The sequence below is a fragment of the Saccharomonospora glauca K62 genome (genome assembly GCF_000243395.2).
Classification (GTDB): Bacteria; Actinomycetota; Actinomycetes; order Mycobacteriales; family Pseudonocardiaceae; genus Saccharomonospora; species Saccharomonospora glauca.
In genome coordinates, this window is record NZ_CM001484.1 from 1,390,047 (window position 1) to 1,612,559 (window position 222,513).

The window sequence follows — 222,513 nt, forward strand, 5'->3', positions numbered from 1 at the left end:
GGCCTCCAGCTTCTCCCAGATCGTGGGCACGTCCTCGATCCGGACCCAGTGGTACTGGATGTTCTGCCGGTCGGTGATGTCGGCCGTGTCGCGGGCGTGGGTCTGGGACAGCTCGCCGATGAGCGCGAGCTGTCCGGTGGTCAGCGCGCCGCCGTCGATGCGCACGCGCAGCATGAAGTAGCGGTCCTCGAGCTCCTCCGGTTCCAGTGTCGCCGTCCGCCCGCCGTCGATTCCGGGCCTGCGCTGGGTGTAGAGGCCGTACCAACGGAAACGCCCCCGTAGGTCGCCGGGGTCGATGGAGTCGAATCCCCGGTGGGCGTAGATGTTCTCGATCCGAGCCCTGACGTTGAGCGGGGGATCATCCTTTTTGGATCGCTCGTTGGCGTTGAGTGGTTCCCGGTAGCCGAGGGCCCACTGCCCCTCGCCACGAGGGCGTCGGGTGCGGGGGGCGCTGCCTGTCTGTGGGGCCATGTCCTGGTCCTCCGGAGCTGGTGTCGGGTCCTGGCGGGATGCGCATGACGAGTCCGTGCGGGCGGCGTCCGGTGGGAAGCCGGCCGGGCACCGGTCCTCGGCGCGCGAGCCGGGACCGCCGGGCTCGGCGATCGGTCAGCGACGGCACAGGCTGCTGTTCACTCGCAAGTAGTCGACATGGCGTCGCACCACGAGAAGCACACCTGGCGTAGTCACGGGCTCACCGTCGCACGTGCCCCGGAGCACGTCCAGGACGGTTCGCATCGTGAGAAGCGACGTCCGACGGTCCCGTCGGTGACCGGGAACACCGGGTTCGTCGCGCCCGCGATGCCGCCGACCTCGAAGAACGCGCCGGGTGCGACACTGGGGCACGTGGGTGAGTCGACAGTTCCGTTCGAGCTTCCTTCCTCCGCGCTGGACGGAGTGGGCAGCAGACCGTTCGGCGTGTACGTGCACGTGCCGTTCTGCGTGACGCGCTGCGGGTACTGCGACTTCAACACCTACACGGCGGGGGAATTGGGCACGGCCGCCTCACCCGAGTCCTGGCTCGACGGCCTCCGCCGGGAACTGGACCTCGCCGCGAAGCTGCTCGGCACGCCCCCGCCCGCCGACACGGTGTTCGTCGGGGGCGGGACCCCGTCCCTGCTCGGTGCCGACGGGTTGGGCGACGTGCTCGCCGCCGTGCGGAACTCGTTCGGGCTGACCCCGGACGCGGAGGTGACCACCGAGTCGAACCCCGAGTCCACGTCGCCGGAGTTCTTCGCCGGGTTGCGTGAAGCGGGGTACACGCGCGTGTCGCTGGGCATGCAGTCGACGGCCCCGCACGTTCTGAAGGTGCTCGACCGTGTGCACACCCCAGGCCGTCCCACGCGGGCCGCCGTCGAGGCACGGGAGGCGGGGTTCGAGCACGTGAACCTCGACCTCATCTACGGCACCCCCGGAGAACGGCCCGAGGACCTGCGGGCCTCCGTTGAGGCGGTGCTCGCCGCGGGCGTGGACCACGTCTCGGCCTACGCGTTGATCGTGGAGGAAGGCACGGCACTGGCCCGCCGGATTCGTCGCGGGGAGCTGCCCCCTCCCAACGACGACGTGCTCGCCGACGACTACGAGCTGATCGACTCGATGCTCACGGCCGCCGGGCTGCGGTGGTACGAGGTGTCCAACTGGGCGGCCTCCCCGGAGGCCAGGTGCAGGCACAACTTCGGTTACTGGCTCGGCGGCGACTGGTGGGGCGCCGGTCCCGGCGCCCACAGCCATGTCGGCGGGGTGCGGTGGTGGAACGTCAAGCATCCCGCGCGGTACTCGTCGGTGCTCGCGCGCGGGGAGCTGCCCGTGGCCGGACACGAACGGTTGACCGAGGACGACCGGCACCTGGAGCGCGTGATGCTCGAACTGCGTCTCGCGGAGGGGCTGCCGTTGGCCGCTCTCGCTCCCGACGAGGTGGAGCGGGCGCACCGTGCCGTGGCCGACGGGCTGCTGGACTCCGCCGCCGCGGCCGAGGGCCGGGCGGTGCTCACCGACCGGGGGCGGTTGCTCGCCGACGCCGTGGTGCGCCGTCTCGTGGCGTAGCCGGCCGAGGGGTCACGAGCGTCGGACGACGCGGATCGTCAACCCCGCCCCGGCGAGGCGGGTGAGCAGGGCGTCTCCCATCGCCACCGTCGGGGTGACCTGCCCCGAGGTGGCGGGCAGCTTGTCGAACGCCAGGCACAACGCCGACTCCGCGAGCATCTTGGCGGTCTCGTCGTAGCCGGGATCACCTCCGGCGAACTCGGTGACGACACGCTCGCCGCCGCCCTCGCCGACGAACCGAACGGCGAACCACGACCGCATCCGCCGTTCCTCGCTCGGGCCCTCCCCCGGCTTGCGGAGATGACCGAGGGCGTCGCGCACGGGGGCGAATCGGGCCAGGACCCCGAGCGCGCCGAGCCCGAGACCGGCCACGGCGACGGTCGGCAGTCGTTTCACCGAGGCGTAGTGCCGGTAGGTGAAGTCCGGGCCGTAGCGGTCGAGTGCGGCGGCGGAGCGCCCCACGATCTGCGGGTCGATGGTCGGCAGGGGCACCATCCAGCGCCCGGTCTCCCGGTCGCGGTACAGCGGTCCCTTCGGCAGGTGAACCCGGCGGTCGGGCGGACGCTTCTCCACCTCGCGGCGCCGTCGCGCGGCCCGCGCCATCTGTCGGCGCCGGGAGAACACCGTGAGCGCGGAGGCGTAGGTACCTCCCGAGAACTCCGCGTGGACCCGGAGCTGACCTTCCACGGTCAGCGGCACGTTCTTCGGCAGGTGCTGGACGGTGAAGTAGACGCCCAGGTCGTAGGGCACGGAGTCGAAGCCGCAGGCGTGCACCAGGCGGGCGCCGGTCGCGCGGGCCGTCTCGTGGTGCGCGAGGTACATCCGGTCGACGAACTCCGGTTCGCCGGTGAGGTCGACGTAGTCGGTGCCACTGCGGGCGCACGCCGCCACGAGTGCTTCGCCGTAGTGCAGGTAGGGGCCCACCGTGGTGATCACCACGCGGGTGGATTCGGCCAGCCGCCGCAGCGACTCGGTGTCGGCGACGTCGGCTTCGAGCAGGGGGAGCGCCGCGCAGTCCGCGTTGATCCGCGCGAGGCGGTCGCGCAGCCGTTCGAGTTTGGCGGGGCTGCGGCCCGCGAGCGCCCAGCGGCAGCTCTCCGGGGCGTGGCGGGCCAGGTACTCCGCGGTCAGTCCGCCGGTGAACCCCGTCCCACCGAAGAGAACAAGGTCGTACTCCCGCTCGGCCATGTGTCCCTCCGTGGTGTCGCCGTGTTCTATGCGTAACACGCCGTAGGCGGACATGGCCCCGGAGGTGACGAGAGTCAAGCCGGTTGGACGCGTCCGACGAGGAACGACCCGGATTGAAAGCTCGGGCACCGGGGTACCTGCTCGATCATGACCGAGAATCACGACCTCGCCCCCGAGGCGGACGTCACCGAGCAGCAGCTTCCGGCCACCGACACGGTCGACTACCCGGTCGAGCCGGACGTGCCGATCGAGGCCGACCCCGCCGATGTCGCCGAACAGGCGGCCGTGGTCCCCCATGACGAGGACGACGAGTTCCGTCCGGGTACCTGAGGTGTGAGCTTCTCGCAACCGGGGTAAACGGCCCCCACTGACGCGGTTCGTACAAGCACGGAGGTGACACCACCGATGGCCGACACGTCTCGCCTGCCCACCCCGGTCGCCGAGGTCTGGGAGTGGCAGCGACACGGCAATTGCCGGAATCTCGACAGCTCCGTGTTCTTCCATCCTGACGGAGAACGCGGTTTCGCGCGCGCCGATCGGGTCGCGAGGGCCAAGGAGATCTGCCGGACGTGCCCCGTGATCGTGCAGTGCCGGCACCACGCGCTGACGGTGCAGGAGCCGTTCGGGGTCTGGGGCGGGCTTGACGAGACCGAACGTCGCGAGGCGATCGCCCGGCGTAAGAAGCTCCAGCCGACGGCCTGACGCGTCGAGCCCCGTTCGCCGTCGGAAGGAGGCCGGAACGGTGCGGTTGGGGTACACGTTGCTCACCGAACAGGCCGGGCCTCGTGCTCTCGTGGAGCACGCGGTCCGTGCCGAGCGGGTGGGCTTCGACTTCGCGGTCATGAGCGACCACTACTCGCCGTGGCTGGACTCGCAGGGGCACGCCCCGTACGCGTGGAGTGTGCTCGGTGCGGTCGCGCAGGCCACGGACCGCGTGGAACTCATGACTTACGTGACCGCCCCGATCATGCGGTACCACCCCGCCGTGGTGGCCCAGAAGGCCGCCACCGTGCAGTTGCTGTCCGAGGGCCGGTTCCTTCTGGGGCTGGGCGCGGGGGAGAACCTCAACGAGCACGTGGTGGGCCGAGGATGGCCACCGGTCAACGTGCGCCACGACATGCTGGCCGAGGCACTGCGGATCATCAACGACCTGTTCGACGGCGGTTACACCAACTTCGACGGCGAGTACTACCGGGTCGACTCGGCGAAGTTGTGGGACCTGCCGGAGGTGCGGCCTCCCGTCGGTGTCGCGGTGTCGGGGGACCAGTCGGTGCGGCGGTTCGCCTCGCTGGCCGACGCGATGATCGCGGTGCAACCGGAGGAGCGGTTGTGTTCGTTGTGGGACGCCGAACGCGTCGCGGCGAACGCCGAGACGTCCCGCAAGATCGGCCAGCTCCCGGTGTGCTGGGACTCCGATCCGGAGGCCGCCGTGGCCCGTGCGCACGACCAGTTCCGGTGGTTCGCGGGTGGCTGGAAGGTCAACGCCGAACTGCCGGGAACGCAGGCGTTCGCGGCAGCCACGCAGTTCGTGACCCCAGCCGACGTCGCGGCCTCGATCCCGTGTGGAGCCGACGTCGAGCGAGTGGTGGACGCGGCCGAGCCGTTCTTCGCCGCGGGTTTCACCGATCTGGCGCTCGTCCAGATCGGCGGGGAGCACCAGGGTCCGTTTCTCGACGTGGCCGAGCGGGAACTGTTGTCGGCTCTGCGAGAAGCGGCACCGCGCTGAAAGGGGAGCCCGGCGCGGGGAGTCTCAGGGGAGCGCACCGGCCAACGTGCGCAGCCGGGCCAGGGCCCGGTGCTGCGAGGTACGCACGTTGGCCGGTGACAGTCCCAGTGCTCGCGCGGTCTCGCGTGTGGACAGCCCCGCGACGACGCGGAGCAGGAGGATGTCGCGTTGCCTGGTCGGTAGTTGGCGTAGCAGCCGGTTCAGCTCCCTGCCGAGTTCGGCGTTGAGCGACCTCGGTTCCGGATCGTCGCGGTCGTCGCTCGATCGTTCGGGAGGGTCGGGGGTGGGGCGACTGCGTTCGCGGGCCAGGAGCCGGAACGCGTCGGCCACCTTGTTCGAGGCGATCGCCCTCACGACGAACAGGAACGAGCCGCCGCGGTCGTGGTAGTCCGGCAGGGCCTGCAACACGGCGACGCAGATGTCCTGGGCGACGTCGTCCGCGCAGAGGTAGCCGAAGTCGCGCCTGCCCAGTTTGGCATGGCAGTACCGCGTCACGACGGGCGCGATCATGCGGGCCAACGTGTGGCGGGCCGGGATGTCGCCCTCGGCGGCGTCGCGGACCACGGGATCGATCTGCTCCACGGTCAACGTGGGGGCGGGCGGACCACCGGAGGCGGCACTGTCCATCGTCGGCTCCACGGGCGGCAAGGGAACGCCGTCGGTCCGGCAGCGGCGGCGAGCGTGCGAGAGGTCGGCCGCGACGAGGACCGGTGCGGGAGAGCGGTGCCGTGGCCACGACCGTGGGCTTCATGCTAGGTGGTGACGTGACGGCGAACCAGGGGATGCGCCGACCGATCCCGCGACCGCCGGGTGTCACCACGGCAGTGCCACGAGCGCGAGGACGGCCGCCGCCGTCACCAGGAACGCCACGGCGGCGAGAGCCGTCCTCGGCGGCGCGGGCGGGGTGACGCGGCGGAGGTCCCGGTCGCGTTTCACGCCCGCGACCGTGAGGACCACCGTGGTGAGGGCGGTGCACGCCGCGGCGGCGGTCAACGAGCTCCATCCCGTGCGTGCCGTGTGGTACAGCAACAACAACGACACCGCCCCGGCACCCAGCGCGCTGCGTTGCCAGGCTAGTCCCGTGCGTTCGGACGGCAGCCCGCGCTCCGGTTCGCCGCTCATCCCGTCACCACCAGGACGGCCGCCACCACGGTGATGACGAGCACCACCGCCGAGACGACGGGCAGCAGTGGACTGCGGGGCAGCGGCTCCCCGCGGCGCATGGCCCGTTGGATACGCCACCAGCGTGGGTAGGCGAGGGCGGACAGCAACGTGGCCAGGCCGACGCACAGCGCCGCCAGGAGTGTGCGAGCCGACTCGGTGGCCAGGCCCGGCACCAACTGGTGCACCGCGACGCCTCCGGCGACGAGCCCGAGCGAGGTACGAATCCAGGCGAGGAAGGTGCGTTCGTTGGCGAGGGTGAACCGGTAGTCCGGATCGGTTTCGTCGTGATCGGTCACGTCACCACGATGAGGGGTGCTCCGATCCGACACGGACGGTGGTCGTCGGTCACTCGGTGTCGGCGACGGCCTTCACGGCTTCGTCCACGTCGGAATGGACGGGCATCTGCGAGACGAGGCCCGTGGCCTCCAGAGGACGCAGGACCACGCGTTTGGTGGCCACGACCGCCCACGCGAGCTTGTCGTTCGTCGCCTTCTCCGACAGCTCGGCCAACACGGACAGTCCCGCGGAGCCGAGGAATCCGACACCGTCGAGGTCGATCACGAGCCCGTTGCCGGCGCTCGTGTGCTGTTCCACCCACTGCCGCAACTCCGGGGCCGACAGCAGGTCCACCTCGCCGGAGACGTGCGCCACCACCACGTCGCCCGACCGTCGTTCGGTGTCGATGCGCATGCCGTGGCTGTCCAGTGGGCGTGGCTGCGCGGCAGGCGTCGACTGGGAGGTCAGGGTGTTCGGGTCGGTGCTACGCACTGTGTTGTCCCTCCGTAGCGGTTCGGACAGGGCACACGGGCGGACGTTCGAGATCCCGGCGTGAACGAAGTGCGGGGGATGAAGTCTGCCGTGGTTCGCGGCTGCCTCGTGCCAACCGCTCTTCCCACCGTAGGAAGGCCGCCGTCCGTGGCGCAACCTTTTGCCCGTTCTGCTCACCCGGACTTTGCACAGCGTTTGAGGGGGCCACTGTCCGGGTACACCGGTACTTCTACTTCGCACTCCGCGAACACGTGACCACGCAAGGGAGGGTGCCGATGAGTGATGGCGGCGAACCAGTGACTCCGCCGCAGGACACCGGCATGCCGGACAGCGCCGAGACCGATCCGGCCGCGCTCAATAGCGCCGAGGACCTGGACGAGGATCGGCTGCGGCTCGATCCGCTCGAAGAGGGCATGGACCCGCCGGAACACTGGAGCGAGGCCGATCGCTACGGCATGACCCCGTTCGAACAGCAGCAGGGGGAATCCCTCGACGAACGCGTGCGGCAGGAGCGCCCCGACGTTCGGGAGACGGATCTCCCCGAGCGTCCCGTCGCCGCGACCCCCGACGACGAACTGGACGAGACAGTGGACGACCTCGCGGCCGACGACGTCGCGGTGGACGCCGAACCCGTGCCGCCGGACGAGGATTTCGGACGATTCGAGGGCCGGGGCGTGGGGACGGAGCGGAACGCGGACCAAGCGGACGGACCGGTGGTGAACGCCCGTACTCCCGAGGACCCGGAGGCCGGACGGTGAGTTCGGCGGGTGCGGAAGTGCGAGGGCTCGCCGAACGCCTCGTGAAGGTCGTTCGACGTGACGACGTGGAAGGACTGTCCGCGTTGCTCACACGTGTCGTCAGCCCTCCCGACGACCGCCTCTACGAGCCCGTGCTCGCGGAGCTCGTGACAGCGGTGGTGAGGGAGCTCCGGCGAGACGACGCGGACGAGGGACAGCCGCGGGGAACCTACACCGCCGACCTGGTGGACGCGGACCACAACGACGTCCCCATCGACGAGGTCGACCCGGCTCTTCGCGCGGTGCTGCGTGCCGTGCTGGCGCAGCTCAACGGCGACGTCGACGACGCACGGTTCCAACTCTCGCTGGTGGCCGCCGACCCGGAGCCGCTCGCCCGGCTCGACGCGCTGTGGCACGCCCTGCTGTGGGTCAGTGTGCTCGACGACTCGGCCACCGACCGCGGGGCCGACCCGAACTGACGGCGACGACGCTCGGGGCGAGGGGTTTCACGTGGTGCGTCACGAGGGAGCGCGGAACTACCTACCTCGGGAGCGGAGCCTGTCGGCGTTGCGTGAGGCGGCGAGGGGATGCCGGGGTTGCGACCTCTACGCCGACGCGACCCAGACGGTCTTCGGAGAGGGACCGGAGCATGCCCGGATCGTCATGGTGGGCGAGGTTCCCGGCGATCGAGAGGATCGCGAGGGGGCACCGTTCGTCGGCCCCGCGGGCGGATTGCTCGATCGCGCCCTCGCCGAGGCCGGTATCGACCGGGACACCGTGTATCTGACCAACGCCGTCAAACACTTCCGTTTCGACACCAAAGGCGGCAGGCGCGTCCACAAGACACCGACTCGGTCGCAGACCGTGGCGTGCAAGCCGTGGTTGATGGCCGAACTGGACGCCGTCCGGCCCGAATTGGTGGTCGCCCTCGGTGCCACGGCGGCGCAGTCCTTGTTCGGCCCGGACTTCCGGGTGAGTTCCCGGCGCGGACAGGTGCTGGAACTACCGGAGATCGACGACCCACCGCTCGCCGTCGCGACCGTGCACCCGTCGGCCGTGCTCCGAGCCCGAGACGCCGATCGCGAACGCGCGTACGCCGCGTTCGTCGCCGACCTCACCACGGCGGCGCGAGCACTGTGACCGCCGCGGGAGTCCGGCCGCTCGGCGCGGGGGCGGCGAATCGGCGCGAATGCCCCTACGGTGGGAGTGGCAGCTGTACTCCAATGAAGGGAACACCGACATGCTCGCCATGACCGACGCTGCCGCCGAGGCGATCAACGTTCTGACCGCCCAGGACGGGCAGGACTCCGCCGGGCTGAGGTTCGCGCTGCGGGAGGAGACGGAGGAAGGGGCACAGCTCGCGTTGTCGATCGCCTCGGAGCCCGAAGCGGGCGACCAGGTTCTCGGCACGGACAGCGGTGCCAGGGTCTTCCTCGAACCCCAGGCCGCGACGTTCCTCGACGACAAGGTGCTCGACATCCAGCAGGACGAGGAGGGTCAGCTCAACTTCGCCGTGATGCTGCAGCAGGGTTGATCCGTTTGGTCGTCGGTCATCGGTGGTACGTCGCTTCCGAGCACACCGGACAGGGGCGACCACCGATGACCCGCCGGGCCGGCGGGCGAGCGAGGGAGACGCCATGAAGGCCGTGACCTGGCAGGGGAAACGCGACGTTCGGGTGGAGGAAGTACCCGACCCGAAGATCGAGAAGCCCACCGACGCGGTGATCAGGGTGACCTCGACGGGCATCTGCGGGTCCGACCTCCACCTCTACGAGGTACTCGGTGCCTTCCTCGACCCCGGCGACATCCTCGGCCACGAACCGATGGGGGTCGTCGAGGAGGTCGGCAGCGAGGTCGAGAACCTCAAACCGGGCGACCGGGTGGTCGTGCCTTTCAACGTCTCGTGTGGACATTGCTTCTACTGTGACCGGAACTTGTACTCGCAGTGCGAGACCACCCAGGTCACCGAACACGGCAAGGGTGCCGCGCTGCTGGGGTACACCAAGCTCTACGGGCAGGTTCCCGGTGGTCAGGCCGAGCGGCTGCGCGTGCCCTTCGCGAACTTCGGACCCATCAAGGTGCCGGAAGGGCCGCCCGACGAGCGGTTCCTCTACCTGTCCGACGTGGTGCCCACCTCCTGGCAGGCCGTGGAGTACGCCGACATCCCCGTCGGGGGTTCCGTTCTGGTCCTGGGGCTCGGGCCGATCGGGCAGATGTGCGCGCGAATCGCCTTCCACCGGGGCGCCGGCAGGGTGCTCGGCGTCGATCTCGTGGACGAGCGCCTCGACATGGCGCGCAGGTACGGCGTCGACACGATCGACCTGCGGGAGCACAAGCACGTGGCCGAGGCGGTGCGCGACCGCACCGACGGTCGGGGCACCGACTCGGTGATCGACGCCGTGGGCATGGAGGCGCACGGTGCGCCGGTGACGGGGCTGGCCCAGCAGCTGGCGACGCTGTTGCCCGCTCCGCTGGCCGCCAAGGCCGTGGAGAAGATGGGGATCGACCGGCTGGCCGCGCTCCATACGGCCATCGACGCCGTTCGCCGCGGCGGCACGATCTCATTGTCCGGTGTGTACGGTGGCATGGTCGACCCGTTGCCGATGATGACCTTGTTCGACAAGCAGATCCAGCTCCGCATGGGACAGGCGAACGTGCGTGCCTGGGTCGACGACATCATGCCGTTGCTCACCGGCGACGGCGACCCGTTGGGCGTCGAGGACCTCGCCACCCATCACCTGCCGCTGACGGAGGCGCCGGGGGCCTACGAGATGTTCCAGAAGAAGCGCGACGGCGCTATCAAGATCGTGCTTCAGCCGTAGGCCCGCATCGAGCGGACGACCGAGGCCGTCGCGGCGCGCAGCAGCTCGGCCGCTCGCCGTAGGGCGTCCTCGCTCGACACCGCGTCGTCCACGAGGGCGCGCCAGGCCGTGATCCCCGCCGTGGTGAGGTCGTCCGGGGGCAACACGATGCGGCCCGCGACGGCGGCCACCGGCACCCCGGCTCGCCGGGCGAGTTCGGCGACCCCGGCCGGGGCCTTCCCGGCCAGGCTCTGTGCGTCCAGGGAACCCTCGCCGGTGATGACGAGGTCGGCTCCCCGGACGGCGTCGGCGACTCCCGTGACGGCGGCGACCAGCTCGAAGCCCGACTCGACCTCGGCGCCCAGGGCGATGGCGGCTCCGGCGACGCCGCCTCCCGCCCCCGCGCCGGGGACCTCGGTGATCTCGCGGGCACCCGCGCGGGTGAGCGCGTCCGCCCAGGCGCGCAGGCCCGCTTCGAGGTGTCGCACTTCCGCGGCACCCGCGCCCTTCTGGGGGCCGAACACCGCCGCGGCTCCGTAGGGACCCAACAGCGGGTTGGTGACGTCGGTCGCCACCTTGAGATCGACGCCGGTGAGCAGCCGTCGTACCTCGGTGAGGTCCACGGTCGCCACCGAGGTCAACGCTCCGCCTCCCAGCTCCACCGGATTGCCTCGCGCGTCGTGGATCGTCGCGCCGAGCGCACGCAGCATGCCCGCGCCGCCGTCGGTGCTCGCCGTGCCGCCCACCGTCAGCACCACGCCGTGGGCGCCGTGTTCGACGGCGTGCCGGACGAGTTGGCCGACGCCGTGGGTGTGGGCGCGCAGTGCCGTCCGCGGGTCCGGGTCGACGTACTCGATCCCGCAGGCACGGGCCGATTCCACGTAGGCCCGGTCGTCGAGGACCACGTAGTGCGCGGCGACCGGTTCCGACAGCGGACCGGTGACCTCGACGTCGATCCTGCGGCCGCCCGCGGCGAGCAGGACGTCGAGGGTGCCCTCACCACCGTCGGCGACGGGGCAGCGGTCGACGCGGGCGTCGACGACGTCGCGGACCCCCGCCGCCATGGCCTCGGCTGCCTCGACCGCGGTGAGGCTGCCCTTGAACTTGTCCGGGGCGACGACCACGCGCACGGTCAGCTCCGCACCGGAGTCGGGGGTTCCTCGCCGCGCAGCACGGCGACGGCGTTGCGTGCGGCGAGCACGGCCATCGCCGTGCGGGTCTCCGTGGTGGCCGATCCCAGGTGCGGGGTGAGGGCCACGTTCTCCAGTTCCAGGAGCGCGGGATGGACCTCGGGTTCCTTTTCGAACACGTCGAGTCCCGCGCCCGCGATCACGCCCCGCGCGAGGGCCTCGGCGAGGGCCTCCTCGTCCACCACGGGGCCTCGGGTGGTGTTGATCAGAAACGCGGTGGGCTTCATCGAAGCGAGCGCGTCGGCGTCGATGAGGTGTCGCGTCTGCGGGGTGAGCGGGCAGTGCAGTGAGACCACGTCGGAGGAACGCAGCAGTTCCTCCAGGGGCAGGTACCGGGCCGACAGTTCTCGTTCGACGTCCTCGGCGGCACGGCGGCGTCCGGTGTAGACGATGTCCATGCCGAAGGCCCGTGCCCGGCGGGCGACGGCCGTGCCGATCTGGCCGAGTCCCACGATGCCGAGTGTCTTGCCCTGCAGGCCGGTGCCGAGCAGGAAGCCGAGGTGGAACTGCCACGGTTTGCGGTCGCGCAGCAGCCGCTCGCCCTCCCCGAGTCTGCGGGTCACCGACAGCAGCAGACCGAAGGCCAGGTCGGCGGTCGCGTCCGTGAGGACTCCGGGGGTGTTGGTGACGACGACGTCGCGGGCGTGCAGCGCCGGAACGTCGATGTTGTCGTAGCCGACGGCGATGGTGGAGACCACCTTCAGCTGGGGGCCCGCCGCGTCGGCGAAGGCTCCGTCCACCCGGTCCTGCAGCGTGCTCACCACCGCGTCGGCGCCCGCGACGGCGGCGTGCAGTTCCTCGGTGGACAGCAGGTGGTCGGGTTCGGGAAGCCACACCTGTCCCGCCTCGCGCAGCAGCTCCAGGGCGGGCTCGGGGATCTTCCTGGTCACCACGATCCGGGGTTTCACGTCGCGGTCGTCCTCTCCCTGTGGTGGGCGGGCAATGCCGGTTGCACCTTAACGGGATCGGCCGTTCTTGACGACGCTGATACGTTCACATGCAGAACTTTTGTGCGTAATGCGAACGAAGTGGTGGCATGAGCGGCACGTTGAGCGGCACCGCACTGCGGTGGGAGTGGCTGATGTGCCGGAGCCCGTATCCGAGACGGCGGCGACGGAACCACCGGGACCGCGGAGGCCGCCCGTACCGCGCCGAGGCGCGAACGGCAGCCGACCAGAACTTCTCAGGAGGCACACCATGACCGACGTGTTCGTGCTCGACGCGGTGCGGACGCCGTTCGGACGCTACGGCGGTGCGTTGTCCGGCGTACGGCCCGACGACCTCGCGGCACACGTGCTGCGGACGTTGGAGGAACGTCACGAGCTCGACCCGGAGATCGTCGACGAGGTCGTGTTCGGCGACGCGAACGGCGCGGGGGAGGACAACCGCAACGTCGCCCGGATGGCGACCCTGCTCGCGGGGTGGCCCACGAGCGTTCCCGGCAGCACGGTCAACCGCCTGTGCGGGTCCGGCCTCGACGCTGTCATCCAGGTGAGCAGGCAGATCGCGCTCGGCGAGGCGTCGGTGGCGGTCGCGGGTGGCGTGGAGTCGATGAGCCGCGCGCCGTGGGTGCTGCCCAAGCCGGGGAAGGCGTTCCCGAACGGCAACGAGACGCTGTACTCCACGGCCCTGGGCTGGCGCATGGTCAACCCGAGGATGCCCGAGCAGTGGACGATCTCGCTCGGGGAGAGCACCGAACTGCTCGCGCGGCGGTACGGCATCGGCCGCGACCAGCAGGACGAGTTCGCGTTACGCAGTCACCGCGCCGCCGCGAAGGCGTGGGACGAGGGCTTCTACGACGCCCACGTCGTGCCGGTGAAGGGCACGGAGCTGCGTCGCGACGAGGGCATCCGGCCCGACACCTCGCCTGAGAAACTCGCGAAGCTCAAGCCGGTCTTCCGCACCGACGGCACGGTGACGGCGGGCAACGCCTCGCCGCTGTCCGACGGCGCCTCGGCGGTCCTGCTCGCCGACCGGGCCGGAGCCGACCGGATCGGCGCGTCTCCCCTGGCCAGGATCGCCGGACGCGGGGCGGCCGGCGTCGATCCCGACGTGTTCGGCATCGGGCCCGTGAAGGCGGCCGAGATCGCGCTCAAGCGCGCGGGCATCGGGTGGGGCGATCTCGCCGCGGTGGAGCTGAACGAGGCGTTCGCCGCGCAGTCGCTCGCGTGCCTGGCCGACTGGCCCGAACTCGACCCCGACATCGTGAACGTCCACGGCGGCGCGATCGCGATCGGGCACCCTCTCGGAGCGTCGGGCGGGCGCATCCTCGGCACGTTGGCGCACCACCTGCGCGCGCGGGGAGGTGGCTGGGGACTGGCCGCCATCTGCATCGGCGTCGGCCAGGGACTCGCCGTGGTGCTGGAGGCCTGAGCGGAGTGCCGAAGCCGCTCGGGCGGCGCTCACTCTCCGAGATGGAAGGGCTCCGGAGGGAGCTTGTCGCGATAGGTTGGAATCATGGAGTCGGGCAGCGGTCGGGCCGCACATCACGTGCAGTCGCTGGAGCGAGGGCTGGCCGTGATCAAGGCGTTCGGGGCGGGGACACCGCGGCTCACGCTCAGTGACGTGGCGAGGACGACCGGGCTCACGCGGGCCGCCGCCCGCCGCTTCCTGCTGACTCTCGCCGACCTCGGCTACGTCCGTTCGGACGGTCGGTACTTCGGCCTCACCGCCAAGGTGCTCGAACTCGGCTACGCGTTCCTGTCGAGTCTGTCCCTGCCCGAGGTGGTGCAGCCGCATCTCGAACGGCTGTCGGCGGAGGTGCGGGAATCCTGCTCGATGTCGGTGCTCGACGGCACCGACATCGTCTACGTCGCCAGGGTCGCCGTGTCGCGCATCATGACCGTGAGCATCGACGTGGGAACACGGTTTCCCGCCCACGCCACGTCGATGGGGCGCGTGCTGCTGGCGGGGCTCGACGAGGACGCGCTCCGCGCGTACCTGGACGCGGCGACGTTCGACCGACTGACCCCGCGCACCATCACCTCGGCCTCGGCGTTGCGCGCCGAGCTCGACGTGGTGCGCGAACGGGGTTGGGCGTTGGTCGACCAGGAATTGGAGGAGGGGCTGCGGTCGGTGGCCGTTCCCCTCCACGACAAGAACGGCAAGGTGGTGGCTGCCGTGAACATCTCGACGCACGCGAGTCGCACTTCCCCGGAGGAGGTGCGCACCGGTCTGTTGCCCCGCTTGCGGGAGACGGCCGAACGCATCGAGGCCGAGCTGGCCGTCGCTCCCGCGGCGCGGGTGTCATGAGGACCGCGGGGCTGTTGCTGGCCGCCGGGGCCGGGCGCCGGTTCGGCAGGCCCAAGGCACTCGTCGAGGTCGACGGCGAGGCACTGGTGACCCGTGCCGTTCGGGTGCTGGCCGAGGGTGGCTGCGATCCCGTCGTCGTCGTGTTGGGCGCGCGAGCCGACGACGTGCGCACGCTGCTGCCGGGTCGGGTCACGACGGTGAACGTGCCGGACTGGCAGGAGGGCATGAGCGCCTCCCTGCGGGAAGGCCTGCGGACGTTGGCGCACCTCGTGCCGGTGCCGGACGCGGTCCTGGTCCATCTGGTGGATCTCCCCGGTGTCGGGGCGGACGTCGTCTCCCGCCTGCGCGCCACGGCGGGGCCGGAGTCCGTGGCCCGTGCCACCTACGGGGGCGTGCCGGGACACCCGGTGCTGCTCGGCCGCCGGTGGTGGGCCGACGTCGCCGACGTCACGCGCGGCGACGTCGGCGCGCGCGAGTGGTTGCGGGGTCGATCCGACCTCCAGCTCGTGGAGTGCGGCGATTTGTCCGAGGGTACCGACGTCGACTCGCCGGCCGATTTGCCGGGCAGGAGAGCGGACGAAGGATGACGGGGCCGGAACGCCGCCGTCGTGAGTGGAGCCCAGTAGGCTCGGCCGTGTGACAGCCGACAGCAGCGGAGGCCCCGGCACGGAAGGCACGTTGCCGGAGACACCCGACGACCTCGCCAAGATCCTCGAACGGTCGGGCTACCTCGCCGACACGGGCGTGGCCACGGCTGCGTTCCTGGCCCTGCGCATGCGGCGGCCACTGTTCTGCGAGGGGGAACCGGGCACCGGGAAGACGTCGCTGGCGGTGGCGCTGGCGGAGGCGCTCGACCTGCCGTTGATCCGGTTGCAGTGCCACGAGGGCATCGACGCGGGACAGGCGTTGTACGAGTGGGACTTTCCCCGGCAATTGCTGCACTTGCGGGCGCTGGAGGCGGCCGAGGGCGGGCGATTGGACGCCGCCACCGCGGAGCAGTCCCTCTACACGGAGCGGTTCCTTCTGGCTCGGCCGTTGTTGCGAGCGCTCACCTCCGCGCCGTGTGTGCTCCTGATCGACGAGATCGACCGCGCCGACGACGAGTTCGAGGCGTTTCTGTTGCAGTTGCTCGACGAGAACGCCGTCACGATTCCCGAGTACGGTCAGGTGCGGGCCGAGATCCCACCGCTGGTGGTGCTCACCTCCAACCGCACCCGCGAGGTCCACGACGCGCTCAAGCGCCGCTGCCTCTACCACTGGGTGGAGCATCCGGACCTCGACCGCGAGATCGCGATCCTGCGGCGCCGGGTCCCCGGTCTCGGCGATCGGCTGTCCCGGCAGATCGCCGAGGCGGTGCAGCGGTTGCGCACCCTGGAGCTGCTCAAACCGCCCGGCGTGGCCGAGGCGATCGACTGGGCGCAGGCCCTGACGGCCCTGGGCAGGGACGAACTCGACGCCGCCTCCGCCGCCGTCACGCTCGGGGCCGTGCTGAAGTACAGCGAGGACCTCGACCGCGTGCGGGCCGCGCTCGACTCGCTGCTGGGTTGACGGGGTTTCGGCGCCGTGGACATGGACCCCCGTCCCCCGGAGCGGGAGAATGAGGACATGGACACGCGGGCTCCGCTCGACTCGGCGCGTGACCCGCTACCCGGTCTGGTCGGGTTCGCGGCGGCGTTGCGGGAGGCCGGGGTGCGTTGCGACGCGCACCGGGTGAGGGCCTATCTCGACGCGGTGGAGCGCGTGGACGTCGCCGATCCTCGGCAGCTCTACTGGGCGGGCAGGGTCGCCCTGTGCTCCGAACCCGACGACCTGCCCCGCTACGACGAGGCGTTCGCCGCCTGGTTCCGCGACGAACCGCCCGTGCGGCGACGCAACACCGTGCCGGTGCCCATGCGGCCGCGGATCGCGGCCCTCGTGACGCAGCCGTCGGGAACCGGCGAGGGGGAGGGAACGGACGAGCGGTTGAGCGTGGCCGCCGGTGACGCCGAAGTCCTGCGGCACCGCGACCTGTCCGAACTCACCAAGGCCGAACGACGCCACCTCCGCGAACTGCTGGACACGTTGCGCCCTGAGCTCGCGCGCCGGCCGTCGCTGCGGTACCGGACCGCGCGCCGGGGTCGTCTCGACGCGAGCCGCACGCTGCGGGCGATGCTCGCCGACGGCGGGGAGCCCGGCCGCCTCGTCCGCGCCGCGCGGCGGACGCGTCCTCGCAGGACGGTGCTGCTCGTGGACGTGTCGGGGTCGATGAAGCCCTACGCGGACGCCTTGCTGCGTTTCGCCCACGTCGTGGCGCGGGCGGAGCCTTCCGCCGTGGAGGTCTTCACGTTGGGCACCCGGCTCACCCGCGTGACACGGCAGCTGCGGCAACGGGACCCGGAGCGGGCGATGCTCGACGCCGCGGGCGCGGTCGCCGACTTCGCCGGGGGCACGAGGCTGGGCGAGACGCTGCGCGTGTTCCTCGACCGCTGGGGCCAGCGTGGGATGGCGCGCCGCGCCACCGTCGTCGTCTTCTCGGACGGTTGGGAACGTGGCGACGCCCGCTTGTTGGGTGAGCAGGCCGCCCGGCTGCGTCGTCTCGCCCACCGGGTGTTCTGGGTCAATCCGCACGCCGGGCACGCGGGCTACGAGCCCGTGCAGTCCGGCATCGCCGCGGTCCTGCCCCACGTGGACCGGCTGCTCGCGGGACACAGCCTGGCCACGCTCGAACGACTGCTGAGGGAGATCGCACATGCGTGACGTGCTGGACGAACTCCACCGCCGGTGGGAGGCGGGGGAGACCGTGGGAGTCGGGACCGTGGTCGCCACCTTCTCGTCGGCACCGCGCGCGCCCGGAGCGGCCATGCTGGTGGGGCCCGAGGGCGACGTGGTGGGCAGCGTCTCCGGAGGCTGTGTCGAGGGCGCGGTGTACGAGCTGGCGCAGCAGGTCGTGCGAACCCGCACGCCGGTGTTGCAACGCTACGGCGTCAGCGACGACGACGCGTTCGCCGTGGGACTCACCTGCGGCGGCATCATCGACATCTTCGTCGAGCACGTCGACCGCGAGTCGATGCCGGAGCTGCCGGAGCTGGTCACCTCGGTGCGTGAGGGCACCCCGGTGGCCGTGGCGACGATCGTCGAGCACCCCGATCCGGCGTTGCTGGGCAGGCGGATGCTGGTGTGGCGGGACCGCGTGGCGGGCGGGTTCGGCTCGGCCCGGATCGACGACGCCGTGGCCGACGACGCGCGGGGACTGCTCGCCTCCGGACGGACGGCGACCCTGCACTACGGCCCCGAGGGGCAGCGGCGAGGCGAGGGCATGGCCGTGTTCGTGAACTCGTTCGAGCCGCCACCCAGGATGCTGGTGTTCGGCGCCATCGACTTCGCCGCCGCGATGGCGAGGATGGGGTCCTTCCTGGGCTACGAGGTCACGGTGTGCGACGCCCGCCCGGTGTTCGCCACGAAGAGTCGCTTCCCCGACGCCGACCGCGTGGTCGTGGACTGGCCGCACCGGTACCTGGCCGCCGAGGCCGAGGCCGGTCGGGTGGACGGCCGGACGGTGATCACCGTGCTGACCCACGACCCGAAGTTCGACGTCCCCGTGTTGCAGGTGGCGTTGCGGCTCGACGTCGGTTACGTCGGCGCGATGGGCTCGCGCCGTACCCACGACGACCGCATGCGCCGGCTGCGGGAGGCGGGCATGACCGACGCCGAGCTGAAACGACTCGCGTCGCCGATCGGGCTCGACCTCGGGGCGCGCACGCCCGAGGAGACCGCCGTGTCGATCGCCGCCGAGATCATCGCCCTGCGCTGGGGCGGTGGCGGGCGCCGGTTGTCCGACCTCGACGGCCGCATCCACGCCGAGCGGCACCGCTGAGCCGTTCGGCGCCGCTCAGCGCGTGGTCGACCACTCCGGTGTCTTGCGCCGAACGAGTTCCTCCACGGCTCCGGGCAACGTCGTCTCGAAGTCGAGCGCTCAGGCCCAGACCGGGGTGACCCGGATCTTCGCCATCCGGTCGTAGAGGTCGCGGACCTGCTGCTCGAACACCCGCCATCGCGCCGGGTCACCGGTCTTGCGGTTGGCCATCAGGTACTCGTCGGGCACCCCGTCGACAACCTCGATCCGGGCCGTTCCCCGCAGCAACAGGGCACGGGGTGGCTCGGTGGCGGTGTCGATGGTCAGCGCCACCCGCTCGTCGGCGCGGAGCGCGGCGACCTTGGCGGCGGTGGGGACCGTGCAGATCACGACGTGCGTGCCGTCCCAGTGGAATCCGACCGGGACGACGCGGGGGAATCCGTCGGGGCCGTGGTAGGCGATCCGCGCCAGTGGCGCGGTGCGCAGCAGCTCCCGCGCGATGGGTTTGTCCAGCTCTCGCCGGACGGCTTCGTCGGGCATCGTCGCCCCCCGAAAATCGTCGTTCCTTCCCTCGCACGCTACGGAACCGGGCGGGCCGGGGGAAGTCGGGCGCCCGCTCGGCAGCGAGGGACACCGAGGGACCGGGGCGGCCGACATCGCCCGTCCCGGTGGCGCGAAACGCGGGTTTTGTCGCTGCGCTGGAAAGTCACCTCCCGATGGAGGGAGCGCCCACCGGTTCGACGGCCGCAGGGGTTGTCGTCGTCGCGGAGACGTAGCAGGGTTGCGTGTGAGGCCGATCACGAGATGATCGGCTGAGGCCGTTCCACCCGCGGCCCGCTGCGGCGGGTCGAGCCAGTACAGGAGGCCCCATGCGCATCACCGTCACCGTCGACGGAACCCGCTACACCGACGAGGTCGAGCCGCGCACACTTCTCGTTCACTACCTGCGCAACCAGCTCGGCAAGGTCGGCACCGTGGTGGGGTGCGACACCAGCAACTGCGGCGCGTGCACCGTGCACCTGAACGGGCAGAGCGTGAAGTCCTGCTCGGTCCTCGCCGTCCAGGCCGACGGCGCCGAGGTCACGACGATCGAGGGACTCGCGCGCGACGGCGAACTGCATCCGGTGCAGCAGGCGTTCCGGGACAACCACGCGCTGCAGTGTGGTTTCTGTACTCCCGGAATGATCATGCAGGCCCTCGATCTGCTCTCCGAAAACCCCGATCCGGACGAGAAGGCCGTGCGTGAGGGATTGGAGGGCAACCTCTGTCGCTGTACCGGTTACCAGAACATCGTCCGGGCGGTGCGGGACGCGGCCGAGCGGATGAGGCCCGGAGCCGGGCCGGCGGCCGAGCGGGTCGGTGAGACCACGGGCACCGCGACGGCGTCGAGCATGGGTGGAGGTGCCGAGTAATGACCGCCACGATGGAACCGGAGATCGGCAAGGCCCGGCGCCGCAAGGAGGACGCGCGGCTGATCACCGGCCGGACCCGCTGGACCGACAACATCACCCTGCCCGGCATGGTGCACTTCGCCGTGCTGCGCAGCCCCGTCGCGCACGCGCGCATCACGCGGATCGACACGTCGGAGGCCGAGCGGATGCCGGGTGTCGTCGCGGTGTACACCGCCGACGACCTCGATCCCGAGGGCGCCATCGGCATGCCGTGCGCGTGGCCCATCACCCCGGACATGAAGTGGCCGAGGCGTCCGATGCTGGCGCAGGGCACCGTCAACTACGCGGGTGAGGGAATCGCCGTCGTCGTGGCGCGCAGCCCCGGCGAGGCGTACGACGCGCTCTCCGAGATCGACGTCGAGTACGACGAGCTGCCCGTGGTGCTGGGGCTGGAGGCGGCGATCGCCGAGGACGCGCCGCTCGTGCACGCCGACCTGGGGACCAATCGCAGCGCCGTGTGGACGTTCGACTCCGCCGAGGCGGGAACGGGCGATGACGTCGAGCAGGCCATCGCGAACTCGGAGGTCGTGCTGCGGAAGCGGTTCCGGCAGCAGCGGCTCATCCCGTCGTTCATGGAACCCCGCTCCGTGGTGGTGGACCCGACGGCCGCGCAGCTCACCATGTGGTCGGCCACCCAGATTCCGCACATCACCAAGACCCTGGCAGCGCTGACGCTCGGTATCCCGGAGCACCAGCTCCGCGTCATCGCCCCCGACGTGGGAGGCGGGTTCGGCGGCAAGCTGGCCGTGATCCCCGAGGAGTTCCTCGCACTGCTCATAGCCAAAAAGCTCGGCAGGCCGGTGAAGTGGACCGAGTCGCGGTCGGAGTCGATGGTGGCCGCACACCACGGTCGCGACCAGCTCCAGGACATCACCATCTGCGCCACGCGGGACGGCAAGCTCACCGGGCTGAAGGTGGAGTTGCTCGCCGACATGGGCGCCTACCTCAGTCTGGTCGGTCCGGGCGTGCCGATCCTCGGCGCGTTCATGTTCAACGCGATCTACAAGATCCCGGCGTACCACTTCACGTGCACGAACGTGTTCACCAACACCACCGTCACCGACGCCTACCGGGGCGCCGGACGGCCGGAGGCCACGTACGCCATCGAACGCATGATGGACGAACTCGCCGCCGAGCTCGGCATGGACCCGGTGGAGTTGCGCCGGAAGAACTGGATCACCCACGACGAGTTCCCCTACACCACCGTCGCGGGGCTGACCTACGACTCGGGCAACTACGAGGCCGCCACCGAGAAGGCCCTCCAGTTGTTCGACTACGAGGGACTGCGCCGGGAGCAGCGCGAGCGGCGGGAACGCGGCGACACCGTGCAGCTCGGTATCGGCGTCTCGACGTTCACGGAGATGTGCGGCCTGGCGCCGTCGCGGGTGCTCGGGTCGCTCGACTACTCGGCGGGTGGCTGGGAGCACGCCTCCATCCGGATGCTGCCCACCGGCAAGGTGGAGGTCATCACCGGGGTGTCGCCCCACGGGCAGGGCCACGAGACGGCCTGGAGCCAGATCGTGGCCGACCGGCTCGGGGTGCCGTTCGAGGACGTGGAGATCCTGCACGGCGACACCCAGTCGTCGCACAAGGGGCTCGACACCTACGGGTCGCGTTCCCTGGCCGTGGGCGGGATCGCGGTCGTGAAGGCCGCCGAGAAGGTCGTGGCCAAGGCCCGTCGCATCGCCGCGCACATGATGGAGTGCTCGGAGGACGACCTGGAGTTCTCGGGTGGCACGTTCAAGGTCAAGGGCACCGACCGGTCCACCGGCATCCAGGACATCGCCCTCGCCGTGTTTGCGGCGCACGACCTGCCGGACGACGTGGAACCGTCGCTCGACGCCGAGGCGACCTTCGACCCGGAGAACTTCTCCTTCCCGCACGGCACCCACCTGTGCGCGGTGGAGGTGGACACCGAGACCGGCCGGGTGGCGATCCGCAAGTACGTGTGTGTGGACGACGTCGGCACGGTGGTCAACCCGCTCATCGTCGAGGGGCAGGTCCACGGCGGACTCGCGCAGGGCATCGCGCAGGCGCTGTTCGAGGAGGCCGCGTTCGACGAGAGCGGCACACTGATGTCCGGCACGTTCGCCGACTACCTGCTGCCCTCGGCCGCGGACCTGCCGTCGTTCACCGCCGAGCGCACCGAGACGCCCGCGACCACCAACCCGCTCGGGGTGAAGGGCGTGGGCGAGGCGGGCACCATCGCCTCCACCCCGGCCGTCGTGAACGCCGTCGTCGACGCGGTGCGGCACTTCGGGGTGAACGACATCGAGATGCCGTGCACGCCCATGCGGGTGTGGCGGGCGATCCATACCGGAGAACGAGCCGCGGGTGGCACCGGCACCGAGGCCGGTGGAGGACTCGGCTCGATCGACGCCGAACACGGAGGTGCGCAGTGATCCCGGCCCCGTTCGACTACCTCGCCCCGTCCACAGTGGATGAGGCCATCCGGGCGCTGTCCGAGGCGGGGGAGGACGCCAAGGTCATCGCGGGCGGCCAGAGCCTGCTGCCCGTGCTGCGCCTGCGCATGGCGGCCCCCACCACGTTGATCGACCTCGGCCGGATCGCCGAACTGCGTGGGGTGCGCGACGACGGCGACGCCATCGTGATCGGCGCCATGACCACGCACCACGAGGTGCTGCACGACCCGCTGATCGCCGACCACGCGGAGCTGCTGGCCAAAGCGACGGCTACCGTGGCCGACCCGCAGGTGCGCCATCGCGGCACGTTCGGTGGCTCGCTCGCCCACGCCGACCCGGCCGGTGACCTCCTGGCACCGACCCTCGCGCTGGGCGCGGACATGGTCGTGCGGGGTATGGACGGCTCCCGCACCGTCCCGGCGGCGGAGTTCTTCTCCGACTTCTTCACCACCGCCATGCGTCCCGACGAGATCCTCGTGGAGGTTCGGGTTCCCAAGCACACCGGTTGGCGAGCGCACTACGAGAAGTTCAACCGCGTCGCCCAGGCGTGGTCGATCGTGGCCGTGGCCGCCACCGTGCGGACGGAGGGCGGAAACATCGCCGAGGCGAGGATCGGCCTGACCAACATGGCGTCGGTGCCGGTACGGGCCCGTGCCGTCGAGGAAGCCCTGGTGGGGCAGCCCGCCACGGCCGACGCCATCCGGGCGGCCGCCGAGCGCGCGGCGGAGGGCACCAGCCCCGCCGCCGACAACAACGCCGACGCCGAGTATCGGCAGCACCTTGCTCGGGTACTCACCGGCAGGGCACTCACCTCGGCGGTCACCGGCTGAGTTCTCCCTCGCGGCTGTGTTCCCGAGGCCACGTTCGGTAGTGATCGCCGAGTTACAGTGGCCTCGGGACGGCCTTGGTGATCAAGGCCCATGCACAGTGAAGGACATGAGGAAGGAGGTCGGCCCGTGCGGCTCGACCACGAATTCACCGTTCCGGCGCCCATCGACGAGGTATGGAGGGCGGTACTGGACCCGGAACGCGTCGCGCCCTGCATGCCGGGGGCGACCCTCACCTCCGTTGAGGGGGACAAGTTCAAGGGCACGGTGAAGGTCAAGCTCGGGCCGGTGTCCTTGCTGTACAAGGGATCGGGCGAGTTCCTCGAGAAGAACGCCGACGAGCGCAAGATCGTGATCAAGGCGTCCGGCAAGGACTCCCGTGGCGCGGGGACGGCCGCGGCCACCGTGACCGTGACCCTCACCGCCGAGGGCGGCTCCACGAAGGGCGCCGTGGCCACCGATCTCAACGTCACCGGCAAGCCGGCGCAGTTCGGTCGCGGCATGATCTCCGAGGTCGGCGGCAAGATCCTGGACAACTTCGCCGCCAACCTCGCCGACATGCTCGGTGAGGCGAGCGAGGGCAAGGGTGAGGACACCGCCGCGGGCGAGTCGAAGACCTCCGAGGGCGCCACGGCGGGAGCCACGACGGAGACCGCCGGAGGAGCCGGGGCGGATGCGGCCACCGGAAGGCCGAAGCTGGAGAGCGTCAAGCCCACGGCTTCCACGCCGAGGGAGGCCGAGCCGATCGACCTGGTCGATTACGCGGGTGCCTCCGTCGCCAAGCGCGTCGCGCCCGCGCTCGCCGCGCTGGCGGCTCTCTTCGCCTTCCTCGCGGTGAGGAGGCTGCTCCGCCGCCGCTGACACGGTGGTCGGGAACCCGGACACACTCACGTTTCGGGTGCGCGGGGCGACATCCGGGTGTGCCCTCCTCGGGAAGATGACCGCTCGATCGGGCGTTGCACTCGGCATGCGGGCTGATCACGAAACCGACGTCGTCGTCATCGGTGCCGGACAGGCGGGACTGTCGTCGGCCTACTTCCTGCACCGTGCGGGCTTGCGCGACGACGTCGGTTTCGTGGTGCTCGACCACGGCAAGCGTGCCGGTGGTGCCTGGCAGTACCGCTGGCCGACGTTGCGGATGAACCGGGTCCACGGTGTCCACGACCTGCCCGGATTCCGCCTCGCCGAGATCGCCTTCGAGCCCACCGACTCCGCCGCCGAGGTGATGGCCGCCTACTTCGCCGAGTACGAGCGCGTGTTCGACCTGCCCGTCCGGCGGCCCGTGAGCGTGCGTGCCGTGCACCGGGTGCCCGACGGCCGGTTCCTCGTCGTCACCTCGGGGGAGACGTGGCTCGCCCGAGGCGTGATCAACGCGACGGGGACCTGGGACAAGCCGTTCTGGCCGTACTACCCCGGCAGGGAGGAGTTCCGGGGGAGGCAACTGCACACCGCCGACTACACCGGGCCCGCGTCGATGGCGGGCGCGGACGTCGTCGTGGTGGGTGGTGGGACGTCGGCGGTGCAGCTGCTCGTGGAGATCGCGGAGGTCGCGGGCAGCACCACCTGGGCCACGCGGCGGCCCCCGGTCTTCCACGAGGGGGAGTTCACCCCGGAGTACGGGCGCGAAGTCGTCGCCGAGGTCGACCGGCGGGTCCGGGAGGGGAGGCCGCCCGGCAGTGTCGTCGGGGTGACCGGGTTGACGTTGACGCCCGAGGTGCGAGCCGCTCGGGACGCCGGGCTGTTGGAGCGGCGGCCGATGTTCGCGCGTATCACCCCGCACGGCGTGTGGTGGCCGGACGGGCGGTGGCAACACGCCGACGTGATCCTGTGGGCGACGGGTTTCCGCCCGGCGTTGGACCATCTGGCGCCGTTGCGGCTACGCGGACCGGGCGGGGGCATCCGGATGAACGGCACGCGAGTGGTGGGTGTGCCGCGACTGCGTCTCGTGGGATACGGTCCGTCGGCGAGCACCGTGGGCGCGAACCGGGCCGGTCGGGAGGCCGTGCGGGGTCTGCTGGCGGAACTCGGTCGATGACGGCTGACACCGCTGCGGAGACCTCCGTATGCGACCGATGTGGTTATTCGTTCGAAACGAATTTTGCCTTGCGGAAAATGTTATTTTTTAATATTATTATTTTGATTTGAAATAGCCTGTCGGTATGGCAGTTGATCTTCAGTCGAGCCGTACCGCGTTGTTGTCCGCGGCGGCCCGAGCCGCGCATCTCACCGTCGACGATGAACCCTTCCTCTTCCGCGACACCGTGGCCGAGCGTGTTCTCGGAAGTACGGGCGTCGAGATGATCCGCTATCACCGGCAGCGGGGCGGTCATCCCATCCCGGCCAACACCAGGGTGACCGCCACCGTGCGCAGCCGGTTCGCCGAGACCGCGTTGCGGGAAGCCGTCGACCGTGGTGTGGACCAGTACTTGTTGGTGGGGGGCGGGGCTCGACACGTTCGGCGCGCGCGCTCGGAGCTCGCTCGCGGTCTCCTCGTCGTCGAGGTCGACCATCCGGGTACGCAACGATGGAAGCGGCAGCGCCTTTCGGAATCCGGTGTGGATGTTCCCGGCACCGTGCGTTATGCCGAACTCGACCTGACCCTCGACTCGGTGTTCGACCGTGCGGTGGAGGCCGGACTCGATCCCTCGCGGCCGGTGTTCGTGAGCTGGCTCGGTGGAGTCCCGTACTTCGGGCGGAGTGAACTCGATCGGATACTCGCCGACTTGGCTCGTACGTGCCCCGGAAGTGAGCTGGTCGCCGACTACCGCGTCCCGCCGCGAGGGCGGGACACCCGCGACGAGCTCTACGTTCGCGCGGTGTCCGTGGTGGCTTCGGAGGGAGGGGAGCCGTGGCGCAGCACGTTCCCGCCTGACGGTGTGGTGGCGTTGCTCGGCAGCCACGGGTTCGCCGTGGTGGCGGATCACAGCGAGCGTGCCGCCGTGCCCGCCGACCTGTGGGAGCGCCGGGACGAGCTGGTGCCCGGAGGTCTGGTGCGGTTGGTGCACGCTCGCCGCGGCGTCGATCGGTAGGTCCGCGTACGGGGACTGCGGACACGCGTGCACAACCTGCGGACACGCCGTCTATGGGGTGGGGCGTCAGTGGTCGCGGTGGGTGGCGGCGCCCGCGTTGAGTCGGGTCGTGTAGCGCTCGCGTGCTTCCTCGACGAGTTCGGGGGCGATCCACGCGACCGGCCGGATGTCCACCAGGAGTGGTTCGTTGTCGGGGCCGAAGTCCACTTCCCTGCCCGACAGCAACCACGGCCGGGCGCCTTCGTCGACTTCCCGGAGGTACTGGCACACGCGCCGGGCGAGCCAATCCTCCAGGGGAAGCGTCCACCATCCCGGTGCCGTGAGAGGGTTCGCCGACACCCCCGGCATCGTCAGCCCGCTTTCGTGGTCGGTGCTGGAGTGCTCGGCATCGGATTCGGGCCCCGGTGAGTAGCGCAGGTACGGAGCCTCACCGGAGCGCGTGAGTTCGGCGAGCTCCGCCAGCGTGCGCACGGTTCGCATGTCCGCTGTCATCCCCGAAGCGATCCCCGTCCGCGGGACGGGGCAATCCGACCCCCGGTCCGCGATAGTGGGGTCTTCCTCCACCGTCAGTAGAAAGTGGACTCCGATTACCCGGACGTGGGGTTCGCACGTCACTCACGCGGTTGTTTCGCGCGGCGAGGAGGATTGCCGATCTCGGCCACTGCACAACCTGTATCCACACGGGCGCGGAGCGTACTTGATTAGCGCACCGTTGTTGTGATCGAAACCAGCATTTCCGAGGAGAACTCTCACCATGGCAATCCGTAAAGGTGCAGTCGTCACTGCGATCGCGATCGGCGCCGCGCTGGCCGTTTCCGGCACCACCAACGCTTCCACCGACGAGGACTGCGCCACCGGCACCTCCGTGCGTTCGCTGTCCGACACTGAGTGCGCCGAGTACGAGTTCGCCCGCAGCGACGAGGAGCACGACAAGGACTGGGACCACGGCAAGGACCAGGACGGGGACGAAGACCACGGTAAGGGCCACGGCAAGGACAAAGACCACGACAAGGACTGGGATCACGGCAAGGACTGGGACCCCGGTAAGGACGAGGACCAGGGCAAGGGCCACGACGAGGACGACGACTGGGACCACGGCAAGGACTGGGACCACGGCAAGGACTGGGACCACGACAAGGACAAGGGCAAGGGCCACGACAAGGACAAGGACCACGACAAGGGTCACGACAAGGACAAGGACCACAAGCACCACAAGAAGCAGGTCCACAAGAAGCCGCACGGCGGTGTCGAGACCGGTGACGGCTCGCTGGCGGCCCTGCTCTGACCAGGTCCACGATGCGTGACGTGACGTCTCACCGTTCCCGCCCGTCGGTTCGCCGACTGGCGGGAACGGTGGCGTTGGCCCTCCTGCTGCTGCTTTCCGGCTGCGGTATCACCGAGCGCATCTCGGGACACGCCGAGGCGGGGACGGAACAGGTCCGGGAGGAAGCCCCGGAGTTCCTGCCGCCGTCGCCGCCGGAACGGCTGCGTATCCCCGCGCTCGGCGTCGACTCGGACATGTTCGTGGGGCTCGGCCTGCAGCCGGACAACACCTTGGAGGTGCCCGAGGGGGCGGAGGCCGTCGGCTGGTACGTCGAGTCACCCACCCCCGGGGAACGCGGCCCCTCGGTGCTGGCCGCCCATGTCGACTGGCAGAACCAGAAAGGCGTGTTCTTCGAACTGCGCAACCTGGAGGTCGGTGACGACGTGATCGTCGACCGAGCCGACGGCACGTCGATCAGGTTCGTCGTCAACGAGGTCGAGCAGTACCCGAAGAACGAGTTCCCCACCGAGAAGGTGTATGGCGACACGGAGGGCGCCGAGTTACGGCTCATCACCTGCGGCGGTGACTTCGACCATTCCGTGGCGAGCTACCGCGACAACGTCGTCGCCTACGCCACGATGGTGGACTACGCCGAGTAATTCACCTTCAGTCCGCCGCGGAACTCGCGAGTGCCTCCAGAGGGAAGTGACAGGCGACCGGATGATCGGTGTCGCGGTCCACGAGTCGCGGCTCGTCGACCCGGCACCGATCTTGTGCTTTCCAGCATCGCGTGTGGAACCGACAACCCTGTGGCGGGTCGAGCGGCGACGGGACGTCGCCCCGAAGCACGATCTCGTCGGTTTCCGCGGAACGCCAGTCCTCCGGGCTCGGCACGGCCGACAGCAGCGCCCGTGTGTAGGGATGCGCGGGCCGTTCGTAGAGGTCGGCGACCTCGCCGAGTTCCACGATCGTGCCCAGATGCATCACCGCGACCCGGTCGGCGAAGTGCCGGACCACGCCGAGGTCGTGGGTGATGAACAGGTAGGCGACCCCCAACTCCCGTTGCAGCTCCGCGAGCAGGTTCAAAATCTGCGCCTGGATCGACACGTCGAGCGCCGAGATGGCCTCGTCGCACACGATGAGCCGGGGCCTCACCGACAACGCCCTCGCGATGGAGATGCGCTGACGTTGCCCGCCGGAGAACTGGTGCGGGTAACGCCGAGCGTGGCTCGGGTTGAGCCCGACGCGCTCCAGCAACGAGGCGACTTCGGAGTCCCAGTCCTCCCGCGCCACGAGTCCGGGGTGGATACGCCACGCCTCGCTGAGCAACTCGTACACCGTCATGGTGGGGTTGAGCGAGGCGTACGGGTCCTGGAAGACGAGTTGGACGTCCCTGCGGAGCCGCTTCCGTTCGGCGGCCGACAGCGTCCGCACGTCGCGGCCGTCGAAGCGCACCTCGCCGGAGAACGGTTCCAGCAGCCCCACCACGCTGCGAGCCACGGTGGACTTGCCGCAGCCCGACTCGCCCACGAGACACACCGTCTCACCGGGATACACGGTCAGGTTCACCCCGGCGACGGCGCGCACCTCCTTCCGTCGGCCCCAGGCGCCTCGCCGCTGTCGGTAGCCGGCGACGAGGTCGACCAGCTCAAGCACGGGTCGTGAGTGGCTCGTCATGGGTCACCACCTCCTCCGCGAAGTGACACGCGCTCGTCCGACCCGGCGAGACGGGGCGCAGTTCGGGTTCCTCGGTACGGCAACGTTCCCGCGCGAACGGGCACCGGGGATGGAACGCACAGCCGCTCGGCGGCGACGTGATGTCCGGTGGGTAGCCGTCGATGGGGCGGATGGCGCGACGTGGGTCCCGAGCCGACGGGCTCGCCGCCATCAGCCCACGGGTGTAGGGGTGTGCGGGGGCGCTGAACAGGTCGGCGACCGTGCCCGTCTCCACGGCCCTCCCGGCGTACATCACGACCACCGACTGGGCCGTCCGGGCGACGACTCCGAGGTCGTGACTGATCATGATGAGGGCGAGCCCGGCCTCGCGGCGCTGGCGCAGCAGCCTCAGGATCTGGGCCTGCACCGTGACGTCGAGCGCGGTGGTCGGTTCGTCGGCGATCAGCAACCGCGGCTGGAGCGCCATCGCCATCGCGATCATGACTCGTTGGCGCATTCCGCCGGAGAATTCGTGCGGGTAGTTGCCGGCGCGGGCGGCGGCGTCCGGGATGCCGACCTCGGTCATCGCCTCGATCGCCCGTTGCCGCGCCTCGCTCCGGCCGAGTCCCCGGCGGCGACGGAAGATCTCGCCGATCTGGTAGCCGACCGTCAACGACGGATTCAACGCGCTGAGCGGGTCCTGGAAGATGATGGCCAGTTCCTCGCCGCGGAGCTGTCGCAACTCCTCGTCGGTGCACGACAGCAGGTCGCGTCCGTCGAAGCGGATGCTGCCCGAGACGACCCGAGCCTGTGGCGGCAGGAGCCCGAGCACGGCGAGGGAACTGAGACTCTTCCCGCTGCCCGACTCGCCCACGATCGCGAGCGAGGACCCCGCCTCGACCGTGAACGACACGCCTCGCACCGCCTTCACGTCGCCGAACGCGACGGCGAGGTCGGACACCTCCAGTAGCGTGCTCATCGAATCACCGCCGTGGTCGTCGTGGTCTCCGTGGCTTTTCGGTTCTTCGCGCTCTTCGGGTCGGCGCTGTCGCGGAACGCGTCCCCGAGCACGCCGACGCAGATCACCACCAGCGTCAGCGCCACTCCCGGCACCGTGGCGATCCACCAGGCCGAGTCGAGGTAGTCGCGTCCGTTGGCGATGGTCGATCCCCACGACGCCTGGTCGAGCGGAACGCCGAGGCCGAGGAACGACAGGGCCGCCTCGGCGACCATGGTGAGGCCCACCTGCATCGTGGCGGCCACGACGAGTGGCTGGACGCAGGACGGGAAGATGTAGCGGGCCATGATCCGCACGTCGCTCGCGCCCATCACCCGCGCCGAGTCGACGAACTCGCGATTGCGGACGGTCAACGCCGAACCCCGTACGACGCGGGCGAAGATCACCCAGCGGGTCACCGCGAGCGCGATGATCACGTTGAGCAGGCTCGGCCCGAGGACACCCGCCACGAGGATGGCGAGCAGGATGCTGGGGAAGGCCAGCTGCATGTCGCCGACGCGGGAGATGAGGGTGTCGAGCCACCCTCCGTAGTAGCCGGCCAGCAGACCGAGCACCAGGCCGATGAGTCCACCGACGACGACCACGGTGACCGCCACGAGGAGCGAGACCCGAGATCCGGCGATGAACTGCGCGAACACGTCGCGGCCGTCCTGGTCGGTTCCAAACAGCGCGAAGCTGCCGTCGGACAGGGTGCTTCCAGGAGGGAGCAGACGGTCGGTGACGCGGGTGGCGACGCCGTCGTAGGGGACGATCAGGGGACCGAACACCGCGAGGAGCGCGAACAGCGTCAGCACTCCGCCCGCGATCTTGGCAGCCGTGGACCTCATACGGTCTCCAGGGTGATTCTGGGGTCGAGGTAGAAGTACAGGACGTCGACCAGCAAATTGAGTCCGATGTAGAACACAACGATCAGCAGGATCGCCGCCTCCGCCACCGCGTAGTCGCGGTAGACGATCGAGTCGATCATCAACGAGCCGATGCCCTGCCAGGCGAAGACCTGCTCGATGATGACCGCGTCGGCGATGAAGTTACCCATCACCAGACCGAGCACGGTCACCACGGGGGTCAGGGTGTTGCGCAGGACGTGGACGTTGAGCACCACGTGTTCGGGCAGGCCCTTCGACCGCGCGGTACGGACGTATTCCTTGCCCAGCTCCTCCAGCGTTCCGTTGCGCACGAGCCGGGCGAGCCAGCCGACGAACGGCAGCGCGAGCGTGAACGCGGGCAGGATCGCGCCCACCGGCGTGCCGTCGGCGGTGCCCGGCAGCAGGTTCAGCATCCTGGCGAAGACGAGCACCAGCATGATGCCGACCCAGAACGACGGCAGGGCTTGACCCGCCAGCGACAGGTACGACACCAGCCGGTCGGCGAGCCTGCCGGTGTGGCGGGCGGCGTAGACGCCGAGCGGAAAACCGATGAGCACGGTCAGCACCAGTGCCCAGCCCGCCAGGGTGAGCGTGGAGGGGAGTCGTTCCAGCACGTTCGACAGCGCGTCGCCGCCGAGTCGCCACGACTCTCCGAAGTCGAGGGTCAGCACCTCGCCTAGGTGGCGGACGTACTGGTCCCACAGGGGATCGTTCAAACCGAGTTGTTCGCGCGCCGCCTCCAGTTCCTCCCTGGTGGCCGAAGCTCCCAGCATGAGTGAGGCGGGATCGCCGGAGACGACGCGCAACACCACGAACACGATGGTGATCGCGCCGAAGATGAGAAATACCGACTGTCCCAGCCGGCGTGCGATGTAGATGATCACGTCGTTGTGCCCTTACTGGCTCGGCTGGATGCCCGCACGACGAGCTCGCACCGTTCGCGTCGCTTCTCCGCGACCGCGTTGCCGTCGTTGCCCCGGATGCGCTGGAGCAGCAGGTCGACGGCGGCGGTGCCGATCTCCGCGGCGGGCAGCCGCACGGTGGTCAGCCCCGGACTGAGGTAGGCGGAGAACGGGTGGTCGCCGAACCCGCCGACCAGCACGTCGTCGCCCACCCGCAGACCGGCTTCGGTCAGTGCGCGGTACACACCGAGTGCGAAGTAGTCGTTTCCGACCATGACGGCGTCGGGGAGGTCGCCGCGGTTGACGATGTCCTGCGCCAACCGGTAGGCGTCGGCGGGTTCCCACGGGAGGGCGAGTGACTCCCGACGTCGGGTCGGGACCGAGATCACGGGGTCCTCGGACGAGGTGATGCCCGCCTCGGTGAGGGCCTTGCGGAAGCCGGCGCTCCGTTCCGCCACGGGTGAGATGGGGAGGTCCTCCTCCAACAGGCAGAGCGACCGCGCGCCGCCCTCGATGAGGTGGCGAGTGGCCTGGAACGAGGCGTGGTGGTAGTCGACCCCCACGAAGTCGAGGTCGAGTGCGGGGAAGTCACGGTTGAGGCAGACCATCGGGATGCCCGACTCGGGAAGCCGGGCCCAGTGCTCACCCTCGCCCTGGACGGGCACGACCAGCGCGCCGTCCACGCCCCACCGCAGCAGGGTCTCCGCGGCCTTCCGGTCGACCTCGGGACTCTCCTCGGTGACCAGCAGCATGAGCGAGTAGCCGTGGGTGCGGCCGCGCTGCTCGATGGTGCTGATCAACTGGGCGTAGAACGGGTTCGACGGGTTGGTGATCACCAGGCCGAGGGTCATGGCGGAGCCGAGCACGAGGGACCGGGCCATCGAGTTCGGGACGTACCCGAGACGCGCGGCCTCCGCCTTGATCTTCGCTCGGGTGTCCTCGCTGACGCTGTCCTTGTCGGCCAGCGCGCGGGAGACGGTGTTGACCGACACCCCGAGCGACTTGGCGATGTCCTTCAGCGTCACCCGACGCGACTCAACCATGATCTTCCCCTCAGTTCTCGAGCCTCACGCCGCGCAGGTCGGGCTGATTGCTCGGAACGGGTTCGAACCCCCTCACCTCACTGCGCCGCGCGTAGGTGCTGACCAACGCAGCTGGGAAGATACCGACGGCGTCGTCCCAGATGATGCGGCACGCCCGCGCGTACAGCTCGCCGCGCGTGGCCTGGTCGGACTCCCGGTGAGCCCGGCGCAGGAGTGAGTCGAGTTCCGGGTTGGCGTAGCCCATCCGGTCGGCCGCCGAGTCGTACAGCCTGCCCAACGTGAAGTCGGCGTCGCCCGTGGTGACCGTGTTGATCTGCAGGTCCATGTCGAAGTCCTTGTCGTTGAGGCGTTGCAGCCACTCGGCCTTCTCCACGTTCTGCGCCTCCACGACGACGCCGATCTTCGCCCAGTCCGAGATCATCGCCTGAGCGAGACCGTCGGCGAGGGGACCCGTGCCCGAGAACCACATCAGCGACGTGCGGAATCCGTCGCCGTATCCGGCCTCGGCCAGCTCCCGTTTGGCCGCCTCCGGGTCGTACGGGTACGGCTGCTGGGGCGCGTGCCCGAACACTGTGGACGGGATGGGAGCGGTCATCAACTCCGCGCCCGGACCGAACAGGTTCTCGACGATGGTCGCGACGTCCACGGCCTTCCACAGCGCCCTGCGCACGCGGGGGTCGGTGAACGGCTCGCGGCCGCAGTTGAACCAGTTGAAGTAGTACGCCCAGCTCGACACCGTGTCCAACTCGATGCCGTCGCGGCCGTCGAGTTGCCGGACCTGGTCGGGCGGGACCGGCCAGAGAACGTCCAGCTCGCCGGTCCGCAGCGCGGTGATCTGACTCGACGTCTCCGGGAGGTACGGCAGCTCCGCTCGTTCCAGGGCGGGTTTGCCGTCCCAGTAGTCCGTCGCCACCAGTTCCAGTGAGGATGAGGGAGTGAACGACTCGACCCGGAACGGGCCGCTGCCGATGGGCTTGCGGAAGAAGCCCTCACCGTCCATCTTGTCCGCGGGCAGGATGAACAGGAGCGTGAGGTTCACCGGCAGCGTGCCCAGGGGTTCGTCGGTGACCACCCGTACGGTGTGGTCGTCCGTGGCCTCCACCTCGACGACCGACGTCCACAGCGCCGACTGCGCCGTCCCGGCGTCGCGCACCCGCTCCAGCGAGGCCTTGACGTCCTGCGCGGTGAGCGGGGTGCCGTCGTGGAACGTCACGTCGTCCCGCAGGGACAGCACCCACGTGGTGGGAGTGGTCTGCTCCCACGACGTGGCGACGCTCGGCTCCAGTTTCTCGCCGTTGCGCCGGATGGGCGTGTCGTAGACGAGCCTGCTCGCCAGCAGGGTGCTCTCGTCGACGCTGCTGGGACCGTGGGGGTCGAGGTCGTTGATCGGTTGGCTGAACGCCGCCCGCAGCAGGCCCTCGGCCCCGGCACGGGTACCGCCTCCGAAGCTGCAGGAGGCGAGGAAGGCGCCGGCGAGACCCAAGCCGCTGATCTTGAGGAAGCTACGCCGGTCGAAGGGGGTTGCCATGGGATTCTCCGGAACTCATTCCTTGAGCGTGAGGTAGATCTGCACCTTCACCGATTCCCCCTCGCCCTCGACGGTTCCCTTGATGCGCAGCCACTGTCCGAACTCGCGCACCGGCCACGAGTGCAGCGTGGTGCCCTCGATGACCTGGGTGGGCACCTCGGCGTCGCACCAGTGCAGGCCGTCCGGCGAGATCTGCGTGGTGATGCTCAGCCGGGTGGTCGGCTTCGAGGCCTCCAGCACCTGCACGAACCAGCGGGCCTCACCGGCCCAGGCCGCCTCGAAGGGCTCGGTGGCGAAGTCTCCGTCGAAAACCCGGTAACGTTCGAGAACCGCTGTCTGTGTCTGTCGCATGAGGACCTACCAATCCACCGAGATGAGCACCGAGTCCAGGAACATGAAGTTGCGGACGTTGGTGTGCGTGCGGGTGCTGACGTAGAAGTTGAGCAGGTTGTCGAGCGAGTCGTAGCGCTCCGCGTACGTGGGCACGGGGATGTCGCGCATGTCGTAGACGCGGTCGTTGACCTGCAGTTCGACGTTGCGCTGCGCCTCGGTGTCGATCTGCCAGCGCAGGTAGTGCCAGTTGACCTTCGTGGGAACCTCGTTGTAGCAGAACGACTGCGGCTCGCCGAAGGTGCGCCAGTCCTCGGGGTTCGGGGCGGTGAAGTCGTCGGTGGGGCCGAGGTTGGCCTTGCCCTCCAGGTGTTCCCGTGGCGTCGGTTCGGGCACCACCGGGTACATCCAGCGGCGGGTGAACCGGTTCTCCAGATCGGTGTTCTGGTAGCGGATCACGTTGTGGTAGCGCACCCCGCGGTCGTCGCAGATGTCGGTGGCGATGGTGAAAGCACCGAACTGCTGCTCCGAGGGGTGGATGTTGCCGTCCCACTTGCCCGCTCCGGCCTGCTCGAAGGCGCGGTTCTCCTCCGACGAGGCCTCGGCCTTGTAGGTGAAGTAGGTCTCGAACTGCACGAGGCCCTTCTTGGCCATGGTGAGCCTGCGGATCGCCACGCCCGTGTGCCCGGCGAGCGGGCGGGTGGAGATCTTCAGGGCGTAGGTGCCGGTCATCGCCCCGTGGGTTCCGGTGTCGAAGAACGTGCAGGAACTGAGCTGCGGTGGCCGGAAGTCCTTCATGTGGACGTCGACGGTGTCGAGATCGCCCTTGCCGTCGTGGTTGCCGATCAGCTCGGTCCAGCCGTGGGTGCCGGAGTTGAACTGGTCGAAGACGAGGATGCGCGACAGCGGGTTGTACCGCGACAACGCCGGATCGGCGTCGAGCAGGGCCCGCCGCAGTTGCGCGGACAGGTTCGCGTCAGTGGTGTTACCCAACGTTTTTCAGCTCCTGGAGACAGGGCGTAGGGGAGGATGAACGTTAACGTGAGCGCTCATGTGGCGCTGTGCAGGGAAGCTAACCCGGTCGTGCTCGGGAAGTCAACGGTGTGGACCAAGGAAAAAAGAAGGCTTGACGGCGGTGATCGCGACACATAGCGTTAACGCTCCCGTTAACGTTCACTGCCGAACTCGCTCCGCCCGCGTGACAGTCGTTTCCCGCGCGACGGAGCCGATCCGTGCTGCGCTTCCCCGGCAGTGAGGCCGCGCCGAGAAGCCCGACCGGGAGCCCGATCGGGAGCGGATCCGGCGCTCATTTCGGACAAGGAGGTCCCATGCGTGCCAGGGCAGTATTCGCCTCCACCGCCGTCGCCGTTTCTCTGCTGGCGGTCCCACCGGCCACGGCCGAGCCCGAACCTCGACCGTGCGCCGACGCGCCCACCGTGCCGGTGAGTACCGGCGCGGCGTTCAACGACCCGGCGGGCGGGCATCCCACCGGCGTGGTCGAGCAGGTCTGTTCGCTGGTCAAGCAGGCCGAACCCGGCTCGTCCATCCGGCTGGCCCACTTCGTCATCTCCGGTGACGCGGGACAGGACTTCGCCGACGAGCTGGTGAACGCCCACCGGCGCGGGGTCGACGTGCAGGTGATCCTCGACGGCTGGCAGGACGACACCCCGGCCGTGGCCACCCTGCGCGAGGAGCTCGGCACCGACGAGTCGCGGGCGTCCTGGCTGCACGTCTGCGGCAACCTCTCCCCCGAGGGCAACACGTCCTCGTGCATCGGGACGAAGGGCAACCACAACAAGTTCTACCTGTTCTCGCGCACGGGCGGCCGGTCGAACGTGGTGGTGCAGTCGTCGGCCAACTTCACCGACCTCAACTCGTCGCTGTACTGGAACAACGCCACGACGATCGTGGGCAACGACCGGCTGTACGAGGCCTACGCGTCGTACTTCGCCGACCTCGCCCGTGACGAGCAGGACGAGGACTACTACCGCACCGTCACCACTGAGATGCCCGAGGGCTTCGTCCGGGCGCACTTCTTCCCGAGGGCACAGGGCGATCCGATCGTGGACTTCCTCGCCGACGTCGAGTGCGACGGCGACACCGTCATCCGCATTGGAATGTCCGAATGGGACAACTATCGCGTGGGAATCGCCGAACGGCTCGTGGAACTGGCCGAGCAGGGGTGCCAGGTGCGGATCGTGCACGGTCCGGTGGACGACGAGGTGGCGGACCTGCTGGCGAGCCACGACGGCATCACCACGCGAACGCTCGACGACGGCGAGGAGCTGCCGGGACGCATCCACTCGAAGTACCTCATCGTCGAGGGCGAGGTGTCCGGTGAGGCCGACGCCCGCCGGGTGCTGACCGGCAGCCCGAACTTCAACCACACCTCGTTGCGGCGCAACGACGAAGCGATGATCGAGACCGATCTGCGGGAGGTCTACGACGCCTATCGCGACAACTTCGAGCGGATGTACGCCGAGGCGCGGTGAATCCGGGACCGGGTCGCGGGGAGGGTGTTCCCGCGACCCGGTTCAGGACTCCACCGGGGTGTTGAACTCCAGCAACGCCGCCTGTCCTTCCCCGTCCCATCGCACCGTGGTGAGGGCGCAATTGCGGAATACTGGGAACACCCGGCGGTACGAGCGCAGCGGCAGCCCCAGCAGGTGGCACAGCAGCAGACGATGGGCCGTGGAATGCCCGACGACGAGCACCCGGCCGCTCGGATACGCGCGCACGATGTCGCCGGCGCAGCTTGTCATCCGCTTGACCGCCAGCGCCGGGTCCTCGCCTCCGGGCAGGTAGTTCGTCACGGGGTCGGCGACGAACGCGGCGCGTGCCTTGGGGAAGTCACGCTCCATCTCCCGAGCCGTGAGCCCTTCGGCGCGGCCGAAGTCGAGTTCGATGATCCGCTCATCGACGTGCGGATCGAGCCCGGTCGCCCGTGCGACCGGCGCGGCGGTCTCGCGAGCTCGCGACAGCGGCGACACCCACACCGCGTCGAGCCCGGCGGTGGCCGACCAGTCGCCCAGCACCTCCGCCTGGCGCCTGCCGTGGTCGGTCAGCGCCACGTCGGAGCGTCCGGCGTAGCGGTTGTCCCGGTGCCACACGGTCTCCCCGTGGCGGACGAGAACGAGTTCGGTCATCGCGTGCTCCGGTGGTGTGCGTGGTCGGTCAGTTCGGTGGGCAGCCAGCCTCGCTCGTGCAAGGCGTCGATCAACGCCAGGTAGCCCTCGGTGAGGACGTCGGTGTCGGCGGCCACGGGGTCGATGGTCACGGCGTCGCGGACGACCTCCCGCGCGGCCTCGGCCAGCGACGACTCGGCCGACCGGGCGAGCAACGTCATGCCCACGGCGGGGTCGGCGTTGCTCGGCACGGTGAGCGGACGGCCGAGCGTGGTCGCGCGCACCTCGGTCCAGTAGTCGTTGCGGGCACCTCCGCCGGTGGTGGTGAGGGTGCCGTCGACCGGCGCGCCCAGCAGGTCGAGGTAGTCGAAGCAGAGTCGTTCGATGAACGCGACGCCGCGCAGGACGGCGGCGTAGGCGTCCACCTCGTCGGCGGGGGTGCCCAGGGTGAAGCGTCGGGCTTCGGGAGCGACGAACGGGAACCGTTCCCCGCGCGACACCAACGGATACGTCACGAGTGTTGTGGTAGGACGGTCGGACGCCAGTGCGGTGAGCCGGTCGAGGTCCGCCGAGCCGAACAGGTCGCTGATCACTCCGGCGCCCACACTGGACGCTCCGCCGGGAAGCCAGTTGCCGTCCGGGGCGCGGTGCGAGTAGACCACGCCGAGCGGGTCGTGTAGCCGGGTGTCCGTGACCCCCTTGAGCACCAGCGTGGTGCCGAGCACGCTGTTCCACGACCCCACCGAGAAGGTGCCGGACCCCAGCACCGAGGCGCATCCGTCCGTCATCCCGGCAACGATCGGTGTTCCCTCCGGGATACCGGTGACTCGCGCCGAGTCGGCGCACACCTCGCCGATCGGGGTGCCGGGCCGCACCACCTCGGGAAGCACGTGGGCCGGGATGTCGAGGGCGTCGACGACGTCGGTGGGCCAGCGTTCGCCGTCCAGGTCGTAGCCGGTCTTGAGGGCGTGGCTCGAATCGACCGCGGTGAGGCGCCCGGCGAGGAGGCCCGTGAGGTAGTCGGCCTGGTGCAGCAGGCGGGTCCGGTTCGTGGGCGGGTGATCTCGCAGCAGCCACAGCAGCTTCGGCAGCGCCCACGAGGCCTGTGGGCGGTACCCCAGCGACTCCCACAGCGCGGAACCCGCCTCGTGGACGCGGTCCACCTCGTCGGCCGCCCGCGCGTCGTCGTACATCAACGCGGGGGTGAGGGGACGCAGGTCGGTGTCGGCGAGCAGGATCGTGCCCGACGTCGCGCACAGCGACAGTCCCCGAACCGACCGGGTGCCCACCGTCGCCATCGCCTCCGAGCAGGCGCCGACGAGTGCCGACCACCACTGCCGCGGGTCCTGTTCGTGCCGTCGCCCTTCCCGGACGCTGTCCAGCGGTCGCGCGGCGCTCGCCACCACGGTCCCGGTCCGGTCAGTGGCCACGCATCGCACGCTCTGGGTGCCGATGTCGAGGCCGAGCCACACGGGGGAGTAGCTCCCGGTCGGGGTTCGCGTGCTGGTTGCCATGTCAGATCTTTCCGTTCCGTCTGTCGAGGACTCCTGTCGAAGCTCGGTCGACAGTCATCGCGTTCCGAGGTGCCACCCTCGGGTGGAGATCTCGCGGAGGGCCGAAAACCTCTCGTACCGCTCGGCGTAGTGGTCGACGAGAGCGGGCTGCGGGTCGTAGGTGCGGTCGAGGTGGACGTATCGCCGCGCCGCGCCGGTCACGTCGGGCTGCGCGTCGGTGGCGACGAGTCCGACCAGGAACGCGCCCTTGGCCCCGACCTCGCCGTCGGCGGGGCGTACGACCCGCACGCCCGTGACGTCGGCGATGAGGCGACACCACAGCTCGCTGTTCGCGCCGCCCCCGCAGACCCGAAGCTCGGTGGTCTCCGCCGTCGTGGCCGCGAGGCAGTCCTTGACGACCATCGTGAGGCCCTCGAACACGGCCCGAGCCACTGCCTCGCGTCCGTGTTCCAGGCTCAGGCCCCAGAACGTGCCGCGCGCGGCGGTGTCCAGGAAGGGGGCGCGTTCACCGGCGGGGGAGAGGTAGGGCAGGAACACCAGGTCGTCGCCGGGGGTGGATCGCTCGGCGAGGTCGCTCAGCTGGCGTGGGTGGGCCAGGCCGAGCAGGTCGCTCGCCCAGCCCAGCACCTCGGTCCCGGCCAGGGTCGGGAAGGCGCGGACGACGTCGACACCGGCGCCCGGCACGAGGGTGAGCCCGGACGGCGTGCCGGAGGTGTCGAGGGTGCGCGTGAACACCTCCGTGCACAGTGTCGTGCCCAGGATCGTGCACGCCAGCCCCGCTTCGGTGGAGCCCGCGCCCAGCGCCGTCGACACCACGTCGTAGGGCGCGAGGACCACGGGGGTGCCTTCGGGCAGTCCGAGGTCGTCCGCCGCCCGCGCGGTCAGGCCCGCCGTGGTGTCGGCGCCGTCGAGGACCCTCGGCAGCAGCCTGCGGGCCCACTCGATGTCGAACAGGGACAGCAGCTCGGAGGAGTACGAGCGGGTTCGCGGATCGAGCAGGGGCACGGAGGCGTCGGAGCTGTCCACGCCCACCACGCCGGTGAGCCGGGAGAACAGCCAGCCGCCGCAGGTCAGCGCGGTTGCCGAGGCGCGGACGCGCTCCGGGTCGTGTTCCCGCAGCCACGACAGGATCGCGTGGGGGAGTCCGGCGAAGCCGAGCGAGCCGTTGACGCGGAACGCCTCCTGCGCCACCCCGTCGCGCAGCCACCGGTCGACGAAGGGTGCCGCCCGCCCGTCCGACCACAGGATCGCCGGTCCGGTGGGCTCGCCGTGGTCGTCGACCAGCCAACAGCCGTCGCCCTGGGCCGTCACCGCGAGGAACCGGACACCGTCGGGCGCGGCGGGGAGGACCTCCCGTACGGCGTCGGCCACGGCCTCCCAGACGGAGGGCATGTCCTGTTCCGCCCAACCGGGACGGGGCCTGCGTACCTCCGTCGCGCGGCGCGCCACCGTGACCTCGCGTCCTTCGTCGTCGAAGACCACCGCCTTGATCAGCGAGGTTCCGGCGTCGATCGCGATCGCCGACATCCCGCCCTCCTTCGTCGAACACTCCGCCCCGCCGTTCAGCACACCCCGGCCGGGCGCGGGGAGCAATGGCCGAGCCGCTTTCGCACGGGGGCCGGCACCGCCGTCGTGTGAAGACGTGTCACCGGAAAGCGCCGTCTGCGCTGGTAGAGTGGCTCGCTCGGATGTGGCGGTGCGCAGAAGTTCACATTTCTTCACAGGAGAGCACGGCATGGACGGCACCCTCCGGTCGCGGCGGCGGGCGTTGATCAGGGATCGGGTCCGCGCGGACGGATTCGTGCGCACGTCCGCGCTGGCGGAGGAGTTCGGCGTCAGCGTGATGACGATCCACCGCGATCTCGACGCGCTGCAGACCCAGGGCTGGCTCGCTCGGGTGCGTGGCGGGGCGACCGCGATGCCGTCGCAGACCTTCCACGGCGACATCGCGCAGCGGATGACCGCGATGCGACGTGAGAAGCGCGCGCTGGCCGCCGCGGCCCTGGAGCACGTGCGACCGGGCGACACCGTGATGCTCGACGAGAGCACCACGTGCCTGCATCTGGCGGAACGTCTCGCCGAGCGTGCCCCGCTGACCGTGATCACGTACTTCCAGCCGGTGGTGACGATGCTCGCCGGCGTTCCGGGCATCACGCTCATCGCGCTGGGCGGGGAGTACTTCCCGGCCTACGACGCGTTCCTCGGGCTCTACACGGCGGAGGGCGTGGCCAAGGTCAGGGCCGACACGCTGTTCATGTCCACCACCGCCGTCGCCGGTAACCGCTGCTACCACCACTCCCAGGCCACGGTGCAAGTCAAGCGCGCGATGCTGGCCTCGGCGTCGCGGTCGGTGCTCATGGTCGACCACACGAAGTTCACGCGCGACGGCCTGTACGCGCTCGCGCCGCTGGCGGACTTCGACCTCGTGCTCGCCGACGACGGGCTCCCGGTGGCCGAGCAACGACGAGTACGCGACAGCGGCGCCACGCTCACGGTAGTCGGCGTGGGATAGGCGCGGAATTCACCCGATCGCACGACGGCCGCTTCCGTTCGGGGCCCGGGGGTACCGTCGGGGAAGAAAGCGGTCTGCGTCACCGTTCACTGCGCGTTGTGGACTGACCCCGTCGTGGTCGGTACGGTCTGTAACTCGACAACCGAAACCCACAATCGGATATCGCGGCCGTTCGAGCCGGAGCGGGAGAGTCCCCGCGCCGTCGCGGGGCACCGAAGGAGTAAACGCCCCATAATCTCTCAGGTCCACCTACCGCTTTCGGCGAGGCCACTCTGGAAAGCAGGCACTTCGCGTGCCTCACCCAAGGTGTAAGCCGGGCGTTCGCGCGCGGTGAAACTCTCAGGTGCCCATGACAGAGGGGGAGTTCCCAGCACGGGGCGGGTAACCCTGTGGTACTGCGAGGAGGAGCTCCCATGTCCCACTCATCCACGCCGTTCGCCTCCCGGCACGTCGGCCCGGGGACGTCCGAACGGGCCAAGATGGTGGCCGAGTGTGGTTTCGACAGTCTCGACGCGCTGGTCGCGGCCGCCGTGCCGAGCGCGATCCGTACCGACGGGGAACTGCGGTTGCCCGCGCCCGTCTCGGAGGAGCAGGCCCTCGCGGAGCTGCGGGAGCTGGCTCGGCGCAACCGGCCGATGACCCAGATGATCGGCCTGGGCTACTACGACACCGTCACCCCGGCGGTCATCCGCCGCAACGTGTTGGAGAACCCCGCCTGGTACACCGCCTACACGCCGTACCAGCCCGAGATCTCGCAGGGTCGGCTGGAGGCGCTGCTCAACTTCCAGACCGCCGTCTCCGACCTCACGGGCCTGGCCATCGCGAACGCGTCGCTGCTCGACGAGAGCACGGCCGTGGCCGAGGCCATGATGCTGATGAAGCGGGCGTCGAAGTCGAAGTCGAACACGGTGGTCGTCGACGCCGAGTGCCTGCCCCAGACCGTCGCGGTGGTGCGGACCCGCGCGCAGGCGGTGGGCATCGAGGTCGATGTGCGTGACCTGTCCCATGGGCTGCCCGACGAGTTCTTCGGGGTCGTCGTGCAGTATCCGGGAGCCTCGGGCGTGCTGCGCGACCCCGACTTCTACCGTGAGATCGGCGAGGCGGCGAAGCGGGTCAAGGCGCTCTATTGCGTGGCCGCCGACCTGCTCGCCCTCACCCTGCTGACCGCTCCGGGTGAGTTCGGGGCCGACGTCGCCGCCGGTACCACGCAGCGGTTCGGTGTCCCGCTCGGCTACGGCGGTCCGCACGCCGGTTACCTCGCCGTGCGCTCCGGGTTGGAGCGTTCCCTGCCCGGCAGGCTCGTCGGGGTCTCCGTCGACGCCGCCGGTGCCCCCGCCTACCGGCTGGCGTTGCAGACGCGGGAGCAGCACATCCGGCGGGAGAAGGCCACCAGCAACATCTGCACCGCCCAGGTGCTGTTGGCCGTGGTGGCGTCGATGTACGCCGTCTACCACGGCCCCGAAGGGCTGCGGCGGATCGCGGAGCGGGTGCACGGACACGCGGTCGCGTTGGCCGACGCCCTGCGCGCGGGCGGGGTCGAGGTGGTGCACGACCACTTCTTCGACACCGTGCTCGCCCGCGTGCCCGGTCGCGCCGAGGAGGTGCTGGCCGCGGCGCGGGAAGCGGGCGTGAACCTCGGTGGTGTGGACGCCGACCACGTGCGCGTGGCGTGTGACGAGGTCACCACCCCGGAGGTGCTGGCCACGGTGCTCGGCGCGTTCGGCGTCCGGGCCACCCCGGAACCGGCGTCGCGCTCGGCGTTCCCCTCGGGCCTCGAACGCACCAGCGCCTACCTCACCCACGAGGTGTTCCACTCCTACCGGTCGGAGACCGCGATGCTGCGCTACCTGCGCAGGCTCGCCGACTACGACTACGCGCTGGACCGCGGCATGATCCCGCTCGGTTCGTGCACGATGAAGCTCAACGCCACCACCGAGATGGAGCCCATCACCTGGCCGGAGTTCGCGAACATCCACCCATTCGCGCCCGCCGAGGACGCCGAGGGCTACCGCGAGCTGATCGGCCAGCTCTCCCGGTGGCTCGCCGAGGTCACCGGCTACGACAGCGTGTCCTTGCAGCCCAACGCCGGTAGCCAGGGCGAGCTCGCCGGGCTCCTGGCGATCCGCGCCTACCACCGCGCCAACGGCCAGCCCGAGCGCGACGTGTGCCTGATCCCCGCGTCGGCGCACGGCACCAACGCGGCGTCGGCCGTGCTGGCGGGGATGCGCGTGGTCGTGGTGGCGTGCACCGACGACGGGGACGTGGACCTCACCGACCTGCGTGCCAAGGTGGACGCCCACCGCGACACGCTCGCCGCGATCATGGTCACCTACCCGTCCACCCACGGCGTGTACGAGACCGGCATCGGTGAGCTGGCCGAGATCGTGCACGAGGCGGGCGGTCAGGTCTACGTCGACGGCGCCAACCTCAACGCCCTGCTCGGGCTGGCCAAGCCGGGCGAGTTCGGCGGCGACGTCTCGCACCTGAACCTGCACAAGACGTTCTGCATCCCCCACGGCGGTGGCGGCCCCGGCGTCGGCCCGGTGGCCGTGCGCGCGCACCTCGCGCCGTACCTGCCGAACCACCCGCTCGCGCCCGAGGCCGGTCCGGAGACCGGCGTGGGGCCCATCTCGGCGGCGCCGTTCGGCTCGGCGTCGATCCTGCCGATCTCCTGGGCCTACGTGCGCATGATGGGCGCGGCCGGGCTCACCGAGGCCACCAAGGTCGCCGTGCTGAACGCCAACTACGTCGCCGCGCGGCTCGCCCCGCACTACCCGGTGCTCTACACCGGACGGGACGGGCTCGTGGCCCACGAGTGCATTCTCGACCTGCGTGGTCTCACCAAGCGGACCGGAGTCACGGTCGACGACGTCGCCAAGCGGCTCATCGACTACGGCTTCCACGCGCCGACCATGTCGTTCCCCGTGCCCGGAACGCTCATGGTGGAGCCCACCGAGAGCGAGGACCTCGCCGAGCTCGACCGGTTCTGCGAGGCGATGATCTCGATCCGTCGGGAGATCGACGAGGTCGCCAACGGCACCTGGGCCGTCGAGGACAGTCCACTGCGCAACGCGCCGCACACGGCCGAACAGCTCGCCGGGGAGTGGACCCTGCCCTACGATCGGCGTACCGCCGTCTATCCGGGTCGGACCTCGCCGAAAGGCAAGTACTGGTCGCCGGTCCGGCGTATCGAAGGCGCCTACGGCGACCGCAACCTCGTCTGCTCCTGCCCGCCCGTCTCCTCCTACGAAAGCGCAGGTTCGGTGTCGTGACCGCATTGTCGAATCCGCTGCTCACCCCGCTGCACGACGTGCACGTCGAGCTGGGTGCCTCGTTCACCGAGTTCGCGGGCTGGTCGATGCCCGTCCGGTACTCCAGCGAGCTGGCCGAGCACCGCGCCGTGCGCGAGGCGGCCGGGCAGTTCGACCTCTCCCACATGGGCGAGATCGAGGTGACCGGGCCCGACGCGGCTCGCGCGCTCGACTACGCGTTGGTCGGCAACCTCTCGGCGGTGAAGGTCGGAAGGGCGCGCTACACCATGCTGTGTGCCGCCGACGGCGGGGTGTTGGACGACCTCGTCGTCTACCGGCTCGCCGAGGAGCGTTACCTCGTCGTGGCCAACGCGGGTAACGCTGCGCTCGTGGCCGACGCGTTGCGCGAGCGGAGCGAGAAGTTCGACGCGACGGTCACCGACGTGAGCGCACGCACCGCGCTCATCGCCGTGCAGGGCCCCGTGTCCCCGGAGATCGTGGGCCGGGCGACCGGCGCCGACCTCGACTCGCTGCGCTATTACGCGAGCGTGCCCGCCTCCGTCGCGGGACACGAGGTGCTGCTCGCGCGCACCGGCTACACCGGCGAGGACGGCTTCGAGCTGTTCGTGGACATCGGCACCGACGCCGACGCCGCCGTCGCCGTCTGGCGGCGTCTCGCCGAGCTCGGTGCCTCCCACGGCCTGCTGCCCGCGGGCCTCGCCTGCCGTGACACGCTGCGGCTGGAGGCCGGGATGCCGTTGTACGGCAACGAGCTGACGGCCGCGCGTACCCCGTTCCACGCGAACCTGGGACGGGTCGTGAAGTTCGACAAGCCCGGCGACTTCGTTGGTCGCGCCGCGTTGGAGCGGGTCGGCGATCCCGACGTCGTGCTCGTGGGCCTTCGGGGCGAGGGCCGCAGGGCTCCGCGCCACGGCTACCGCGTGCTCGACGGCGACCGCGAGGTCGGGGAGATCACCAGCGGGGCGTTGTCGCCCACCCTCGGCTACCCGATCGCGATGGCCTACGTCACGCCCGAGGTCGCCGAGCCCGGAACCACCCTGTCGGTCGACATCCGAGGCCGCACGGCCTCCGTCGAGGTCGTGTCCCTGCCCTTCTACCAGCGCACGAAAGGCTGACTCCGTTGACGAACATTCCGCAGGACCTCCGTTACAGCCGCGAACACGAATGGGCCCGCACCGGAAGTGACGGGGTCGTGACGGTCGGGGTCACCGCGTTCGCCGCCGAGTCGTTGGGCGACGTGGTCTTCGTCGATCTCCCCGAAGTGGGTAGTACCGTCACAGCGGGTGAGGTGTGTGGCGAGATCGAGTCGACCAAGTCCGTCAGCGAGCTGTACGCGCCGGTGACCGGCGAGGTCGTCGAGGTCAACGAGTCCGTCGTGGACTCGCCGGAGTCCGTCAACGCCGACCCCTACGGTGCGGGCTGGCTGTTCACGGTCCGTGCCGAGTCGGTGCCGGAGCTGCTCGACGCCGACGCCTACGCCGCGCTGATTCAGGAGGGCTGACATGAACTCGTTCGACGCCGACCTCGCCACGGTCGACCCGGAGGTCGCCGAGGCGGTCGCCGCCGAGCTGCGTCGCCAGCAGACGACGCTGGAGATGATCGCCTCGGAGAACTTCGCGCCCGCCGGTGTGCTCCAGGCGCAGGGTTCGGTGCTGACCAACAAGTACGCCGAGGGGTACCCCGGCAAGCGCTACTACGGTGGTTGCGAGCACGTCGACGTGATCGAGACCCTCGCCATCGAGCGGGCCAAGAAGTTGTTCGGCGCCGAGCACGCCAACGTGCAGCCCCACTCGGGTGCGCAGGCCAACGCCGCCGCGATGTTCGCGCTGTTGGACCCCGGTGACACCATCCTCGGTCTCGACCTCGCCCACGGTGGGCACCTCACCCACGGCATGAAGATCAACTTCTCGGGCAAGCTCTACAACGTCGTCGCCTACCACGTCGACCGCGAGACCGGCCGGATCGACATGGCGGAGGTCGAGCGGCTCGCCACCGAGCACAAGCCGAAGTTGATCGTTGCGGGATGGTCGGCCTATCCGCGGCAGCTCGACTTCGCGGAGTTCCGGCGTATCGCCGACTCCGTGGGCGCCAAGCTCATGGTCGACATGGCCCACTTCGCGGGTCTCGTGGCGGCCGGGCTGCACCCCAACCCCGTGCCCTACGCCGACGTCGTGACCACCACGACGCACAAGACGCTCGGCGGTCCGCGCGGTGGCATCGTGCTGTCGAAGCAGGAGTACGCCAAGAAGATCAACTCGGCGGTGTTCCCCGGTCAGCAGGGCGGGCCGCTGGAGCACGTCATCGCCGCCAAGGCGGTGGCGTTGAAGATCGCCGCGACGCCGGAGTTCCGCGAGCGGCAGCAGCGCGTGCTCGACGGTGCGAGGCTCCTCGCGGAGCGGCTGGCGGCGGACGACTGCGTCTCGGCGGGTGTTCGGGTGCTGACCGGCGGCACCGACGTGCACCTGGTGCTCGTCGACCTGGTGAACTCCGAACTCGACGGCAAGCAGGCCGAGGACCGGCTGCACAGCATCGGCATCACGGTCAACCGCAACGCGGTGCCGTTCGACCCGCGCCCGCCGATGGTGACCTCGGGTCTGCGCATCGGTACCCCGGCGCTGGCCACCCGCGGGTTCGGCGCGGACGACTTCGCCGAGGTCGCCGACGTCATCGCCAAGGCTCTGCGGCCGGGCTTCTCCGACGCCACCCGCGAGGAGCTGCGCTCCCGCGTGACGACCCTGGCGGAGAAGCACCCGCTGTACGCCGACAAGTCCTGACCCTCCCCGGCGTGTCCGCAGGTTGTGCACGCGTGTCCGCAGTTCGTGGACACGCCGGGAGGCGGGCCAGGCGTTGTGCCGTACCGGAAGTGCGGACACGCGTACGTGAGGTGCGGACACGATGTCAGGAGGTGACAAGGGCCACGGCGAGTCCGTCGTAGCCCTTCACCCCCACTGTCTGAAGCGCGGTGGCGTCGAGGCGAGGTTCGCTGCGCAGCAGCTCGATCGCCTCGCGGGTACCGCGCACCGACGGGTCGTCGCTGTCGGCGTCGACCACCCGGCCGCGGCGCACGACGTTGTCCACGACGATGACGCCGCCCGGCCTTCCGAGTTCCAGCGCCCAACGGACGTAGTTCGCGTTGTTGGCCTTGTCCGCGTCGATGAACGCCAGGTCGAACGGCGTGTTCGCGTCGAGTGTGGGCAGGATGTCGAGCGCCTGCCCGACGCGGACCTCCACCCGGTCGGCCAGCCCGGCGCGCTCGATGTTGGAGCGGGCGACGTCGGCATGGGCGGGGTCTGCCTCGATCGTCACGAGCCGCCCGTCGGCCGGTAGCGCACGCGCGAGCCAGATGGTGGAGTAGCCGCCCAGCGTGCCGATCTCCAGGATGCGGCGGGCGCCGACCATGCGGGCGAGGAGTTGCAGCAGCTTGCCCTGGTTGGCCGCCACGGCGATGTCCGGCAGCCCCGCTTCGGCGCATGCCCGCATCGTGGCGTCGAGTGCGTCGTCGTGTGGTGCGAGGTGCTGGTCGAAGTAGGAGTCCACGGCGGTCCACCGGTCTTGGTCCATGACGTGAGACTAGCCGCCGCGTACGGGAATCGCGGACACTCGTACGTCAGGTGCGGACACGCGTGCGCAGACTGCGGACACGATGTCGGTCAGTCGTCCGGGGCGTCCTCGTCCTCGGGGATGTCGTCGACCTGCATGACCGCCTCGCGCAGAGCCGCTCTCAGCCTGCCCACGTCCAGGGACGTCAGTACGGCAGCTTCGCCGGGGGGCGCGACGAGCACCACCCGGCCCGCGTTCACGAACACGGTCAACTCCCGGCGTCGCCCGGCCAGATCACGGCAGGCGACGGTCCACTCGTCTCGCGAACTCATCCAGCTCCCCCCTTCGTCCACCCGGGGAAACTGTAGCCGCAAACATCACTTCTGGTGATCGATTCGACCGATTTCACCGGAGGTCGCCGCGCGCGTGAGCAGAGCGAAGACCAGCAGCGCCGCCGCGGCCGCCGTCGCCATCACGGTGGCCATCGCCAGCGCGGACCCACCGAACAGCCCGACGACCGGTGACGTCCCGCCACCGACGAGGAACTGCACCAGTCCCAGCAGCGCCGACGCCGAGCCGGCCGTGTGGGGGTGGTCGGCCAGGGCGAGGGTGGTGGCGTTCGGGCCCACCATGCCGACCGACGACACGGTGACGAACAGCGGCGTGAGCAGCAGCGGTAACGGCGCTTCGACCGCCGCCACCACGACGCCGAGCCCGCCGGTCAACGCACTCGTCAACCCCGTCCACAGCAGTGTCCTCGGGGTGAAGCGGCCCACCAGCCTGCCGTTGACCTGCCCCACGAGCACGAGACCGACACCGTTGACCGCGAACACGAGGCCGTACTCGGGCGGGGAGAGGCCGTAGGTGTGTTGCAGGACGAAGCTCGACCCCGAGATGTAGGCGAACATCGCCGAGAAGGCCAGCCCGACGGTGAGCGCGTACCCGGTGAAGACGCGGTCGCGCAACAGCGCGGCGTAGGTGCGGGCGATGCGGCCGGGGTGAGCGGAACGCCGGTTGTGCCGGGGCAGGGTCTCCGGCAGCGCGAGCGCGGCGACCACGAGCAGGACGACGCCGAACACGGTGAGGGAGACGAAGATCCCCCGCCAGGACGTCCACCGCAGCAGTTGACCGCCGATCAGCGGCGCGAGCACTGGGGCGACGCCGGTCACGAGCATGAGCGTGGAGAAGAACCGTGCCATCGCCACACCCGAGTACAGGTCGCGCACCGCGGCCCTGGCGATCACCATGCCGGTGGCAGCACCCAGCGCCTGCACCGCCCTCGCCGCGATCAGGGCCGGAACGGAGGGACTGAGCGCGGCCACCGCGGACGCCACCGCGAAGACCACCACGCCCGCGAGCATCGGCTTGCGCCTGCCGAACGCGTCGGACAGCGGCCCGGCGACGAGCTGGCCGACACCGAGTCCGACGAGGAACACGGCAAGGGTGAGCTGCAACTGGGTGTCGGTGGAGTGCAACTCACGCGCCATCACGGGCAGGGCGGGCAGGTACATGTCGATGGACAGCGGTCCGAACGCCGTGAGGCCGCCGAGAAGCAGCGCGTAGCGGGCGGTGCGATGGGGCCGGGTGGCCGATGCCGTGGATGCGGTGGACGCCGTGGATCCCGTGGATGCCGTGGATGCCGTAGCCGGTGCGGTTCCTGCCACGCTCGTGGCCACCTGACCTCCTGTGTTGCGTCGTGGTCTCTGGTCTCGACCACGCACAACCGCTTAGGGACCCTAAGTGTTCCGCGGCAGATGTGATGTTGTCGAGTTCCGGGCGAATCGGGACAAGGCGGTCAGTGCGTCGACGCCGGTGCGGCGGGTCCGGCGACAACGGGTGGGGCACTCCCGCCCCCGGGCTGTCCGCGCCGTCCACGGTCGGCGGTGTGTCGCGTACCGGCGCCCGTGGTCACGAGAGTGCGAGGAACAGTTTCTCCAGCTCCTCGGTCGTCAGGCCGTCCTCGACCTTGGCCGTCTCCTCGGGGTCGGTGATGCAGTACTTCATGGCGTTCGACACGATGGTGAAGCCGGCCCTGTCGAGCGCGGTGGAGACGGCGGCGAGCTGGGTGACGACGTCCCGGCAGGAACCGCCGTTCTCCACGGCTGCGATCACGCCGTCGAGTTGACCGCGGGCGCGCTTGAGCCGGTTGAGGATGCGGCGCTGGGTCTCGGGGTCTGCGTTTCTCATGGGGAGCACTCACTTTCTGCGTGATGCGTGGCGGGCGTCCAGCACGGCACGGTCCGCACCGCCCGCCCAGAAGTCGGCGAGGACGATGCCGGGGATCGTCGGCATGAAGTCCTCATCGGTGAGGTCGAATGTGGCCATCTGGGTTCCGTCCCTTCCAACGGGGAAGGATGTCACGCCGCTACCGCGGTTGTGGGCGCGGCACGAGGGGGCAGCGCACTGAGGTCAGGCGGCAGACGGCGACCAGGCAGGAGAGCACCGTCGCGGCGACCACGACCACGAGACCGGCCGGGGACGGGAGCTCCTGGCTCAGCACGAAGACGCCCATGACGAGTACGAAGAAGCCGAAACCCTTCCTCAACGCCACCTCCGGCACCCGGGAGGTCAGAAGCGTGCCGAGCAGCGATCCGACGACGGCCGCGGCGGTGACTCCGACGACCAGGGACCAGTCGAGGCTGACCGTGGTGAGGTAGCCGGCGAGGCCCGAGAAGGACTTCATCCCTATCACCACCAGCGAGGTACCCACCGCGACCGGCATGGACAGGCCGCCGAGCAGCACGAGCGCGGGGACGACGAGGAAGCCGCCACCGGCACCGACGAGTCCGGTGACAAGGCCGACGGCGAGCCCGTCGAGGATGACCCGTTTCAGTGGAAGCCCCTGCGGTCCTCCGCTGGCATCGGCGGTGGTTTTCTTCTTCCCCCGGATCATCGCCACGGCGGTGGCCACCATCATGACGGCGAAAGCGATCATCAGGACGGTGTCCGGAAGGTACCCGCCGGCAAGCCCTCCCGCGAAGGCGCCCACCATGCCCGCCGCTCCGAAGACGAGCCCGGTGCGCCAGCGGACGTTGCCCTTCCTGGCGTGCGCGACCGCGCTGATCAGTGAGGTCGTTCCCACCACGAACAGCGACGCGGCGATGGCTTCCTTGGCTCCCATGCCCGCGACATAGGTGAGCAGAGGGACGGTCAGGATGGAACCCCCGCCTCCGAGCAGCCCGAGCGAGAGGCCCACGGCCACGGCGAGAACCAGAACGATGATCAGGCCGGTCTCCATCTTTCCTCCCCGTTACGGTGCCCGGGTCCCGGTGACCCGCTCATCGGGATTGCCACGGCAGCCGTCTCGCCGCCTCGTCGGTGCCGGTGTCACACGGCATGGTGAACGCCTCAGTCCTTCCGGAGCGCCGTCGGGAGGTTGCAGACGGCCTCCTCCAGCGTGGGGTTCGCGGCCGTCCTGTTCCACGGCATCTTCGCCAGTACCGCCGCCATGCCACAGGAGTTGGTCAGCGCCGAGAACGTCAGCCCGCCACCGATCGCGGCGGACAGGTAGCCCAGCCGGGGATCGATCAGTCTGGACCCGAGGAAGCCGAGCAGCACCAGGGAGCCCGCTGCCATGCGGACCTGGCGCTCCATGGCCCAGCGCCGGGCGCTACGGACCACGTCGCCTCCGGCCGACTCGAAGGCGGAGACACCACCGGTGAGCACGTCGGCGTTGTCGAAGCCCACCGCTGTCAGTCGTTGCTGGGCCTGGGCGGCCCGGGCTCCGGACTGGCAGACGAGCACCACGTTGCCACCGAGGCGTTCGGCGAGGTCACGGGTGTTCTCGGAGAGCAGCTGCAGCGGGATGTTGTGGGACCCGGGAATGTGGGTCGAGCGGAACTCGGCCGGTGTGCGTACGTCGATGATCGTGAGTTCGTCGCCCTCGGCGATTCGTTGTTTCAACGTGGGTGCGTCGATGACGGTCTTGTCCATGTGTCGTCTCCGGTCGAGGTGATCAGTGGTGGTCGGCGGTGGTCGCCGGCTTTTCCGGACCGGCGTTCGGCGAACCGGTCGGCAGCCGGCGGCCACCGGGAGGGGAAGTGGTGCCGAATCGGGTCGCGACCAGCCGGATCAGGCTCCCGCGGCTGCGGACTCGGCGCGGTCGGCGCCGTGCCGGGCCTCGTTCCAGGCCGTCCAGCCCGCGTAGCTGCCGTCGAGTTCGACGACGTCGTAGCCCGCCCGGCGCAGGGCGCTGGCGGCCACCGAGTTGCGCACCCCGCCCTGGCAGTAGGTCACGATGGTGCCGTTCGTGGGCAGCTCGTCGCGGTGCCAGAGCAGGCGTCCCGCGCTGAGTTGCTTGGAACCGGGGATGTGTCCGGCGGCGTGTTCGGTCCTGTTCCGAACATCCAGGACGAGCGCGGCGCCGGAGCGCTCCAGATCGGCGGGTGCGACGAGCGCGGGCCGGGTGCTCGGCAGGCCTTCGAGGCTGGTGGTGTAGCCGGCGACGTGATCGATGCCGACGCGCAGGAGGTGGTCTCGCACGGCCCGTGCCGTGTCCCCGTCGGGCGCCAGCAACACGAGCGGTGTGCTCTCGGTTTCGGGGTCGTACGCCCAGGCGCCGAAACTCGCGGCCTTGGCGGGTCCGGGGATGTTCAGTGCACCCCGCACGGTGCCCTCGTGCACCTCGGTGTGGGGACGGGTGTCGACGAACACCGACTCGTTCGCGTCGAGCGACCGGGCGATCTCGTCGTTGCCCAGCTCCGGCAGCGGCGGCAGGGACCCCAGGATCCGCGGCCCTTCCCGGTTCTGGCGCTTCATCCGGGCGAAGTACGCGTGGGCGTCCGGTTGCCCGTCGAGCAGCGCCTCGACGAAGCCCTGCTCGTCGTTGTCGCGCAGGTACGGGGCCCACCAGGCGTTGAGGCGTTCGTAGCCGACCGTGGTCGAGGGCAGGGCGCCCAGGGCCTTGCCACACGCGCTGCCCGCCCCGTGCGCGGGGTAGACCTGCACGTGGTCGGGAAGCGTCAGGAAGGTGTCACGGAGGCTCGCGAACAGCTGGCGGGCACCCTCGAAGCGGGTGTCCACCGCGCCGGCCGCCTCGTCGAGCAGGTCGGGGCGGCCGAGGTCGCCCGCGAAGACGAAGTCCCCGGAGAGCAGGTACCCCGGCTCGTCGCTGAACGCGCCGTCGGTGACCAGGAACGAGAGGTGCTCGGGTGTGTGCCCCGGGGTGTGGGTGGCCCGCACCGTGATGTTGCCGACGGTGATGGTGTCACCGTCGTGCAGGCGGGTGGCGTCGAAGCCGTACTGCCAGTCCTGCCCGCCTTCCCCCGAGACGTACACCTGCGCTCCGGTCGCCGCGCCCAGCTCTCGGGTGCCGGAGAGGTAGTCGGCGTGGATGTGCGTCTCCGTCACCGCCACGATCCGCATCCCGTGCCGCTGCGCCAGGTCGAGGTACTCGCGGACGTCGCGGCGAGGATCGACCACGACGGCCTCCCCCTTCGCCTGGCAGCCGATGAAGTAGCTGGCCTGGGCGAGGTCCTCGTCGTAAATGCGTTCGAGCAACATGGCGTCTCCCTCTTCGTGTCCGGGTACCTCTCCACTCTGGCATATACCCACCGGGGTATTCAAGTTCGCTGGTCGGAGGGGGTGTGCCATGGTCTCGTGCCGGATTCGGGACGCCGTCGGCCGACGTGGCCGTGACGGCGACCACGCCGGGCGGGTCGGCGAGGTCACCGTGGGCGGGAACCGCCGCGGCCTTGACCGCGGTGGTTTCCGGACGGCTCAGGCCAAGGCGGTCAGTGCGTCGCGCAGGATTCCCTGTGCCGGGACGGACAACCGCCGTCCGGCGTGCAGCTGGTGCGCCGCCTCGACGAGCCGTTGCCGGTCGGCGGCGGTGCCCGTGTGACCGAGGAACGCCGGCAGCAGCAGGGCCAGCGACCGCAGGTCGCGGTCCTCGCAGAGCACGGCCAGCAGGTCCGCCACCCTCTCCTCGCCGGGGCTTCGGACGAGGACGCCGGTGTCTCGCAGCCCCTCGGCCACGACGTAGCGGAGCCAGTCGACGTACGAGCCCGGAGGCAGCGCGTCGAGATGGTCGGCGGCGAGGCGGAAATGAGTCCCGGCCTTCTCGATGTCGCCCAGCTCGCGGTGACAGCGGGCGAGGCACGCGTGCAGCGACGGGTAGAACGCGGCGACCCTGGCGTCGGCCACGGCGTCGGCGCGCTCCAGGCACACCTCGTTCCAGCGCAGTTCGTCGGCGACCGTCGGTTGGTGACGGGCGAGGTAGTGCGCGGCGACGCATGCCTCGTAGTCGTCGCTCGCCCGCTCCCAGGCCTGTTCGAACAGCGTCTTCGCGTCGCCGGACCGACCTTCGACCTCGGCCCGCATTCCCTCGGAACACAGGCGAATGACGGGGTTCTCGGGGTCCAGGGGGGCCACTGTGGTTCTTCCCTTCACTGGTCCATGCGGACGGGCATGACGAGCGTCGTGAAACTGCCCTGGTCGGCGGAGCGGACCACCGTCGGCTGGTCGGCCGCGGTGATCTCCAGCAGTACGTCGGGGCCGACCCCGGCGGCCACGGCGGGCGCGAGCACGGCGGGATCGAACGCCAGGCGGGCGGTGCCCGAGCACACGGCGGACACGGTGGCATCGCCCACGTGCACCGTGTCCCCACCGGTCTCCAGCACGACCGGGTTCCCGGCAGCGGCCAGCGCGTCGAGCAGCGCGGTCCGGGTGGTGACGATCCGGCAGGTGTGCGGGGCCAGGGTGTCGAGCACCCGGCGGTAATCGGGATAGTTCCCGTCTCGTGTGGGCAGTGGCACTTCGCCCGTGGCCGCGTCGTCCCCGGGGTGGTCCGCCACCAGTGAGGCGTCGTCAGCCTCGGCGACCAGCCGCACGGCGTCGTGGCGCACGGCCCACGGCAGTGCGGCCACCATCGCGTCGACCGGGACCAGCAGCCGGTTCGGCGGCCCGACGACGCGGTGGGGGACGAGTTCCCGCACCGCGAGGCGGTAGCGGTCGGTGGCCACGAGCCGCAGCACTTCGGTGGTCCACTCGACGAGCACACACCCGAGTTCCGGGACCTCGGGAGTGCGGGCCGCGGCCGGATGTACCTGGCGGATCGCGCTGGCGAGTTCCGCTCCGCCGACGCTCACCTCGCCGTGGGACGGCTGCTCCACCATCCGCAGAGCGGCCTCCACCGCGGCGTGGGCCGTGTCGGCGCGGGACCGCAGCCGCCGGGCGTGCGCCGTCAGCACCTCGCGTGCGGAGGCCGGATCGCCTGCGAGCACGGCGGTGATGTCGGCGAGCGGCACCTCGGCCTGCCGGAGGGCGCGCAGCAACGCGGCATCGCGTTCCTGGTCCGCGCTGTAGTAGCGGTAGCCGGAGTCCGGGTCCACGTGCGCGGGCCGCAGGACGCCGCAGTCGTCGTAGAAGCGCAGCGCGCTCGGAGTGAGCCCGACGCGTCGCGCGAAGGTACTGATCGTGTCCATGGCGCCGAGTCTGGGGCTTCGAGCGACTCGAAGGTCAACCGTAGGATGCCCGGCGAGTCGGCGGCACGGCGCGAGGAGGCGCGGATGAGCGAGCGGTTCGGTCACTACCAGAGCGAGATCTACCTTTCCGGTTACGGCGGCACGACACCGGCGTTCACCACGGACCTCACCCGGCTGGAGGCGGTCGCCGAGCGGGTGCTGGAACCGGGGCCGTTCGCCTACGTCGCCGGGGGAGCGGGGTCGGGTGCGACGAGTCGCGCCAACCGGGAGGCGTTCGACCGCTGGGCCCTCGTGCCGCGCATGCTCACCGACGCCACCGAGCGCGAGCTGGCCACCACGGTGCTGGGTGAGACGCTGCCCGCACCCGTGGTGCTCGCGCCGGTGGGTGTGCAGTCGATCGTGCACCCCGAGGCCGAGCGGGCCACCGCGAAGGCGGCTGCTGGGCTCGGGCTGCCGATGGTGATGTCCACCGCCTCCTCGACGAGCATCGAGGACGTCGCGGCCGTGTCCGGACCCGGGCCGCGCTGGTTCCAGCTGTACTGGCCGAACGACCCCGACGTGTGCGGCAGCATCCTCGCGAGGGCGCGAGCCGCCGGGTTCTCCGTACTGGTGGTCACGCTCGACACGTGGTCGCTCGGCTGGCGGCCGTGCGACCTCGACAACGGCTACCTGCCGTTTCTGAAGGGTGAGGGGACGGCCGTGCCGTTCACCGACCCGGTGTTCCGTTCACGGCTCGAATCCGCCCCGGATGAGGACCTCGCGATGGCCGTGCTGCGCTGGATCTCGATGATCACCGGGACGGACCGTGACTGGGACGCCCTGCCGTTTCTGCGGGAACACTGGGACGGTCCGATCGTGCTGAAGGGAATCCAGCACGTCGACGACGCCCGTCGGGCGGCGGATGCCGGTGTCGACGGCATCGTGGTGTCGAACCACGGCGGACGCCAGGTCGACGGCGCCGTCGCGTCGCTGGACATGCTGCCCGAGATCGCCACGGCTGTGGGCGACCGGCTCGACGTGCTGTTCGACTCGGGGGTCCGCACGGGCGCCGACGTGGTGAAGGCCCTCGCGCTGGGCGCGAAGGCCGTGCTCGTGGGACGCCCGTACGTCTACGGGCTGGCCCTCGGGGGCGAGGACGGCGTGCGGCACGTGTTGCGGAGCCTGCTCGCCGACCTCGACCTCACGCTCGGGCTGTCCGGCCACCGCAGCGTGGCCGAACTCGGCCCCGAAGTACTCGTGCGGCGTTGACCGTGCCGGATCAGGACGGGGGCAGTCCGGGGCCCTTGCGCGGACCGATGAAGGACGCGATCACGGTCAGGACTGTTCCCGCCAGCACCACCCACGGGCCCGCTCCGGCGAGGTCGAAGTGACCCTCGTACACCGTCAGGACGCCGAGGCCGTGTACGAGGAAGGAGCAGGAGAGGGAGAAGCCGAACAGCAGGCGGTACCGCGTGAAGCTGGCGTGGGTGAGCTCCGAGTTGGGCCAGGTGACCATCAGCTTGGCGATCGTCTGAGTGCGGATCGCACCCAGTGTCCAGGCCAGGGAGTACAGCAGCTGGAGGGCCAACATGACGTAGGCCAACCACTTCACGTACATCTCCGGCATGGTGAACGCCTCGTCGCCCGCGTACTCGCTCAGCTCCGGCAGGGTCATCGTCTCCCCCATGCCGCTGAGCCAGGGGAGGGCGAACAGCCCGACGGCGACCAGGATCCCGCCGAGCCCCGCGAGGGCGGCACTCCAGTTCGGCAGCGTGAGCGGTCCCCGGAGCATCGGCCCCTGCTGGAATCCCGGCATCGGCGGGACGGAATAGGGCATGGGCCCCTGGGGCTGCTGCGGGTACGGCTGGCCCTGTTGCTGGTAGGGCTGCTGCGGGTAGGACTGCTGTGGATAGGGCTGTTGGGGGTACGGCTGGCCCGGCTGCGGAGCGGGGGCGGCCTGAACCGGTGGCTGGCCCTGCTGCGGTGGTTGCTGTCCGGGCGTGTGCGGTTGCCACGGCTGACTCATGGCGTCGCAGGGTACCCGGAGGAGTGACGGCGGCGCGGGAGTTCTTCCGAAAACGGGTGGCCTCGGCCCGACGAGGGCCGGTTAAGCTGGCTACCGTATGTCCTCCTCATCCCTTCCGCAGGCCACCGTCCGCGAGCTGCGGTCTCGCCTGTCCGGCCTCATGGTGCGCGATGCGTACCGGCTGAGCCGGCGGCTCGACGGACTCCGTAAGGCTCGTCGTCCCCGGCCCGACGCGTTGGCCGCCATCGCCGCGGACGTGGAGCGCGCCGAGGAACGCCTCCGGCGCCGCCGGGAGTCCCTTCCCGAGGTGACCTATCCGGAAGAGCTGCCCGTCAGCGCGCGCCGGGACGACCTCGCCGAGGTGATCCGCGACAACCAGGTGGTGATCGTCGCGGGGGAGACGGGGTCGGGCAAGACCACGCAGTTGCCGAAGATCTGCCTCGAACTCGGTCTGGGCGTGCGCGGGCAGATCGGACACACCCAACCGCGCAGGCTCGCCGCGAGGACGGTCGCCGAGCGCATTGCGGCCGAGCTGAAGACCGAGCTCGGGACCACCGTCGGCTACAAGGTCCGGTTCACCGACACCTCCGGCGACAACACGCTGGTCAAGCTGATGACCGACGGCATCCTGCTCGCCGAGATCCAGCACGACCGCCTGCTGCGGCAGTACGACACGATCATCATCGACGAGGCGCACGAGCGAAGCCTGAACATCGACTTCCTGCTCGGCTACCTCAAGCGCATCCTGCCGCGTCGGCCCGACCTCAAGGTGATCATCACCTCGGCCACCATCGACCCGGAGCGGTTCTCGCGGCACTTCGGTGACGCCCCGATCGTGGAGGTCTCCGGCCGGACCTATCCGGTGGAGGTGCGTTACCGGCCCGTCGTCGACCCCGACGATCCCGACGCCGACCCCGATCGCGACCAGGTCCAGGCCATCTGCGACGCCGTCACCGAACTCACCGCGGAGGGGCCCGGCGACATCCTGGTGTTCCTCTCCGGGGAACGTGAGATCCGGGACGCCGACGAGGCGTTGTCGGCGATGGAGCTGCCCAACACCGAGATCCTGCCGTTGTACGCGCGCCTGTCGGCGGCCGATCAGCATCGAGTGTTCAAACCCCACCGGGGACGGCGCATCGTGCTCGCCACGAACGTGGCGGAGACCTCGCTGACCGTGCCGGGCATCAAGTACGTCATCGACCCCGGCACCGCCCGCATCTCCCGCTACAGCCATCGCACGAAGGTGCAGCGGCTGCCCGTCGAACCGATCTCGCAGGCGTCGGCCAACCAGCGCAAGGGACGCTGTGGTCGAACGTCGGACGGCATCTGCATCCGCCTGTACTCCGAGGACGACTTTCTTTCCCGGCCCGAGTTCACCGAGCCCGAGATCCTGCGCACCAACCTGGCGTCGGTGATCCTGCAGATGATCTCGTTGGGGTTGGGTGACATCGGCGCGTTCCCCTTCGTGGAGCCGCCCGACCGCAGGCAGATCACCGCCGGTGTGCAACTGCTCACGGAACTCGGGGCGCTCGACGCGTCGGGGAAGTCGCTGACCCCGGTGGGGCGCAAGCTCGCGCAACTTCCCGTGGATCCGCGCATGGGCCGGATGATCGTGGAGGCCGCCTCCCTCGGCTGCGTGCGCGAAGTCATGATCATCGCGGCGGCGCTGTCCATCCAGGACCCACGCGAGCGGCCCGCGGAGAACCAGCAGCACGCCGACCAGTTGCACGCGCGGTTCGCCGACCCCAACTCCGACTTCCTCGCCTACCTCAACCTCTGGAACTACATCCGCGAGCGGCAGAAGGAGCTGTCGAACAACCAGTTCCGCAAGCTCTGTCGCGCCGAGTACCTCAACTACCTGCGCATCCGCGAGTGGCAGGACATCCACAGCCAGCTTCGTCAGCTGGCCAAGCCGCTCGGCATCACGCTCAACGACGTGCCCGCCGATTCCCAGCGGATCCACACCGCCCTGCTGGCGGGCCTGCTGTCCCACGTCGGTCTCAAGGACCCGGCCAAGGGCGACTACCTGGGCGCACGCGGGGCCCGGTTCGCGGTGTTCCCCGGTTCGTCGCTGTTCAAAAAACAGCCCCGCTGGGTGGCGTCGGCGGAGCTCGTGGAGACCTCGCGGCTGTGGGCGCGGGTCAACGCTCGCGTGGAGCCCGAATGGATCGAGCCGCTGGCCCAGCATTTGGTGAAGCGCACGTACTCCGAGCCGCACTGGGAACGCAAGCGCGGTGCGGTCATGGCCTACGAGCGGGTGACGTTGTACGGCATCCCGCTCGTGGTCGGTCGCAAGGTCAACTACGGTCGCATCGACCCGGAGACCGCGCGGGAGTTGTTCATCCGCCACGCCCTCGTCGAGGGCGACTGGGACACGAACCACCAGTTCTTCCACGACAACCGCGCGCTTTTAGAGGAGGTCACCGACCTCGAGAACCGCGCCCGGCGTCGCGACCTGCTCGTCGACGACCAGACCCTGTTCGACTTCTACGACCAGCGAATCGGGGCCGAGGTCACGTCGGCCCGGCACTTTGACACGTGGTGGAAGAAGACTCGGCGGGAGCAGCCGGACCTGCTCAACTTCGAGAAGGCCATGCTCGTCAACGAGGCCGCCGAGGACGTGCGGGAGGCCGACTACCCCGACACCTGGCGGCAGGGCTCGCTGACCTTCAAGCTGACCTACCAGTTCGAACCGGGGACCGACGAGGACGGCGTCACCGTCCACATCCCACTCGCGGTGCTGAACCAGGTCGACCCCGACGGGTTCGAGTGGCAGGTTCCGGGCCTGCGTGAGGAGCTCGTCACCGCGCTGATCAAGTCGTTGCCCAAGCCGTTGCGGCGCAACCTGGTGCCCGCGCCCGACACCGCGCGGGAGGTGCTCGCCGCGGTCGGGCCGGAGGACGGTCCGCTGCTGCCGGTGGTGACCCGAGAGCTGGCACGGACACGCGGTGTGGAGGTCCCGCTCGACGCGTGGCGCTGGTCCGCCGTGCCCGACCACCTCAAGATGACGTTCCGGGTGATCGGTGAGCGTGGTCGAACGCTCGGCGAGGGCAAGGATCTGGAGGCGTTGCGCGAACGGCTCGGCGACCGGCTCCGTCGGACCATCTCCGCCGCCGCCGACGACATGGAGCGGACGGGCCTTCGGACCCCGGACTTCGGTTCCCTGCCGAAGGAGTTCTCGGCCCGACGGCGTGGGCACGAGGTGAAGGCGTACCCCGCGCTGGTCGACGAGGGGGACAGCGTGGCCGTGCGGATGCTCGACACGCCCCGGCAGCAGCGCGCGGCGATGTGGCGTGGCACGCGCAAGCTGTTGCGGCTCAACGTCGCCTCCCCCGCCAAGTACGTCAGCCGGAACCTGTCGAACCAGTCGAAGTTGGTGCTCAGCCGTAACCCCCACGGCGGGGTGGCCGCCCTGGTCGACGACTGCGTCGATTGCGCCGTCGACAAGCTGATGGCCGACGCGGGCGGCCCGGTGTGGGACGAGAAGCGGTTCGCCCCGCTGTTGGAGCGGGTGCGCGCGGCGTTGAACGGCACGGTGCTGAACGTGTTGCATGCCGTGGAGGACGTCCTGCGCGCCGCCCACGAGGTCGAGGCGCGCCTGGAGACCATGCGGGGAGACGCCCTGACCGAATCGCTCGACGACGTCCGGGCGCACCTCTCGCAGCTCGTCCATCCGGGGTTCGTCACCAAGACCGGCTACGACCGGCTCGGCGATTTGGTGCGTTACGTCCGGGGGATCGAGCGTCGGCTCGACAAGCTGCCCTCCAACCCGGCGCGGGACGTCGAGCGGCTGCGCGACATCGCGTGGCTGCGGCAGGAGTACGAGGCGGTGTTGGACACGCTCCCGCCTCGGACGGACCCGAGCCCCGAGTTGGCCGAGATCCCGTGGATGATCGAGGAGCTGCGGGTGAGCTTCTTCGCCCAGACCCTCGGCACGGCCTATCCGGTGTCGTTCAAGCGAGTCCTCAAAGCCCTGGACGCCGCGGCGCCGTAACGCCGTGTCCGCAGCCTGCGCACGCGTGTCCGCACTTCCCGTACGCGTGTTCGCCCTTTCTGCACGCGTCGGGCGTCACGGTGCCTCGGAGTAGACCTTCACCGCCGCCGCGGGCATCGGAAACCGCACGGGGCACGACGGTCCGAACACCAGCGAGGTGGTCTCGCGCACGGCGTCGGCGAGGCAGTCACCGACCCGCTCGGCGAGCTCGGCGGGACAGTGCACGATCACCTCGTCGTGTTGGAAGAACACCAGGTATGCCGGTGGGGGCAGGCGTCTGCGCAGCGTGGCCAGAAGTACCGCCGTCCAGTCTGCCGCGCTGGCCTGCACCACGAAGTTGCGGGTGAACCGGCCCCATTCCCGTGCGGCACGGCGGGCGTTCCCCTCGTCTTCCGTGCCGCCCGTGAGCGCGCGCCACGCCTCGGACGGGGGCGGGGAGGTCCGGCCGAGCCGGGACCGGACGAGCCCGCCACTCTCACCCTCACGAGCAGCATGCTCCACATAGGACACCGCGTGGGGGAACCGCCGCCGCAGCAACGCGAGTAGCGACGCCGCCTCCCCGGCTGTGCCGCCGTACATCGCCGACAGCATCGCGATCTTGGCCCGTGACCGGTCGTCGCCGTCCGGTTCACGGCCGAACATGGCACCGGCCAGGCTCGTGTAGAGGTCGGCCGACTCCGAGACCTCGGCGAGCCTACGGTCGCCGGACAACGCGGCGAGCACCCGAGGTTCGAGCTGGGCCGCGTCGGCGACCACGAGCGTCCAGCCCTCGTCGGCCCGCACGCACTCCCGTAACACCTTCGGAATCTGCAACGCCGCCCCACCGCGGCTCGCCCACCGGCCCGACACCACACCGCCCACGACGTAGACCGGGCGGAACCGGTCGTCGCGCACCCACTGGTCGAGCCAGGACCAGCCGTGGGCGGAGTGCAGGCGGGCGAGTTCCTTGTACTCCAGCAGCGGTGGCACGGCGGGATGGTCGACGTGGCGCAGCACGTACGCGCGGGTGGAGGACACGTCGATGCCGTCGCGGCGCAGCGCGCGCACGACGCTGCCGGGGTGGTCCGGGTTCACGGGCCGGCCGCCGAACGCGGCGGTGATGCGGTCGGCGAGCTCGGCGAGCCTGCGGGGGCGTTGCCCCGATGGCGCCCTGGGTCCCAGCAGTTCGGTGAGCAGCCGCCGGTGTACGTCCGCCCGCCAGGGCAGTCCGTCGGCGGACATCTCCACCGCGGCCAGGGCGCTGGCCGACTCGGCTGCCGTGAGCAGCCGCATCCGCTCGGGATGAGGCAGGTTTCGCATTCGCTGCTGCTGGTCGTCGTGGACGACGTCGGCCGCCTCCGGCACGTCGACGTCCGGGGGCAGGCCGGAGTCGTGGAGGTCGAACAGCGCCGGTTCGGTGTCCGTCTCGTGCCGGTCGGCTCCGGCCTCGGGCGGAGGGGGCAGGCCCTTGGCCCTGGCGTAGGCGGCGGCGAGGCCGCGGGGCTCGGAGTGGCGACCCAGGTGGGCGAGCAGCAGGTACTCGGTCAATGCGAGGTCGAGGCACCGTCCCACGCGTACGCCGTGGGCGACCAGCGGTGGGTAGTCGTGTGCGACGGAGGGGAACACCCAGCGAGGGGCGTAGTCGCGTTCCCAGTCCCGGACCAGCGCGGCGGCGTCGGCGGGGTCGAGCCCGCTCGTCGGCGCGCCGGGCAGGGGCTCCGAAGGGCGCAGCAGGTACCGGCCGTCGGGTTGCCGTGCCACGGTGATGCGCACGGAAGGATTGTGCTGCGTCGCACCGACATTCCCGACTCGACGATCTAACCTACTTCTGGGTAGGTTAGCGGTGCCACGGGAACGAGGAGGGTGTTGATGCGGCCATCGCTGCTGGTCGACGTCGTCAGGGCGGGGGTGCGGACCGCCCGCAGCATCGCGGTGCTGTACCGGGCGGGGCTCGTGCCGGTGCCTCGTCTCGACGAGGCCATCCGCTCGCTCGTCACCACGCGGCGTTACGGGCCGCTGGCCGGGTCCGTCCGCATTGCCGCGCGCCGCGATCCCCACGCCGTCGGTCTCGTCGACGAGCGGGGGAGCATGACGTTCGCCCAGCTCGACCTGCGGTCGAACGCGCTGGCGCGGGCGTGGGCGCGGCGCGGGGTCCGGCCGGGGACCACGTTGGCCGTGCTCTGTCGGGATCACCGCGGTCTCGTGCTCACCCTGCTCGCCGCGGGCAAGCTCGGGGTCCCGGTGCTGTTGCTCAACACCGGGTTCGCCAAACCGCAGCTCACCGACGTCGTCGCGCGGGAGAAGGTCGGCGTGCTCGTCTACGACGAGGAGTTCACGGACCTGCTCGGTGACATCGTCGGGGTCGACCGCTACCTCGCGTGGACGGACTCCGGCACGGCCGAGGTGCCGCTGCTGGACGACCTCATCGCGGACGGCGACGACCGTCACCTGCCCGCGCCCGCCAAGCCCGGTGGGTTCGTGCTCCTCACCAGCGGGACCACGGGGACCCCGAAGGGAGCGCCGCGGCCGAAGGTCTCGCCGCTGCACTCGGCCGAGTTCCTCGACCGCATTCCCCTGCGGGTCGGGGAGGCGACGTACTTCGGGGCGCCGCTGTTCCACGCCACCGGCATCTCGCAGTTCATGCTCTCCTGCGCACTCGGCTGCACGGTGGTGTTGCGCAGGCGGTTCGACCCCGAGGCCACGCTCCGGGGGATCGCCGAGCACCGGTGTACCGCGCTCGTGGTGGTGCCGACCATGTTGCAGCGGATTCTCGACCTCGGCCCGGAGGTGCTGGCCAAGTACGACACCTCCAGCCTGCGTGTGATCTTCGTCGCCGGCTCGGCGCTGGCTCCGGAGGTGGGGAACCGGGCCCGTGAGGTGTTCGGTGACGTGGTCCACAACGTGTACGGCTCCACCGAGGTGGCGGTGGCCACCGTCGCGACCCCGAAGGACTGGGAGCGGGCGCCGGGCACCGTGGGGCGGCCTCCGCTGGGGTGCCGGGTCGCGCTCTACGACGACGAGGGCAGGCGGATCACCAGGCCGTACGTCACCGGTCGCGTGTTCGTGGGCAGTGGGCTCGCTTTCCAGGGCTACACCGACGGTGGGACCAAGGACACGATCGACGATCTGATCGCCACCGGGGACGTGGGGCACTTCGACGCCGACGGGTTGTTGTTCATCGACGGTCGCGACGACGAGATGATCGTCTCGGGCGGGGAGAACGTCTATCCCGTCGAGGTCGAGAACGTGCTCGTGGAACATCCCGCCGTGCGTGAGGCCGCGGTGATCGGCGTTCCCGACGAGGAGTTCGGGCAGCGGTTGAAGGCGTTCGTCGTCGTGCGCGAGGGGTTCACTGTGGACGCCGAGACGATGCGGGAGCACGTGCGCGACAACCTGGCGCGGTTCAAGGTGCCCCGCGACGTCGAATTCCTGGACGCCCTGCCCCGCAACTCCACGGGCAAGATCCTGCGCAAAGCTCTGCAGTAACGCCCCACCGTGTCCGCAGGTGAGGAACGCGTGTCCGCACTTGGTGTACGCGTGTCCGCAGGGTGGGGACGCGTGTTCGCAGTTGCGGGACAGGGGTGGGCCGGCGAGGGGGCCCCGGCCGCCCCGCGGGCTGTGGACACGGGCGTGGGAAGTGCGAACACGTGTGCAGGAACTGCGGACACCCGTACGAGAACTGCGGACACTTGTACGAGGGCTGCGGACACGCCGGTCAGGCGAGGTTGCGGCGAGAGGCGATGCCACGCGGGCGCGGCGGGGGGAGCAGGCTGAGCAGGGAGCCCGTGGGGACGTCGAGGATCTGTTCCAGCGCCAGCACGGCGCGCAGTGACCGCTGTCGCTCCGGTTGTCGCTTGCCGGACTGCCAGTAGCTCAGCGCGGTGACACTGACGGGCACGCCGCGTTCCTGCAGCCGCGCCTGGATGCGGTCCAGGCTCAGGCCACTCGTGGCGATCGCCGACCGAAGTTCTTCGGAAAACGCCGTCGCGCTACTCATCGTGTCCCCTCGCCTACCATTGGATAACGATATGGGCACACATTAGCAGGACCTGTAACGCCTGGTGAGGAAGCCTCTCCGGAGGGATTGGTCCCAACGGGCTAATGCTCGTGACGCCGAACGGCTCAGAACTGGTAAATGTGAATCATTGCCCATATTCCGTGCTGGGGGCTCTCATTGGTTACACCACGTTGTCGCCTGACACGGAAGGAAACCGATGGGCACCTCCAAGAAGACCACACGGGCGGCCCTGACAGGTGCCGTCGCGGTGGGTGTGACGGGACTGTTCGCCGCCGCGATGGCCCCGGCACACGCCGAGATGGGACAGGTCCTCAATGCGGACTCGGCGAACGCCGTTGACGGCAGCTACATCGTCGTGCTGAAGGACGACGAGGCCGGTTCGCTGTCGACCTCGGCGGTGTCGGCCAAGGCGCGTACGCTCGCCGCCGACTACGGCGTCAAGGTGGAGCAGACGTTCGACACGGTGCTCGACGGCTTCGCCGTCACCGCCGACGCGACGGCCGCCAAGCGTCTGGCCGCCGACGACTCGGTGGCGTTCGTCAGCCAGAACCAGCGGCTCCACATCACCGACCGGCCGAGCACCCAGGCCGTCTCGTCGTGGGGTCTGGACCGCATCGACCAGCGGGACCTGCCGCTGGACGACAGCTACACCCCGCCGGCCTCGGCCTCGAACGTCACGGCCTACATCATCGACACCGGGGTGTCGGCGCACAGCGACTTCGGTGACCGCCTCCTGCCGGGTGTCGACTTCGTGGACAACGACGACGACGCCACCGACGAGAACGGGCACGGCACGCACGTGGCCGGCACGATCGGCGGCTCGACTTACGGTGTGGCTCCCGACGTGAAGCTCGTCGGCGTGCGCGTGCTCGACGCCAACGGCAGTGGCACCACCGCCGGGGTCATCGCGGGTGTCGAGTGGGTCGCCGAGAACGCCTCCGGACCGGCCGTGGCGAACATGAGCCTGGGCGGTGGTGTCGACGAGGCTCTCGACGAAGCCGTCCGCGGTGCCATCGAGGCGGGCATCACCTTCGGTGTCGCGGCGGGCAACGAGTCCTCCGACGCCAACTACTCGTCGCCGGCGCGGGTCGACGAGGCCATCACCGTGGCGGCCAGCGACCAGGACGACAGCGAGGCCTACTTCTCCAACTACGGCGACGTGGTGGACATCTACGCCCCCGGCGTGAACATCACCTCGGCGTGGCACGACGGCGGCGAGAACACCATCAGCGGCACCTCGATGGCGACCCCGCACGTGGTGGGCGCGGCCGCCCTCTACCTGGCCGACAACCCGAGCGCCTCGCCCGCTCAGGTCGCCGACGCGCTGACCTCGGCGGCGACGTCGGGTGCCATCTCCAACCCGACGGGTGACACCCCGAACCGCCTGCTCTACGTGGGCAATTGAGACGGCGCACGTCGCTGTCGCATCGTCACTTTCCTCCTGCACGGGCCGGCCCGGCGCACCACGCGTCGGGCCGGCCTTGTTACCAGTGGGTAAATCGCGGGTAGGGTCGGCGCATGGTCGTACGGAAGAACATCGTGATCACCGGGGCCAGCTCCGGCCTCGGGGAGGGCATGGCCCGGAAGTTCGCCGCGCTGGGGCGCAACCTCGCGCTGTGTGCCCGGCGGCGCGACCGGCTCGATGCTCTCGCCGCCGAACTCACCGACCGGTACCCCGGCATCCGGGTCGTCGTCCGGGGGCTCGATGTCACCGACCACGACCGGGTCTTCACCGTCTTCGACGAATTCCGCTCGGAACTCGGCACCCTCGATCGCGTGATCGTCAACGCGGGGCTCGGCAAGGGACAGCCCGTCGGCACGGGGTACTTCACCGCCAACCGGCAGACCGTGGAGACGAATCTCGTTGCCGGGCTGGCGCAGTGCGAGGCCGCGGTGTCGATCTTCCGGGAGCAGAACGCGGGCCACCTCGTGGTGGTGTCGTCGTTCAGCGCGGTACGGGGAATGCCGCGCAACATGACCGCCTACGCGGCGTCGAAGGCGGGCATCGCCACGCTCGCCGACGGCATCCGCGCGGACCTGCTGACCACGCCGATCGCCGTCACCACCGTGCTCCCCGGCTACATCGAGTCGGAGATGACGCGCCGCAGCTCGGGACGAACCCCCTTGCTGGCGAGCGCGGAGGCGGGCGCGCGGGCGCTGGTGAAGGCGATCGAACGGGAGCCCGCGAGGGCCTACGTGCCGTCCTGGCCGTGGACGCCGCTCAGCGTGCTCGTGAAGGTGTTGCCGACGAGCTGGCTTCGCAGGATCGCCTGAGCGGGAGGGAGGGCACGGATGGGAGCCGTCTACCTGGTCCGGCACGGGCAGGCGTCGTTCGGAGCCGAGAACTACGACGTGTTGTCCGAGCTCGGACGGGCCCAGGCGCGCGCCGTCGGCGTCGAACTCGCCCGCCGAGGTGTGACCGGGATCGGCGCGCGCTGCGGCACGTTGTCGCGGCAGCGCGCCACCGCGGAACTGGCGCTGGCGGAGTTCGGTTCCGGCGGGTCCGTCGAGGTCGACGCCCGGTGGAACGAGTACGACCACGTCGAGATCGCGGCACACCACGGCGGAGGGGCCGCGCAGGGCAGCGCCGACCCGCGGGCCTACCAGCATGCGCTGGAGAAGGCGTTGGCGGCGTGGATCGAGGCGGGTGACGACAGTCCGTGCGCCGAGACGTGGCCGATGTTCCTCGCCCGCGTGCGCGCGGCGTTCGACGAGGTCGTGTCCGGTTTGGGCAAGGGAGAGCGGGCCGTGGTCTTCACGTCGGGCGGCGTGATCTCGACCTTGTGCGGAGATCTGCTGGGCGATGCGGCCGGGGGAATGCTCTCCCTGAACCGGGTGACGGTGAACGCCGGACTGACCAAGGTGGTCACCGGGCGCTCCGGTACCACGCTGGTGTCGTTCAACGAACACGCGCACTTCGACGGTGAGGCGATCAACCTGCTGACCTACCGGTGACCGGCACTCATGAAGTCACCAGTTCGGGCAGCACGTCGTCGACGAGCGACTGGAGCACCCGGCTGAGCAGCATGTGCACCTGGGCGCGGTCGAGCGTGCCGCGCACGAGCCACTCGCGCCCCGCGATCTTCACCATGCCGCCGTAGGCGCGGATGACGGCGTTGAACTGGTCCCATCTGGGGTCCTCGCGCGTGAACCCCAGGGCTTCCAGGACGCGGTCGGCGGCGTGGCGATCGGCGTCGTCGAGGATGCGTTCGACCTCGAGGTCGCGTCCGATGCCCTCGGGGGTGAGGGCGGCGAGCCACGTCTTCTCCTGCTTGCTCACCAGGTCCATGAACCAGTCGACCGCGGCCTTCGCGCGTTCCTCGGTGGAGCCCTCGGGCAGGTGGGAGGCGGCGTCGCGGGGGATACGGAGGGCACGGCGCACCACGGCCAGGTACAGCTCGCGTTTGGTGCCGAAGTAATGGTTGATCAAGCCACGAGCCACGCCCGCGCGTGCGGCGATGTCCGACGTGGACACCTCGGCGTACGGGCGTTCGGAGAACAGTTCGGCGGCGCAGGCGAAGATCTGTTCTTTACGCTCGTCGGGTTCCAACCGCCGCCACTTCGGCACGGATTCCGTGGTCATGCGGTGGAGTTTCTCACGGGGACCGGCGTTTCGCCGGGGAAATCGGCAGCCGAAGTGCACCGATGGCCGTGGTGGGCACGATCGGGTGGTTCGGCGCGACGGGGGTGACTCGCCGGTAGGGGGACGACAGCGGCGGCCGCGGGTCCGGCTCGCCCTTGTTGGGCCATAGCGCCAGGGCGCGCTCGGCCTGGGCGGTGATCGTGAGGGACGGGTTGACACCCGGGTTGGCCGACACCGCCGAACCGTCCATTACGTGCAGTCCCGGATGGCCGTACACCCGCTGGTAGGGGTCGATCACCCCGGTCTCGGGTGAGTCGCCGATGACGCAACCACCGATGAAGTGGCCCGTCAGCGGGCGGTTGAACAGGTCGTTCCAGCCGCCGCTCGCGATGCCGCCGATGCGGTCGGCGATCCGGCGCACCACGTCGTGCCCGGCCGGGATCCAGGTGGGGTTCGGTTCGCCGATGCCTTGCTTGGTGAGCATCCGGCGTCCGAACGGGCCGCGGCGGGTGTAGGTGGTGACGGAGTTGTCGAGCGACTGCATCACCAGCAGCGCGATCGTCTGTTCCGACCAGTGGCGCGGGTGGTGCAACGCGAGCAATTGTCGCCGTCGGCGGACCAATTCCTTGATCCCGACCCACCACCGGGGTTTGCCGGGAACGGGGTCGACCAACACGGTCCCGAGCAGTCCCAACAGATTGCTGCCCTTGCCGTAGCGCACGGGCTCGACGTGGGTGACCTCGTCGGGATGGAAGGACGAGCTGATCGCGACACCGCGGTGGTACGCCGCGTCGCGGCGGGTCGTGCGGGCGGCCAGGACCGCCTCGGAGTTCGTTCGCGCGAGCACTCCCAGCCGGGACGACAGCCGGGGCAGGATCCGGCGGTCGCGCATGCGGTGCAGGAGCCGTTGGGTGCCGAGGGCCGCGGCGGCGAACACCACCTGCTCGGCCGTGAAGACCCGCTTGCGCCAGCGCTGTGTCGTGTGCACGCAGGAGCAGGCGTAGCCGCCGCCGGGCAGTGGGCGCACCTCGGTCACCGTCGTGAGCGGGTGGACGGTCGCGCCCGCCTGCTCGGCCAGGTAGAGGTAGTTCTTCACGAGGGTGTTCTTGGCGCCGTACCGGCAGCCGGTGAGGCATTCGCCGCAGTGTCGGCAGGTGTGCCGGTCGGGGCCCAGGCCGCCGAAGAACGGGTCCGCCACCCGCGTCCCCGGCTCGGTGTCCTCGTCGCCGAAGAACACGCCGACCGACGTCGGGTGGTAGGTGTGACCGACCCCCAGGTCCTCGGCGACCTGTCGCATCACCTCGTCGGCCGGGGAGGTCCACGGGTTGGTGGTCACGCCGAGCATGCGCTTCGCCTGGTCGTAGTAGGGGGCGAGTTCGGCCTTCCAGTCGGTGATGCCCGCCCACTGGGGATCGGCGAAGAACGCGTCGGACGGCTCGTACAACGTGTTGCCGTAACCGAGGGAACCGCCTCCGACCCCGGCCCCCGTCACCACGACGACGTCCGGGAAGGGGGTGATGCGCAGGATGCCCGTGCAGCCGAGCAGGGGCGCGAACAAGTAGTCGCGCAGGTGCCACGACGTGCGTGCGAACTCGTGGTCGGCGAAGCGTCTGCCCGCTTCCAGGACTCCCACCCGGTAGCCCTTCTCCGTGAGCCGCAAGGCGCTCACGCTGCCCCCGAAGCCGGAACCGATGACTACCACGTCGTAGTCGAAGCGCGTCATGCGCTCCACGGTCGACCAACTGTTGGCGACTTGGCAATAAAGCGATCGAGTGGTTCGAGATGGCGAGATAGAGTAGGAAAGGCATACCTAACAAATTGCGGGCAGGGGAGCGCGGATGACGGAGCGGGATCGACGGGACAGGCCGGTGATCCGAGCGCGGGTGGTGCGCACCGAGCGCCTCACGCCGCAGATGATCAGGGTCGTGTGCGGCGGGGAGGGGCTCGCCGCGTTCCGGCCCAACGGATTCACCGACTCCTACGTGAAGGTGCTCTTCCGCGTTCCCGGCGTGCGGTACCCGGAGCCGTTCGACTTCGACGTGGTGCGGGAGTCGCTTCCGCGCGAGCAGTGGCCGCGCATGCGGACCTACACCGTCCGCCACCACGACGTCGACGCCGGGGAGCTCGCGCTCGACATCCTCGTCCACGGCGACGAGGGGCTGGGCGGGCCGTGGGCGTCACGGGTGCGGCCCGGTGACGAGGTGCTCCTGCGCGGTCCCGGCGGCGCCTACGCTCCGCGTGCCGACGTCGACCACCATCTGCTCGTCGGCGACGAATCCGCGTTGCCGGCGATCGCCGCGTCGCTGGAGGCGTTGCCCGTGGGGGCGCTCGCCACCGTCCGCCTGCTGGTGGAGAACCGGGACGAGCACCAGGTGCTGTCCACGAAGGGCACCGTGGACCTTCGGTGGTTGCACCGGGTCAACGGGGACGACCTCGTGAACGAGGTGCGGGCGCTCGACCTCGGGTCCGGGTCCGTGCAGGCGTTCGTGCACGGGGAGGCCGGAATGGTGCGCGAGCTTCGCGGCCACCTGCTCAACGAGCGGAAACTCGACCGCGAGCTGTTGTCGATCTCGGGCTACTGGCGACGGGGCCGTACCGACGAGGACTGGCGCAAGGAGAAGAAGGCGTTCATGGCCTGAGGCGGCGGAGCCGACGCTCGGCCCAAAGGCGGAAGACACGACGAAGGCCACCGTCCGCGGTGGGAACGGTGGCCTTCGCCGTTGCGGGATCAGAAGGAGAACACGCCGCCCGACTGTGCGTCGGCGAAGCAGGCGTTGGGGTACTCGGTGCTGAAGTCGACCGGGGTGTCGTACCAGTTGCCGCGGGCCTCCGCCAGCACCGGGGAATGGATCATCGTGCAGGCCTGGTCCTTCGCAGGGAGCCGCGTGAAGTCGCCGTCGGCCCGCTCCAGTGCCCGGCAGGCCGTGTCGGCCTGTGGGTGGGTGCCTTGCGCGGGGTCACACATCAGCTCCACGGAGGTGGTGTTGCCCCCGGCGTCGGTGAGGCTCAAGACGAGGGAGGAGGCGGGCGTAGCGGCGTCGGGGCTCCCCGTGCACAGGGCCGCGGCCGTGCATGCGGCGAGGAATGGTGCTCCGAACATGGGCATGTCCTGACTATCGGCCCCTGTCGGGGGCGACCTTTTCGCTCGATCGGATGATCATGGACCTTCCGGAAGGCGGCATCGGCGGGAGAAGTGTGTTCGAGATCACCGATCAAGGCGCGCTCGGTCGTATAGCCGCTGTTTCGTGCGGCTGTCCAGGGACTTTAGCCCCGTGTGAGCATCGGAACGGGCTCGATCGCACGTAAACTCGTGGTCAAGGCGTGGAGAGGAGGTGCTGGTGGCCAACGCAGAGCAACGCCGTTTCGAGGTCCTGCGCGCCATCGTCGCCGACTACGTGTCGAACCAGGAGCCGGTGGGATCGAAGGCCCTCGTCGACCGGCACAACCTGGGCGTGTCGAGCGCCACGGTACGTAACGACATGGCGGCCCTGGAAGAGGAGGGGTACATCACCCAACCGCACACCAGTGCGGGGCGGATCCCCACCGACAAGGGATACCGGTTGTTCGTGGACCGGCTGTCGGAGGTCAAGCCGTTGTCCGCCGCCGAGAGACGGGCGATCGTCCAGTTCCTGGAGGGGGCCGTCGATCTCGACGACGTGCTGCGGCGGTCGGTGCGGCTGCTGGCTCAGCTCACGCGTCAGGTCGCGGTGGTGCAGTACCCGACGTTGACCTCCTCCACCGTCCGGCACGTGGAGGTGGTCACGCTCACGCCGTCGCGCCTCCTCATCGTCCTCATCACCAACACCGGCCGGGTCGATCAGCGGACGGTCGACCTCGGGGACGTCGCCGCCGACGAGACCGTGGCCCGACTGCGCGACCTGTTGAACGGCGCCCTGTCCGGGCACCGGCTGCCCGATGCGGCGGCGAAGGTGTCGGAGCTGCCCGAGCAGGCGCCCCCCGAGCTGCGCGACGTGATGACGCGGGTGTGCACGGTGCTCGTCGAGTCGCTGGTCGAGCATCCCGAGGAGCGGATCGTCCTGGGAGGCACGGCCAACCTCACGCGTAACGTCGCGGACTTCCCCGGCTCGTTGCGCCAGGTGCTGGAGGCGCTTGAGGAACAAGTCGTCGTGCTCAAACTGCTGGCCGCCGCTCGCAACCCCGGTTCCGTCACGGTGCGGATCGGGGAGGAAAATGAAGATGAGCAGATGCGGAGCACCTCGGTCGTGTCGATCGGATACGGCTCGGACAAGGTGCTGCTGGGGGGCATGGGCGTGGTCGGCCCCACCCGGATGGATTACCCGGGGACGATCGCTGCTGTCCGCGCGGTCGCCACGTACGTGGGTCGGATCCTGTCCGGGAAGTAGGAGATCCGCCCGTCCGGGCTCGGGGCCCGGATGAGAAGCTTGTGCGAGCTCTCTAGGAGGACGGCAGACGGTGGCCAAGGACTACTACGGCATCCTCGGCGTGTCGAAGAACGCGACCGAGCAGGAGATCAAGCGCGCGTACCGCAAGCTCGCGCGTGAGCTGCACCCCGATGTCAACCCCTCCGAGGACGCGCAGCAGAAGTTCAGTGAGGTCACCACCGCCTACGAGGTGCTGTCCGACCCCCAGAAGCGCAAGATCGTCGACCTGGGCGGCGACCCCCTGAGCAACGGGGCGAGCGGGGGCGCCCGCGACCCCTTCGCCGGCTTCGGCGGTCTCGGCGACATCATGGACGCCTTCTTCGGCGCGGCCACCGGAGGGGCGCGAGGCCGGGGCCCGCGCAGCAGGGTGCAGCCCGGCTCCGACGCCCTCATCCGGCTGAAGCTGACGCTGGAGGAGTGCGCCACGGGCGTCAACAAGCAGATCACGGTGGACACCGCCATCCTGTGCGACCGGTGCCGGGGCGCGGGCACCGCCGAGGGCGGCAGCGTCGTCACGTGCGACACCTGTGGCGGCCAGGGCGAGGTGCAGTCCGTCCAGCGGTCGTTCCTCGGGCAGGTCGTGACGGCTCGGCCCTGCCCCACCTGCCGCGGCTACGGGGAGGTCATCACCGACCCGTGCCAGAAGTGCGGTGGCGACGGCCGGGTGCGGGCCCGCCGCGACGTGACGGCCAAGATCCCGCCGGGCGTGGGCGACGGCATGCGCATCCGCCTGTCCGGTCAGGGCGAGGTCGGTCCCGGTGGCGGTCCGGCCGGTGACCTGTACGTGGAGGTGGACGAGGCTCCGCACGAGGACTTCGAACGGCAGGGCAACGACCTGTACTGCCGACTGCGGGTGCCCTTCACGGCCGCGGCGCTCGGTGCCGTGATCCCCATGGAGACCCTGGTGGACGGCGAGACCGAGGTGGAGATCCCGCCGGGCACGCAGCCGAACACCGAGATCGTGCTGTCCGGCCTCGGCATGCCGCGGCTGCGTTCGTCCGGTCGGGTCGACGGGCGTGGCGACCTGCACATCAACGTCGAGGTCGTGGTGCCCACCAAGCTCGACGACGAGCAGGCCGAGCTGCTGCGGGAGCTGGCCAGGCTGCGGGGCGAGGAGGCCCCGACCCCGGCGAGCAACGGCCACAAGTCGGGCGGGCTGTTCTCCAAGCTGCGCTCCAAGAGCCGCTGATCCCACGACGCGGGGAGCGACGAGTCGTCATGGGTGGGGAAACCGACACCACTCCACCGGTTTTCCTGGTACCGGCGTTGCCGGACAGTGATCTCACCGTGCTCGACGGTGAGGAGGCCCACCACGCCGTCACCGTGCGCCGGTTGCGGAAGGGCGAGCGCCTGACGCTGTCGGACGGCCGGGGCGGGATGGCCGACTGCGTGGCCGAGGCCGTTCATCCGGGGCGCAGGCCCACCGTGGAGCTGCGAGTCCGAGACATCCGTAGCGTTGCCGCTCCGGCACTGCGTGTGACCGTCGCGCAGGCGCTGGCGAAGGGCGATCGTGGTGAGCTGGCGGTGGAGCTGGCCACGGAGGCGGGCGTCGACGCGATCGTGCCGTGGCGAGCCGCCCGCAGTGTCGCTCGCTGGGACGACGGTCCCAGGGGAGCCAAGGCACTCGGCAAGTGGCGGGCCACGGCCAGGGCCGCGGCCAAGCAGGCGCGCCGGGCGTGGGTCCCGGAGGTCTCCGAACCGATGACCACACGGGAACTTGCCACCGTCGTGGCGGAGGCGGATCTCGCGCTGGTGCTCGACGGCGCCGCCCCCGAGGCGCTCACCGACCTCGCGCTGCCCGAGAAGGGTGAACTCCTGCTCGTCGTCGGCCCCGAGGGCGGGGTCGCTCCCGAGGAACTCGCCGCGTTCGTCGAGGCCGGTGCGCGGAGTGTCCGGTTGGGACCGACGGTGTTACGGACGTCGACGGCGGCGGCGGTGGCTTTGGGCGCGCTGGGGGCATTGACCGCACGCTGGGTGTAGGCCGAATGGAGGCCGTTGCTAGCGCGTGTGGCACAAGTCGCCGGGTTTCTGCGTGTTTTTGCCTCGCGGTGACGGCGATCGCCCTACCCTGAAGCGCAAGCTCGCACGACTCGCGCGGAACCCGCCGTGCGGAGTGCCACGGCCGAAGCATGGGTGGCCCGCCGGGATCGTGCGGGACGAGAACCCGCCGGACGTCTCCCCCCTCGGTCCGGCGGAGCCGCGGTGGCGAGTGGAGTGACCCCCAGGCTTCACCGCCCCGCGGCGCCTTCGTGTCGATTGTGGGCGAAGATGGCGGGGCATACGGCAAGTCGGCAGACCATGAGTCCACAAGCGGCGCAAGGAGGGGCTGTGAGCGAGCACGAGGCCACCGACGACTCCGCCCGGACGCTGTTCGAACGGATCATCGCCCGCGAGATTCCGGCGGACATCGTCCACGAGACCGACACCACGCTGGCGTTCCGCGACATCAACCCGCAGGCCGCCACGCACGTTCTCGTGGTCCCCAAGACTCGCTACCGCACCGTCGCCGAGCTGGCCGCCGCCGACCCGGCCCTGCTCGCGGACGTCGTGGCCACGGCCGCGAAGGTGGCCGAGCTGGAGGGGCTCGACAACGGTTACCGGCTGGTGTTCAACACCGGCGCCGACGCCGGGCAGACGGTCTTCCACGTCCACGCCCACGTCCTCGGCGGGGAACAGCTCGGTCATTTCGGGCGTTATTCCCAGTGAGTCGGGGTGGCGAGTAAACTCACCTGCCCCGAGACGGTCGATGCCGCTAGCATCGACGTGTTCATCACCGTTGTCGACCAGCACGATTGTGCAGAAAGCAGGCCCGAGGCCACGTGGCCGGAACCGAACCACTGCAATCCAATGCCACAGCGGCACAGGAGCCTTCGGCTCAGTCGAAGTTCCAGATCCCCGATGCCGCCGCGCTCGTGCTACTCGGCTCCCGCGACGAGAATCTGCGGGTCGTCGAGGACCTTTTGGACGCCGACGTCCACGTCAGAGGCAACGAGGTCACGCTGACGGGCTCGCCGAGTGACGTGGCGTTCGCCGAGCGTGTGTTCGAAGAACTCGGGACCCTGGCCCAGCGGGGCCAGCAGGTCGGTCCCGATACGGTGCGTCGCACCGTCGCCATGCTGTCGTCCGGGGGTACCGAGTCCCCCGCCGACGTGCTGAGCATGGACATCCTGTCGCGCCGAGGCCGCACCATCCGTCCCAAGACGCTCAACCAGAAGCGTTACGTCGACGCGATCGACCAGCACACGGTGGTGTTCGGCATCGGCCCCGCCGGGACGGGCAAGACCTACCTGGCGATGGCCAAGGCCGTGCAGGCGCTGCAGAGCAAGCAGGTCACGCGAATCATCCTCACCCGTCCCGCGGTGGAGGCGGGCGAGCGGCTGGGGTACCTGCCCGGAACGCTCTACGAGAAGATCGACCCGTACCTGCGGCCGCTGTACGACGCGCTGCACGACATGGTCGATCCCGACTCGATCCCCAGGCTGATGCAGGCGGGCACCATCGAGATCGCCCCGCTCGCGTACATGCGCGGCCGGACTCTCAACGACGCCTTCATCATCCTCGACGAGGCACAGAACACCACGCCCGAGCAGATGAAGATGTTCCTCACCCGGCTCGGGTTCGGATCGAAGATCGTCGTCACCGGCGATGTGACGCAGGTCGACCTGCCCAGCGGGCAGAGCAGTGGCCTTCGAGTGGTGCGTGAGATCCTCGAAGGCGTGAACGACCTGCACTTCGCCACTCTGACGAGTCACGACGTGGTCCGCCACAGGCTTGTGGGTGACATCGTGGACGCCTACGAGAAGTGGCAGGCGAACCAGGAGGCCACGGTGGGTGACGGCCGGGCCGTGAACGGGCGGGGACGCCGGTGAGCATCGAGATCGCCAACGAGTCCGGTATCGACGTCGACGAGGCCTCGATCGTGTCGGCCGCGCGGTTCGCGCTCGACCGGATGGAAGTCAGTCCGCTCGCGGAGCTCTCGATCGTCCTGGTCACGCTCGATGTGATGGAGGACCTGCACGTGCGGTGGATGGACCTGCCCGGTCCCACCGACGTGATGGCGTTCCCGATGGACGAGTTGGAAGCGGGCCGCCGCCCCGACGCGGTGGAGCCGTCCCCGGCGTTGCTCGGTGACATCGTGCTCTGCCCCGCGTTCGCCAAGGACCAGGCCCGCAAGGCCGGACATTCCCTGCTCGACGAGCTCCATCTGCTCACCGTGCACGGCGTGTTGCACCTGCTCGGGTACGACCACGCCGAGCCCGAGGAGGAGCGGGAGATGTTCGGGCTGCAGAACCGCATCCTCGGTGAGTTCCGTGACACGCTCGCCGCCGCGCGCAGGCAGGACGCGCAGCGCAGCAACGACGATCGGCTGCTGGGGGCGGCCGGCCTCGACGGAAGGTCTGATACGGAGCCATCGTGACCTCTTCTGCCATCGTTTTGGTCGTGGCAGTCTTCCTGGTGTTGTTCGGTGGTGTCTTCGCGGCCGCCGATGCGGCCATCGGTGCGGCGTCACCGGCCAGGGTCGAGGGCCTGGAGCGCATGGGGCGGTTCGGCGCTCGCCAACTCGCCCAGGTGGTTCGGGAGCGCAGCAGGTACATCAACCTGTTGCTGTTGCTGCGGGTGGGGTGCGAACTCACCGCCACCGTGCTCGTCACCGTGGTCCTGCTTCGATGGGTGACCCCGGAATGGCTGGCCGTGCTGCTCGCCGCCCTGATCATGGCGCTGGTCAGCTACGTGATCGTGGGGGTTGGGCCGCGCACCATCGGCAGACAGCACCCGTACCGGGTGGGGCTGATCGTGGCCGGACCGGTACGTATGCTGGGCACCGTTCTCAGTCCGCTGAGCAGGCTGCTCATCGTGGTGGGCAACGCCCTCACCCCCGGAGGCGGCTTCCGAGAGGGGCCGTTCACCACCGAGGTGGAGCTGCGGGAACTCGTGGACCTCGCCCAGCAGCGCGGTGTCGTGGGCACCGACGAGCGGGAGATGATCCACTCGGTGTTCGAGCTCGGCGACACGGTGGCCCGCGAGGTGATGGTGCCGCGCACCGAGATCGTGTGGATCGAGCAGAACAAGACCGTCCGGCAGGCCCTGGCGCTGTCCATGCGCACCGGGTTCACGCGGCTTCCGGTGATCGGCGAGTCGGTGGACGACATCGTCGGCGTGGTGAACCTCAAGGACCTGGTGCGGGCCTCGTTCGCCGAGGACGGCACCACGCGCGAGGTGCGGGAGTTCATGACTCCCGCCGACTTCGTGCCGGACTCCAAGCACCTCGACGGTCTGCTCAAGTACATGCAGCGGTCACGACACCACATGGTCATCGCCGTCGACGAGTACGGCGGCACGGCCGGGCTCGTGACCATCGAGGACATCCTGGAGGAGATCGTCGGCGAGATCACCGACGAGTCGGACACCGATGACCGGCCGCCCGTGGAACACATCGACGACCAGGTGGTGCGCGTGTCCGCGCGGCTGGGGATCGATGATCTGGGGGAGCTGTTCGGTGTCGATTTGTCGGAACACGACGTGGAGACCGTGGGGGGCTTGCTCGCCCAGCGGTTGGGTCGTGTTCCCCTGCCGGGGGCCGAGGCGGAGATCGACGGATTGCGGCTGCGGGCCGAGGGAGGCAAGGACCGGCGAGGCCGCATGAGGATCACCACGGTGGTCGTGAGAGCCGCCGACGGCCGCCGGATCGGGCCCGGTACGCCCACCAACGGTGACGACCCCGACGAGCAGGACGATCGTGACAGGAGAGTTGAACATGCCTGAACTGGACCCCGAGGACGAGAAGATCGTCGTCCTGGCGCGTTCGACCCGTGCCCGGACGCAGGCGGCCGAGGGAGCCGCCGTGCGCGACACCGACGGTCGTACGTACGCCGCCGCGACGGTGGAGTTGCCGTCGTTGAAGCTCACCGCGTTGCAGGCCGCAGTGGCGGCGGCGGTGTCGAGCGGGGCCGAGGGGCTCGAAGCCGCGGCCGTGGTGACCGAGGAACCGATGGTGCTGGGTGCCTCGGTGCAGGCGGTGCGGGATCTGTCGGCGGACGCCCCGATCCTGCGCGCCGACCCGTCGGGGACCGTTCGGGAGACGCTGCGGTGAGCGAGGCTGAGCATCGGTCCGGATTCGCGTGTTTCGTCGGCAGGCCCAACGCGGGCAAGTCCACTCTGACGAACGCGCTGGTGGGGTCCAAGATCGCCATCACGTCGAGCAAGCCGCAGACCACTCGGCACGCCATCCGGGGCATCGTGCACCGTGACGACGCGCAGCTCATCATCGTGGACACCCCCGGCCTGCACCGGCCGCGCACGCTGCTGGGGCAGCGGCTCAACGACCTCGTCCGGGCGACGTGGTCGGAGGTGGACGTGGTCGGATTCTGCGTGCCCGCCGACGAGAAGATCGGCCCCGGCGACCGGTTCATCGCGAGTGAACTGACGAAGATCGCCCGGCGCACCCCGGTGATCGGCATCGTCACCAAGACCGACCTCGTGAGCAAGGAGCAGGTCGCCAAGCAGCTGCTGGAGCTGCAGGACGTCATGGACTTCGCCGATTTGGTGCCGGTGTCGGCCGTGGAGTCCTATCAGGTCGACGTCCTGGCCGATCTGCTGGTGGAGCGGCTTCCGGAGGGGCCGGAGCTGTATCCGGACGGTGACCTCACCGACGAGCCCGAGCAGACGTTGGTGGCGGAGCTGATCCGCGAAGCGGCACTGGAAGGGGTGCGGGACGAGCTTCCGCACTCCATTGCGGTGACCATCGAGGAGATGTATCCCCGTGAGGGGCGGGACGACCTCGTCGACGTCTACGCGATCGTGTACGTGGAGCGGCCCAGCCAGCGCGGCATCGTGCTCGGTCACCGCGGCAGCAGGCTCAAAGAGGTCGGGGCCAAGGCCCGCAAGCAGATCGAGGCGCTGCTGGGCAGCAAGGTGTATCTCAACCTGCACGTGAAGGTGGCCAAGGACTGGCAGCGCGACCCCAAGCAGCTCCGCAAGCTCGGGTTCTGAGAAGCCGTGCGTGCCGCGGCGCGTGTGTGGTGTGACACGAAAGCCACCGGTGCCGTTTCCGTCCCTTTAGTGGATGGGAACTGTATGCTCTCGCCGGACTACTTTCCGTCATAGGGGGGAGCATGGCGAGGCTGTGTGGACAGTGGGTGTCCCACCATTCACCGCCGCGGACATCGGGGTGGACGCGGCCCTTCGCGCCTCCCACCGGCCGGGGTGAGGCTTAACCGGCCGTCCTTTTTCACGGAAACGCCGAGATCCGAACGGCTCAGGTTTTCGCGAACCGCTCCACGGACGCGGCTTTTCCGGGAAATCGTCCGGACTTTCGTGTGCGTCGTGACCCGAGGAAAGAATCGGTATGACCAATCCTTACGATCAGCAGCCTTTCGGGCAGCCGCAGGGCGGGGATTCGCAGGCGTTTCCGGTCACCGGGTCCCCCGGTGTCGGGGGACAGCAGGCGTTTCCGACGCCGGGTGGTTTCCCGCCGCAGCCGGGACAGTCGTACGGCGCGTCGGGTGGTTTCCCCGGCCAGCAGTTCCCGAGCGGGCCGCTGTTTCCGGGGCGGGCGCGTGTTCTGGTTCCGGGCGCGCAGATCCAGTTCCCGAGTTCGGCGCCGTTGGTGCTGGCCACCATGGGCAGCCGCTTCCTCGCCCGCCTCATCGACGGGTTCATCATCGGTGTCCCCTTCGCGCTGCTCGGAATGCTGTGGATCGAGGCCACCAAAGGGGAGTTCTGGGTCGTTTTTCCGCTGTTGTCGTTGCAGATGATGGCGATGTGGCTCTACGAGAGCATCATGATTTCCGCTCGGGGCGCCACGGTGGGAAAGAGTGTCGCGGGGCTGCGCGTGGTCACGGAACGCACGGCCGGAATCCCCGGCGCGGGTATCGGCAGGCAGGCGGCGTTCGCTCGTAGCGCCATGTTGATGCTCCCCGGTGTGGTGCCGTGTCTCGGTCATCTCGTCGTCTTCTTCATGGTGTTGTCGCCGTTCTTCGACGAGCTGGCCAAGCAGGGGTGGTATGACAAGACCGCCAGGACGTATGTGATCTCCACCAAGCCGATGTACTGACGCTCGTGGGTGAGGGGGCAAGGCGCGGGACGTGGCGCTCGTTACGTGGCACGGCGGCCGTCGTGGTCGGGGGCGCTGTCCTGGGCCTCGCACTCGGGACCGGGGTGGTGCGGGTGCCGTGTTGGTTCCGCCTGCTCACCGGACTGGACTGCCCGTTCTGTGGGGGTAGCCGCGCGCTCGGGGCTCTGCTGGAGGGTGACCTTGCCGGGGCGATCGACTACAACCTGTTCGCCGTCGTGGTGATGGTCCCGCTCGCCGTGGTTTTGGTGGGGGTCCTCGCGCTGTGGGAGACCGGGCACGCGATCCGGTGGCCGCGTGCCCGGATTCGCGGAGCGGTCGTCGGGCTCGTCGGGCTCGTGCTCGTCTGGTGGGTCCTGCGAGACCTCCCGGTCTCCGCGTTGGAGTGGCTGCGGGCCTGACTCGCGGGGACTGTCGGCTCGCGTGGGACGATAGGGGCGTGAGTCTGTATCGGGACACGGGAGTGGTGCTGCGGGTCCACAAGCTCGGTGAGGCCGACCGCATCATCACCCTGCTTACCCGCAGACACGGCAAGGTCCGCGCCGTGGCCAAGGGGGTCCGGCGCACCACGTCCCGGTTCGGGGCCCGGCTGGAGCCGTTCGGCCACGTCGACGTGCAGTTCTACACGGGGCGCACGCTCGACGTCGTCACTCAGGTCGAGACGGTCGACGCGTTCGCGTTGCCCATCGTCGGCGACTACCAGCGTTACACGGCCGCCAGCGCCATCGTCGAGACCGCCGACCGGCTCACCGCCGAGGAGGGCGAGCCGGTGTTGAAGCTGTACCTGCTCGTGGTCGGGGCGCTCCGGGCGTTGGCGGAAGGCCGCCGGGACGCGTCGCTGGTGCTCGACGCGTTCCTGCTGCGGTCGATGGCGTTCGCGGGGTGGGCTCCGGCGATCACCGAGTGTGCTCGGTGCGGAAGACGCGGGCCTCACGCGGCGTTCAACATCCAGGCGGGTGGGTCGCTGTGCGCGCGGTGCCGGGTGCCCGGTTCAGCGCATCCGGCGCCCGAGGTGCTCGTGCTGCTCGACGCGCTCCTGCGGGGTGACTGGGACGTCGCCGAAGCCAGCACCCAGGGCGTGCGGCGGGACGTGAGCGGCCTTGTCGCGGCGCATCTGCAGTGGCATCTGGAGCGGCAGTTGCGGTCGTTGCCGTTCGTGGAGCGCCGTGCCCGTGAGACGCCGATTGTGGACACGTTAGGGTCGGACTCGGTGTCCGGTGAGACGGAGGTAATGAGTGCGGCGCAGGGGACGCGAAGCCGCGAAAGCGCACGTGGAGTTACGGGATCCTGATCCCCATCCCTCGGGCGCGCGGCCACCGAAGATCCCGCCCGAGTTGGTCCCGAACCATGTCGCCCTGGTGATGGACGGCAACGGCCGGTGGGCCAACCAGCGCGGGCTGCCCCGAATCGAGGGGCACAAACGCGGCGAGGCCGTGATGATCGACGTGGCCAGCGGCGCCGTGGAACTGGGCGTGAAGTGGCTGTCGGTGTATGCGTTCTCGACGGAGAACTGGAAGCGCAGCCCCGACGAGGTGCGCTTTTTGATGGGCTTCAACCGCGACACGATCCGCAGGCAGGTGGACTACTTGGGGTCCATCGGCGTGCGGATTCGCTGGGCGGGACGTTCGCCGCGGTTGTGGCGCAGCGTCATCAAGGAGCTGAAGGACGCCGAGGAGAAGACCCGGCACAACACGCGCCTCAACATGACGATGTGCGTCAACTACGGGGGGCGCGCGGAACTCGGGGACGCGGCACGGCGGATCGCGCAGCTCGCGGCCGAGGGCAAGATCGATCCGAACAAAGTGGACGATCGTATGCTCGCGAAGTACCTCTACCAGCCCGAGATGCCGGACGTGGACTTGTTCCTGCGTCCGTCGGGGGAGTTGCGGACCTCGAACTTCCTGCTCTGGCAGTCGGCCTATGCCGAGTTCGTGTTCCAGGACACACTGTTTCCGGACTTCGACCGCAGGAAGCTGTGGGAGGCCTGTCTGGAGTACGCGAAGCGGGACCGTCGGTTCGGTGGTGCCGTCGACGCCGCCAAACCGAACGCCCGTTCCGCGGGAGGTGGTCCCACATGAGTTCGGAGGCCGAAGATACCGCCGCGTTGCTGATCTCGGCCCGGCAGGCGCTCGAACGGTTCCTCGACGTGCGGGTGGACGACGACGGGACGTTGACCTTCTCGCACGCCGGGGTGCCGTGCGTGGTGCAGGCCATGCGCCTGGCCGAAGGGCTCTCGGTGCTGAGCTTGACCTGCGTGGTCGCGTGGGATCTGCCCGACGAACCCGCGCTCGCCGAGACCGTCGCCGAGCGTGCCGGGCGGGGGCTGTTCGGGACGCTCGGCATCGTCCACACCGAACGGGGCGCCGATCTCACGCTGCGGTACGCGTTTCCCGCGCAGGGCCTCGACGACACCGCGTTGGGCACGCTGCTGATGCTCGTGGTGTCCACCGCCTCGCAGCTTCGGTCCGAACTCGTCGGGGCATGAGCGAGGACAGCGCGACGTCGACCGACTCGCGCGGGCGAAGACGGATCACGTCGATCGAGGTGCTCTGTGCCGTCCTGCTCGTGGCGATCGTCGGGCAGTCGTGGCTGGTGTCCCTGCTGGACGTTCCCGTGCTGCGCACGGCGTCCACGGTCTTCGTGGCCGTGTGCGTGCAGGCGCTGCCGTTCCTGGTGCTCGGAGTGTTGATCAGCGGCGCGTTGGCCGCCTTCGTGCCGGCTCGCGCGTTGCGTGCCGTGCTGCCGCGTGGGCAGTCTGCGGCGGTGGGGGTGGCGGGACTGTCCGGAGTGGTGCTTCCGGGCTGCGAGTGCGCCTCGGTGCCCGTGGCGAGGCGGTTGATCGGGCAGGGAGTGGCGCCCGCGGCGGCGTTGACGTTCCTGCTCGCCGCCCCCGCCGTCAACCCCGTCGTGATGGTGGCGACGGCGGTGGCCTTTCCCGGTGAACCCGGCATGGTGGTGGCGCGGTTCGTGGCGTCGGTGGTGATGGGTTTGGTGTGGATTCGGTGGGGCCGGTCGGAGTGGATCGCCGAGCGGGTGTGGCGACGGGTGCCGGAGTCCGGGGGCAACCGTTGGGTGACGTTCGCCGAGACCGCGCGGGCCGACCTCGTGGACGCGGGAGGATTTTTGGTCCTCGGGGCGCTGGTGTCGGCGGTGCTCGGCGTCCTGGTCCCGCCGTCGTGGTTTTCGGTGCTGTCGGACGACGTCGTGCTGGGCGTCGTGGTGATGGCGGTGCTCGCGGTGGTGCTCTCGTTGTGCAGCGAGGCCGACGCGTTCGTGGTCGCCTCGCTCGCCCCGGTCCCGTTGCTGCCGAAGCTGGTGTTCCTGGTGGTGGGGCCCGCCGTGGACCTCAAGCTGTTCGCGCTGCAGGCCGGCACGTTCGGCCGGGCCTTCGCGGTGCGCTTCGCGCCCGCGACGTTCGTGGTGGCGGTGGGGTGCGCCGTGCTGACGGGGACGTTGGTGCTGGGGGAGGGCTGATGCGGCGCGAGACGCAGAACGTACTGCTGGTGCTGCTCGGTGGCGCGTTGTTGAAGATCGGCCTCACCGGCGACTACCTGCGCTACGTCAAGCCGACGCACCAGCCGTGGCTGGTCGGCACGGCGGCGGTGACGGTGGCGTTGGGGGTGGTCGCGATCGTTCGCGACGTGCTCGTCGCCCGTCGGGCGGTGGTCGACCACGCGGGTCACGAGCACCACGCGCGGTCGGCGTGGTTGCTGGTGCTGCCGGTGCTGGCCGTGTTCCTCGTTGCGCCACCCGCGTTGGGGGCCGACTCGGTCAGACGTGACGCGGCGGCCGGAGCGGTGCAGGGCGCGCAACGTCCGGAGTCGCCGTTTCCGCCGCTGCCGGACGACGACGTGGTGCCGCTGTCGATGACCGCGTTCGTGACGCGCGCCGGGTGGGACCCGGCGGACAGCCTGGTGGGCCGCACGGTGTCGTTGACGGGGTTCGTGGTCCACGCGGACGGCGAGGTGATGCTCGCGCGCCTGGTGATCGGCTGCTGTGCCGCGGACGCCTCACCGGTACGCGTGCGTCTGGTGGGGGAGGCCGTCGAGGAGTTGGCCGAGATCCCGGAGGACACGTGGCTCACCGTCACCGGCACCCTCGTGCCGGGCACGGCGATACCGGAGACCGGGTACCGTCCGGACCTCACCGTGCTCACCGTGCGCGAGGTGGCCGAGCCCGCCGACCCGTACGAGCACTGACGCGGTGTGGTGGCTTCCGGGGAGGTTGGAGGCGGCTACTTCGCCGCCGTGCACGTGGCGCACGTGCCGGTGATCTCCACCGTGTGGTCGACGTCGGAGAATCCGTTGCCCAGGGCGATGCGCTCGGCCCACCGCTCCACCGCCGGGCCCTCCACCTCGACGGTGTAGCCGCAGCGGCGGCACACCAGGTGGTGGTGATGGTGGGACGAGCACTGCCGGTACAGCGCCTCGCCCGAGTCGGTGCGCAACACGTCGATCTCGCCGGCTTCGGACAGCGACTGCAACGTGCGGTAGACGGTGGTCAGGCCGATGCCCTCGCCGCGCTTGCGGAGTTCGTCGTGGAGTTCTTGTGCCGAACGGAAGTCGTCGATCTCGGCGAGCAGGTCGACGACGGCGGCGCGCTGCTTGGTCGCCCTGCGTCCCGGAAGCGGGACCCGACCGCGGGGCTCGGTGGTACTCATACCGGCTACGCGTCCTCCTGCACGTGTGCGACGGCGTCGACGACGATGTGTGCGAGATGGTCGTCCACCAAGTGGTACACCACCTCGCGACCTCGTCGCTCACCCTGTACCACACCGGCGGTCTTCAGCACCCGGAGATGCTGGCTGATGAGGGGTTGGGCCACGCTGAGGGCGTCCACGAGCTCGTGCACGCAGCGGGGGCCGTGCCGCAGTTGCAGCACGATCGCGATGCGCACCGGGGCGGCGAGAGCGCGCAGAAGTTCACCCGCTTCGGTGAGTGTCGACGCCGGTGGCGGCGTGGCGACGGCCGGTGGTCGCCTCGTGGCGGAGTGTTCCTGTTCGCCCACGTCAGCGGGGTCGGACGTCGGAGAACGCGTCGCGTCGGAACCCACCGTCGCCATGTCGCTCTCCAGCCTCGGTCGTCCTGCAGCATTCCGGGAGTGCACTACCATCCTAGTGCTCTGCGCGACGGGTGATCCCGTACCGCACGTGGCTGGGCCGACGAGGGCAGGGGGAAAGCGTGAGTCGTGTCGTGGCGAGGTCGAGCGCGGTTGTGGTGGCGACGGCACTGACCGTCCTCGCGTCCGGAGCCGCGACGCCCGTCGCGGCCCTGCCCGGCCCCGTGGACCCCGAGACGGGGCCGGTGGCCTTCGCCAACGTCGCGTCGATGGCGGTCACCGACGACGGCTACGGCAGGCCGGGCGGTTCGGTCGTCACCGAGACCCAGCGCTCGCCCCTCACCACCGGGGTGTCGCGACTCGGCAGCGAGCGCTCGGCGCTGCCCGGTTCCGAGGGGGAACGCGCCGCCGTGGGGCCGAACTACCTGCTCGACATCGACGATCACGACGTCTTCGCGCGGCTCGGGGACGACGGTGTGCCCGAGGCGAGCGCGCGGGCGGACTTCGTCCTCACCGATCTGGCCGCCGACGCGCCGGTGTTGGTGTTCGAGCGCGCGACGACGTCGGCGACGTGCGCCTCGGCGACGGAACCGGAGTCGTCGGCGTCGGCGTCCCGGCTCTCCGTCATCGACCCCGACGGGGCCCTTCGACCGGTGCCGTTACCCGAGCCGGGGGACGAGGTGAGCAAGCGGGACCTGCCCTTCGGGGCTCCCGTGGAGATCGGCGAGGACGAGACGGCGACCTCCGATCTGCGGATCCGGCCGGTGACCGACTTCGACCAGCTGCTGCGGCAACAGCAGTGGCGTGACGGCGAGGTCACCGCCTCCTCGGGTTGGCTCGTCGAGATCGAGACCCACGTGAGGCCGAAGGACGGCAGCCGTTCCGAGTTGCCCGTGCCCGAGGAGATCTCGGAGGGCGCGTCGCCGGAGGCGCCGGAGGCCGGTGACGGGGAGCAGCACTCCGTGCGCACCGTCGAGACCACGCTCGTGCTGGGCGGGGTGAGCTGCTCGGTGCCGCGTGACTTCGGACGCGCGGGAGGCGGCGGGGAGGCCGAGCCGGCCGCGCCGCCGTCGGTTCCGGTGACGATCCCGGCCGGTGTCGGTGCGCCGGACGAGCGGATCGTGCGGGCGGCGGGTGACACTGACGACGCGCGGTCGGCCACCGTGTGGGGGACGGCATTGGTGGCCGGAGGCGGGCTCCTGGGACTCGCCGCGGTGTGGTTGGCGCGCAAGGCACGGTCGACGCGGGTCCGTCCGTGACCTCCCGGTGGCGTTCGCCGATGTGGCAGCGCAGGGCGGCGACCGTGCTCGGGGTGCTGGCCGTCCTCGCCGTCACCACGGGAATGGCGGTGCTGCGCAGTGTGCCGAGCGGGTCCGGTTCCGAGACGTCGGCGTCCTCCGGAGTCACGGTCGAGGCGCCGGAGGAGAGGACTTCCGAAGCCTCGCGACAGCCGCGTCCGACCTCCCCGCGTCCGGGTCCGCAGCCGGCGAACAGCGTGCGCCTTCCGGACGGGGCCACCGCCACGCTCGTGCGGACGGAGCTGACCGCCGACGGCACGCTGCCGATCCCCGACGGGGTCGCCCACGCGGCGTGGTGGGGTGCCGAGTTCGGCCACGATCGCGGCGTCGCGCTCGTGGCCGGGCACGTCGACTGGTACGGGCGGTCGGGCTCGTTCTCCGGGTTGTTCCGGCTGGTGGCCGGTGACGAGGTGGTGGTGCGGGATGAGGCGGGGCGGAGGTGGACCTATCGCGTCGTCGCGGCGACGACCGTGCACAAAAGCGGGCTGGCCGCGAAGGCGCCCGAGTTGTTCTCCCAGGACGGCCCCCATCGGCTGGTTCTCGTCACGTGCGGTGGTGACTACGTCGGCGGAGCGGAGGGCTACGAGGACAACCACATCGTCACCGCGGAGCTGGTCAGCGGGCCTTGAGGGGCCGCCTCCCCACCGGAGCCGTCGCCCGTCTGGCCGGATACGCTGTGAGGTCTAAAGACCAGCCATTTCCGGATGCTTCGGAGCGTGGAGTGCCCGCCAACACCATTGAGACCGTCGTCAACCTGTGCAAGCGCCGTGGCTTCGTCTTCCCCTCGGGGGAGATCTACGGCGGTACCCGGTCGGCGTGGGACTACGGACCGCTCGGAGTCGAGCTGAAGGACAACATCAAGCGCCAGTGGTGGAAGACCATGGTGCAGGGCCGGGAGGACGTGGTCGGCCTCGACTCCTCGGTGATCCTGCCGCGCCAGGTGTGGGTCGCGTCGGGTCACGTGGGCGCGTTCCACGACCCGCTGGTGGAGTGCCTGTCCTGTCACCGCAGGTTCCGTGCCGACCAGCTCGCCGAGGAGTACGCGGAGCGCACCGGTACCGAGACCTCCGAGGACGACCTGAGCGAGGTGCCGTGCCCGAACTGCGGTAACCGCGGTCAGTACACCGAGCCGCGTGAGTTCAACATGATGCTCAAGACTCACCTCGGCCCGGTGGAGTCGGAGGAGGGGATGCACTACCTCCGTCCGGAGACCGCGCAGGGCATCTTCGTCAACTTCCTCAACGTGTTGACGACCTCGCGCAAGAAGCCGCCGTTCGGTATCGGCCAGATCGGCAAGTCGTTCCGCAACGAGATCACGCCCGGCAACTTCATCTTCCGGACGCGCGAGTTCGAGCAGATGGAGATGGAGTTCTTCGTCGAGCCGGGCGAGGACGAGAAGTGGCACCAGTACTGGATCGACGAGCGCATGAAGTGGTACGTCGATCTGGGCATCAAGCGGGAGAACCTGCGGCTCTACGAGCACCCGAAGGAGAAGCTGTCGCACTACTCGAAGCGCACGGTCGACATCGAGTACCGCTTCGGTTTCTCGTCGGGTCAGGAGTGGGGTGAGCTGGAGGGCATCGCCAACCGCACCGACTTCGACCTCACCACCCACTCCAACCACTCGGGTGTGGATTTGTCGTACTTCGACCAGGCCTCCGGCCAGCGTTACCGGCCGTTCGTGATCGAGCCGGCAGCCGGTGTCGGTCGTCCGATGATGGCGTTCCTCGTCGACGCCTACACCGAGGACGAGGTACCCAACGCCAAGGGCGGTGTCGACAAGCGGACCGTGCTCCGGCTGGACCCGAGGCTGGCGCCGTACAAGGTGGCGGTGCTGCCGTTGTCGCGCAACGCCGACCTCACGCCGAAGGCCCGCGACATCGCCGCCGCGCTACGCAAGCACTGGAACACCGACTTCGACGACGCGCAGTCGATCGGCAAGCGGTACCGCCGGCAGGAGGAGATCGGCACGCCGTACTGCGTGACGGTCGACTTCGACACCCTGGAGGACCAGGCCGTGACCGTGCGGGAGCGCGACTCGATGGCGCAGGAGCGCATCGCGATCGACAAGCTGGAGTCGTACCTCGCGGCGCGGCTGGTCGGCTGCTGAAGCCGTGGCGGCGATGAGGAAGTGGCTGACGAGGACGGTCGTCGGGATCGTCCTCGTCGGTCTGCTGATCGTGGGGGGAACGGCCTTCCGCGTGTGGTATGTGGCGAGGGCCGACGAACGCCCGAGGGTGGACGCCATCGTGGTGCTGGGCGCGGCCCAGTACAACGGCAGGCCGTCGGAGATCTTCCAGGCGCGGCTCGCCCACGCCCAGCAGCTCTACGAGCAGGGCGTGGCCGGGGTGATCGTCACCACCGGTGGCATGCGCGCCGGGGACGCCTACACCGAGGCGGAGGCGGGCGCGAACTGGTTGCGTGACCGGGGAGTGCCCGAGGAGGCGCTGATCGCCGTCGGCGAGGGCAACGACACCTTGCGTTCGCTACGGGCCGCCGCCGCCGAGATCCGGGGTCGGGGCTGGAACGACGTCGTGCTCGTGAGCGATCCGTGGCATTCGCTGCGGGCGGGCATCATGGCGGAGGACTCGGGGCTGAGGGTGTGGACCTCGCCCACTCATTCCGGTCCCATCGTGCAGATGCGCAGCACGCAGGCCCGCTACATCCTGCGGGAGACCGCGGCGCTGCTGTACTACCGGGTGTCGAAGAACCCGGCCGATTCCGTGGATCTCGGAATGTAGGACGGCTATCACCCGATGGTGTGGCACGCGCGTCTCATGCAGTGAGAGACGGTTGGGGTGTGTCGGAGGGCTCACTAGCGTCTGGGGGACACCGAGCCGCAAAGGAGTGAGTCCAGTGAGCGATGGATGGTCGTTCGAGACCAAGCAGATCCACGCGGGAGCGCAGCCCGACCCGACCACCGGCGCGCGTGCCACGCCGATCTATCAGACGACCTCCTACGTCTTCCGGGACACCCAGCACGGTGCCGACCTGTTCAGCCTCGCCGAGCCGGGCAACATCTACACCCGGATCATGAACCCCACCCAGGACGTCCTGGAGCAGCGGGTCGCCGCACTGGAGGGCGGGGTGGCCGCGCTGGCGTTCGCCTCCGGCTCGGCCGCCACCACGGCGGCGGTACTGAACCTCGCGGGCGCGGGTGACCACGTCGTCGTGAGCCCCGCGCTGTACGGCGGCACGTACAACCTCTTCCGGCACACGCTGCCCAAGCTCGGCATCGAGGTCACCTTCCTCACCGACCAGGACAACCTCGACGAGTGGCGGTCGGCGGCGAAGCCGAACACGAAGCTGTTCTTCGCCGAGACGCTCGCCAACCCCGGCAGCAACGTGCTCGACATCCGCGGGGTCGCCGACGTCGCGCACGAGGTCGGCGTGCCGCTGGTGGTGGACAACACCATCCCGACGCCGTACCTGCTGCGGCCCATCGAGCACGGCGCGGACGTCGTGGTGCACTCGGCGACGAAGTACCTCGGCGGCCACGGCACCACGATCGCGGGCGTGCTGGTGGACGGCGGAACCTTCGACTTCGGCGCGCACCCCGAGCGCTTCCCCGGCTTCAACGAGCCCGACCCCAGCTACAACGGCCTCAAGTTCTGGGAGGCCCTCGGGCCGGGCGCGTTCGCGGCGAAGGCGCGCGTGCAGTTGCTGCGTGACACCGGCGCGGCCATCGCTCCGCTGAACGCCTTCCTGATCCTGCAGGGCATCGAGACGTTGTCGCTGCGCATGGAGCGGCACGTCTCCAACGCCAAGGCGCTGGCCGAGTGGCTGGAGCAGCGCGACGAGGTGGAGAAGGTCTACTACGCCAGCCTGCCGTCGAGCCCCTACTACGAGGCGGCGCAGAAGTACCTGCCCCTGGGCGCGGGTGCGGTGCTGTCGTTCGAGCTGCGGGGCGGGGTCGAGGCCGGACGCGCGTTCGTGGACGGCACCGAACTGCACAGCCAGCTCGTCAACATCGGTGACGTGCGCAGCCTGATCGTGCACCCCGCCAGCACCACGCACAGCCAGCTCACCCCCGAGGAGCAGCTGGCGAGTGGTGTGACGCCGGGGCTGGTGCGACTGGCAGTGGGGCTGGAGGGGCTCGCGGACCTGCAGGCCGACCTGGAAGCCGGTTTCCGCGCCGCGAAGGCGGCTCTGTGAGTTCGTCCGGTAGTACCGGTCTCCCGCCCGCTACCGGTGCGTGGCAGGCGGGAGATCCGCCGGGACGGCGACAGTGGTTCCGGCCCGAGACCGTGTTGCGGCTGGAGTCGGGGCGGGAGCTTCCCGGCGTCGAGATCGCGTACGAGACGTGGGGAAAGCTCAACGCCGACGGGTCGAACGCGGTGTTGGTCGAACACGCTCTGACGGGCGACAGCCACGCGGCGGGGGATGTCCAGCCGGGGCATCCGAGCCCCGGCTGGTGGGACGGCCTGATCGGGCCCGGCAAGGCGTTGGACACGGACGAGCTGTTCGTGGTGGTGCCCAACGTGCTCGGGGGCTGCCAGGGCTCGACGGGCCCCGCCTCGCTCGCCGAGGACGGCAAGCACTGGGGGAGCCGCTTTCCGCAGCTCACGGTGCGCGACCAGGTGGCCGCCGAGATCGCGCTCGCCGACCACCTCGGCATCGAACGCTGGGCGGCCGTGCTGGGCGGCTCGATGGGCGGTATGCGCGCGCTGGAGTGGGCGGTCATGCGGCCCGAGCGCGTGCGGCGGTTAATGGTGCTGGCGAGTCCGGCGGCGTCGTCGGCCGACCAGATCGCGTGGGCCTCGCCGCAGATCCACGCCATCCTCGCCGATCCGAACTGGAAGGGCGGCGACTACCACGAGGGCGGACCGGGGGAGGGACCTCACCTCGGTCTCGGGGTGGCGCGTCGCATCGCCCACGCCACCTACCGCAGCGCCGAGGAACTCAACGAGCGATTCGGGCGTCGCCCACAGGGCGAGGACGACCCCCGGTTCGCCGTCGAATCCTATTTGGATCACCACGCGGACAAGCTCGTCCGCCGGTTCGACGCGGCGAGTTACGTGTTGTTGACGCGTTCGATGAACGGGCACGACGTCGGGCGGGACCGGGGAGGAATCCGCCAGGCGCTGTCGCGGGTGACGGCCAGGACGGTCGCGGTCGGGGTGGACTCCGACCGGCTGTATCCGGCGGAGCAGGTGCGGGAACTGGCCGACGGCATCGCCACCGCCCGCTACGCCGAGATCACCTCGCCGTACGGGCACGACTCGTTCCTCATCGAGACCGAGCAGGTGGCGACGCTGGTGAAGGAGCTGCTGGGGGAGTGAGTCCCTAAGCGACCGGGGTGTGACTGCAGTGGGGTGGCCGACGGTTTTCGACGCCCAACGCCGCGTCGGAGACCGTCGGCTCCCGTCGTGTCGCCGTAAGCTTCTCCGGCATGGGCTACACCACGCACGACGCGCAGCGCCGGTTCGCCGAGCGGCCCAAGTCCTCCGGGCTACCGGGCACGGACGGGGACGGTCGGACACCGTACGCGCGGGACCGCGCCAGAGTGCTGCACTCGGCGGCGTTGCGGAGGCTGGCCGGGAAGACCCAGGTCGTCGGCCCCGGTGAGGGAGCCGAGGTCAGCGGGGTCCCGAGGACCCGGCTGACGCACTCGCTGGAGGTCGCGCAGATCAGCCGCGGCATCGCGGTCGACCTCGGCGCCGACCCCGACCTCTGCGACACCGCCGGGCTGGCCCACGACATCGGCCACCCGCCGTTCGGACACAACGGCGAGGCGGCGCTCGACGAGGCCGCGCGGACCTGCGGCGGGTTCGAGGGCAATGCCCAGACCCTGCGCATCCTGACCCGGCTCGAGACCAAGGTCCTCGGCGAGGACGGGGAACCCTACGGGCTCAACCTCACCCGCGCCAGCCTCGACGCGGTGCTGAAGTACCCGTGGCGGCGCCGGGACGGGCAGCGCAAGTTCGGCGTCTACGCCGACGACGTCGAGGCGTTCCGGTGGGTGCGAGCCGGGGCGCCCGGTGAGCGCACCTGCCTGGAGGCGCAGATCATGGACTGGGCTGACGACGTGGCCTACTCGGTGCACGACGTCGAGGACGGTGTGCTGGCCGGCCGCATCTCCCTGTCGGTGCTCGCCGACGCGCAGGAGCGCAGGGCGCTGGCGGAACTGGCGGCGGAGCACTTCTGCGCCCTGTCCGCGGACGCGGTCGAGGACGCCGCGCTCGGGCTGGTGGACCTGCCCGCCGTGGCGGAGCTGGTCCGTGTTCCCTACGACGGGTCCCCGGTCGCGCAGGCGGCGCTCAAACGCATGACGAGCGAACTCGTGGGCCGGTTCGTGGCGGCGGCGGTCACCGGCACGCGCGCCGAGTACGGGGAGGGTCCGCTGTCCCGCTACGGCGCCGAGCTCTCCGTGCCCGATCGGGTGGCGGCCGAGGTGGCGTTGCTCAAGGCGCTCGCCTTGCGGTACGTGATGAGCGACCGGTGGCGACTGGCCGTGCAGGAGGGACAGCGACAACTCCTCGCCGAGCTGGTGGAGGTGCTGCCGCTGCGAGCCCCCGAGGTGCTCGACGCGGGATTACGCCCCGCGTGGGAGGCGGCCTCGGACGACGCCGCCCGCCTGCGGGTGGTGATCGACCAGATCGCCTCGCTCACCGACGCCCAGGCGAGGGCCTGGCACTCCTGGCATCTGGGACGGCATGGTTGACTCATCACGGTACCGTCGTGGAATGCCGGTCTCCGACGTCGCAACGACTCACCTGGAATTCACCCTCGCCCTGCACAAGGCCCTGACCGCGCCCGGTGTCAACGCCTGTTTCTCGCCGTACTCGGTGGCCAGCGCGCTCGCCCTGGTGACACGTGCCGCCAGGGAGGAGACCGCCGCGGAACCCGCCGCGCTGCTGGCGAGCTCCGTCGATCGCGTCGACGGGGTCGTCGAGTGGCTGGGCGAGGCCGCCGCGCTCGACGCCCCGCACAGCGGTGAGGACACGCCGTCGCTGGCCGTGTCCACCACGTTGTGGGTGTGGAACGAGCTGCCGATCAAGTCCGGGTTCACCGACGCCCTCGCCGCCTGGCCCGCCGGAGCCGTGCGGGAGGCCCCCTTCGTGAAGGACCCGGAGGGAGCGCGCACCGAGATCAACGCCGACGTCGCCCGCACGACGCACGACCTCATCCCGGAGCTGTTGCCGCGGGGGACGATCGTCGAGGACACGGTCGCGAGCCTCGTCAGCGCCCTGTACCTGAAAGCCGGATGGGTGTCGGCGTTCCGGAGGTCCGACACCGCCGAGGATGACTTCCACACGCCGTCCGGTACCGTGCGGGTGCCGATGATGCGGGGGACGAAGCGCCTCGGCTACGCCGCCGTGGACGGGTGGCAACTCGTGGACCTGCCCGCCGTCGGCGGGGTCACCGCCTCCGTGCTGCTCCCGGACCGTCCGCTGGAGGAGGCGGAGCCCGAGCTGGACGCCGCCGCCGTGACGGCTCTGCTCGACGCGCGTCGCGAGGCGATGGTGCGCCTGCGGCTTCCCCGGTTGACGGTGGACGTCCGCTGTGCCCTGCGGGAGGCACTGGGCACGCTGGGCGTGCGGCGGATGTTCGACGCGGACGCGGACTTCGGTGAACTCACCGACGACCCCCGGCTCACCGTGACGGACGTGATCCACCAGTCGGTGTTGCGGCTCGACGAGGACGGGCTGGAGGGAGCGGCGGCGACCGCCGCCCTGTTCGGGATCGTGTCGGCCCCCGCGGGGGAGCCGGTCACGGTGACGGTGGACCGGCCCTTCCTGCTTCTCGTGCGACACCGTGCCACCGGCGCGCTCTACTTCCTGGCGAGGGTCGTCCGGCCGTGAGCGCACCGACTCGGACGCCCGTCCGAGCGGAGCAGCCGGTTCCGGCCCCGCCGCGCGTGCGGGTTCCGTGGCCGTTGCTGGCGGACGCGGCAATCATGGCGTTCTTCGTCCTGGCGGCCTTCCTGCTCTACCGTCCACTGTGGGAGAACCTGTCGAACGGTTACCTGCAACACAGTGGACAGGACCAGAACATGTGGGAGTGGTTCTTCGCGGTCACCGCCCACTCCGTACTGAACTTCGAGAACCCGCTGTTCTCCGAGCTGCAAAACCATCCCCACGGCGTGAACCTCATGGCCAACACGGTCATGTTCGGCGTCGGCATCCCGTTGACGCCGGTCACCGTACTCTTCGGACCCACGGTGACGTGGGCGATCGCGCTCACCGGGGGGCTCGCGGGGACGGCCGTCGCGTGGTACTGGGTGCTGTCACGCCATCTGGTGAGCACCCGTGCGGGCGCGGCCGTGGGCGCGGCGTTCGCCGCGTTCGCGCCCCCGATCATCTCCCACGCCAACGCGCACCCGAACTTCGTGGCGTTGTTCGTGCTGCCGTTCATTGTGCTGTGGCTGCTCAAACTCACGCGCGGAGAACGGGTGGTCCGAAACGGCGTGATCCTCGGGCTGCTCGTGGCCTATCAGATCATGCTGGGCGAAGAGCCCCTGCTCATCGCCGCCACCACGCTGCTCGTGTTCGCCCTCGCCTACACCGTGATGCGGCCCGAGCGGGCGTTGTCGATGGCGCGGCCCCTGGGCAAGGGCGTCGCCGTGGGTGCGGTGGTGACGCTGGCCCTGGTGGCGGTGCCGCTGTGGTGGCAGTTCTTCGGCCCGCAGAGCTATCCCGGCATCGAACACGGGTTGCGGGGCAACGACCTGGCCGCCTTCACCGCGTTCGCCACCGACTCCCTGGCCGGCACCGACGAGAGCGCGGTGGGCCTGTCGCTGAACCGCACCGAGGAAAACGCGTTCTTCGGCTGGCCGCTCGTGGTGCTGCTGCTGGGGATCACGGTGGCGCTGTGGCGCGACGTGGTCTCGCGCGCGCTCGCGGTGACGATGCTCGTCATGGCCTGGCTGTCCACGGGCGCGCTGCTGATCGTCAACGGCGAGGGCACGTCGATTCCCGGCCCGTGGATCTTGCTGTTCGACGTGCCGCTGTTCGACTCCGTGCTGGAGTCGCGCTTCGCGCTCGGCTGCGTGCCCGTCATCGGCATCCTGCTGGCCAGGGCCACCGAGAAGGTGCTGCGGCTGCGGGTGCGCCCCGACTGGCGTTACACGGCGATCATCGCGTGGTGCAGCATGCTCGTCCTCGCGTTGCTGCCCATCGCGCCCACGGAACTGAAGGTCGCCGCGCGCGGGGAGACGCCGACGTTCTTCACGAGCGGGGAGTGGCGCCGGTACGTGGACGACGGCTCCGTCGTCGTGGTGCCGCTGCCGAACCCCGCCGACGCCGACGCCCTGCACTGGCAGGTGGAGTCCGGGTTGCAGTTCCCGCTGGCCGGGGGCTACTTCGTCGGCCCCGACGACAGGGGACACGGCCGGTACGGGCCGGACTACCGGCCCACCACGGCCCTGCTCGCCGAGGTGCACGACAGCGGTCGGGTGCCCGAGATCACCGTCGTCGACCGCGACAACATGGTCGACGACCTGCGGTACTGGCGGGCGGACGTCGTGGTGCTGCCGATCGGCGACTCGCCGCACCAGGTGCAGTTGCGGGAGACGCTCGAAGCGCTCCTGGGGCGGTCGGGTGAGGTGAACCGGGACGTGTGGGTGTGGGACGTGCGCGGGCTCACCGCCGACGCTGTCACGTCCGAGGGAGCCGCCTCGTCCTCACGGTGACGGATTCCCGACGAGGAGGAGGCAGGCTCATGCCCCGCATTCCCGGTGTTCCCACGGCCCGTGCGTCCCGGCTGGCGCGACTGGTGTACCGGATCGCGCTCCGCCGCTACGGCGCCGTACCCGAACCGATCACCGTCGCCGCACACCACCCCCGGATGCTCCTGGCGTCCGGAATACACGAGCAGCTCGTCGAGCGAGCCACGCGGGTCCTGCCCGACAACGTCGCCCAACTGGCCGTGTACCGCAGCGCGGTGCGCCTGAACTGCTCGTGGTGCGTCGACTTCGGGACCATGCTGCAAAAGCACGCGGGCCTGGACATCGAGCGGCTTGAGCACATCGACGACTACGCCGATTCCCCGCTGTTCACCCGGCAGGAGCGACTGGCCCTGGCCTACGCCGACGCGATGACCGACACCCCGGTGCGCGTCACCGACGAGCAGGTCGCGGAGCTGGAGCGGGAGTTCGGGCGCGACGGGGTGGTCGAGCTGACCTACCTCGTGGCCCTGGAGAACTCCCGAGGTCGGATGAACAGTGCCCTGGGCATCACCGACCAGGGGTTTGCCTCCGGTGACGCCTGCCGGATTCCCGTGCCCGCCGACCGGCGGGACGTCACCGAGGTATCCGCGTGAGTTTGTCGGGATTGGCGATGTCGTAGATCGCCGCGATCCGGCCGTCGCGCACGACCATCGTGTGCACGTGCTCGTCGAGGTCGCGGTAGCGGCCCTCGCCGGGCTCGGCCGGGACGTGGAAGCCCGGATCGCCGTTGACCAGCACCGGCCTACCGGCCGTGAGTGCCCCCGGCCGGTAGGTGGTGATCACTCCCAGCAGGAAGCGGGCGGTCTTGTCGGCGCCCACGATGGTCCGCAAGGCCGTCCGCGCCTTGCCGTCGGAGTCGCCGACGAACCGAACGTCGGGGGCGAGGATCTCCGCCACGGCGCGCACGTCTCCGGAGTTCACCGCGGCCAGGAATCGCTCGATCACCTGCCACTGGTGTTCCGGGCTCTCCCTCGGGGGCGGCTCGGCGGCGGCCACGGCCTTGCGGCCCCGTGACGCGTGTTGCCGGGCCGCGGTCACGGAGCAGCCCAGGATGTCGGCGATCTCGTCGAAGGGGACGTCGAAGGCGTCGTGCAACACGAACGCCACCCGCTGCTGGGGAGTGAGCGTGTCCAGCACCACCATGGCCGCCATGCGCACGGCGTCGTCCCGCACCACGACGTCGAGCGGGTCGTCCGGTTGTGCCCCGCCCAGCGGGGTCACGATCGGTTCGGGCAGCCACTGACCGACGTAGCGTTCCCGGCGCGCCACCGCGGAACGCAGCCGGTCCAGGCACACCCGCCCCACCACCGTGGTGCTCCAGGCACGCAGGTCGCGGATCGCCGCGCGCTCGCTGTCCGGAAGACTCGCCCACCGCAGCCACGCTTCCTGCACGGCGTCCTCGGCGTCGGCCAGCGAGCCGGTGAGCCGGTATCCCACCGCCAGCAGAGGGGCGCGAAGGGCGAAGAACTCGTCGGCGTTGTTGCTGTCGTCGGCGCGTTCGGTCCCCATTGCCCAAGTATGGGCCGGGGAGAATCCTCGTGACGGCCGGTGTTCTACAGTGGGGCGGTGGCGGGACGGATCCGGGAAAGCGACATCGCGCAGGTGCGGGAGCGCAATCGGATCGACGAGGTCGTCGGTGAGTACGTGGCTCTGCGCAGGGCGGGCGGTGGCGCGTTCAAGGGGTTGTGCCCCTTTCACGAGGAGAAGACACCCTCGTTCAACGTGCGTCCCACCCACGGCACCTTTCACTGCTTCGGCTGCGGTGAGGGCGGCGACGTCATCAAGTTCGTCATGCAGATCGAACACCTCGGGTTCGTCGAGGCCGTCGAGCGACTCGCCGACCGCATCGGCCTGCGGCTGACCTACGAGGGCGGCGGCACCTCCGTCCGTCGTGACCGGGGGACGCGACTGCGGCTGGTGGAGGCGCACAAGGCCGCGCAGGCCTTCTACGCCGAGCAGCTGACCACTCCCGAGGCGGAGGCGGCCCGGAAGTTCCTCACCGAGCGGGGTTTCGACCAGGCGGCCTGGACGAAGTTCGGCTGCGGGTTCGCCCCCGGCGGCTGGGACCGGTTGACCAAACACCTGCTCCGCAGCGGTTTCGAGCTCTCCGAGCTCTACAAAGCACAGTTGTCGAAAGAGGGCAGACGCGGCCCCATCGACCGCTTCCACCGCAGGCTCGTGTGGCCGATCAAAGACCGCGGCGGCGACATCGTCGGGTTCGGCGCGCGGAGGTTGTTCGACGACGACCCGATCCAGGCCAAGTACCTCAACACCAGCGAGAGCCCGATCTACAAGAAGTCGCAGGTGCTCTTCGGGCTCGACCTGGCCAAGCGGGAGATCGCCCGGCGGCACCAGGTGGTGGTCGTCGAGGGATACACCGACGTGATGGCCATGCACGAGGCCGGGGTGCCCACGGCGGTGGCGTCGTCGGGCACGGCGTTCGGTGAGGAGCACATGCGGGTGCTCCGGCAGATCATGATGGACGACGACACCTTCCGCGGTGAGGTGATCTTCACCTTCGACGGTGACGAGGCGGGCCAGAAGGCCGCCCTCAAGGCGTTCGAGGGCGACCAGACGTTCGCCGGTCAGACCTACATCGCCGTGGCCCCCGACGGGATGGACCCGTGCGAGCTGCGGCTGGCCAAGGGCGACGCCGCCGTGCGCGATCTCGTGGCTCGCCGCATCCCGCTGTTCGAGTTCGCCATCCGCAGCCTGCTCTCCGAGTACGACCTCGACTCGGTGGACGGCCAGGTGGCGGCCCTGCAACGCACCGTGCCGTTGGTGGCGCAGATCAAGGACCGCGCCAAGCGCGACGGCTACGCCGCCAAGCTCGCGTGGTGGGTCGGCTGGCAGGACGAGGCCATGGTCGTGCGGCGCGTGCGCGAGACCGCCGGTGCGGCGGGACGCGGCAACGGCACTCGTCGCGCGGCACGGAGTGGCGCCGCGCGGAACGGCACGAACGGCGGGGGACGTCCCGCGCGGCTCGAACGCCCCGACCCCCGCGACCCCGATCTGCGTGCCCAGCGGGAGGCGTTGAAGGCCGCGCTGCAGGAGCCCGCGCTGGCCGGGCCGGAGTACGACGCGTTGCCCGAGGACGCGTTCGTCCACCCCGCCTACGTCGGCGTGCACCGCGCGATCGTGAAGGCGGGGGGCGCGAGCAGCGGGCTCACCGGACCGGCGTTGATCGAGGCCGCCGCCGAGCACGCCGAGGACCCCACCGTGGTGTCTTTGCTGTCGGAACTCGCGGTGGAACCGTTGCGCTCCAAGGCCGAGCCCGACGTGCGGTACGTGTCGAGCGTGCTCGCCGCCGTGCAGGAGAACCTCGTCGGCAGGCAGATCGGCGAACTCAAGTCGCGGCTGCAGCGGTTGTCGCCGGTGGACGCGGCCGAGGAATACCGCGCGCTCTTCGGCGACCTCGTGGCGCTGGAGCAGTACCGCAAGGCCCTGCGGGAGCAGGCGATGGGTGGATGGGACTGATCGCGTGAGCGTGTGGCGCAGGATCTTCGGACCGGCCGTCCCCGACGAGATCAGGGAACGGCTCGCCGCGGACGAACACGTGCTCGCCGCCGCGGCCACCGGCACCGGCGGTCACGTCGCCGTCTCCGCGCTCGGCCTGTGGGTGCCCGACGGCGAGGGCGCTCGCCGCATCGGCTGGGATCTGATCAGCAAGGCCCAGTGGGGCGGTGACGTGTTGACCGTCACCGAGGCCGAGGTGGCCGACCGGGCGGGGGAGGCGCTGGTGCTGCGGGACCTGCCGCCCGTGCGGCACGTCCTGCCGAAGCCGGGAAAGATCCCCTACCTGGTGCGGCAGCGGGTCGAAAGCTCCATCCGGTCGCGCTACCGCAAGGAGCTGCCCGGAGGCGGCGCGTGGTTCGTGGTGCGCAAGCTTCCGGGCACCGACGGCGCGGTGCTGCAGGTGCGCCCCGACCCCGGCACCGACCCCGAGGTCGTGCGCGGTATCGCCGAGGAAGCGGCGGCGAAACTCGCCAACGGCGGCGGCGAGCGGGCCTGATCGAACTCGCGGGGCGGTCGCGCCGCCACGGGACCGCGAGGAAGCAGTACGGTCGTATCCGCAGCAGTCGGGGAGGACGAGGAGGCCGGCCGTGTGGGACCCGCGCGCGTACTTGGACTACGGCGAGCTTCGCGCCCGGCCGTTTCGTGAGCTGGTCGCCCGTGTCGGCGCCGAGCGGCCCCGCCGGGTCGTGGACGCCGGGTGCGGGCCGGGCACGCTCACCGTCGAGCTCGCCGATCGCTGGCCCGAGGCGACGTTGGAGGCGTTCGACAATTCACCGGAGATGGTGGCCGCGGCGCGGGAACGCGGCGTGGACGCGCGCCTGGTCGACGTGACCGACTGGCGGTCCGCACCCGACACCGACGTGGTCGTCAGCAACGCGGTGCTGCAGTGGGTGCCGGGGCACGAGGAGCTGTTGCGTCGTTGGGTGGCCGAGCTTCCGCCCGGCGCGTGGTTGGCGGTGCAGGTGCCCGGCAACATGGACGCGCCGGCCCATCGCCTCGTGCGACACCTGGCGGCGAGCGAGGCGTGGGCCGACCGGTTGCGCACCGTGCGGCTGCTCGGCGCCGACGCCGTGTACGAGCCGCTGGACTACGCGGAACTGCTCGCCGACCTCGGCTGCGCGGTGGATGTCTGGGAGACCACCTACGTGCAGCGGTTGACGGGTGAAAACGCCGTACTGGAGTGGGTGACGGGCACGGCCCTGCGGCCGATCGCCGCCGCGCTCGCTCCCGCCGAGTGGCGGGAGTTCCGCCGTGACCTGGCGCCGCTGCTCGACGAGGCCTACCCGCCCCGCGCCGACGGGACGACGTGGTTCCCCTTCCGGAGGATCTTCGTGGTGGCGCGCACCCCCGCCTGAGGGAACGAGTTCAGGCGCCGCGGTGAGGCTTGGAGGCGGCGTAGCCGTCGTGGCCGTGCGCCACGCCGTGCCGCCGATGGGTGAACGGCAACCACTCGTCGACCTTCTCGCCCAGCTTCGCGCGGGCGACACCGGCGGCGCCCTGCACCGCGGGGTGGTCGATCAGCTTGCGGTAGGTGCGCACGATCTGCTCGTATCGGGCGCGCCCGGCGCGGGCCCCGAGGATGTAACCCGCTGCGGCGCCCACCAGGAACATCTTCATCGCGGCCTCCTCGTCGGCGGATCAGGTTCTCACCATTGTCCCGCAGCGGCCCCCACCGTGCCGCGCGGTCGAAGAGGGGGGGTGGTGTGAAGGGCCGATTCGGGGTGCGCTACAGTATTCAGCGTCAGGCCGGAGCGATCCGGTCGGGCAAGACGGTCCTCCGTAGCTCAATTGGCAGAGCATTCGGCTGTTAACCGAAGGGTTGCTGGTTCGAGTCCAGCCGGGGGAGCAAACGCCCAGGTCGCGGACCTGGGCTTTTTTGTTGCTCGTCCGAAGACTCGGACAACATCACGAAAATTCCGCAAAGATGAATGGGCACCGTCAGCGCTCCCGAGCGGGCCGAATCCCCTCCGGAGCTGCGATGCGGCCCCGGTTGGCCCGTAGCGGGCTCGCGCCGTCCGGGCGCTGTCGGTCGGCGCTCACCGTCCCTTCCGGAGAATCTGCGTAATCCTGCCGGGTGTGGTGTTCGCCACTTTGGCGATGTCCGGCTTCCTGTGCCTTGCCTCGTCCGCTCCGCGGACCGCCTTCCGCCAGCGCCGCACTGCCTGCCGATATTCCCGAAGCGCTCTGAGCTTGGCGCGAGATGCCCGCTTCAATTCATCCAACGCTACGGACGACACACCCACTGGCGGGCGCTCATACGGGGGAGTGGCGAACGCGGACGTGACCTCTCTTTCGACGAGGTCGGTCATGATGCCGCCGTCCTTCGAGATCGCGGCTCCTCTTCGCAGCAGAAGCAGCCCGATCGCCCGGAACACGGGGTCGAGGGCGGTCATCCCCGCGGCCTTTTGCCGGTACAGCGGTTTTGTCTCCGAAGCGATGGCCTGCTCCAGCCGGGTGAGAGCCGCTTCCGGGTCGATGTGGGCGGGAAGTTGGTCACTCATCACCTCGGAGTGGGGAAACCGCAGCACTTCACTCATCGGGCGACCTCCAGCCGGTGTCTGCCACCATGTCCCTTCCACCGCGCTAGAGCGGCACGGACACGCAGCAGGTAGGAGAGGCAGTCGCATTCGGTCGGTCGCACGCCGGCGGCGCGGAGTTCCGCGCACGGTGTCGTTTCCGGTGGGCCGGGCAGGCACGGCGGGCAGCACGTCGGTGTTCATCAGGTCTCCGGGGCCACGGAATTCACGCATCGGTCCGCCCCCCATAGGCCATCATCTCCCGACCGAGCTCCACGATCCGGGAACCGGCCTCGCGGATCTTCCGCACGTCGTCGGGGGCTGCGTCAGCGAGGTGCGTCAAAAACCCCACCATCTCGTAGACCCGCACCCACAATGGAGCAGTCACAGCTTTTCACGGGTGGTCGGACCACTGGGGTGGACGCAACGCTTCGAGCACGCCGACGGCGCGATCATGTAGGTCCTCGTGTGCTCCGCCCGACAGCAGACACATCTCCGCGAACGCTTCGACGAGCACTCGCCACTGCTCGTGGCTCAGTACCGCTGGATGTTCGCATGCCTCGTCGTTGGTTTCTCCCCGAACGAACATGCGGGACAGCCTCGTCCCCGAATCCCGCGGAGGGGAGGGGATTCGTCATGCGCATAGGTTGACGCATAGCGCGAAGGGCGCTAGCTGGCGTCTCGCGCCCGTTCCGGGGTCTCCCGGTATTCGCCGGTCCACTCGGCTTCCCGTTGGTCCTCCGGAAGAGCCGACAAACCGGCGGCGAGGTGATCCGCGCCGCGTTCGGGGGCTGAACTCGACCGGAGCGAAGATCGTGACCTCGGCCCGTAGGGATCTCGTCCACGAGGCGGAGGGCGGTCCCGTCAGCGGAGTTCCTTCGTCTGTTCGACCCGGTGGCCCTCCATGCGCAGCCGGAGGGTCTTCGCCCTCGATTCGTCGAAGACGAACTTGATGCCCTTGACGTCCAGCCGGTAGGGGCCGCGGCTCTTCTCGATGTCGGGGATGCGAAAGATCCACTCACATTCGTCCCGAGACGCCCGGTAGTAGGGGTGTGTGAGGGGACCCGCGCCGAGGAGTTCGTTGTCGGAGGCGAACACCTGAAGGACCACTCTGCTGTCGTCCGGATCGCACCCACCGGACGTGACGACGACCCCGGAGGTTTCGAAGGTGGAGTTGGCGATCACCATCCCCGTACCGACTCCCACGGCTGTGATGACTCCGATTCCAAGGATGAGGAGAACTCCCTTGGCGGTCGTGTCCATGAGTGTCGGATTCCTTTCCCCAGCGGTCCGCGGCGGACAGTACCGAGGAAGGCGGTGGCCTCCGAGGGTTTCGGGCCCGTATCGCTCTTTGGTGTGGTCGTCGTGCCGACGGTGGTTTCGGCCCGAAGGCTGGGAGTTTCCCGGAAAAACCGGCTCTTTTCGAGTTCACCTGTTCGGGGAGCGGCCGAAAGGACGCGGGGGCGAGTCCGATCGGGGCAACAGGAGGTGCCGGTCCCGGCCCGCTGTTCACCCCGCCTCCGGTTCGTGCTGGACTCGGGGTGAGAAGGGTTCGTAGCGTCGAGGCCATGTTGGACGACACCGCCCGCGCCACGCCGGAACATCACCTTCTCCGCTACTTCGGGCACGGTTCCTTCAGTCCCGGAATCATCGACCGCGCCAAGGGAAGTTCGGTGTTCACCGAGGACGGACACGAACTGCTCGACTTCACGTCGGGCCAGATGAGCGCCATCCTGGGACACGCGCACCCGGAGATCGTCGCGACGGTTCGCGAACAGGTGGGGCGGCTCGACCACCTCTACAGCGGCATGGTGAGCCGCCCGGTCCTCGACCTGGCCCACCGGCTCGTCGAGACGCTACCGGAGCCTTTGGAGAAGGTCATGTTCCTGACCACGGGGGCCGAGTCGAACGAGGCCGCGATCCGGCTGGCCAAACTCGTCACCGGACGCCACGAGGTCGTCTCCTTCGCCCGGTCGTGGCACGGCATGACCCAGGCCGCCGCGAACGCCACCTACAGCGCCGGACGCGCCGGATACGGGCCCGCCGCACCCGGCAACTTCGCTCTGCCCGTCCCCGACCGGTTCCGACCCGACATCGTGGACGGTGACGGGAACCTGGACTGGCGTCGTCAGCTCGACCTGGGTTTCGACCTGATCGACGCCCAGTCGGTCGGCAGTCTCGCCTGCTGTCTGGTCGAACCCGTGCTGAGTTCCGGCGGTGTCATCGATCTTCCGCCCGGCTATCTGGCGGCGCTGCGGGACAAGTGCCACGAACGCGGCATGCTGCTGATCCTCGACGAGGCCCAGACCGGGTTGTGCCGCACCGGCGACTGGTACGCGTTCGAACGCGACGGTGTCGTCCCCGACATCCTCACCCTCTCCAAGACCCTCGGCGCCGGGCTGCCCCTCGCGGCGGTGGTGACCAGCGCCGAGATCGAGCGGGAAGCCCACGAGCGCGGGTTCCTGTTCTTCACCACGCACGTCAACGACCCGCTCCCGGCCGCCGTCGGCAACACCGTGCTGGAGGTGCTCGCCCGCGATCGTCTGGACCTGCGCGCGCGGAAACTCGGTGAGCTGCTCCGCGGTGGCCTGAACGAGCTCGCCGAGCGGCACTCGGTGATCGGCGACGTGCGGGGCCGGGGACTGTTGGTGGGGGTGGAGTTGGTCGACGACTCCGGGCCGGGCGGCGACGGAGCGGACCGGCTGGGTGCCGCCGTCACCCGGCGCTGCGCCGAGCTGGGCCTGCACATGAACATCGTGCAGTTGCCCGGCATGGGCGGAACGTTCCGCATCGCCCCGCCGCTGACCGCCACCGACGCCGAGATCGAGCGAGGAGTGGCCATCCTCGACGCCGCCTTGGCCGACGTCACGGGCCGCGCGGCGACCTGACCCACGGCGGGAGCGAACGGTGCCCGGACGGGCCGACGTGACGGGTCGTCCGGGCAGCCCGCTGCCTCGGAGCTGGCCGAACCGGTGCCTTGGCTCGGACTCTGTGAAGGAGTTCGGACAAAGGTTTCGGCGGTGCCATCCGTCATCCGGGGAAGGAAGAGCGACGTGAGAAAGCTTGTGACCGGTGTGCTGGTGGGGTTGGGGTTGTTGGCCTCGGCCGCTCCCGCCGTGGCGACCGTGGAGGAGTGGTACTACACCGGCTACTGGTATCCCACCGAGGCCGCCTGCGAGCAGGCCTTCTGGGACAGCGTCAATCCATTGGTTCCGCAGCTCCCGCACGAATGCCGCTACAACGCGGGCGCCGACGTCTACGAGCTGTGGCGGGTCTGGTAGGCGATCACCTCGCCGGTTTCTCGGGCCGGTGAGTCGGTTTTCGGTGCTGTCGTCGCGCCGTCTGGGGAAGGAAGGGTGACATGAGGAAGCTTGTGACCGGTGTGCTGGTGGGGTTGGGGTTGTTGGCCTCGGCCGCTCCCGCCGTGGCGACCGTGGAGGAGTGGTACTACACCGGCTACTGGTATCCCACCGAGGCCGCCTGCGAGCAGGCCTACTTGGAGCTCGTCGGCTCCGACCCGCGGGGTGGGGGCCTTCCGCACGAATGCCGCTACAACGCGGGCGCCGACGTCTACGAACTGTGGCAGGTCCGCCCGTAATCGCCTCGCCGCTCAGCGGTGTTGCGGCGGCCGCGGGGCCCTCGGCGCCCGCGGTGGCCGCGGAGGGTGGTGCCGTCGCTGCCGGTCGGCGGCGGCACTTTCCGTCGGCCAGTGTGGAGTGCGGGGGATCGGGCGGGTCGGCGTGGTGTCGACGCTCGGCGGTACCGCGCTGAGCACGCGAGTCTCGTCTTCGGCGTCCGGGAGGACCACGGCATCGTCCTCCGGCTCCTCCCCGTCGTCCCGGTTCTTCGGCTCCGCCCGGTCGTCGCGGTCGTCCGCCTCCACCACCGCGTCGGGAGCCGATGCCACGCCGGGACCGAGGATCAGGGCGAACCGGGGCCGGAAGCGCTCCACGAGCTGGGTGACCCACCGCGAGGCCAGGGCCATCGCCGCCGCGACCACCGCGACGCCGAGGAGGAAGCCGACCACCACGTCGTGGGGGTAGTGCACGCCCACCACCACGCGGGAGAAGGCCACGAGCGCGCCCAGCGCCAACGCGGCCGCGCCGAGTGCCCCACGTTGACACAAAAACACCGCCATCGCCGCGCCACCGGCGATGGTCGAGTGGTTACTGGGGAACGACCAGTCGCCCAGTTCGGGACACTCCGTCAGAGGCCTCGCCCCCGGCACCGCCCGACACGGGCGGTCCTCCTGGATGAAGATCTTGGCGACCTCGCTGGTCGCGTAGGCGAGCACGGTGGCCGCCGGGGTGAGCAGCGCCGCCGCCATGGCGCGGGACGGGCCGCGCCGAGCACGCCACCACCCGAACACCATCAGCAGCCCGAGCACCACGACGCCGGCCTCGGTGAACAGCACCGCGAAGTCCCGCAACCATCCCGGCGCGGCGTTCGCACCGTCGAGCACCGCCCGATACCACTCGGCCGAGATGTCGGGAACGCCGTCGACCTCCGGGGGCTCCTCCGGTCCCGATGGCTCGTCGGGTGCGGCGAGACTGGTCGAACGTGCGACGGGAACGGCCTCGAAGACCGGGAAGGGCATACTGGCAACTCCTGCGCGATTGATCGTCAACCCAGTGTAGTGACGACGTTAACGCGCACCCGGAGCCGCCCGGATCGGCTCATCGCCCCGGCTTCCTCGGCCGGTCGCAACCGGAGGGGATCGCGGTGGTCGAGACGATTCCCGCCCGGCGCGCCCATGCCACAGCCTTGTGCCACCGGCCGTGGCCGAGTCCGAGTGCGCCGAGCACCTCACCGCCGACACGGTCGAGAGCGGGGTCGACTACCGTGTGCGGCCGTCCCGGCCGATCCCCGCACCGCGAAGGGGCTCAGGACAGGCCCTGCTGGGGCAGCATCATGTCGTCGGCGGTGGTCAGCGCCTCCGGATCACGGTGCGACAGCCCGCGCTCGGCCATCTCCCGGCTCAGGTCCATCACCGCGCCGACGAGGAACTCGACCTTGCGGCGGAGTTCGCGCAGCTCCTCGTCGCTTCCGGCGGTGCTTCCCGCGGGCGTCGGCGTGGCGGGGGTGAAGATCTCCCGCACGTCGCGCGGCATGTGCTCCAGGGCGCGCCCGAGTGAGCCGGGGGAGAGCAGTTCGCGCATCCCCTGCGACACGTTCCGCACGGCCGAGCGCACGTCGGTGCGTCGGATACCGGCCTCGGCCGCGATACGGTCGAGGCAGTCGTCGCAGTCGTAGCGGATGGGGACCCGGCTCGGCACCCAGCCGTCGTAGAAGGTGCCGCGCAGCAGTTCGGGCAGTTGGGCTCCGAAGTGGGCCGCTCCCTCCACGGTGAGACGGTCGCGCAACGTGTGCAGCCACGCCCGCAGCACCCGGTAGGTGTATCGGCGGTCGCGGGTGCCCAGCGCGTCGCCGACGACGGCGAGCCATTCGTGGGCGGTGTTCTGAGCTCGGGCGAGTGGGTCGCTGTTGTGCGTCATGGGGTCCTCCCGCGTGAGGCGTCCGGCGGTGGAGTCCACGCGCCTGCCAGTGTCGGGGGGAGACCACCGGGCGGCACAGAGTCCAACGGCTCATCGTCGGTGCGCGTGACTTTCGTCCGCTCGCGCGCGGCGCCCATGATGGACGTCGGGGGCCCCGCCGGGATTGGACGCAAACGATGGCGGCGATCACGCTCTTCCTAGCCGGTGACGTGATGACGGGACGGGGAATCGACCAGATCCTTCCCCACCCCGGCGATCACCGGCTGCGCGAGGCGGTGGTGCGGGACGCCCGCTACTACGTGCACGCCGCCGAGGAACGCAACGGCCCGCTGCCCCGCCCCGTGCCGTTCTCGTGGCCGTGGGGCAGCGCGTTACGGGTGATCGAGGAGATCGGGCCCGCGGCGCGGATCGTGAACCTGGAGACGAGCGTGACGCGCGCGCGGACGTTCCTGCCGGGCAAACCCGTGCACTACCGGATGCGGCCGGAGAACCTGCCCGCGGTGCTCGCCGCGCGGCCCGACGTGTGCGTGTTGGCCAACAACCACGTGCTCGACTTCGGGCGACCGGGGCTGGTGGAAACACTCACGGTGCTCTCGCGCGCGGGCGTGCGGGTGGCCGGGGCGGGACACGACGCCGAACAGGCGGCCGCCCCCGCCGTCGTCGAGCTCGGTGACACCCGCCTCGCGGTGTTCGCGGCGGCAGCGGTCTCCAGCGGCGTGCCCGTCGAGTGGGCGGCGGGAAGGACGACGCCGGGGGTGCGGCTGCTGGACTCGGACATCCCGGAGCTGCTCCACCAGGTCGCCGACGCCAAACGCGACGGACACCTCGTGGTGGTGTCGGTGCACTGGGGCTCCAACTGGGGCTACGGTGTCGGTGCCGGGCAGGTGGAACTCGCGCATCGCTTGGTCAACGCCGGGGCGGACGTCGTGCACGGGCACTCCTCGCACCATCCCCGGCCCATCGAGGTGTATCGGGGGAGGCTCGTGCTCTACGGGTGCGGCGACCTCATCAACGACTACGAGGGCATCAGCGGTTTCGAGCGGTATCGCGGGGATCTGCGGCTGCTGTACTTCCCGTCGCTGGACTCGCGCACCGGGGCGTTGCACGCGCTGCGCATGGTGCCGGTGCAGTCCCGCCGGCTGCGGCTGCAACGCGCGGGGTCGCGGGACCAGGAGTGGCTGCGGTCGGTGCTCACCCGGTGCAGCGCCCCCTTCGGCAGCCGCGTGGACTCCGGGGAGGGCGTTCTGTCCCTGGTGTGGCGTTGAACGTTGGATCAGACTCTTGCGGGATTGTTGAACAACTCTGTACCTTGTGCCGAACCCACGAGGATCGGAGTTGCGATGACCGACCAGCTCGACTCGTCGAAGTCCACGAGTTCGGTGTCCGGGGGCACGTTGCTCGGCGCCGTCTTCCTGATGGCCACCAGCGCCATCGGGCCGGGGTTCATCACCCAGACCACCACGTTCACGGTGCAGCTCGGGGCGGCGTTCGCCTTCGCCATCCTGCTGTCGATCCTCGTCGACATCGCCGTGCAGCTGAACGTCTGGCGCGTCATCGGGGTCTCGGGCCTGCGCGCCCAGGACCTCGGCAACCGCGTCGTCCCCGGCCTCGGCTACGTTATGGCCGCCCTCGTGGTGTTCGGCGGGTTGGTGTTCAACATCGGCAACGTCTCGGGCACCTCCCTCGGCCTCGACGCGCTGTTCGGGCTCGACGTCAAGCTCGGCGGCACGATCTCCGCGGTCGTCGCCGTCGGCATCTTCCTCAGCAAACGAGCGGGCGTGGCGATGGACCGGCTCGTCGTGGTGCTCGGCATCGTGATGATCGCCCTCACCGCCTACGTCGCCGTGGCGTCCGGACCACCCGTGGGCGAGGCGCTCCGGCAGTCCGTGGTGCCCGACACGGTCGACTTCCTCGTCATCACCACACTGATCGGCGGCACCGTCGGTGGCTACATCACCTACGCCGGCGCGCACCGGCTCCTGGACGCGGGCGTGAGCGGGCCCGAGCAGGTGGCGAACGTCAGCCGCAGCTCCGTCACCTCGTTGCTGGTGACCGGGGCGATGCGTGCGGTGCTGTTCCTCGCGGTGCTCGGCGTCGTCGCCGGAGGCGCCACCCTCGCGGCGGGCAACCCCGCCGCCGACGCGTTCCACCAGGCCGCCGGCGAGGTCGGGCTGCGGCTGTTCGGCATCATCCTGTGGGGCGCCTCGGTGACCTCGGTCATCGGCGCGTCCTACACGTCGGTGTCGTTCCTCGTGTCGTTCTCGCCGGCGCTGCGGCGCCGCAGCAACTGGCTCGTGAGCGCCTTCATCGCGGTGTCGCTCGTCGCGTTCCTGCTGCTCGACCAGGCCCCCACCACGCTGCTGGTGTTGGCGGGGGCGCTGAACGGGCTCATCCTGCCCGTGGGCTTCGGGGTGCTGATGTGGGTGGCGGCCCGGCGCCGCGACCTCCTCGGCGGCTACCGCTACCCGCGCTGGCTTCTGGCGATCGGTGTGGCCGCGTGGCTGCTCACCGTGTATCTGGGATGGAACTCGCTGAGCGGGATCAGCGCGCTGTGGAGCTGAACGGGACGGGAAGCCTCCGGTGAGGCGGGGTCAGTGGTCCTCGCCGGGGTGCTTCTTCTCCTTTTCGTGCTTCTTGCGCTCCTTCTCCTTTTCCTTCTCCCGCTTCTTTTTCTCCTTTTCGTGTTCCTTCTTCTCCTTCTCACGCTCCTTGGGGCCCTTGGGGCCTTTGTGGTCCTTCTTGTCGTCCGGCGGAGGCGGTGGCGTGGTCGTCTCGGCGTGCAGGACGGTGTCGGTGAGGATGACGACGGCGCCCTCGTGCCGCCCGAGGCCGTGCTGGTGGTACTCGGTGACCGTGGCACCCGAACGCAACGCGAGCTGAACCCCCACGTGCACGGTGTCGGTGCCGTTCACACGCGGCGGCGAGATCACCGTGACCTTGGTGACCTTCTCCCAGGTCTCGGCGAACTGCTGCTCGCCCTGCGCCCGCAGCACGGGCCCCAGAAGCGCATACGCGGCATGGGGATCTTGAGGAAGATGCCCGTAGTAGTCGCCGACCACCCCGACCAACTCGGCGGAGGACAACGGCTGCGGACTCGACACGGTGGTCGTGGGGCCGGGAGCCGGGGTCGCCGCGGTGGTCTCCCCACCGCTCGACGCGACGGCGATCGTGATGCCCGTGGCGACCACGGCCAGCCCCCCACCCGCCGCCACGAGCAACGCTTTGCGCCGGGACCGCGGCGGCGAGGCCACGGGCGCGGCCACGGGAGCCGGAGGCGGCGGTGGGGTGTCGAACGGGTGCAGGTCGAGCCGGGTGCCCGAACGGGGAGCGTGCGCGGGAACGGCCCGAAGCGGCTGGGTCAGCTCCTCCGGCGCGGGCGCGGGAGCCGGAACGCGACCCTCGGCCACGGCCCGCAACTGGTCGCGCACCACGGCCGCCGAGGGCCGCGCCGCGGGGTCGGCGACCAGAATGCGCTGGAGCACCGGCGTCAGCGGCCCCGCCCGCCGCGCCGGAGCGGGGTTGCCCCCGGCCACCCGGTAGAGCACGCCGAGCGTGTTCTCCTCGCTCTCCCCGAACGGCGGCGTGCCCTCCACGGCCGCAAACAGCAGCGACCCGAGCGAGAACACGTCGGAGGCGGGCGTGGCCGGTCGACCCCGCGCCACCTCCGGTGCGAGGTAGGCGGGCGTGCCCGCGACGACCCCGGTCTGGGTGACCGTGACGTCGCCCCCGGCGTGGGCGATGCCGAAGTCGACCAGCTTCGCCGTGCCGTCGCCGCCGAGGAGCACGTTGGCGGGCTTGACGTCGCGGTGCACGATGCCCGCGTCGTGCGCGGCGGCCAGCGCGGCGGCCACCTGCGCCCCGATGGCGGCGGCGTCCCGAGGCGACAGCGGGCCGTTCGTGCCGAGCACGTCCGCCAGGCTGCGGGCGGGGAAGTACTCCATCACCAGCACCGGCAGCCCGGCGTGTTCGACGACGTCGTGGACGGTGACGGCGTTGGGGTGGTGCAGGCGCGCGGCGATGCGGCCCTCGCGCTGCGCGCGTTCCCTAGCCTGCGCGGCCGCCGCGGGGTCCAGGCCGGGCTGCAGGAGCAGTTCCTTGACGGCGACCTGCCGACCCAACCGCTCGTCCACGGCCTGCCACACGGTGCCCATCGCACCGCTCCCCACCCGATGTTGCACGCGGTAACGGCCCGCGAGCAGATCACCCACCGCTGTCACGCGATCAGGGTAGAGCGCCTCACAGAATCGAGATCACGGCGATGACCCCCACCAGCACCACGAACGCCACGGCGCCACCCGCCACGACAAGCGCGGTGACCACCGGCCGCCGCTCCGCGAACCCCAGCATGTGCGGGTAGCGCGAGGACAACTCCGGCCCGGTGACCGGACGATCGGGAACATCGCAAGGCAGCCCCAGCACGTGCACGAGGCGATCGATCTCGGCGGAGCGGTACTTGTAGGCGGGAATCCGCACCAGCGGCGCACCGTGGGCGTCGAGCACGAACACCGTGTCCATGACCGGCCCCCGCAACGGAACGAGCCGAGCCCGCACCACCCGCGCCGCCCGAGCCCGCAGCACCGGCCGCTTCCGGAAGAACTCCTTCACCGTGATGTCTTGGTCGGTGACCTCCACCCGGCCGCTCCCGGCGAGCACGGGCACGATCACGGCACACACCCCGGCGACCACCAGCACCCCCACGGCAAGCGGCGTGGCCCCGGCGAGAAGAGCACCGACCAGCAGCAGAACGAGCGGCACGCCCGCCACGACCAGGCCGGCCCAGACCCGAGACCGGTCGGGCCGCAGGACGAGCGACGCGGACGGAGGCTGTGGATGCATGGAGGTCAGCCTACGAACCCACCGCGTCCTCGGAGTGTCACACGGCAGACCCCGAGCCCCGGAAAAGGGACGCGCTATAGTTTCGACGCGCTGGGAGCGGTGGGAACCCGTGGAGAGCCCAGCGAAGGGCCGGTAGCTCAGTCGGTTAGAGCAGGGGACTCATAATCCCTTGGCCGTGGGTTCGAGTCCCACCCGGCCCACACGCTTTTGGATTGTTCGCTTCAGTTGGCGCCTGGCGGCGCATTCACCACGTTGGCCGGACACGGAGCTGTCCGGGAGACCGCTTCACCGCGTTGTGGGCAAGAACTTGTCCAGCGCTGCGACACTGTGTTCGATCGCCTCGGCGCCGTAGGCGAACATCTGGCTCCCGACGGCGCCGGGATGGCCGGGATGACCGCGCCGGGGCCCTGCGCGGTCGAATTCGTCCGGTGAGTGTCCGCGGTGCTCGACCGCGTGGGAGTGCGCGCTCCCGCCGCGGCCGACGTGATCACCAACGGATTGCGCGAACTGACGTGACCGGCCGGAACCCGGTTCGCGCCCGGGCCCTGCCGCAAAAGCGGAGCCACCACAGCGGCAGGGGCTCGCGTTCGGCGAACTCGGCCTTCCGCCCGGTCACCGGCCCAACTTCTCCAACACCTCGTCGAGGTTCTCACGAGCCGCGAGGGTGTACGGGTGTTGGGCTCCGAAGAACGCGATGTATCCGTCGAGCGTGGCCTCGTACTCCGCACGAGCCTGCTCCAGCTCGCCCAGGTCCTTCAGCGCCCCGGCGAGGTCGTGGCGGGCGGTCAGCGTCTCCGGGTGGTCGACCCCGAACAGCTCGGTGCGCGCGGTGAGCACGGTCTCGAACTCCGTGCGGGCGCGCTCCGCCCGGCCCAACGTCCGCAACGTGGTGGCGAGGTGGTGGCGCGTGGTCAGGGTGATCGGATGGTCGGGCCCGTAGAACGCGAGGTGCGCCTTGAGGATGGCGTCGTATTCCGCGTGGGCGTGCTCCACCTGCCCCAATGCTGCCAGGACCCCGGCGAGGTTGGCGCGCGTGATCAAAGTGTCCGGGTGGTCGGCCCCGAACAGCTCGGTGCGCGCGGTGAGCACGGTCTCGAACTCCGTGCGGGCCTGCTCCAGCCGACCCAGGTCCTTCAGCACCCCGGCGAGATTGGCCCTGGTGATCAGCGTGTGCGGGTGGTCGGGGCCCAGCGCTTCGGTGTGAAGGGGAAGCAGAGCCTCGTACTCGGCAAGGGCTTGCTCCAACTGCCCCAGATCCCACAGCACTCCGGCCAGGCAACCACGGGCCATCAGAGTGTCCGGGTGCTTGTCGCCGAGCATGTCGGTGCGGGCACGGAGGACGACCTCGTACTCGGCGCGAGCCCGGTCCAGCTCGCCCAAGTCCTTCACGACGGTGGCGAGGTTGTGGCGGGTGGTCAGTGTCTCCGGATGCTCGGCCCCGAGAAGGTCGACCTCGACGTCGAGGACGGCCTCGTACTCCGCGCGGGCTTGCTCCAACTGCCCCAGATCCCACAGCACTCCGGCCAGGCAACCACGGGCCACCAAAGTGTCCGGGTGCTTGTCGCCGAGCATGTCGGTGCGGGCGCGAAGGACGTTCTCGTACTCGGCGCGAGCCCGATCCAGTTCCCCCAGGGCTCGCAGCACACCGGCAAGAGCGCTGCGGGCGGTCAGTGTCTCCGGGTGCTCGTTTCCGTGGAGCCGGATGTGGCTGTGGAGGAGGTTTTCGTAGTGGGTGCGGGCCTGCTGCCACCGCCCCAGTTGCCGCAGCACACCGGCAAGGCAGGAACGCCGGGTCAACGTGTCCGGATGCTCGGCCCCGAGCACCCGGATGGAATCGGAGAGAGCGGTTTGGTACTCCTCGCAAGCCCGCTCCAGATCCCCCAGATCCCACAGCACACTGGCGAGGTTGGCACGGGTGGTCAGCGTCTCCGGATGCTTCGGCCCGTGAAGTGACAACCGGGCGCGAAGAAGTGCCTCGCATTCCTCGCGTGCTCGCCCCAGATCCCGCATCCTCCACAGCACGGCGGCGAGTTTGGTGCGGACGGCGATTGTCTCCGGATGTTCCTCCCCGTAACGCGCGAGGTGAGACTCCAAAGTGGCTTCGTAGGTCGCGCGGTCCTGCTCCAGTTGTTCGAGTTCCCCCATGGCGGCCAAGGTTAGCGGCCGATCTCGGGACACGAGCGAGGGGGCGTCTCGCTGTCTCTTCAGAACACTGTGGACGGAAGAAGGAACGACGTCGCGTCCCCTTGACCGGCTCGATTGGAGTGAGGGGCACGATGACCTGCGGCTTGGCGTAGGCGGTTTCGGTGGCCGGCAAGTACTTCCGGAAGTAGGGCTTGTGCAGTACGACGTCGCGATATTCGGCGAGGGCGTGCCAGCCTTCGGGCGGGACGACCACGTTCGGGTCGGCCGTGGACTGGCCGACGTTCGGGTAGATGCGGTTCGGCTCGGCCCGGAGCGCGGGCAACAGCGTGACGTTGATGAACAGCGGCACGCCCGGCGGAGTGTCGGCCCACAGCTCGGCCACCTGCCGCTCGAGGACAGTCCGATTCGGTCACGGGCCGAGGTCCCTTCCTCGGCGGCGAATTCGCACCTCGGCACACTCCGGTTCGCTGCCGAGGTCAATCCCGATGATCTCGACCGGTGCCGACCGCGCTCGGGGACCGGGCCCCGCACCCGATCCCCGACGCATCGCCGCGACGCCAACCGCGTGCTCGGCCCCCTGCGCCGAGCCGGTCAGGCGACGATGCCGTCCAGCTCCGCCAGAGCGTCCTCGGGCAGTTCGAGCTCCGCGGCCGCGAGGTTCTCGCGCAGGTGCGCGACCTTGGAGGTGCCGGGGATGACCACGACGTTCGGTGCGCGGTGCAGCAGCCAGGCCAGCGCCACGGACAACGGCGTGGTGCCCAGGCGCGCGGCGACCTTGTCCAAGATGTCGGACTGCAGCGGGGTGAACCCACCCAACGGCCAGAACGCGGTGTAGGCGATGCCTTGGGAGTGCAGAGAGGCGATGAGGTCCTCGTCGCCGCGGTGAGCGACGTTGTACCAGTTCTGCACGGTGACGATCGGCGCGATGGACCGCGCCTCCGCGACCTGCTCGGCGTCGACCACCGACACCCCGAGGTGCTTGATCTTGCCCTGCTCCCGCAGCTCGGCGAGCGCGCCGAACGGCTCGGCCAGCGATCCGGGCACGGGGGAGTGCCCGTCCGGCCCGCCCCCGATCCGCAGGTTCACGACGTCGAGCGCCTCGACACCCAGGGTCCTCAGATTGGACTCGACCTGCTCCCGCAACTGCTTCGGCGACCGCGCGAACACCCACGCGCCGTTTTCGTCCCGCACCGCCCCAACCTTGGTGGCGATGTGGACGCCGTCGTAGGGAGCCAGCGCCTCGCGGATGATCTCGTTGGTGACGTGCGGGCCGTAGCAGTCGGCGGTGTCGATGTGGTTCACCCCGGCCGCCACGGCCTCCCGCAGCACGCGAATCGCCTCGTCCCGGTCGGCGGGAGGCCCCCACACCCGCGGGCCGGCGAGCTGCATCGCGCCGTATCCCATCCTGGTGAACTCCACGCCTTCGGCCGTGGTGAAGACGCCGCCGAGCGTGTTCTTCATGGCCATGATCCTTCGGTGCTCCTTCCCAAGCGCCGCACATGAGTTGAGGACCCCAGACTCGGCCGACGGCGAGGAAACGCCCAGCCCCCCGTGTTCCCGGGTATGACGGGACCACCTTCGTCCGGGGGTTTCGTGCCTAAGGTGGGGTTCATGAGCGACTCGCCGAACCTGCTGGGCGACTACCTCCGCGCGCGACGCGAACTGGTCACGCCGGAGCAGGTCGGGCTGCCGCGCCTCGGGGTCCGCCGGGTTCCGGGCCTGCGGCGCGAGGAGGTCGCCATGCTTGCCGGCATCAGCGCCGACTACTACCTGCGCCTCGAACAGGGCCGGGACCGCAGCCCCTCCCGGCAGGTGCTCGAATCCCTCGCCCGTGCGCTGCAACTCGACGACCACGGCACCGAATACCTGCTCTCCCTCGCCCAACCCCGCCCGCGCACGCCTCGGCGCCGCGGGCGCGGGGAGACCGTGCCGACCGGGATCCGGGTGCTCGTCGACACCCTCGGCTTCCCCGCGTTCGTCGAGGACCGCTACTTCGACGTGCTCGCCGCGAACCCCGCCGCGGCCGCGCTCTCACCTCGGCTGGTCGTGGGCAACAACCGGCTGCGCGACGTGTTCCTGGACCCCGCCGAGCAAGCGCTCTACCCCGCGTGGGACAAGGTCACCGCCCAGCTCGTCGCGGGGTTCCGCAGCTCCGTTGGCGTCGACGTGGACGACCAGCGGTTCGTGGACCTCGTCGGGGAGCTGTCGATCGCGAGCCCACGCTTTCGGGAACTCTGGGCCCGCCAGGACGTCGCCCGCCGCGAAGGCGCCACCATGTCGATCGACCACCCCGTGGTGGGCGAGCTGACCCTGTATCGGGAAAAGCTTCCGGTCACCGGCACGAAAGGACAGATGCTCGTCGTCTACCACCCCGAGCCCGGAAGCACCGACGCCGACAAACTCTCCCTCCTCATCTCCTCCGCGCTGCCCGTCCGGTCGGAGTCGCCCGACCCCGAGCACGCGGAAGAACACCGGCCCTGACCGGCTCCCGCGCCCACCCGCGCGGCGTTCGGCCTGGTCAACACCACCGGCCACAAGTGGCCGCCGCGTGACCTTCCCGCTCCGCTCACCGGACCGCGAGTATGGGAGCCCACACCCGACCGCAGGGCCGGTGAGCCGACCGGGCGATCCACCCGCTCGACCACCGGCGTCTCACGCCGGCCCGACTCTCACGACTGGGGAGACACGCGAATGACAACCACCACCGGCCGACGGCTGCTCGCCCTCGCGGGAGGCGTCGCACTGGCCGCCACCGCCACCGTCGCGCCCGCGGCGGCCATGCCCGCCGATGACCACGATGCCACGCGAGCCGTCCTCGACCGGTATCACGCCAACACCGGCCCCGGCGCCGCCGTCTACGCGGGCAACGCCACCGAGAGCTGGACTCTGTCGAGCGGAACCGCCGAGGTCTCCGAGGACCGCCCGATCACCTCGACCGACCACTTCCGGATCGGCAGCCAGACCAAGACGTTCACCGCCGCCGTGGTGCTCCAACTGTTCGACGAAGGCAAGGTCGACCTCGATGCGCCCATCGAGCGCTACCTGCCGGGCGTGGTCACGGGCAACTTCGACGGCAACGCCATCACGGTGCGGCAGCTGCTCAACCACACCTCCGGGCTCCCGCGCGACCCCGGAAACGCGACCCCCAACCCGGATGGCACCTACGAGCTGTCCGCCGTGGTGGCCGCGGCGATGGACGACGCCCCGCAGTCCGCGCCCGGTGAGGCGGTCAACTACTCCAACATCGCCTACCTCGTGCTGGGCATGCTGATCGAGGAACTCACCGGCCAGTACGTCGGGGACGCGATCACGGAGCGGATCATCGAGCCGCTGGGGCTGGCCAACACGTCGTTCCCCGCGCCCGGAGAACGGGAACTGTCCTCGCCGTTCGTGCCCGGCTACCAGGGCTTCAAGGTGGGAGGCTTCTTCGTCTGGATCGACTACACCACCCAGATCGAGCTGTCGCGGTGGAGCTCGGCCGGCGCGATGGAGTCCACCTTCGAGGACCTCGCCACCTTCTACCGGGCGCTGCTCGACGGCAAGGTGATCTCCGAGCGGGCACTCGAGGAAATGAAGTCCGTGTCGAGCGCCGACTACGGACTGGGCCTGGCGAGGATCGAGCTGTCCTGCGGCGGGGAAGCTTGGGGACACAACGGCCGCCTGGCCACCGGACACGCCTCGCGCACGATGGTCACCGAGGACGGCCGCTTCGCCTCGGTGCTGACCAACACCATCGGGCTCCTGCTGCCCGAGAACCCCTCGGAGGTGGACGTCGTCGACACCGCCCTCTGCGAAGCGAGCTCGTGACGAGCTAGCGGACGTGCCGCGCGACCACTCGGCGGGCACCCACCCGGTGTGGGTGCCCGCTTTCCACACGTGATCCACAATGGGCGCACCAACCGCGGTGTAGTGGTGTCCGCAGCCGGGTACTACGCCACGGATGTGGACTTCTGCCGTCGGTTCGCTGCTGGGCGGCGTCTTCGGAACGCTCGCCCGAGTCAGGCACGGCAAGCCGCTGCACCCGCGCGGCACCGTGTTCGACGCCGTGTTGCGCCGGATCGGGGCGCCGGAGCCGTGGGGCGCGGAGTGGCTGGACACCCCCGGCGAGGACCACGGCCTGGTGCGGCTGTCCCGGTCGGTGGGGCTGCCACGGCCGTTACCCGACGTGCTGGGGCTGGCGTTCACCTTCGACGACCCGACCGGCGACCGTCACGACCTGTTGCTCGCGACCACCGGCCTGAGTCCGGGCACGCGGTTCGTGTTGCTGCCCCGCCGGGACCCGTTCGACGCGCCGTACGGGTCGCTGTTTCCGTATCGGGCGGCGAAGGGGCTGGTGCTGCTCGCCGCGGAACCGACCTCCCGCGACCGGTTCCGCCTGCTCGCCGCGTCTCCGGCCGGGCGATGGCGGGAGTTCGCGACACTGGAGCTGACCAAAGGCACCGATGTGGAGGAAGACCAGCCGATTCGCTTCGATCCGATGCGATACCCGCTGCCGGGCCTGTCCTGGCCGCCGGCCCTCGCCCGGCTCCGCGAACCCGCGTATGCCGCCGCACGCCGGGTGCCGGCCGCGGTGTGACCGTCGATTACACAGTGTGCGGGAGCCAACTCCATCGGGTGATCCCGAGGTTGGCCCCCCACAGTGGGTGATGACCCCATTACACACGATCATATGACCAACGACTACGCGGTTCGACAGCGGCGCGGATTCCGTGCCCTGATTCCCGACCACGTCTGGGCGCGCCTGGTCCAGAGCGGAGTCCGTAAGTACCACGCCGCCGGTGAGGCGTTACTGCAGCAGGGGAGTCCCGGCGGCTGGGTGCTGTTGTGCCTGACGGGCCGTTCCAAGGTCGTCTACGCGGAGCCCGACGGGCGGGAGGTACTGCTCGCGGTCCGTGGACCCGGTGACGTCCTCGGTGAATTCTCCGGACGCGACGGCCTGCCACGCTCGGCCACGGTGCGGGCCATCGAACCGGGGCTCACGTCGAGACTGTCCGATCGCCGGTTCACGGAACTGACGGAGCAGTTCGGCGTCACCGAGAAACTCGCCGCCTACGTGATGGGGAAGGTACGGGAAAGCGCGTCCCACACCTGGCGGCTCGCCTACCGCACGACCGCGGTCCGGCTCACCGAACTGCTCGGCATGCTCATCGACTCGGCCGGACCCGACCACCCGCAGCCCACCACGATCGCCATGTCGCAGGAGGAACTGGCGTCGGCCCTCGGCCTGGTGCGGTCGGCGATCACCCCGGTGCTCGCCGAGTGGAAAGCGGCCGGACTGATCGCCACGGCTCGGGGCCGACTCCAGGTGCTCGACTTCCCACGACTTCGCCGCTTCGCTGTGTCCAGTTCTGGACAGAACACGCCGTGCTCCTCCGACACCCTTGATCGCACCGCACGACGCGGCACTGGGAGGAGCACTGATGAATCACGTCGACACGAACGATCTCGGCCAGCTCACCGGAATTCTCGCCGTTGACGTACGCCGATTCAGCCAGCATAACGATGCCCAGCAGGAGCAGATCGGGAAGCTGCTGCTCGTCATTCTGCGTGAGGCCGCGGAGCGGGCCCGACTCGGCGACATCATGGAAAACAATGTCTTCCGCGCTTTTCGTGGGGACGGCTATCTCATCGGTTTCAATCCGAACCGCGTGGCCGAGGTCGTGGACCGGTACTTCGACTCGCTGCAGGCCGAGCTACGCCGCCGTGCCCCCGAGTTGCGCGCGGCCGAGATAGAGCTGCGGTTGCGCGCGAGCCTGCACCTCGGTCCGGTGCGGTCCTTCAACAAGTTGGTCGCCGATTCTCCGTCGGGAAGGATCATGGTGGAAAGCGGCCGGATGGTCGACGCGAAGCCGGTGCGGGCGTTGCTGGATCACTCGGACCCCAATGTCACGCTCGTGGCCACGGTGCTGTCGGAAGAGGTCATGAAGAATGTGATCGAGGCCGGTCGCACCGCGCGGCAGCCGAGCGAGTTCGTCGCCGCGCCGTTACGGATCGAGGCGAAGGACTACTCCGGCACGGGCTACCTCCGAGTTCCCGTGCCCTCCGGTGACCTGCTTCGGTACGGGCTGTTGCACGGGCAGCCCGAGCAAGCCGACGAGGAGGAGCGGGACGACGCGAAGGAGTCGACTTCCTCCGAAGGGGCTTGGGGGAACACGTTCAACGGCAACGCGCAAAAAGTGCAGCAGATCCGGGACGTGCACGGCGACGTGAACGACAGCTCCGTTTACACCTCTATCCAGGGGAATGGGAACAACGTCGCGAAGGGCGATATCAACACAACTTCCCAGACGATCTCCGGCCCGGCGTACTCGGGAACTTTCAACACTCTGGGTGACTCCAACTTCGGATCGTCGAGCGGTCGCCGCATCAACGAAAGCGGCATGTCCGGGGACCGGTGAGGGCTCCGATGCACGACTACGACATCGATGCCTTCGGCATGCTCGACACCCCCGAGCCCGCGCAGCCGGTGACACCGAGCGATCCCGAGCCCGAGGACGACGTCGTCGGTGCCTCAATGCCCACTCCGGAGGGAGCGCCCGCACCGCCGGTACCGTCGCAGCAGGGGGAGGCCACGTCAGGCTCCGGCACCAATTGGATCGATGGGCACGGCAACAACATCGCGCACCGGGACATCAACCAAGTCACCGTTTTCGAGCTCGGTTCCGAGATTGTCCAAGAGCTCGCGCGTGCCCGGAGGAGGGAACGCGTCGGGCGCGGTATCCAGGACCCGGAAGCGCTACGGAGGTTGGCGGACAAGTATGTCGCGCCGGACAGGCTCCTCGAAAGCTCGGAGGGGGACGAGGAGTCAGCGCTGCGAATCCTCGAAACTCGCAGAGTCCTCCTGCTCTGGGCCAGGGAACGGGACGGTGGCCAGCTCGCCGCGGCGAGCCGGCTCGGCTACGAGCTGAGCGAGCACGCTCGACGCCGGAGGCATGCTCCTCTGATCGTCCGCGAAGAACTCGTGGACCCGGACTTGAGTTTGAAACCGAAAGAGTTGCTGGTCGAGAACGAACCGGCCACGGTCATCCTCGACTGTCGTGATGCCGATGAGAAAGATCTCCGGGCCGTTCAACGCAACCTGAGTGACTTGAGTGACCAGCTCCCTCACTACCGGAGCTACCTCATCGTCATCCTCCCCGCGGAACACCAACGCCGGTTCGAGGACAGCTTCCCCGGCAGAGTGCACGAGCTGGGCAAACCCTCGTCCGTTGCCGTGCTCGAAAGCCATGTCGGCCCCGAAGCGCTACCCGGAATCCGGGCCGACGCGGACGTCGTGGAGAAGCTGGAGGCCCTGTGGCCGCCGACAGTGGCCCGCGTCGCGGATCTCGTTCGAGAGCGTCTTACTCCGGAGGCCGACCCGGTCGAGGTGGTTCGCGCCGCACTTGACGACGAGACCGTCGGACAAAGCGACAAGCTTCGCGGGGTGATCGAGGAGAAACAGCAAGACAAGGACGCCGAATGGCTTTCCCTTCTCCTGGCCTCCTCGGTGTTGGAGGGTGCCTCACCGCAGCACATCGCCGCGGCCTCCGATGTGCTGATGAAGCACAATAAGATCGATGTCGCCGATGAGGCGGCGCCGATACTGCGGGCCAGTCCGTTCGCTCGACTACGACGTTTGGAAGAGGACGGCTGGTTCGATCTCGGGCAGCGGGGACTCGTTCCTTCCGGGATCGGGGGTGAGGTGCTCCGCCACTTCTGGCGAGAGCATCCCGACCTGCACACCCCCGTGCAGGACTGGCTTACGGAGCTTCCCGAGGCTTTGCGGGGTCTTGACCGGGGAGAACTGGAACAACTCGCCGACCGGGTCGCCGACCTCGCCGTTGAGGGCGGTGCTTGGCTCGCGCTCTACCTCGCGGCGAATTGGGCCGGGACGAAAGCCGGTGAGAACTCGGGAGGGCAGCGCACCTCCACCGCTCCCGCCGACAGGTCCCGACGGTCGATCGCCGTGCGCTTGCTGACCACGGCCGCGACGGACTCGGTGTTGGGCAGGCCAGTGCGTAACCGCCTCTGGTATTGGTCGCGAGACGGAAGCGCGGATCTGAAGCTGTTGACCGCCGAAGTCTGCGCCGGTATCGGAGCCGCGTTCCCCCGTAACGCCCTCACCAGGCTCAAACACCTGGCGAACTCCGACAACGAGGACGTACGGGACGCTGTGCTTCAGGCGCTGCGTCAGCTCGGTGGCGAACTCGGTGTGTCCCGGTTCCTGCGTTACCTGACCGAATGGTTCGACCAGGCTTCTCCCAGTCGATTGGCGGTGCTGGCCACCGCCGTCGGTCGGGTGTTCGCCGATCAGACGGCTCCCGTGGAGGGCGACGCGGTCGAGCTGTTCTGGCGGCACGCTGTGACCAATCTTCCTCTGGAAGACCTCGGGGTGGTGGTGAAGAGCTGGTTGCACGCGGCCGCGCGGATGGACCGGGACGGTCGCAGCGGCATGATCGAACTGCTCGTGCGGGCCACCGAGGGTAAGCCCCTCCACATCTCTCACGTGCAATACGCCAGTCAGCCTCGTCCTCCGGAGTTGAAGGCCGACTGTTTCTCCGACGAGGCCATCGCCGAGGTGACGCAGCAGTTGTGGACCCGACTCGACGAGGTCGGTCCTATTTGGGTAGAGGGGTGAATCCGTGTCGATGGGATTGCGCGGATGGTGGCATCGCTTCCAGGATTACGAAAGCCCCGGTTCGGAGAGCCAAGATCATGTTCAAGTGAGCATTCAGCTGGCCAGTGTTGATGACTCCTTGTACTTCACCGCTGAGATCGCCTTCTGGGCGTGGTGGAACGGCGGCGGCAGGATGCCCGATCGCGAAAGCGTGTGGGACATCGCGAGAAGTGGGATAACTCGTCGCGCTGAGGAAGTCAGCACACGGCACCGGTTGACCGCGACCGAGCGAGTACGGGCGGAGCTCAACGAAGCACTGCTGGCGTGGAAACCGGTTGGTGGCTCGTACGTCCGGGCCCGCGGGCGTTGTTTGGCGGTGACGGCGGACCCCGAACTCGTAGAAGCTGTGGCAGCGCACGAACGGAGCAAGAGTCAACAGCTCATGATCTCGTGGAGCGAGCAGAGACGCCAGCAACAGCGGGAACAAATGAGTTCGCTGCTCCTCGATCCACTACGGGCCACGGCCTGGTGGCTGCTGAACAACCAGGAGAAGGCCACCGAGGTAAAGGAAGTCGCGACGACATTCCTGGAACTTCAGGGCATGCTGAAGCCCGCGGCCCGAACCGAGTCCGCGGGGAAGCTGGTCGATGAGTTCCTGGATACGAAGGACGCGGCAATCAAGGTTCATTTCCTCCACACTTTGAAGAAATGTTTCCTCGGCTACGACCGCGAGGATCTGGCAACCCGATTGTCCGCCCTTGAGGAATGAAGTGACGACGTTCGCGTGTCCGGTCGGGGGCGGACACGCGAACGTCATCGCCTTTTCGAAGACGTGGGTGCGGAACCCGAGTTCTCGCAACTACGTCAGCGTGTCCATGTCGGAGAAGTCGGCGGCCGAGCTCATCGGCGCGCCACTTCGTCGAGTCGAGCACCGATTTCCGCGACGACGTAGTCGATCGCCTCCGCGCTGCCGGGGAGCACGTTCACCATCGTGAAGAAACCGTGCGTCTGCGACTTGAACAGTCGGCTCCGCACCGGGACACCGGCCTTCTCGAGTGCGGCCACGTAGGCCTCTCCCTCGTCCCGCAGCGGGTCGTGTTCCGCGAGGAGGACCACGGCGGGCGGCAGACCGTCGAAGCGTTCGGCGAGCAGCGGACTGGCCTCCGGTTCACCGCGCCGCTCCTCGGGCGCGTAGTGGTTCCAGAACCAGATCATGCCCTCACGGGTGAGAATCTGCTGGTTCTCCGGATCCGTGTAGGACGGGGTGTCGAAGTCGGCCGCCGTCACGGGATACACGAGCACCTGCAGGGCGAGTTCCGGTCCCGAGCGGTCGCGGGCCCGGTGGGCCATCACCGCGGCGAGGTTGCCGCCCGCGGAGTCACCGGCGACGATCAGCGGGACGTCGGCTCCGGCGATCTCCGTCCCGTTCCGGTGAGCCCACACCAATGCCTGCCACGAGTCCTCGACGGCCGTGGGGTACTTGTGTTCGGGAGCCTTGCGATAGTCGACCAGCACCACGGCGCAGCGCGTCCGGGCGGCGAGCTGCCTGCCGAGGGTGTCGAACTGGTCGATGTCACCGAGCACCCACCCGCCCCCGTGGTAGTAGACGATGACTCCGGCGGGGATCTCGACCGGCACGAGCACCCGCACGGCGAACTCGTCGCCGTCCGAGGTGGGCAGCCGCACGTCGTCGACGCGCAGCATCTCCGGGCCGCGCCCGTAGAGCTCCGTGATCGCCGACCCGGCCTTACGGGCTTCGTCGGGTTCCTGCTCGTGCAGAGGCTTTCCGCCTTGCGCGGCCATTTGCGCGAGAAGATTCGCCGTCGCTTCGTCCAAAGCCATGCCCGCTCCCCAGTCTTCTCTTTCGAAAGCCACGGAGGTCGCCGTCGTGAGCGCAAAGCGATCATAGTTTCCGGGGACCGACATTGATCGGCTGCGAAGAGGCGGGGCGACCGCCCCGCGAAGCGACGTGGTCGCCGCACCGGACTCCGCGACCACACGGCCCGACACCGGCGAGCCGTAGCCCCACGCCGATCCGGGAAGGCCGCGTCAGTCATCGAGGCGGTGTGGTCGCACGTCGACTCTCGCGGTGACCCCGGTTCCGCCGACAACCCTCACCGTGGCTGCTCGCGCGGACAGTGGTAGGCGGTGCGACCACCCACCGTGTCGGTCACCACCGGGGCTCCGCAGTCGCGGCAGTACTTCTGCTTGTAGACCTTCCGGGCCTCGGATTCGGGAATCGTGGCCCGATCGGGGACGTCCATCGTGACGATGCGTCCGTCCTCCACGGCCCGTTCCATCATGCGCCGCAGCTCCGCCCACAACGTCCGGGCTTCGGAGTCGGTCAGCTCCCGGCACGGCCGTCGCGGGGCGATGCCAACGGCATGCAGGGCCTCGTTGCGGAAGACGTTGCCCACACCGGAGATCACCGACTGATCGAGCAGGGCCGCGCCGACGGCTCCGGGCGCCGCGCGCAACGCCGCGACAGCGGCCTCGGCATCGGCATCGGACCGCAGCGGGTCCGGCCCCAACCCCCGTACCAGGTCCCGCACCGCTTCCTCCGACAGCAGCTCGCACCGCAACGGCGCGAGCAAGTCCCACGCCACGACCTCGCTCGCCAGCCGCAACCGCACCTGCGGCAGCGCCGGTCTTCCCGGATCGTCGAACCGCAGCCACTTCCCTTGCATGCCGAGGTGCACGTGGAGCCGTTCGTCGCGCGAGAAGTCGACGAGGAGGTGCTTGCCGTGGGCGTCGGTGCGCCGCAGCACCGCGCCGTGCAGGCGTGCGGCCTCCGCGCCGAACCGGCCCCGGGGCGAGCTCACCGACAGGCGGTGCCCGGTGAGGTCCGCGCCCAGCTCACGCGCCAGCCGATGAACGACGTGTCCCTCCGGCACCGCGCCGACTCTCGCTCACTTGTTCGGGGTCTCCGGCCGCAGGAAGGCCGCGGTGTCGAAGTACGTGGCGAACCGGTGGATGCGGCCCTCGTCGTCGAAGTACAGCAGCGAGACCCCTCGGTACTCGATGGGGCTTCCGCTGGTGAGGGTGCCGTGCGACACCCATTCGAGGACACCCAGGTCACCGGACTCCGCCACCCGGATGAACTCGGTGGTGATCTCGGAGAACGGCGAGCGGTACTTCTCCCAGAAGCGGGTGACGTCGCCGGCGTGCTCGTCACCGGTGGCCACTTCCGGCCTCACCAGCTCCGGGTCCGGCGCGAACAGCTCCCGTAGTCGCGAGCTGTCGCCGGTGTCCTCCAAGTGCCGCAGCGCGGCGGCGAAGCGGTCGGCCCGTGCGTGCGCGCTCGTCATCCTGCGGACATACCCGCGGCGACGCGAGGGAAACCGCCCGAGACCCCGTGGCGCCGACCCCCACGCGATTCCGCCGCCCGCCACCCGGGCACCGCTGACGACACGGGGCGACTCCCCGGCGCCACGACCTCGGGAGCCGCGGTGAGCGAGCCGTCCGCCACCGCCGCGACCACGGTCGGCACCCAGGTGAACGACCCCACCCGAGCACCGTTCGCGCGGACGTCCCCGGCGAGGACCACCAGGTTGTGGGCGTCGGCGGGCACCGCGACCCGCACCCGCCAAGTCTTCGACTCCCCGGCCGCCACGTCGGTCGACTCCGGGGAGATGACCTCGACCGCCTCGGGCGGCCACGCCGGAAGCGCCAGCTCCACGTCCTCCAATGCCTCGTCGGTCGCGGTCACCGTCGCCTCGAACTCGGTTGTTGTCCCCTGGGCCACGGAGTCCTCCGGCGCGGCGACCGCGACGCTCACGCCGTGGCCGCCCAGGGCGTCCGTCACGGCGGCCCGCTGTCGCAACAGCCGCGCCCACGCGTCCGGCCCGTCGGGGGAGTCGGCGTCCACGCCGTCGAGTGCCGCCCGCAGCACCGCGGAGTCCTCGCCCAGCTCGGCACGCGCCAGGTCCAGCACCTCGGCGTCGTCCTGCCCGTCGCGGAAGACCTCCCACCGGATCGACGACACCGGGCCGTCGTCACCCGGATAGACGAGGTACTCGTCGCCCTGCCCGTAACGGAAACTCGGGTCGCGGTAGACGTCCTCGGGCCACGAGTTGTACGTCCACCGCAGATAGCCGTCGAGATCGCGCTGCTCGACCACCCAGCCCAGCGCGCGAGTGGAGACGGGCGGCGACGCCGTCACCGTGTTGGGCAGCCGCGGCTCGTAGTAGGTGTAGAAGAGCGTGGGTTTGCCCGCGGCACGCCGCTGCCGGATCAACTCGTCGGGCACGTCGTCAAGGAACGAGTAGTTGAAGCTGACGAACTCCGTGAGATCGGCCTCGGCGAGGGAGTTGGCCGCCAACGCGATCTTGTCCGACCACGCCGGATCGGCCTCGGCGATCACCTCGAAGGCCACCTCCATCGTCTCCGCGGGCCGCTCGTCGAAGGCCAGCCGAGTCCGTTCGAACCAGCCCTTCGCCTCCAGGTGCGCCCGGAAGTCCCGCAAAAACGCCGTCCACGCCTCGCGGTAGCGGGCGTCGCCGAGACCCACCTCCTCGCGAACCCGCTCCCCGGTGCGGGTGTCGGTGTAGTTGAGCAGCTCCGGGCCCCGGAACTGCAACATCGCGAAGGCGTGGATCGCCCCGTCGATGCCCGCCTTCCGCGACTCCTCGACATACCGGTCGAAGACGGTGTAGTCGAAGCTGAACTCCGAGCCGTCCCAGGACCACTCCACCGTGGAGCGGTAGTGCGACCACGTCTGCGGACGCCACTCACCCTCGTGCTCGACCATCCAAGGGTCCTCGGTGATCGCGACGTCCACGACGCGCTGCCCGTGCTCGGCGAGATCCTTCAGATAGGGGCGCAGACTCCGCCAGTGGGCCTCGCTCCACGGCTCGACACCCACATGGTCGGCCACCGCGTCCGGATGCGCCCACAGGTCCAGCACGAACGGGCGGTCCGCCATGTCGCGCAAGGTCACGTCGGGCACGTCCACCCGCAGCGGCCACCGACCGATCTCGCCGTCCGCGTCGCGAACCACCACGCGGCCGGTGTAGGCGCCGGGGGTGGTCCCGGCGGGCACCTCGATCGTGAGCCACGCGGCCTGGTTGCGTCCCGCGGCGACGTCCACGGTCTCGGCCTCGCGCAGCGGATCGGCCACCACACCGCCGTGCACCTCGTCGGGAATGAACTGCGGATAGCGCACCGTGACGGCATCCGGTGGGAGCGCGCCACCGGGGCCGCGCAATCTCGACACGGAGACGTCGAGATCCTCGGCGCCGTGCGGGGCGGTGACCGCCAGTTGCGCCGACGCCCGGCCCGCCACCGGCACCTGCAGTCGGAGCGTGCGGTCGGCCGCCAGCGGTGGCCCCTGCCCCCCCGACCCGCGGCACCCGGACGAACGAGGACGACTCGAAAGCCCCGGAAGGCACCCACACCGACGTCGTCGCCTCCGCCGGAGCCGACAAGGTCAGATCCACCGGCTCCATGGCCACCGTGCGGTCGGCGACCTCACCACCGGGTCCGTCGGCGCGGACGCGGAACTCCGGCGCCCACTCCCCGGAGGCCAGGTCGGCTTCGGTGACGGTGTGCCGGACGGACTTGCAGACGTAGGAGTCGCCGGGGGCGAGCGGTCCGGCGTGGTCGCAACTCGCCGCGTTGTCGGGACCGGTCATCCGCACGGAGGTCAGCGGCACGTTCCCGGTGTTGGTCACCCGGACCCACGGCGCGATCTCGTCGTCCAGCAGGCCGTCGGCGCCCAGGGGGTAGATCGCGTCGAGCACCGGCAGGACGTCGAGCTCGGCCCGCGGCGGGGGAGAGGGATTGGCGACCGACACGGTGGCCCGCGTCGACGAACTGTCACCCGCGACGGTGTATCGCACGGACAGCTCGTGCCGCCCGGCCGCGACGTCGTCGGCCGGCGTCACGGCAAGAGCGACCGTGTGGGAGCGTCCGGGCGCCAGCGCGGGCACGGTGACGGGGCGCGCCGACCAGCCGTCCTTTGCCTCCAGGGCAACCTTCCCGGCGGGCAGGGAGCGTCCGGACTGGTTGGTGACCGTCACCGACAGCTCCGACGCCTCGCCCGCGGGCAGCTCGCCCTCGGCCTCCACGGTCACCGGCGCGCAGACTCCGTCGAGCCAGTCGAGGTCGAAGCGGGTGAAGGACAGGTGCCGGTAGCCCTCCCGCTCGAAGAACAGGCCGTACTCGCCGCCGAGACCGTCGTCGGAGGACCCGTCGCCGAGCGGGGTGAGCGTGGAGTACGCCGCGGCGCCGTGTTCGACCACCTTGCGCACGGGCCAGGTCTCACCGTCGTCGCACGACAGCTTCACCGTGAGGTTGCGCCGGATGCCCGTGTCCTCGGTGTTGCTGAACAGCAGCCACCCGGCGCGCGGGTCGTCGGGTTCGGCGTCGGGGAAGGCGCGGATGATCGACCCGTTGTTGGCGGGATCGACGAGTTCGGGGTCCGGCTCGAACGGCGTGTAGGTCTCGCCGCCATCCTCGGAGATCGCGACGAGCCGATGCGGCGCCGCGCGGCTGTTGAGCAACACCCGGCCGTCGGAGAGTTCGACGGTTTTGTTCTCGTCGGCTCCGGGGCCGACCAGCTCACCCGCCCGCCACGTCTCGCCGTGGTCGTCGCTGTAGACGCTGAGGGCGTAGTTCTGTCCGTCGAACCGGACCGTGTACTGCTGGATCAACCGACCGGCGTGGGGGCCCCGGCGCAACTGGATGCCTTCGCCGGAGGCCGCGAACATGCCGCCCCAGGCGGGGTCCTTCACCATGTCGGTGATCCGGCGATGCCGCCAGGTCCGGCCATTGTCGTCGCTGTAGCTGTAGTCGAGGTGCAGGATGTCGGGGTTCGCCGGGTCGTTGCCGGTCTCGGAGTCGCCGAAGCCCCGATTGATCGAGGCGGCGTAGAAGACGAAGACCCGGCCGGTCTCGCGGTCCACGAGCAGGCTGGGGTCCCCGTAGCCGTGGGGAGCGGGGTCCCGGCGAATCACCTGCTGGGGTCCCCAGGTCTGGCCGCTGTCGGTGCTGCGGCGCATGAGCAGGGCGATGTTGGAGGGCAGGTCGGCCATCGTGGGTCGGCCGTCGTACACCGCCAGCAGGTCGCCGTTGGGCAGCGTGGTGAGCGCGGGGATGCGGTAACGCGGATGGCTTCCCTCGTAGCGGGATGCGAGGTCGGTCACCGGGAGCCCGCCGGACGTGGTCCCCGTCGACACGGAGGACGTGGACGGCTCCCCGGAGGTGGCGCCCGCCGGGGCGGCCACAGCCGGTGCCGGGAGGCCCGGGGCCAGAGCGGCCACGGAGATCAGCGCGAGGATCGAACGTCTCATCAGCGCCCCCTGATGATCGACTGTGATCGGTTCCACTCCGGAACGATCAGCAATCAGCGTGATCCGACGTCTGATGAATGTCAAGGAATGGTCTGAACCGGCTTCCTCGGACGGCCGTGGCGTGGTGGAACGGGGGTGGAGATGTGGTTGCGGGTGCGCGGAGAGCGGTTCTCGACGCTGATACGGCAGTTTCGGTAAGCGCCGAGGCTGTCGAGGCGAGACCCGACCGCCACCCCGAGGAATCGGGAAATGAGTCCATGACGGACAGTAGCGGAAGTCCACATCGAATCCCCGTTCCTTCGGAGGAAATCGGCAAAATCGGACTCCACTGTGCATGTGCACGGGCAAACTTCTTGCCTTTCGCGTCCACACTGGCCTCGAACGAGGTGACTCCCCGGAACCGAGCATGATCGTCAACCGTCGAACCGCTTGACGACGGGTGAGGGTCGAGGACCCTCCGGGCGCATCGAGGCCCCGGAGGAACGCCTCACCGGAAGGAGGTCATCGTGAGCGGATACACCGTGGACATCGAGACCGTGATGCAGTTGGCGAGGACCAACTACGAGATCGCGGAACAGTACGCCGAGGTGACGAAGAAACTCGCCCGCACCGACGACGCGCGAGCTCATCTCACCAACCGCCACGGGTATGCCACCGTCGCGGACGAGGAGATCATCCGTCTGCTGGACGAGTTCGAGAACTACCTCAAGACCACGACGGCCCGCTACTACCTCACCGCGGAGCAGCTGGAGAAAGCGGCGGAACGCTACGTCCAACAGGAGAACGAGCAACGGGACGAGTACAACCGCTGGCGCGAGAGCTTCGAACGCAACGGTGTCGGCGACTACGACCTCCAGTGGGACCCGGACAAGGTCGCCGGGGACACGAAGCGGCCCGAGGAAGCCACCGACGAACAGGCCGACGGATTCGGTACCGAGGACAACCCCGCGGAGATCGACGAGCGGTCGCGCGAGTACCTCGAGGAACTGGAAGAGGCCACCGAAGAGGAGCGTGACCGCTGATGGCCGACGACTACCTGGCCGAGCTGCAGGATGCGCTCGACCGCTTCGAGAAGAAACTGAAAGAGCGGTGGCAGGAGACCATGTACGACTGCGTCCGGCGCATGGACTGGTGGGCCCCGCCCCCGGTCCACTTCCGACAGAACTACAACAGCGCGCCGGAAGTGTGGGAGTACCGCAAGCCCGAGGTCATGGCGCACCTCACCTACGGGTGCGAGTACATGCGGTGGTACGAGGACGGGGCAAAGGGCTCCGTGAAGAACGTGTCCTGCCACGGCAAGATCCGGGACCGTGGCTCGCCCACCAACTACGAGGTGTGGTGGCACGACCACATCGTCCTCGTCGACGAGGACGAGATCGACTGCGGTGTCGGCGAGCTGTTCGCCAACGCCGAGGAGTGGGCCTGGCAGGACCGCAAGTGGATCTCCGATGTCCTACCGCTGTGGTCCGACAACAAGCCCGACGAGCTCAAGGAAGCACACGACACTCTCGTCGAGATGGCGGCCGACTTCGGTGCCACGTTGGAGGGCCCACGGGGTGGTGCGTTCCAATCCGCGTTGTCGTTGAGTGACAACGTGGACAAGATCTTCGTCGAACGCGACGAGGAGAAGGGCTGGCGCGTCGACTGGACCGGCACCGCGGCGGACCGTGTCGCCGAGGGCATCTTCGCCTCGACCAAGCCGACTTTGCTCAACCACGCCTTGTTCGCCAATGGCCTCGCCACACTCATCAACAGGCGAGCGAAGATCATCGACACTTACCGTAAGAACAACCTCAAACTGATCAACGCCGCCACCAAGGCGCTGGGGGAGAAGAACACCGAGACCGGCAGCCGCGACAAGTTCTGGCAGAGCCTTCAGGGGATCGGCACGGCGATCGCCATTCCTCCCAAGACGGCTCCCCTCGGGACTTCCCTCATCCTCATCGGGTGGTTGGGGGAGCGCCTCGACGGGGATACGAAGACCGTGTCCTACAAACATCACCCCGGCGAGGTGGCCAACGACCTCTACGACGACGTGATGAAGATGCTGGAAACCCTCGACGCCGACGAGGACGACCTGATCGCGGAGGTCACGCACTTCCGGAACGGCGTCAACGAGGTGCCCAGCACGTTCCTCGAACTCTACGACATCACGGAGAACGATCCCGAAGGCACGCGGTGAGCCGACGGCAAGTGGGTCGATAGTCCACAGTGGTCACTCTTTGCCGGAACCGTGGCGGAAGGAGCGTCGAGCCCCGCGACGGTGAGTGCGTGGCCCGTGCCGGGGCCGGCGGCGGACATCATCCCCCGGCCATCGGGAGTGATCCGGCACCACACTGTCGGACCTCCCCGCTAGGTTGATGGCATGCTTCTGCCCACCACGGTCCCCGGGGTCGTCGACCCACACACCGCGCGGCTGCTGCAGCCACGATGGGCGAGGGCGCGGACGGCGTTGTCGATCGCGTTGCTCGCCTGTCCGTGGGCGATCACGGCGCTTTGCGTGATCGCCGCTGCCATCGTCGGCGCCACGAGTGGGTCCGTGATGTGGTCGGTCGTGGCAGCGGTGGGAGCGGGCGTGCCCGCCGTCGTCCTGGCGGGCAGTGTCCACCGCCTGCTGTTCCATCCGCCCCGATGGGTACGGTCCGCCGCTGTCGGCTGTGGGACGCAGCTGGTGCTCGGCGTGTTGCCCGCCGTCGGCGCGGCGGCGAGTGCGGAGGGGGCCGGAGCCATGGTCGCGGTAGTGGTCCTGCCGCTGTCGCTGACCGCGGTGGTCGTCGCCGTGGTCAGCGCCTCACGCGCCATGCGGACGCTGCTGACTCCCGTGTCGTGGGAGCTGGGGGCGACGCCGTTCACCGTCGCCCTGCGAGCGCGGCTGCACGACACCGGAATGCTGACCGGGGAGGTGTCGTTGGGCACGTGGGGCATCGCGTGGACGGCTCGGCGACACCGGGCCGTCGGGCGCGGAGCCGTCGCCTTCCACGCCGTGCGCGAGGCCCACGCGACGACACTCCCCGACACGGCGGGCCCGACACCGTGGTTGAGCCTGTCCGACGGGTCCACGGCCCGCATGACTCCGGGCCCGGTCGTGGTGCTGGACACCGAGTCCGGCACGGTCACCTTGCCGGTGGACGATCCTCGGCTCTTCGTCGCGATGCTGAACGCCCGCCTGGCCGTCCGGAACGACGCATGGTGACTCGCCGGTGCGCGGCCTCGTCCTCGACGGGACGAAAAGCCGTCACGCCCCCTCGGAGGGGAGTTGGTCGTACTTGTCGGCGCGTCCCCGAGCCAGCTCCACCGGATATTTCGCTTCGTTGAGCCGGAGTTTCTCCTCCGACGCCGCCAACAGGTCGACGCCGAGCACATCGGCCAGACGCACCAGATAGGCCAGCACGTCGGCGAGTTCGTGCCGAACCTGCTCGGCGGTGCGCGGGTCGGCCATGACGGCACGGGACTGCTCGGGGGTCAGCCACTGAAAGATCTCCACCAGCTCCCCGACCTCGCCCACGAGGGCCATGGCGAGGTTCTTCGGCGTGTGGAAGCGATTCCAGTCGCGCTCGTCGGCGAAGTCACGCAGACGGCGCCGCAGGTCGGCGAACTCCATGTCGGCCCAGCCTACGGTCCGGGGAACGGGGACGACTCAACCGGTCATCTTCTCCAAAAACTCCCGGGTCTCCGGGTCCGTCGAGTACAGGCACACCCCGCTCAAGCCTCGCGTCAGCAGCACCTTGTAGGTGTTGCGGATCAGCTCGGCGAAGTGGAGTTCGTCGGCCTTCTTCACGGTGGGGTCCTTGGAGTGTTCTCGCCTGGCCACCCACTGCCCGTCGCGGCGAACGAAGTCGGGGCCGAGAATGACGCCCGCCCAGTCGTACTCGAAACCCTGGGCGGTGTAGACGCAACCGACCTGCCCGAACCCTCGCGGGTCCGAGGCCCAGTAGTACGACTCCGGTGCCTCCGGCACCCGCTTGCCGGGTTTGGCGTTCCAGGGACGCCGCCAGTCGCCGATCACCACGTCGTCGACGAGTTTCTTGCCGTCGGCGGTCGACACCGGGTCGCTCCACGGCCAGCAGTAGCCCGCGGCGAGGCGTGCCGTACCGCCGTGGCGCGCCTGTTGCGCGATCAGCCAGGACTCCAACGCCGCGGGGGACTCGGCGGTGGTGACCACGAACTCGTCGTCCGCCTCGGCGAGATGGCTCCACGGCGTCGGTGCCATGCGGTCGAGCCCGAGCAGGCGCGCCACCCAGGTGTCGTAGGCGGCCGAGCCGCCGCACCGGAACTGACCCCGCAGGTGGACGACCTCGACAGCGCAACCCTTGGCCTCGGCGGCAGCCGTGATCTCCCGCAGCGATCCCATTTCTCCGGGCCGCACCGTCTGGTGCTCGTCCAGGAGGAACACGGGAACCCACGCGGCGTCGATCAACTCGTCGATCTGACGCCTGGCACGCTCGCGGACTTCCCGCCGCGTGAACCGGTTGACGCTCGTCTCCCGGATGCGATGTGCCTCGTCGCAGACGAGCACGTCGAGATCGCGGGGTTCGGCGGTGATGTAGTCGTTGAAGTACTTGAACAAGTTCTGCACTCGGGTGCTCCCGCGCCCGGCGATCTTGCGCATGCTCCGGGTGAAGGCGGCGGAGCCGGTCGCATGATGTACGGTGCGACCGCGGCGAGCGAGGTCACCGACGAGACTGAGGGCGATGGCGCTCTTGCCGGAACCCGGACCACCCAGCACGACGACGACCGTCCTGGTGTTCGCGGTCCGCGCTTTCTCCACCGCTCGTTGCACCAGCTCGAACGCCACTTTTTGTTCGTCGAGCAGGACGAACTGCTCGCGTTCCCGGATCTCCTTCGCCGCGAGGTTGAGCAGCGGTTTCGACGGCGCGTGCGAGAAGCCGAGGAACTCGTCCGCCGCCGCCAGCGCCGCCTGTCGGGTGCCGTCGGGGTCCAGCCGAGAACGCAGTTGCCGTGCTAGCGCGGCCTTGTCGTCGAGAGTGAACAGGCGTCCGTACTCGCTCGGTTGGTATCGCGTGAGCGAGGAGACGAGCGAGGCTCGTGCGTTGTGCAGATAGGCGATCCCGCTCACGGCGTCGGGTCGCTCCGTAAGCGCCGGAGTCGAGTCGACGAGGTACTCGCAGTAGCCGCGCACCTGTTCCACGGGGTGGAGCAGGACGTCCGCGCCGTGGCCGGGCACGTGCACCAGGTCGTGGGCGACGAGCTCGGCGCGGGACCACTGCTTCAGCTCGACCAGCACATAGCTGGGCGCGCCCGTCGTGGGATGGGTGCCGCACAGAACGGCGTCGACACGTTTGGGGCTATGGGGCAGCCGGTGTTCGAGCAGCACCTCGACGTGGCCCAGACCGGCGTCGATGAGATCGGTGAGCAGGACGGGAAGGCTGCGCCGCCACGACCGGACTTCGCCGGTACCCGCACGTGCGTCGAGTTGGAAATCGGCTTGCTCCGCCAGCAGTGTGTGAAGCCGGTCGGCCTTCGCCTCGTCGAGCAGATCCACCGCACTCCTGCGGACGAGCGCCACTGTCAACCCCCACTGGGCACGCGTGAGTTACGCGCGGGTGGGGGCAGCGTCGAAGCGTGACTTCGGTGCCCGTCGGGCCGCGATCTTGCATCGTCATGGTATCGGGTGGAGGCTCCCGCTCTCGGAGGGTCTGCGGTGACGGCCGGTTGGCCCCGGCCGGGCCTCGACCGGGGGCGATGACCACCGATTGCGCCGTTGCTCGGAAAGCATTAATCCGTATCCGAAAGGCTGATCTTGTCGGGCGGCGATGATAGAATTACGAGCGTAGGCAGGCAGTTCGGCACCGCGCACGTATCGTTCGATTTCGAGGGCTGTTCAGGTCGGCGGCAGTACTCGACGGTCTGGGGGTTTCGGGTCGCATTTCGACTGGGGGCGGAATTGGTCGTGGTGTGTCTTGTTCCCCGCGTGATTCGGTCGTTCGTGGTGCTTTCGTGACGGCGAACGGAGCTGGTTTCGGTGACTACCACTGCCCGTACCGTGTTCATCGGTGGACTCCAGTGGCTGGACTACGTCCACGCCGGTCCCCGCAAGGCCATGTCGATAGTGGCGGAGCAGAAGCGCCGTTATCTCGATCCCGAACGCCCCGCCTGGTCGGCGTACGGACCATTGCTGGCGGCTTTCCGGCGGGCGTTGAACTCGCCCGATCGGAAGAGTGAATTGGAAAAAGTCATCGAACAGGTCTCGGGCAAGGGAGATTGGCGGGCCGCCGCCTATCGGGACGCCTCCGAAGGATTCCTTTCCCTGATTCCCAAGCGGGCCACCGGAATACATGTCACTGATGCCACCTGGTCGGAAGGAAATCTGCGTATCGTATTTCGTCACCTGCTCGGGGTGTGCTTGCACGACAGAGCGGACACGCGGTGGCTGGTGCTTCCCTACTGCAAGGGTGAGGCGCTCAATCAGGACAGCGCCGACATCGTGCTGCAGATGATGGAGTCGTTCGCCGAGCTCGTCCTGCCGGGCTCCCGGCCCATCGTGCTCGACACCCGGCACGCCACCCGCTACAAACTGCGCGCGAACGCCAACCGCGACAACATCGACGCCTGCGTGCGGGGGCTCGCCCTGGCCTACGAACGGCAGTGGTTCCTCACGGCCTGAACCGGGCCGGCCCCCTCCCGAATCCCGAAATGCTCGTCGAGCATCGCACCGCCTTCCGGTGCGGTGCTCGACGAGGAGCCGAGTCGTTACCGGCCTTCCCGCGACGTGCGGCGGCCTTTGCCCGTGTTCTCAGTGGCGGGGAAGTTCGGCGCGGAAAGCGGAACTGGGGTTGCTGACGAGCACCGCGCCGCCCTCCGGCGCCGTCACCGCGCCGATCACGCGGGACATGCCGGCCCTGGAGAACGGGAAAGCCGACAGCACCACCAGCACGAACCCGGCCATCGCCACCCCCGCCAGCGCCGGCACCGAGCCCTTCTCGGCCAGCAACCCGACCACGAGGGAGCCGACGAACAGCAGCAGACCGCCGCCGAACATGACCGCGGCGACCCCGAGCCACCGGGCTCGCGTGCGCGTGCAGACGTCACACAGCGGCCATCCCTTGACCCGGGTGACTCGAACCTTGCGGGCGTGTTGCTCCAGGCGCTCCGCCATACCGAGCACTCCGAGGCCGCCGACACGGCGCGTGCGACTGCCTTCGAGGCGCACCTTGGACTGCAGCGTGAAATCGGCGCGCTTCACCGCCGGCCTGCCGTGGCGCGAGCAATGTGAGGGAAGGGCTCCTTGCTCCACCAGATTCGCCGCGATTTCGATGATCTCGGACTCGGGCATGTGGGATCCTTTCCGGGCAAGTCGATCCCCAAGACCTGGAGCAAGCTTATCCGGGCAGTAGGGCGCGCGGTCGTGTCACCGCGCGGTGACCACGGAGGAGAAGGTGCCCGACGGCTTCAAAGCGAATCCCAAGAGTATCGAGAAGTTCGCTGAGCGCATCGATGAACTGAAGACCGACGCCAAGGCGGCGCAGACCTACGCCGAGGACCACCTGAACCTCGACGGCGAGGACTCGCGGATGTACGTGACGGCCGCGAACGCGGCGAAGGAAGCCAGTGACTTCCTCAGCCGGAACTACCAAAGGCTCGCGGAGATCGTCGAGGCGGCGGCGTCCGAGCTGGACAAAGCCGCGGCCATGTACCACGAGACCGAGCAGGAGAAAGCCGCGCGTCTCGATGCCACCTACTCGACGGAAGGCTGAACATGCCCGAATCCCCTGCGTCCAAGCTCGTCGATCCCACCGCCTCCGATCCCATCCCGGACCTGCTGGAGAACGTCATCGGGATCAGCCAGTACATCAGCGTCTCGTACTGGGTCGGGCAGGCCATCGACCTCGTCTTCGACGTGAACCCCTTCTCGTGGGTCGCGGAACAGTTCGCCGGCGACTGGGAGAAAGTGCAGAAAGCCGGTGTCGCGATGGAGAAGCTGGGTGAGTTCCACGCCGCCTTCGCCGACGTCATCACGAGTGAGCTGAAAACCGTCTCCGCCGACTGGCAGGGCAACGCCTTCGAGGCGGCGAACAACTACTTCAGCGAATTCGCGAAGACGATCGAGGACCAGCAGCAGACCTTGGCCCAGATGGGCAAGGAGTTCAAGCAGACGGCGATCGGCATGTACGAGACGGCGAACTCCATCAAGTCGTTCCTCGAAATGCTGATGGACCTGCTCATCGCCATCGGCTTGGAACTGGCGGCGGCCGCCGCCAGCAGCTGGACCGTCGTCGGGCCCATCCTCTCCGGGGCCGCCGCGGCCGCGACGATCAGCAAGGCACTGGGGGTGTGGGGCGACATCCTCCAGGCGCACACGATCGCTTGGAACGCGGTTCAGGGACTCGTCGGTCTGACGGCGGGTTACCTCAGCACCCTGGGCGACATCGACAAGCACGCGTTGCCGGAAGACAACTACGACCACCCCGGAGTGTGACATGGCCAAGCCGGAACCGGAGCCGATGCTCGACATCGCCCGTGGTGACGCGGCGCTTTCGCGTCATCTCAAGAACTCGCTGACGTTGTTGCGCGACAAGGTGCCCGACCCCGAGTTCCGTGCCCTGGTCGACGACATCCTCACGGGGCGCAGGAGCCTCCGGGACACCTTCACCTCGCCGGCCTTCGCGCGGGCGCTGGACCCGCTGGTGGACCAGGCCGTGCAGCACTACCGCGGCATGTCCGAGGAGGAACGCGAGGAACTCGCCAGGACGGGCGAGCAGCAGTTCGAGCAACTGCGACAAGACGAGACGAAGCGGGCCACGGCGCGCCGCCGCCGGGACGCCGACGAGGACGACGAGGACTTCAGCGACCGGAACTGGCTTCGCTAGCCACGGGCCGGTCGAGCACCACACCGTGCTCGACCGGCTTCCGCGCCGTCGTCACAGCAGCCGCGTCAACTCCGTCACCGTTGGCAGCTCGGTGAGTCCGTAGGTCAGCTCGGTGATGCGGTCCGCCCGTTCCTCCGACAACACACGGGTGGCGTTGAGGCGGAACTTCGTGGCGAGCTCGTCGGCCGACAGCGGGTTGCCGCTGCCGCCCCGGTTCTCCTCCACGCGTTCCTCCAGCTGAGTCCCGTCGCGCAGGCGTGCGCGCAACACGGCGGGGAACTGGTGCGGGAAGATCTCGTCGCACCGCTCGTCGGGCACGCACGTCACCTTCGCCGCCAACGCCAGCCGTTCGGGATCGGCGGCGGCCTCGTCGGTGAAGTCCTCGTGGAAGACACCCAGACCACCGCCGCCCAGCAGCGCCGCCGCGACCGTGTAGGGGCCGGAGAAGGCCGCGTGGTAGCCCGACTTGGGCTTGATCTTGTCCTCGCGCGGTTCCCCGATGGTGCGCAACACGGCCGTGGGCGCCCCGAGTTCGAGTGCCTCGATATCGGCCGGGCCCACCCCACGCTTCCGCAGTCTCAAGGCCGCGTCGATCCCGGCGTGGGTGAAGTGGTTGCACGGATACGGCTTGAAGAAGATCCCCGGCAACTCCCAGCGTTCCCCGAGCCCGTCGGTGATCGCGCCGAGGTCCACCTGGTCACCGCAGAACGCCTGCAGCAGCCCGAACCGGCCTTCCAACACGGTGGGCGGCCCGGTGATGCCGGTGCGGGCGAGCCCGGCGGCGGTCACCGCGGCGTGCGCGGCCCAGCCGCAGTGCACGCGTTTCACGGTGCCGCCCGTGCGGTTCGCCTCCAACAGGCCCGAGCCCATGCTCGCCGCGATGCCCACGGCGTCGGCGATGCGCTCGGAGTCCATATCGGACAACATGGCGGCGGCGACGGCCCCACCCAGCGCGCCGCAGATCGCGGTGGCGTGTAAGCCGCGTTCGAAGAACACCGAGTTCCCGAGCCGGCGGTCGTAGCCCGCCATGCCCACGCGCACGGCGACCTCGACGCCGACACCGATGGCGTCCAACAGCCGAGCACCGGAGGCACCACGGGCCTCCGCCACCGCCAGCGCGGCGGGCACGACCGACGCCGACGGGTGCAGTACCGAGGGCAGGTGGGTGTCGTCGAAGTCCAGCGAGTGCGCCAGGGTGCCGTTGAGCAACGCCGCACTGGGCTCGGGAAGCCGGGTGCCCGTGCCGATGCCGGTGGCCCGGCCCTCACCACCCCACTCGCGCACGAGTTCCCCCACCGCCGCCGCGGGTGGCTGGGCCGTGGCCGCCAGGCTGTTGCCCAGCACGTCGAGCACGCGGCGGGCCGCGTCGGCACGGAGTTCGTCGGGCAGACCACCGCGGCGTACCTCGTCGGCCAGGTCGGCGAGGCGCCGCACCAACGCCGTGCTCATGCGCTCACCGCCGCCAGCGGCCGGATCGGCGAGCCGGTGCCGCCGGTGATGCGCAGCGGGGCCAGCAGGAAGACGAACTCCCGCACGCCCTGCTCCGCCACGTCCTCCAGGTTCAGGTGTTCCATGATGAAGATGCCCGACTCCACCAACAGGACCCGGTGCACGGGCAGCACCGCGTGCCCGGCGCCCGCGGGAATCCGCTCGTAAGCCGTGGTGTCGGCCCCGGTGGCGACGACGCGGCGCTCGGCGAGCCAGCGCGCGGCCTCCACGGTCACGCCCGGCACCCCGGTCTCCTTGCCCAGGTACGCCGTCGGGTCGCCGAAGTTGCGCGCCCAGCCGGTGCGCACCAGCGCCACGTCCCCCTCACCCGGCTCCGCGCCCGCCAGCTGTGCCGCGGCTTCGAGGTCGGCCACGGTCACGCCGTAGCCCGGATCGAGTGTGGCGACGCCGTGCACGGCGGCGACGTCGAGCAGCACCCCGCGCCGCAGCAACCCCGGCAGGTTCTCCGCGCCGTGGGTCGAGAACGTGCCGCCCCGTTGGGCTTGCGCGGCGTCGACGTCGCCGTGGAGTTTGCCGTCGTGGCTGACGTGCGAGAGGGCGTCGATGTGGGTGCCCACGTGGCCGCCGGTGACGATGATCTCGTTGGCGGCGGAGCCGCCGTCGGGGCGCATCATGTCGCCGTGCCGGCGGATGAGGGTCATCCGGAAACCGGGGTGGTTGGGCGAGCACGGCATCCCCGTGAAGAAGGGCTGCCCCAGCTCGAACAACCGCACTCCACCGGAGACGGCGGCCAGCAGGGGGTCTTGCGTGCGTGTCATCAGTTCCGGCCTTTCTCGCCGTCGGCGATCGCCACGAGCCAGCGCGCCCGCTCCACGATCGCCTTGTCCACGAAACGTCCTGTGTGGTCGACGAAGACCGCGTCGTCGCTTTCGCTGATCCGCTCCAGCACCGAGCGGGCCCACGCGGTCTCGTCGGGATCGGGCGCACATGCCTCGTGCACCACGGGAATCTGCGCCGGGTGGATCACCGAGCGCCCGAAGAACCCGCGCCGCCGCGCCGCGAGGGTGTCGCGCCGCAGCCCGTCGAGGTCCTTCACCGCCGTCCACACGCTCTGCACCGGGCTCGGCAACCCGGCCGCACGGGCGGCGACGACGACGCGCGACCGGGGCCAGGCCAGTACCTCGTCACCCGTGGCGCGCAGGTCCGCCGACAGGTCGGCCTCACCCAGCGAGATGCCGCCGACCAACGGGTGCGCGGTGGCCAGGGCCCACGCGTTCTCCACGCCGAGGGCCGACTCGATGAGGGGCACGACCGGAACCCCGAGGGTGTCGGCCACACGACGCACGTCGTCGGCGTCCTCGCACTTCGGCACCCGAACCCCGGCCGGGGCCGCCGAGGCGGCGGCGAGTGCACGGAGGTCGGCGGCCCCGGCCGGGCTCTCCGGGTCGTTGATGCGCACGTAGACCGAGTGGCCTTCGGTGAGGACGTCGACAACGGTGCGGCGGGCTTCGTCCTTGTTCCGCGGCGCCACCGCGTCCTCCAGGTCGAGGACCACCGCGTCGGCCTCGCCGGCGAGTGCCTTGCGGACCCGGTCGGGCCGGTCGGCGGGCACGTACAACCAGCTTCGGTGAGGAGGGATCACCGGATCACGCCCTTCTGCCGCAGCTGGGCGAACTCGTCCTCGGTGACCCCGTAGCGGCTGAGGACCTCCTCGGTGTGCGCGCCGAGCGGGGCACCGGTCGACCGGATCTCACCCGGTGTCTCGGAGAGCCGGAAGATCACGTTCTGCATCCGGACCCGACCGAGTTCCTCGTCGGGCAGGGAGGCGATGCTGCCCAGCGCCCGGAACTGGGGGTCGGCCATGACGTCGGCGGCGGTGTAGATCGGGGCGACGGCGGCCTGCGCCTCCTCGAACGCCTTGATCACCTCGTCGCGGTCGCGTTGGGCGATCCAGGACCCGACGGCCTCGTCGAGTTCGTCGGCGTGCTTCGCGCGTTCGGCGCCCGAGGAGAACCACGGCTCGTCGATGAACTCGGGCCTGCCCACCAGGCGCATCACGCGTTCGGCGATGGACTGGGCGCTGGTGGAGATCGCCACCCAGCTCCCGTCGCGCGTGCGGTAGGTGTTGCGGGGCGCGTTGTTGTGCGAGCGGTTGCCGGTGCGTTCCTGCAGGGTGCCGAGCTGGTCGTAGGTGATGATCTGCGGCCCGAGCACGGTGAGGATCGGCTCGATGATGGCGAGGTCCACCACCTGGCCCCGGCCGGTCCGCTCGCGGGCCCGCAACGCGGTCATCACGGCGAACGACGTGGCGAGCGCGGCGATGCCGTCGGCGAGGCCGAACGGCGGCAACGTCGGCGGCCCGTCGGGTTCGCCGGTGATGGCCGCGAACCCGCTCATGGCCTCGGCGAGCGTGCCGAACCCCGGACGCTTCGCATAGGGGCCGATCTGGCCGAACCCGGTCACCCGCGCGAGCACCAGCCCCGGGTTGATCTTGCTGAGTTCGTCGTAGCCGAGCCCCCAGCGTTCCAGCGTGCCCGGCCGGAAGTTCTCGATGACGACGTCGGCGTCGGCGACCATCCGCTTGAAGATCTCCTGGCCCTCGGGAGCTCCGAGATACAGCGTGACGGCCTTCTTGCCTCGACCGATCATCTTCCACCACAGGCCCACGCCGTCACGGTGCGCGCCGTGGCTGCGCACCGGATCGCCCTTCGGGTGCTCGATCTTGATGACCTCGGCGCCGAAGTCCGCGAGCATCGTCGCGGCAAGTGGGCCGGCGAACAGCGTCGCCGTGTCGAGAACCCGGAGCCCGGACAAAGCCCCCGTCATAGGGCGCACCTGCCTTTCTCCTTTGTTTCGGCGAGGGGAACACGGATAAACAGCATGTTTCCGTGATCTCCTCGGCGCTGGTCATCAAGTTCCCACTGTTCCGGCCAATGAGTCAAGTGCGCTGGAGTTGTTGACTGCCGGTGCGGCGGATGTCACGATGGCTCATCACTTCACCACTGTTCCTCCGAGAGAAACGCAAGCGAGGTCCGATGAAGGCTCGCAGACTTCTCGCCGTGCTCGGGGCGTGCGCGTTGTTCGCGACGGCAGGATGTGGCGGTTCGGCACCGTCCGGAGCGGCCGGTGCGGCCGGCGCCAGGGACGAGGGCCCGGTCAAGATCGGCGCCTTGCATCCGGTCAGCGGCTCCTACGCCGTCGACGGATTGCAGATGCGCCGTGGAGCCGAGCTCGCGGTCGAAGCCATCAACGCCGGCGGGGGGATCGCGTCGCTGGGCGGCCGCGAGGTCGAACTCGTCACCGGCGACACCCAGGGCAAGGTCCAGGTCGGGCAGAGCGAGGCGCAGCGCCTGATCTCCGAGGGCGCGGTCGGCCTCGTCGGCACCTACCAGAGCGCGGTGAGCACCAATGTCGCGGTCGTGGCCGAACGCAACGAGGTGCCGTTCGTCATGGACGTCACCGCCGCGGACGAGATCTTCGACCACGGCTACCGGTACTCGTTCCGGGTGCAGCCGGGAAGCACGGCCATCGCCACATCGGCGGCGCGCTACCTCGACGAGGTCTCGCGTGAGCACGGCAAACCCGTCGAGAAGGTGGCGTTTCTGCACGAACAGACCGACTTCGGCACCGCGGCGGCCGAGGCGTTCACCGCGGCGGCCCGCGAGCGGGGCATCGAGGTGGGCCCGGTCATCAGCTACGACGCCACCACCGCCTCCGACTTCACCGCCCAGGTGACCCAGGTGAAGGCCTCGGGCGCCGACGTGCTCGCCGTCGCGGGCTACTACGGCGACAGCCTGCTGATCGCCCGAGCGATCGCCTCGGTGAAACCGGACCTCGACGCGGTGTGGGGCGTGTCGAACGGCGCGTTCGACCAACCCACGTTCGTCACCGACATGGGCGCGAACAGCGAGCTGTACTTCAACACGAACTACCACTACGACGCGAACAACCCGAAGACCCGCGCGCTCCGCGAGGAGTACCAGCGCCGCTACGGCGCCCCCATGCGCACGGGCGCGGTGCTCGCCTACGACGCCGTGCAGGTGATCGCCGAGGCGGTCGAGAAGGCGGGCAGCACCGACCCGGCCAAGGTGCGCGACGCCATCGCCGAGTCCCAAGTGGACCCGCTGACGGTCAGCGACGGCCCGATCCGGTTCGACGAGCGCGGGGACAACCGCAACGCCGTACCGGTGCTGACGCAGGTGCGCGACGGCCGCGTGACCCAGGTCTACCCGCCGGAGAAGGCCGAAACCGAACCGCGATACGAGGTGGCGTGGTGATGACCGAGGCGACGGAGACCACACGGGCGCAGACCCGCCCGCGCGAGAAGACCTCGGACGGCACCGCGGCGACGGTGCGGCGAGCCGGTGTCGTCGGGCTCGTGGTGATCGCGGCGATCGCGTTCGCACTGATGCGCTCGGGCAGCGGACTCGTGGTGTGGCAGTCGGTGGTCACCGGACTGCTCATGGGCGGACTCTACGGCCTGATCGCCATGGGACTCACGCTCATCTTCGGGGTCCTCGACATCGTGAACTTCGCCCACGGCGCGTTGCTGGCGGTCGCGATGTTCCTCGCGTTCGGACTCGTGCGGGCCACGGGGGCGCACCCCTACCTGGCGTTGCTCGTCGCGGTTCCCGCGTTGTTCGCCCTCGGCGCCATCGTGCATCGCACGCTGTTGTCGGGCTCGGGCGGGGGCTCGCTGGAGAACCAACTCCTCATCACGTTGGGTTTGTCGCTGTTGCTGGAAAACGGGCTGCTGTTCTTCTTCGGCGCCGAGCCCAAGAGCATCGCGCTTCCGGCCGAAGGCAGCGTGTCGCTGTTCGGGGCCGTGATCTCCGGCGGCAGGCTCTACGCGTTCCTGGGAGCACTGCTGCTGGGCGCGCTGCTGTACTGGCTGCTGCAGCGCACGTCGTTCGGCACCGCCATCCGCGCCGTCGCCGCCAACGGCACGGGCGCCGAACTCGTCGGCATCAACGTGCGCCGCGTCCACACGCTGACCTTCGCCATCGGCACCGCCTGCGCCGGAGCCGCGGCGGTCCTGGCGGCGCCACTGCTGTCCATCACCCCGACCCTGGGCGCGCAGTTCAACATCACGGCGTTTGTTGTGGTGGTCCTCGGCGGCATGGGCAACGTCGTGGGCGCGCTCGTCGGCGGCTTGTTGATCGGGCTGGTCGAACAGCTCACCACCATCTACCTCGGCGGACAGAGCTCCCTGCTCGGGGTGTTCGTGGTGTTCGTCGTGGTGCTGTTCCTCCGGCCGCAGGGACTGTTCGGGAGGCGCGCATGACCACGAGTGTCACCGCGACGACACGGTCGGACGCCCCACCGGGCGGCTCGACGAAGACCCCGCCACTGCGCCCGGAGTACCGGCACCTCGCCGTGCTGGCCGTGCTGGTGGTCGTGGCGATCCCACTGCCCCTGCTGCTGCCCCCGGCACTGGGCGCCGTGGCGGTCCGCATCCTGATCTTCCTCATCATGGCGGTCGGCTGGAACATCATGAGCGGTTTCGGCGGGATGTTCAGCTTCGGCCATGCCGCCTACTTCGGACTCGGCGCGTACACCAGCGCGTACCTGCTCGTGGAGCACGGTGCCTCACCGTGGGTGGGCATGCTCGCCGGCATGGCGGTCGCGGCGTTCGTGGCCGTGGTCATCGGCTACTTCTCCTTCCGTTACAAGCTCCAGGGCGCCTACTTCGCGTTGGCGACGTTCGCGTTCGCCGAGATGCTGCGACTGATCGCCACCAGCAGCGACGTCGTCAACGCGGCCATGGGCTACCAGGTGCCGCTGATCCAGGAGTCGTCGCTGTGGCTGCTGCAGTTCCCCGCGGACTCGCCCGCCTACTTCTGGGTCGCGCTGGTGTTGGCCGGTGCCGCGGTGGCCGTCAGCATCGTCTTCCTGCACTCCCGCACCGGCCGCTATGTCACCGCCGTCCGGGACGACGAACTCGCGGCCGCCTCGCTGGGCACCCCCGTGATGCGGTGCAAACTCGTCACGGTGGCGCTGTCGGCGGCCATCACCGCCGTGGCCGGGGCCTTCTACACGCAGTACTACCTGTTCATCAACCCCGAGCTGGCGTTCGGCTCGGCGGTGTCTATCGAGGCCATCGTGCCCGTGGTGATCGGCGGCATCGGAACGATCTGGGGCCCGGTGGTCGGAGCGATCATCGTCGGCTCGTTGAGCGACGTCACCGCGACCCTGCTGCGCACCCCGCCCGAGTTCCTGTCCTTCCTCCAGGGCCGTAGCGGACTCGACGTGATGCTGTACGCGGTGCTGCTGATCCTCATCGTCCGGTTCCTGCCCAAGGGCATCGTCGGAACACTGCTCGCGAGGAGGCGCCGATGACCATTCTCGACATCGCGGGAGCCGGAATCTCCTTCCGCGGCCTGCGCGCCTTGTCCGATGTGGACATTTCGGTGGAACGGGGCGAGGTCCTCGGCATCATCGGCCCCAACGGCGCGGGAAAGACGACGTTGTTCAACGTGATCTGCGGGGCACTGCGACCCGACACCGGGCACGTGGTGTTCGACGGCCGCGACATCACGGGACACTCGCCCGACCGCATCGCCCGTGCCGGACTGGTGCGCACGTTCCAGCTCATGCGGCCGTTCGCCAGCATGACCGTGGTGGACAACGTCGCGCTCGCCGCGCAGCACCGCCGGACGTCACGCCGGCGACTGCGCGAGTGGGCCGCCGAGGTCGTCGACCGCGTCGGACTCGGACCGTGGGCCCACCGGCTCGCCACCGAACTGCCCACGGCGGGCCTGAAACGACTGAGTCCTCGCCGGACTGGTGCCCTCCGAACGCGAGCCGGTGCTGGAGCTGTTGGGCCTGCTGCGGGAACGCGACGGCGTGACGCTGCTGTTCATCGAACACATCATGGCCGCGGTGATGCGCTTGTCCGACCGCGTGCTCGTGCTCGACCAGGGCCGCGTGCTGACCACCGGCTCACCCGAGGACGTCACCAGCGATCCCCGTGTCATCGACGCCTATCTCGGTGAGGAGCCCACGCATGCTGACGCTTGAGAAGGTGTGCGCCGGATATGGCCGGATGCGCATCCTGCACGAGATCGACTTGCACCTCGGCGAGGGCGAGATCGTGGCACTGGTCGGTGCGAACGGCGCGGGCAAGACCACGACCTTGCGCACCATCTGCGGGCAACTGCGCCCGATGTCGGGGCGGCTGATCTTCAACGGCACTTCCGTCGCGGGACGCCGGTCCGACCAACTCGTCCGGGACGGTCTCGTGCACGTCCCCGAGGACCGGGCCCTGTTCGGCACGCTCACCGTCGAGGAGAACCTGCGGATGGGCGCCTGGACCCGCCCGGCGGGGGAGATCGAGGCCCGCATGCGTGAGGTCTTCGACCTTTTCCCCGTGCTGGCCGAACGACGGAACCAGATCGCACAGACCTTCAGCGGCGGACAACAGCAGATGCTGGCCATCGGGCGAGCGCTCATGGCCGCGCCGAAATTGCTCTTGCTCGACGAACCCTCCACGGGACTGTCACCGAAGTTGACCTGGCACATGTTGGACGCCGTCCGACGCATTCGCGACACCGGGGTGTCGGTGCTGCTGGTGGAACAAAACGCCCGGCAGGCCCTCGGGATCGCCGATCGCGCCTACGTCCTGGAAAGCGGCGCGACGGTGCTGGAGGGCACGGGAAGGCAACTGTCCGAGGACAGCCGAGTCCGAAAGGCATACCTGGGGCTATGACGGGGGAGAACGCACCCGCGTGGGCGCGGGAGGCGACGGAACGACTCGGACACTGGGTGTCCACACTCGACGTTCGAGAGGTCGACGACGCCGTGCTGGAGCGGCTCGGACTCGTGTTGCTCGACACCGTCGGCGTCACCGCGCTCGGCGCGGCACTCGACGAGCATCGCGCGCTCCGCGCCGCCTGGGACCCGCCACCGGGACCGGCCCCGCTCGTCGGCGCGGGCCGCTGCACGACGGTGGACGCCGCCGCCTGGCTCAACGCGACCGCCCTCGTGTCCCTGGAACTCGACGAGGGCAACAAGTACGCCAAGGGACACCCCGCCGCGCACGGCTTCCCGGCGGTGCTCGCCCTGGCGGCCCAACGCGACAGCAGCGGCGCCGACACCGCGGCCGCACTGCTGGCCGCTTACGAGGTCGCGGCCCGCTTCGGACGCGCCACCCGGCTCGCCCCCGGTGCGCACCCGCACGGAAGCTGGGGTGTCACCGGGGCGGCGGCGGGCTGTGCCCGGCTGCTCGGACTCGGGCCACGCGAGTGCGCCGCGGCCATCGACACGGCCGCCGGAATGCCGATCGCCGGGCACTTCGACTCCGCCCTCGACGGCAACGTGGTGCGCGACGCCTGGATCGGCGCGTCCAACACCTCCGGACTCGCCGCCGCACGCCTGGCCGCGGCCGGCGTCGCCCGCAACACCGGCACGGCCGCACTGTCGCTGGGCACACTACTCGGCGAGTTCGACGCCGACGAGCTGACCGCCGACCTCGCCGAGACGTGGCAGCTCACCCGCGGCTACCTGAAACGACACGCCTCCTGCTCGTTCACCCACCCCGCCGCCGACGCCGTACTCCAACTCCGCGCCCACGGCGAGATCCACGACGTCCGGGTGGAGATCCACGTCCTCGGCGCCGGACTGGCGAGAACCGAGTGGGACAACCGCCTCTCGGCGATGTTCTCCATCCCCTTCGTCGTGGCGGTCGCGGCACTCACCGGCGAGGTCGGCCCGGCGGCGTACGCGCCGGAAGCCCTGACCGACGAACGGGTGCGGGCATTGGCCCGCCGCGTGCGCGTCGTGGCCGCCGACGACTTGACCGCACGCCTGCCCGACGAACGGGCCGTTCGGGTCACCGCGCGTTACGCCGACGGCACCAGCCACACCGTCGAGGTGCCGAACCCGATCGGCGACGCCGACCACCACCCGCTGACCGAGGACGACGTCGTGGCGCTGCTCGCGGCGTGGCTTCCCGAACGGTCCCCAGTCCCGGAACACGCGGTGCGGCTGGCCCACGACCTGCCCGCACTGCCACGGACCGGCGAGGCGTTACGCGCGCTCGCCGGAGACGAGGAGGTGCCCGAGTGCGTGCCCTCGCGGTGACGCCGATTCATCTGCCGGAGTCCGAGATCGCTCGACGCCAAGCCCGCTACGACCGCCTCGCGCCGCCCGGCCTGCGGATCGAGCTGCGCGACGTCGGACCCGCGGCACCACCCGCACTCGACGCCACCGAGGACGTGCGGGCGTCGGAACGCGAGGTCGCCGCGACCCTGGCCGAGGCCGACGAGAGCTACGACGTCGTGTTCCCCGACTGCGTGCTCGACCCCGGCGTGCCCGACCGGGCCTCCTCCGGCCGACCGCGCGTGCACGGGCTGCTGAAGCTCGCCGCCGGACACCTCGCGGCGTCGGGGGAGCGGTTCGGGGCGGTCGTGCGGAACGAGGCCATCGCCACGGAACTGGAGAAACGCTTGAAGAACTACGGGCTCGGCGACTACGTTGCCGGGATCGCCGTGCTCGACCTGCCGTTCGAGGCTATCGCGGACACGGCGGCGTGGAACGCCGCGCTCGCACGAGCGGTGGGCGGCCTCGCACGATCCGGCGCCGATGCCGTGCTCAACGGGTGCTCGGCCGTCGACGTCGAGCCCGGTGCACTGCCCGCGCGAGTCGTGGACCCCACGGCCCTGGCCTTGCGCCTGCTGACCGTCGAGCACGGGAGTCACCGATGAGCGGCTTCGTAGGTCCGGACCTGCTCGTCGCGGGCGCCGGAGGAGGGCTCGCCGGGGCCCTGCGCGCCGCCGAACGGGGACTCTCCGTGGTCGTGGTCGAGGCCAGTCCGCACTTCCGGCGAGGCAACAACACCTCGATGTCCACGGCCATGTTTCCCGGCGCGGGGTCGCGCTGGCAGGCCGAGGCGGGCATCGACGACTCACCCGAGCGCTTCGTCGCCGACATCATGGCCAAGACCTCCCGCCAAGCCGACGCGCGGCTGGCCCGCACCCTCGCCGAGGTGAGCGCGCCGCTGGTGGAGTGGCTGGCCGACTCGGTGGGCCTGCCACTGTCGCTGGTGACCGACTTCAACTATCCCGGTCACGCCGTGCCGCGCTGCCACTCGATTCCCGGCCGCCACGGCTCGCGCGTGGTGGACCACCTGGTGCGCGAGGTCGACCAGCACCCGAACATCGACCTGCTCACCCCCGCGAAGCTGGTGGCGGTGCGCACCGACGACACCGGGGCGGTGCGCGCGGGCGTGGTGCGCTACCCGGACGGCGTCGAGGAGGAGATCCCCACCGGGGCCGTGCTGCTGGCCACCAACGGTTTCGGCGCGAACCGCGACCTCGTCGCCCGCCATCTGCCCGAGATCGCCGACGCGCACTACCAGGGCAGCGACCAGTCGCTGGGCGACGCTCTGCGCATCGGCACCGAACTGGGGGCGGCGACGGGATTCCTCGACGCCTACCAGGGACACGGTGCCGTCTCACCCGTCGCGGGCACGCTCGTGGGCTGGGCGACGATCATCCACGGCGGGGTGCTGGTCGACCGCACCGGCCGCCGCTTCGGCGACGAGACCCGAGGTTATTCGGAATACGCCGCCGAACTCGCCGCTCGCCCCGGAGCCACCGGATGGATCGTGCTCGACGAGACCATCCACCGGCAGTGCCTGCCGTTTCAGGACTACCGCGACACCGTGTCCTCCGGCGCGCTCGTGTGGGCCGACGACGTCGCCGCTCTCGCCGCGGCGCTGGAGGTCCCGGCCGACGCCCTGGCCGCCGAGTTGCGACGGTCCGCGGAGGCGGCGCGGGGCGAGCGTGACGATGAGTTCGGGCGCACTCACTGGGAACGACCACTGCGGCCGCCGTTCGCGGCGGTGCGGGTGGTGCCCGCTCTCTTCCACACCCAGGGCGGACTGCTCGTCGACGAGCACGCCGCCGTGGTGGACCTCGACGACCGGCCGATCCCCGGTCTCTACGCGGCGGGGGGAGCGGCGGCCGGGATCTCCGGCCACGGCGCCGCGGGCTATCTGCCGGGCAACGGACTACTGCCCGCCTTCGGGCTGGCATACCTGGCCGCCGATCACGTGGCGAGCAAGGTGAGAACGCACGAGTGAGGAGTAAGAGCATGGCCACGACGGAACTACTGATCACCAACGTGCGGGTGGTGCGTCCGGATGCCCCGGAGGGCACCGAACCCCAGCTCACCGACATCGCCGTCAACGACGGTGTGATCGCGCGCATCGCCCCGAACCTCGATCGCGCCGACGCGGCGAAGGTGGTCGACGGCCGTGGATTGCTGGCATTCCCCGGCGTCGTCGACGCGCACCAGCACTGGGGCATCTACAACGAGCTGTCCACCGACGCGCGCACCGAGAGCCGCGCCTCGGCGCAGGGCGGTGTCACGACCGCGCTGACCTACATGCGCACCGGACAGTACTACCTGAACAAGGGCGGCTCCTACCGCGAGTTCTTCCCGGAGGTGCTGTCCGCCACCGATGGCAACGCCCACGTGGACTACGCCTTCCACCTCGCGCCGATGATGGCCCGGCACATCGACGAGATCCCGTACCTCATCGAGGAACACGGCGTCACGTCGTTCAAGATCTTCATGTTCTACGGCAGCCACGGCCTGCACGGGCGGTCGTCCAGCCAGAGCGACTTCCTCATGATCCCGCCGGACGAGCGCTACGACCTCGCGCACTTCGAGTTCGTCATGCGCGGCGTGCAGCGGGCGCGTGAGGTGCTCACCGAGTACGCGCCGTACGTGTCGCTGTCGCTGCACTGCGAGACCGCCGAGATCATGACGGCGTACACGAAACTCGTCGAGCGGGACGACTCCCTGTCCGGCCTCCGCGCCTACAGCGCCTCCCGACCCCCGCACTCCGAGGGCCTCGCCGTCACCATCGCGTCCTATCTGGCCCACGAGACGGGACTGCCGAACATCAACCTGCTCCACCTGTCGTCGGAGAAGGCACTCGATGCGGCGCTGCGGATGCAGTTGACGTTCCCGCAGGTGGACTTCCGGCGCGAGGTCACCATCGGACACCTGCTGGCCGATGTGGACACCGCCAGCGGCATCGGTGGCAAGGTGAACCCGCCGTTGCGGGAACGCGACGACGTGGAGGCGTTGTGGCGGCACGTGCTGGCCGGTGAGGTCGACTGGATCGTCAGCGACCACGCCTGCTGCCGGGACGAGCTGAAGTTCGGCGCCGACCGCGAGGACGTGTTCCTCGCCAAGTCGGGATTCGGCGGCGCCGAGTACCTCCTTCCCGGCTTGGTCGGGGAGGGCACCAAGCGGGGCCTGTCACTGCAACGCATCGCGCAGTTGACGGCGTGGAACCCCGCCCAGCGTTACGGCCTTCGCCGCAAGGGCACCATCGCCGAGGGCTACGACGCCGACATCGCGCTGGTCGACCCGGAGGCGCGGTGGACCGTGCGGGCGGCGGAGTCGGAGTCGACCCAGGAGTACTCGCCGTTCGAGGGGTTCGAGATGACGGCGAAGGTCACTGACACCTTCGTGCGGGGCCACCACGTGTTCGCCGATGGCAAGGTGGTCGGCGACCCGGTGGGCCGCTACGTGCGTCGCGGCCGGTGACGCTGAGGTCGGGGGCACCGGCCGTCGCGGTGCCCCCGAGCGGACCCGACGCTTCCCACGGGGCCGGTCACGACTTCCGCAGCCAGCCCCAATGCTGTTGGATCTCCTTCGCCGCGTCGCGGATCAGCGTGCGATACCGCTCGATCAGGTCCGGGGTGAACCGGTACTCCGGACCGCAGATGCTGATGGCGCCGTGGATCTCGCCGTCGGGGCCGAACAACGGCGCCGCCACCGAGCCCGCCCCGCTCTGCCGCTCCCCGAGCGACACGGCGACGCCCTCCCTCGCGATCTGCGCGAGCTGCTCACGGAGCTCGTCGTGCGAGGTGATGGTGCGGTCGGTGAGCGCGGGGAGTTCGCCGGCCAGGACGGCGTCGCGGCGATCCTCGGGAAGACAGGCCAGGATGACCTTGCCGGACGACCCCGCGTGCAGGGGGAAGCGCCGCCCGATGTCCACGGTCATCTTGATCTCGCGCGGACTTTCGAACTGTTGCAGATACACGCGCTCGTTGCCCACGAGCCCGGACAGGGTCGTGGTCTCCCCGGTCTCCTCGCACAATCTGCGGAGCACGGGAGCGGCGGCCACGCGGGCGTCGTAGCGGCGCAGCGCGCTCGCCCCGAGCGCCACCGCCGCCGGACCGAGTCGGTAGCCGGAGACGCCGGGGTCGGTGGCGAGCAACTCACGGGAGACCAGGGACTGCAGGATGCGGTAGACGACGGCCTTGGACAGGCCCAGGGCGCGGCTGATGGCGGTGACCCCGAGATACTGGTCGCCGTCGACGAACAACAGGAGGACGTCGGCGACCCGCCCGGCTGTCTCGGTGCCGCTGTTCTCGGTAGGAAGTCGCGTCGGCACGAAGTCGATGTTCCCCTCAGTGGAACAGAAGCTGTGATGTCGCGGCTCATCGTAGCGTGTTTGGATGTCGATCGCCCGTCGAGGGGTGAGGATTGTTCCGCTGACCGGTCCGCGCTTCAGTGGGGTGGTCAGCGGTCCCGGACAACCCGCCTCGGGAGGTGAAACGTCGATCAGGTGTCGTGCCGGGGCGCCGAGGTCTCCGGGGGAAGCGTCTCCGTGGGCGGACGCCAGTCGATCATCATCAACGTCGCGTCGTCGTCGATCCGGCCCCACTGGTAGTCGAGCACCGCGTGCATCACCCGGCGCAGGGTCTCGGGTGCGGCGAGGTTGGCGGCCGAGTCCCGTTCGATGAACTCCACCAGCCGTTGGAAGCCGAACGGACGCCCCTCGTCGTCGCGGGACTCCACGATGCCGTCGGTGAAGAACAGCAGGCGATCCCCCGGTTCGAGGTGCTCCCGCCCCGTCGCCGCCGCGATGGGACGGTCGGAGATCCCGAGCGGAATCCTGGGACGGACCCGCAACTGTTTCACCGCCGAGTTGGCCCGCAGAAGCAGCGGTGGAGGATGCCCCGCCAGCACATACGTCAGCTCGCCCGTGCCGAGGTCGAGCCAACTGAGGATCGCGGTCACGTACCGGGTACCCACCGGCCGGTTCTCGATGATCAGCCGGTCCGCCGTTCCGGCCAGCTCACCCAAGTCCCGCACCCCGCCGCGCCGTGCGTTGCGGATCGCGGCGAGCGCGACCGCCGTGGTCAGCCCCGACTGCATGTCGTGGCCCACGCTGTCGAACAGCGCGCAGAACGCGTTCCGCTCGTCCACCGCGTAGTCGAACGCGTCACCGCCGACCCGCTGGTACGGTTCGAGAACCACACTGATCATGATGTCCTCGGACGCGAAGGTCAGCGGCGGCAGCAACTGCCACAGCAACTCCGCGTCCGGGGTGAAGGGCGTCGTCCGACGCGCGACGTGCAGGGCGTCGCCGTAGGCGAACTTCGAGGCGACGATGTGCCCCAACAGGTCCGCGAGCGCGATGCACCGCTCCCGGACCTCCACGTCCCACGGGCTCAGGTCGTCGGGCAACCCGAAACGCACCGCCCCGATCCGCTCCGTCCCGTCGACCATCGGCACCCACAACTCCGTGGCGGGACCACGAGTGGGAGCCCAGGTGGGTTCCTGGAGTTGGAACGCGCGGCCCGCGAGAGTGCCCTCGATCGCTATCGGAGCGCGGCCCTCGGCGGTGATGGGGGTGAGGACGCGTTGTCCGTGGTCGGCGAGATAGAGCTCAGCGGCCATCCCCAGGCGACGCATCGCGTGGTCGGCCACACGGCCGAGATCCGGCCCGGACGCCCTGTGCGTCTCACCGACGATGTCGGCCACCACGTCCCACCACGCGTTCGGCTCCACCACCTGATCCGCTTACCCACTGCGAACCGGGGGAAACGCGTTGTCTCGGCCCCACCGGCCGGGCCGAGGACGTACCCTCACCCGGAGATCCGTTGCGCCAGCGTGTCGAGCACCTGCCTCATGGCCTTCGTCGGCTGCCGGAAAACCTTCTCGACCAGGTATGTGTGCTCGTCGTCGAGGACCATTTCCGGCCGGTCGTCCTGATTCGCCCGCGCCCGGAAGACTTTGGCGGCGTTGCGTCGTCCCGTCGTGTTGGCGACCGCGATCAGGAAGGTGTAGGCGCTTGCCTGCGGACCTTTGCCGACCGACTCGGCGTTCGCCACGGCGTGTGCCCAGTAGTAGAGGGCCTCCGCGCTGCGACCGCGTCTCAGCATGGCGGTGCCGGCGAGATCGAGCAGCGCGTACTTGCGCGGGCAGCTCCGCAGCCCCTGCCCTATCAGTTCCAGCTCCCGCTTCGTGCCCCGATACACGGGCACCAACCAGCTGTACAGGGCGTCCAAGTCGGTGTAGCGGGGATCGGCGAGGAGCTCGGTGACCACCTCCGCCATCTCCGGGGAGGTCGAGCCGTCGAACTTCGCGACTTCGATGATCCGGTTCAGGGCGTATCCGTCGTTGAGGACGCGGGTCTCGGGTTCCTCCGGAAAGGTCGGGGTCAGGCACGCGGCGACGTACTCGGGGTCGTCCGCACGCAGGTCGGGGCGGCGCCAGAGTTCCAGCGGCCATCGCGGTGTTCCGGGTGGTGTGCTCCGCGTGTCCGGGGCCGAATTCGGTGCCCTTCGCGGTGTGTTCGCGCGGGAGCGCTTGAAGAAGCCGAACACGCTGTCCTCCCCAGTGATCCGGCGGCGCGGCCCGTGGTTCCCCACTCTCGGCGAGGGGCGGTCACCGCATACTGCCCCGCGTCGCCTCGAGGTTCAAGGCGAATGGCAGCAACAGGACGAGCCGGTGGGGCGGAGCTGCGCGGCGGGTTTTCGTGGCCTTGCGTCCGTACCCTGGAAGAATGCGGATGAGACCGACCCTGAGTTGGACACCGTCCGGCGTGACAGCTCCCCGCACCACGGAGCTGACCGAGATCGTGCGAGTGGTCGGCGAAGGCGGCGTCGTCGTGCTGAGCGGAGCGGGACTGTCGACCGAATCCGGCATCCCCGACTACCGCGGCGTCGACGGGACCCTTCGCCGGCACCTGCCGATGACCCACCAGGAGTTCGTCGGCAGCGAGGAGAACAGGCGCCGGTACTGGGCTCGCAGCCATCTCGGCTGGGCCGCCTTTTCCCGAGCCCGTCCCAACGCCGGCCACGAGGCGGTGGCGGCACTGCAACACGGCGGCTACCTCACCGGAGTGATCACGCAGAACGTCGACGGACTGCATCAGGCGGCGGGCGCCGAGGACGTGATCGAACTGCACGGCAACCTCGGCCGGGTGGTGTGCCTGGACTGCGGCCGGGTCAGCTCCCGCTGGGTGCTCGAACAGCGGCTGACGGAGGCGAACCCCGGCTTTCGCGCCGAGGTGACCCGCATCAACCCCGACGGCGACGTGGAGGTGCCCGAACACGTCGTGCGTGATTTCCGAGTGGTGTCGTGTTCGGCGTGCGGAACCGGGGTGTTGAAGCCGGACGTGGTGTTCTTCGGTGACAGCGTGCCGCGGTCGCGGGTCGAGGAGTGCAGGCGGCTGATCGATGCCGCGAACGCCGTGCTCGTGCTCGGCTCCTCCCTGGCCGTCATGTCCGGGCTGCGGTTCGTCCGGCAAGCCGCCGGGGCGGGCAAACCCGTGTTGATCATCAACAAGGGGGAGACCCGCGGCGATGCTCACGCTCTGGTCCGGGTCGACCGCGCGCTGGGGTCGGCGCTGACGGAGCTGACCGAACGCCTCGGCTGCCGGTGGCCTGCCGCCGAGGACACCGCGTGAGGGATCAGACGCCCGAGTCGTGTTCGCAGTGGGCCTTCAGCGAGCGCGCCTCGGTGTCCACGAATTCCCGGATGGTGCCCGCGAGGGGACGGGCGAAGAAGGCCAAGGCTCCTCGGACGGCGAAGTCGAGCGTCACGACGGTGCCCTCGTCGTCCGCTCGGAGCCGGTGCCCCGCGTCCAGCCGCAGCAAGCGCGGGCCGCTCGTCCAGGCGAAGAACTCTCCCGGCACCAGCTCCGTCACCGTCCACACGCGAGAAGGTTGTTTCGGCTGGTGCAACTCGGTCCTGCTGCCGACCCGCAACGGTCCCTCGTCCAGTCTGCGTGCCGTGGTGACGGTGGGCGTCCACGTGGGCCACGACTCCACGGCGCTGAGGACCTCCCACACCCGTTGCGGAGCCGCGTCGATCGCCACCGTCGTCGTGTATCGCATGGCTTTCCCCCGGAAGTCGTCCTTGGCCGGCATCGTGACACGTCTTTGGGCGGAAGGCCAAGCACCGCGAGGTGATGTCGGCCGGAACGGAAAGCCCGGCCCCCGAGTGGGGTGTCGAAGTTGATCTCCGTGAAGCATGCGGCTGTCGCCGAGATCAGACGTTGAGAGTGGCTGGGCGTGTCCGCTCGCTCCAACCGAGCACCGAGAAGGGGGTCCCACGGCGGTAGGCCGCGATACCGGCGGCCGGGTACTCGATGAGGTCGTCAGGCAGATGATTCAGGTCGAACCAGCCGAGATCGGAGCACTTTTCCGGCTCGCGGTTGAACGGCTCACCAATCCAGGTGGTCGTGGCGAAGAACGGGCCCAGGCGAGGTTCGGGACCCGAACCGTTGACGTGGATGGTGTGAACATGGGTGAAGTCGTCGGGATCGATCAGAACGCCGACCTCTTCTTCGGCCTCACGGGCAGCGGCGGTGAGCACGTCCTCGCCCGTGTCGAGTTTGCCGGAGGGGAGATGCCACCTGCCATCGAACGCCCCACCTCGACGCTTGGTGAGTAGCAGTTCAGTGCCACGAAGCAGCAGAACATGAACATCGATGAGATGGCGGTCGGGCACGGTCCGTCCTCGCGTTAGGGATCCGTCGTCGGTCCGGGACACCGAGGGAATGGTGCCCCGGCTGACGGCAGCTTACGCGGTGGCCCTCTGATCACGGGAGTTTTGACCGAACTCCGCGATTCGCTGTGCGATCTTCTCCATGACCTGGTGAGGCCTCTGGCTCGTGGTGTCGATGGTCAGGACGGCAGGTGTTCCGAGCCGAGACAGATAGGATGCCGCGGTCCGGTACATCTTGGCTTCCGCTTCACTAGCGCTGATTCCGCTTTGAAACCTGTCATGTGCGCCTCGGGTGGCGATGCGGGAAGCGGCCACGGCTGGGTCCGCGATGAGTAGCACAGCTAGATCGGGGCGCCTGGCTCGGCTGTTCAGAGCATCGACGAACCCAAGAGGTACACCGTCCAACTGTTGCAATGCGTAGGAAGAGGCGAGGTACCGGTCGCATACGACGACTGCTCCTTCTCGGAGGCGAGGTTTGATTTCTGTCTCCAAGTGGTGATACCGGTCGGCCGCGATCAGGCACGCAAGCGTTTCTTTCCGGTATAGATCGACGTGCTGTCGAGCCAACGTTCCCAGCGCATTCTTGTCGGCTCCGCTGTGGTATGGACGTGGTAGCCCAGGTTGCGAAGATAGGGACCAAGAAGGCGGACAGTGGTGGTTTTGCCCGCACCTGCCATGCCGTCGAGGGTGACGAAAAGACTGGGGCGGTTACCGGAGGTCATGTCGAGACCTTCCGTTCGTATTGTTCACGGCTGAGGGAAACGAGATTGCGGCGTACGTAGTTAATGGATGCTTCGGACAGCTGAATGTTGACTGAGAAGTTGAATTCGTCGCGCTCCCTCATCGCTTCTTCCTCTCCGCTACTGGTGAGATCGACAGCCGTGTAGTTGAGCAGTTGCTCGGCGGTGTAGCGACCGGTCCGCATCAATCGTGTCCGGTCAGGGGTCTCCGGATGGGGGCGATATTCGAACGCTGATGCGCGGAAGTTCCGGATTTCCGGTGAGTTGCGAGTGACCTTTGAGGACGGAAACACGCTGTGGGGCCACTCGAACGACGAGTTCGAGACAGGGGCCCTGACCCGGCCGAACGCGTTCGGGATCGCCTGCGTGCCCGGCGGGAAACCGGCGGTGTGGTCGCACTGGAGGGGACTGACCGTGTCGTGCCGGTCCCCACCTTCACCCCCGCTCGGCGAACGGCCCGTCCGGTCCGAAGGCCAGCGCGGCGAATCGCTCGCCGATACGGCGGTGCGCCGCGGCATCCGGGTGAAGCGCGTCGGGCAGCGGCAGTTCGGCGAAGTCCGACTCGCCGTAGAGGTCGCGGCCGTCGAGATAGTGCAGGTGGGGATCGTCGGCTGCGCGCTGCGCCACGATGCGGGCCAGCTCGTCGCGGACGACGTTCAATGTGAGTTTGCCCGCCGCGCGTTCCGTCGGGTCGCCCGTGGCGCGGAACCGCAGCGTTCCCGCGCGCAGGGCGGCGACGTCGAAATCGCCCGGCCCCGGAGTGTCCTCGTGGATGGGGCAGTAGATCGGGGAGACGACCAGCAGCGGCGTGGTGGGATGCCCGTCGCGGACGGTGTCGAGGAAACCGTGCACCGCCGCGGTGAACGCCCGCAGCCGCATCACGTCGCCGCCCACCACGTTGATGCCGAGCTTGAGGCTGATCAGGTCGGCCGGGGTGTCGCGCAGAACGCGGGCGGTGAACGGGTCGAGCAGGGCACTCCCACTGAGCCCGAGGTTGACCAGCTCCACGCCGCCGAGCGAGGCGGCGAGCGCGGGCCAGGTCGTGCTGGGGCTCGCGGCGTTGGATCCTTGGCTGATCGAGCTGCCGTGATGCAGCCAGACCCTGCGGTCCACGCTCGGCGCGGGTTCCACGGGAGCGTCGGTGCGCAGGGCGACCAGGCGGGTGATCTCGTTGTGTGGCAACCAGATCTCCACGTCCTTGGCGCGATCGGGCAGGTCGGTGAAGCGCACGGTGACCACCGAGCCGGGGCGGGGCTCGGCGCTTCCCGTGCCGGGGTCGAGGGTCAGCACGTCCCCGCCCGGCGCGCTCGCCCGCCCGGCCGCTCGACCGTCCACGAGCAGGTCGTACGTCCCGTCCGGGCGACGCGGCGCACCTCGAAAGCCGATCTTGGTGGGAAGGGTGTCCAACTCGATCGTGGTGGCGCGGGTCCGCAACACCAGACGTACCCCCGAGGGCTGGCTCTCCGCCAGGTGCAGTTGCCGGTCGGGGCACTGCGCACGGGCACGGGCGGGCAGCCGATGAGGTAACAGCCCGCGTTCGGTCGGTTCCAGCTCCAGCGCACCGCGCACGAAAGCCGCCGTGATGGGAGTGGTGATCCAGCCGGACGCAGCGGCGCCGTCAGGGGCGTTCATGGCCGCCAGCGTTCCAGACCCATGGGGAAACGTCCTCTCTTTTTTCGGCTCCGACCTCGTCACATCGTCGCGTGAGAGAGATGACAGCACGATCACGACGATGGATACTGCGGATAGCTTTCGCCAGCGAGACGGCATGGGCCGGGAGAGGACGGGAACAGCATGGCCGGCGACACCCTCGGTGGGACGTACACGATGGCCGAGGGGCTCACGGTCCACCGAATGGGATACGGAGCGATGCAGCTCGCCGGACCGGGCGTGTTCGGACCTCCCAAGGACCGGGACGAGGCGATCGCCGTGCTGCGCACCGCCGTCGAGCTCGGCGTCGACCACATCGACACCGCCGACTTCTACGGCCCGCACGTGACCAACGAACTGATCCGCGAGGCACTCGCGCCCTACGGCGACGACCTCCACATCGTCACCAAGGTCGGGGCCGTGCGCGACGAGCAGGGCGGTTGGCCGCACGCGCGGTCGCCGGAGCAGCTGCGCCAGCAGGTGGAGTCGAACCTGCGCACGCTCGGCGTGGACGTGCTCGACGTCGTCAATCTGCGGGTCGGCGGCGGCCCGGACGGACACTCGCCGGTGCCCGGCTCGATCGCCGAACCGTTCGGCGCCTTGGCCGAGATGCGGGAGCAAGGACTGATCCGGCACCTCGGGATCAGCGTGGTCGACGAGGAGCAGGTGCGGGAGGCGCAGTCGATCGCGCCGGTCGTGACCGTCCAGAACTGGTACAACGTCGTGCACCGCGGTGACGAGCGGCTCATCGCGTCGTTGGCGGAGCAGGGCATCTCCTACGTGCCGTTCTGGCCATTGGGCGGATTCAGCCCGATCCAGTCCGAGACCCTGGAGACCGTGGCGAAGGACCTCGGCGCCTCGCCGCAGGCGGTCGCGCTGGCGTGGCTGCTGCACCAGTCGCCGAACATCTGCGTCATCCCCGGCACGTCGTCGGTGGCACACTTGCGCGAGAACATCGCGGCGGCGTCGTTGGAGCTTCCCGAGGACGCGCTCGCGACACTCGACGGCATCGCGGGCTGAGACTCAGCGGTCGAGCCGGAGGTCGGCAACCGCGGCCTCCGGTCGGAAGCCGGCGGAGACGTAGGTGGCGATGCCGCCGACGTTGGAGCTCGGCGTGCACACGAGTGCGCTCGACGCACCCAGCTTCCGCAGGGTCGCCGCGGCGGCCAAGGTGACGGCGCGGCCGTGACCGCGTCCGCGATGGTCTCGGTGCACGCCCATCGGTTCCACGAGCCCCGGCCGTCCCCGTCCCGCCGACCACACCGTCACGGCGGCGACGGCGGTGTCCTCGTCGTCGTAGGCGACCAGGCAGCGCGCATCGGCGTAGGTGGGAGCGGCGGCCATCGCGTACCAGTGCTCGGCGGTGAACGTCGAGCCGTCGAACGCGGCGCGCTGGACCTCGGCGCGGACGCCAGCGCGTTCGGGGCCGATCACCTCCACGCGGGTGGCGGACCGTGGCACCGGGGCCGTGAGGTCGCGACGCAGTGGCGTCCACGGTTCGTGGGGAACCCAACCACGGTCGGTCAGGACCTCGCGCAGCACGGCGTCCGAGGGCGTTTCGAGCGACACCGGCCCCGCGGGCAGCACGCCGCGTCGCGGGTCGGTGAGGTCGTCGGCGAGCTGCCGGGCGAGGCGGTCGTCCCGGCGTGCGTCCGGGGCGAGGGTCAACCGCAGCAGCGTCGCGCCGTCCCGCAGTCCTATCGCGACGATGCGCCCGGCGTCGCTCCAGGTTCGCACCGCGGCGGCCGTCGCCTCGGCCCCGAACCGCCGATACCAGCCGAGGTCACCGGGGTGCAGCTGCCAGGGAGCGGCATCGGACTGCCAGTCCCGCAACACGGCCACCACCGTGTCCAGCGTGTCGACGGTCGGGGTGTCGAGGGTGAGGCTCATGACGCGATCCCACACCGGGAGCCCGAGTCCGCGTATCCCCTTTTCGGCCGGTTCAGGTGTTCCACACCAATGCCGCCAGCACCGCGAACACGGGCAGGCCGACGAGCACGACCTCGCGGAACGGCCGGGGCCGACGCCAGGCGAACGCGTAGGTGAGGGGCGTGCCCATGAGGGCGACCACGGTCATCCTCGGGCCGAATTCGTAGTAGAGCATGTCGCCGTCGGGCGGTCCCAGGGCGAGCACGAGCACGGCCGTGGACGTGACCGCCCAGAGCACCATCGCGCCCAGGGCCAGCAGCCAACCGCGCGGGCGGTGGCGTTCCCGCGTTCGTGGTTCGGGCCGATAATTCGTCATGGCAGGAGACGGTGGGGCGGCGCGTCCCCTCCTGTCTAGCTCGTGGCAGCAACAGGACACCGTGCGCCGGTGGGACGCGCCGCCCGGCGACGGCTACCGCAGGTGCCGGACGAAGAACTGGGTCGCGGCATCCCCCGCCGATTCCGGGACGCCGGTGTGCCCGCCCAGGTTGGCGATCAGCGTTTTCTCCGCCGACCCGAAGGCGTCGAACAGCTCCGGGGCCGCCTGCCGGTCGTTGCGTTCGTCGTCCCACTGCAGCAGCACATGCAGCGGGATGGTGACCCGGCGAGCCTCCTCGGACATCGAGCGAGGCACGAAACTCCCGGTGAACAGGCCGGCGGCCACGATGCGGGGTTCCACCACCACCGCCAGTCGGATGCCGAGGAAGATCACCCCTCCCGAGTAGCCGCACGGGCCGTCGATCCCGGACAGCGCCAGCAGGGCGGCGAGGGCGGCTCGCCATTCCGGGACCGCCTTGTCGACGAGGGGAAGGACGAGGGAGCCGACGATCTCGTCGCCGATCGCCTCACCGGCCTCCAGAGCCCGGTTCAGGCCGCCGCGGGCACGTTCGAGGGCCTCCCAGCGGGGGCGATCCCCGCTTCCGGGAAGCTCGACGGTGGCCGTGGCGAAACCCGACGCCGCGGAGTGCCGGGCCCGAGCCACCAGCCGGGGATACATCCGGGGCAGCCCACCGGGGTGACCGAGCAGGATCAGCGGTGTCGGTTCGCGGCGGACACGGGTGTCCGGAGGAAGCCGGGAATCTCGCCGAGCTCGAATCCGCGTTCGAGGACACTGCCGTCGAGACGGTGCTCGGAAGTGAATCGCATGGTCGTACCTTTCGGAAGCGCTGCGAAACGGCGCTCCCGGACGACCTATCGTCCGACAAAGCTAGCGGGGACCGCCGTGGTGCGTCATCGGATTTCCGCAGGCCCGAACGGTGCGTGCACCGGCCGATGTGGAGGAACCCGGAAACGTCTCGCCGCCGGGTGCGGTGTGATCGCCGAGGTCGAGCCGGTGCGTGGTGCTCCCCACCCGACTTTCCGAACGTCGCGGCGGAGCTGCCCGGCGTGTCATCGAATCCTCATGTAGGCGCCGGGATCGTGGACACCGGGCCGTCCGGGAGGGGACGGCGCAGTTCCACGGAACGGGGAGTCGATCATGAGGGAAGTCAAGGGTCGGGCGCGGATGCCGCTGTCGTTGAAGACCGCGGTGGCGGTTCTCGCGTTTCAGGTGCTGGCCAACACGGCGGTCGGCGTACTGCTGTTCGTCTTCGCGGCGGAGGACATCGAGCACGGAAGGGACGTGCCGACGCTGACTTACGTGCTCGCCGTCGCCTCGCTCGCCATCGGTGTGACGTTGCTGGCGTGCGCGGTGCTGTTCGTCCGGAGGAGTCCGCTCGCGCGACCGATCGTGACGGTGCTCGAGATATTCGGCATGATCAGCGGCTTGATCGGAATCGTCTACGGTGCGCCGCAGGCCGTGGTGGGGCTGGTGCTGTCCTTCCTCGTCCTGCTCCACGTGTATCGCCCGGAGTCGACCGAATGGCTGACGGCGTCTCCCGACACGTGGGAGGACGTCGCGACGGTCGACTGACCGCCGGGACCGGGACGGATGTTCAGTCGTCGAGGCGACCGCCGGTGCGGCCGAGCCAGTAGCGCTTGCGGACCTCGCGGACTACGGACACGTCGAACGTCGCGACGCCGGGAAGGTCCGCGAGGTCCTCGGTCAGCAGCTCGGAGAGGGCGTCCTCGTCGCGGAAGATGCCGTGGTGCACCACCGACGACGTGCCCGCGACGATGGTGACGTAGCGGGCGGAGGGATGCTCGGCCAGTGCCTCGGCGACCGGTTTGACGGAGGCGGGGGTGACGGTGAGGGCCACGATCGCCTCCAGCGCGTAGCCGAGCAGGCTCGGTTCGATCTCCACCCGCGGCCGGACCAGCTTCCGGCGCAGCAGTGACTGCACCATGCGGTAGGCGGTCGACTGGCCGACGCCGAGCTCACGCGCCACCTGCGCGGTCGAGATGCGCCCGTTCCGCCGCAGCAGGCGCAGCGTCGCCCACATGTCGTCGTCGAGTTCGACGGGCTCGTCACAGGGCGGCCCGTCGTTCGCGCTGAGGGCGGCCACCTGTTCGGCACTGAGCCGGGGCAACCGCCACGAGTCCGCTTTCTTGACCCCACGGAGCACGAGTTCGGTGTGCGTGGAACGCACTCCTCGGATCGCGGAGATGCGGTTCAGCAGCTGGTGGACACCGTTCGGCTCCGCGGCCTGCATCGTGCAGAAGACGTCGGCGCGCCCGGCCGTGGTCGCGACGAACTGGGTCTGGGGGATCTCGCTGAGCGCGTTCGCGACCTCGTTGATCTGCTCGGGAGCCGTCTCGACCCACACGTGCCACGGGTTCCCGTGCCCGGTGATCGACCAGTCGAGTTGGCCGATGACCCGCAGCAGCCGAGCGGACTCCAGGCGGGCGAGGCGGCGGCTCACGGTGCTCGACGACCAACCGAGGACCTCCGCGACGCGGGACAGGGGAGCGCGGGGATCGACTTGTAGTGCCGCGACCAGGTCCAGATCTTCCGCGTCGAGGAACACGCTCATGAGCGGAACCTAACATTAGCCCCAGGTGCTGTGAATAAATACTGCAGTTTCAACCCCACTCTTGACTAATCCGCTCATTGTCCTTGTAATTCTCGGAACTTCCCTTCATACGACCGAACGGATGCACTGACCGTGGCCGAGAAGACTGAGACGGTCTCCTCCGAGAAGACCTCCCGTAGCGTGCGCGTGACGCTGCGTGTACTCGCGGGCATCGAGCGGCTGGGCAACAAGCTGCCGCACCCCTTCTGGCTCTTCGTGATCATGGCCGGGATCGTGGTCGTCCTCAGCGCCGTCCTCGACGCGCTGGGCGCCTTCGCCATCTCCCCGACCACCGGCGAACGCGTCGAGATCACAAGCCTGCTCTCCGGTGAGGGCATACAGATGATGATCGGCGAGGCGGTGGACAACTTCGCCGCGTTCCCGCCGTTGGCGCTCATCATCGTGGTCATGCTCGGCGTGGCGGTGGCCGAGCGCAGCGGGATGCTCTCCGCGCTGCTGCGCCGTACCGTGACGCGTGTTCCCCCGAAGTACCTGACCTTCGCGTTGGCGTTCACCGGCGTGTGCGCGAGCGTGCTCTCCGACGCCGCGTACGTGGTGTTGATCCCGCTCGGCGCGCTGGTGTTCAAGGCGGCGGGTCGCAGCCCGATCCTGGGCACGGTCGTGGCGTTCGGCTCGATCTCGGCCGGATACGACGCGTCGGTGCTCGTCACCGCGGGTGACGTCCTGTTCGCGGGCATCAGCACGAGTGCCGCCGACCTCATCGAGCCGGGCTACGTGGTCAACCCGCTGGCGAACTACTTCTTCACGGCGGTGTCGGCGGTCGTCCTCGGCCTCGTCATCACGCTGGTCACCGAGTTCCTGCTCACCAAGCGCACGGCGAACATGACCGTGGACGGCGACAGCAGCGACGACGACCTCGGCGAGATGGAGCTCACCGCCGCCGAGCGCAAGGGCCTGCGCTACGCCGGGCTGGTGCTGCTCGGGTTCGCGGTGCTCATCGCCGCCGCGCTGATTCCGTCCGGCTCCCCGTTCCGCGGTGAGGACGGCGGTGTGCTGACCTCCCCGATCATCACCGGCATCGCGCTGGTGCTCGGCCTGGCGTTCCTCATCATGGGCGCCGTCTACGGCCGCGTCGTGGGCACGTTGCCCAAGGCCGCCGACATCCCGGCCGCGATGGCCACGGGTGTGCGCGACCTGGCGCCGGTGATGGTGCTGTTCTTCGCGGCGAGCCAGTTCATCGCCTACTTCAAGTGGACGTCGATGGGCGAGGTCATCGCCGTCCGAGGGGCGGACCTGCTCGGTTCCCTGGGCGTGCACCCGCTGGTGATGCTTCTCGGTCTGATCGCCGTCGCCGCGGTGATGAACCTCTTCATCACGAGCGGTTCGGCCCAGTGGACGCTGATCGCTCCGGTCTTCGTGCCGATGTTCATGCTGCTGGACGTGCCGCCGGAGACCACGCAGGCCGCCTACCGCATCGCCGACTCCGCCACCAACCTCATCAGCCCCATGAGCCCGTACTTCGTCATGGCGCTGGGCTTCCTGCAGCGCTACCGCAAGAACGCGGGCATCGGCACGTTGATGTCGCTGACGCTGCCCATCTCGATCGTGGTGCTGACGTCGTGGACGTTGCTCTTCGTCGCCTGGTGGCTGACCGGGGTCCCGCTGGGACCGGGCGCGCCCGTGCGCTGACTTCCTCGATAGGCAAGGAGAACCGAAACGATGGCATTGGACGACGTCGCCACCTGGACCAAGCAGGCGCTGCCCGAGCTGACCGACGACCTGCGGATGCTCGTGGAGCTGGAGACCCCCAGCAACGACAAGGCGCTGCTCGACCGCGGACTCGACGCTCTCTCGCGGTGGCTGGTGGACCGCCTCGGCGAGCCGGACGAGTCGGTCCGCCACGACGGTGGCGAGCACGGCGACGCGCTCGAAGCGACCTACACCGGAACCAAGCCGGGCACCGTGCTGGTGCTGTGCCACTACGACACCGTGTGGCCCGCGGGCACGCTCGCGGAGTGGCCGTTCGAGGTGCGTGACGGGCGCGCGAGCGGCCCCGGCGTGTTCGACATGAAGCACGGCATCGTGCAGGCGGTGTGGGCGCTGCGGTGCCTGCGTGAGCTGGACCTGCCGAGGCCGACGGTGCGGTTTCTGTTCAACGGGGACGAGGAGATCGGCAGCCCGTCCGCCCGCCCCCACATCGAACGGCTCAGCGAGGACGCCCTCGCCACCCTCGTGTTGGAGGCGTCGGTCGACGGCGCGTTGAAGACGGCGCGCAAGGGCGTCGGTCTCTTCGACGTCACCGTGGAGGGCATCGAGTCACACGCCGGCCTGGACCCCGAGGCCGGCGTCAGCGCCATCCACCAGCTCGCCGAGCTGATCCCCCGGATCGTCGCCGCCGCCGCGCCGGAGAAGGGCACGACGATCAACGTCGGCCTCGTCGAAGGCGGCAGCGGGCGCAACGTCGTGGCCCGGCACGCGACGTGCGGCATCGACATCCGCGTCTCCGACCCGGCCGAGCAGACGCGGCTCGACGAGATGTTCGCGGCCCTGCGGCCGTCGGACTTCCGCGCGCGCCTGATCGTCGAGGGGCAGTGGAACCGGCCGCCCATGGTCGAGCACGAGGAGTCCCGGAAGCTGTTCGCCGTGGCACGGGGAGTGGCCGACGAACTCGGGTGGGCGAAGCTCGACGGGGTCGCCGTCGGCGGCGCGAGCGACGGCAACTTCGTGTCCGGGCTCGGGCGTCCGGTGCTGGACGGGCTCGGCGCGGTCGGCGCGGGCGCGCACGCCCGCCACGAGCACGTGTTGCTCGACCACATGCCCGCCAGGACCGCGCTCGTGGCCGGAATCCTGACCGCGCTGGCCGACCGGAGCTGAATCGGCGAGCCGGAACGCGGAGAGCGCAAGGCCTCGGCGATCGCCCGCAGCGACGCAGTTCCCGCTGCGGGCGATCGCCGATCCAACGACGCCGTGTTTCGGCAGCTAGTCCGACGCGTACTCGACGGCCGTGCCGAGATCGTCCCCGGCACGGTCACGTCGGAGCTGGACCGCGATCGGTCCCCGGAGACGCATGGCCTCCACCGCGTCAACGACCTTGAGGTTGTCGAGACTGACTTCGCCCCCGAGCTCGAAGAACCGCAACGGGAGGAGCCGCTCGTGGGGCTCCAGTGCTCCGTTCCGATCCTGCCAAACCTTGGCGAGCGTGGCCGTCGCGTTGATGTTCGTCCTGCTCAGCAGCCACGCTGCCCAGTCCTCGAGAGAGTTTCCGACCGGATAACTGCGTGCGTTCTCGGGATCGAAGCGCACGACCTCGGAACCGTTCCTGATCGCGAACTGCATGCCGAGGACGTCCTGACCGAAACAGAAGACGTCGTCGGCCAACCCTTCGAACACCTCCTTCCACATCTCCCCGGAGTTCCATTGGGACAACTCCGGACCGACCCCCTCGTCGCCTACGCGGAAGATCTGGAGACCGGCGTTGAACGCGAAGAATCCGTTCATTTCGGACAAAAGCTCGGCCAGTTCCGCGAGCGGTCCGTGTTCACATCCGAAGTCGACGGACACTGTCGGTCCGAGCGGACCGCGTGCCCTGTCGAGCAGCTCCCGAGTCTTCGTGCCGAGCATAGGGTTTTTCACCGCCGAGTGTCGTTCGTGGGCGCACGGGCCGCCACCGCTGGGCGTGAGGAATTTCGGGTTAGTCGCCATCGGGCCGAGGGAGAAGCCGACGAAAGCCGTCAGGCTTCCGCGAGGCGTTTCCGGAACCAGTCGGGTATCCGTTCGGCACTGCGCGGGAACAGCTCCAGTTCCTTCGCGAAGCTCTCGGCCTCCGCGTTCCACGGCGGCTCGTTGTTCCAGTTGTAGAAGACCTCGTAGGTGCGAGGCCGACGCATCCGGAAGAACGTGGAAAGCCAGGCTCCGTCGCCCTCGCGGTACATGCCCACCCGGAGTTTCCAGAAGATCCCGTCCACGTCGCGGGGAGGCTCCCAGCCGATCGGCTGGCCGTTCGAGTCCTTCACACCGACCCGAAGCTCGACATGGCGACCGACGCACATGTACTCGAGCACGATGAGAGCCCAGTCGTCCGGAGCGGAGTCGAGCAGCACGGAAGCCAGCTCGTCCAGAAGTTCCCGCTGTCCTTCCGGCCCCAGCCCACCGGGCCGCGACGTCGGTGTCCTTCCCACTTCGTCCGATGTGTCGACCTCGGGGCCGGGATCGGAGGCGGGCACGTTGTTGTCGGAAGCGGCGGCCTCCTCCAGACGTTCGGCCAACCAGCTCGGGACGTGATCGACATCGCGAGGGAAGGCTTCGTGATCCAACGCGAACACCGTGGGCGGGACCGGAGGCGACCACTTCGGGTCCTCCGTGAAGTTGAACTCGAAGTCGGCGTCGCTGCCGGGTCGCAGCGTGAGCCGCAGGGAGAACCAGGTCCCGACCCCGGGTTCGTACATGGCCGCGCGGAGCTGCCGGAGGAGCCCTGAGAGCTCCTGCGGTGGTGAGATCAACAGTTGTTTCCCGGATGAGGTGGAGCCGCCGAGTTCCAGCTGGCAGACCGTGCTGCTGGCGCGAAAGGTCACCTGAAGCTCCGCCCATTCCGGCGGCAGGTGCGCGGCGAACGCGTCGGAAATTGCCTTTTTGAGGTCCTCGACCTCGTGAGTTGGTTGGTCGTTTGTCATCTCTTGTGGTTCCTCCCGCGAGACGGTTGAAGGTGGGAGCGGAGGGGTGGGTCGATGGAGTAGTTCCGCGTTTCCGAATGGCCCGACACGCGGGCAAGCGAGTTTTCGCCAGAACCCATTCGGGCGCGAATCCCGTTCGGGTCCATCGCATGGCACGCGATGTAGGTCACGGGCGACATCCAGGGGATCAAACGGCCGACGGACGGCGGATGTCGAAGAGGTTGGTCCGGTTCTCCCGGAACTTCTCGAAGAGTGCTTCCGAACCTCGCTCCTTGACCAGTTCGTGCTCGTTGGCGGTGATCGGGATCAGCGAGATGATCTGCAACTTGGCGGCGTCTCGGCTGGGGAAGAGGTCGAAACCGCCCCCGAAGTACGGGCTGGGGTGGACGAGGACGGCTCGGATCTCGGTCTCGTCGATGATCGGTTCCTCACTGCCGACGACGACTCCGTAGTCGAGGCCGCGCCCGTTGCGGAGGATGATCGACGCCATCGTGTCCACGAGGTAGTGGGCGATGTGCGCGTGTGCTTCCCACAGGGTGCAGACGAGTTCTTCCGGCAACATCGAGGTGATCTGCTGGAACCTCAGCCCGTTCGTGGCCACCGTGGTGATTCCGGGGTCTTCCCTGTGGAAGACGACCAGGTCGTAGCCTCGGTTTCCCTCCTCGGAGCGGGCGGACTCGATCTGTCGGATGGTGCCCAAATAGGACTTGAGGTGTTCGAGCAATTCCGTCTGATTATCCGATGTGGACATGTTCGGTTCCGATCGTCGTTGAGCGTGAGGACGGGTGCGACCAGGACGCGGAGCGCTCGCGGAGCCGGAGCGGGATCTTCTCCGGACGGCGTGGGAACATCTCCAACTCCTCCCGGAAACGTTGGTCAGGAGGCGATACGTCCCGGTCCGGCTCTTCGTCCCAGCTGCAGAGCACGGTGAAACGCGTGGTGCCCGGCAGGTGGTATTTGAGGGAGGTCCAGGTCTCCTCGCCCTCGGCGTGCCTGTTCTTCCGGAGGTCGGCGAAGAACGATGTGGTGTCCACGGGAGGCGTCCGGGCACGAGACTGTCCCAGCACCGTCAGCAGTTGTGAGTCGAGTTCGATGTAGGTGCCGACTGAGCGGGTAAGTGAGTTCGGCCTCGCTGGAGTCGATTCGGCACCGAATTCTGTCCGACTCCACCGCGTGGTGCGCGACGTATGTCATGTTCCCCCAGGCGTCCGTGTCGTGGTTCGGGTTCCCCGGCTTCCGGACGCGGCCATCGTACAGGTGGCCACTCCCAATTGATCACTCCCCGGCGGACGCGGGGCGAAGTCGTTTCTCCGGACGGCGAAGCCGATCACCCGGAGCGCCCGGCGACGCGGGCGGTGAGTTCGGTGGCCGCGGCCCGCACCTCGGCCGCCAGCTCCGGCCACTGCTGCCCGCACTCGGTGTCGCCGTCGCACTCGTGACGGAACGTCACGCTGATCGCTGCGATCGGCCTGCCGTCCGGGTTGACCACCGGCGCGGCCACCGAGGCGAAGCCCTCCGTGACGTAGCCGTCCTCGATGGCCCAACCTCGGCGGCGTTCCACCGTCAGCAGCCGCCGCAGCTTCGGCAGATCGCTCGGCCCTCGGCCGGTGCGGAGCACGAAACTCTCCGTGCGGGGGAACAGTGCGCGCACCTGGGCCTCGGGAAGGTGCGCCAGGATCGCCCGGCCGGACGCGGGTAGGTGGGCGGGCAACCGCACGCCCACCTCCGTCACCAGCCCCAGTGGCCACCGCGGCTGCTCCCGCAGCAGGTACAGCGTCTCGGCACCGTGCAGGACCCCCAGGTGGGCGGTGAGGTCGATACGGGAGGTGAGCTTGCGCAGCAACGGCCGGGCCAGTCCCTCCAACGGGTCGTGCCGCAGGTAGGCCGCTCCCACCTCGAAGGCTGCCACCCCGAGGCCGTACCGGCGCTGCTCGGGCAGATGGGTCACGAAACCGGCCGCCGACAGCTCGGCCAGCAGATGGTAGGTCGTGGATCGGGGCAGGCCCAGCTCCCGCGCCACCGAGCTGGCCGTCACCGGCTCGGCCTTCGCCGCCAACAGCCGCAGCACCGCCAGCCCACGCCGCAGCGCGGGCACGTCACTGCTTTGACCCATCACATCCCCTTCCGTCTGGGACTCCAGACAGTCTCGCGCGTCGTGGTCTCGCTCGCGAGCCTCGCGCGGGGTGTGATGGGGACATGCGAGCTGTTGCCATCGGACTCACGCCGCTGTCGCGTGAGGAGGTCGTCGCCGTCGCCAGGGAAGGCGCGCCCGTGGAGCTGACCACGGAGGCGTTGAAGGCCGTCACGACGGCGAGAGCCCACGTCGACGCGCTGGCCGCCTCCGAGCGTCCCGTCTACGGCGTGTCCACCGGGTTCGGCGCGCTGGCGGTGAAGTACATCCCCGACGAGCGCCGGGCCGCCCTGCAACGATCCCTCGTGCGCTCCCACGCCGCCGGAGCCGGTCCAGAGGTGGAGCGGGAGGTCGTGCGCGCATTGACACTGCTGCGGCTGCGCACCCTCACCACCGGTCACACCGGCGTGCGACCGACCACGGTGCGGGCCATGGCCGACCTGCTCAACGCCGGGATCGCGCCCGTCGTGCACGAGTACGGCTCGCTCGGCTGCTCCGGCGACCTCGCGCCGCTGTCGTCGATCGCACTGGCCCTCACCGGTGAGGGCGAGGTCCGCGACGGCCACGGACGGCTCCGGCCCGCCGCCGAGGCACTCGCCGACGCGGGACTGGAGCCGATCGAGCTGGGGGAGAAAGAAGGGCTCGCCCTCATCAACGGCACCGACGGCATGCTCGGCATGCTCGTGCTGGCACTCGCCGACCTCCGCCGCCTGCTCGACACCGCCGACCTCACCGCCGCGATGAGCGTGGAGAGCCTGCTGGGCACCGACCGGGTCTTCGCCGAGGACCTCCAGCAGCTCCGCCCCCACCCCGGCCAGGCCGAGTCGGCGCGGCGCATGCGGCGCTTCCTCGCGGGCTCCGAGATCGTGGCCAGCCACCGCGGGCCCGACTGCACGCGCGTGCAGGACGCCTACTCCCTGCGTTGCGCCCCCCAGGTGCACGGCGCGGCACGAGACACGATGGCCCACGCCGAGACCGTCGCCGACCGGGAGCTCGCCGCCGTCGTCGACAACCCCGTGGTGCTGGCCGACGGCCGCGTGGAGTCCAACGGCAACTTCCACGGCGCCCCACTGGCATACGTGCTGGACTTTCTCGCCATCGCGGTGGCCGACGTGGCGAGCATGGCCGAACGCCGCACCGACCGGCTGCTCGACGTCGCCCGCTCCCACGGCCTGCCGCCGTTCCTCGCCGACGACCCCGGCGTCGACTCCGGCCACATGATCGCCCACTACACCCAGGCGTCCGTGGTCGCCGAGCTGAAGCGACTGGCCGTGCCCGCCTCCGTGGACTCCATCCCCACCAGCGCCATGCAGGAGGACCACGTGTCCATGGGCTGGGCCGCGGCCCGCAAGCTGCGCCGGGCGATCGACGGCCTGACCACCGTGCTCGCCGTCGAGCTCCTCACGGCCGCGCGGGCTCTCGACCTGCGCGCCCCGCTTGCCCCGGCCCCGGCCACGGCGGCGGCCCTGGCCGAGCTGCGTCGCCACGTTCCCGGTCCCGGACCCGACCGGCACCTCGCTCCGGAACTCGCCGAGGCAGGCGAGCTGATCCGCTCCGGCACCGCGTTGCGCGCTGCCGAAACCTGTGGGGAGGAATCATGAGCACACCCGTGCGAGCGGCCCGCGGCACCACTTTGACCGCGCGGTCGTGGGCCACCGAAGCACCACTGCGCATGTTGTGCAACAACCTCGACCCCGAGGTGGCCGAGCGGCCCGAGGACCTCGTGGTCTACGGCGGCACCGGCAAGGCGGCGCGCGACTGGCCCAGCTTCCACGCCATCACCCGCGAACTCACCGACCTCCGCGACGACGAGACGCTGCTCGTGCAGTCGGGCCGCCCGGTGGGCGTGCTGCGCACCCACGAGTGGGCGCCACGAGTCCTCATCGCGAACAGCAACCTGGTGCCCGACTGGGCGAGCTGGCCCGAGTTCCGCCGCCTGGATGCGCTCGGCCTGACGATGTACGGGCAGATGACGGCCGGTTCGTGGATCTACATCGGCACGCAGGGCATCCTGCAGGGCACCTACGAGACGTTCGCGGCCGTGGCGGAGAAGCGGTTCGGCGGTTCGCTGCGCGGCACACTGACCGTCACCGCCGGTCTCGGCGGGATGGGCGGGGCCCAACCGCTGGCCGTCACCATGAACGAGGGCGTGGCGCTGGTGGTCGAGTGCGACGCCGAGCGCGCGCGCCGCCGGGTCGAGACCCGCTACCTCGACGAGATCGCCTCCGATCTCGACAGTGCGATTCGGACGGTGGAGCAGGCGAAGCGGGACGGCACGCCGCTTTCGGTGGCCGTCATCGGCAACGCCGCCGAGGTGCTGCCCGAGCTGCTGCGGCGCGGGGTGGCGGTCGACGTCGTCACTGACCAGACCTCCGCGCACGACCCGCTGGCCTACCTGCCCAAGGGCGTCGCCGTCGCGGACTGGCACGACTACGCCGAGACCAAACCCGACGAGTTCACCGACCGCGCGCGCGAGTCGATGGCCGAGCACGTCGAGGCGATGGTCGGCTTCCTCGACGCGGGCGCGGAGGTGTTCGACTACGGCAACTCGCTGCGCAGCGAGGCGAAACTCGGCGGCTGCGAGCGGGCGTTCGACTATCCCGGATTCGTGCCCGCCTACATCCGGCCGCTGTTCTGCGAGGGCAAGGGCCCGTTCCGCTGGGCGGCGCTGTCGGGCGAGGCGTCGGACATCGCCGCCACCGACCGCGCCGTGCTCGACCTCTTCGGCGACAACGAACGACTGGCACGCTGGATTCGTCTCGCGGGGGAGCGCGTGGCGTTCCAGGGGCTGCCCGCGCGGATCTGCTGGCTCGGCTACGGCGAGCGGCACCTCGCGGGCGAGCGGTTCAACGACATGGTCGCGCGCGGGGAGCTGGCCGCTCCCGTTGTGATCGGCAGGGACCACCTCGACTGCGGCTCGGTGGCCTCGCCGTACCGGGAGACGGAGGGCATGGCCGACGGCTCCGACGCCATCGCCGACTGGCCGCTGCTCAACGCGCTGGTCAACACGGCATCGGGGGCCACCTGGGTGTCGATCCACCACGGCGGCGGAGTCGGCATGGGCCGGTCGATCCACGCCGGCCAGGTCACCGTCGCCGACGGCACCGAGCTCGCGGCCCGCAAGATCGAACGCGTCCTCACCAACGACCCCGCCACGGGTGTGCTGCGCCACGCCGACGCGGGGTACGAGCGGGCGCGGCGGGTGGCCGACGAGCGAGGACTGCGCATCCCCGTCCGAAAGCCCGTTCGCGAGCCGGAGGTCACGGCATGACGACCGCGATCGCGTTGCTGGAGACCCTCGCCGACGTGGGCGTCGACCGCCTCCGGGGCGGCTACTCCCGGCACGGCTTCGACCGGGCCGACGCCGAGCTGCGGGAGTGGTTCACCGCCGAGGCCACGGCGCGGGGACTGGACGTGAGCACCGACCGCAACGGCAACCTCTGGGCGTGGTGGGGGACGCCGGGGCCGAACGCCGTGGTCACGGGCAGCCACCTCGACTCCGTGCCGGGCGGCGGGGCGTTCGACGGGCCGCTCGGCGTCGTGGCGGCGCTTTCGGCCCTCGACGCGCTGCGCGCCGAGGGCTTCCGCCCCACCCGCCCGCTGGCGGTGGTCGTGTTCGCCGAGGAGGAGGGCGGGCGCTTCGGGGTGCCCTGTCTGGGCTCGCGGCTGCTGGCGGGAACGCTGGACGCCGACCGGGCCCGCAACCTGAAGGACGCGGACGGCACCACCCTCGCCGAGGCGGTCCGCGCGGCGGGACTCGACCCCCGGTGGCTCGGACCGGAACCCGAGCTGGTGTCCCGCATCGGGTGCTTCGTGGAGCTGCACGTGGAGCAGGGACGCGGGCTGGCGGACCTCGACGCGCCCGTGGGCGTGGCGAGCTCGATCCTCGCGCACGGCCGATGGCGGTTGACCTTCCACGGCGAGGGCAACCACGCCGGAGCCACCCCGCTCGCCGATCGCCGCGACCCGATGGTGCCCGCGGCCTCGCTCGTGCTGGCCGCCCGGCGGGTGGCGGGGTCGGTTCCCGGCGCCCGTGCCACCGTGGGCCGCCTCGTCCCCACACCGGGCGGCACGAACGTCATCCCCTCCACCGTGGACGTCTGGCTGGACGCGCGCGCACCCGGCGACGCCGACACGCGGCACCTCGTCGACGACGTCGTGGCGGCGGCGCGCGAGGCCGCCGAGGCCGAGGGCTGCACCGTCACCGTCCGCGAGGAGTCCTACGGCGACACGGTGATCTTCGACGGCGGACTACGGGACGAGCTGACGAGCCTGCTCGGGGGAGCACCCGCCCTGCCGACCGGCGCCGGACACGACGCGGGAGTGCTCGCTGGACGCGTGCCCACCGCGATGCTGTTCGTGCGCAACCCCACCGGGGTCAGTCACGCCCCGGCCGAACACGCCGAGCCCGACGACTGCGAGGCCGGGGTCGCCGCGCTCGCCCGTGTCCTCACTCACCTCGCGGGGGCGCCGTGCTGAGCTACTGGTGTGAGAACGCGTGGCTGCCGGACGGCCTCACCGACGGGGTGCTCGTCACGGTGTCGGCCGACGGGGTGATCACCGCCGTGGACCGCGCGCGGCCCCGGCCCGACTCGCAACGCCTGGCCGGGGTGGTGCTTCCCGGCTTCGCCAACGCGCACTCCCACGCGTTCCACCGCGCGTTGCGGGGCCGGACCCACGACGGGAGCGGGACGTTCTGGACCTGGCGCGACACCATGTATCGGCTGGCGGAGCGGTTGGACCCCGACTCCTACTACCGCCTCGCCAGGGCCGTCTACGCCGAGATGGTGCTCGCCGGGGTGTCGTGCGTGGGCGAGTTCCACTACCTGCACCACGCCCCGGACGGCCGCCGCTACGCGGAGCCGAACGCGATGGGCCGGGCGCTGCGGCAAGCCGCCGCCGACGCCGGACTGCGCCTGACCCTGCTGGACACGTGTTATCTCACCGGGGGCGTCGACAAGCCGTTGGAAGGCGTGCAGCGCAGGTTCGGCGACGGCGGCGTGTGGTCATGGCGGGAGCGGGTCGAGGAACTGGCCGTGAGCGGGACCGACGCCACCACGCGCGTCGGCGCGGCCGTGCACTCGGTGCGAGCCGTGCCCGCGTCCGCGTTGCCCGACGTGGCCACGGCGCTGCCGGGATGTCCCTTGCACGTCCACGTCTCCGAGCAGCCCGCCGAGAACACGGCGTGCCGGGCCGCGTACGGCCGCAGCCCGGTGGAACTGTTGCACGCCACCGGCGTGCTGTCCCCGCGCACCACCGCCGTGCACGCCACGCACGTGAGCGATGGCGACGTGGCGTTGCTCGGCGAGTCCGGGACGGCGGTGTGCTGCTGCCCGAGTACCGAGGCCGACCTCGCCGACGGCCTCGGACCGGCACGCGAACTGGCCGACGCGGGCTCCCGCCTCTGCCTCGGCAGCGACCAGCACGCCGTGGTGGACCCGCTCGCGGAGGCCCGCGCCCTCGAACACGGCGAGCGGCTGCGCTCGGGGAGGCGCGGACGGTTCACGCCCGGCGAGCTCCTCGCCGCGCTCACTGTGGACGGACACGCGGCGCTGGGGTGGCCGGAGGCCGGGAGGATCGCCCCCGGAGCGCCGTGCGACCTGGTTGCCGTCCGGGACGACACCCCGCGCACGGCGGGGGCGGCACCCGAGCAGATACCGCTGGTGGCCTCGGCCGTCGACGTCGCGACGGTGGTCGTCGGCGGCCGCGTCGTGGCGACGGAGGGAAAACACACCACACTCGGTGACGTGGGAGCACTGCTGGCACGCGAGATCGGAACGTTGTGGGCATGACATCGACACTGATCACGGGCATCGGCGAGCTGACGACGAACGACGAGGAACTCGGCACGCTCACCGACGCGGCGCTGGTCCTGGCCGGATCGCGTGTGGAGTGGGTGGGAGCCGCTGCGCGGGCACCGGAGGCGGACGAACGCGTCGACGTCGAGGGGCGCGCCGTGCTGCCCGGCTGGGTGGACAGCCACACACACCTGCTGTTCGCGGGCGACCGCTCGGCCGAGTTCGCCGCCCGGCTCGCCGGACGCCCCTACGAAGCGTCGGGCATCGCCGTCACCGTGGAGGCGACCCGCGCCGCACCGGACTACGCGCTCGTGGCGAACCTGCGGCGCCTCGTCCGGGAGGCCGTGGCGCAGGGCACCACCTGCCTGGAGACCAAGACGGGCTACGGCCTCACCGTCGGCGACGAGACACGGGCGGCCCGCCTCGCGGGAGGGCTCGTGGACGAGGTGACGTTCCTCGGCGCCCACGTGGTGCCACCGGGGTGGGACGCCGACGACTACCTCCGTCTGGTGTGCGGCGAGATGCTCGACTCGGTGGCGCCGTACGTGCGGTGGGCCGACGTGTTCTGCGAACGCGGGGCCTTCGATGCCGACGCCGCGAAGGAGGTGCTCACCGCGGCCGCCGAGGCCGGACTGGGACTGCGGGTCCACGGCAACCAGCTCGGCCCCGGTCCGGGAGTGCGGCTCGCGGTCGAACACGGTGCGGCCAGTGTGGACCACTGCACCTACCTCACCGACTCGGACGTGGACGCCTTGGCCGACTCCGACACCGTGGCCACCCTGCTGCCCGCCTGCGATTTGTCCACCCGCCAGCCGTTGCCGGACGCGCGCGCCCTGCTGGACGCGGGAGTCACCGTGGCGCTGGCCTCCAACTGCAATCCCGGATCGTCGTACACGACGTCCATGGCGTTCTGCGTCGCCACCGCGGTGCTGCAGATGGGAATGACGGTGGAGGAGGCCGTGCGTGCGGCGACCCTGGGCGGGGCGAGGGCACTGCGGCGGCATCGCGGCGAGGGAGCCGTCGGAGTGCTGCGGCCGGGTGCGCGAGCGGACGTGCACGTGCTCGACGCCCCCTCGGCGGTCCACCTCGCCTACCGCCCCGGAGTCCCCCTGACGCACGCGGTGTGGCGCAAGGGCCGACGCGTGCGCTGACGGCGTGTCCGCAAGTTACGCACACGTGTCCGCAGCTTGCGTACGCGTGTTCGCACCTGACGTACGCCCGAAGCATGCCGCCGAGTGTGGTTTGTCCCAATTGGAGTCGGCACCGGTGCGGACTCGGAACCGACACGGGGCGAGGGGAGTGCCGTGCACTGGTCGAGAGGGTTTACGGTGCGGGCGTGACGCGATCGACGACAACGGGCGAGAACGCATCTAAACCACGTCGGCGCCTGTCCCGCAAGCGCGCCGCGATCTGGGCGGGGTCGACCCTCGCCTGCTACGCCACGACGCTGTGCCTGCTCTCGGACGTCTTGTTCCCCTTGGCGATTCCGGGAATCATCGGCCTATTGGTGATCGCCATCCTCGGGGTGATCCGGTTCCTGCACGCCAGGCCGCGCCCGTACGAGGTCAGGGACGTCCGCCACGCCCTGCGCAGGCATCGGCTGGTGGTGTGGCGTCGCTTCGGGGGGCTGCTCGTGCTCGCCGTGGCGTTGTGCGCGTTGCCTCCGCTGCTCGACGTCACCGCGCTGTATCCGCTTCTGGCCGTCGGTGTCGTCCTGCCGGAGTGCGGTCTCGCCTTCTTCGGTCAGCAGCTGTGGCTGTTGCGACGGTGTTCCAAAGTGCTCTCGGTGTACGAACCTCGGCCACATGTGCCCATAACTATCCTCAGTGGACTGAAATACGGTCAGGTGTCCCTACGGCTCGGCGAGGAGTCCCGGCGTTTGCCGAGGATGGCGGCACAAGGGGTCGCCCACTTCGACATCCACGACTCGGACATCGCCGGGGAGGGATGGTACGCCGGTGACGACGAACTGGGCGGCGTGCTGGTGCCCGCCACCGGCGACCTCCTGTTGCTGGTTCCCCTGGACGGAAAGGAACGAGCGCGTCACCGTAGTCGCGCGGATTCCGAACGGAAGGCGAAGGAACGGCGCGCCGGCCTGGACCGGGTGCGTCCGAAGAGCGCGCGCTCGTGGTGAGTCGCGGCCGGTCGTGACGTCGGGAGGTGGTGCGGCTCGCGGGACGAAAGTCGCCGATCGGTCACGCGTTCTCCGGAAGCGGCGGGATGTCGTGAGCCGGGAACCCGGACCGGACCCGCCATTCGCGGTCGCAGACCCAGCAGGTGGGGTCGTGCCACCAGCCGGACAGCTCCACGAAGTCCCGTTCCCGAGGGGTGACCTCGGCCCCGCACAGGGCGACGAACGCGATGCCGGGATGCGGGGTGGCGGTCTTCTCGACGTTGTAGGCGTGGCGTCTTCCTTCGGCCTGTTGCCAGCGAAACGGTCCCATCGTCTTCCCCCAGCCTGCTCGTCTTTGTCGATGACGGTGACTGTCTACGGGCTGTAGTTGCAATCTCCCGATCGTGTGACTTCTGGACCCTGTGTGGTGATGGCTACGATCCGGCTCGTGCCTGTTGACACCACCGGCTTGACGACCCGAGCTCGGGCATTGACGGCGGCGATCCGCAAGTTGGTCGAGGCGTCCGGAATGAGTGGCCGAGAGCTTTCGCAACGGCTGGGGTTCAGCCATGGCACGGTATCGCACTGGGCCACGGGGCGTCGCCTGCCGGGTCCCGAGGACGTGGCGTCGTTGCTGACCCTGCTCGGCATCAAGGGGGAGGAAAAGCAACGCCTCATCGAGCTCGCCAGGCACGCGGCGGAGCCGAACTGGCTGGTGGTGGGCATGCCGGGGATACCGCAACAACTCGCCGGCGCCATCGAGTCGGAACGTCACGCGTCGGCCATGGTCGAATGGTCCAGAGACATTGTGCCGGGGCTGTTGCAGACCGCGGACTACGCTCGTGCGCTCGCCACGGCGACCGGGCTTTCGGAGTCCGAGGTCGACGCTCGGGTGCTGCTTCGGGTCGGACGATCCGAGGTGATCACGCGGCGCGATCCCGTCGAGCTGCTGGCGTTGATCAGCGAGGACGCGCTGCACGAGAAGATCTGCGTGCCCGAGGTGATGCTCGATCAACTTCGGCATCTGCTGGACATGGCGCAGCGGCCCAACGTCACCATCCAGGTCGTGCCACCGCGGGTCGGGTGGCATCCCGGACTGATCGGGCCGTTCGTGCTGTATTCGTTCCCCGACGCGCAACCCGTCGTGCATTTCGAACACTACAGTTCGGGCGCCTTCGTCATAGACGAAGACGACGTGCACGCCTACCAGGAAGCGGTGAAGATCATTCGCGGTGTCGCGAGAAGTCCCGAGGATTCCGCGAAGCTCATCGCGACGATCGCTGACGATTTGGAGAAGACACTATGACAGGCCCCCTCCTGTGGAAGAAGTCGAGCTACTCGGGTCCCAACGGCAACTGTGTCGAGTTCGCGACCACCAGTGACGGCACCGGCGATGTGCTGATCCGTCATTCGAAACGCCCGGACGACACGGTGATCCGCTACACGGCGGCGGAGTGGTCGGCGTTTCTGGCGGGCGCCAAGGACGGCGAATTCGACATCTAGACCGGTCTTTCACGCCGATTTCCGTTGTCTCGGCGGAGTCGTCCGCGCGGCGCGGGCCGCCACCAAAATTCCGTGACCGATAGGTGACCCTGCGTAAAATGATTTTTCGTCCCGTCGAAGATGACGAGGAGGAATCCCGATGACCCTTGTTCGAAAGGTCGCAGCGATCGCGGCGATCGCGGTCAGCGCGCTCACCGTGGGCGTGTCGGCGGCGTCGGCCGAGCCCGCCACGACCGCGGCCTGTCCGCCCGGACACGTCGAGCACCCCGTCGAGGGCTGTATCCCCCTGCCTCCCGGACCGTACTGATTCTTCGATGACGAACGGCCGGTGCCGCGAGAGTTCCGCGACACCGGCCGTTCGTGTGTGTGACTAGTCGTTCTTCCGCTGTTGCTCCGGGCGTTCGGATTCCTCGGCCGGGACGGTCACGGGACGCAGCCGCGCCCACAGGGTGAACAGTCCGGCGAAGATCAGCATGCCGATGCCGGTCCACAGGTTGATGTTGATGTCGGCCGCCTTGGCGATGTCCTCGTCGGTGGTGAAGCCGATCCCCATCACCGTCAGCACGACACCGTAGACGCCGATCAGCAAGGCGATGATCAGGCGGATGTCGAAGGCCTGGGCACCGCGGTTTCCGGAGGAGTTCGTCATGGTTCCCGCCCCTTAGAAGATGATGTTGAACAGGATGGTGACGACCAGCACGATGCCCGCGAGCAGGCCCGGACGACGGTACCAGCCCGCGTCCTCGCCGGTGGTGGAGTGCTTCAGGTTCTCCTTCGGAGTCAAGGAGTAGACGAGCCCCACCAGCTGAGCCTCGGGTTTCGGCTGCGTGGCGTAGGTGACGGCGACGCTGACCGCGATGTCGACCACGAACGCGGCACCCGCACCGACGAACGACGCACCCTGCCCCGGAAGGTCCCACACGCCGGTCTCGGCCAGCAGGAACACCCCAACGGCCGCGGCGGTGCCGCTGACCAGACCGGTCCAACCGGCCGTGGGCGTCATGCGCTTCCAGAACATACCGAGGATGAACGTGGCGAACAGCGGCGCGTTGAAGAACGAGAACAGCTGCTGCAGGTAGTCCATCAGGTTGGCGTACGAGGCGGCGATGAACGCCGTCCCGATGGCCAGCAGCGTGGCGAGAGCCGTCACGACACGACCCGCCCGCAGGTAGTAGCCGTCGGGGCGATCTTTGACCACGTAGGTCTGCCAGATGTCGTACGTAAAGACCGTGTTGAACGAGCTGAGGTTCGCCGCCATACCGGCCATAAACGACGCCAGCAGACCGGCGATCGCGATACCGAGCATGCCGTTGGGCAGCAGGTCCCGCATCAGCAGCAACAGCGCGTCGTTGAACGTCGCGCCGCTCGGCGCGGACTCCCCGGCCAGCAACGCGGCCTTGTTGTCGCCCGCCAACTCCGTCACCGTGACGCCCGCGACCATGCCCGGAATGATGACGATGAACGGGACGAGCATCTTCGGGATCGCGCCGATGATGGGAGTCCGGCGCGCCGCCGACATGCTCTTCGACGCCATGGCGCGCTGCACCTCGACGAAGTTCGTCGTCCAGTAACCGAACGACAGCACGAAGCCCAGGCCGAACACGATGCCGAGCACCGACAGGAAGTTGCTGCCGAAACCGGTGAGCTGATTGCCGGGCCAGGAGTCGAGCTGTTCCGGGCCGCCGGGGCCCGCCGACACCTTGTCGACCAGACCCTGCCAGCCGCCCACCTTGGCCAGCCCCACGATCGTCAGGGGCAGTAGGGCGGCCACGATGACGAAGAACTGGAGCACCTCGTTGTAGATGGCGGCGGACAGGCCACCGAGCGCGGTGTAGGCGAGGACGATGACCGCCGCGAGGATCACCGACACCCAGATGGGCCAGCCGAGCAGCAGGTTGACCACCAGGGCGAGCAGGTACAGGTTCGCGCCCGCGATGAGGATCTGCGCCAACGCGAAGCTGATGCCGTTGACGAGGTGAGCGGGTTTGCCGAAGCGGCGCAGCATGAACTCGGGAACGCTACGGACCTTCGATCCGTAGTAGAACGGCATCATCACGATGCCGAGGAACAGCATGGCCGGCACCGCGCCGATCCAGAAGTAGTGCGCGGTCGGCATGCCGTACTGGGCACCGTTGGCCGACATGCCCATGACCTCGATCGCGCCGAGGTTGGCGGCGACGAAGGCCAGACCGGTCACCCACGCGGGCAGCGACCGGCCGGACAGGAAGAAGTCGAGACTTGTCGATACCTGTCTGCGGGCCAGGTAGCCGATACCGAGCACGAGTAGGAAATAGAAAGCGAGCAACACGTAGTCGATCGCTTGTGCATCAAGCCGTAGGTCCGCTTCAGCGAGGACGTGCACGGCCCACCTCCGGGGTCAACGAGAAGTCACGCCAATCTGTTGGGACAGCCGCCGCGCGCAGCGTTGTCGACTCGCGCGGCGGGAACCTGGTTGTCGGTGCCGGCGAGGGCCGGTCACCGGGGACGTATCGGTCGTCGCCTGGCTACACCTCCCGAAGTCTCTGCGCGACGTCTTCGGGCAACACGTCGGTGATGAAGGCGTGCATCCCCGACTCGGAGCCCGCCAAGTATTTCAGCTTGTCGGCCGACCGTCGTATCGAGAACAACTGCAGGTGGAGTCGGCTCAGACCCTCGTCGTCGCCGACGGGCGCCTGGTGCCACGCCGAGATGTACGGCAAGGGAGCGTCGTAGAGCCGGTCGAACCGCCGCAGGATGTCGAGGTAGAGCGTCGCGAAGTCGTCGCGTTCGGCGTCGTCGAGCTCGGGGATGGTTCGTACCCGGCGCAGCGGGTGGATGTGCACCTCCACCGGCCACCGCGCGGCCGCGGGCACGAACGCCACCCAGTGAGCGGTCTCGGCGATCACGCGCACTCCGGCGTCCCGCTCGGCGGCCACGACGTCGTCGTGCAGGTCGCGGCCGGTGCGTTCGCGGTAGTCGCGGGCCACGTCCAGCATCCGCCGGGTGCGCGGCGTCACGAACGGGTAGGCGTAGATCTGGCCGTGGGGGTGGGACAGCGTGACCCCGATCTCGCGTCCTCTGCTCTCGAAGCAGAACACCTGTTCCACACCGTCGAGCTCGGACAGTTCCGCGGTGCGGTCGGCCCAGGCGTCCACGACCAGCCGGGCCTGTTCGGGGGTGAGGTCGGCGAACCGGGCGTTGTGGTCGCTGGTGAAGCAGACCACTTCGCAGCGGCCGTAGCCGGGACGGACGTCGACGAGCGGATGCCGCACGTCGACGTCGTCGAGGTGCGCGCCCGTGGACAGGCTGGGGAAGCGATTCTCGAAGATCGCGACGGTGTACTCGGGGGCGGGGATCTCGGTCTGCCTGCCGTCGCTCGACGGGCACAGCGGGCAGTCGTCACGCGCGGGCATGAACGTGCGGTTCTGGCGGTGGGACGCCATCATCACCCACTCGCCCAGCAACGGATCCCACCGCAGTTGGGAGGCCGTGCTGACGGGAGGCAGCTGTCGCGGGTCCGGTGGGGCGGGCACGGCCTCGCCATCGGCGGCGAAGTACAGCAGTTCGCGGCCGTCGGCCAACCTCGTGCGCGTCCTCTTCACCGGTTTCGCACCCTCTCGAACTCACTCGATGTGCTGATTGGAGGAATTCAACCACGAAGCAACATAAACGAACAGGAGAGGGTGGTAACCAGCGCGTATCCGTTTGGCTACGCCGAACGAGTCAGGATCACCCGGCCGCCTTCGGGCCGCTGCACGGAGGGTGCCGGCCCGTGACGGCGGATTCGTTGAGAGTTGGTGTTGGAACCTGGGTGTTGTTGATCGCAAGTGTTGACACCTGAGGGGTTCATGTGTGAAATGCTTCACGCCGGAGATCACCCGCGAAAGCGGACCGGCGTGCCCGGCGTCGGTGAGGAACCGACGCGGTCCCCTGCCAGGAGGGTGTTCGATGCTGCCACCCGCACCACAGACTCGACCACGCGGCCGCCGGTTCCGCTCGGGAGCCGTGCTCGCCGCCCTGTCCGCCCTGCTCGCCGCGACACTGACCCCGACGGCCGCCGCGGAACCCGCGGACGGCTGGATCATGGGCGAGCCGCCGCTGGTGACGCCGTGGACCCACGAGGTGTCACCCGACAATGCGCTCCCGGAGTACCCCCGACCGCAACTCACCCGTTCCGAGTGGCGCAACCTCAACGGCGTCTGGGAGTTCGCGTCCGCCACCGAGGGGGAGGACCCGCCGTTCGGCGAAACGCTGCCGGAACGCATTCTCGTGCCGTACCCGACGGAATCGGCGTTGTCGGGTATCCAACGGCACTCCGACCACATGTGGTACCGCCGCACGTTCGAGGTACCCGAGAAGTGGCGGATCGGTGAGCGCAACAGGCTCCTGCTGCACTTCGGGGCCGTCGACTACGAGGCCACGGTGTACGTCAACGGGCAGGAGGTCGCCTCGCACACCGGCGGCTACGACGCTTTCTCCGCCGACGTCACCGACGCGTTGAAACCGCGCGGTGAACAGGAGCTCGTCGTGGCCGTCACCGACCGCACCGACGCCACGTGGCAGCCGGTGGGCAAGCAACGCCGGGTTCCCGACCGCGGCATCTTCTACGAAAGCGCCTCGGGCATCTGGCAGACCGTGTGGCTGGAGCCGGTGTCCGCCGCCGGTTATGTCACCACGCTCGACACCGTGTCGGACGTCGATTCGTCCACAGTGAACCTCACGGTGAACACCGCGGGAGCCTCCGACCACCTGACGGTGGAGGCCGTGGTACGCGACGGACGTCGGGTCGTCAGCCGGACGCGGGGTGCCGCGGACGAACCGCTGACGGTGCGCGTGCCCGACGCCAAACTGTGGTCGCCGGACTCACCGTTCCTCTACGACCTCGACGTCGTACTGCGCGATCGGGGCCGCCCGGTGGACCGCGTGTCCTCCTACTTCGGCATGCGCGAGATCGGCACGACCGAAGGCGAGGACGGCAAGCTGCGGATCACCCTCAACGGCGAGATCCTCTTCCTGATGTCCACTCTCGACCAGGGTTACTGGCCCGACGGCATCTATACCGCGCCCACCGACGAGGCCCTGCGCTGGGACCTCGAACAGCACAAGCGCCTGGGCTTCAACACCGTGCGCAAGCACATCAAGACCGAGCCCGACCGCTGGTACTACCACGCCGACCGACTCGGACTGCTCGTCTGGCAGGACATGCCGTCGATGCGCACGGGCGGCAGGCCACCCGCCGAGGCGACGGAGCAGTTCGAGGCCGAACTCCACGAACTCGTGGAAGAGAAGAAGAACTGGACCTCGATCGTCGGCTGGGTACCGTTCAACGAGGGCTGGGGCGAGTGGGCGCGCGAGGACACCGGCCGCATCGCCGAGGAGATCGCCGAACGGGACCCGACGCGGCTCGTCAACGCGCACAGCGGGGTCAACTGCTGCGACTCACTCGGGGACTCCGGCAAGGGACACGTCATCGACTGGCACTCCTACGTCGGACCGGCCACCCCGACCCCCGACGGGCACCGCGTGGCCATCGACGGCGAACACGGCGGCTTCGGCCTGGAGGTCGACGGACACATGTGGTTCGGCGAGGGCCACGCCTACCAGATGTTGCCCGACTCCGAGAGCCTGACCGCCGCCTACGTCGACAACCAGCGGGCCGTGCTGCGCGCCGCGCAGTCGTGCGGCATCAGCGGGGCGATCTACACCCAGCTCACCGACGTCGAGCACGAGGTCAACGGCTTTTTCACCTACGACCGGCAGGTGGAGAAGATGGACTTCGAGGCCGTACGCCGGATCAACGAGGAGATCATCGAGAACGCCGACGGCTCCGGTGGCGGCGGACCCGCTCCCGAGCCGGGAACCCCCGGACTCGACGGGGTGCACGCCTACCCCTTCGACGAAGGCTCCGGCACGGTCGCCGCGGACGCGGTCGGCGACGCCGACGCCACCCTCACCGGCGCCGAGTGGGTGGACGGCGTACGAGGGGGAGCGGTCTCGTTCCACGGAGCGGGTGAGGCGGACACCGGCGCGGCCCTGGTCGACACGCAGGGCAGCTACTCGGTGTCGGCCTGGGTGCGTCTCGACGAGGTGGGCGACGGCTTCCAGACCGCCGTCAGCCAGGACACCGGCAACCACAGCGCCTTCTTCCTCCAGTACTCCGGACAGGACCAGCGGTGGGCGATGAGCTACGCCGGACTGCGCGCGCTCTCGCCGGAGAAACCGGAACCCGGCCGCTGGTACCACCTGACGGGCGTGCGCGACGCGCGAGCCGGAACCCTCTCGCTGTACGTGGACGGAGAGCACGTGGACACCAAGAGCGCGTGCCTGTCCGAGGGCGGGGACGGCAACACCGTGATCGGCCGCGCTCAGTACGGCGGCCAAAAGGTCGACCACCTCCGCGGCGACGTCGACGAGGTCAGGATCTTCGACCGTGCCCTCTCGCCCGAGGAGATCGCCGAGCTGGCCTCGATGAGGAACTGACCTTCCTCGGGTGCGGGGCGGTTCGCGGCCGGCCCGCACCCGAGAGGTTCAGAAGAGCCGCCGCGCTCCCGGAGCGGGGACGGCCGTGAACGCGCTCGGCTCGGCGTAACCCGCGTCGGAGAACGCCGCGCGGACCGCCTCGACCACCGTGTCGGCGCGGTCGCGCGGCACCAGGGCGATGACGCAGCCGCCGAACCCGCCACCGGTCATGCGCGCGCCCAGCGCTCCCGCGGAGAGGGCGGCCTCCACCGCCGTGTCCAGCTCGCCGACGGTGACCTCGTAGTCGTCGCGCAACGAGGCGTGCGACGCCGTGAGCAGCGGACCGATTTCGTCGAGCTCCCCGGTGCGCAACGTGCGCACCACGTCCTCCACGCGGGCGTTCTCGCTGACCACGTGCCGCACGCGCCGACGTTGCGTCGCGTCGTCGAGCCGCGCCAACGCGGTGTCCAGCTCGTCGAGGGCGACGTCGCGCAACGCGGCCACCCCGAGCGTCGCGGCGGCGGCCTCGCAGGCCGCGCGACGCTTGGCGTACTCGCCGTCGACCAGCCGGTGCGGGGCATGGGTGTCGATCACGAGCAGGGTCCGGCCGCGACTCGCCGGGTCGAACGGCACCTGCTCGGTGACCATCGACCGCGTGTCCAGGAACAACACGTGCCCTTCCCGGCAGTTGACGGACGCCATCTGGTCCATCACCCCGCAGGGCATGCCGACGAAGTCGTTCTCGGCGCGCTGCGCCAACCGCGCCAGGTCGACGGGCTCGATGCCCAGCCCGAACAGCTCGTTCAACGCGCACGCCACGGAGCACTCCAGGGCGGCCGACGACGACAACCCCGCTCCGGCCGGGACGTCACCGTCCACGGCGAGGTCCACGCCACCCACGTCGTATCCCGCCGTGCGCAGACTCCACACCACACCGGCGACGTAGGCGGCCCAGCCGGTGACGTCACCGGGCCGGGCGTCGAGCTCCACCGTCACCGGAGCACCGGGTTCCTGCAGCGACAGCACGCGGACCCGCGCGTGCCGGGACCGGCCGGCCGCGGCCCGCACCCCGTGCGGTAGGGCCATCGGCAGTACGAAGCCGTCGTTGTAGTCGGTGTGCTCACCGATGACGTTGACCCGTCCCGGTGCGGCCCACACCCCGTTGGGCCGCCTGCCGAAAGCTTCGGTGAACGCCGTGGACACCGAGGAGATCTCGGCTGTCGGCTCGGGGGTCATGCGCCGGCCTCACTTTCACTGCTTTCGTTCGAGTCGTTCTCCGCCGCGACGTCCGCCACGATGAGGTCCCCGACGCGCTCACGCAGCGCCTGCTGGTGTTCCTCCGCGAGGCCGGAGTCGGTGATCAGGACGTCGGCGGCGTCGATGTCGGCGATGGTGCTGATGCCCAGCACCCCGTACTTCGTGTGGTCGGCCAGCACCACGAACCGGCGGGAGACTTCCACGAACGCGCGGTCCGCCTCGGCCTCCATGAGGTTGGGCGTGGTGTAGCCGCTGTGGACGTCCATGCCGTGCACGCCCATGAACATGATGTCCAAGTTCACCGACCGGATCGCGGCTACGGCGAACGGGCCGACCAGTGCCTCCGACGGGGTGCGGATGCCCCCGGTGAGCACCACGGTCTGGTCGGTGCGCGGGCGTCGGGAGAACACGTCGGCGACCTGCACGGAGTTGGTGACCACCGTGATGTCGGGCAGGTCGCACAGCAGCCGGGCGAACGTCCACGTGGTGGTGCCCGCGGACACGCCCACGGCCATGCCGGGTTCGACCAGCCGGACGGCCTCGGTGGCGATGGCGAGCTTCTCGGCGTTCTCCCGGACCGACTTGGCGGCGAAGCCGGGCTCCTCCGTGCTGCGTCCGCCGGGCAGGATGGCCCCGCCGTGGACCTTCTGGAGCTGTCCCTGCTGCGCCAGCACCTCCAGGTCGCGGCGCACCGTCATGTCGGAGACTCCGAGCCGCTCGACCAGCGCGCTCACCCGGACCGCGCCGGAGCGGCGGATCTCCTCAAGAATTCGCGACCGACGTTGGCTCGCCAACATGGGGCCCGTCCTCCTCGTGTCGGTGGCGCTCTGGCCGTGGTACGCCGTCATCGGCGTCTTTCAGCACAGGATCGCACAATTTCGCAAGTGTATCGAGCGGGCCCCCTTGCCGACTCGGGTGTGGGGTACGCCGTCCTTCGCAGGTCATCCGGGGGAAAGCTTCCCGGTACTCACGCCGAAGCGGAGGCTTGCTGTGGGAAAGCTATCTGTTTTGCAACAGAATCCGACAGGAGATACCCGGTCGGGTGTCGTGCGGTGACCGGGCCGTGCTCACGTGGGGTTGCGGGACGTCTCCTCCCCGCTGTCGTCGAGGATGTTGCGCAGGCTCTTCTTGATCAGACGGAGCCGGTACTCGACCTGGTCGGGCGATGCCGTGGCGCCGATGTTGGCGAGCTGCTCGGCGGTCTTGCGCAGGGTGTCCATGCCTTCGGTCACCAGCTCGGGGTCTTTCGCGACCCGCGCTCGCTCGACGGCGAGCAGGAGGTCGTTCAACTCGCCCCTGATGTCGGTCTCGTGCGGCGGCAACGTCTGCATGGCACGCAAGCACTGGACGAAGTAGTCGTGCTCGTTCTGCTTCGGGGTGCGCTCCTGTCCGGAGAGGAGGACGGTCGCCAACCACATCGAACCGTGGACCGCGGCGGCGATGGCCACCGCGGCGAGCAACCCCCACCAGCCCTGTTTGAAGGCGGTGATCACCCCGCCCACGGCCCCGAAAAGAACTGGGAGGAAGAGCCGGAAAGGGTCAGAAGTTGCTGAACGCACTGAGGAACACCTGGTCGATCTCGTGGGGGTCACGGGCATCGTAGTGCCGTGCTTGGGAAGTCGCGGCGATCTCGGAGAGGGTGTCGCGGTCGGCGTCCTTTCCGTAGGAGATGGTGAAGATGCGGACCGACGAGTCCAGATATTCCGGGTCGATGGCTTGCAACAGCTCGTCCAGCGACATGTCGTGTGTCGTGTCGTGGCCGTCGGTCAACAGCACGATGGCGTTGATGCGTTCGACGTCGAGGTTCGCGCGCATCGCCTCGTGCGCCCGGTACGTGGCCTTGTAGAGGGCGGTTCGGTCGCCCCGCACCCGGAGAGCGTCGGACACCCGCTGGGTGAGTTCCTCGCGTACCTGCTTCACCGGACTCATCGGCATGACCTCGTGGACGTTGGGGTCTTCGGAGAACGTCCACAAAGCCACCTCGTCATCGTCGTCGAGCAGTTCCAGACCACGCAGCACCGCGGGTTCGAGCAGTTCCAACTTCGACTGCGGCTCCGTGGCACCGGGATCGGCGAGCTCCGTCATCGATTTCGACACATCCAACAGGAGAAGGACGCTGCCCCGACGACGCGCGTCTTCCCACGCGCGGAGCATGTGCTCGACCTGTGCGGCGGAGGGCGGGTCGATCGGTCGGGGCTCGGGGCTGTTCCGGCCCTCGGAGTTCACGACGCGGGCGACTTCGTCGTCGATCCCGCCTTCGTGGTCACGGAATCCCTCCTCCGAGAACTTCCGCTGTGCCTCCTCGGACAGCAGGAAGTCGCGGAAGTCGTTGGCGACGGCGCGTTTCGCCTCGTCGACGTCTCGCAGGACCAGGAAGGGGTGATCCACCAGGACGGTGCCGTCGTCGGGATGGATGGCTACCAGCGGGTCGACGGGTCCGTCCCCGCTTGAGCTCGGGGCATCACCCGCCAGCCCGCCCGTGTTGTAGAGGTAGACCATCTGTTCCTGGATCGCCATGGCGCTGATGACGGGCTCGGGGTAGCTGATGGAGAGCTTTTCCAGGAACGCCACCGAGTCGTCGGAGTAGTGCGTCACCGACGACTCGATGTCGCGCACGAACTTCAGCACGTCGGCGTTGGCGGACAGGTTCTGCTCGGTGAAGCCGCCGATGTCACGGGTCGCCGCGTAGTACGTGGCGATGGTGGCGGCGAGGCCCGAGCTGGACAGCCGGGGGTTGTCCTTGCCCATCGCGAAATGCCCCCACTCGGGATGCCCGTACCGGCTCCAGTCCCTGGTGGCGGCCAGCTCTCGCAGATCGGACCAACCCAGGGACTTCTCCGGCCAGCCGAGCGCTCTCGCCATCTTCTCGGGCATGGCGATCACGAGCGGGCTCGTGGTGATGGAGTCGTCCTCGCCGGAGACCAGGTCCCGACCCGTGCGGTATTCGAGCAGGCCCGCCCACAAGGAGGTGCTCGGCAACCAGATGTCGGGCCTCCGGGACCCCGTGGCCTGCTCGTCCCAGCCGTGCTGGAGCTGCTCGGAGGCGGCGCCGGAACTCACGGCGTTCACCTCGATCTCGCCGCACCACTGGTCGGCCACCCTGTGCGCGTCGTTGTACTGCTCGGCCAGCTCGGTGATGAGGTGGTCCTTCTCGGTGGACGAGACGACCGTGATCTCGACGCAGTGGGAGAAGTCCACCCCCGGTGCGGAGGGCAGCAGAAGCGTGCCCGTGACCAGAACGGCTCCCACGAGGGAACCGACGGTCAACGGCACGGTGCGATGCGCGTCCACGACAACCTCCCCCAACCCTCTCCGGCCTTCCCGGCCGGTCACGGTGTCACCAGGTCGTGGGTCTCAAAACCGAAGCGCGCGATCGTTCCGACCCAGTGGCGATATGTTTGAAGATCATCGTCCATGTCGTCGTGCCATTCAAGTGGAATGGCGGAAAAGAGGTCGTCCGTGGTTTGAATCGCGATGAATACCTTCCGTGCCGCCACCGGGTCGGCGACCAGTATTCCCAGCAGGGTGAGCACGGTGCGGTAGGGAAAGGAAGAAAATTGGTCGTCCCGCACCCCGACCCGGACGAGGCGGTACAGATTCACCAGTTTCTTCACCGCCCGCGGGGTGGAGAGCCGGGGCGCGATTCGGTGGAGGTATTCGCGTTCCTCCGGTCGGAAGCGGAGCTGTTCGGCGCGCAATTTCCGGCTCATGGACCGGGGCGGGGCGGCCCGGCGCTCGGACGGGCGCGCGTCCGCCACGGTGGTCGCGGGCCGGACCGGCTCGGCCGTCGTGGGCTCGGTCGTCGGAATCCGCTCCGCCGGGTCCTCCCGCACCGGCAGCATCGAGTCCACCAGCGCCGCCGTGTTCCCGCCCAGCGGCCGCAGCGTGTAGACGATCTGGAAGACCTTGTCCAGGTACTCCGACGACAGGCCGACCTCGTCGAGACAGCGACGCAGCCACCGGGGGTCCACCGCCACGACCACCACGAACAGCGGCATGGCGAGCAGCAGGTGCACGGCCGCCAGGACGTCGACGACCTTACGGGGAGAGCAACGGTCGAGGTCGTCGATGTAGAGCACGATGCGTTCCAACGGCGGGGGACCCTGCGCCCCGGCGAGCTGCCATTCGGTCCACGCGTCTCGGATGTCCCGATCGAGCGCGCGCAGGTCCTCGTGGACGCGGCTGAGCAGGCCACGGTACTGCTCGTACCGGTCGCGGCGGACGTCGTCGATCAGCTTGCGCATCCGCTCCACCGCGTCGAGTTGATGCAACCGTTTGCTGACGGCGCGGATCTCGGTGTCCAGCTCCTCCCGACGGGCACGCAGCATGTCACGTATCCCGGACGCCAGAGGCGCCAGGGAGGTGCGGACTGTGTCGATCGCGCTGAGCACCGACGTCACGCCGGTGACGACGGCGACGACCGTTCCCACGGCGGTGATCAACAGATCCCGCAGGAAGAGCCAACCCACGAGCGCCGCCGCGACTCCCAAGAGACCAACCACAATGGACACCACCGTGGCTCGCCGGCGACGACGTCGGGTCTCCGGGTCCACACCGGAGGTCAGCAGTCGCAGCGTGCGGGTGAGCCGGGAGCGGTCGGCGTTGTCGCGCACCGTCTCCAGGCTCTGCAATCGGCTCCGGAGTTCCTTGCGGGAACGTGCGTTGTCGGTGTCGTCGGCGAGCTCGGCGAACAGCCGTTCCACCATGCCGACCCACAACTCGTCGTCGTGGTAGTGCCAGGCGTTGAACCGCACCTGCCGCACGGTGGCGGCGAACACGCTGCGTCCGGGGTTGTTGCGGGACAACGCGGACAACGTGTCGACCTGGTCGTGCAGTTGCCGCAGGAAGCTCGACTTGCCCGAGCCCCACGGGCCGAGCAGCGCCACGCACAGCGGCGGTTCGGTGGTCCGGTCGGCGATCACGGTGGCGAGCGTCTGGACGTCCTGCCGGAACCCCAACAGGTCACGCGAGCTGGGCTCGTCGCTCGTGGGGGTCGCGCGCGGGGTGACTGGGGGATCGGTGAATCCGGTGCCCGAGACCTGCTCGCCGTCGAGGTAGTTCCACACCCGGATGGTGCCGTCCTCGCCGATGCTCACGACGTGCTCGCCGTCGGGCGCGACGGCGAGGGCGCGCACGGCGCCGATGTGCCCGGTGAGGACCGTCGGTTCGGTGGGTCGGGTGCTCTCCCACACCAGCAGTGTGTCGTCGACGGCGGCGAAGACATGGGAGTTGTCGGGGCCGAAGGCCACCGCCGAGACGGGTGAGGGGCCCCCGGTGAACCGGACGAGCTCGGCGCCCTGCGTGGTGGTCCACAGGATCACGCTGCCGTCGGCTCCGCCCGTGAGGAGGTCGCCGTGCCCCACCTCGCGTATCGCCACGGCCGTCACGGTGCCGGTGCCGAGCTGCCACACGTCTCCGGCGGCCACGTCCACCACGCGGGCTCCCCGGTGCTCGACGCCGATCGCGACTCGGGTGGCTCCCGGCGTGGTGGCGACCGCGTCGATCCACACTCCGGCGGAGTACACCGTCCGGGTCAGGCCGTCGGCCATGTCGTGCACCACCACGTCGCCGTTGGCGAGGCCCGCCACGACGGCGCCCGTGGCCGCACGTCCCGCGGCGCAGGCCGTGGTGGTCAAGGCCCATTGCGACCGCACCATGTCGCGACCGAGGGGAAGACCGGAGGCGTACGACCACGTCCGGATCTCCCCGGACTCGTCGCAGCTCACCATCGTGTCGCGGTGAACGGTCAACGCCCTCACGGGCCGGGCGTGGCCGACCAGTTCACGCCGCTGCCCACCCGTGCGCAGGTCCCACTCGCGCACCACCCGGTCCTCGCCCGCCGTGATGATCCGTGTCCCGTCCGGGGAGACGGCTACGGCGTGGAGACCACCTTCGTGCCCGAGGAAGCGTTTCATGGTGCTAGTCCACCAGGCCGACACGGAAATGAGGGACCACCTCGCGGGTGTGTCCGAATCGAATTCGGTTTCCCGCTCGGGTGGTCCCTTTCAGTAGAACTTGGTTTTCAGCAGATGGTGCGGAGGTCGATGGCAGCGGCCATCGCGCCGAACCCGGCGTCGTTCGGGTGCAGGTGGTCGCCGACGTCGTAGGCGGGCAGGAAACGCGTCGGGTGCTCGGGGTCGCGCACGGCGGCGTCGAAGTCCACGACGGCGTCGAACTCACCCGACGTCCTGATCCACTCGTTGACCGCCTGCCGGTCGGCCTCCCCGGCCTCGGTGTAGTAGTCGGCGCCCTCGAACGGGGTCAGCGTCGCCCCGATCACCTTGATGCCCGCGTCGTGGGCCCTGGCGATGAACTGCCGGTAGATGCCGATGAGCTGCTCCGGCTCCACCGCACCCTGGCTGGAACCGATGTCGTTGATGCCCTCCAACAGCACCACCGAGCGCACGCCGGGTCGACTCAGGACGTCACGGTCGAACCGGGACAGTGCCGAGTCGCCCCACGACCCGGCGTCCGTCAGCAGCCGGTTGCCGCTGATCCCGCTGTTGAGCACGCCGCACCGGAGCGGGTCGGGACGCTCCAGCAGTCGGTCGGCGACCTGGTCGGGATAACGCAGATTCGCATCTACAGTGGACACATCGCCGTCGGTGATGGAGTCGCCGAAGAACACCACGGAGCCCTTCGCGCGCGTGGTGACGTCGACGCCGGTGAGGAAGTAGCGTGAGGCGTCGAGCTTCGAAAACGCCCGCCCCGGGTCGGTGGTGGCATCCCCCGGCGCGGTGAACGACGTCGCGTATCCCTGGGAGTGGAACGTCGCCGGTCCGGTGGGGCCGGGCAGGTACATGCTGACGACCAGATCGGAGTCGTCCCGCACGGTGAGGTCCACGGGATCGGAGATCCAGTCCGCGCCCGCCGGAATGGTCACCGACGTCTCGCCCCCGAAGGTCACGGGAGTGAGGGCGTCGGCGTCGACGTCCGGGGTTCCCGCGGCGTCGTCCGATCTCGGAGCCACGGTGACCGAGCCGACGGTGAGCGGGGTTTCGCCGTAGGCGTTGCTGAGGCGGACCCGCACGGAGTCGCCGCCCACGGAAAGGTGCGCGACCTGGCGCAGGGTGGTGTCGGTGAATCCCTCGGCGGAGGGGCCACTCCCGGCGGGTTCCGTCATGGCAGCGTGCCAGCTTCCGACCCAGTCGGCGTGGGGGACGGCGGGCTCGGCCCGGACGGGGAGCGGTGCGATCAGCGCCAGTGAGGTGAAAGCGCTTGCCAACCCAACCGCGATGCGTGATCGCGTTCGTGACATGGAAGACATCCTTTCTGTCCGACCGCTTCGCACTGGTATGCCGGGTCTTCCATGCCAACAGGCTGGTGATCACTGTCACAAGTGGCCGACGATCAACGGCCGTTCGACGGGTCGAGCGGTGCCTTTCGCGCGACGAACGGCTCGATTCGAGCGCGCGGTCAGCCGAGAAGCGTGCGCAATTCCTCGACGAGTTCCCGAGCGCGGGCCAGATCCCGCTCGGCGGGCCGCGGTTTCCCGCCCGATTCGGTGCCTTCGGCCTTCGGCAGGGTGTCGAGGGTCAGCGTCTCGGCCGTCTCCGAGACGTCGATGTCGAACACGACGCGATCGGAGCGATGCCACGCGGAGAACCATTCGAGGGGCCGCCCGTGCTGGTCGGCCGTCTCTCCTTCGAGCAGCAGCAACGGCGTCCCCGGATCGATGGCCAGCGCGGAGGCGAGTCGTTCGTCCGCCGCGACGGCGCGCACCTGCCGCTGCCCGCTCACCGGGCGCAAGCCGTACCGGTGGGAGAGCAGTCGGTGCAGCGAGGCGTCGACGAGGTCCTCGGCGCGCAGGTCCGGCACCCGGGCGGCGGGCAACCACGTCCGGACGTAGGAGAGCGGCTCGTCGTCGAGCAGCCGCACGCGTTCCAGCCTCAGGCACGCCTTCGTCCCGAGCGAGGCCCTCGCGGGTTCGGGCGGCGTGGCCTCCACCAGTTCCAGCACGGTGGTCCTGATGTCGTGGCCACGCCGCGCGAACTGTTCGAACAGGCCGGTCGCCCGCTGCACCAACCGGCGGTACTCGGTGGGCGCGGCCACCACTGTCGGCCTGCCCTGGCGCCGGATCACCAGGCCGTCGGCGGCGAGTCCCGCGACGGCCTGCCGGACGACGCTGCGTCCCACTCCGAAACGCGAGCACAGTTCCGCCTCGCTGGGCAGGGTCGAGCCGGGAGGCAGGTCGTGGCCCAGGATCTCCCGACGTAACGACTCCGCGACCTGCCGGTGCAGCGGTCGGCCGTCCTTGCGGTCGAGCATGGCGGGGAGTCTACGAGACCTCGCCGGCGCGGGCGGTCTCCCACACCTCGTGCCAGGCGGGGGCCAGCTCGGCGGCCCTGCGGGTGGCCAGCACCAGACTCGCCTCCCTGGCGACGCCCTTGCCCGCGATGTCGAACGCGGTGCCGTGGTCCACCGACACCCGCACGACGGGCAGCCCGACGGTGATGTTGACGCCGTCGTCGCCGTAGACCGCCTTGAACGGCGCGTGACCCTGGTCGTGGTAGCACACGACCACGAACTTCCACTTGCCCTTCACCGCGGCCGGGATCAGCGCGTCGGCGGGCAGGGGACCCACGGCGTTGATGCCCGCGGCCTTCGCCCGCTCCACGGCGGGCGCGAGCACGTCGGCGTCCTCGTCGCCGAACAGCCGGTTCTCACCCGCGTGCGGGTTCAGACCGGCCAGCCCGATGGGCTCGTCGGGGCGGCCGAGCGCCCGTGCGAACGAGCCGACGAGTCGCAACACGCTGTCGGTGCGCTCCGGGGTGATCCCCTCGATCGCGTCGCGGAGCGAGACGTGGGTGGTGAGGTGGAAGAAGAACAGTTCCCCGGCCGACAGCACGAGGCTGAAGTTCTTCACGCCGAACTCGTGAGCCAGCAGTTCGGTGTGACCGGGCCAGTTGTGGCCACCCGCGTGCATGGCCGCCTTGTTGAGCGGCGCGGTGACGATGCCGTCGACCTTCCCGTCGCGGGCGAGCGCGCAGGCGGTCATCACGAACCGGGCGGCGGCGTCGCCCGCGCGCGGGTTCAGCTCCCCGTAGGGCACGTCGTCCAGCGACGGCCCGTCCTGGATCACCTCGACGAGCGCCGGGTCTCCCGTGGCGTCGGCCGGAGAGTCGACGACCCGCACCGCCTCGGGATCCTTGCCGAGCAACGTCGCCGCCTTGCGGAGCGCGGCGGCGTCCCCGATCACCACGGGCTTGCAGAGGGTGCGCAGCTCGTCGTGGTCGAGCAGGGTCCGGATGGTGATCTCCGGTCCGATCCCGGCGACATCGCCCAGGGTGAGGGCGAGCGTGGGCACCTGCTGGTCGTTCACCGGTTACTCCTTGTCATTTCGGGTCTTCCTGACCGCCTCCGCGGCCTTGATCAACACGTCGGGTTCGCCGAACCCACCCGCCTTCGTGGCCACGGGCAGGCCGGCGTTCGGGCCGCCGACCACGGCGCCGAGCGGCACGCCCGGAGCCACCTGGCCGGTCACGCGGATGCCGCCGGCCCCCAGCGCGGCGAGGACGGCCCGCGCGCCGTCGCCACCGGTGGCCACGAGCCCCGCGACGTCGCCTTCGCGGACGAGGTCCGCGGCGAGGGCGGCGAGCCGGGAGGACACCACGTCCGGTGGCAGGGAGCCGTCCCCGCGGTCCGGAGCCCGCAGCAGCAACACCGGCGGGCGCCGAGTCGCCTCGGCGACGGCGGTGTCGGTGAAGTCGGCCCAGGCGGCGTCGTCGAGCAACTGGTGCCGGGTCGGTGCCAGCACGGGCACGCCGGAGGCGCTCAACCGCTCCACCTGTTCACCCGTCGCGGCGTGCAGTGTGGTGACGACCACCAGGGCGGTGCCCGCCGCCGGGGAGCGCCAATGCCGTGCCAGGGGAGCGGCCAGGCCGGCCGAGCCCACGGCCACGGCGCGGTCGCCGAGTGCGGCCGTCAACGCGGCGACGCGGTCGAGATCGGCCTCGTCGGCGGCGTCGACCACCACGACGCGCCCCGCGGAGCGGGCCCGGCGAGCCCACTCAGCGGGAGTGCCGTCCGGGTCGAGCGACAGCAGGGGCGCGTCGAGCAGCGTCGGCACGTGGCTGCACGTCACGGGGGTCACGGGGTCGCGTCCCACCGGCGTCTCCGCCACGGGGGTGCCGGCCACGAGCAGCGTGCCGTCCACCAGCGTCCGGCCGACGGCGGGAAACGCCGGGCACACCACGGCGGTCACCTCGTCGCCGAGCGCGTCGAGCACCGCGTCGATCTCCGCGCGCAGCGGTCCGCGCACGGTGGAGTCGATCTTCTTGTAGATCCGGGGGACCCCGGAGCGCACGAGGTCCGCCGTGACCGCTCGGACGCGGTCCGCCGCCTCGGTGGGAGGAAGGGCTCGCGAGTCGGTGGTGACGGCCACGACTTCCGCGGAGCTCGCCCCGAGGTCCAGCATCAGCTCGGCCGTCCAGCCGGCCTCGGTGAACTGCAGTGCGGTGTCCCCCGCCCCCGTGAGGTCGTCGGCGATCACCGCTACCCGTGGTGTCATGACAGCTGCTCCCGCGAGGTGGCGGGGGGTGCGCTCAGCGCACCGGCCCGTTTGAGGACGAACGAGGCCAGCAGGGGAGCGAGGATCGCGGTCACCAGGACCGACGACGCCACCTGTGCGGTCGCCGTGCCGACGTACGGTGCGAACGACGGGTCGGCCGCCGCCACGATGGCCGGGGTGGCGATCGCGTTACCCGCCGTCGTGCCCGCGGCGAATCCGAGGCCCGACTGCTTGCCGCGCCGCAGGATGAAGCGGTAGCCGAGGTAGACGAGGAAACCGGTGAACGGCGCGACCACCAGGCCCACCAGGATGCCGGTCAGGCCGCCGGTGAGCACGTCACCGAGGTCGATGCCGGTGCCCAGGGAGAACGCGAAGAACGGGATGACGATGTTGGGCACCGGGTCCATGACCCGTCGCCACTCGCCGTCGAGGTTGCCGACGATCACACCGAGTAGGAACGGGACGATGGCCGCGATCAGGTCGGTCAGCGGGATGTCGCCGAAGCCGGAGGCCCCGAGGAAGAGCATGGTCAGGAAGGGGCCGTCGTTCACCGCGCTCGCGATGTAGGCACCTCGGTCGCGTTCGTCGCCGTACTGGCCCGCGAACGCCAGCCACAGCCCGCCGTTGCTGTTGTCCACGCAGGCGAGCAGGCCGAGCAGCGAGATGCCGAGGATGCCGTCGACCCCGACGACGAGCCCGAGCAACACCACGAGGCCCGCCGGGATGAGGCTCTTCATCAACAGCACGGTGCCCGCGTGCGCGAGGACGGGGCCGCTCGTTCGTGCCGTGACCTGCATACCGGTGGCGAAGATGAGCAGCGCGATGAACGGGGTCGCGCTGTCCTTGAACAGGCCGGTGGTGAAGCTGCCGATCTCCAGCGCTCCCGGCGCCAGCGTCGCGACGAGCGTGCCCAGCACCAGCGGGATCAGCATGAGCCCGCCGGGAATGCGTTGCATCGTGGCGAACAGTGGGACTCGGGAGGTCTCCGTACTGCTCAATGCCGGCCTCCTTGTCGGCAGTGCGGCACTGGTGCCGCACTTGTACGTATAGCTTGTGCGTACAAGATGACACAGGTGTCGGCCGACGTCACGCGCGGCCCTCCGAAAACCGGTCCCCACGGTATGGCCGGGCCCATGGCGAGAGCCCGGAGTGAGACGCGGGTCGCCCGCCCCGGCCGCCGTGCCACGTTTGGGTGAGGGGTGGGCCGGGTATCTCACGAACGGCCCGGTGGATCGCCGGGCGAAGTCGTGTGACTGGTCGGAGTGTCCATGGAATGGGAACTGGGATCCGCGGATCCTGTCGTCAGGGGTTTGCGGAACTACGTTCGCAACGTCGTGGAAACGCTGGGGTTGAACGGTGACTCCTCGTACGCGCAGTCGGAGCCGTTGAGCCTGTACCTCGCGGTGGACGGGCACCTCCCCGAATTCCCGTACCGTGACGTCGCCCTGTTGTGGGACGAGGAGCACGGTTGGGCCGGGGCCCTGGAGACCGGGTGTGGCGAGGACCTCATCGTGGTGAGCTACCTCGGCGACGACCCGCTTCCGAAGCCCGAGGTCGTGGCCTCCTACACCGCCGCCCTGTTGCGCGGCGAGTCGCCGGGACAGCCCGTACCGCCCGAGTTCCCCGTGGCCGAGGTGCGCCGGGGGCTGCGCTGGTTGGCACGCGTCCCGGACCTCGCCGGTTCGCCGCTCGGCGGGCATCGCGGCGTGTCGAGGACCCCGGTCCCGGCCAAGGCCAGTTGACCTCATGCCCCGGCGGCCTCGGGGGAGGAACCGGCGCCGGGGCGATCACCGAATCGACATCGATCGAACGGCGGAGCCCGAGTCGGCGGCCTCTCCGTGAAACGGCGGAAATCGTGTGCGCGCCCGTGACGTGGGCGCGGTGGCGTGGCTAGCGTGCGGAACCGATCCCATCGAAAAGCCCGAGAAAGGCTTGGTGTCCATGGATCGGATTTCGCGAGTCCGTCGCCACGCGGTGGTGGCCTTGATCGCCGCCGGTGCGGCACTGACTCCCGTCGCGTACGCCTCCGCGGCCGATGAGTCCACAACGGACGGTATGCGGGCAGCGTCCACCGAGTGGTCGACGGAGTATGTGGGAGCCCGGGCATCCGGCATCCGCTGGGTCGAAGGGGCGTTTCCCGAACGCTACCTCCACGTCGAGGGTGAGCTGACCGGGCCCGCCGACGGCTGCGCGTCCGTGTGGGAGCAGTGGACCCACGACTTCGTCGTCTTCCCGAAGAAGAAGATCGCCACGGCCTGCGACGGGGAGAGTGTCCCGGTCCGGACGGGTAACTCCGTCAACTTTCCCACGATAAGCGGTCAGCTGTGGCTCTGTGAGGGCACGACGAGCGCCGACAACTGTGGCCAGCCGGTCCGTCTCACCGGTTCGTGACCGACTGCCGAACGGGCTGCGGGTCGTGGTGGACCCGCGGCCCGAGGTGCCCGTCGTCGGCGTCGCCGTGGTGTACGGCTCCGGAAGCCGGGCCGAGCGCCCCGGAGAAGCGGGGCTGGCCCACCTCGTCGAACACCTGATGTTCCGGGGCTCGGCCCACGTCGCGCCGGGGGAACACGCCCGGCTCGTGGAACGCGGCGGCGGGGTGTTCAACGCGGTCACCAGGGCCGACGACACGGTCTATCACCAGGTCGTGCCCGTCGGCGCGCTCGAACAGGTGTTGTTCTGCGAGGCGGACCGAATGCGCGGGCTGCGACTGACTCCGCAGTCGCTGCACCGGGAGGTCGAGGTCGTCGATCGCGAGATCCGCGACACGGTTCGTGACGTGCCCTACGGCGGTTTCCCGAGGAACGCGCTCAAGGCGGTGTTGTTCGACCGATTCGCCAACGCCCACGACACCTACGGCGACGTGGAGGTGCTCCGCGCGCTCACGGTGGCCGACGTCGAACGATTCCTCCACGACCACTACACCCCGCGCAACGCCGCCGTGGCGGTGTCGGGACCGGTCACCGTGGACCAGGTGAGGGAACTGGTGTCCGACCACTTCGGAGACATCCCGGCCGGGGCGGCCGTGCCGCGTCCCGACCTGACCGAACCGGTACCGGACCGGCCGCGACACGACACCCGGTACGACCCGCGCGCCCCCTTTCCCGCCGTCGCGATGGGCTGGCGGGTACCCGATCCCCTCGGCGACCCCGACGCCTTCCTGCCGTACGTGGTGTTGGCGGAGCTGCTCGCCGGGGACGGCCGGGCCCCGCTGCCCCGACGCCTGGTGCGTACCGAGGGCGTCGCGGTGACCGTCGACGCCGCCGTGAACCTCATGGGCGATCCGTTCGGCGTGCGCGACCCCACCGGTTTCCATATCACCGTCCACTTCCGACCCGGAGTCGCCGTCGAGCGAGTCGTGGCCGCCATCGAGGAGGAGTGCCGAGCGGTGGCGGACACCGGACCGACGCCGGGGGAGCGTGCTCGCGTGCTCGGCAAACTCACGGCAAGACTGTCCGGTCGCCTCGACGACGTCAGCGCGCGGGCCGTGTGGGCGGCGCGCTTCGCGCTCCAACGGAACACACCGGACCTCGGCGGGGAACTCCTCGGCGGACTTGCCGCGGTGGACGACGACGCCGTCCGGGCCGCCGCCCGCGCCGTGAGCTCGCGACCCCACGCCACGGTGGAAGTCGTCACCGAACCACCGTCCCGCACCGTGACCACGGCGGGGGCGGCGTGACCCGAACGATTCCACCCACCCGGCCCCCGGAGACGATCACCGTGCCCGCGCACGGTCGACGACGAGCGGCGACGGGCCTTCGGGTGTTCGCCGCTTCCCGACCGGCGCCGTTGACCGAAGTGCGGTTGTACGTACCACTGCCCGGCGCGGGCCACGCGACGACCGCCGCCGTCCTGGCCGAGATGCTGTTCGCGGGCCGAAGCCGGCTGCGCGACCGGTTGGACGCCATCGGAGGACACCTGTTCGCCGTCGCGGGCGCCGACAGCCTCGTCGTCAGCGGCAACGCGCTCGCCGCCCACACCCGCGAGCTGTTCACGTTGCTCGCGGGCGCGTTGCGGGAAAAGGTCCGCTCCCGGCCCGAGCTGCACCTGGCTCGCGCGCGGATCGCCGACGGCTTCCGCCTGGCGCGCAGCCGTCCCGAACTCGTCGTGCACCAGGCGCTGAGCACCATCAGGTACGCGGGCCACCCTTACGGGCAACCCCCGCCCGAACCGACGGTGGTGGACGCGGTGACCGAGCACGACGTGATCGAGTTGTGGGAGTCGCTGCGCCCCGCCGACGCCACGCTGTGCGTGGTCGCCTCCGCCCCGGTCGAGCAGACCCTGGACCTCGCCGCCGAGACGTTCGCGGAATGGCGCGGGTCGGCGCGGCCCGCACCCGAGGAGGTCCCCGTTCCGCCACCACGCCCCGGCCCGGTGACGCTCGTGCACCGGGACTCGGCCGACCGGGTGTTGCTCCGGTGGGGGCTGGACGTCGTCGGGCCGGCCCATCCCGAGCTGCCCGCCGTCGAACTGACCCACACCGCGCTGGGCGGCTCGTACTCCTGCCGCCTGGTGGAGACGCTGCGGCAACGACACGGCTGGGCCTACACGCCGTCGACCTCGCTGCTCCACCAGCGACGAGCGAGCCTGCTGGTGGTCTCGGCCGACGTGCCCACAGAGGCCGCCGAGGCAGTACTCGACCTGGTGCGGGACGAGCTGCGCGGGCTCGCGGAGAATCCCGTCCGCGGCGAGGAACTCGAACGGGCCCGAGGGAAGACCCTGGGGGCGCACGCGTTGAGTCTGCGATCGGCCGCCCACGTGGCCGACGTGATGCTGACCCTCGCCGAACACGACCTCGAACTCGACGCCGTCGAACGGCGGGTACGAAAGCTGCATGCCGTCCGTGAGTCCGATATGGAATCGGTGGCACGGCGACTGTTCACCCCGGAACGGGCGACCGAGGTCGTGCTCGGCGACGCCGTCCTGCTGTACGCGAAGCTGAGCGCGTTCTATCCGGTCGTGCACCGATCGATGGAGTAGCGGAGACCGCGGATCAGTCGGCTGGTGGAGGACACCGTTCGCGCACCGTTCCTAGCATCGACACGTCGTGCGAGGCGGCGTGGAGGCACAGTGAACGAGTGGGCCGAAAAGACCGTGCCGGTGGCCGCGCCCGCCGGACGGGTGTGGTCCCTGCTGGCGACGTCGCAGTGCTGGCCGTGGCTGTTCGGCACGGGAATCTCCGTGGACTTCGCGGGCCGCGAGGGCGGCCGAACGCGATACCGCCTGCGGAAGGACGAGACCGAGAGCGAGATCGAGGTCGTCCCCGCTCCGAACGACCGGACGGTCGAGGTGCGCCATGCTGATCGCGGTGTCCTGACCTGCCGTGTCGATGCCGTCGGGCACGAAGCCGTCAGTAAGTGGACGGTGAGTCCCGAAGCCGGGGAACCCCTCGCGGCCGTGTGGCGCACGGTCGAGTCCTGCGCTCCCGCGATCGAGAAGACCAGTCGAGCCATCGACACCGCGCTCGCCCCCGACGACCCGCTCGACCGCGCGAAGGCACTCGTTCCGCTCGCCCGCGACCGCGCCGACGACTCCCGGACCGCCCGCACGCTCGACCCCGCGGTGGTCACCGCGCTGCGCGAGTGCGGGATCTTCCGGATCGGACTGCCGCGTTCGCTCGGCGGCGCGGACCTGCCCGCCCGCACCGTCGTGGCCGTCGTCGAGGAGCTGAGCCGGGCCGACTCCGCCACCGGGTGGTGTGGCTTCATCGGCAACCAGAACGCCTACGCGGCGTGGCTGCCGCCCGACACGCTCGCGCGCATGGTGGGGCCGGACGGCTCCTTCGTCCTGGCGGGATCGACGGCGGTGCTGGGCACGGCCGAACCGACCGGCGACGGCGGCTACCGCGTCAACGGGCGGTGGCGGTTCAACAGCGGATGCCTGCACGCCGACTGGATCATGGCCGGGGTGACGGTGCCCGCCGAGGACGGGACACGGGTGCCCCGGCTGGTGTTCGTCCCGTGGCGACGAGCCACCGTGCTCGACACCTGGCACGTCGCCGGACTGGCGGGCACGGGTAGCCACGACGTCGTGCTCGCCGACGTGGAGGTGCCCGAGGACTTCGTCGCGCCCCTGTTCAGCGGCCCGTCCCGTGCCCCGGACCCTTTGCACCGGCTCAGCCCCTACAACATCCAGGGCGTGCTCATGGTCGGCCTGCCGCTCGGCCTGGCACGTCGCGCCCTCGACGAACTCGACGCGTTGCTGTCCTCGGCCGCGGAGGCGTGCCCGGACGACCTCGTCGTGGAGGCGGCCCGGTTGGAGACCCGCCTGGAGGCCGCTCGCGCGCTCGCGCTGAGCACAGTGGACGCGTACTGGGACGAACTGCGCACCCGGCCCCAGCTCACGCCGCGCTCGGCCGCGCGGTTGGCGCTCGTGCTCCGACACGCCGTGGACACGGCCAAGCACGTCGTCGAGAGCGTCTCGGCGATCGCGGAGCACGGCGGCGACGCCGGTGCGGCCCGGACCCTGCGCGTGCTGCTGCGCGACGTCTACGGCGCCGGCGCGCACTTCGCCTGTAGTGACGACGTGTACCTGCGCAACGCGACACGGTTCGCCGGACGTGCCGGGGACCCGTGACCGGGCGGGAGGCGACTGTGACCACAGCGATTTCCACGACGGACGTGTCCGCGCGTCCCGAGGAACGACCCGATCCACTGGAGGCGGCCCGCGAAGCGGTGGCGGCTGTACACGGCGGGACGCGGCCGGAGGAGGCACTCCGGGACACGGGACTGCTCGACCTGAGTGCCCCGTGGCGGCCACCGGTCTCACCCGAGACCCTGCTGAGCGTCGGTGAGGAACTCGGTCACGGCGACGGCGCGCTGGGCAGGGTGTTCGTCGCCGCGCAGGCCGCCGCCGTGCTGCACTGGGCGGCCCCCTCGCCGGAGGGGAAGCTCGGTGAGGGCTCCCACGTCACGGGAGCCGACGAGGACTCCGGGGTGCTCACCGACGACGGGTCCGGCGCGGTCCTCACCGGCCGGTGGCGGGAAGTCGTCGGCGCGACCACCGCGGACTGGCTCGTGCTGCCGTGCCGCTCGGGGCCTCGACGGGTCTTCGCCCTGGTGCCGACGACGGCGGTACGCCGAGGGCACGGCGTCGCGGGCCTGCTGGACGACCTCGCCGCGCCGGAGGTGGTCTGTGACGGCGTCACCGTCGCCCCGGAACGGATAGTCGACGCGAGTGGTCCGCCGTCGAGGGGATCGCGAATCCTGCCGTTCCCCCTGCACCTCAGACACATCGCCAGCGGGGTGGCACTCGGTATCGCCCGGCGCGCCGTCGGGGAGTTCGTCCGCACGGCACGACACCGCTCCCGAGCGGGGGCGGTGCAACGAATGATCGAGCAACCGGTGCTGCAACGCGAACTCACCCATGCCGTGCAGAGCTTCCGTGCCGCGAGGGAGCTGTTGGACGCCGAGACACGGCGGCTGACCTCCGGGTCCCCGCAGGCCGGTGCGTTGACACGGGGTGGCCGGGTCCGACTGGCGTCGGCCCAGCTGCACGCCCAGCGGTGCGCCCTCGCCGCCGTGCGCCTCGTGTTCAGCAAGGCGGGCGGCAGCGCGCTCTACAGTGGACATCCGTTGGAACGAGCCTGGCGCGAGTCGGAGACCCTGTCGACGCATCCGCTGTTCGGACCCGAGGCCGAACGGGAACTGGCGCGTGCGCAATTCGGTGGATACCCGTCCGGAGCCATGCTGTGAACGGAGTATCGCGAACCGAATTCGCTGGCAGATTCGCCGAGAACCGCCTCGCCGAAATCGTTGATCTGATGGACGTGACTACGGATGCGGACTTCTACCGTGAGGGGCGCAAGCTCATGTCGAGTCATGAGGAGAAGCGAATGAGCATTGTGGAGAAGTTCGCCAACTCGCATGTGGACGAGACGCTCCGCCCGCTCCAGGTGGGTTCGGTCGCCGGTCCGGTGCTGGCCACCCCGGCCTACGCCGGCTACGCGGCGGGTGCGTTCACGCTCGGTCTGATCACGGACCTGATCGAGAACCACCACGCGACCGAGGTCACGCCCACCGGCCCGGTGCCCGAGTCGGGCTCGGCCGACGAGCTGCTCGGGATGCGGGTCGAGAGCATCAGGTGAGTCACCGGGTGTGGTGCCGTGCTCGTTCGGGCACCACACCCACTTTCTCCGAACTTCGAGTACCAGGCACAAGGGAAGGCGTCCGTGGCCCTCATCGACTCTCTCGAGAAGCGATTCGGCTCCTCGATCGACCGTTCCTCACAGGACCGTGCCTTCGACCAGGTCGAGCGGCTGACCGCGCTGGGCGCGGCGGTGTCCTCGCTGGAGTACCTCGCCTCGTCCCGCGACTTCGACCGCGGTGAACTGCTGAGCTGGGACACCGCTCGTACCCGTTACCGGTGGATGACGGGCCGTTCGGCGAAGGCGTTGGGCGCGGTGTTCGACAAGCCCGGCATCCAAGCGTTGTTCGGGCTCCGGGTGCTCGCGGCGGCGACGCTGCTCAACCCTCGTGCCTCCCACGCGAGCAAGACCGCAGCGGCCACCTACCTCGCCACGACGAACTTCGCCGTCCACGCGCGCAGTCCCTACGGCTCCGACGGCTCGGAGACCGTGCTCACCATCTCGCTCACCAGCATCGCGCTCGGCCGCTGGTTCCGCTCCGACCCCCGTGCCCGCCACGCCTGCCTGTGGTTCATCGCCGCGCAGTCGTGTCTGTCGTACGGCATCGCCGGGCTCGCCAAACTGGTCTCGCCCGTGTGGCGGGACGGAACCGCCGTGCGCGACATCTTCCGCACCCGGATGTTCGGCCACCGGAAGGTGTTCTCGTTCCTGCGTAACCGTCCCAAGCTGGCGCGAGCGGTGGGGATGGGAACGATCGTGGGGGAGATGGCCTTCCCCTTGGTCCTCGTAGCCCCCGCTCCCGTGGCTCGTGCGCTGCTGGCCACGGGAGCGGGATTCCACGCCAGCAACGCGGTGGTGATGGGGCTCAACCGGTTCGTATGGGCGTTCCTCGGCACCTACCCGGCGGTGATGTACTGCTCCCGCGCGCTCGGTCGCAGGGCGAAGGCGAGCTGAGTGGTGCGCTCGGGCGGTGCCGATCTCGTCGGCCACATCACGAAGCGGCACGTCGGCAAGATCGCCGTGGCCGTGGTGCTCGGGCTGGTGGCGGCCGCCGCGGGACTCGCGCAGCCCGTGTTCATCGGGAAACTCATCGACACCGTGGCACTCGGCGGGGAACTCGTCTGGCCCATCGTCGTGGTGTTGGCGTTGTTCGCCGCCGAAGCGGTGTTGACCTCCCTACAGGCGTACGCCATGGGCCGCGTCGGCGAGAGCATCGTCTACCGAGCCAGGACCACCCTCGTCGCTCGCGTGCTCGGCGCCGACTACCGGGCGTTCTCCCGGCACCGCATCGGCGACCTCACCTCCCGCATCGTCGCCGACACCGCGATGCTGAGGGTGTCGCTGTCGCAGAGCCTCGCCTCGATCGTCGTCGACGCGACGATGGTGCTCGGCGGGCTCGTGCTGATGTTCCTCATCGACCCGCTGCTGCTCGGCATCACGCTGGGCTGCCTGGCCGTCGCGAGCGTGGTCTCGCTGCTGCTCGCCCGGAGGTTGAAGACGGTCGCCGCCCGGCAACGCACGATCATGGGTGACTTCAGTGCCGACCTGCAGCGAGCCATCGGCGCGCTCGCCACGGTCAAGGCCTGCGGGGCCGAGGAGTTCGAGCGGGAACGCATCGGCGCGCTCGCGTCCGCCGCCCGCCGTTCCGGGATCAAGGTCAGCGCGCTGAGCGCACTGCTGTCCCCGGCGATGGGTATCGGCCTGCAGATCTCGCTCGCCATCGTGATCGTGACCGGGATGAGCCGCGTCGCCACCGGAACGCTGTCCGCGGCCTCGCTGACCGCGTTCATCATGTACCTGTTCTACCTCGTGTCACCGCTGGTGACGTTGTTCATGGCGATCGGGCAGCTCCAACAGGGGCGGGGAGCGGTCGGCCGGATCAACGAGCTCGCCGACATCGAACAGGAGGTGCCCGTGCGGGCACCTCTCCGGGCGATGGAGACCGCGACCGTGCCGGGAGTCCAGCTCGACGAGGTGCGGTACGAGGGAGTCGACTTCTTCCACGACGACACGCAGGCGCTGCACGGCGTCTCCTTCGTCGCCCCCGGCCGGGGCCTCACCGCCGTCGTGGGGCCGTCGGGCTCGGGCAAGACGACGCTGCTGCAACTGCTCATGCGCTTCTACGCCGTCGACGCCGGACGGATCACCCTCGGTGGCCAGGACATCGACACCATCCCGCTGCCCGTGCTGCGCACGCTCGTGGGCTACGTGCAGCAGGAAAGCCCCACGCTGCGGGGCACGATCGCGGAGAATCTGCGTTACGGGCACGTGAGGGCGAGCGACAGCGAGATCCAGCGGGTCCTGGTGCTCAGCGGACTCGAACCCGTGGTGCGGAGACTTCCCAAGGGACTCGACACCGAACTCGGCGAGGGTGGGGCCGGGTTGTCCGGCGGCGAGCGACAACGACTCGCCATCGCCCGCACCCTGCTACGGAAGCCCTCGGTACTGCTGCTCGACGAAGCGACGTCCAATTTGGACTCCGAATCGGAGCTGCTGCTGCGGCGAAGCATCACTGAGATCGCCAAGGAATGCACGGTGATCAGCGTCGCCCACCGGCTGTCCACGGTGGTGGACGCCGATCGAATCGTGGTGCTGGACGCGGGCCGGGTACAAGCGGTCGGCACCCACGAGGCGCTGCTGCGGGACAGCCCCTTGTACCGGCGGCTGACCGCGATCCAGCTCGGAGACCCGTCCGGCCCCGACGTGCCCGCGCAGCCGGGAAACCCCGTCTCCGGTTCACTGTGCGGCTCACTTCCCGTGGGACAAGGAGGTTCGTGACCCATGTCCACTGCGCTACCGGACGAGGAGTTCGGTACTGTCGTCCGACTCGACGACGGTCGGCGGATGTACGCGTCCCTGCGGGGAACCCCGACCGAACAGGCACCCACCGTGGTGTTCGAAAGCGGCCTGGCCTCCCCACCGCAGGTGTGGGAGTGGGTACGGCGAGCCCTGCCCGCCGACGTCCCCACCCTGGCGTACGCGCGAGCGGGCAGCGGCTGGAGCGATCCGGGACCCCGGCCCCGGACGGTGCCCCGCCTGTCCGGTGACCTTCACGCCCTGCTGGACGCCGTCGAGGTGACGGGTCCGATCGTGCTGGTGGGCCATTCGTTCGGCGGCCTCGTGGTCCGGCACTTCGCCGGGACGCACCCCGACCGCGTGGCCGGAGCGGTGTTCGTGGACGCGTTGCATCCCCGGGAATTGCGGCGCTCCGCCAACCAGCGGCGGGGAATGGCGTGGCTGGAACAGTCACTCAAGTTGTCGGCCCTACGCGCGAGCCTGGGGCTGGCGCGCAACCGGATCGACGAGCGCTTCGACGCGCTGCCCGGTGAGGCCGGACGGCTGGCCAGGGGCCAGCTCTGCCGAGCCGCCCTCTGGCGGGCGGCCGTGTCGGAGCTCGTCTGGTGGAAGAAGTCCGACCCCGAGAAGGTCGAGGTGGGTACTTTCCCCGACGACGTTCCGCTCGGTGTCGTGATCTCCGGAGAGTCGCTGCGCAACGACGTGGCGCACCGGAAACTGCAGCAGGACCTGCTGGCCTGGTCACGGCGTTCCTTCGCCGTGCCGGTACGCGAGGCGGGGCACTTCGACCTGGTGCTCGACGCACGCTGGGCGCGAGTCGTGGCGGACGCGGTCGCGGCGGTGCTGACGGCACTTGCGGAGACCACGGGGGAAGCCGAGCCGGCGAGGGCGTCGGTGACCGGTGACGGGGAAGTGTCCGCTGTTTCGGAAGGAGCCGGCGATGGCAGGTAAGAAGGCCAGGGCCGCACTGTACGCGTTCTTCGCCACGTGGTTCGGACTCACCGTGGCGGGGCAGAAGCTGTACCGCGACGACAACAAGAAGAGCTTCTGGGACAGGCTCTACCTGGTGGTCGCGGACTGGCGGTTCTTCGCGCCCAATCCGGGCATCCACGACCACCACCTCCTCATGCGGGACAAGCTGTCCGACGGAACGCTGACCGAGTGGACCGAGATCCGCACCGTCGAGGAACGCACCCTGCGCCACGCGGTGTGGCACCCGCACCGCAGGGCCGAGAAGACGGTGTTCGACACGGCGGCGGAGCTGCTACGGTTCATCGGACAGCACGGGCCGATGAACGGCAACGCCGACCCCACGGTGCAGTTGTCCGTGCCGTACCTGACGCTGTTGGCCCACGTCACCACCCGGCGCCATCACCCCGACGCCGTGCAGACGCAGTTCCTGATCGCCGTGTCCGGGGGATACGACGAGGAGGACGAGCCGACGATGGTCTTCCTCTCGGAGTTCCACGCGCTCTCGCCGAAACACGCGGAGCTCGGCCGGACGAACGCCTCCGCCTCGGTGTCCGACACCGGACGGGTGCCGTGACGAAGCCGCTCGAACCCGATGCCGACGTGGTGGTCGTCGGCGCCGGACCGGCGGGAGCGACGGCGGCCGCCGTGCTGGCGGCGCGCGGCTACCGCGTGCACGTGGTGGGTGACGCTCCGGGCGAACGGCGTCCCGTGTCGGAGGCCCTGCCCGCGGGAATCCATCCGTTGCTGGAGGAGCTGGGACTGCGTGACCGGCTCACGGAGGTCGGGGCCGCGCGCTCCGAACACGCCGTCCTGGACTGGGGCAACGGCGCGGAACCGTGGCGCAGTCCCGTCCGGGGACCCGAACCGTACGACCACGGGTACCACGTGGACACCGCGGAGTTCGCCGCGCTGCTACGCGAGCGAGCGCGGGAACGGGGAGCGATCGTCGAGTCGGCGCCCGTCCTGGAGCCCCTCGTCGTCGACGGTGTCGTCACGGGCGTGGCCGTGCGGGCGTCGAACGGACGGCCACGCCCCATCACGGCACGCTTCACCGTTGACGCGAGCGCGGAACGCGTGGTGGCGGGACATTTCGGAGCGCTCCGCTCCGATCCCACGTTGCGATTCCTCGTCCGGCGCGACCGGGCCCGGCCGGAGGAGAGCAGCGCGGAGCCGGGGGTCTTCCACACCGAGTTCAGCCCGGAGACCCGCACGTGGCGGTGGGTCGTCCCCTGCCGGGACCACGTCGAGACCGGTCGGATGTGGCCGACCGACGAGGAACCCGACCCGCAGGCCGAGGTGTGGACGCCCCGAACCGCGGAGCGGCTCGCCGGGCCGGGCTGGCTGGCGGTGGGAGACGCGGCCGGTACGGCCGATCCGCTGTTCCTCTCCCCGGCCGCCGTGTCGGTGTTGGCCGCCCACGCCGCCTCCGACGCGCTCCACGCGGTCCTCGCCGGGATCGCCGATCCGGCGCGGACCGTGTCCGGATACGAATCCGCCTACGCCGACACTCTCGCCGTCACGCACCGGTTCGCCGTTTTCTGCCTCGACGCCGCCCGGCGCGGATGCTCCGAACTGGAACTGGCGCGAGGGATCACCGAATTGCTCGGTTCCCGTGAGGTCGGACCGGCGTTGTCCCGAACTCGCGCCGCACTGGAGGGCCGGGGACCGCTGTTCGACTGCGAATGCCCGGAGGGGCCGCTCGTCGCGGGAGTGGAAACGCTGCCCTGGGCCGCTCGAAACCATTGAGGTGACGAAGGAGGAGAAATCTCCGCCGTCGCGTCCGAATCCCGGTCCGGCACATCGCCGGTCGACTACGAAAGGTGCGAAGATGAACAATTGGGACACGAGAACGCGGTCGAGGGCGACGAGGCCGTGTTCGTGGGGTGGGGCCGACGTCGAACCGTCGTCGCCCGCGAAGGGGTCGCGTGACTGACCCGAGGAATCGATTCGCCCGCACACGTGCTCGCCACGAAATGCGCGTTTCGCGCGTTCCTGTTCCGGGCGTGTTCTTCGGGAGGAATTCGGTCGTTCGCTCGAACAGGAGAGTCGTGTGAGCTCGGACAACGAGACGAAGAAGCGGAAGTACACCACCGAGTACCTCACGAGTACCGGAGCCCTGCTCGGTTTCGCCGCCGGAATGTTATTTGAACAGGTGCTCGCGGGGATGGTTGTCGGAATGGGTATCGGTGGTTTCGCGGGATATCTGATGGAGCGCCGTTCGAAACAAAGCTGATGTTCGAAGCCTGACCTCCCGATGCGGTGACACGCGACACCTGAAAACAGTGGAACCGCTGTCAGGAAAATCCTTGACATGGTGGATGTGATCGCGGCGCACGACATTACGCTCGATTTTTGTCGGAATACCACCGACGGATAGTGGAGGTGTGAAGATGAACAACATCGAGAAGGCGGCTCAGGCCGCTCTTCCGGAGCAGGGCGGCGTGTTGCGTCCGTTGGAGCGCGCCAACGGTGCCGCTCCGGTTCTGGGCACGCCCGCGCTGGTCACGGCCACGGGGGTGTTCTTCGTGGCGGGCAACATGGTGCTGGACCTGGTGGGGCACGAGAGCGCCGCCAAGCACGACGGGGCCGTTCCCACGGGCAAGTCCGGCGCCGAACTGCTGTCCATGCGTGCCAACGGCCTGCGCGGCTGACCACCGGCACGTCGAAATCCGCATGACCCCGGAATCCACCCGGTCCCCGGTGGGTTCCGGTCATTGTCGTGCACCCCGCGCGGCGGCGACCCGATGCGCCGCCGCGCTCTTTCATGTCCACATCGGTCTCACCGCTCCCGAACTCCTCCCGAACGATCAGCAACATGACGGATCGGCACTCCGCGGGAATGCCGTCGGTTGAGGGAAGCGCGGGCGCGAACGCCGGACGTACGTTGTCCCGGCGGTGGTCCACGGCTCGTCGCGGCGGCCGCTTGCGGACCGGCCACCGCTGGCATGTCGGAGGAAAGATGCGGTTGCGTTCGAGTGCACCACGGCGGAAGCGCGGCCCGAAGGACGACCTCGACGCGGTTTTCCGGAAGGTCGAACGGCTGACGGCGACCGGCGCGACGATCGGCGCGCTGGAACTTCTGGCCAGGCGCAAGACATTGGACGACAGGAGCCTGCTGGGCTGGCCGGTCTCCCGGACCAGGGTGCTGTCGCTCAACCGGCGCCCCGGCAAGTACCTGGACAAGGTGCTGCGCTACCCGCAGGTGCTCGGCATGGTTGGTGCGCGTGCGGCGAGCGGCCTCGCGCTGCTGGCGCCCCGTGTCGGCCGGAAGGGGCGAGCCGTCGCCCTGGCGGGGATGACGGCCACGGGCGCGGGACTGAACCTGCGGAGCAACTACGGCCTGGACGGCTCCGACCACCTCTCGTTTATCAACTTCGCCGTCTCGTTGTTGGAGAAGCTCTACCCGAACGACCGCAAGGCCCGCGAGGCGGCCCTGGCCTTCATCGCGGCCCAAAGCTGCCTGGCGTACTTCACCTCCGGGGTCGTGAAAATGACCTCCCCGGTCTGGCGCAGCGGCGACGCGATCAGCGGAGTGTTCCGCACCCGCACCTACGGCGACCGGTTCTTCTACAACCTGGTCAAGGACCGCAAGCTCATGGCGCAGGCACTGGCCTGGGGCGTCATGGTGGCCGAGGCGCTCTTCCCGCTGGTGCTCGTGGCGCCCCGGCCGGTGGCCCGCATGATCCTGCTCGCGGGGATGGGCTTCCACCTGGGTAACGCGCGCTTCATGGGCCTTAACCGGTTCTTCTGGTCCTTCGTCGCGACGTACCCGGCGGTGGCGCACTTCTCCCGGCACCTCGGCGGGAACGGGGAACAGCGGCGGGCTCTGCCGGAAGGAGCGACGGCATGAAACCGAGGTTGGTGTTCGCTTCGGCGGTGGCGGCGGGCATCGCGGTGGCAGCCGGGGTGGCACACCGCCTGCGCAGCGTCCCGGACTGGCCGGAACCGCCGGGGGACGTGACCACGGTGCGCGGCGAGTCCCTGCATCACCTCTCGTCGGCCGAGGGAGCCGGGCCGACCGTCGTGTTCGAAAGCGCGTTGTCGTGCCCCTGCACCGAGTGGGCGTGGGTGATACGCGAACTCGACGGTCACCTGCCGTACCTCGCCTACGACCGGCCCGGCAACGGGTGGAGCAGTGCCCACAACCCGCCACGGACGGCGGCCGAGCACGCGGAGCTGCTGCACGACCTGCTGGTGGCTCGTGGCCTGCCCGGCCCGTACGTCCTCGTCGGGCACTCGGTGGGCGGCCTGCTGGTCAGGGTCTTCGCCGACCGGTACCCCGGCGACGTGGCCGGACTGGTGCTCGTGGACTCCTCGCACCCGGACCAGCTCGAACGCTCGGCGCTGCAGCGCGAGGGCATGCCGCTGGTGCAGCAGAGCATCTGGACCACGTACTGGCGGTCGCGGCTGGGACTGCCCCGCCCCGACGACGGCTTCGGCGCGCTTTCCGATCTGCCCGAGGAGCTGGTCGATCCCAGCATGCGCGTCATGCGCAGGCCCGAGCCCTGGAAGGCGGCCGGACGTGAGTTCGCCGACTGGTACACCCGCTGGAACGACGAGACACGGGCCACGACGCTCGGCCCCGAACTCCCCGTCGCGGTCGTGACGGCGGGAGCGCAGTCCTCCATGGACGGCGCGCACGCTCGGATGCAGGAGGAGCTGGCTCAGCTCACCACCGTCGGCCACCACGACGTGGTCGTCGGCGCGCAACACGACGCGCTGGTCATGCGGCCCGAACCGGCCGCCCGCATCACCCGCGCCGTGGACTGGGTGGTGCGACGCCATCACGCCACCGCGCGGCAGTTCAGCGGACGGAAGGGATAGGAGTGGCGATGAGAGTTGCTCGGTTCCGGTGGTCGACTCTCGGGCGATGGGCCCTGTACGGCACGTTGTCGTTGTGGTTCGGACTCTCCGTCACGCAGCAGACCGGCCGTCCCCATCCGCTCGCGAAGCGGATCGACCCCACGGCGATGGCGATCCCCAACTGGCGGTTTTTCGCCCCCACTCCCGCCAGACACGACTTCAACGTGCTCTACCGGGACCGGCTGCGCAACGGCGAGCTGACGCCGTGGCGGGAGCAGGAGATCACCAAGGACCGCACCCTGCGGCAGATGCTGTGGCATCCCGATCGCCGGATGGAGAAGGCGTTGTTCGACGTCGCCTCGGAGCTGCTCCAGTCCCGCGAGCAGATCCAGGAGGCCGAGCGCATCCAGCTCACGGTGCCGTATCTCGCGATGTTGAACTTCGTCAGCTACCAGGTCGAGCACCACCCCGACGCCGTCGCCGTGCAGTTCCTCATCGCGCAGTCGGCGGGACACGACGAGTCCGTGGAACCCACGATGCTGTTCCTTTCGGAGTTCCACTCGCTGGCCGCCCACCCGGACGAGGCGAGACGGGAGCCGGCGTGGGCTACCGCGTGAGGCCGGAGGCGTACGGCGAGGCACTGCACGAGGTGTACGACCGGATGTATCCGGGCGAGGACACCGCGGGTGCCGTCGAGTTCCTGGCCTCACTGGTGAAGCCGGGGGCGAAGGTGGTGGAGTTCGGTGCGGGCACCGGACGACTCGCAGTCCCACTGGCGGAGCGCGGGCTGACGGTGCACGCGGTGGACGCCTCACCGTCCATGTTGGACAAACTCCGGGCCAACGACCCCGGCGGCACGATCACCACCGAGTGCGCCGACATCGCCGAGTGCAAGGGCGACGGGACGTTCGACCTCTGCTACCTGGTGTGCAACACCCTGTTCATGGTGCCCGACGCCGAACGGCAGATCGAGGTGCTGCGCCGAGCCGCCGAACACGTCGTCCCCGGTGGCCACGTGGTGGTCGAGGTGTACGAACCGACCGGGCTGCACCGCTACGGCCGGCCGTTCGTGCAGGTGCGGCACCTGTCCCACGACCAAATCATGATCGACCACACCGATGTGGACCCCCTGCGGCAGCTGCTCGTCCAGGTCCATTCCGTCGTGGGCGGCGGGAAGGTGACCAACTACACCGAGCTGAGCCGCTACGCGTTCCCTCGCGAGCTGGACCTGATGGCGCGGCTCGCGGGGCTCGGCCACGAGGCGCGGTACGGGGACTGGCGCGGCGGGGAGTTCACCCACGGTGCGCGCAGCCACGTGACGGTGTACCGACGGCGTACCTGAGGAGAACGGATGCGTGTCGCCCTCGTCGCCATCGGGTCGCGCGGTGACGTTCAACCGTTCCTCGCGCTGGGCTCGGCGCTGCGGGACCGCGGACACGAGGTACGGCTGGCCACCCACGCCGACTTCCGGGCCCTGACCGCGGAGGCGGGGCTGGAGTACGCGCCGATGCCGGGCAGCCCGGCGCACTACTTCGGTTCACCGAAGCTGATCGCGTCACTGCGGTCGAGCCGGTCTCCCTGGCAGTTGGTACGTCGAATGCCTCGCCAGGACGCGGCCACCGCGGGCGAGGCCACCGCGGTGATCGCCGAGTACGTGCGGCGAGCGACCGACAAAGCCGACCTGTTGGTCACCTCGCCGTTCGTCCGCAACGCCTTCCTGGGCCGGCAACCGGACCTGCCCTGGGCCTTCGTCTCGTGGTATCCCACCTTGCCCACGTCGGCGTTTCCCGCGATGAGCGTGCCGAGGCTGCCACTGGGCGGGGGATACAACCGCCTGAGTCACCACGTGTCCCGATATCTCGAATGGCGGCTCTGCCGCCCGATCGTCAACGCCTACCGGGCGAAACTCGGGCGTCCCCCGCTGGGGGCGCGGGTGCCGTTCGCCGAGCTGGAACGCGGACGGCCGAATTTCTGCCTCCAGAGTCCGCGGGTGCTGCCCAGGCCGGACGACTGGCCGGACAACGTCCACCTGGACGGTTACTGGTTCTGGGACCGGGACTGGACCCCGACCCCCGAGGCGGTGACCGCGGTGGACCGGGACCCCGCGCCCGTGGTGGTCTCCTTCGGCTCGCTGTGGCCCGCCTACCCCGACCACGCTCTCCGAACTGTCGTGTCGGCCGCGGAGGCGTTGGGCCACCGGGTGATCGTGATCGACGGACCGGAGGGCGCCGAGGTGCCCGACGGAGTGGTGCGACTGCACGACGTGGACTACACGTGGTTGTTCCCCCGCGCCGCGGTAGTGGTGCACCACGGTGGCTTCGGCACCGGTGCGGCGGCGTTGCGGGCCGGGGCGCCACAGGTGGTCGCCCCCATCTTCGTGGACCACCCGTTCTGGGCCGAACGCATGAGGGCGATCGGCGTGGCGCCCGAAGCGGTACCGGGAGCTCAACTCGATCCGGTGCTCCTGCGGCGGGCCCTCACCAGGGCGTTGCGGGACCCCGAACTGCGTCGGCACGCGGCCCGAGTCGGTGCCGCGGTGCGTGCGGAGTCCGCCGTGGACAAGGCGTGTGCGGTGTTGGAGCGATGGATCGGGGTGGAGGAATGGGCGCGACGACCACACTGAGCGAGTCCGAACTCGGCAGACGCCTGCACGCCATCCGGGGAGTGTTCTGGGAACTGGCCGTGGTGGGCGACCCGTACGCCGACCTGCTTCGCGGCCACGTCGATCCCCGGTCCCCCGAGCCGGCTATGTCCTTTCCGGCCCCGGTGACGCGCAGCGCGGTGGGAACGTGGGTGGTCACCGATCCGGCCCTGGCGGCCACCGTGCTCACCGACCGCTCCTTCGGGCACCTGCGAACCGACGGCCGCAAGGCCCGCATCCAGGTGCTTCCGCTCGCCGAGGCGGGACTGCGGCCGGGGGAGGCCGACCGGGACGCCGTCGAGGCCGCGCTCGCCGCCACTCCGGAGGCCCGGCCACGGTGGGAGGCCGCGCTCGCCGAGCACGCCCCGCGCGTGGCGCGAGCACTGGAGGGGCGGGAGGTGTTCGACGTGCTCGCCGACTACGCCGTGCCGTTGTCGCGGGCCGTGCTCGCCGAGCTGGCCCGAGAGGCCGCCGACGTGGTGGAGCGACACTTCCCGGACCTCGCCCGCGTGCCCGACGCGCTCGTGACCCCGCAGCGCCTGGACGACGTGCTCGCGACGACCACTGCGGTGAGAGCGGCACACGCTGCCTGGCGGGTCGACCACCCACCGCTGCCGCTGGCGATCCTCT

Annotated in this window: 221 protein-coding genes, 2 tRNA genes, 4 pseudogenes and 1 riboswitch (2 of these 228 running past the window's edge); of the genes and pseudogenes, 132 read left to right on the plus strand and 95 right to left on the minus strand. The window is 69.7% G+C overall.

Features of this window, described 5'->3' with window-relative positions:
- Positions 1 to 471, minus strand: the beginning of a protein-coding gene (locus SACGLDRAFT_RS06675) for a nitrite/sulfite reductase (RefSeq protein ID WP_005462943.1). It extends 1,212 nt beyond the left edge of the window; only the first 471 of its 1,683 coding nucleotides appear in the window; it begins with the start codon at positions 469 to 471; its stop codon lies off the left edge, out of view.
- 327 nt (positions 472 to 798) lie between these two features.
- Here SACGLDRAFT_RS06675 and hemW point away from each other — a divergent pair, with 327 nt between their 5' ends.
- Positions 799 to 2,040: a radical SAM family heme chaperone HemW gene (gene hemW, locus SACGLDRAFT_RS06680; protein WP_051036244.1), complete on the plus strand. Its 1,242-nt coding sequence runs from the start codon at positions 799 to 801 to the stop codon at positions 2,038 to 2,040.
- A gap of 12 nt (positions 2,041 to 2,052) precedes the next feature.
- On the opposite strand, the gene SACGLDRAFT_RS06685 is transcribed toward hemW, so the two are convergent.
- On the minus strand, positions 2,053 to 3,228 hold the full coding sequence (locus SACGLDRAFT_RS06685) for a saccharopine dehydrogenase family protein (RefSeq protein ID WP_040919662.1): 1,176 nt from the start codon (positions 3,226 to 3,228) through the stop codon (positions 2,053 to 2,055).
- A gap of 147 nt (positions 3,229 to 3,375) precedes the next feature.
- Here SACGLDRAFT_RS06685 and SACGLDRAFT_RS06690 point away from each other — a divergent pair, with 147 nt between their 5' ends.
- From SACGLDRAFT_RS06690 to SACGLDRAFT_RS06700, 3 genes are all read left to right on the plus strand, one after another.
- Positions 3,376 to 3,558, plus strand: coding sequence for a hypothetical protein (locus SACGLDRAFT_RS06690; protein WP_005462955.1), 183 nt, complete (start codon positions 3,376 to 3,378; stop codon positions 3,556 to 3,558).
- Between the two features lie 75 nt (positions 3,559 to 3,633).
- Positions 3,634 to 3,930: a WhiB family transcriptional regulator gene (locus tag SACGLDRAFT_RS06695; RefSeq protein ID WP_005444655.1), complete on the plus strand. Its 297-nt coding sequence runs from the start codon at positions 3,634 to 3,636 to the stop codon at positions 3,928 to 3,930.
- 40 nt (positions 3,931 to 3,970) lie between these two features.
- Positions 3,971 to 4,954, plus strand: a complete 984-nt coding sequence (locus tag SACGLDRAFT_RS06700; RefSeq protein WP_005462957.1) for a TIGR03557 family F420-dependent LLM class oxidoreductase — start codon at positions 3,971 to 3,973, stop codon at positions 4,952 to 4,954.
- Positions 4,955 to 4,978: 24 nt separating this feature from the next.
- On the opposite strand, the gene SACGLDRAFT_RS06705 is transcribed toward SACGLDRAFT_RS06700, so the two are convergent.
- The 4 genes from SACGLDRAFT_RS06705 to SACGLDRAFT_RS06720 all read right to left on the minus strand — a co-directional run bounded on the left by SACGLDRAFT_RS06705 (position 4,979) and on the right by SACGLDRAFT_RS06720 (position 6,886).
- Entirely contained in the window at positions 4,979 to 5,581 is a 603-nt protein-coding gene (locus SACGLDRAFT_RS06705; protein ID WP_005462959.1) for a sigma-70 family RNA polymerase sigma factor, read from the minus strand.
- Positions 5,582 to 5,767: 186 nt separating this feature from the next.
- Entirely contained in the window at positions 5,768 to 6,076 is a 309-nt protein-coding gene (locus tag SACGLDRAFT_RS06710) for a DUF202 domain-containing protein (RefSeq protein ID WP_005462961.1), read from the minus strand.
- Positions 6,073 to 6,414, minus strand: coding sequence for a YidH family protein (locus tag SACGLDRAFT_RS06715; protein WP_005462962.1), 342 nt, complete (start codon positions 6,412 to 6,414; stop codon positions 6,073 to 6,075). The genes SACGLDRAFT_RS06710 and SACGLDRAFT_RS06715 overlap by 4 nt, the downstream gene beginning before the upstream one ends.
- A gap of 49 nt (positions 6,415 to 6,463) precedes the next feature.
- A complete protein-coding gene (locus tag SACGLDRAFT_RS06720; RefSeq protein WP_005462969.1) occupies positions 6,464 to 6,886 on the minus strand; it encodes an STAS domain-containing protein in 423 nt (140 codons plus the stop codon).
- Between the two features lie 275 nt (positions 6,887 to 7,161).
- On the opposite strand from SACGLDRAFT_RS06720, the gene SACGLDRAFT_RS06725 reads away from it, so the two are divergent.
- From SACGLDRAFT_RS06725 to SACGLDRAFT_RS06745, 5 genes are all read left to right on the plus strand, one after another.
- The gene (locus tag SACGLDRAFT_RS06725) at positions 7,162 to 7,644 is read left to right on the plus strand and encodes a hypothetical protein (RefSeq protein ID WP_005462970.1); all 483 of its coding nucleotides are present in this window, start codon (positions 7,162 to 7,164) and stop codon (positions 7,642 to 7,644) included.
- Positions 7,641 to 8,102, plus strand: coding sequence for a hypothetical protein (locus SACGLDRAFT_RS06730; protein WP_005462971.1), 462 nt, complete (start codon positions 7,641 to 7,643; stop codon positions 8,100 to 8,102). The genes SACGLDRAFT_RS06725 and SACGLDRAFT_RS06730 overlap by 4 nt, the downstream gene beginning before the upstream one ends.
- A gap of 31 nt (positions 8,103 to 8,133) precedes the next feature.
- Entirely contained in the window at positions 8,134 to 8,763 is a 630-nt protein-coding gene (locus tag SACGLDRAFT_RS06735) for a UdgX family uracil-DNA binding protein (RefSeq protein ID WP_005462972.1), read from the plus strand.
- Between the two features lie 100 nt (positions 8,764 to 8,863).
- Complete coding sequence (locus SACGLDRAFT_RS06740; RefSeq protein ID WP_040919664.1) at positions 8,864 to 9,157, plus strand: iron-sulfur cluster biosynthesis family protein; 294 nt, start codon at positions 8,864 to 8,866, stop codon at positions 9,155 to 9,157.
- A 103-nt stretch (positions 9,158 to 9,260) separates the two neighbouring features.
- On the plus strand, positions 9,261 to 10,445 hold the full coding sequence (locus SACGLDRAFT_RS06745) for a zinc-dependent alcohol dehydrogenase (protein ID WP_005462974.1): 1,185 nt from the start codon (positions 9,261 to 9,263) through the stop codon (positions 10,443 to 10,445).
- On the opposite strand, the gene SACGLDRAFT_RS06750 is transcribed toward SACGLDRAFT_RS06745, so the two are convergent.
- Positions 10,436 to 11,554, minus strand: coding sequence for a glycerate kinase (locus SACGLDRAFT_RS06750; RefSeq protein WP_005462978.1), 1,119 nt, complete (start codon positions 11,552 to 11,554; stop codon positions 10,436 to 10,438). The genes SACGLDRAFT_RS06745 and SACGLDRAFT_RS06750 overlap by 10 nt on opposite strands.
- A 2-nt stretch (positions 11,555 to 11,556) precedes the next feature.
- The gene (locus SACGLDRAFT_RS06755) at positions 11,557 to 12,522 is read right to left on the minus strand and encodes a 2-hydroxyacid dehydrogenase (RefSeq protein WP_005462980.1); all 966 of its coding nucleotides are present in this window, start codon (positions 12,520 to 12,522) and stop codon (positions 11,557 to 11,559) included.
- A 289-nt stretch (positions 12,523 to 12,811) separates the two neighbouring features.
- Here SACGLDRAFT_RS06755 and SACGLDRAFT_RS06760 point away from each other — a divergent pair, with 289 nt between their 5' ends.
- The 6 genes from SACGLDRAFT_RS06760 (at position 12,812) to SACGLDRAFT_RS06785 (ending at position 18,719) form a co-directional block, all read left to right on the plus strand.
- A complete protein-coding gene (locus SACGLDRAFT_RS06760) occupies positions 12,812 to 13,987 on the plus strand; it encodes a thiolase family protein (protein ID WP_005462982.1) in 1,176 nt (391 codons plus the stop codon).
- 84 nt (positions 13,988 to 14,071) lie between these two features.
- Positions 14,072 to 14,866 (plus strand): IclR family transcriptional regulator, encoded by a 795-nt coding sequence (locus tag SACGLDRAFT_RS06765; RefSeq protein ID WP_005462988.1) that lies wholly within the window; start codon positions 14,072 to 14,074, stop codon positions 14,864 to 14,866.
- Complete coding sequence (locus SACGLDRAFT_RS06770) at positions 14,863 to 15,453, plus strand: nucleotidyltransferase family protein (protein ID WP_005462989.1); 591 nt, start codon at positions 14,863 to 14,865, stop codon at positions 15,451 to 15,453. Before SACGLDRAFT_RS06765 ends, SACGLDRAFT_RS06770 begins: the two co-directional genes overlap by 4 nt.
- Positions 15,454 to 15,502: 49 nt before the next feature.
- Positions 15,503 to 16,414 (plus strand): AAA family ATPase, encoded by a 912-nt coding sequence (locus SACGLDRAFT_RS06775; protein WP_005462990.1) that lies wholly within the window; start codon positions 15,503 to 15,505, stop codon positions 16,412 to 16,414.
- Between the two features lie 57 nt (positions 16,415 to 16,471).
- Positions 16,472 to 17,602: a vWA domain-containing protein gene (locus SACGLDRAFT_RS06780; protein WP_040918692.1), complete on the plus strand. Its 1,131-nt coding sequence runs from the start codon at positions 16,472 to 16,474 to the stop codon at positions 17,600 to 17,602.
- The gene (locus SACGLDRAFT_RS06785) at positions 17,595 to 18,719 is read left to right on the plus strand and encodes an XdhC family protein (protein WP_005462992.1); all 1,125 of its coding nucleotides are present in this window, start codon (positions 17,595 to 17,597) and stop codon (positions 18,717 to 18,719) included. The genes SACGLDRAFT_RS06780 and SACGLDRAFT_RS06785 overlap by 8 nt, the downstream gene beginning before the upstream one ends.
- A gap of 99 nt (positions 18,720 to 18,818) precedes the next feature.
- Here SACGLDRAFT_RS06785 and SACGLDRAFT_RS06790 read toward each other — a convergent pair whose 3' ends face one another.
- Entirely contained in the window at positions 18,819 to 19,238 is a 420-nt protein-coding gene (locus SACGLDRAFT_RS06790) for a pyridoxamine 5'-phosphate oxidase family protein (RefSeq protein ID WP_005462993.1), read from the minus strand.
- Positions 19,239 to 19,567: 329 nt separating this feature from the next.
- On the opposite strand from SACGLDRAFT_RS06790, the gene SACGLDRAFT_RS06795 reads away from it, so the two are divergent.
- From SACGLDRAFT_RS06795 to SACGLDRAFT_RS06820, 6 genes are all read left to right on the plus strand, one after another.
- The gene (locus SACGLDRAFT_RS06795; protein ID WP_005462994.1) at positions 19,568 to 20,110 is read left to right on the plus strand and encodes a (2Fe-2S)-binding protein; all 543 of its coding nucleotides are present in this window, start codon (positions 19,568 to 19,570) and stop codon (positions 20,108 to 20,110) included.
- Complete coding sequence (locus SACGLDRAFT_RS06800; RefSeq protein WP_005462995.1) at positions 20,110 to 22,551, plus strand: xanthine dehydrogenase family protein molybdopterin-binding subunit; 2,442 nt, start codon at positions 20,110 to 20,112, stop codon at positions 22,549 to 22,551. The genes SACGLDRAFT_RS06795 and SACGLDRAFT_RS06800 overlap by 1 nt, the downstream gene beginning before the upstream one ends.
- Entirely contained in the window at positions 22,548 to 23,402 is an 855-nt protein-coding gene (locus tag SACGLDRAFT_RS06805; protein WP_005462996.1) for an FAD binding domain-containing protein, read from the plus strand. Before SACGLDRAFT_RS06800 ends, SACGLDRAFT_RS06805 begins: the two co-directional genes overlap by 4 nt.
- 126 nt (positions 23,403 to 23,528) lie before the next feature.
- Complete coding sequence (locus SACGLDRAFT_RS06810) at positions 23,529 to 24,260, plus strand: SRPBCC family protein (RefSeq protein WP_005462997.1); 732 nt, start codon at positions 23,529 to 23,531, stop codon at positions 24,258 to 24,260.
- A 106-nt stretch (positions 24,261 to 24,366) separates the two neighbouring features.
- Entirely contained in the window at positions 24,367 to 25,434 is a 1,068-nt protein-coding gene (locus SACGLDRAFT_RS06815; RefSeq protein ID WP_005462998.1) for an NAD(P)-binding domain-containing protein, read from the plus strand.
- Between the two features lie 124 nt (positions 25,435 to 25,558).
- On the plus strand, positions 25,559 to 26,428 hold the full coding sequence (locus SACGLDRAFT_RS06820) for a class I SAM-dependent methyltransferase (RefSeq protein ID WP_005463000.1): 870 nt from the start codon (positions 25,559 to 25,561) through the stop codon (positions 26,426 to 26,428).
- Positions 26,429 to 26,494: 66 nt separating this feature from the next.
- Here SACGLDRAFT_RS06820 and SACGLDRAFT_RS06825 read toward each other — a convergent pair whose 3' ends face one another.
- Positions 26,495 to 26,920: a DUF6098 family protein gene (locus tag SACGLDRAFT_RS06825; RefSeq protein WP_005463002.1), complete on the minus strand. Its 426-nt coding sequence runs from the start codon at positions 26,918 to 26,920 to the stop codon at positions 26,495 to 26,497.
- 262 nt (positions 26,921 to 27,182) lie between these two features.
- Between SACGLDRAFT_RS06825 and SACGLDRAFT_RS06830 the strand changes: the two genes are divergently transcribed.
- Positions 27,183 to 27,713, plus strand: a complete 531-nt coding sequence (locus SACGLDRAFT_RS06830) for a hypothetical protein (RefSeq protein WP_005463004.1) — start codon at positions 27,183 to 27,185, stop codon at positions 27,711 to 27,713.
- An 11-nt stretch (positions 27,714 to 27,724) separates the two neighbouring features.
- Positions 27,725 to 28,351 carry a class F sortase gene (locus SACGLDRAFT_RS06835; protein ID WP_005463005.1) on the plus strand — a complete coding sequence of 209 codons (627 nt, stop codon included), beginning with the start codon at positions 27,725 to 27,727 and terminating at the stop codon, positions 28,349 to 28,351.
- Positions 28,352 to 28,358: 7 nt separating this feature from the next.
- Here the strand turns inward: SACGLDRAFT_RS06835 and SACGLDRAFT_RS06840 are convergent, their stop codons facing one another.
- The 8 genes from SACGLDRAFT_RS06840 to SACGLDRAFT_RS06875 are packed head-to-tail and all read right to left on the minus strand — an operon-like array spanning position 28,359 to position 36,028.
- Positions 28,359 to 29,369, minus strand: coding sequence for an ABC transporter ATP-binding protein (locus SACGLDRAFT_RS06840; RefSeq protein ID WP_005463006.1), 1,011 nt, complete (start codon positions 29,367 to 29,369; stop codon positions 28,359 to 28,361).
- Entirely contained in the window at positions 29,341 to 30,327 is a 987-nt protein-coding gene (locus SACGLDRAFT_RS06845) for an ABC transporter ATP-binding protein (protein ID WP_005463007.1), read from the minus strand. The genes SACGLDRAFT_RS06840 and SACGLDRAFT_RS06845 overlap by 29 nt, the downstream gene beginning before the upstream one ends.
- The gene (locus tag SACGLDRAFT_RS06850; RefSeq protein WP_005463008.1) at positions 30,324 to 31,193 is read right to left on the minus strand and encodes an ABC transporter permease; all 870 of its coding nucleotides are present in this window, start codon (positions 31,191 to 31,193) and stop codon (positions 30,324 to 30,326) included. The genes SACGLDRAFT_RS06845 and SACGLDRAFT_RS06850 overlap by 4 nt, the downstream gene beginning before the upstream one ends.
- On the minus strand, positions 31,190 to 32,116 hold the full coding sequence (locus tag SACGLDRAFT_RS06855) for an ABC transporter permease (RefSeq protein WP_005463009.1): 927 nt from the start codon (positions 32,114 to 32,116) through the stop codon (positions 31,190 to 31,192). Before SACGLDRAFT_RS06855 ends, SACGLDRAFT_RS06850 begins: the two co-directional genes overlap by 4 nt.
- Positions 32,113 to 33,177, minus strand: coding sequence for a LacI family DNA-binding transcriptional regulator (locus tag SACGLDRAFT_RS06860; protein WP_005463010.1), 1,065 nt, complete (start codon positions 33,175 to 33,177; stop codon positions 32,113 to 32,115). The genes SACGLDRAFT_RS06855 and SACGLDRAFT_RS06860 overlap by 4 nt, the downstream gene beginning before the upstream one ends.
- A 10-nt stretch (positions 33,178 to 33,187) precedes the next feature.
- Positions 33,188 to 34,705: an ABC transporter substrate-binding protein gene (locus SACGLDRAFT_RS06865; protein WP_005463011.1), complete on the minus strand. Its 1,518-nt coding sequence runs from the start codon at positions 34,703 to 34,705 to the stop codon at positions 33,188 to 33,190.
- Between the two features lie 15 nt (positions 34,706 to 34,720).
- Positions 34,721 to 35,056 carry a hypothetical protein gene (locus SACGLDRAFT_RS06870; protein WP_005463012.1) on the minus strand — a complete coding sequence of 112 codons (336 nt, stop codon included), beginning with the start codon at positions 35,054 to 35,056 and terminating at the stop codon, positions 34,721 to 34,723.
- A 6-nt stretch (positions 35,057 to 35,062) separates the two neighbouring features.
- Positions 35,063 to 36,028 carry a DUF6772 family protein gene (locus tag SACGLDRAFT_RS06875; protein WP_005463016.1) on the minus strand — a complete coding sequence of 322 codons (966 nt, stop codon included), beginning with the start codon at positions 36,026 to 36,028 and terminating at the stop codon, positions 35,063 to 35,065.
- A 335-nt stretch (positions 36,029 to 36,363) separates the two neighbouring features.
- Here SACGLDRAFT_RS06875 and SACGLDRAFT_RS06880 point away from each other — a divergent pair, with 335 nt between their 5' ends.
- Complete coding sequence (locus SACGLDRAFT_RS06880) at positions 36,364 to 37,527, plus strand: phospholipase D-like domain-containing protein (protein ID WP_005463018.1); 1,164 nt, start codon at positions 36,364 to 36,366, stop codon at positions 37,525 to 37,527.
- Between the two features lie 42 nt (positions 37,528 to 37,569).
- Here the strand turns inward: SACGLDRAFT_RS06880 and SACGLDRAFT_RS06885 are convergent, their stop codons facing one another.
- From SACGLDRAFT_RS06885 to SACGLDRAFT_RS06895, 3 genes are read right to left on the minus strand one after another with little or no spacing between them, the layout of a single operon-like run.
- Complete coding sequence (locus SACGLDRAFT_RS06885) at positions 37,570 to 38,181, minus strand: histidine phosphatase family protein (RefSeq protein WP_005463020.1); 612 nt, start codon at positions 38,179 to 38,181, stop codon at positions 37,570 to 37,572.
- Positions 38,178 to 39,674, minus strand: a complete 1,497-nt coding sequence (locus SACGLDRAFT_RS06890; protein WP_005463022.1) for an FGGY-family carbohydrate kinase — start codon at positions 39,672 to 39,674, stop codon at positions 38,178 to 38,180. Before SACGLDRAFT_RS06890 ends, SACGLDRAFT_RS06885 begins: the two co-directional genes overlap by 4 nt.
- A gap of 54 nt (positions 39,675 to 39,728) precedes the next feature.
- Positions 39,729 to 41,201, minus strand: a complete 1,473-nt coding sequence (locus SACGLDRAFT_RS06895) for an FGGY-family carbohydrate kinase (RefSeq protein WP_005463024.1) — start codon at positions 41,199 to 41,201, stop codon at positions 39,729 to 39,731.
- A gap of 208 nt (positions 41,202 to 41,409) precedes the next feature.
- Here SACGLDRAFT_RS06895 and SACGLDRAFT_RS06900 point away from each other — a divergent pair, with 208 nt between their 5' ends.
- From SACGLDRAFT_RS06900 to SACGLDRAFT_RS06920, 5 genes are all read left to right on the plus strand, one after another.
- Positions 41,410 to 42,186, plus strand: a complete 777-nt coding sequence (locus tag SACGLDRAFT_RS06900; RefSeq protein ID WP_005463026.1) for a DeoR/GlpR family DNA-binding transcription regulator — start codon at positions 41,410 to 41,412, stop codon at positions 42,184 to 42,186.
- Positions 42,187 to 42,448: 262 nt separating this feature from the next.
- A riboswitch (glycine riboswitch) is annotated at positions 42,449 to 42,552 on the plus strand.
- 47 nt (positions 42,553 to 42,599) lie between these two features.
- Complete coding sequence (gene gcvP, locus SACGLDRAFT_RS06905) at positions 42,600 to 45,458, plus strand: aminomethyl-transferring glycine dehydrogenase (RefSeq protein WP_005463027.1); 2,859 nt, start codon at positions 42,600 to 42,602, stop codon at positions 45,456 to 45,458.
- Positions 45,455 to 46,573 carry a glycine cleavage system aminomethyltransferase GcvT gene (gene gcvT, locus SACGLDRAFT_RS06910; RefSeq protein ID WP_005463028.1) on the plus strand — a complete coding sequence of 373 codons (1,119 nt, stop codon included), beginning with the start codon at positions 45,455 to 45,457 and terminating at the stop codon, positions 46,571 to 46,573. The genes gcvP and gcvT overlap by 4 nt, the downstream gene beginning before the upstream one ends.
- Before the next feature lie 5 nt (positions 46,574 to 46,578).
- Complete coding sequence (gene gcvH, locus SACGLDRAFT_RS06915; RefSeq protein WP_005463029.1) at positions 46,579 to 46,959, plus strand: glycine cleavage system protein GcvH; 381 nt, start codon at positions 46,579 to 46,581, stop codon at positions 46,957 to 46,959.
- 1 nt (position 46,960) lies between these two features.
- On the plus strand, positions 46,961 to 48,232 hold the full coding sequence (locus tag SACGLDRAFT_RS06920; RefSeq protein WP_005463030.1) for a serine hydroxymethyltransferase: 1,272 nt from the start codon (positions 46,961 to 46,963) through the stop codon (positions 48,230 to 48,232).
- A gap of 124 nt (positions 48,233 to 48,356) precedes the next feature.
- Here SACGLDRAFT_RS06920 and SACGLDRAFT_RS06925 read toward each other — a convergent pair whose 3' ends face one another.
- The 10 genes from SACGLDRAFT_RS06925 to SACGLDRAFT_RS06965 form a co-directional block, all read right to left on the minus strand.
- Positions 48,357 to 49,019 (minus strand): O-methyltransferase, encoded by a 663-nt coding sequence (locus SACGLDRAFT_RS06925; protein ID WP_005455129.1) that lies wholly within the window; start codon positions 49,017 to 49,019, stop codon positions 48,357 to 48,359.
- An 89-nt stretch (positions 49,020 to 49,108) separates the two neighbouring features.
- Positions 49,109 to 49,330 (minus strand): hypothetical protein, encoded by a 222-nt coding sequence (locus SACGLDRAFT_RS06930; protein WP_005455130.1) that lies wholly within the window; start codon positions 49,328 to 49,330, stop codon positions 49,109 to 49,111.
- A gap of 45 nt (positions 49,331 to 49,375) precedes the next feature.
- Positions 49,376 to 50,674, minus strand: coding sequence for a multidrug effflux MFS transporter (locus tag SACGLDRAFT_RS06935; protein ID WP_005463031.1), 1,299 nt, complete (start codon positions 50,672 to 50,674; stop codon positions 49,376 to 49,378).
- A gap of 232 nt (positions 50,675 to 50,906) precedes the next feature.
- Positions 50,907 to 51,185: a metal-sensitive transcriptional regulator gene (locus tag SACGLDRAFT_RS06940; protein ID WP_005455132.1), complete on the minus strand. Its 279-nt coding sequence runs from the start codon at positions 51,183 to 51,185 to the stop codon at positions 50,907 to 50,909.
- A gap of 9 nt (positions 51,186 to 51,194) precedes the next feature.
- Positions 51,195 to 51,323, minus strand: a complete 129-nt coding sequence (locus SACGLDRAFT_RS22910) for a hypothetical protein (protein WP_269728750.1) — start codon at positions 51,321 to 51,323, stop codon at positions 51,195 to 51,197.
- 40 nt (positions 51,324 to 51,363) lie between these two features.
- Positions 51,364 to 52,236, minus strand: coding sequence for a sulfite exporter TauE/SafE family protein (locus SACGLDRAFT_RS06945; protein WP_005455134.1), 873 nt, complete (start codon positions 52,234 to 52,236; stop codon positions 51,364 to 51,366).
- Positions 52,237 to 52,346: 110 nt separating this feature from the next.
- Entirely contained in the window at positions 52,347 to 52,931 is a 585-nt protein-coding gene (locus SACGLDRAFT_RS06950) for a rhodanese-like domain-containing protein (protein ID WP_005463032.1), read from the minus strand.
- Between the two features lie 138 nt (positions 52,932 to 53,069).
- On the minus strand, positions 53,070 to 54,500 hold the full coding sequence (locus tag SACGLDRAFT_RS06955) for an MBL fold metallo-hydrolase (RefSeq protein ID WP_005463033.1): 1,431 nt from the start codon (positions 54,498 to 54,500) through the stop codon (positions 53,070 to 53,072).
- A gap of 216 nt (positions 54,501 to 54,716) precedes the next feature.
- Positions 54,717 to 55,370 (minus strand): hypothetical protein, encoded by a 654-nt coding sequence (locus SACGLDRAFT_RS06960; RefSeq protein ID WP_005463037.1) that lies wholly within the window; start codon positions 55,368 to 55,370, stop codon positions 54,717 to 54,719.
- A 14-nt stretch (positions 55,371 to 55,384) separates the two neighbouring features.
- A complete protein-coding gene (locus SACGLDRAFT_RS06965; protein WP_005455143.1) occupies positions 55,385 to 56,422 on the minus strand; it encodes a DNA polymerase III subunit beta family protein in 1,038 nt (345 codons plus the stop codon).
- Positions 56,423 to 56,506: 84 nt separating this feature from the next.
- On the opposite strand from SACGLDRAFT_RS06965, the gene SACGLDRAFT_RS06970 reads away from it, so the two are divergent.
- A complete protein-coding gene (locus SACGLDRAFT_RS06970) occupies positions 56,507 to 57,670 on the plus strand; it encodes a lactate 2-monooxygenase (RefSeq protein ID WP_005463040.1) in 1,164 nt (387 codons plus the stop codon).
- A gap of 10 nt (positions 57,671 to 57,680) precedes the next feature.
- Here SACGLDRAFT_RS06970 and SACGLDRAFT_RS06975 read toward each other — a convergent pair whose 3' ends face one another.
- Positions 57,681 to 58,427, minus strand: a complete 747-nt coding sequence (locus SACGLDRAFT_RS06975) for a hypothetical protein (RefSeq protein WP_232284089.1) — start codon at positions 58,425 to 58,427, stop codon at positions 57,681 to 57,683.
- A gap of 97 nt (positions 58,428 to 58,524) precedes the next feature.
- Between SACGLDRAFT_RS06975 and hrpA the strand changes: the two genes are divergently transcribed.
- The gene (gene hrpA, locus SACGLDRAFT_RS06980) at positions 58,525 to 62,421 is read left to right on the plus strand and encodes an ATP-dependent RNA helicase HrpA (protein WP_005463043.1); all 3,897 of its coding nucleotides are present in this window, start codon (positions 58,525 to 58,527) and stop codon (positions 62,419 to 62,421) included.
- A gap of 75 nt (positions 62,422 to 62,496) precedes the next feature.
- Here the strand turns inward: hrpA and SACGLDRAFT_RS06985 are convergent, their stop codons facing one another.
- On the minus strand, positions 62,497 to 64,173 hold the full coding sequence (locus tag SACGLDRAFT_RS06985; RefSeq protein ID WP_005463045.1) for a bifunctional 3'-5' exonuclease/DNA polymerase: 1,677 nt from the start codon (positions 64,171 to 64,173) through the stop codon (positions 62,497 to 62,499).
- A gap of 96 nt (positions 64,174 to 64,269) precedes the next feature.
- Between SACGLDRAFT_RS06985 and SACGLDRAFT_RS06990 the strand changes: the two genes are divergently transcribed.
- Complete coding sequence (locus SACGLDRAFT_RS06990) at positions 64,270 to 65,886, plus strand: acyl-CoA synthetase (protein WP_005463047.1); 1,617 nt, start codon at positions 64,270 to 64,272, stop codon at positions 65,884 to 65,886.
- Between the two features lie 229 nt (positions 65,887 to 66,115).
- Here SACGLDRAFT_RS06990 and SACGLDRAFT_RS06995 read toward each other — a convergent pair whose 3' ends face one another.
- Positions 66,116 to 66,397 (minus strand): hypothetical protein, encoded by a 282-nt coding sequence (locus SACGLDRAFT_RS06995; protein WP_005463049.1) that lies wholly within the window; start codon positions 66,395 to 66,397, stop codon positions 66,116 to 66,118.
- Positions 66,398 to 66,614: 217 nt separating this feature from the next.
- Between SACGLDRAFT_RS06995 and SACGLDRAFT_RS07000 the strand changes: the two genes are divergently transcribed.
- From SACGLDRAFT_RS07000 to SACGLDRAFT_RS07010, 3 genes are all read left to right on the plus strand, one after another.
- Positions 66,615 to 67,823, plus strand: a complete 1,209-nt coding sequence (locus SACGLDRAFT_RS07000) for a S8 family peptidase (protein ID WP_005463051.1) — start codon at positions 66,615 to 66,617, stop codon at positions 67,821 to 67,823.
- Between the two features lie 113 nt (positions 67,824 to 67,936).
- Positions 67,937 to 68,692, plus strand: coding sequence for an SDR family oxidoreductase (locus SACGLDRAFT_RS07005; protein ID WP_005463053.1), 756 nt, complete (start codon positions 67,937 to 67,939; stop codon positions 68,690 to 68,692).
- An 18-nt stretch (positions 68,693 to 68,710) separates the two neighbouring features.
- Positions 68,711 to 69,373 carry a histidine phosphatase family protein gene (locus SACGLDRAFT_RS07010; RefSeq protein ID WP_005463055.1) on the plus strand — a complete coding sequence of 221 codons (663 nt, stop codon included), beginning with the start codon at positions 68,711 to 68,713 and terminating at the stop codon, positions 69,371 to 69,373.
- 7 nt (positions 69,374 to 69,380) lie between these two features.
- Here SACGLDRAFT_RS07010 and SACGLDRAFT_RS07015 read toward each other — a convergent pair whose 3' ends face one another.
- Positions 69,381 to 70,001: a TetR/AcrR family transcriptional regulator gene (locus tag SACGLDRAFT_RS07015; protein ID WP_005463057.1), complete on the minus strand. Its 621-nt coding sequence runs from the start codon at positions 69,999 to 70,001 to the stop codon at positions 69,381 to 69,383.
- Between the two features lie 13 nt (positions 70,002 to 70,014).
- Entirely contained in the window at positions 70,015 to 71,724 is a 1,710-nt protein-coding gene (locus SACGLDRAFT_RS07020) for a GMC oxidoreductase (RefSeq protein WP_005463059.1), read from the minus strand.
- Positions 71,725 to 71,839: 115 nt separating this feature from the next.
- Between SACGLDRAFT_RS07020 and SACGLDRAFT_RS07025 the strand changes: the two genes are divergently transcribed.
- Positions 71,840 to 72,640 carry a siderophore-interacting protein gene (locus SACGLDRAFT_RS07025; protein ID WP_005463061.1) on the plus strand — a complete coding sequence of 267 codons (801 nt, stop codon included), beginning with the start codon at positions 71,840 to 71,842 and terminating at the stop codon, positions 72,638 to 72,640.
- A gap of 89 nt (positions 72,641 to 72,729) precedes the next feature.
- On the opposite strand, the gene SACGLDRAFT_RS07030 is transcribed toward SACGLDRAFT_RS07025, so the two are convergent.
- Complete coding sequence (locus SACGLDRAFT_RS07030; protein ID WP_040918706.1) at positions 72,730 to 73,107, minus strand: SSI family serine proteinase inhibitor; 378 nt, start codon at positions 73,105 to 73,107, stop codon at positions 72,730 to 72,732.
- Between the two features lie 232 nt (positions 73,108 to 73,339).
- Here SACGLDRAFT_RS07030 and hrcA point away from each other — a divergent pair, with 232 nt between their 5' ends.
- The 16 genes from hrcA to SACGLDRAFT_RS07110 all read left to right on the plus strand — a co-directional run bounded on the left by hrcA (position 73,340) and on the right by SACGLDRAFT_RS07110 (position 86,674).
- On the plus strand, positions 73,340 to 74,365 hold the full coding sequence (gene hrcA, locus SACGLDRAFT_RS07035) for a heat-inducible transcriptional repressor HrcA (protein ID WP_005463063.1): 1,026 nt from the start codon (positions 73,340 to 73,342) through the stop codon (positions 74,363 to 74,365).
- A gap of 70 nt (positions 74,366 to 74,435) precedes the next feature.
- Entirely contained in the window at positions 74,436 to 75,593 is a 1,158-nt protein-coding gene (gene dnaJ / locus SACGLDRAFT_RS07040; RefSeq protein ID WP_005463064.1) for a molecular chaperone DnaJ, read from the plus strand.
- A gap of 29 nt (positions 75,594 to 75,622) precedes the next feature.
- Positions 75,623 to 76,384, plus strand: a complete 762-nt coding sequence (locus SACGLDRAFT_RS07045; protein WP_005463065.1) for a 16S rRNA (uracil(1498)-N(3))-methyltransferase — start codon at positions 75,623 to 75,625, stop codon at positions 76,382 to 76,384.
- Positions 76,385 to 76,732: 348 nt separating this feature from the next.
- On the plus strand, positions 76,733 to 77,110 hold the full coding sequence (locus tag SACGLDRAFT_RS07050) for a histidine triad nucleotide-binding protein (protein ID WP_005463066.1): 378 nt from the start codon (positions 76,733 to 76,735) through the stop codon (positions 77,108 to 77,110).
- A gap of 113 nt (positions 77,111 to 77,223) precedes the next feature.
- Positions 77,224 to 78,273 (plus strand): PhoH family protein, encoded by a 1,050-nt coding sequence (locus SACGLDRAFT_RS07055; protein ID WP_005463067.1) that lies wholly within the window; start codon positions 77,224 to 77,226, stop codon positions 78,271 to 78,273.
- On the plus strand, positions 78,270 to 78,821 hold the full coding sequence (gene ybeY, locus SACGLDRAFT_RS07060; protein WP_005463068.1) for an rRNA maturation RNase YbeY: 552 nt from the start codon (positions 78,270 to 78,272) through the stop codon (positions 78,819 to 78,821). Before SACGLDRAFT_RS07055 ends, ybeY begins: the two co-directional genes overlap by 4 nt.
- Positions 78,818 to 80,167 (plus strand): hemolysin family protein, encoded by a 1,350-nt coding sequence (locus SACGLDRAFT_RS07065; protein WP_005463069.1) that lies wholly within the window; start codon positions 78,818 to 78,820, stop codon positions 80,165 to 80,167. The genes ybeY and SACGLDRAFT_RS07065 overlap by 4 nt, the downstream gene beginning before the upstream one ends.
- Positions 80,160 to 80,495 carry a hypothetical protein gene (locus SACGLDRAFT_RS07070; protein WP_005463070.1) on the plus strand — a complete coding sequence of 112 codons (336 nt, stop codon included), beginning with the start codon at positions 80,160 to 80,162 and terminating at the stop codon, positions 80,493 to 80,495. Before SACGLDRAFT_RS07065 ends, SACGLDRAFT_RS07070 begins: the two co-directional genes overlap by 8 nt.
- Positions 80,492 to 81,394: a GTPase Era gene (gene era / locus SACGLDRAFT_RS07075; protein WP_005463071.1), complete on the plus strand. Its 903-nt coding sequence runs from the start codon at positions 80,492 to 80,494 to the stop codon at positions 81,392 to 81,394. Before SACGLDRAFT_RS07070 ends, era begins: the two co-directional genes overlap by 4 nt.
- Positions 81,395 to 81,749: 355 nt before the next feature.
- Entirely contained in the window at positions 81,750 to 82,457 is a 708-nt protein-coding gene (locus tag SACGLDRAFT_RS07080) for an RDD family protein (RefSeq protein WP_005463075.1), read from the plus strand.
- A gap of 5 nt (positions 82,458 to 82,462) precedes the next feature.
- Entirely contained in the window at positions 82,463 to 82,876 is a 414-nt protein-coding gene (locus SACGLDRAFT_RS07085) for a DUF2752 domain-containing protein (protein WP_051036182.1), read from the plus strand.
- Between the two features lie 38 nt (positions 82,877 to 82,914).
- Positions 82,915 to 83,766, plus strand: a complete 852-nt coding sequence (gene recO / locus SACGLDRAFT_RS07090; RefSeq protein WP_005463079.1) for a DNA repair protein RecO — start codon at positions 82,915 to 82,917, stop codon at positions 83,764 to 83,766.
- Complete coding sequence (locus SACGLDRAFT_RS07095) at positions 83,711 to 84,553, plus strand: isoprenyl transferase (RefSeq protein ID WP_005463080.1); 843 nt, start codon at positions 83,711 to 83,713, stop codon at positions 84,551 to 84,553. The genes recO and SACGLDRAFT_RS07095 overlap by 56 nt, the downstream gene beginning before the upstream one ends.
- Entirely contained in the window at positions 84,550 to 84,960 is a 411-nt protein-coding gene (locus SACGLDRAFT_RS07100; protein WP_005463081.1) for a YbjN domain-containing protein, read from the plus strand. Before SACGLDRAFT_RS07095 ends, SACGLDRAFT_RS07100 begins: the two co-directional genes overlap by 4 nt.
- Positions 84,957 to 85,949: a permease gene (locus tag SACGLDRAFT_RS07105; protein WP_005463082.1), complete on the plus strand. Its 993-nt coding sequence runs from the start codon at positions 84,957 to 84,959 to the stop codon at positions 85,947 to 85,949. The genes SACGLDRAFT_RS07100 and SACGLDRAFT_RS07105 overlap by 4 nt, the downstream gene beginning before the upstream one ends.
- A complete protein-coding gene (locus SACGLDRAFT_RS07110) occupies positions 85,949 to 86,674 on the plus strand; it encodes a TIGR03943 family putative permease subunit (RefSeq protein WP_005463083.1) in 726 nt (241 codons plus the stop codon). Before SACGLDRAFT_RS07105 ends, SACGLDRAFT_RS07110 begins: the two co-directional genes overlap by 1 nt.
- Before the next feature lie 35 nt (positions 86,675 to 86,709).
- Here SACGLDRAFT_RS07110 and SACGLDRAFT_RS07115 read toward each other — a convergent pair whose 3' ends face one another.
- The gene (locus SACGLDRAFT_RS07115) at positions 86,710 to 87,135 is read right to left on the minus strand and encodes a Fur family transcriptional regulator (RefSeq protein WP_005463084.1); all 426 of its coding nucleotides are present in this window, start codon (positions 87,133 to 87,135) and stop codon (positions 86,710 to 86,712) included.
- 5 nt (positions 87,136 to 87,140) lie between these two features.
- Entirely contained in the window at positions 87,141 to 87,536 is a 396-nt protein-coding gene (locus SACGLDRAFT_RS07120) for an ArsR/SmtB family transcription factor (protein WP_005463091.1), read from the minus strand.
- A gap of 119 nt (positions 87,537 to 87,655) precedes the next feature.
- On the opposite strand from SACGLDRAFT_RS07120, the gene SACGLDRAFT_RS07125 reads away from it, so the two are divergent.
- The 10 genes from SACGLDRAFT_RS07125 (at position 87,656) to SACGLDRAFT_RS07170 (ending at position 99,094) form a co-directional block, all read left to right on the plus strand.
- Positions 87,656 to 88,792: a hypothetical protein gene (locus SACGLDRAFT_RS07125; protein ID WP_005463093.1), complete on the plus strand. Its 1,137-nt coding sequence runs from the start codon at positions 87,656 to 87,658 to the stop codon at positions 88,790 to 88,792.
- Positions 88,793 to 88,812: 20 nt separating this feature from the next.
- Positions 88,813 to 89,460: a class F sortase gene (locus SACGLDRAFT_RS07130; RefSeq protein WP_005463094.1), complete on the plus strand. Its 648-nt coding sequence runs from the start codon at positions 88,813 to 88,815 to the stop codon at positions 89,458 to 89,460.
- Positions 89,461 to 89,552: 92 nt separating this feature from the next.
- Positions 89,553 to 90,941 (plus strand): glycine--tRNA ligase, encoded by a 1,389-nt coding sequence (locus tag SACGLDRAFT_RS07135; protein ID WP_005463095.1) that lies wholly within the window; start codon positions 89,553 to 89,555, stop codon positions 90,939 to 90,941.
- A 13-nt stretch (positions 90,942 to 90,954) separates the two neighbouring features.
- Positions 90,955 to 91,572, plus strand: coding sequence for a YdcF family protein (locus SACGLDRAFT_RS07140; protein ID WP_005463096.1), 618 nt, complete (start codon positions 90,955 to 90,957; stop codon positions 91,570 to 91,572).
- 115 nt (positions 91,573 to 91,687) lie between these two features.
- A complete protein-coding gene (locus SACGLDRAFT_RS07145; RefSeq protein WP_005463097.1) occupies positions 91,688 to 92,986 on the plus strand; it encodes a bifunctional o-acetylhomoserine/o-acetylserine sulfhydrylase in 1,299 nt (432 codons plus the stop codon).
- Positions 92,983 to 94,113, plus strand: coding sequence for a homoserine O-acetyltransferase MetX (gene metX / locus SACGLDRAFT_RS07150; protein ID WP_005463098.1), 1,131 nt, complete (start codon positions 92,983 to 92,985; stop codon positions 94,111 to 94,113). Before SACGLDRAFT_RS07145 ends, metX begins: the two co-directional genes overlap by 4 nt.
- Before the next feature lie 110 nt (positions 94,114 to 94,223).
- Complete coding sequence (locus SACGLDRAFT_RS07155) at positions 94,224 to 95,495, plus strand: deoxyguanosinetriphosphate triphosphohydrolase (protein ID WP_005463099.1); 1,272 nt, start codon at positions 94,224 to 94,226, stop codon at positions 95,493 to 95,495.
- 22 nt (positions 95,496 to 95,517) lie between these two features.
- Entirely contained in the window at positions 95,518 to 96,636 is a 1,119-nt protein-coding gene (locus tag SACGLDRAFT_RS07160; RefSeq protein ID WP_005463100.1) for a serpin family protein, read from the plus strand.
- Positions 96,633 to 98,465 (plus strand): hypothetical protein, encoded by a 1,833-nt coding sequence (locus SACGLDRAFT_RS07165; RefSeq protein WP_005463101.1) that lies wholly within the window; start codon positions 96,633 to 96,635, stop codon positions 98,463 to 98,465. Before SACGLDRAFT_RS07160 ends, SACGLDRAFT_RS07165 begins: the two co-directional genes overlap by 4 nt.
- Positions 98,466 to 98,494: 29 nt before the next feature.
- Positions 98,495 to 99,094: a carboxymuconolactone decarboxylase family protein gene (locus SACGLDRAFT_RS07170; protein ID WP_005463103.1), complete on the plus strand. Its 600-nt coding sequence runs from the start codon at positions 98,495 to 98,497 to the stop codon at positions 99,092 to 99,094.
- On the opposite strand, the gene SACGLDRAFT_RS07175 is transcribed toward SACGLDRAFT_RS07170, so the two are convergent.
- On the minus strand, positions 99,075 to 100,010 hold the full coding sequence (locus tag SACGLDRAFT_RS07175) for a sigma-70 family RNA polymerase sigma factor (RefSeq protein WP_005463105.1): 936 nt from the start codon (positions 100,008 to 100,010) through the stop codon (positions 99,075 to 99,077). The two genes, SACGLDRAFT_RS07170 and SACGLDRAFT_RS07175, sit on opposite strands and share 20 nt — an antisense overlap.
- A 57-nt stretch (positions 100,011 to 100,067) precedes the next feature.
- Between SACGLDRAFT_RS07175 and dnaG the strand changes: the two genes are divergently transcribed.
- The 3 genes from dnaG (at position 100,068) to SACGLDRAFT_RS07190 (ending at position 103,372) form a co-directional block, all read left to right on the plus strand.
- A complete protein-coding gene (gene dnaG / locus SACGLDRAFT_RS07180; protein WP_198283530.1) occupies positions 100,068 to 101,978 on the plus strand; it encodes a DNA primase in 1,911 nt (636 codons plus the stop codon).
- 4 nt (positions 101,979 to 101,982) lie between these two features.
- The gene (locus SACGLDRAFT_RS07185; protein WP_040918715.1) at positions 101,983 to 102,513 is read left to right on the plus strand and encodes a hypothetical protein; all 531 of its coding nucleotides are present in this window, start codon (positions 101,983 to 101,985) and stop codon (positions 102,511 to 102,513) included.
- A gap of 91 nt (positions 102,514 to 102,604) precedes the next feature.
- Entirely contained in the window at positions 102,605 to 103,372 is a 768-nt protein-coding gene (locus SACGLDRAFT_RS07190; RefSeq protein WP_005463110.1) for a trans-aconitate 2-methyltransferase, read from the plus strand.
- A gap of 10 nt (positions 103,373 to 103,382) precedes the next feature.
- On the opposite strand, the gene SACGLDRAFT_RS07195 is transcribed toward SACGLDRAFT_RS07190, so the two are convergent.
- On the minus strand, positions 103,383 to 103,634 hold the full coding sequence (locus tag SACGLDRAFT_RS07195) for a hypothetical protein (protein ID WP_005463113.1): 252 nt from the start codon (positions 103,632 to 103,634) through the stop codon (positions 103,383 to 103,385).
- Between the two features lie 156 nt (positions 103,635 to 103,790).
- On the opposite strand from SACGLDRAFT_RS07195, the gene SACGLDRAFT_RS07200 reads away from it, so the two are divergent.
- Positions 103,791 to 103,863, plus strand: a tRNA-Asn gene (locus SACGLDRAFT_RS07200).
- A gap of 190 nt (positions 103,864 to 104,053) precedes the next feature.
- On the opposite strand, the gene SACGLDRAFT_RS22480 is transcribed toward SACGLDRAFT_RS07200, so the two are convergent.
- The 4 genes from SACGLDRAFT_RS22480 to SACGLDRAFT_RS07215 form a co-directional block, all read right to left on the minus strand.
- Entirely contained in the window at positions 104,054 to 104,554 is a 501-nt protein-coding gene (locus SACGLDRAFT_RS22480) for a hypothetical protein (protein WP_005463115.1), read from the minus strand.
- 205 nt (positions 104,555 to 104,759) lie between these two features.
- Positions 104,760 to 104,921, minus strand: coding sequence for a hypothetical protein (locus SACGLDRAFT_RS22265; RefSeq protein WP_157608771.1), 162 nt, complete (start codon positions 104,919 to 104,921; stop codon positions 104,760 to 104,762).
- A gap of 6 nt (positions 104,922 to 104,927) precedes the next feature.
- A complete protein-coding gene (locus SACGLDRAFT_RS21500; protein ID WP_005463116.1) occupies positions 104,928 to 105,122 on the minus strand; it encodes a hypothetical protein in 195 nt (64 codons plus the stop codon).
- A gap of 275 nt (positions 105,123 to 105,397) precedes the next feature.
- Positions 105,398 to 105,796, minus strand: coding sequence for a hypothetical protein (locus tag SACGLDRAFT_RS07215; RefSeq protein WP_005463119.1), 399 nt, complete (start codon positions 105,794 to 105,796; stop codon positions 105,398 to 105,400).
- 305 nt (positions 105,797 to 106,101) lie between these two features.
- On the opposite strand from SACGLDRAFT_RS07215, the gene SACGLDRAFT_RS07220 reads away from it, so the two are divergent.
- The 3 genes from SACGLDRAFT_RS07220 (at position 106,102) to SACGLDRAFT_RS07230 (ending at position 108,131) form a co-directional block, all read left to right on the plus strand.
- The gene (locus SACGLDRAFT_RS07220; protein WP_005463121.1) at positions 106,102 to 107,421 is read left to right on the plus strand and encodes an aspartate aminotransferase family protein; all 1,320 of its coding nucleotides are present in this window, start codon (positions 106,102 to 106,104) and stop codon (positions 107,419 to 107,421) included.
- A 165-nt stretch (positions 107,422 to 107,586) separates the two neighbouring features.
- Positions 107,587 to 107,814 (plus strand): hypothetical protein, encoded by a 228-nt coding sequence (locus SACGLDRAFT_RS07225; RefSeq protein ID WP_005463123.1) that lies wholly within the window; start codon positions 107,587 to 107,589, stop codon positions 107,812 to 107,814.
- 80 nt (positions 107,815 to 107,894) lie between these two features.
- Complete coding sequence (locus SACGLDRAFT_RS07230) at positions 107,895 to 108,131, plus strand: hypothetical protein (RefSeq protein ID WP_005463124.1); 237 nt, start codon at positions 107,895 to 107,897, stop codon at positions 108,129 to 108,131.
- A gap of 12 nt (positions 108,132 to 108,143) precedes the next feature.
- Here SACGLDRAFT_RS07230 and SACGLDRAFT_RS07235 read toward each other — a convergent pair whose 3' ends face one another.
- On the minus strand, positions 108,144 to 109,130 hold the full coding sequence (locus SACGLDRAFT_RS07235) for a phosphatase PAP2 family protein (RefSeq protein ID WP_005463125.1): 987 nt from the start codon (positions 109,128 to 109,130) through the stop codon (positions 108,144 to 108,146).
- Between the two features lie 286 nt (positions 109,131 to 109,416).
- Complete coding sequence (locus SACGLDRAFT_RS07240; protein ID WP_005463126.1) at positions 109,417 to 110,028, minus strand: DUF2267 domain-containing protein; 612 nt, start codon at positions 110,026 to 110,028, stop codon at positions 109,417 to 109,419.
- A gap of 176 nt (positions 110,029 to 110,204) precedes the next feature.
- On the opposite strand from SACGLDRAFT_RS07240, the gene SACGLDRAFT_RS07245 reads away from it, so the two are divergent.
- Both SACGLDRAFT_RS07245 and SACGLDRAFT_RS07250 read left to right on the plus strand, forming a co-directional pair.
- Positions 110,205 to 111,293 (plus strand): CapA family protein, encoded by a 1,089-nt coding sequence (locus SACGLDRAFT_RS07245; RefSeq protein ID WP_005463127.1) that lies wholly within the window; start codon positions 110,205 to 110,207, stop codon positions 111,291 to 111,293.
- A gap of 75 nt (positions 111,294 to 111,368) precedes the next feature.
- Positions 111,369 to 112,589 (plus strand): NRAMP family divalent metal transporter, encoded by a 1,221-nt coding sequence (locus tag SACGLDRAFT_RS07250; protein WP_005463128.1) that lies wholly within the window; start codon positions 111,369 to 111,371, stop codon positions 112,587 to 112,589.
- A 30-nt stretch (positions 112,590 to 112,619) separates the two neighbouring features.
- Here the strand turns inward: SACGLDRAFT_RS07250 and SACGLDRAFT_RS07255 are convergent, their stop codons facing one another.
- Both SACGLDRAFT_RS07255 and SACGLDRAFT_RS07260 read right to left on the minus strand, forming a co-directional pair.
- On the minus strand, positions 112,620 to 114,245 hold the full coding sequence (locus tag SACGLDRAFT_RS07255; protein ID WP_005463129.1) for a serine/threonine-protein kinase: 1,626 nt from the start codon (positions 114,243 to 114,245) through the stop codon (positions 112,620 to 112,622).
- Positions 114,246 to 114,264: 19 nt separating this feature from the next.
- Complete coding sequence (locus tag SACGLDRAFT_RS07260; RefSeq protein ID WP_005463130.1) at positions 114,265 to 114,864, minus strand: hypothetical protein; 600 nt, start codon at positions 114,862 to 114,864, stop codon at positions 114,265 to 114,267.
- 126 nt (positions 114,865 to 114,990) lie between these two features.
- Here SACGLDRAFT_RS07260 and SACGLDRAFT_RS07265 point away from each other — a divergent pair.
- Positions 114,991 to 115,064 (plus strand) — tRNA-Ile (locus SACGLDRAFT_RS07265).
- Between the two features lie 412 nt (positions 115,065 to 115,476).
- Here SACGLDRAFT_RS07265 and SACGLDRAFT_RS07270 read toward each other — a convergent pair.
- A complete protein-coding gene (locus SACGLDRAFT_RS07270; protein ID WP_051036183.1) occupies positions 115,477 to 117,009 on the minus strand; it encodes a tetratricopeptide repeat protein in 1,533 nt (510 codons plus the stop codon).
- Positions 117,010 to 117,600: 591 nt separating this feature from the next.
- Positions 117,601 to 118,470: an oxidoreductase gene (locus SACGLDRAFT_RS07275; RefSeq protein WP_005463134.1), complete on the minus strand. Its 870-nt coding sequence runs from the start codon at positions 118,468 to 118,470 to the stop codon at positions 117,601 to 117,603.
- Between the two features lie 150 nt (positions 118,471 to 118,620).
- On the opposite strand from SACGLDRAFT_RS07275, the gene SACGLDRAFT_RS07280 reads away from it, so the two are divergent.
- The 7 genes from SACGLDRAFT_RS07280 (at position 118,621) to SACGLDRAFT_RS07310 (ending at position 126,374) form a co-directional block, all read left to right on the plus strand.
- Positions 118,621 to 119,490, plus strand: a complete 870-nt coding sequence (locus SACGLDRAFT_RS07280; protein ID WP_005463143.1) for a helix-turn-helix domain-containing protein — start codon at positions 118,621 to 118,623, stop codon at positions 119,488 to 119,490.
- Between the two features lie 210 nt (positions 119,491 to 119,700).
- Complete coding sequence (locus SACGLDRAFT_RS07285) at positions 119,701 to 120,816, plus strand: serine hydrolase domain-containing protein (protein ID WP_005463144.1); 1,116 nt, start codon at positions 119,701 to 119,703, stop codon at positions 120,814 to 120,816.
- A gap of 133 nt (positions 120,817 to 120,949) precedes the next feature.
- Positions 120,950 to 121,585, plus strand: a complete 636-nt coding sequence (locus SACGLDRAFT_RS07290; protein ID WP_005463146.1) for a hypothetical protein — start codon at positions 120,950 to 120,952, stop codon at positions 121,583 to 121,585.
- A 93-nt stretch (positions 121,586 to 121,678) separates the two neighbouring features.
- Positions 121,679 to 122,485, plus strand: coding sequence for a Crp/Fnr family transcriptional regulator (locus SACGLDRAFT_RS07295; RefSeq protein ID WP_005463148.1), 807 nt, complete (start codon positions 121,679 to 121,681; stop codon positions 122,483 to 122,485).
- Positions 122,430 to 123,407: a hypothetical protein gene (locus tag SACGLDRAFT_RS07300; protein ID WP_005463149.1), complete on the plus strand. Its 978-nt coding sequence runs from the start codon at positions 122,430 to 122,432 to the stop codon at positions 123,405 to 123,407. The genes SACGLDRAFT_RS07295 and SACGLDRAFT_RS07300 overlap by 56 nt, the downstream gene beginning before the upstream one ends.
- Positions 123,408 to 123,415: 8 nt before the next feature.
- Positions 123,416 to 125,626, plus strand: coding sequence for a hypothetical protein (locus SACGLDRAFT_RS07305; protein ID WP_005463152.1), 2,211 nt, complete (start codon positions 123,416 to 123,418; stop codon positions 125,624 to 125,626).
- A gap of 85 nt (positions 125,627 to 125,711) precedes the next feature.
- The gene (locus SACGLDRAFT_RS07310; protein ID WP_232284091.1) at positions 125,712 to 126,374 is read left to right on the plus strand and encodes a hypothetical protein; all 663 of its coding nucleotides are present in this window, start codon (positions 125,712 to 125,714) and stop codon (positions 126,372 to 126,374) included.
- Between the two features lie 131 nt (positions 126,375 to 126,505).
- Here the strand turns inward: SACGLDRAFT_RS07310 and SACGLDRAFT_RS07315 are convergent, their stop codons facing one another.
- The 6 genes and pseudogenes from SACGLDRAFT_RS07315 to SACGLDRAFT_RS22995 all read right to left on the minus strand — a co-directional run.
- Positions 126,506 to 127,447, minus strand: coding sequence for an alpha/beta hydrolase (locus tag SACGLDRAFT_RS07315; protein WP_005463156.1), 942 nt, complete (start codon positions 127,445 to 127,447; stop codon positions 126,506 to 126,508).
- Positions 127,448 to 127,719: 272 nt separating this feature from the next.
- Positions 127,720 to 128,499, minus strand: coding sequence for an Fpg/Nei family DNA glycosylase (locus SACGLDRAFT_RS07320; protein ID WP_005463158.1), 780 nt, complete (start codon positions 128,497 to 128,499; stop codon positions 127,720 to 127,722).
- A 15-nt stretch (positions 128,500 to 128,514) separates the two neighbouring features.
- Entirely contained in the window at positions 128,515 to 128,913 is a 399-nt protein-coding gene (locus SACGLDRAFT_RS07325) for a nuclear transport factor 2 family protein (protein WP_005463160.1), read from the minus strand.
- Complete coding sequence (locus SACGLDRAFT_RS22660; RefSeq protein WP_332306650.1) at positions 128,910 to 130,529, minus strand: DUF4091 domain-containing protein; 1,620 nt, start codon at positions 130,527 to 130,529, stop codon at positions 128,910 to 128,912. The genes SACGLDRAFT_RS07325 and SACGLDRAFT_RS22660 overlap by 4 nt, the downstream gene beginning before the upstream one ends.
- Before the next feature lie 126 nt (positions 130,530 to 130,655).
- Positions 130,656 to 130,895 (minus strand): annotated as a pseudogene (locus tag SACGLDRAFT_RS23060) (hypothetical protein); the annotation flags it as partial.
- A 241-nt stretch (positions 130,896 to 131,136) separates the two neighbouring features.
- A pseudogene (locus SACGLDRAFT_RS22995) lies at positions 131,137 to 133,305 on the minus strand (exo-alpha-sialidase); the annotation flags it as partial.
- A 98-nt stretch (positions 133,306 to 133,403) separates the two neighbouring features.
- Between SACGLDRAFT_RS22995 and SACGLDRAFT_RS07335 the strand changes: the two are divergent.
- From SACGLDRAFT_RS07335 to SACGLDRAFT_RS07345, 3 genes are all read left to right on the plus strand, one after another.
- Positions 133,404 to 133,919, plus strand: a complete 516-nt coding sequence (locus SACGLDRAFT_RS07335) for a hypothetical protein (RefSeq protein WP_005463163.1) — start codon at positions 133,404 to 133,406, stop codon at positions 133,917 to 133,919.
- Positions 133,919 to 135,079 (plus strand): hypothetical protein, encoded by a 1,161-nt coding sequence (locus SACGLDRAFT_RS07340; protein WP_040918725.1) that lies wholly within the window; start codon positions 133,919 to 133,921, stop codon positions 135,077 to 135,079. Before SACGLDRAFT_RS07335 ends, SACGLDRAFT_RS07340 begins: the two co-directional genes overlap by 1 nt.
- A 183-nt stretch (positions 135,080 to 135,262) precedes the next feature.
- The gene (locus tag SACGLDRAFT_RS07345; protein ID WP_005463164.1) at positions 135,263 to 136,090 is read left to right on the plus strand and encodes a hypothetical protein; all 828 of its coding nucleotides are present in this window, start codon (positions 135,263 to 135,265) and stop codon (positions 136,088 to 136,090) included.
- A gap of 42 nt (positions 136,091 to 136,132) precedes the next feature.
- Here SACGLDRAFT_RS07345 and SACGLDRAFT_RS07350 read toward each other — a convergent pair whose 3' ends face one another.
- Positions 136,133 to 136,498 (minus strand): nucleotide pyrophosphohydrolase, encoded by a 366-nt coding sequence (locus SACGLDRAFT_RS07350; RefSeq protein ID WP_005463169.1) that lies wholly within the window; start codon positions 136,496 to 136,498, stop codon positions 136,133 to 136,135.
- Between the two features lie 36 nt (positions 136,499 to 136,534).
- On the minus strand, positions 136,535 to 138,400 hold the full coding sequence (locus SACGLDRAFT_RS07355) for a DUF2075 domain-containing protein (RefSeq protein ID WP_005463170.1): 1,866 nt from the start codon (positions 138,398 to 138,400) through the stop codon (positions 136,535 to 136,537).
- A 480-nt stretch (positions 138,401 to 138,880) separates the two neighbouring features.
- On the opposite strand from SACGLDRAFT_RS07355, the gene SACGLDRAFT_RS07360 reads away from it, so the two are divergent.
- Positions 138,881 to 139,522 (plus strand): hypothetical protein, encoded by a 642-nt coding sequence (locus SACGLDRAFT_RS07360; RefSeq protein WP_005463171.1) that lies wholly within the window; start codon positions 138,881 to 138,883, stop codon positions 139,520 to 139,522.
- A 129-nt stretch (positions 139,523 to 139,651) separates the two neighbouring features.
- Here the strand turns inward: SACGLDRAFT_RS07360 and SACGLDRAFT_RS07365 are convergent, their stop codons facing one another.
- Positions 139,652 to 140,191 carry a hypothetical protein gene (locus tag SACGLDRAFT_RS07365; protein WP_005463173.1) on the minus strand — a complete coding sequence of 180 codons (540 nt, stop codon included), beginning with the start codon at positions 140,189 to 140,191 and terminating at the stop codon, positions 139,652 to 139,654.
- An 85-nt stretch (positions 140,192 to 140,276) separates the two neighbouring features.
- Between SACGLDRAFT_RS07365 and SACGLDRAFT_RS07370 the strand changes: the two genes are divergently transcribed.
- Genes SACGLDRAFT_RS07370 through SACGLDRAFT_RS07380 form a run of 3 tightly spaced genes read left to right on the plus strand, consistent with a single transcriptional unit; the run spans position 140,277 to position 141,725 of the window.
- On the plus strand, positions 140,277 to 140,612 hold the full coding sequence (locus SACGLDRAFT_RS07370) for a type VII secretion target (RefSeq protein ID WP_232284093.1): 336 nt from the start codon (positions 140,277 to 140,279) through the stop codon (positions 140,610 to 140,612).
- A 2-nt stretch (positions 140,613 to 140,614) separates the two neighbouring features.
- A complete protein-coding gene (locus SACGLDRAFT_RS07375) occupies positions 140,615 to 141,334 on the plus strand; it encodes a WXG100 family type VII secretion target (RefSeq protein ID WP_005463175.1) in 720 nt (239 codons plus the stop codon).
- 1 nt (position 141,335) lies between these two features.
- Complete coding sequence (locus SACGLDRAFT_RS07380) at positions 141,336 to 141,725, plus strand: hypothetical protein (RefSeq protein WP_005463176.1); 390 nt, start codon at positions 141,336 to 141,338, stop codon at positions 141,723 to 141,725.
- A gap of 51 nt (positions 141,726 to 141,776) precedes the next feature.
- Here SACGLDRAFT_RS07380 and SACGLDRAFT_RS07385 read toward each other — a convergent pair whose 3' ends face one another.
- From SACGLDRAFT_RS07385 to SACGLDRAFT_RS07400, 4 genes are read right to left on the minus strand one after another with little or no spacing between them, the layout of a single operon-like run.
- Positions 141,777 to 143,174 carry an MmgE/PrpD family protein gene (locus tag SACGLDRAFT_RS07385; RefSeq protein WP_005463185.1) on the minus strand — a complete coding sequence of 466 codons (1,398 nt, stop codon included), beginning with the start codon at positions 143,172 to 143,174 and terminating at the stop codon, positions 141,777 to 141,779.
- Positions 143,171 to 143,992, minus strand: a complete 822-nt coding sequence (locus SACGLDRAFT_RS07390) for a cyclase family protein (protein ID WP_005463187.1) — start codon at positions 143,990 to 143,992, stop codon at positions 143,171 to 143,173. Before SACGLDRAFT_RS07390 ends, SACGLDRAFT_RS07385 begins: the two co-directional genes overlap by 4 nt.
- The gene (locus SACGLDRAFT_RS07395; RefSeq protein ID WP_005463188.1) at positions 143,992 to 144,816 is read right to left on the minus strand and encodes an HpcH/HpaI aldolase/citrate lyase family protein; all 825 of its coding nucleotides are present in this window, start codon (positions 144,814 to 144,816) and stop codon (positions 143,992 to 143,994) included. Before SACGLDRAFT_RS07395 ends, SACGLDRAFT_RS07390 begins: the two co-directional genes overlap by 1 nt.
- On the minus strand, positions 144,813 to 146,000 hold the full coding sequence (locus SACGLDRAFT_RS07400; protein ID WP_040918727.1) for a CaiB/BaiF CoA transferase family protein: 1,188 nt from the start codon (positions 145,998 to 146,000) through the stop codon (positions 144,813 to 144,815). The genes SACGLDRAFT_RS07395 and SACGLDRAFT_RS07400 overlap by 4 nt, the downstream gene beginning before the upstream one ends.
- Positions 146,001 to 146,209: 209 nt before the next feature.
- Between SACGLDRAFT_RS07400 and SACGLDRAFT_RS07405 the strand changes: the two genes are divergently transcribed.
- The 10 genes and pseudogenes from SACGLDRAFT_RS07405 to SACGLDRAFT_RS07445 all read left to right on the plus strand — a co-directional run bounded on the left by SACGLDRAFT_RS07405 (position 146,210) and on the right by SACGLDRAFT_RS07445 (position 155,738).
- Complete coding sequence (locus SACGLDRAFT_RS07405) at positions 146,210 to 147,451, plus strand: ABC transporter substrate-binding protein (RefSeq protein WP_005463190.1); 1,242 nt, start codon at positions 146,210 to 146,212, stop codon at positions 147,449 to 147,451.
- Positions 147,451 to 148,458 carry a branched-chain amino acid ABC transporter permease gene (locus tag SACGLDRAFT_RS07410; RefSeq protein ID WP_005463191.1) on the plus strand — a complete coding sequence of 336 codons (1,008 nt, stop codon included), beginning with the start codon at positions 147,451 to 147,453 and terminating at the stop codon, positions 148,456 to 148,458. The genes SACGLDRAFT_RS07405 and SACGLDRAFT_RS07410 overlap by 1 nt, the downstream gene beginning before the upstream one ends.
- A complete protein-coding gene (locus SACGLDRAFT_RS07415) occupies positions 148,455 to 149,513 on the plus strand; it encodes a branched-chain amino acid ABC transporter permease (protein WP_005463192.1) in 1,059 nt (352 codons plus the stop codon). Before SACGLDRAFT_RS07410 ends, SACGLDRAFT_RS07415 begins: the two co-directional genes overlap by 4 nt.
- A pseudogene (locus SACGLDRAFT_RS22665) lies at positions 149,510 to 149,854 on the plus strand (ATP-binding cassette domain-containing protein); the annotation flags it as partial. The gene SACGLDRAFT_RS07415 and the pseudogene SACGLDRAFT_RS22665, both read left to right, overlap by 4 nt.
- A gap of 106 nt (positions 149,855 to 149,960) precedes the next feature.
- Positions 149,961 to 150,194, plus strand: a complete 234-nt coding sequence (locus tag SACGLDRAFT_RS22670) for an ABC transporter ATP-binding protein C-terminal domain-containing protein (protein WP_232284094.1) — start codon at positions 149,961 to 149,963, stop codon at positions 150,192 to 150,194.
- The gene (locus SACGLDRAFT_RS07425; protein ID WP_005463194.1) at positions 150,181 to 150,882 is read left to right on the plus strand and encodes an ABC transporter ATP-binding protein; all 702 of its coding nucleotides are present in this window, start codon (positions 150,181 to 150,183) and stop codon (positions 150,880 to 150,882) included. The genes SACGLDRAFT_RS22670 and SACGLDRAFT_RS07425 overlap by 14 nt, the downstream gene beginning before the upstream one ends.
- Positions 150,879 to 152,255 carry an MmgE/PrpD family protein gene (locus SACGLDRAFT_RS22915; protein ID WP_005463196.1) on the plus strand — a complete coding sequence of 459 codons (1,377 nt, stop codon included), beginning with the start codon at positions 150,879 to 150,881 and terminating at the stop codon, positions 152,253 to 152,255. Before SACGLDRAFT_RS07425 ends, SACGLDRAFT_RS22915 begins: the two co-directional genes overlap by 4 nt.
- Complete coding sequence (locus SACGLDRAFT_RS07435; RefSeq protein WP_005463206.1) at positions 152,237 to 152,878, plus strand: aspartate/glutamate racemase family protein; 642 nt, start codon at positions 152,237 to 152,239, stop codon at positions 152,876 to 152,878. The genes SACGLDRAFT_RS22915 and SACGLDRAFT_RS07435 overlap by 19 nt, the downstream gene beginning before the upstream one ends.
- Positions 152,875 to 154,257, plus strand: a complete 1,383-nt coding sequence (locus tag SACGLDRAFT_RS07440) for an FAD-dependent oxidoreductase (protein WP_005463208.1) — start codon at positions 152,875 to 152,877, stop codon at positions 154,255 to 154,257. Before SACGLDRAFT_RS07435 ends, SACGLDRAFT_RS07440 begins: the two co-directional genes overlap by 4 nt.
- An 11-nt stretch (positions 154,258 to 154,268) precedes the next feature.
- Positions 154,269 to 155,738 (plus strand): dihydroorotase, encoded by a 1,470-nt coding sequence (locus SACGLDRAFT_RS07445; RefSeq protein WP_005463210.1) that lies wholly within the window; start codon positions 154,269 to 154,271, stop codon positions 155,736 to 155,738.
- Positions 155,739 to 155,805: 67 nt separating this feature from the next.
- Here the strand turns inward: SACGLDRAFT_RS07445 and SACGLDRAFT_RS07450 are convergent, their stop codons facing one another.
- From SACGLDRAFT_RS07450 to SACGLDRAFT_RS07460, 3 genes are all read right to left on the minus strand, one after another.
- Entirely contained in the window at positions 155,806 to 156,591 is a 786-nt protein-coding gene (locus SACGLDRAFT_RS07450; protein ID WP_005463211.1) for an IclR family transcriptional regulator, read from the minus strand.
- A gap of 170 nt (positions 156,592 to 156,761) precedes the next feature.
- Positions 156,762 to 157,997: a PP2C family protein-serine/threonine phosphatase gene (locus SACGLDRAFT_RS07455; RefSeq protein WP_232284096.1), complete on the minus strand. Its 1,236-nt coding sequence runs from the start codon at positions 157,995 to 157,997 to the stop codon at positions 156,762 to 156,764.
- Between the two features lie 74 nt (positions 157,998 to 158,071).
- Positions 158,072 to 158,812 carry a hypothetical protein gene (locus tag SACGLDRAFT_RS07460; RefSeq protein ID WP_005463215.1) on the minus strand — a complete coding sequence of 247 codons (741 nt, stop codon included), beginning with the start codon at positions 158,810 to 158,812 and terminating at the stop codon, positions 158,072 to 158,074.
- Positions 158,813 to 158,997: 185 nt separating this feature from the next.
- Between SACGLDRAFT_RS07460 and SACGLDRAFT_RS07465 the strand changes: the two genes are divergently transcribed.
- Positions 158,998 to 159,897 carry an NAD-dependent protein deacetylase gene (locus tag SACGLDRAFT_RS07465; RefSeq protein ID WP_005463217.1) on the plus strand — a complete coding sequence of 300 codons (900 nt, stop codon included), beginning with the start codon at positions 158,998 to 159,000 and terminating at the stop codon, positions 159,895 to 159,897.
- A 4-nt stretch (positions 159,898 to 159,901) separates the two neighbouring features.
- Here SACGLDRAFT_RS07465 and SACGLDRAFT_RS07470 read toward each other — a convergent pair whose 3' ends face one another.
- From SACGLDRAFT_RS07470 to SACGLDRAFT_RS23070, 5 genes are all read right to left on the minus strand, one after another.
- Positions 159,902 to 160,360, minus strand: coding sequence for an SRPBCC family protein (locus tag SACGLDRAFT_RS07470; RefSeq protein ID WP_005463219.1), 459 nt, complete (start codon positions 160,358 to 160,360; stop codon positions 159,902 to 159,904).
- Positions 160,361 to 160,481: 121 nt separating this feature from the next.
- Positions 160,482 to 160,943 (minus strand): NUDIX domain-containing protein, encoded by a 462-nt coding sequence (locus SACGLDRAFT_RS07475; protein ID WP_005463221.1) that lies wholly within the window; start codon positions 160,941 to 160,943, stop codon positions 160,482 to 160,484.
- A 72-nt stretch (positions 160,944 to 161,015) separates the two neighbouring features.
- On the minus strand, positions 161,016 to 161,507 hold the full coding sequence (locus SACGLDRAFT_RS23065) for a dTMP kinase (RefSeq protein ID WP_157608775.1): 492 nt from the start codon (positions 161,505 to 161,507) through the stop codon (positions 161,016 to 161,018).
- Positions 161,456 to 161,662, minus strand: coding sequence for a hypothetical protein (locus tag SACGLDRAFT_RS22270; protein WP_157608777.1), 207 nt, complete (start codon positions 161,660 to 161,662; stop codon positions 161,456 to 161,458). Before SACGLDRAFT_RS22270 ends, SACGLDRAFT_RS23065 begins: the two co-directional genes overlap by 52 nt.
- Positions 161,659 to 161,865 carry a hypothetical protein gene (locus tag SACGLDRAFT_RS23070; RefSeq protein ID WP_005463223.1) on the minus strand — a complete coding sequence of 69 codons (207 nt, stop codon included), beginning with the start codon at positions 161,863 to 161,865 and terminating at the stop codon, positions 161,659 to 161,661. Before SACGLDRAFT_RS23070 ends, SACGLDRAFT_RS22270 begins: the two co-directional genes overlap by 4 nt.
- Before the next feature lie 85 nt (positions 161,866 to 161,950).
- Between SACGLDRAFT_RS23070 and SACGLDRAFT_RS23075 the strand changes: the two are divergent.
- A pseudogene (locus SACGLDRAFT_RS23075) lies at positions 161,951 to 162,016 on the plus strand (hypothetical protein); the annotation flags it as partial.
- Positions 162,017 to 162,115: 99 nt separating this feature from the next.
- On the opposite strand, the gene SACGLDRAFT_RS07480 reads toward SACGLDRAFT_RS23075, so the two are convergent.
- Positions 162,116 to 163,312, minus strand: coding sequence for a GDSL-type esterase/lipase family protein (locus tag SACGLDRAFT_RS07480; protein WP_005463225.1), 1,197 nt, complete (start codon positions 163,310 to 163,312; stop codon positions 162,116 to 162,118).
- A 162-nt stretch (positions 163,313 to 163,474) separates the two neighbouring features.
- Here SACGLDRAFT_RS07480 and SACGLDRAFT_RS07485 point away from each other — a divergent pair, with 162 nt between their 5' ends.
- Positions 163,475 to 164,350 carry an oxidoreductase gene (locus SACGLDRAFT_RS07485; RefSeq protein ID WP_005463226.1) on the plus strand — a complete coding sequence of 292 codons (876 nt, stop codon included), beginning with the start codon at positions 163,475 to 163,477 and terminating at the stop codon, positions 164,348 to 164,350.
- 3 nt (positions 164,351 to 164,353) lie between these two features.
- Here the strand turns inward: SACGLDRAFT_RS07485 and SACGLDRAFT_RS07490 are convergent, their stop codons facing one another.
- The 3 genes from SACGLDRAFT_RS07490 to SACGLDRAFT_RS07500 form a co-directional block, all read right to left on the minus strand.
- A complete protein-coding gene (locus SACGLDRAFT_RS07490; RefSeq protein ID WP_005463227.1) occupies positions 164,354 to 165,220 on the minus strand; it encodes a GNAT family N-acetyltransferase in 867 nt (288 codons plus the stop codon).
- 52 nt (positions 165,221 to 165,272) lie between these two features.
- Positions 165,273 to 165,575 (minus strand): hypothetical protein, encoded by a 303-nt coding sequence (locus SACGLDRAFT_RS07495; RefSeq protein WP_005463228.1) that lies wholly within the window; start codon positions 165,573 to 165,575, stop codon positions 165,273 to 165,275.
- A gap of 93 nt (positions 165,576 to 165,668) precedes the next feature.
- Positions 165,669 to 166,253 (minus strand): alpha/beta hydrolase, encoded by a 585-nt coding sequence (locus SACGLDRAFT_RS07500; RefSeq protein WP_408640256.1) that lies wholly within the window; start codon positions 166,251 to 166,253, stop codon positions 165,669 to 165,671.
- A gap of 480 nt (positions 166,254 to 166,733) precedes the next feature.
- Here SACGLDRAFT_RS07500 and SACGLDRAFT_RS07505 point away from each other — a divergent pair, with 480 nt between their 5' ends.
- Positions 166,734 to 167,168 carry a hypothetical protein gene (locus SACGLDRAFT_RS07505; protein ID WP_005463229.1) on the plus strand — a complete coding sequence of 145 codons (435 nt, stop codon included), beginning with the start codon at positions 166,734 to 166,736 and terminating at the stop codon, positions 167,166 to 167,168.
- A 22-nt stretch (positions 167,169 to 167,190) separates the two neighbouring features.
- On the opposite strand, the gene SACGLDRAFT_RS07510 is transcribed toward SACGLDRAFT_RS07505, so the two are convergent.
- A complete protein-coding gene (locus tag SACGLDRAFT_RS07510) occupies positions 167,191 to 168,168 on the minus strand; it encodes an Lrp/AsnC family transcriptional regulator (RefSeq protein ID WP_005463230.1) in 978 nt (325 codons plus the stop codon).
- 132 nt (positions 168,169 to 168,300) lie between these two features.
- On the opposite strand from SACGLDRAFT_RS07510, the gene SACGLDRAFT_RS07515 reads away from it, so the two are divergent.
- Positions 168,301 to 169,857: an AbgT family transporter gene (locus SACGLDRAFT_RS07515; RefSeq protein ID WP_005463232.1), complete on the plus strand. Its 1,557-nt coding sequence runs from the start codon at positions 168,301 to 168,303 to the stop codon at positions 169,855 to 169,857.
- Positions 169,858 to 169,887: 30 nt separating this feature from the next.
- Positions 169,888 to 171,042 carry a M20 family metallopeptidase gene (locus SACGLDRAFT_RS07520; protein ID WP_005463238.1) on the plus strand — a complete coding sequence of 385 codons (1,155 nt, stop codon included), beginning with the start codon at positions 169,888 to 169,890 and terminating at the stop codon, positions 171,040 to 171,042.
- Positions 171,043 to 171,147: 105 nt separating this feature from the next.
- Here the strand turns inward: SACGLDRAFT_RS07520 and SACGLDRAFT_RS07525 are convergent, their stop codons facing one another.
- The 4 genes from SACGLDRAFT_RS07525 to SACGLDRAFT_RS07550 form a co-directional block, all read right to left on the minus strand.
- Entirely contained in the window at positions 171,148 to 171,789 is a 642-nt protein-coding gene (locus SACGLDRAFT_RS07525) for an SMI1/KNR4 family protein (RefSeq protein ID WP_005463239.1), read from the minus strand.
- A 110-nt stretch (positions 171,790 to 171,899) separates the two neighbouring features.
- Positions 171,900 to 172,838 carry a hypothetical protein gene (locus SACGLDRAFT_RS21505; RefSeq protein WP_005463240.1) on the minus strand — a complete coding sequence of 313 codons (939 nt, stop codon included), beginning with the start codon at positions 172,836 to 172,838 and terminating at the stop codon, positions 171,900 to 171,902.
- Positions 172,839 to 173,025: 187 nt separating this feature from the next.
- Positions 173,026 to 173,589, minus strand: a complete 564-nt coding sequence (locus tag SACGLDRAFT_RS07540) for a suppressor of fused domain protein (RefSeq protein ID WP_005463242.1) — start codon at positions 173,587 to 173,589, stop codon at positions 173,026 to 173,028.
- A gap of 576 nt (positions 173,590 to 174,165) precedes the next feature.
- Positions 174,166 to 174,951, minus strand: coding sequence for an IclR family transcriptional regulator (locus SACGLDRAFT_RS07550; RefSeq protein ID WP_005463244.1), 786 nt, complete (start codon positions 174,949 to 174,951; stop codon positions 174,166 to 174,168).
- Between the two features lie 83 nt (positions 174,952 to 175,034).
- Here SACGLDRAFT_RS07550 and hutH point away from each other — a divergent pair, with 83 nt between their 5' ends.
- From hutH to SACGLDRAFT_RS07580, 6 genes are all read left to right on the plus strand, one after another.
- A complete protein-coding gene (hutH, locus tag SACGLDRAFT_RS07555; protein WP_005463246.1) occupies positions 175,035 to 176,570 on the plus strand; it encodes a histidine ammonia-lyase in 1,536 nt (511 codons plus the stop codon).
- Positions 176,567 to 178,240, plus strand: coding sequence for a urocanate hydratase (gene hutU / locus SACGLDRAFT_RS07560; protein ID WP_005463248.1), 1,674 nt, complete (start codon positions 176,567 to 176,569; stop codon positions 178,238 to 178,240). Before hutH ends, hutU begins: the two co-directional genes overlap by 4 nt.
- Positions 178,237 to 179,448 (plus strand): allantoate amidohydrolase, encoded by a 1,212-nt coding sequence (locus SACGLDRAFT_RS07565; RefSeq protein WP_005463250.1) that lies wholly within the window; start codon positions 178,237 to 178,239, stop codon positions 179,446 to 179,448. The genes hutU and SACGLDRAFT_RS07565 overlap by 4 nt, the downstream gene beginning before the upstream one ends.
- A complete protein-coding gene (locus SACGLDRAFT_RS07570) occupies positions 179,442 to 180,761 on the plus strand; it encodes a formimidoylglutamate deiminase (RefSeq protein WP_005463252.1) in 1,320 nt (439 codons plus the stop codon). The genes SACGLDRAFT_RS07565 and SACGLDRAFT_RS07570 overlap by 7 nt, the downstream gene beginning before the upstream one ends.
- Positions 180,758 to 181,918 carry an imidazolonepropionase gene (gene hutI, locus SACGLDRAFT_RS07575; RefSeq protein ID WP_005463262.1) on the plus strand — a complete coding sequence of 387 codons (1,161 nt, stop codon included), beginning with the start codon at positions 180,758 to 180,760 and terminating at the stop codon, positions 181,916 to 181,918. Before SACGLDRAFT_RS07570 ends, hutI begins: the two co-directional genes overlap by 4 nt.
- Before the next feature lie 185 nt (positions 181,919 to 182,103).
- Positions 182,104 to 182,901 carry a hypothetical protein gene (locus tag SACGLDRAFT_RS07580; RefSeq protein WP_005463263.1) on the plus strand — a complete coding sequence of 266 codons (798 nt, stop codon included), beginning with the start codon at positions 182,104 to 182,106 and terminating at the stop codon, positions 182,899 to 182,901.
- Between the two features lie 61 nt (positions 182,902 to 182,962).
- Here the strand turns inward: SACGLDRAFT_RS07580 and SACGLDRAFT_RS07585 are convergent, their stop codons facing one another.
- The gene (locus SACGLDRAFT_RS07585; RefSeq protein ID WP_005463264.1) at positions 182,963 to 183,211 is read right to left on the minus strand and encodes a zinc finger protein; all 249 of its coding nucleotides are present in this window, start codon (positions 183,209 to 183,211) and stop codon (positions 182,963 to 182,965) included.
- A 99-nt stretch (positions 183,212 to 183,310) separates the two neighbouring features.
- Between SACGLDRAFT_RS07585 and SACGLDRAFT_RS07590 the strand changes: the two genes are divergently transcribed.
- The 3 genes from SACGLDRAFT_RS07590 (at position 183,311) to SACGLDRAFT_RS22275 (ending at position 184,690) form a co-directional block, all read left to right on the plus strand.
- Positions 183,311 to 184,186, plus strand: coding sequence for a helix-turn-helix domain-containing protein (locus SACGLDRAFT_RS07590; RefSeq protein ID WP_005463265.1), 876 nt, complete (start codon positions 183,311 to 183,313; stop codon positions 184,184 to 184,186).
- Positions 184,183 to 184,383 (plus strand): DUF397 domain-containing protein, encoded by a 201-nt coding sequence (locus SACGLDRAFT_RS07595; protein WP_005463266.1) that lies wholly within the window; start codon positions 184,183 to 184,185, stop codon positions 184,381 to 184,383. The genes SACGLDRAFT_RS07590 and SACGLDRAFT_RS07595 overlap by 4 nt, the downstream gene beginning before the upstream one ends.
- Positions 184,384 to 184,522: 139 nt before the next feature.
- On the plus strand, positions 184,523 to 184,690 hold the full coding sequence (locus tag SACGLDRAFT_RS22275; protein WP_005463267.1) for a hypothetical protein: 168 nt from the start codon (positions 184,523 to 184,525) through the stop codon (positions 184,688 to 184,690).
- A 63-nt stretch (positions 184,691 to 184,753) separates the two neighbouring features.
- On the opposite strand, the gene SACGLDRAFT_RS07600 is transcribed toward SACGLDRAFT_RS22275, so the two are convergent.
- The 3 genes from SACGLDRAFT_RS07600 to galT form a co-directional block, all read right to left on the minus strand.
- Complete coding sequence (locus SACGLDRAFT_RS07600) at positions 184,754 to 185,032, minus strand: hypothetical protein (RefSeq protein ID WP_005463269.1); 279 nt, start codon at positions 185,030 to 185,032, stop codon at positions 184,754 to 184,756.
- Positions 185,033 to 185,044: 12 nt separating this feature from the next.
- The gene (locus tag SACGLDRAFT_RS07605; protein ID WP_005463272.1) at positions 185,045 to 186,745 is read right to left on the minus strand and encodes a sodium:solute symporter family protein; all 1,701 of its coding nucleotides are present in this window, start codon (positions 186,743 to 186,745) and stop codon (positions 185,045 to 185,047) included.
- Positions 186,746 to 186,887: 142 nt separating this feature from the next.
- A complete protein-coding gene (gene galT / locus SACGLDRAFT_RS07610; protein ID WP_005463274.1) occupies positions 186,888 to 187,964 on the minus strand; it encodes a galactose-1-phosphate uridylyltransferase in 1,077 nt (358 codons plus the stop codon).
- Positions 187,965 to 188,310: 346 nt separating this feature from the next.
- Here galT and SACGLDRAFT_RS07615 point away from each other — a divergent pair, with 346 nt between their 5' ends.
- Complete coding sequence (locus tag SACGLDRAFT_RS07615) at positions 188,311 to 190,842, plus strand: glycoside hydrolase family 2 (protein WP_005463276.1); 2,532 nt, start codon at positions 188,311 to 188,313, stop codon at positions 190,840 to 190,842.
- Positions 190,843 to 190,890: 48 nt separating this feature from the next.
- Here the strand turns inward: SACGLDRAFT_RS07615 and galK are convergent, their stop codons facing one another.
- The 10 genes from galK to SACGLDRAFT_RS07665 all read right to left on the minus strand — a co-directional run bounded on the left by galK (position 190,891) and on the right by SACGLDRAFT_RS07665 (position 203,586).
- Complete coding sequence (galK, locus tag SACGLDRAFT_RS07620; protein WP_005463277.1) at positions 190,891 to 192,057, minus strand: galactokinase; 1,167 nt, start codon at positions 192,055 to 192,057, stop codon at positions 190,891 to 190,893.
- Positions 192,054 to 192,875: a DeoR/GlpR family DNA-binding transcription regulator gene (locus SACGLDRAFT_RS07625; RefSeq protein WP_005463278.1), complete on the minus strand. Its 822-nt coding sequence runs from the start codon at positions 192,873 to 192,875 to the stop codon at positions 192,054 to 192,056. The genes galK and SACGLDRAFT_RS07625 overlap by 4 nt, the downstream gene beginning before the upstream one ends.
- Before the next feature lie 270 nt (positions 192,876 to 193,145).
- Positions 193,146 to 193,580, minus strand: a complete 435-nt coding sequence (locus SACGLDRAFT_RS07630; protein WP_005463279.1) for a hypothetical protein — start codon at positions 193,578 to 193,580, stop codon at positions 193,146 to 193,148.
- 37 nt (positions 193,581 to 193,617) lie between these two features.
- On the minus strand, positions 193,618 to 195,369 hold the full coding sequence (locus SACGLDRAFT_RS07635) for a substrate-binding and VWA domain-containing protein (protein ID WP_005463280.1): 1,752 nt from the start codon (positions 195,367 to 195,369) through the stop codon (positions 193,618 to 193,620).
- A 38-nt stretch (positions 195,370 to 195,407) separates the two neighbouring features.
- Positions 195,408 to 197,993 (minus strand): P-loop NTPase fold protein, encoded by a 2,586-nt coding sequence (locus tag SACGLDRAFT_RS07640; protein WP_005463281.1) that lies wholly within the window; start codon positions 197,991 to 197,993, stop codon positions 195,408 to 195,410.
- 107 nt (positions 197,994 to 198,100) lie between these two features.
- Positions 198,101 to 199,336 carry an SGNH/GDSL hydrolase family protein gene (locus tag SACGLDRAFT_RS07645; RefSeq protein WP_005463283.1) on the minus strand — a complete coding sequence of 412 codons (1,236 nt, stop codon included), beginning with the start codon at positions 199,334 to 199,336 and terminating at the stop codon, positions 198,101 to 198,103.
- 158 nt (positions 199,337 to 199,494) lie between these two features.
- A complete protein-coding gene (locus SACGLDRAFT_RS07650; protein ID WP_005463284.1) occupies positions 199,495 to 200,346 on the minus strand; it encodes a GntR family transcriptional regulator in 852 nt (283 codons plus the stop codon).
- Between the two features lie 10 nt (positions 200,347 to 200,356).
- Positions 200,357 to 201,400, minus strand: coding sequence for a 4-hydroxythreonine-4-phosphate dehydrogenase PdxA (gene pdxA / locus SACGLDRAFT_RS07655; protein ID WP_005463285.1), 1,044 nt, complete (start codon positions 201,398 to 201,400; stop codon positions 200,357 to 200,359).
- 3 nt (positions 201,401 to 201,403) lie between these two features.
- Complete coding sequence (locus SACGLDRAFT_RS07660; RefSeq protein ID WP_005463286.1) at positions 201,404 to 202,588, minus strand: four-carbon acid sugar kinase family protein; 1,185 nt, start codon at positions 202,586 to 202,588, stop codon at positions 201,404 to 201,406.
- Positions 202,585 to 203,586 carry a 2-keto-3-deoxygluconate permease gene (locus SACGLDRAFT_RS07665; protein WP_005463288.1) on the minus strand — a complete coding sequence of 334 codons (1,002 nt, stop codon included), beginning with the start codon at positions 203,584 to 203,586 and terminating at the stop codon, positions 202,585 to 202,587. Before SACGLDRAFT_RS07665 ends, SACGLDRAFT_RS07660 begins: the two co-directional genes overlap by 4 nt.
- Positions 203,587 to 203,856: 270 nt before the next feature.
- On the opposite strand from SACGLDRAFT_RS07665, the gene SACGLDRAFT_RS07670 reads away from it, so the two are divergent.
- The 20 genes from SACGLDRAFT_RS07670 to SACGLDRAFT_RS07760 all read left to right on the plus strand — a co-directional run.
- Positions 203,857 to 204,330, plus strand: a complete 474-nt coding sequence (locus tag SACGLDRAFT_RS07670) for a DUF6292 family protein (RefSeq protein WP_005463290.1) — start codon at positions 203,857 to 203,859, stop codon at positions 204,328 to 204,330.
- A 199-nt stretch (positions 204,331 to 204,529) separates the two neighbouring features.
- Positions 204,530 to 204,979 (plus strand): hypothetical protein, encoded by a 450-nt coding sequence (locus SACGLDRAFT_RS07675; RefSeq protein ID WP_157608779.1) that lies wholly within the window; start codon positions 204,530 to 204,532, stop codon positions 204,977 to 204,979.
- Entirely contained in the window at positions 204,948 to 206,264 is a 1,317-nt protein-coding gene (locus tag SACGLDRAFT_RS07680; RefSeq protein WP_005463294.1) for a M16 family metallopeptidase, read from the plus strand. The genes SACGLDRAFT_RS07675 and SACGLDRAFT_RS07680 overlap by 32 nt, the downstream gene beginning before the upstream one ends.
- On the plus strand, positions 206,261 to 207,565 hold the full coding sequence (locus SACGLDRAFT_RS07685) for a M16 family metallopeptidase (RefSeq protein WP_005463296.1): 1,305 nt from the start codon (positions 206,261 to 206,263) through the stop codon (positions 207,563 to 207,565). The genes SACGLDRAFT_RS07680 and SACGLDRAFT_RS07685 overlap by 4 nt, the downstream gene beginning before the upstream one ends.
- 90 nt (positions 207,566 to 207,655) lie before the next feature.
- The gene (locus SACGLDRAFT_RS22485; RefSeq protein WP_005463298.1) at positions 207,656 to 209,161 is read left to right on the plus strand and encodes an acyl-CoA dehydrogenase family protein; all 1,506 of its coding nucleotides are present in this window, start codon (positions 207,656 to 207,658) and stop codon (positions 209,159 to 209,161) included.
- 17 nt (positions 209,162 to 209,178) lie between these two features.
- Entirely contained in the window at positions 209,179 to 210,279 is a 1,101-nt protein-coding gene (locus SACGLDRAFT_RS07695; protein WP_005463301.1) for an acyl-CoA dehydrogenase family protein, read from the plus strand.
- Positions 210,280 to 210,419: 140 nt separating this feature from the next.
- Positions 210,420 to 210,671, plus strand: a complete 252-nt coding sequence (locus SACGLDRAFT_RS07700; RefSeq protein ID WP_157608781.1) for a hypothetical protein — start codon at positions 210,420 to 210,422, stop codon at positions 210,669 to 210,671.
- Positions 210,672 to 210,755: 84 nt separating this feature from the next.
- Positions 210,756 to 211,625 carry a hypothetical protein gene (locus tag SACGLDRAFT_RS07705; protein ID WP_005463305.1) on the plus strand — a complete coding sequence of 290 codons (870 nt, stop codon included), beginning with the start codon at positions 210,756 to 210,758 and terminating at the stop codon, positions 211,623 to 211,625.
- The gene (locus SACGLDRAFT_RS07710; protein ID WP_005463307.1) at positions 211,626 to 213,449 is read left to right on the plus strand and encodes an ABC transporter ATP-binding protein; all 1,824 of its coding nucleotides are present in this window, start codon (positions 211,626 to 211,628) and stop codon (positions 213,447 to 213,449) included.
- Between the two features lie 3 nt (positions 213,450 to 213,452).
- A complete protein-coding gene (locus SACGLDRAFT_RS07715) occupies positions 213,453 to 214,418 on the plus strand; it encodes an alpha/beta fold hydrolase (RefSeq protein ID WP_005463309.1) in 966 nt (321 codons plus the stop codon).
- Positions 214,408 to 215,013 (plus strand): DUF5819 family protein, encoded by a 606-nt coding sequence (locus SACGLDRAFT_RS07720; protein ID WP_005463312.1) that lies wholly within the window; start codon positions 214,408 to 214,410, stop codon positions 215,011 to 215,013. Before SACGLDRAFT_RS07715 ends, SACGLDRAFT_RS07720 begins: the two co-directional genes overlap by 11 nt.
- Entirely contained in the window at positions 215,010 to 216,185 is a 1,176-nt protein-coding gene (locus tag SACGLDRAFT_RS07725) for an NAD(P)/FAD-dependent oxidoreductase (protein ID WP_005463314.1), read from the plus strand. Before SACGLDRAFT_RS07720 ends, SACGLDRAFT_RS07725 begins: the two co-directional genes overlap by 4 nt.
- Before the next feature lie 304 nt (positions 216,186 to 216,489).
- Positions 216,490 to 216,672, plus strand: coding sequence for a hypothetical protein (locus SACGLDRAFT_RS07730; RefSeq protein WP_005463316.1), 183 nt, complete (start codon positions 216,490 to 216,492; stop codon positions 216,670 to 216,672).
- A 157-nt stretch (positions 216,673 to 216,829) separates the two neighbouring features.
- Entirely contained in the window at positions 216,830 to 217,090 is a 261-nt protein-coding gene (locus tag SACGLDRAFT_RS07735) for a hypothetical protein (protein WP_005463318.1), read from the plus strand.
- Between the two features lie 164 nt (positions 217,091 to 217,254).
- A complete protein-coding gene (locus SACGLDRAFT_RS21515) occupies positions 217,255 to 218,289 on the plus strand; it encodes a hypothetical protein (RefSeq protein ID WP_232284098.1) in 1,035 nt (344 codons plus the stop codon).
- The gene (locus tag SACGLDRAFT_RS21520) at positions 218,286 to 219,263 is read left to right on the plus strand and encodes an alpha/beta fold hydrolase (protein WP_005463322.1); all 978 of its coding nucleotides are present in this window, start codon (positions 218,286 to 218,288) and stop codon (positions 219,261 to 219,263) included. The genes SACGLDRAFT_RS21515 and SACGLDRAFT_RS21520 overlap by 4 nt, the downstream gene beginning before the upstream one ends.
- Before the next feature lie 8 nt (positions 219,264 to 219,271).
- Positions 219,272 to 219,859 carry a hypothetical protein gene (locus SACGLDRAFT_RS07745; RefSeq protein ID WP_005463324.1) on the plus strand — a complete coding sequence of 196 codons (588 nt, stop codon included), beginning with the start codon at positions 219,272 to 219,274 and terminating at the stop codon, positions 219,857 to 219,859.
- Complete coding sequence (locus SACGLDRAFT_RS07750; protein ID WP_005463326.1) at positions 219,844 to 220,584, plus strand: class I SAM-dependent methyltransferase; 741 nt, start codon at positions 219,844 to 219,846, stop codon at positions 220,582 to 220,584. Before SACGLDRAFT_RS07745 ends, SACGLDRAFT_RS07750 begins: the two co-directional genes overlap by 16 nt.
- A 9-nt stretch (positions 220,585 to 220,593) precedes the next feature.
- On the plus strand, positions 220,594 to 221,865 hold the full coding sequence (locus SACGLDRAFT_RS07755) for a glycosyltransferase (RefSeq protein ID WP_005463328.1): 1,272 nt from the start codon (positions 220,594 to 220,596) through the stop codon (positions 221,863 to 221,865).
- On the plus strand, positions 221,844 to 222,513 hold the 5' portion of the coding sequence (locus SACGLDRAFT_RS07760) for a cytochrome P450 family protein (RefSeq protein WP_005463330.1). The gene runs 383 nt beyond the window's last position; only the first 670 of its 1,053 coding nucleotides appear in the window; its start codon is at positions 221,844 to 221,846; the stop codon falls past the right edge of the window. The genes SACGLDRAFT_RS07755 and SACGLDRAFT_RS07760 overlap by 22 nt, the downstream gene beginning before the upstream one ends.

Coding starts and splice junctions, on each gene's coding strand:
- hemW (WP_051036244.1), top strand. CDS start 799: ATGCCGCCGACCTCGAAGAACGCGCCGGGTGCGACACTGGGGCACGTG.
- SACGLDRAFT_RS06685 (WP_040919662.1), bottom strand. CDS start 3,228: ATGGCCGAGCGGGAGTACGACCTTGTTCTCTTCGGTGGGACGGGGTTC.
- SACGLDRAFT_RS06690 (WP_005462955.1), top strand. CDS start 3,376: ATGACCGAGAATCACGACCTCGCCCCCGAGGCGGACGTCACCGAGCAG.
- SACGLDRAFT_RS06695 (WP_005444655.1), top strand. CDS start 3,634: ATGGCCGACACGTCTCGCCTGCCCACCCCGGTCGCCGAGGTCTGGGAG.
- SACGLDRAFT_RS06705 (WP_005462959.1), bottom strand. CDS start 5,581: ATGGACAGTGCCGCCTCCGGTGGTCCGCCCGCCCCCACGTTGACCGTG.
- SACGLDRAFT_RS06710 (WP_005462961.1), bottom strand. CDS start 6,076: ATGAGCGGCGAACCGGAGCGCGGGCTGCCGTCCGAACGCACGGGACTA.
- SACGLDRAFT_RS06725 (WP_005462970.1), top strand. CDS start 7,162: ATGAGTGATGGCGGCGAACCAGTGACTCCGCCGCAGGACACCGGCATG.
- SACGLDRAFT_RS06740 (WP_040919664.1), top strand. CDS start 8,864: ATGCTCGCCATGACCGACGCTGCCGCCGAGGCGATCAACGTTCTGACC.
- SACGLDRAFT_RS06745 (WP_005462974.1), top strand. CDS start 9,261: ATGAAGGCCGTGACCTGGCAGGGGAAACGCGACGTTCGGGTGGAGGAA.
- SACGLDRAFT_RS06760 (WP_005462982.1), top strand. CDS start 12,812: ATGACCGACGTGTTCGTGCTCGACGCGGTGCGGACGCCGTTCGGACGC.
- SACGLDRAFT_RS06765 (WP_005462988.1), top strand. CDS start 14,072: ATGGAGTCGGGCAGCGGTCGGGCCGCACATCACGTGCAGTCGCTGGAG.
- SACGLDRAFT_RS06770 (WP_005462989.1), top strand. CDS start 14,863: ATGAGGACCGCGGGGCTGTTGCTGGCCGCCGGGGCCGGGCGCCGGTTC.
- SACGLDRAFT_RS06780 (WP_040918692.1), top strand. CDS start 16,472: ATGGACACGCGGGCTCCGCTCGACTCGGCGCGTGACCCGCTACCCGGT.
- SACGLDRAFT_RS06785 (WP_005462992.1), top strand. CDS start 17,595: ATGCGTGACGTGCTGGACGAACTCCACCGCCGGTGGGAGGCGGGGGAG.
- SACGLDRAFT_RS06790 (WP_005462993.1), bottom strand. CDS start 19,238: ATGCCCGACGAAGCCGTCCGGCGAGAGCTGGACAAACCCATCGCGCGG.
- SACGLDRAFT_RS06795 (WP_005462994.1), top strand. CDS start 19,568: ATGCGCATCACCGTCACCGTCGACGGAACCCGCTACACCGACGAGGTC.
- SACGLDRAFT_RS06800 (WP_005462995.1), top strand. CDS start 20,110: ATGACCGCCACGATGGAACCGGAGATCGGCAAGGCCCGGCGCCGCAAG.
- SACGLDRAFT_RS06815 (WP_005462998.1), top strand. CDS start 24,367: ATGCGGGCTGATCACGAAACCGACGTCGTCGTCATCGGTGCCGGACAG.
- SACGLDRAFT_RS06820 (WP_005463000.1), top strand. CDS start 25,559: ATGGCAGTTGATCTTCAGTCGAGCCGTACCGCGTTGTTGTCCGCGGCG.
- SACGLDRAFT_RS06825 (WP_005463002.1), bottom strand. CDS start 26,920: ATGACAGCGGACATGCGAACCGTGCGCACGCTGGCGGAGCTCGCCGAA.
- SACGLDRAFT_RS06830 (WP_005463004.1), top strand. CDS start 27,183: ATGGCAATCCGTAAAGGTGCAGTCGTCACTGCGATCGCGATCGGCGCC.
- SACGLDRAFT_RS06835 (WP_005463005.1), top strand. CDS start 27,725: ATGCGTGACGTGACGTCTCACCGTTCCCGCCCGTCGGTTCGCCGACTG.
- SACGLDRAFT_RS06840 (WP_005463006.1), bottom strand. CDS start 29,369: ATGACGAGCCACTCACGACCCGTGCTTGAGCTGGTCGACCTCGTCGCC.
- SACGLDRAFT_RS06845 (WP_005463007.1), bottom strand. CDS start 30,327: ATGAGCACGCTACTGGAGGTGTCCGACCTCGCCGTCGCGTTCGGCGAC.
- SACGLDRAFT_RS06850 (WP_005463008.1), bottom strand. CDS start 31,193: ATGAGGTCCACGGCTGCCAAGATCGCGGGCGGAGTGCTGACGCTGTTC.
- SACGLDRAFT_RS06860 (WP_005463010.1), bottom strand. CDS start 33,177: ATGGTTGAGTCGCGTCGGGTGACGCTGAAGGACATCGCCAAGTCGCTC.
- SACGLDRAFT_RS06865 (WP_005463011.1), bottom strand. CDS start 34,705: ATGGCAACCCCCTTCGACCGGCGTAGCTTCCTCAAGATCAGCGGCTTG.
- SACGLDRAFT_RS06870 (WP_005463012.1), bottom strand. CDS start 35,056: ATGCGACAGACACAGACAGCGGTTCTCGAACGTTACCGGGTTTTCGAC.
- SACGLDRAFT_RS06880 (WP_005463018.1), top strand. CDS start 36,364: ATGCGTGCCAGGGCAGTATTCGCCTCCACCGCCGTCGCCGTTTCTCTG.
- SACGLDRAFT_RS06885 (WP_005463020.1), bottom strand. CDS start 38,181: ATGACCGAACTCGTTCTCGTCCGCCACGGGGAGACCGTGTGGCACCGG.
- SACGLDRAFT_RS06890 (WP_005463022.1), bottom strand. CDS start 39,674: ATGGCAACCAGCACGCGAACCCCGACCGGGAGCTACTCCCCCGTGTGG.
- SACGLDRAFT_RS06895 (WP_005463024.1), bottom strand. CDS start 41,201: ATGTCGGCGATCGCGATCGACGCCGGAACCTCGCTGATCAAGGCGGTG.
- SACGLDRAFT_RS06900 (WP_005463026.1), top strand. CDS start 41,410: ATGGACGGCACCCTCCGGTCGCGGCGGCGGGCGTTGATCAGGGATCGG.
- gcvP (WP_005463027.1), top strand. CDS start 42,600: ATGTCCCACTCATCCACGCCGTTCGCCTCCCGGCACGTCGGCCCGGGG.
- SACGLDRAFT_RS06920 (WP_005463030.1), top strand. CDS start 46,961: ATGAACTCGTTCGACGCCGACCTCGCCACGGTCGACCCGGAGGTCGCC.
- SACGLDRAFT_RS06925 (WP_005455129.1), bottom strand. CDS start 49,019: ATGGACCAAGACCGGTGGACCGCCGTGGACTCCTACTTCGACCAGCAC.
- SACGLDRAFT_RS06930 (WP_005455130.1), bottom strand. CDS start 49,330: ATGAGTTCGCGAGACGAGTGGACCGTCGCCTGCCGTGATCTGGCCGGG.
- SACGLDRAFT_RS06940 (WP_005455132.1), bottom strand. CDS start 51,185: ATGAGAAACGCAGACCCCGAGACCCAGCGCCGCATCCTCAACCGGCTC.
- SACGLDRAFT_RS22910 (WP_269728750.1), bottom strand. CDS start 51,323: ATGGCCACATTCGACCTCACCGATGAGGACTTCATGCCGACGATCCCC.
- SACGLDRAFT_RS06945 (WP_005455134.1), bottom strand. CDS start 52,236: ATGGAGACCGGCCTGATCATCGTTCTGGTTCTCGCCGTGGCCGTGGGC.
- SACGLDRAFT_RS06950 (WP_005463032.1), bottom strand. CDS start 52,931: ATGGACAAGACCGTCATCGACGCACCCACGTTGAAACAACGAATCGCC.
- SACGLDRAFT_RS06955 (WP_005463033.1), bottom strand. CDS start 54,500: ATGTTGCTCGAACGCATTTACGACGAGGACCTCGCCCAGGCCAGCTAC.
- SACGLDRAFT_RS06965 (WP_005455143.1), bottom strand. CDS start 56,422: ATGGACACGATCAGTACCTTCGCGCGACGCGTCGGGCTCACTCCGAGC.
- SACGLDRAFT_RS06970 (WP_005463040.1), top strand. CDS start 56,507: ATGAGCGAGCGGTTCGGTCACTACCAGAGCGAGATCTACCTTTCCGGT.
- SACGLDRAFT_RS06975 (WP_232284089.1), bottom strand. CDS start 58,427: ATGAGTCAGCCGTGGCAACCGCACACGCCCGGACAGCAACCACCGCAG.
- hrpA (WP_005463043.1), top strand. CDS start 58,525: ATGTCCTCCTCATCCCTTCCGCAGGCCACCGTCCGCGAGCTGCGGTCT.
- SACGLDRAFT_RS06990 (WP_005463047.1), top strand. CDS start 64,270: ATGCGGCCATCGCTGCTGGTCGACGTCGTCAGGGCGGGGGTGCGGACC.
- SACGLDRAFT_RS06995 (WP_005463049.1), bottom strand. CDS start 66,397: ATGAGTAGCGCGACGGCGTTTTCCGAAGAACTTCGGTCGGCGATCGCC.
- SACGLDRAFT_RS07000 (WP_005463051.1), top strand. CDS start 66,615: ATGGGCACCTCCAAGAAGACCACACGGGCGGCCCTGACAGGTGCCGTC.
- SACGLDRAFT_RS07005 (WP_005463053.1), top strand. CDS start 67,937: ATGGTCGTACGGAAGAACATCGTGATCACCGGGGCCAGCTCCGGCCTC.
- SACGLDRAFT_RS07010 (WP_005463055.1), top strand. CDS start 68,711: ATGGGAGCCGTCTACCTGGTCCGGCACGGGCAGGCGTCGTTCGGAGCC.
- SACGLDRAFT_RS07015 (WP_005463057.1), bottom strand. CDS start 70,001: ATGACCACGGAATCCGTGCCGAAGTGGCGGCGGTTGGAACCCGACGAG.
- SACGLDRAFT_RS07020 (WP_005463059.1), bottom strand. CDS start 71,724: ATGACGCGCTTCGACTACGACGTGGTAGTCATCGGTTCCGGCTTCGGG.
- SACGLDRAFT_RS07025 (WP_005463061.1), top strand. CDS start 71,840: ATGACGGAGCGGGATCGACGGGACAGGCCGGTGATCCGAGCGCGGGTG.
- SACGLDRAFT_RS07030 (WP_040918706.1), bottom strand. CDS start 73,107: ATGCCCATGTTCGGAGCACCATTCCTCGCCGCATGCACGGCCGCGGCC.
- SACGLDRAFT_RS07045 (WP_005463065.1), top strand. CDS start 75,623: ATGGGTGGGGAAACCGACACCACTCCACCGGTTTTCCTGGTACCGGCG.
- SACGLDRAFT_RS07070 (WP_005463070.1), top strand. CDS start 80,160: ATGCCTGAACTGGACCCCGAGGACGAGAAGATCGTCGTCCTGGCGCGT.
- SACGLDRAFT_RS07080 (WP_005463075.1), top strand. CDS start 81,750: ATGACCAATCCTTACGATCAGCAGCCTTTCGGGCAGCCGCAGGGCGGG.
- SACGLDRAFT_RS07100 (WP_005463081.1), top strand. CDS start 84,550: ATGAGTTCGGAGGCCGAAGATACCGCCGCGTTGCTGATCTCGGCCCGG.
- SACGLDRAFT_RS07105 (WP_005463082.1), top strand. CDS start 84,957: ATGAGCGAGGACAGCGCGACGTCGACCGACTCGCGCGGGCGAAGACGG.
- SACGLDRAFT_RS07110 (WP_005463083.1), top strand. CDS start 85,949: ATGCGGCGCGAGACGCAGAACGTACTGCTGGTGCTGCTCGGTGGCGCG.
- SACGLDRAFT_RS07115 (WP_005463084.1), bottom strand. CDS start 87,135: ATGAGTACCACCGAGCCCCGCGGTCGGGTCCCGCTTCCGGGACGCAGG.
- SACGLDRAFT_RS07120 (WP_005463091.1), bottom strand. CDS start 87,536: ATGGCGACGGTGGGTTCCGACGCGACGCGTTCTCCGACGTCCGACCCC.
- SACGLDRAFT_RS07130 (WP_005463094.1), top strand. CDS start 88,813: ATGTGGCAGCGCAGGGCGGCGACCGTGCTCGGGGTGCTGGCCGTCCTC.
- SACGLDRAFT_RS07140 (WP_005463096.1), top strand. CDS start 90,955: ATGAGGAAGTGGCTGACGAGGACGGTCGTCGGGATCGTCCTCGTCGGT.
- SACGLDRAFT_RS07155 (WP_005463099.1), top strand. CDS start 94,224: ATGGGCTACACCACGCACGACGCGCAGCGCCGGTTCGCCGAGCGGCCC.
- SACGLDRAFT_RS07160 (WP_005463100.1), top strand. CDS start 95,518: ATGCCGGTCTCCGACGTCGCAACGACTCACCTGGAATTCACCCTCGCC.
- SACGLDRAFT_RS07170 (WP_005463103.1), top strand. CDS start 98,495: ATGCCCCGCATTCCCGGTGTTCCCACGGCCCGTGCGTCCCGGCTGGCG.
- SACGLDRAFT_RS07175 (WP_005463105.1), bottom strand. CDS start 100,010: ATGGGGACCGAACGCGCCGACGACAGCAACAACGCCGACGAGTTCTTC.
- SACGLDRAFT_RS07195 (WP_005463113.1), bottom strand. CDS start 103,634: ATGAAGATGTTCCTGGTGGGCGCCGCAGCGGGTTACATCCTCGGGGCC.
- SACGLDRAFT_RS22480 (WP_005463115.1), bottom strand. CDS start 104,554: ATGAGTGAAGTGCTGCGGTTTCCCCACTCCGAGGTGATGAGTGACCAA.
- SACGLDRAFT_RS21500 (WP_005463116.1), bottom strand. CDS start 105,122: ATGTTCGTTCGGGGAGAAACCAACGACGAGGCATGCGAACATCCAGCG.
- SACGLDRAFT_RS07215 (WP_005463119.1), bottom strand. CDS start 105,796: ATGGACACGACCGCCAAGGGAGTTCTCCTCATCCTTGGAATCGGAGTC.
- SACGLDRAFT_RS07220 (WP_005463121.1), top strand. CDS start 106,102: ATGTTGGACGACACCGCCCGCGCCACGCCGGAACATCACCTTCTCCGC.
- SACGLDRAFT_RS07230 (WP_005463124.1), top strand. CDS start 107,895: ATGAGGAAGCTTGTGACCGGTGTGCTGGTGGGGTTGGGGTTGTTGGCC.
- SACGLDRAFT_RS07235 (WP_005463125.1), bottom strand. CDS start 109,130: ATGCCCTTCCCGGTCTTCGAGGCCGTTCCCGTCGCACGTTCGACCAGT.
- SACGLDRAFT_RS07240 (WP_005463126.1), bottom strand. CDS start 110,028: ATGACGCACAACAGCGACCCACTCGCCCGAGCTCAGAACACCGCCCAC.
- SACGLDRAFT_RS07245 (WP_005463127.1), top strand. CDS start 110,205: ATGGCGGCGATCACGCTCTTCCTAGCCGGTGACGTGATGACGGGACGG.
- SACGLDRAFT_RS07250 (WP_005463128.1), top strand. CDS start 111,369: ATGACCGACCAGCTCGACTCGTCGAAGTCCACGAGTTCGGTGTCCGGG.
- SACGLDRAFT_RS07260 (WP_005463130.1), bottom strand. CDS start 114,864: ATGCATCCACAGCCTCCGTCCGCGTCGCTCGTCCTGCGGCCCGACCGG.
- SACGLDRAFT_RS07270 (WP_051036183.1), bottom strand. CDS start 117,009: ATGGGGGAACTCGAACAACTGGAGCAGGACCGCGCGACCTACGAAGCC.
- SACGLDRAFT_RS07275 (WP_005463134.1), bottom strand. CDS start 118,470: ATGAAGAACACGCTCGGCGGCGTCTTCACCACGGCCGAAGGCGTGGAG.
- SACGLDRAFT_RS07280 (WP_005463143.1), top strand. CDS start 118,621: ATGAGCGACTCGCCGAACCTGCTGGGCGACTACCTCCGCGCGCGACGC.
- SACGLDRAFT_RS07285 (WP_005463144.1), top strand. CDS start 119,701: ATGACAACCACCACCGGCCGACGGCTGCTCGCCCTCGCGGGAGGCGTC.
- SACGLDRAFT_RS07290 (WP_005463146.1), top strand. CDS start 120,950: ATGTGGACTTCTGCCGTCGGTTCGCTGCTGGGCGGCGTCTTCGGAACG.
- SACGLDRAFT_RS07295 (WP_005463148.1), top strand. CDS start 121,679: ATGACCAACGACTACGCGGTTCGACAGCGGCGCGGATTCCGTGCCCTG.
- SACGLDRAFT_RS07300 (WP_005463149.1), top strand. CDS start 122,430: ATGAATCACGTCGACACGAACGATCTCGGCCAGCTCACCGGAATTCTC.
- SACGLDRAFT_RS07305 (WP_005463152.1), top strand. CDS start 123,416: ATGCACGACTACGACATCGATGCCTTCGGCATGCTCGACACCCCCGAG.
- SACGLDRAFT_RS07315 (WP_005463156.1), bottom strand. CDS start 127,447: ATGGCTTTGGACGAAGCGACGGCGAATCTTCTCGCGCAAATGGCCGCG.
- SACGLDRAFT_RS07325 (WP_005463160.1), bottom strand. CDS start 128,913: ATGACGAGCGCGCACGCACGGGCCGACCGCTTCGCCGCCGCGCTGCGG.
- SACGLDRAFT_RS22660 (WP_332306650.1), bottom strand. CDS start 130,529: ATGGCGGACCGCCCGTTCGTGCTGGACCTGTGGGCGCATCCGGACGCG.
- SACGLDRAFT_RS07340 (WP_040918725.1), top strand. CDS start 133,919: ATGGCCGACGACTACCTGGCCGAGCTGCAGGATGCGCTCGACCGCTTC.
- SACGLDRAFT_RS07345 (WP_005463164.1), top strand. CDS start 135,263: ATGCTTCTGCCCACCACGGTCCCCGGGGTCGTCGACCCACACACCGCG.
- SACGLDRAFT_RS07350 (WP_005463169.1), bottom strand. CDS start 136,498: ATGGAGTTCGCCGACCTGCGGCGCCGTCTGCGTGACTTCGCCGACGAG.
- SACGLDRAFT_RS07365 (WP_005463173.1), bottom strand. CDS start 140,191: ATGCCCGAGTCCGAGATCATCGAAATCGCGGCGAATCTGGTGGAGCAA.
- SACGLDRAFT_RS07375 (WP_005463175.1), top strand. CDS start 140,615: ATGCCCGAATCCCCTGCGTCCAAGCTCGTCGATCCCACCGCCTCCGAT.
- SACGLDRAFT_RS07380 (WP_005463176.1), top strand. CDS start 141,336: ATGGCCAAGCCGGAACCGGAGCCGATGCTCGACATCGCCCGTGGTGAC.
- SACGLDRAFT_RS07385 (WP_005463185.1), bottom strand. CDS start 143,174: ATGAGCACGGCGTTGGTGCGGCGCCTCGCCGACCTGGCCGACGAGGTA.
- SACGLDRAFT_RS07390 (WP_005463187.1), bottom strand. CDS start 143,992: ATGACACGCACGCAAGACCCCCTGCTGGCCGCCGTCTCCGGTGGAGTG.
- SACGLDRAFT_RS07400 (WP_040918727.1), bottom strand. CDS start 146,000: ATGACGGGGGCTTTGTCCGGGCTCCGGGTTCTCGACACGGCGACGCTG.
- SACGLDRAFT_RS07405 (WP_005463190.1), top strand. CDS start 146,210: ATGAAGGCTCGCAGACTTCTCGCCGTGCTCGGGGCGTGCGCGTTGTTC.
- SACGLDRAFT_RS07410 (WP_005463191.1), top strand. CDS start 147,451: ATGACCGAGGCGACGGAGACCACACGGGCGCAGACCCGCCCGCGCGAG.
- SACGLDRAFT_RS07415 (WP_005463192.1), top strand. CDS start 148,455: ATGACCACGAGTGTCACCGCGACGACACGGTCGGACGCCCCACCGGGC.
- SACGLDRAFT_RS07425 (WP_005463194.1), top strand. CDS start 150,181: ATGCTGACGCTTGAGAAGGTGTGCGCCGGATATGGCCGGATGCGCATC.
- SACGLDRAFT_RS22915 (WP_005463196.1), top strand. CDS start 150,879: ATGACGGGGGAGAACGCACCCGCGTGGGCGCGGGAGGCGACGGAACGA.
- SACGLDRAFT_RS07440 (WP_005463208.1), top strand. CDS start 152,875: ATGAGCGGCTTCGTAGGTCCGGACCTGCTCGTCGCGGGCGCCGGAGGA.
- SACGLDRAFT_RS07445 (WP_005463210.1), top strand. CDS start 154,269: ATGGCCACGACGGAACTACTGATCACCAACGTGCGGGTGGTGCGTCCG.
- SACGLDRAFT_RS07465 (WP_005463217.1), top strand. CDS start 158,998: ATGAGACCGACCCTGAGTTGGACACCGTCCGGCGTGACAGCTCCCCGC.
- SACGLDRAFT_RS07470 (WP_005463219.1), bottom strand. CDS start 160,360: ATGCCGGCCAAGGACGACTTCCGGGGGAAAGCCATGCGATACACGACG.
- SACGLDRAFT_RS22270 (WP_157608777.1), bottom strand. CDS start 161,662: ATGACCTCCGGTAACCGCCCCAGTCTTTTCGTCACCCTCGACGGCATG.
- SACGLDRAFT_RS23070 (WP_005463223.1), bottom strand. CDS start 161,865: ATGCGGACCGGTCGCTACACCGCCGAGCAACTGCTCAACTACACGGCT.
- SACGLDRAFT_RS07480 (WP_005463225.1), bottom strand. CDS start 163,312: ATGAACGCCCCTGACGGCGCCGCTGCGTCCGGCTGGATCACCACTCCC.
- SACGLDRAFT_RS07485 (WP_005463226.1), top strand. CDS start 163,475: ATGGCCGGCGACACCCTCGGTGGGACGTACACGATGGCCGAGGGGCTC.
- SACGLDRAFT_RS07490 (WP_005463227.1), bottom strand. CDS start 165,220: ATGAGCCTCACCCTCGACACCCCGACCGTCGACACGCTGGACACGGTG.
- SACGLDRAFT_RS07495 (WP_005463228.1), bottom strand. CDS start 165,575: ATGACGAATTATCGGCCCGAACCACGAACGCGGGAACGCCACCGCCCG.
- SACGLDRAFT_RS07500 (WP_408640256.1), bottom strand. CDS start 166,253: ATGTATCCCCGGCTGGTGGCTCGGGCCCGGCACTCCGCGGCGTCGGGT.
- SACGLDRAFT_RS07505 (WP_005463229.1), top strand. CDS start 166,734: ATGAGGGAAGTCAAGGGTCGGGCGCGGATGCCGCTGTCGTTGAAGACC.
- SACGLDRAFT_RS07510 (WP_005463230.1), bottom strand. CDS start 168,168: ATGAGCGTGTTCCTCGACGCGGAAGATCTGGACCTGGTCGCGGCACTA.
- SACGLDRAFT_RS07520 (WP_005463238.1), top strand. CDS start 169,888: ATGGCATTGGACGACGTCGCCACCTGGACCAAGCAGGCGCTGCCCGAG.
- SACGLDRAFT_RS07525 (WP_005463239.1), bottom strand. CDS start 171,789: ATGCTCGGCACGAAGACTCGGGAGCTGCTCGACAGGGCACGCGGTCCG.
- SACGLDRAFT_RS21505 (WP_005463240.1), bottom strand. CDS start 172,838: ATGACAAACGACCAACCAACTCACGAGGTCGAGGACCTCAAAAAGGCA.
- SACGLDRAFT_RS07540 (WP_005463242.1), bottom strand. CDS start 173,589: ATGTCCACATCGGATAATCAGACGGAATTGCTCGAACACCTCAAGTCC.
- SACGLDRAFT_RS07550 (WP_005463244.1), bottom strand. CDS start 174,951: ATGGGTCAAAGCAGTGACGTGCCCGCGCTGCGGCGTGGGCTGGCGGTG.
- hutH (WP_005463246.1), top strand. CDS start 175,035: ATGCGAGCTGTTGCCATCGGACTCACGCCGCTGTCGCGTGAGGAGGTC.
- hutU (WP_005463248.1), top strand. CDS start 176,567: ATGAGCACACCCGTGCGAGCGGCCCGCGGCACCACTTTGACCGCGCGG.
- SACGLDRAFT_RS07565 (WP_005463250.1), top strand. CDS start 178,237: ATGACGACCGCGATCGCGTTGCTGGAGACCCTCGCCGACGTGGGCGTC.
- hutI (WP_005463262.1), top strand. CDS start 180,758: ATGACATCGACACTGATCACGGGCATCGGCGAGCTGACGACGAACGAC.
- SACGLDRAFT_RS07585 (WP_005463264.1), bottom strand. CDS start 183,211: ATGGGACCGTTTCGCTGGCAACAGGCCGAAGGAAGACGCCACGCCTAC.
- SACGLDRAFT_RS07590 (WP_005463265.1), top strand. CDS start 183,311: ATGGCTACGATCCGGCTCGTGCCTGTTGACACCACCGGCTTGACGACC.
- SACGLDRAFT_RS07595 (WP_005463266.1), top strand. CDS start 184,183: ATGACAGGCCCCCTCCTGTGGAAGAAGTCGAGCTACTCGGGTCCCAAC.
- SACGLDRAFT_RS22275 (WP_005463267.1), top strand. CDS start 184,523: ATGACCCTTGTTCGAAAGGTCGCAGCGATCGCGGCGATCGCGGTCAGC.
- SACGLDRAFT_RS07600 (WP_005463269.1), bottom strand. CDS start 185,032: ATGACGAACTCCTCCGGAAACCGCGGTGCCCAGGCCTTCGACATCCGC.
- SACGLDRAFT_RS07615 (WP_005463276.1), top strand. CDS start 188,311: ATGCTGCCACCCGCACCACAGACTCGACCACGCGGCCGCCGGTTCCGC.
- galK (WP_005463277.1), bottom strand. CDS start 192,057: ATGACCCCCGAGCCGACAGCCGAGATCTCCTCGGTGTCCACGGCGTTC.
- SACGLDRAFT_RS07625 (WP_005463278.1), bottom strand. CDS start 192,875: ATGTTGGCGAGCCAACGTCGGTCGCGAATTCTTGAGGAGATCCGCCGC.
- SACGLDRAFT_RS07640 (WP_005463281.1), bottom strand. CDS start 197,993: ATGAAACGCTTCCTCGGGCACGAAGGTGGTCTCCACGCCGTAGCCGTC.
- SACGLDRAFT_RS07645 (WP_005463283.1), bottom strand. CDS start 199,336: ATGTCACGAACGCGATCACGCATCGCGGTTGGGTTGGCAAGCGCTTTC.
- SACGLDRAFT_RS07650 (WP_005463284.1), bottom strand. CDS start 200,346: ATGCTCGACCGCAAGGACGGCCGACCGCTGCACCGGCAGGTCGCGGAG.
- SACGLDRAFT_RS07660 (WP_005463286.1), bottom strand. CDS start 202,588: ATGACACCACGGGTAGCGGTGATCGCCGACGACCTCACGGGGGCGGGG.
- SACGLDRAFT_RS07670 (WP_005463290.1), top strand. CDS start 203,857: ATGGAATGGGAACTGGGATCCGCGGATCCTGTCGTCAGGGGTTTGCGG.
- SACGLDRAFT_RS07675 (WP_157608779.1), top strand. CDS start 204,530: ATGGATCGGATTTCGCGAGTCCGTCGCCACGCGGTGGTGGCCTTGATC.
- SACGLDRAFT_RS07700 (WP_157608781.1), top strand. CDS start 210,420: ATGAGCATTGTGGAGAAGTTCGCCAACTCGCATGTGGACGAGACGCTC.
- SACGLDRAFT_RS07715 (WP_005463309.1), top strand. CDS start 213,453: ATGTCCACTGCGCTACCGGACGAGGAGTTCGGTACTGTCGTCCGACTC.
- SACGLDRAFT_RS07720 (WP_005463312.1), top strand. CDS start 214,408: ATGGCAGGTAAGAAGGCCAGGGCCGCACTGTACGCGTTCTTCGCCACG.
- SACGLDRAFT_RS07735 (WP_005463318.1), top strand. CDS start 216,830: ATGAACAACATCGAGAAGGCGGCTCAGGCCGCTCTTCCGGAGCAGGGC.
- SACGLDRAFT_RS21515 (WP_232284098.1), top strand. CDS start 217,255: ATGACGGATCGGCACTCCGCGGGAATGCCGTCGGTTGAGGGAAGCGCG.
- SACGLDRAFT_RS21520 (WP_005463322.1), top strand. CDS start 218,286: ATGAAACCGAGGTTGGTGTTCGCTTCGGCGGTGGCGGCGGGCATCGCG.
- SACGLDRAFT_RS07745 (WP_005463324.1), top strand. CDS start 219,272: ATGAGAGTTGCTCGGTTCCGGTGGTCGACTCTCGGGCGATGGGCCCTG.
- SACGLDRAFT_RS07755 (WP_005463328.1), top strand. CDS start 220,594: ATGCGTGTCGCCCTCGTCGCCATCGGGTCGCGCGGTGACGTTCAACCG.